This window comes from Paenibacillus sp. JT22N15, assembly GCF_059383755.1.
The window spans coordinates 403700-566179 of sequence record NZ_JBXENV010000003.1 but is presented as its reverse complement, the minus strand read 5'-3'; the positions used below and the strand labels follow the sequence as shown (position 1 = coordinate 566179).

The 162480-nt window shown below is 43.3% G+C and carries 130 protein-coding genes, 11 pseudogenes and 1 riboswitch; of the genes and pseudogenes, 113 read left to right on the top strand and 28 right to left on the bottom strand.

Annotated features, from left to right (window positions below):
- Positions 1-83: 83 nt before the first annotated feature.
- From AC50X8_RS08590 to AC50X8_RS08565, 6 genes and pseudogenes are all read left to right on the top strand, one after another.
- On the top strand, positions 84-740 hold the full coding sequence (locus tag AC50X8_RS08590; RefSeq protein WP_494879311.1) for a LysR substrate-binding domain-containing protein: 657 nt from the start codon (positions 84-86) through the stop codon (positions 738-740).
- Between the two features lie 241 nt (positions 741-981).
- Complete coding sequence (locus AC50X8_RS08585; protein WP_081419002.1) at positions 982-1314, top strand: DeoR family transcriptional regulator; 333 nt, start codon at positions 982-984, stop codon at positions 1312-1314.
- Positions 1211-1981 (top strand): annotated as a pseudogene (locus tag AC50X8_RS08580) (MFS transporter). The gene AC50X8_RS08585 and the pseudogene AC50X8_RS08580 overlap by 104 nt, the downstream one beginning before the upstream one ends.
- Before the next feature lie 148 nt (positions 1982-2129).
- Entirely contained in the window at positions 2130-2483 is a 354-nt protein-coding gene (locus tag AC50X8_RS08575; RefSeq protein WP_494860500.1) for a c-type cytochrome, read from the top strand.
- 241 nt (positions 2484-2724) lie between these two features.
- Positions 2725-3612: a TetR/AcrR family transcriptional regulator gene (locus tag AC50X8_RS08570; RefSeq protein ID WP_056040218.1), complete on the top strand. Its 888-nt coding sequence runs from the start codon at positions 2725-2727 to the stop codon at positions 3610-3612.
- Between the two features lie 218 nt (positions 3613-3830).
- Entirely contained in the window at positions 3831-5060 is a 1230-nt protein-coding gene (locus tag AC50X8_RS08565) for a cytochrome P450 (protein ID WP_494860498.1), read from the top strand.
- Between the two features lie 79 nt (positions 5061-5139).
- Here the strand turns inward: AC50X8_RS08565 and AC50X8_RS08560 are convergent, their stop codons facing one another.
- From AC50X8_RS08560 to AC50X8_RS08550, 3 genes are all read right to left on the bottom strand, one after another.
- Positions 5140-5796 carry a DJ-1/PfpI family protein gene (locus AC50X8_RS08560; RefSeq protein ID WP_056040222.1) on the bottom strand — a complete coding sequence of 219 codons (657 nt, stop codon included), beginning with the start codon at positions 5794-5796 and terminating at the stop codon, positions 5140-5142.
- A 212-nt stretch (positions 5797-6008) separates the two neighbouring features.
- Entirely contained in the window at positions 6009-7367 is a 1359-nt protein-coding gene (locus AC50X8_RS08555) for an amidohydrolase family protein (RefSeq protein ID WP_155973411.1), read from the bottom strand.
- A gap of 258 nt (positions 7368-7625) precedes the next feature.
- Positions 7626-8525: a helix-turn-helix transcriptional regulator gene (locus AC50X8_RS08550; RefSeq protein WP_494879310.1), complete on the bottom strand. Its 900-nt coding sequence runs from the start codon at positions 8523-8525 to the stop codon at positions 7626-7628.
- Between the two features lie 126 nt (positions 8526-8651).
- Here AC50X8_RS08550 and AC50X8_RS08545 point away from each other — a divergent pair, with 126 nt between their 5' ends.
- From AC50X8_RS08545 to AC50X8_RS08505, 9 genes are all read left to right on the top strand, one after another.
- Positions 8652-9542 (top strand): sugar phosphate isomerase/epimerase family protein, encoded by an 891-nt coding sequence (locus AC50X8_RS08545; RefSeq protein WP_494879309.1) that lies wholly within the window; start codon positions 8652-8654, stop codon positions 9540-9542.
- A 34-nt stretch (positions 9543-9576) separates the two neighbouring features.
- Positions 9577-10614 carry a Gfo/Idh/MocA family protein gene (locus AC50X8_RS08540; RefSeq protein ID WP_056040231.1) on the top strand — a complete coding sequence of 346 codons (1038 nt, stop codon included), beginning with the start codon at positions 9577-9579 and terminating at the stop codon, positions 10612-10614.
- Between the two features lie 228 nt (positions 10615-10842).
- Positions 10843-13953 carry a GNAT family N-acetyltransferase gene (locus tag AC50X8_RS08535; RefSeq protein ID WP_494879308.1) on the top strand — a complete coding sequence of 1037 codons (3111 nt, stop codon included), beginning with the start codon at positions 10843-10845 and terminating at the stop codon, positions 13951-13953.
- A 14-nt stretch (positions 13954-13967) separates the two neighbouring features.
- On the top strand, positions 13968-14834 hold the full coding sequence (locus AC50X8_RS08530; RefSeq protein WP_494879307.1) for an amidohydrolase family protein: 867 nt from the start codon (positions 13968-13970) through the stop codon (positions 14832-14834).
- Positions 14835-15097: 263 nt separating this feature from the next.
- Positions 15098-15892: a Sir2 family NAD-dependent protein deacetylase gene (locus tag AC50X8_RS08525; RefSeq protein WP_494879306.1), complete on the top strand. Its 795-nt coding sequence runs from the start codon at positions 15098-15100 to the stop codon at positions 15890-15892.
- Between the two features lie 195 nt (positions 15893-16087).
- Positions 16088-16621 carry a hypothetical protein gene (locus AC50X8_RS08520; RefSeq protein ID WP_494879305.1) on the top strand — a complete coding sequence of 178 codons (534 nt, stop codon included), beginning with the start codon at positions 16088-16090 and terminating at the stop codon, positions 16619-16621.
- A gap of 38 nt (positions 16622-16659) precedes the next feature.
- Positions 16660-17322, top strand: a complete 663-nt coding sequence (locus tag AC50X8_RS08515; RefSeq protein ID WP_494879304.1) for a hypothetical protein — start codon at positions 16660-16662, stop codon at positions 17320-17322.
- Positions 17323-17398: 76 nt separating this feature from the next.
- Entirely contained in the window at positions 17399-18853 is a 1455-nt protein-coding gene (locus AC50X8_RS08510) for a methyl-accepting chemotaxis protein (RefSeq protein WP_494879303.1), read from the top strand.
- A 45-nt stretch (positions 18854-18898) separates the two neighbouring features.
- The gene (locus tag AC50X8_RS08505; RefSeq protein ID WP_494879331.1) at positions 18899-19795 is read left to right on the top strand and encodes an alpha/beta hydrolase; all 897 of its coding nucleotides are present in this window, start codon (positions 18899-18901) and stop codon (positions 19793-19795) included.
- A gap of 118 nt (positions 19796-19913) precedes the next feature.
- On the opposite strand, the gene AC50X8_RS08500 is transcribed toward AC50X8_RS08505, so the two are convergent.
- On the bottom strand, positions 19914-20183 hold the full coding sequence (locus AC50X8_RS08500) for a TetR-like C-terminal domain-containing protein (RefSeq protein ID WP_494879302.1): 270 nt from the start codon (positions 20181-20183) through the stop codon (positions 19914-19916).
- Between the two features lie 100 nt (positions 20184-20283).
- Between AC50X8_RS08500 and AC50X8_RS08495 the strand changes: the two genes are divergently transcribed.
- Complete coding sequence (locus AC50X8_RS08495; RefSeq protein WP_494879301.1) at positions 20284-20790, top strand: MFS transporter; 507 nt, start codon at positions 20284-20286, stop codon at positions 20788-20790.
- 369 nt (positions 20791-21159) lie between these two features.
- Here AC50X8_RS08495 and AC50X8_RS08490 read toward each other — a convergent pair whose 3' ends face one another.
- Positions 21160-21705, bottom strand: a complete 546-nt coding sequence (locus AC50X8_RS08490; RefSeq protein WP_494879300.1) for a TetR/AcrR family transcriptional regulator — start codon at positions 21703-21705, stop codon at positions 21160-21162.
- Positions 21706-21921: 216 nt separating this feature from the next.
- Between AC50X8_RS08490 and AC50X8_RS08485 the strand changes: the two genes are divergently transcribed.
- Positions 21922-23061: an MFS transporter gene (locus tag AC50X8_RS08485; protein WP_494879299.1), complete on the top strand. Its 1140-nt coding sequence runs from the start codon at positions 21922-21924 to the stop codon at positions 23059-23061.
- A 16-nt stretch (positions 23062-23077) separates the two neighbouring features.
- A pseudogene (locus tag AC50X8_RS08480) lies at positions 23078-23421 on the top strand (aldo/keto reductase); the annotation flags it as partial.
- A 50-nt stretch (positions 23422-23471) separates the two neighbouring features.
- Here AC50X8_RS08480 and AC50X8_RS08475 read toward each other — a convergent pair.
- Positions 23472-23609 (bottom strand): annotated as a pseudogene (locus AC50X8_RS08475) (transposase); the annotation flags it as partial.
- Between the two features lie 352 nt (positions 23610-23961).
- A riboswitch (cyclic di-GMP riboswitch) is annotated at positions 23962-24049 on the top strand.
- A 198-nt stretch (positions 24050-24247) separates the two neighbouring features.
- On the opposite strand from AC50X8_RS08475, the gene AC50X8_RS08470 reads away from it, so the two are divergent.
- The 4 genes from AC50X8_RS08470 to AC50X8_RS08455 all read left to right on the top strand — a co-directional run bounded on the left by AC50X8_RS08470 (position 24248) and on the right by AC50X8_RS08455 (position 30135).
- Positions 24248-24910, top strand: coding sequence for a condensation domain-containing protein (locus AC50X8_RS08470; RefSeq protein ID WP_056040250.1), 663 nt, complete (start codon positions 24248-24250; stop codon positions 24908-24910).
- Positions 24911-24971: 61 nt separating this feature from the next.
- Entirely contained in the window at positions 24972-28889 is a 3918-nt protein-coding gene (locus tag AC50X8_RS08465; RefSeq protein ID WP_494879298.1) for a non-ribosomal peptide synthetase, read from the top strand.
- Positions 28886-29626, top strand: coding sequence for a thioesterase II family protein (locus AC50X8_RS08460; RefSeq protein WP_494879297.1), 741 nt, complete (start codon positions 28886-28888; stop codon positions 29624-29626). Before AC50X8_RS08465 ends, AC50X8_RS08460 begins: the two co-directional genes overlap by 4 nt.
- A 20-nt stretch (positions 29627-29646) precedes the next feature.
- Positions 29647-30135 (top strand): hypothetical protein, encoded by a 489-nt coding sequence (locus AC50X8_RS08455; RefSeq protein ID WP_494879296.1) that lies wholly within the window; start codon positions 29647-29649, stop codon positions 30133-30135.
- A 39-nt stretch (positions 30136-30174) separates the two neighbouring features.
- On the opposite strand, the gene AC50X8_RS08450 is transcribed toward AC50X8_RS08455, so the two are convergent.
- Complete coding sequence (locus AC50X8_RS08450) at positions 30175-30993, bottom strand: DUF4367 domain-containing protein (protein ID WP_056040257.1); 819 nt, start codon at positions 30991-30993, stop codon at positions 30175-30177.
- Positions 30974-31564, bottom strand: a complete 591-nt coding sequence (locus AC50X8_RS08445; protein ID WP_056040259.1) for an RNA polymerase sigma factor — start codon at positions 31562-31564, stop codon at positions 30974-30976. The genes AC50X8_RS08450 and AC50X8_RS08445 overlap by 20 nt, the downstream gene beginning before the upstream one ends.
- A gap of 444 nt (positions 31565-32008) precedes the next feature.
- Between AC50X8_RS08445 and AC50X8_RS08440 the strand changes: the two genes are divergently transcribed.
- Entirely contained in the window at positions 32009-32488 is a 480-nt protein-coding gene (locus tag AC50X8_RS08440; protein WP_494860462.1) for a GNAT family N-acetyltransferase, read from the top strand.
- Positions 32489-32711: 223 nt separating this feature from the next.
- Here the strand turns inward: AC50X8_RS08440 and AC50X8_RS08435 are convergent, their stop codons facing one another.
- Entirely contained in the window at positions 32712-33986 is a 1275-nt protein-coding gene (locus AC50X8_RS08435) for a stalk domain-containing protein (RefSeq protein WP_494860460.1), read from the bottom strand.
- A gap of 329 nt (positions 33987-34315) precedes the next feature.
- On the opposite strand from AC50X8_RS08435, the gene AC50X8_RS08430 reads away from it, so the two are divergent.
- Entirely contained in the window at positions 34316-35527 is a 1212-nt protein-coding gene (locus tag AC50X8_RS08430) for a glycoside hydrolase family 5 protein (protein WP_494879295.1), read from the top strand.
- 176 nt (positions 35528-35703) lie between these two features.
- Entirely contained in the window at positions 35704-35805 is a 102-nt protein-coding gene (locus AC50X8_RS08425) for a lipase family protein (RefSeq protein WP_327204939.1), read from the top strand.
- On the opposite strand, the pseudogene AC50X8_RS08420 reads toward AC50X8_RS08425, so the two are convergent.
- Positions 35800-36168 (bottom strand): annotated as a pseudogene (locus tag AC50X8_RS08420) (TIM barrel protein); the annotation flags it as partial. The gene AC50X8_RS08425 and the pseudogene AC50X8_RS08420 overlap by 6 nt on opposite strands.
- A 285-nt stretch (positions 36169-36453) precedes the next feature.
- Here AC50X8_RS08420 and AC50X8_RS08415 point away from each other — a divergent pair.
- The 27 genes from AC50X8_RS08415 (at position 36454) to ppsA (ending at position 64995) form a co-directional block, all read left to right on the top strand.
- On the top strand, positions 36454-36783 hold the full coding sequence (locus AC50X8_RS08415; protein WP_056040267.1) for an ArsR/SmtB family transcription factor: 330 nt from the start codon (positions 36454-36456) through the stop codon (positions 36781-36783).
- Positions 36784-36838: 55 nt separating this feature from the next.
- The gene (locus AC50X8_RS08410; protein WP_056040269.1) at positions 36839-39094 is read left to right on the top strand and encodes an ATP-binding cassette domain-containing protein; all 2256 of its coding nucleotides are present in this window, start codon (positions 36839-36841) and stop codon (positions 39092-39094) included.
- Between the two features lie 491 nt (positions 39095-39585).
- On the top strand, positions 39586-40257 hold the full coding sequence (locus tag AC50X8_RS08405) for an SDR family NAD(P)-dependent oxidoreductase (RefSeq protein ID WP_494860456.1): 672 nt from the start codon (positions 39586-39588) through the stop codon (positions 40255-40257).
- 32 nt (positions 40258-40289) lie between these two features.
- Entirely contained in the window at positions 40290-41336 is a 1047-nt protein-coding gene (locus AC50X8_RS08400) for an aldo/keto reductase (RefSeq protein WP_494879294.1), read from the top strand.
- 164 nt (positions 41337-41500) lie between these two features.
- The gene (locus tag AC50X8_RS08395; protein WP_494879293.1) at positions 41501-42079 is read left to right on the top strand and encodes a TetR/AcrR family transcriptional regulator; all 579 of its coding nucleotides are present in this window, start codon (positions 41501-41503) and stop codon (positions 42077-42079) included.
- A gap of 154 nt (positions 42080-42233) precedes the next feature.
- The gene (locus AC50X8_RS08390; protein WP_056040275.1) at positions 42234-43019 is read left to right on the top strand and encodes an SDR family NAD(P)-dependent oxidoreductase; all 786 of its coding nucleotides are present in this window, start codon (positions 42234-42236) and stop codon (positions 43017-43019) included.
- A 217-nt stretch (positions 43020-43236) separates the two neighbouring features.
- Positions 43237-43989, top strand: coding sequence for an SDR family NAD(P)-dependent oxidoreductase (locus AC50X8_RS08385; RefSeq protein ID WP_056040277.1), 753 nt, complete (start codon positions 43237-43239; stop codon positions 43987-43989).
- A gap of 46 nt (positions 43990-44035) precedes the next feature.
- The gene (locus tag AC50X8_RS08380) at positions 44036-45115 is read left to right on the top strand and encodes an alkene reductase (RefSeq protein ID WP_494879292.1); all 1080 of its coding nucleotides are present in this window, start codon (positions 44036-44038) and stop codon (positions 45113-45115) included.
- Between the two features lie 593 nt (positions 45116-45708).
- Positions 45709-46722, top strand: coding sequence for an NADP-dependent oxidoreductase (locus AC50X8_RS08375; RefSeq protein ID WP_494879291.1), 1014 nt, complete (start codon positions 45709-45711; stop codon positions 46720-46722).
- Between the two features lie 7 nt (positions 46723-46729).
- Positions 46730-47752, top strand: a complete 1023-nt coding sequence (locus AC50X8_RS08370; RefSeq protein WP_494860449.1) for an NADP-dependent oxidoreductase — start codon at positions 46730-46732, stop codon at positions 47750-47752.
- A 93-nt stretch (positions 47753-47845) separates the two neighbouring features.
- Positions 47846-48418: a TetR/AcrR family transcriptional regulator gene (locus AC50X8_RS08365; RefSeq protein ID WP_494879290.1), complete on the top strand. Its 573-nt coding sequence runs from the start codon at positions 47846-47848 to the stop codon at positions 48416-48418.
- Between the two features lie 464 nt (positions 48419-48882).
- Positions 48883-50292 (top strand): dihydrolipoyl dehydrogenase, encoded by a 1410-nt coding sequence (gene lpdA, locus AC50X8_RS08360; protein ID WP_494879289.1) that lies wholly within the window; start codon positions 48883-48885, stop codon positions 50290-50292.
- A gap of 108 nt (positions 50293-50400) precedes the next feature.
- Entirely contained in the window at positions 50401-50853 is a 453-nt protein-coding gene (locus AC50X8_RS08355; RefSeq protein ID WP_235533262.1) for a MarR family winged helix-turn-helix transcriptional regulator, read from the top strand.
- A 149-nt stretch (positions 50854-51002) separates the two neighbouring features.
- Complete coding sequence (locus AC50X8_RS08350; RefSeq protein WP_494860445.1) at positions 51003-51659, top strand: ABC transporter permease; 657 nt, start codon at positions 51003-51005, stop codon at positions 51657-51659.
- Positions 51660-51680: 21 nt separating this feature from the next.
- Positions 51681-52574, top strand: coding sequence for a glycine betaine ABC transporter substrate-binding protein (locus AC50X8_RS08345; protein ID WP_494879288.1), 894 nt, complete (start codon positions 51681-51683; stop codon positions 52572-52574).
- 20 nt (positions 52575-52594) lie between these two features.
- The gene (locus AC50X8_RS08340; protein ID WP_494860441.1) at positions 52595-53365 is read left to right on the top strand and encodes an ABC transporter ATP-binding protein; all 771 of its coding nucleotides are present in this window, start codon (positions 52595-52597) and stop codon (positions 53363-53365) included.
- Complete coding sequence (locus AC50X8_RS08335; protein ID WP_494879287.1) at positions 53362-53979, top strand: ABC transporter permease; 618 nt, start codon at positions 53362-53364, stop codon at positions 53977-53979. Before AC50X8_RS08340 ends, AC50X8_RS08335 begins: the two co-directional genes overlap by 4 nt.
- 27 nt (positions 53980-54006) lie before the next feature.
- A complete protein-coding gene (locus AC50X8_RS08330; protein ID WP_056040290.1) occupies positions 54007-54972 on the top strand; it encodes a zinc-binding alcohol dehydrogenase family protein in 966 nt (321 codons plus the stop codon).
- Between the two features lie 48 nt (positions 54973-55020).
- The gene (locus tag AC50X8_RS08325; protein ID WP_494860436.1) at positions 55021-55866 is read left to right on the top strand and encodes a Sir2 family NAD-dependent protein deacetylase; all 846 of its coding nucleotides are present in this window, start codon (positions 55021-55023) and stop codon (positions 55864-55866) included.
- 27 nt (positions 55867-55893) lie between these two features.
- A complete protein-coding gene (locus tag AC50X8_RS08320) occupies positions 55894-56790 on the top strand; it encodes a protein-ADP-ribose hydrolase (protein ID WP_494879286.1) in 897 nt (298 codons plus the stop codon).
- 26 nt (positions 56791-56816) lie between these two features.
- Positions 56817-57653: an SPL family radical SAM protein gene (locus AC50X8_RS08315; RefSeq protein WP_494879285.1), complete on the top strand. Its 837-nt coding sequence runs from the start codon at positions 56817-56819 to the stop codon at positions 57651-57653.
- A gap of 58 nt (positions 57654-57711) precedes the next feature.
- Positions 57712-58104, top strand: coding sequence for an ester cyclase (locus AC50X8_RS08310; protein WP_494879284.1), 393 nt, complete (start codon positions 57712-57714; stop codon positions 58102-58104).
- Positions 58105-58205: 101 nt separating this feature from the next.
- On the top strand, positions 58206-58778 hold the full coding sequence (locus AC50X8_RS08305) for a TetR/AcrR family transcriptional regulator (protein ID WP_056040297.1): 573 nt from the start codon (positions 58206-58208) through the stop codon (positions 58776-58778).
- A gap of 239 nt (positions 58779-59017) precedes the next feature.
- Entirely contained in the window at positions 59018-60151 is a 1134-nt protein-coding gene (locus tag AC50X8_RS08300; RefSeq protein WP_056040298.1) for an NADH-dependent flavin oxidoreductase, read from the top strand.
- 192 nt (positions 60152-60343) lie between these two features.
- A complete protein-coding gene (locus AC50X8_RS08295) occupies positions 60344-61054 on the top strand; it encodes a helix-turn-helix transcriptional regulator (protein ID WP_056040300.1) in 711 nt (236 codons plus the stop codon).
- A gap of 246 nt (positions 61055-61300) precedes the next feature.
- Entirely contained in the window at positions 61301-62059 is a 759-nt protein-coding gene (locus tag AC50X8_RS08290) for an SDR family NAD(P)-dependent oxidoreductase (protein ID WP_494879283.1), read from the top strand.
- Positions 62060-62376: 317 nt separating this feature from the next.
- Positions 62377-64995 carry a phosphoenolpyruvate synthase gene (gene ppsA, locus AC50X8_RS08285; protein WP_494879282.1) on the top strand — a complete coding sequence of 873 codons (2619 nt, stop codon included), beginning with the start codon at positions 62377-62379 and terminating at the stop codon, positions 64993-64995.
- A gap of 40 nt (positions 64996-65035) precedes the next feature.
- Here ppsA and AC50X8_RS08280 read toward each other — a convergent pair whose 3' ends face one another.
- A complete protein-coding gene (locus AC50X8_RS08280) occupies positions 65036-65917 on the bottom strand; it encodes a LysR family transcriptional regulator (protein WP_494879281.1) in 882 nt (293 codons plus the stop codon).
- A gap of 108 nt (positions 65918-66025) precedes the next feature.
- Here AC50X8_RS08280 and AC50X8_RS08275 point away from each other — a divergent pair, with 108 nt between their 5' ends.
- Entirely contained in the window at positions 66026-67303 is a 1278-nt protein-coding gene (locus AC50X8_RS08275; RefSeq protein WP_494879280.1) for an adenylosuccinate synthase, read from the top strand.
- A 121-nt stretch (positions 67304-67424) separates the two neighbouring features.
- Here the strand turns inward: AC50X8_RS08275 and AC50X8_RS08270 are convergent, their stop codons facing one another.
- The gene (locus AC50X8_RS08270; RefSeq protein WP_494860417.1) at positions 67425-69125 is read right to left on the bottom strand and encodes an RICIN domain-containing protein; all 1701 of its coding nucleotides are present in this window, start codon (positions 69123-69125) and stop codon (positions 67425-67427) included.
- Positions 69126-69430: 305 nt separating this feature from the next.
- On the opposite strand from AC50X8_RS08270, the gene AC50X8_RS08265 reads away from it, so the two are divergent.
- The 7 genes from AC50X8_RS08265 (at position 69431) to AC50X8_RS08235 (ending at position 75084) form a co-directional block, all read left to right on the top strand.
- Positions 69431-70228 (top strand): alpha/beta hydrolase, encoded by a 798-nt coding sequence (locus AC50X8_RS08265; protein ID WP_200931665.1) that lies wholly within the window; start codon positions 69431-69433, stop codon positions 70226-70228.
- A gap of 643 nt (positions 70229-70871) precedes the next feature.
- Positions 70872-71588, top strand: coding sequence for a DUF5713 family protein (locus AC50X8_RS08260; RefSeq protein WP_494879279.1), 717 nt, complete (start codon positions 70872-70874; stop codon positions 71586-71588).
- 111 nt (positions 71589-71699) lie between these two features.
- Complete coding sequence (locus tag AC50X8_RS08255) at positions 71700-72221, top strand: hypothetical protein (protein ID WP_494879278.1); 522 nt, start codon at positions 71700-71702, stop codon at positions 72219-72221.
- A gap of 17 nt (positions 72222-72238) precedes the next feature.
- Positions 72239-72712, top strand: coding sequence for a hypothetical protein (locus AC50X8_RS08250; protein WP_494860412.1), 474 nt, complete (start codon positions 72239-72241; stop codon positions 72710-72712).
- Between the two features lie 26 nt (positions 72713-72738).
- A complete protein-coding gene (locus tag AC50X8_RS08245) occupies positions 72739-73488 on the top strand; it encodes an Imm51 family immunity protein (RefSeq protein WP_494879277.1) in 750 nt (249 codons plus the stop codon).
- 82 nt (positions 73489-73570) lie between these two features.
- Complete coding sequence (locus AC50X8_RS08240; protein WP_494879276.1) at positions 73571-74494, top strand: hypothetical protein; 924 nt, start codon at positions 73571-73573, stop codon at positions 74492-74494.
- A gap of 104 nt (positions 74495-74598) precedes the next feature.
- Complete coding sequence (locus tag AC50X8_RS08235; protein ID WP_056040316.1) at positions 74599-75084, top strand: imm68 putative immunity domain-containing protein; 486 nt, start codon at positions 74599-74601, stop codon at positions 75082-75084.
- A gap of 160 nt (positions 75085-75244) precedes the next feature.
- Here AC50X8_RS08235 and AC50X8_RS08230 read toward each other — a convergent pair whose 3' ends face one another.
- Entirely contained in the window at positions 75245-76069 is an 825-nt protein-coding gene (locus AC50X8_RS08230; RefSeq protein WP_056040317.1) for an AraC family transcriptional regulator, read from the bottom strand.
- 139 nt (positions 76070-76208) lie between these two features.
- On the opposite strand from AC50X8_RS08230, the gene AC50X8_RS08225 reads away from it, so the two are divergent.
- Positions 76209-78512, top strand: a complete 2304-nt coding sequence (locus AC50X8_RS08225; RefSeq protein WP_494879275.1) for a glycoside hydrolase family 2 TIM barrel-domain containing protein — start codon at positions 76209-76211, stop codon at positions 78510-78512.
- A gap of 116 nt (positions 78513-78628) precedes the next feature.
- Here the strand turns inward: AC50X8_RS08225 and AC50X8_RS08220 are convergent, their stop codons facing one another.
- Positions 78629-80170 carry an FAD-dependent oxidoreductase gene (locus AC50X8_RS08220; RefSeq protein WP_494879274.1) on the bottom strand — a complete coding sequence of 514 codons (1542 nt, stop codon included), beginning with the start codon at positions 80168-80170 and terminating at the stop codon, positions 78629-78631.
- Between the two features lie 240 nt (positions 80171-80410).
- Here AC50X8_RS08220 and AC50X8_RS08215 point away from each other — a divergent pair, with 240 nt between their 5' ends.
- The 4 genes from AC50X8_RS08215 (at position 80411) to AC50X8_RS08200 (ending at position 85731) form a co-directional block, all read left to right on the top strand.
- The gene (locus AC50X8_RS08215; protein WP_155973416.1) at positions 80411-80599 is read left to right on the top strand and encodes a hypothetical protein; all 189 of its coding nucleotides are present in this window, start codon (positions 80411-80413) and stop codon (positions 80597-80599) included.
- Between the two features lie 233 nt (positions 80600-80832).
- Positions 80833-81408: a riboflavin biosynthesis intermediates N-glycosidase gene (ybiA, locus tag AC50X8_RS08210; protein WP_494879273.1), complete on the top strand. Its 576-nt coding sequence runs from the start codon at positions 80833-80835 to the stop codon at positions 81406-81408.
- Positions 81409-81688: 280 nt separating this feature from the next.
- Positions 81689-82417: an HD-GYP domain-containing protein gene (locus AC50X8_RS08205; RefSeq protein WP_494879272.1), complete on the top strand. Its 729-nt coding sequence runs from the start codon at positions 81689-81691 to the stop codon at positions 82415-82417.
- Between the two features lie 524 nt (positions 82418-82941).
- Positions 82942-85731 (top strand): family 78 glycoside hydrolase catalytic domain, encoded by a 2790-nt coding sequence (locus AC50X8_RS08200; protein WP_494879271.1) that lies wholly within the window; start codon positions 82942-82944, stop codon positions 85729-85731.
- A gap of 53 nt (positions 85732-85784) precedes the next feature.
- Here AC50X8_RS08200 and AC50X8_RS08195 read toward each other — a convergent pair whose 3' ends face one another.
- Entirely contained in the window at positions 85785-87032 is a 1248-nt protein-coding gene (locus tag AC50X8_RS08195; RefSeq protein ID WP_494879270.1) for a helix-turn-helix domain-containing protein, read from the bottom strand.
- Positions 87033-87206: 174 nt separating this feature from the next.
- Between AC50X8_RS08195 and AC50X8_RS08190 the strand changes: the two genes are divergently transcribed.
- The 12 genes from AC50X8_RS08190 (at position 87207) to AC50X8_RS08135 (ending at position 104928) form a co-directional block, all read left to right on the top strand.
- On the top strand, positions 87207-88496 hold the full coding sequence (locus AC50X8_RS08190; RefSeq protein WP_494879269.1) for a glycoside hydrolase family 1 protein: 1290 nt from the start codon (positions 87207-87209) through the stop codon (positions 88494-88496).
- Positions 88497-88522: 26 nt separating this feature from the next.
- Entirely contained in the window at positions 88523-89926 is a 1404-nt protein-coding gene (locus tag AC50X8_RS08185; RefSeq protein WP_494879268.1) for an MFS transporter, read from the top strand.
- Positions 89927-90232: 306 nt separating this feature from the next.
- Positions 90233-91525 (top strand): family 43 glycosylhydrolase, encoded by a 1293-nt coding sequence (locus tag AC50X8_RS08180; protein WP_494879267.1) that lies wholly within the window; start codon positions 90233-90235, stop codon positions 91523-91525.
- A 541-nt stretch (positions 91526-92066) separates the two neighbouring features.
- Entirely contained in the window at positions 92067-92615 is a 549-nt protein-coding gene (locus AC50X8_RS08175) for a hypothetical protein (protein ID WP_494879266.1), read from the top strand.
- A gap of 430 nt (positions 92616-93045) precedes the next feature.
- A complete protein-coding gene (locus tag AC50X8_RS08170) occupies positions 93046-93303 on the top strand; it encodes a hypothetical protein (RefSeq protein WP_494879265.1) in 258 nt (85 codons plus the stop codon).
- On the top strand, positions 93300-94601 hold the full coding sequence (locus AC50X8_RS08165; RefSeq protein WP_494879264.1) for a D-alanyl-D-alanine carboxypeptidase family protein: 1302 nt from the start codon (positions 93300-93302) through the stop codon (positions 94599-94601). The genes AC50X8_RS08170 and AC50X8_RS08165 overlap by 4 nt, the downstream gene beginning before the upstream one ends.
- A gap of 609 nt (positions 94602-95210) precedes the next feature.
- On the top strand, positions 95211-95885 hold the full coding sequence (locus AC50X8_RS08160) for a TnsA endonuclease N-terminal domain-containing protein (RefSeq protein ID WP_494879263.1): 675 nt from the start codon (positions 95211-95213) through the stop codon (positions 95883-95885).
- Positions 95863-97833, top strand: a complete 1971-nt coding sequence (locus tag AC50X8_RS08155) for a TnsB C-terminal domain-containing protein (RefSeq protein WP_494879262.1) — start codon at positions 95863-95865, stop codon at positions 97831-97833. Before AC50X8_RS08160 ends, AC50X8_RS08155 begins: the two co-directional genes overlap by 23 nt.
- Before the next feature lie 14 nt (positions 97834-97847).
- Positions 97848-98849 (top strand): ATP-binding protein, encoded by a 1002-nt coding sequence (locus AC50X8_RS08150; RefSeq protein WP_494879261.1) that lies wholly within the window; start codon positions 97848-97850, stop codon positions 98847-98849.
- A 59-nt stretch (positions 98850-98908) separates the two neighbouring features.
- Positions 98909-100498: a hypothetical protein gene (locus tag AC50X8_RS08145; RefSeq protein ID WP_494879260.1), complete on the top strand. Its 1590-nt coding sequence runs from the start codon at positions 98909-98911 to the stop codon at positions 100496-100498.
- A gap of 765 nt (positions 100499-101263) precedes the next feature.
- Positions 101264-102868, top strand: coding sequence for a VPA1262 family N-terminal domain-containing protein (locus tag AC50X8_RS08140; RefSeq protein ID WP_494879259.1), 1605 nt, complete (start codon positions 101264-101266; stop codon positions 102866-102868).
- Positions 102869-102999: 131 nt separating this feature from the next.
- Positions 103000-104928: a hypothetical protein gene (locus tag AC50X8_RS08135; RefSeq protein WP_494879258.1), complete on the top strand. Its 1929-nt coding sequence runs from the start codon at positions 103000-103002 to the stop codon at positions 104926-104928.
- A gap of 996 nt (positions 104929-105924) precedes the next feature.
- On the opposite strand, the gene AC50X8_RS08130 is transcribed toward AC50X8_RS08135, so the two are convergent.
- Positions 105925-106284, bottom strand: a complete 360-nt coding sequence (locus AC50X8_RS08130) for a helix-turn-helix domain-containing protein (RefSeq protein WP_494879257.1) — start codon at positions 106282-106284, stop codon at positions 105925-105927.
- 136 nt (positions 106285-106420) lie between these two features.
- Here AC50X8_RS08130 and AC50X8_RS08125 point away from each other — a divergent pair, with 136 nt between their 5' ends.
- From AC50X8_RS08125 to AC50X8_RS08020, 22 genes and pseudogenes are all read left to right on the top strand, one after another.
- A complete protein-coding gene (locus AC50X8_RS08125; protein ID WP_494879256.1) occupies positions 106421-107428 on the top strand; it encodes a DGQHR domain-containing protein in 1008 nt (335 codons plus the stop codon).
- A 402-nt stretch (positions 107429-107830) separates the two neighbouring features.
- Positions 107831-108310, top strand: a complete 480-nt coding sequence (locus AC50X8_RS08120; RefSeq protein ID WP_494879255.1) for a hypothetical protein — start codon at positions 107831-107833, stop codon at positions 108308-108310.
- 337 nt (positions 108311-108647) lie between these two features.
- Positions 108648-108950 (top strand): hypothetical protein, encoded by a 303-nt coding sequence (locus AC50X8_RS08115; RefSeq protein WP_494879254.1) that lies wholly within the window; start codon positions 108648-108650, stop codon positions 108948-108950.
- A 99-nt stretch (positions 108951-109049) separates the two neighbouring features.
- Positions 109050-109250: a hypothetical protein gene (locus AC50X8_RS08110; RefSeq protein ID WP_494879253.1), complete on the top strand. Its 201-nt coding sequence runs from the start codon at positions 109050-109052 to the stop codon at positions 109248-109250.
- A gap of 973 nt (positions 109251-110223) precedes the next feature.
- A complete protein-coding gene (locus tag AC50X8_RS08105; RefSeq protein WP_494879252.1) occupies positions 110224-111111 on the top strand; it encodes a hypothetical protein in 888 nt (295 codons plus the stop codon).
- A 752-nt stretch (positions 111112-111863) separates the two neighbouring features.
- Positions 111864-113900: a PKD domain-containing protein gene (locus tag AC50X8_RS08100; protein ID WP_494879251.1), complete on the top strand. Its 2037-nt coding sequence runs from the start codon at positions 111864-111866 to the stop codon at positions 113898-113900.
- A gap of 181 nt (positions 113901-114081) precedes the next feature.
- Entirely contained in the window at positions 114082-115815 is a 1734-nt protein-coding gene (locus AC50X8_RS08095) for a sensor histidine kinase (protein WP_494879250.1), read from the top strand.
- On the top strand, positions 115808-117421 hold the full coding sequence (locus AC50X8_RS08090; protein ID WP_494879249.1) for a response regulator transcription factor: 1614 nt from the start codon (positions 115808-115810) through the stop codon (positions 117419-117421). Before AC50X8_RS08095 ends, AC50X8_RS08090 begins: the two co-directional genes overlap by 8 nt.
- Before the next feature lie 260 nt (positions 117422-117681).
- On the top strand, positions 117682-119424 hold the full coding sequence (locus AC50X8_RS08085; RefSeq protein WP_494879248.1) for an extracellular solute-binding protein: 1743 nt from the start codon (positions 117682-117684) through the stop codon (positions 119422-119424).
- Between the two features lie 72 nt (positions 119425-119496).
- Complete coding sequence (locus AC50X8_RS08080; RefSeq protein WP_494879247.1) at positions 119497-120453, top strand: ABC transporter permease; 957 nt, start codon at positions 119497-119499, stop codon at positions 120451-120453.
- 22 nt (positions 120454-120475) lie between these two features.
- Positions 120476-121360 (top strand): carbohydrate ABC transporter permease, encoded by an 885-nt coding sequence (locus tag AC50X8_RS08075; RefSeq protein WP_494879246.1) that lies wholly within the window; start codon positions 120476-120478, stop codon positions 121358-121360.
- 60 nt (positions 121361-121420) lie between these two features.
- Positions 121421-122497, top strand: a complete 1077-nt coding sequence (locus tag AC50X8_RS08070) for a family 43 glycosylhydrolase (RefSeq protein ID WP_494879245.1) — start codon at positions 121421-121423, stop codon at positions 122495-122497.
- Between the two features lie 32 nt (positions 122498-122529).
- Positions 122530-124974, top strand: coding sequence for a glycoside hydrolase family 3 N-terminal domain-containing protein (locus AC50X8_RS08065; RefSeq protein ID WP_494879244.1), 2445 nt, complete (start codon positions 122530-122532; stop codon positions 124972-124974).
- Between the two features lie 65 nt (positions 124975-125039).
- Positions 125040-125945 carry a nucleoside hydrolase gene (locus AC50X8_RS08060; RefSeq protein WP_494879243.1) on the top strand — a complete coding sequence of 302 codons (906 nt, stop codon included), beginning with the start codon at positions 125040-125042 and terminating at the stop codon, positions 125943-125945.
- 111 nt (positions 125946-126056) lie between these two features.
- The gene (locus tag AC50X8_RS08055; RefSeq protein WP_494879242.1) at positions 126057-128453 is read left to right on the top strand and encodes an alpha-L-rhamnosidase-related protein; all 2397 of its coding nucleotides are present in this window, start codon (positions 126057-126059) and stop codon (positions 128451-128453) included.
- Positions 128454-128573: 120 nt separating this feature from the next.
- Positions 128574-130298, top strand: a complete 1725-nt coding sequence (locus AC50X8_RS08050) for a DUF5605 domain-containing protein (RefSeq protein WP_494879241.1) — start codon at positions 128574-128576, stop codon at positions 130296-130298.
- Between the two features lie 81 nt (positions 130299-130379).
- Positions 130380-131951, top strand: a complete 1572-nt coding sequence (locus AC50X8_RS08045) for a glycoside hydrolase family 43 protein (protein ID WP_494879240.1) — start codon at positions 130380-130382, stop codon at positions 131949-131951.
- Positions 131948-134620: a glycoside hydrolase family 78 protein gene (locus AC50X8_RS08040; RefSeq protein ID WP_494879239.1), complete on the top strand. Its 2673-nt coding sequence runs from the start codon at positions 131948-131950 to the stop codon at positions 134618-134620. The genes AC50X8_RS08045 and AC50X8_RS08040 overlap by 4 nt, the downstream gene beginning before the upstream one ends.
- 118 nt (positions 134621-134738) lie before the next feature.
- A complete protein-coding gene (locus AC50X8_RS08035; protein WP_494879238.1) occupies positions 134739-136241 on the top strand; it encodes a DUF5060 domain-containing protein in 1503 nt (500 codons plus the stop codon).
- A gap of 65 nt (positions 136242-136306) precedes the next feature.
- On the top strand, positions 136307-138637 hold the full coding sequence (locus tag AC50X8_RS08030) for an alpha-L-rhamnosidase-related protein (RefSeq protein WP_494879237.1): 2331 nt from the start codon (positions 136307-136309) through the stop codon (positions 138635-138637).
- Positions 138638-139011: 374 nt separating this feature from the next.
- A pseudogene (locus AC50X8_RS08025) lies at positions 139012-139275 on the top strand (glycoside hydrolase family 2 TIM barrel-domain containing protein); the annotation flags it as partial.
- 189 nt (positions 139276-139464) lie between these two features.
- Positions 139465-140175: pseudogene (locus AC50X8_RS08020) on the top strand (beta-galactosidase small subunit-related protein); the annotation flags it as partial.
- Between the two features lie 216 nt (positions 140176-140391).
- Here AC50X8_RS08020 and AC50X8_RS08015 read toward each other — a convergent pair.
- From AC50X8_RS08015 to AC50X8_RS08000, 4 genes are all read right to left on the bottom strand, one after another.
- Positions 140392-140574, bottom strand: a complete 183-nt coding sequence (locus AC50X8_RS08015) for a hypothetical protein (RefSeq protein WP_494879236.1) — start codon at positions 140572-140574, stop codon at positions 140392-140394.
- 82 nt (positions 140575-140656) lie between these two features.
- The gene (locus tag AC50X8_RS08010) at positions 140657-141712 is read right to left on the bottom strand and encodes an NAD(P)/FAD-dependent oxidoreductase (protein ID WP_494879235.1); all 1056 of its coding nucleotides are present in this window, start codon (positions 141710-141712) and stop codon (positions 140657-140659) included.
- A gap of 149 nt (positions 141713-141861) precedes the next feature.
- A complete protein-coding gene (locus AC50X8_RS08005; RefSeq protein ID WP_494879234.1) occupies positions 141862-142848 on the bottom strand; it encodes an SDR family NAD(P)-dependent oxidoreductase in 987 nt (328 codons plus the stop codon).
- Between the two features lie 113 nt (positions 142849-142961).
- Complete coding sequence (locus AC50X8_RS08000) at positions 142962-143675, bottom strand: helix-turn-helix domain-containing protein (RefSeq protein WP_494879233.1); 714 nt, start codon at positions 143673-143675, stop codon at positions 142962-142964.
- Positions 143676-144190: 515 nt separating this feature from the next.
- Here AC50X8_RS08000 and AC50X8_RS07995 point away from each other — a divergent pair.
- From AC50X8_RS07995 to AC50X8_RS07965, 7 genes and pseudogenes are all read left to right on the top strand, one after another.
- Positions 144191-144643, top strand: a pseudogene (locus tag AC50X8_RS07995) (cytochrome P450); the annotation flags it as partial.
- A gap of 435 nt (positions 144644-145078) precedes the next feature.
- Entirely contained in the window at positions 145079-145543 is a 465-nt protein-coding gene (locus AC50X8_RS07990; protein ID WP_494879232.1) for an HNH endonuclease, read from the top strand.
- Positions 145544-146539: 996 nt separating this feature from the next.
- Complete coding sequence (locus AC50X8_RS07985) at positions 146540-148174, top strand: ATP-dependent nuclease (protein WP_494879231.1); 1635 nt, start codon at positions 146540-146542, stop codon at positions 148172-148174.
- Between the two features lie 5 nt (positions 148175-148179).
- Complete coding sequence (locus AC50X8_RS07980; protein ID WP_494879230.1) at positions 148180-149304, top strand: UvrD-helicase domain-containing protein; 1125 nt, start codon at positions 148180-148182, stop codon at positions 149302-149304.
- Between the two features lie 764 nt (positions 149305-150068).
- Positions 150069-150224, top strand: a complete 156-nt coding sequence (locus AC50X8_RS07975) for a helix-turn-helix domain-containing protein (RefSeq protein WP_494879229.1) — start codon at positions 150069-150071, stop codon at positions 150222-150224.
- A 127-nt stretch (positions 150225-150351) separates the two neighbouring features.
- A complete protein-coding gene (locus AC50X8_RS07970) occupies positions 150352-150597 on the top strand; it encodes a 3'-5' exonuclease (protein WP_494879329.1) in 246 nt (81 codons plus the stop codon).
- A gap of 446 nt (positions 150598-151043) precedes the next feature.
- A complete protein-coding gene (locus AC50X8_RS07965) occupies positions 151044-152018 on the top strand; it encodes a tyrosine-type recombinase/integrase (RefSeq protein WP_494879228.1) in 975 nt (324 codons plus the stop codon).
- Between the two features lie 312 nt (positions 152019-152330).
- Here the strand turns inward: AC50X8_RS07965 and AC50X8_RS07960 are convergent, their stop codons facing one another.
- Both AC50X8_RS07960 and AC50X8_RS07955 read right to left on the bottom strand, forming a co-directional pair.
- Positions 152331-153074, bottom strand: coding sequence for a group II intron maturase-specific domain-containing protein (locus tag AC50X8_RS07960; protein WP_494879227.1), 744 nt, complete (start codon positions 153072-153074; stop codon positions 152331-152333).
- A gap of 60 nt (positions 153075-153134) precedes the next feature.
- Positions 153135-154007 (bottom strand): helix-turn-helix transcriptional regulator, encoded by an 873-nt coding sequence (locus AC50X8_RS07955; RefSeq protein ID WP_056040343.1) that lies wholly within the window; start codon positions 154005-154007, stop codon positions 153135-153137.
- Between the two features lie 208 nt (positions 154008-154215).
- Here AC50X8_RS07955 and AC50X8_RS07950 point away from each other — a divergent pair, with 208 nt between their 5' ends.
- Positions 154216-154878, top strand: a complete 663-nt coding sequence (locus AC50X8_RS07950) for a nitroreductase family protein (protein WP_056040346.1) — start codon at positions 154216-154218, stop codon at positions 154876-154878.
- A gap of 525 nt (positions 154879-155403) precedes the next feature.
- On the opposite strand, the pseudogene AC50X8_RS07945 reads toward AC50X8_RS07950, so the two are convergent.
- Positions 155404-155634: pseudogene (locus tag AC50X8_RS07945) on the bottom strand (transposase domain-containing protein); the annotation flags it as partial.
- Positions 155635-155656: 22 nt separating this feature from the next.
- On the opposite strand from AC50X8_RS07945, the pseudogene AC50X8_RS07940 reads away from it, so the two are divergent.
- From AC50X8_RS07940 to AC50X8_RS07930, 3 pseudogenes are all read left to right on the top strand, one after another.
- Positions 155657-155889: pseudogene (locus tag AC50X8_RS07940) on the top strand (transposase domain-containing protein); the annotation flags it as partial.
- A gap of 453 nt (positions 155890-156342) precedes the next feature.
- Positions 156343-156512: pseudogene (locus AC50X8_RS07935) on the top strand (IS110 family transposase); the annotation flags it as partial.
- A gap of 19 nt (positions 156513-156531) precedes the next feature.
- Positions 156532-156674: pseudogene (locus tag AC50X8_RS07930) on the top strand (IS5/IS1182 family transposase); the annotation flags it as partial.
- Positions 156675-156717: 43 nt separating this feature from the next.
- On the opposite strand, the gene AC50X8_RS07925 reads toward AC50X8_RS07930, so the two are convergent.
- Positions 156718-157020 (bottom strand): hypothetical protein, encoded by a 303-nt coding sequence (locus AC50X8_RS07925; protein ID WP_494879226.1) that lies wholly within the window; start codon positions 157018-157020, stop codon positions 156718-156720.
- A gap of 108 nt (positions 157021-157128) precedes the next feature.
- On the opposite strand from AC50X8_RS07925, the gene AC50X8_RS07920 reads away from it, so the two are divergent.
- The 3 genes from AC50X8_RS07920 to AC50X8_RS07910 all read left to right on the top strand — a co-directional run bounded on the left by AC50X8_RS07920 (position 157129) and on the right by AC50X8_RS07910 (position 158673).
- On the top strand, positions 157129-157545 hold the full coding sequence (locus AC50X8_RS07920) for a LysM peptidoglycan-binding domain-containing protein (RefSeq protein WP_494860382.1): 417 nt from the start codon (positions 157129-157131) through the stop codon (positions 157543-157545).
- Between the two features lie 444 nt (positions 157546-157989).
- Entirely contained in the window at positions 157990-158403 is a 414-nt protein-coding gene (locus tag AC50X8_RS07915; protein WP_056040351.1) for a GMC family oxidoreductase N-terminal domain-containing protein, read from the top strand.
- Between the two features lie 102 nt (positions 158404-158505).
- Positions 158506-158673: a hypothetical protein gene (locus AC50X8_RS07910; protein ID WP_494879225.1), complete on the top strand. Its 168-nt coding sequence runs from the start codon at positions 158506-158508 to the stop codon at positions 158671-158673.
- A 367-nt stretch (positions 158674-159040) separates the two neighbouring features.
- On the opposite strand, the gene AC50X8_RS07905 is transcribed toward AC50X8_RS07910, so the two are convergent.
- From AC50X8_RS07905 to AC50X8_RS07890, 4 genes are all read right to left on the bottom strand, one after another.
- Positions 159041-160123 (bottom strand): alkene reductase, encoded by a 1083-nt coding sequence (locus AC50X8_RS07905; protein ID WP_046230975.1) that lies wholly within the window; start codon positions 160121-160123, stop codon positions 159041-159043.
- A gap of 34 nt (positions 160124-160157) precedes the next feature.
- Entirely contained in the window at positions 160158-160859 is a 702-nt protein-coding gene (locus tag AC50X8_RS07900; RefSeq protein ID WP_494879224.1) for an SDR family oxidoreductase, read from the bottom strand.
- A gap of 60 nt (positions 160860-160919) precedes the next feature.
- A complete protein-coding gene (locus AC50X8_RS07895; protein ID WP_056040355.1) occupies positions 160920-161618 on the bottom strand; it encodes an SDR family oxidoreductase in 699 nt (232 codons plus the stop codon).
- Positions 161619-161882: 264 nt separating this feature from the next.
- Positions 161883-162461 (bottom strand): TetR/AcrR family transcriptional regulator, encoded by a 579-nt coding sequence (locus tag AC50X8_RS07890; RefSeq protein ID WP_056040356.1) that lies wholly within the window; start codon positions 162459-162461, stop codon positions 161883-161885.
- Between the last annotated feature and the right edge of the window lie 19 nt (positions 162462-162480).

Genomic DNA, 162480 nt, shown 5'->3' with positions numbered 1-162480 from the left:
TTGGCGAATTTGACGGTACACCCCCTCTTCTATCCGAATAGCGATTTATCTATTGGAGAGATCCTGCGAATAAGCGAGCATTCGTGAGAAAACTACATTTTACCGAGGGAGCTCATCGGGAGCAAAATAGAATTGCCCTTGCTGTTACTACGCTAAATCGGTTATCTAACGTGCTTTCTCCTTATTTAGCTCAATATCCAGACGCTAATTTTAGAATTACCCAGGCATCAACAGAGCAGGATAAAATGCTGCTGCTGGAACGCAATGAGATTGATTTTTTTCTCACAACCGAATTAATTAGCCGTGATGATATTAAACATGTTCCGCTAATTACGGAGAAGATCATGATTGCGGTGCCGCAAACGCATCGATTGGCAGGTGCTGTACGGATTTCACTCCATGAAGTAGCCCAGGAAGATTTTATTTCCCTCAAACAGGGATATTCCTTTAGAGAATTAATGGATGCCTGTTGCAAGGAAGCGGGTTTCATTCCTCGCACGATATGTGAAGGCGATGAACCAGCAGCCATTGCCAGTCTCATTCGTTCAGGATTAGGGATTGCCTTCCAGCCGGCAGGCTCTCGTGAAGAGTATTCCGACCTAACCTACATTGAAATTGAAAAACCATCATGCCAATTAACCTTTTATTTGGCATGGATGAAGGATCGGTACTTATCGCTTGCAGCGATAAACTTTCGTGAATATATCATTCAACATTTTAAAACCATGGCTTCTCAATGAGAGATACGAAGCAAGCTGAAAATCATGAAGCATTGTAGGTGGCGGCATACCGCCATATAACGAGATACCAGTGATATCAATGGCTGTACAGGCAATCAAACCTGTGCAGCCATTTTTTTAATCGAAAAAATGATGCATAAAAGAAGATAAGTGATTGAAAATACTTAATATATGATGTAAAACGCCTTATATAGTTGTTTGCGAGTGAACGCTCATCAGCAGGAATTTAGGGGGGATTGGCATGTTTCAAGAGGAGCGGTTAAACGCTATTATTGAGCATTTAAATCAGCATCAGCGAATCGATATTAAAGATATTTGTCAGCAATTCAATGTGTCACGCGATACCGCTCGCAGAGATTTATTAAAGATGGAGGAGTCTGGTCTCATCATCCGTACACATGGTGGAGCTATGCTGCCAGCAAAAGAAAAAGCGATTTATGAATATAAAGAGCGTCTGGTCAGAGAATCGGATGAGAAACGTGAGATCGGACATTTTGCTGCTTGCTGCATTAAACGGTTTTGCTTTTGGAATGACTCAAACGGTTATAGGGACGTTTCTGTTGGAATCATCTAATAATGGGGCTGTGATGATGAGTCGGCTAGAGGTTGCGTTTGGATTCGGAGCTTTGCTTATGCCCGTCATGTCGGGCTTATTAATAGCCAACGTTTCCTGGATATGGTCATTTGCTATCGTTATTGTGTTCGCCATAATAAACCTCATTCTTTGGAGCAAGAAGCCTGACAGCCCTAAATCACAGCAAACCCCAGCCCTACATGCTGAAGCACTCGATCAAACGGGCAAATAGCGATTTGCTATTTTAAAATATGCCTTTTTAATTTGCTTCGTATTTTTGTATGTCGGCATTGAAACCAGCTTAGTTAATTTTCTGCCGTCCATATTCGTTCAGCAATATCATTTGGATACTTCAGCAGCCACGCTTTCGGTTACCTTTTTTTGGATCGCCATGGTTGTTGGGCGAATTTTTTCCGGAGCAATTGCCGAGAAGTTCAACTATAACAGGTTTCTGGTCACTAGCACTTTAGGTGTCATTTTATTTCTTGTTGGTATGGCTCTAGTCAAAAATACGATCCTTGCGTTTATTATTGTTTTAATGCTTGGGCTATGTTTGTCTGGTATTTTTGCAGTCGTACTCGTCTTTGCCTTGCTGATGCTTGTTTTTTTACATCAAAATCGAAAAAGACATTCTTATTTGGAAATAAAAGAGTCCGATCTTGTCTGATGATAAGATTCGACTCTTTTTATTTTTCACCGATCAAATGTTGTGAAACCTCCATATTTCAGAGGCTGAAATAGCTATAAGTAGTCATTTTAAAAATTCGATGATTCGTTATGATAGCAGTTGAAACGGAATGAGGAGGAGGAGTGAAATGATTAGAAGGCTCAGATACGGTGCAGTGATAGGCGTCATTATAGGAGCTTTGATTGTGTCGGCATGTGGCCAATCAACCACTGGATTCAACACGAAGAACAACAATATTGAAGGAGAAAGGGTTCAAAATAGCGATGCAGAGACCCTCTACATGAAAAAATGCGTGACTTGTCATGGCACGGACTTGCAGGGCAGGGCGGGTCCGAACCTGCAAAGCGTTGGCAGCACATTAACGCAGGAAGAGATTGCTCGGATTGTCACGGACGGCCGAAAAGGTATGCCGAAGTTCGGAACAAAAATAACCGAAGCGGAAATTCAAAGCATTTCTAAATGGTTGTCGGAGCACAAATAATCAGCTCGGGTGAGTCCGGAAAAATTTCATTTAAAAGGCGGTCATTTTATTGAAGATCAATAAAAGAGCCAGATTTCACATAATGCAGCAGCAACGGTAGAAGAACAACCGTATGATGGGAGTAATTGGGGCTCCGTTTTCCAATGACTCGAATGAGCCTTTTGTAACTCTGTTTTCTTTCCCCACTTGGGTGATACAATCACTTTATACATCTGAATGCAAAAGAATCCAGGGGGAGCTTATGAATAAACGTAAAAAACGATTGTTGGATACAGCACTTGTGCTATTTGAGGAATATGGTGTAGCAAATACTTCGATTCAAATGATTTTGGACCAATCAGGCGTATCCAAAGGCACCTTTTACAAATTTTTCGGTTCCAAGGACGATTGTATCCTGGCGATTTTGGAACAACGTACACAGGAAGATATGATACTTCGAAAAGATCTGGAATCCTTGAGCTATGCCTCGGATTTCGACTTGCTCGTGGATCAACTTGTGGTTCCGATTACGATCCCGGAAAAGCAGCGTGTTCTTGAATTATTTTGGACAGGCTTATATTCAGGGGAGTTGGATTTGCAGCATCTGACTCGAATCCAGTTGGACTGGCTATCGGGACGGCTGACCCAAATATATGGAGAAGAATTAAAAGCCTATACCTTTGAAGGAGCCATTTTTTGTTTAGGCATGATCCATCAAATTTCCAATACATGGCGGAACTTCCGCCTCGAACAGCCGGATTGGAAAAATCTCGTACCCAAGTTGTTGAATTATGTCGAAATTTTGTTGAGAGCCATGCTAGAGAGGCATGAACATATGATTGATTCTGACAACCTTGCATTGATCAACCCCTTGTCCAAACCAATCGTGCTGGATAAAGCCAGCCTAGTGGCTGAACTTCAAACGTTCAGTCATTCCATTCATCAAGTGGAAGCAACCACCAAAGCTCAAGAACTTACAAAAGGACTTCTGTCGTTGGTTATAGATGCTGAGCTCAATATATCGATGTTGGAAGTAGTATTAAAAGCCTTTCAAATCGAATTTGAGTCCAGCGTCTATCAGAATGAAGCTAGAAAGATTGCCAATGAATGCTGGTGGTATATAGAGCAAAACAGACCACATTCGAAATGAGCTAAACGGATTAAACACAAAATTGAACTAGTTGTATAAAATAGATGCCTAAATACAGAGAATTCCCAAATAGTTCTTACGAATTATTCCAATAAAATGAACGAGTGGTATAATTATTATGTGATGTATTGAAGTGCTAAACAAGGCGTCTGAAAAATGGAATAATGAGTATGCTCTAGTTTGTGAATTTATGTAATTAATCTGGAGGTGGCATCTTTATGTACAAAGAAGTGATTGCGGTTCATGAAATTTCGCGGTTTCAGTCAAGATCGGAAGAATTTTTTCCACTCGAATGGTATCGGAAAATGCTGTCCGAACACCCTGTATATTATCATGAAGGCACTGACACTTGGAATGTCTTCAGGTATGACGATGTCAAGATGGTACTGAGCAAGCATGAGTATTTCTCAAGCGAAGGGTCTAGAACTACGGTTTTAGTTGGAGCGAAGAACAAGGAGGGGACGCCTCCGGATAAACTGAATGTTTCAAGCATAGACCCTCCGCGCCATCTCAAGAGCCGCTCCTTGTTATCCGCAGCTTTTACACCCCGCAGCTTAAAAAACTGGGAGCCTCGCATTAACAACATCGCAAAGCGGCTGGTAGAGGACATTGAACCAAATACGACGATTGATATCGTTCAGGCACTGGCAACTCCGCTGCCCGCAATGGTTATGGCTGATTTGCTGGGCATTCCTCTTACGGACAGCACCCTTTTTAAAGGATGGGTAGACATTTTGTTCCAGCCGGCCGGCGAGGAGAACGCAGAAGAGATTGAATTGAAAAAACAGGCAGCCGCACAGGAATATTATCAATTTTTATACCCTATGGTCGTTCATAAGCGGACACATCCTGGCGATGATATTATTTCGGATCTATTGAATGTAGAGGTAGACGGGGAAAGATTCACCGAAGACGAAGTGGTACGGACATCGATGCTTTTGCTCGGAGCAGGGATAGAAACTACGAGCCATACGATTTCCAGCATGTTCTATTCTTTTTTGCATGAAGGAAAACCGTTGTATGAGCAATTAAGAAAAGATCCGAATCTGGCTCCTCAAGCTGTTGAGGAAATGCTGCGTTATCGATTCCACTGCTCCAAACGACATCGTACGGTTAAGCAGGATAACAATCTATTAGGGGTCGATTTGAAAAAAGGCGACGTTGTCATCTCGTGGATGAGCGCGGCGAATATGGACGAGCGCATGTTTGAAAATCCGTTTGAGCTCAATATTCATCGTGCCAATAACAAAAAGCATTTAACCTTTGGCAATGGCCCTCACTTTTGTCTAGGTGCGCCTTTGGCAAGGATGGAGCTGAACATTGCCTTGAAGGCATTTGTGGAGAAGGTTTCTGGTATTGAAGCTGTTGAATCCTTTGACCTGGAGCATCACCTTACAACTTCCGCTGTAGGACAGTCGTTAACCCATTTGCCGATGAAGATCCTCTAAAGATAAAAGAGACCCAGCCAGGAACATGGCTGAGTCTCTTTTGTCTTTTTTAAAAAAAGGCTGTCGAATGGTTTGTGATTTACACATTAGGCTCCCGTTCTGCAAACTCTTGTAACATCCCTTTTATTTGTGCGACCAATACAGCGGGCGCTTTCTTTGGTGAACCTGTGTCAAATGGAGGTTGAGGATCGTATTCTAAGATCAACTGTACGGCTTTGCCTGTATCCTCTCCCAATTCCCATGCTATTAATTGGAGCGCCATATCGATACCAGAGGAAACACCAGCTGCAGTAACCATTTTACCCTGACGAACGACTCTCTCATCTGTAGGTATGGCTCCAAGGGATTGGAGCAGATCGAAGGAGCCCCAATGAGTGGTGGCTACGATTCCATTTAGCAAGCCTGCTGCACTCAATATCAATGAGCCGTTGCAAACCGACGTAGTCCATTTCGTAGTTTCATGTATTTGGCGAATCCAATTTAACGTTTCTTCATCATTCATTGGCGTTTTATAATTTGGCGGACTACAGCCTGGAACAACAAGAATATCAGCTGAGGTAACTTCAGAAAAGCTGTAATCGGCATGCAAATACCCCATATTCGAGTCCAGTTTGATTAAACCTTTTCTCTTAGCGACAAACTTCACTTCACATTTCAGTGTAGCGGCGAACACATCGTAAGGACCAATTGCATCTAATGCTGTGATCCCATCAAAAAGCATAATTGCGATTTTCATGATGATCGATGATCTCTCCTTTAATCTGGTATTTTATTTTCACAAAATGATTTTAACATACCTATACGGGGTATAGGTATGTAGAAGTGTGTATATTGTGAGAACCTTTCTAAGGCTGTCATCGAATTGAAAGCAGCCATCCCCTAAGGAACGGCTGCCTTTTCCAAGCTTATGGGAAGGATCGCGCAAAGTTCTCAAGCCATCTAGCTGCTTTAAACGGCCCCACTTGCGGTATCTGCAAGAGCAGAAAACAAATATTGTTTACTTTCACCCGCGATTTTACGCACATGGTTTAAATCGACGTGAAGCAGCTGTCCGTGGCGTTTTACTGGACGTCCGGACACAAATACGGAATCAACGTTTGAGGGATTCGCAAATTGTACGACAGCTCCAACGGGATCGGAAGCGGGAAACATATTCAAATCTGTCATTCGAACCATAATGAGATCGGCTTCTTTTCCAGGCGTTAAGCTGCCGATTTTATGGTCTAATTTCAAAGCTTTAGCTCCAGCAATCGTTGCAAAATTTAATACTTGCTGTGCCTTTAAACTCAACTCGCCCGGCATGTTTTTGGATGCTAAAATATTCTGATTGGTTCTTGCCCGCTCCGCCTGCAGCATAAATTTCATTTGCGCAAACATGTCCCCGCTGGTTGAAGTCACGACATCTACACCGAGGGTAGGTGTTCCGCCATTCTCCATAAACACCCCAGTGGCTGGATACCCATGCCCCATCATCATTTCCACCTCAGGCGTAATCGATATCGACGCTCCTGAATCTGCAAGCATTTTGTACTCGTCATAACCCATTGTATTCGCATGCACCATATTCAAATCGGGACCAAGGAGGCCAGCCTTATATAGCTTTTCAATGGAGCGGTCATCTGGACCCCAGCTGCCAAAACCGACATGCATGGAACAGATCGCATCCAGTTCTCTTGCAAGCCTTATTTCCTGAACCGTTGCATCCCAGTGGCTGAATTCTGGTCCTCTAATCGCTAATCCCATCGTTAATAATTGATTGTCGGAAGAAAAATGCTGTTTTTTGATACGGTACACGTCATCTGAAACGATTTTTTGGCTAGCACGGTCCCAATATTCGGTTTCGCCGGATGCTCCATATGCGAATACGGCGCGGATTCCGGCATTTTGCAAACCTTGAACGAACCCGTCTGCATGCTCAGGGGAATAAATCATCGACCAATCCAAAAGGGTAGTTACACCGGCATTCAGCGCATCCAACGCTCCCAGCAAATTAGCCGCATAACTATCGACTGGCCGCAATTTGCTGCCAAGCCCTCCGTAATAAATATTTTGCAAATAGGTAGGCAGCGACCAATCCGTACCTATGGTTCGGACTAAAGATTCCCAAACATGACGATGGGTATCGACGAAGCCGGGCATGACGATCATATCCGTTGCATCGACAATTTCGCAATCTATTGCATCGAGCTCTTCTTTTATTGCTACAATGAGCGAATCTTCTATTAGAATATCCGCTTTCTTGAAATCTCCTAAAGACTTGTCCATCGTTAACACGAAGCCGTTTTTAATTAAGTAACGTTCACTCAACTTTGCCATCTCCTTTGATAAATGAATGGGCATTACAAAAGTGATGATAAAAACGAATGCTCAAGGGCGACTAATCAACAAAATAATGCAAGGTTCACAATATATACATTACATAATTTAGCACAATTTGTAAATATGACTTAATAGAGTGTGAGTGAAACTCGGAAAGAGGAATTATCGGAGAAGATGAAGCTTCGGTAAATAGGAACCTGACAAAATCCTTATGAAACCAAGACATTTGTCAGGTTTTTTGCTGCGCTACAATGGCCGTTTGCGTGCTTCCGACGGGGTTATGCCCTTGTATTGCTTGTACAGCTTTGTAAAATAATTCGGATTGTCGCAGCCTACCGCTGCTGCAATTTCAGCAATGGTGGATGTCGTTTGCAGCAGCAGCCTTTGCGCCTCGTTGACGCGACAAACGTTGACATACTCGACGAAGGTTCGCCCAGTCAGCTTTTTGAACTGCTTGCAGAAATGGAATGGATTCAGATTAACCTGCCGTGCCGCTGCGTCTACCGTTATTTTAGTTTGAAAATCGGATTCCAACCGTTTGATCAGCTGCTTGAAGCGGTCACGGTTAGCGAGGTGGGAGGCGGCTGGGCCTCTGCCATTGCTTGGCGGCTGGCTGTCGTAACGGCGGGCAAGCAGCGTTAGCGCGCTATACAGCTTTGCTTTGACGAGCAGTTGATAGCCTGACTGCTTACCGTCAAACTCTCCCACTAGCTCATCCAGAAGCTTTATGATAGTTTCGGCATGCTGCTCATGCTCCAGCGGTTTGACGGGAAATCTTAGCGTCCCCTCCAGGTAAGGGGCAACAAGCTGCGCATGCACGGGATCATGAACCCATTCATTGAACAATGAGGCATTAAAGACGATACAATCGTAACGAATATCGCCTTCACTCAGCGCATAGCCAACATGCAGGCCGCCTCCAGGAATAACGATTAGCTCTCCCGGCGATATCTCATAAGGTCTGCTGTCGATATGCAGCAGCGCATGGCCTTCTCTCATCAGAATAATCTCGAAATGCTCATGCCAGTGCAAATACAGCATGCTGTCACCAGGTTTAATTCCAAGCACCTGGTTATGAAATAATTGAATGGGATACGCCTTATGCTCTAGTCGCGTATTTTCCCAAAGCTCTTTTGGATATGTCATAGTAAAATTCACCACCACAAGATTAGACTACTTTTGCTCAAGATTGTGTAGAGTCATCTCGTAATTCTCTCGTTATAATGAAGGTGCTAAGCATACTATAAGCCAATATTGGAGTGATATTCAAGGATGAGTGAACAAATGCGAATAGGTACGTTGGTAGGCGGCGGGAATGCCGATAGGATTATACCGCAAATCGTGGGACATGGTTTTGAATCTTTTAATTTAACGTTCTGGCAAACGACGGGCCAAACCGATTTGCCGGAGTTGGCCAAACGTGTAAGCGCTCTATCCGATGAGCATGGGTTTGTGGTGTCGGCGCTTAGCGTATTTGGCAATCCGCTTACGGGAGCGGGCGACAATGCGGATACTTTAGCCAGTTGGGAGCGCTTAATCGACCATGCATCACTTTTTGGCGCTAATATTGTATCCGGGTTTACTGGCCGATTGACGGATCAGCCGATTGATGAATCCATCCCGCGTTTTAAGGAAGTGTTCGGGGAGCTAACGAGGCGTGCAGCGGACAAAGGCGTGCGGATCGCGTTCGAAAACTGCGATATGGGTGGCACGTGGAAGCAGGGAGACTGGAATATCGCGCATAACCCGGCAGCGTGGGAGCTTATGTTCAACGCGTTGCCAGAGGATAATATTGGCCTGGAGTGGGAGCCTTGCCACCAGATGGTTAGCCTGATTGATCCGATCCCGCAGCTCCGCAAATGGGCAAGCAAAGTATTCCATGTTCATGGCAAAGATGCAACAATCGCTTGGGATATTGTGAAGGAGCACGGTGTGCATGGTCCTCAGCCATTTGTGTGGCACCGGACGCCGGGCTTTGGCGACAGCAACTGGAGCGATATTATAACGATTTTGCGTCAAAATGGCTATAAAGGCACGATCGATATCGAGGGCTGGCATGATCCTGTTTACAAGGACGAGCTGGAAATGACGGGTCAGGTCCACGCATTAAATTATTTGAAGCGCTGCCGCGGTGGCGATTTTATTCCAAATCCAAGCGTATAAATACTAGCTGAAGAGAAGCGGGAGGAATAGCATAATGACAGCAAAATATCAGGTAGTCGTCGCGGGCTGTGGCGGAATGGCTAACAAATGGGTGGACTATGCACAAGGTAGGAAGGATACGGAAATCGTCGGACTGGTCGATATAAAACAGGAATTTGCCCAAGCGATGGCTGAGCGTAAAGGATTGAGCTGTCCGACCTTTACCAGCTTGCAGACTGCGCTTGCGGAGACGGGGGCGAACCTTGTTTTTGATATTACCATCCCGTCCAGCCACTATTCGATCGGCACTACAGCGCTGGAGCAGGGCTGTCACGTATTTGGCGAGAAGCCTTTGGCAGAAACGATGGAAGAATGCTTGTCTATTGTGAAGCTGGCACAGCGTACGGGCCGTACGCATGCCGTTATGCAAAATCGCCGTTACGATGGGCGCATTCGGGCTTTGCGCAAGCTGATGTCGGAGGGCCATATCGGGCGAACCGGCTTTATCGGTGCGGATTTTTTTATTGGCGCACACTTTGGCGGATTCCGTGATGCGATGAGCAGTCCGCTGCTGCTCGATATGGCGATTCATACGTTCGACCAGGCACGGTATTTATCGGGAGCGAATCCGGTATCGGTCTACTGCCACGAATTTAATCCTCCGGGCTCCTGGTATGAAGGGAATGCGGCAGCACTCTGTATTTTTGAAATGTCCGACGGCTCGGTTTTTAATTATCGCGGCTCATGGTGTGCGGAAGGGTCTATTACCTCATGGGAAGCCCAGTGGCGTATTACAGGAGAATATGGGACAGCCATTTGGGATGGAATCGGTGAACCTTATGCCGAGGTTGTTGCTCCAGGCGATCAATCGGACAAATTCATTCGCGATTATGTGCGTGTAGATGGCGGACTTGTGCAGATGAATAATGAGTTCCACGAAGGCTGTCTGGACGAAATGTTCGCAGCGCTTGATGAAGGGCGCAAGCCGGAAACCGACAGCAGCGACAATATTTACAGCATGGCCATGGTGCTTGCATCGCTGGAGAGTGCACGACTTGGGCAAAAGGTACTTATTGCTGATATGATGAAATAGTGCTTGCTAATATGTGAGCGAATGTTGACAGGATTAGTGTCTTCATTTTCAGGTCGATAACCGGTTTCCATCCTTTGGAGACCGGTTTTGTTCGTTGCAGGGATGAAGAGATTTAGCAAAATTGACCAGAAAAAACGCACATGGTACAATATATACTGAACGTTCAGTCAGTATAATGTCGAAATTTGTTTCAGCCATGTGTAACGAATTTAGGAGGTGAGTGCTCTTATGAATAGAAATCAAGAAATGACTATCATCGAATATGAACCCCGATATGCAGCCTCCATCGCCGCAATGTGGAATACAAGCAATGAGAGTTGGGGTGGAGACAACTCGCTCCAGACGGAGGAAAGCATTCTTAAAGAACATCATAACAGTACCTTTCTTCATGTATTTTTGGCGATAGCTGGTGGGGAGGTTGTGGGATATTGCAGCTTCTCCCATTACAAGGAAGATGCTGGTGCCCTGTACATCCCTTTACTAAATGTCCGGCCCGATTATCATGGACACAAAGTCGGCAAGCGACTTATTTTGCGCGCAATAGAGGAGACCTTGAAGCTTGGCTGGCCTAGACTTGACCTCTATACATGGCCAGGCAATACGAAAGCAGTCCCTGCCTATAAGAAGAGCGGGTTTTTCTGGGAGAAACGGGATGACACCACACATCTAATGAACTTGATTCCATCCGTATTGCAGACCGGTGCTGTACAGGCTTATTTTGAAGAAATCAACTGGTACACGGATAGCATACGCGAAATTGCGGTCAGTCCCGATGGACGTCAGGAACAAGGTTTTGATTATTTTACTTATGAGTGGAGAAAAGGCAATTTACATCTGAGGATGGAATATGAGCGGACAGGACGCGGATTAAGACTAATTGAAACGAATGACTACCTCATTAAGGCAACGATTCCTGATCACCATAAACTGCCTTTTGGTGCTAGCTATCCGATCGTATATGAAGCCGTCAATAAAAGCGGGAAGGCTCTAGCTTTGGAAATCAAGAGCGTCGGCAATGCTGCCATTAGCTTTGAGCTGCATGAATCCAGAGTGGTTGAGTCACAGGAACGGATAGAAGGCAGCTTTTTTGTCCATGCCACTCAAGAGGATCAGAACTTATTTCAGACCCATCCGGTTGTTGAAGCCGAGCTTCTTATTAATGGTTTGCCAGCTGCCTTCAAAATTGGCATTGAGCCAAAATTTCCAGCGAAGCTAAAGCTTCAAGCACCAGTTGGGCCCATTTATGCGGGTAAACCTATTGCGCTTGATTTGACGATGGAAAATGAGTACGAGACAGAGGCTGAGTTTGCTTTCGAGCTGGCCGATGATGCGGTTCTTTCCTTCAGCCAGCCCTCCGTCCGTATCAAGGTACCAGCTAAAGGCCGGAGGACCATTACCATTGACGCTCGATTGCTGACCTATGGCATTTGGCATCATCATCTGGCTATTCACAAGGTGGTCGGCACTGGCGAATTACTCGTATCGCAGCAGGAGGTCAGTCTTGTGTTTCCGGGAATACATGCTGCTTTCGGAGGCGAAACCGATCAGGATTGGGTAATCTTTAACGGACAATACTCCGCTCGCCTAAGCAAATCAAGCAACACACTTTCCATTTACGAGGGAACTCATAGCACCATAAATCTTTATTATCCTAAGTTTGGGTTGCCTTATAGCAGCGCATTTGAGAAAAATCGTGTATCTCAAGTAACTTGCCGTCATGACGAAGCTATGGTGCTTGAAGCCCATTATGATTTGACTTCCGCAAACCTGCTGCTAACGCTAGTCGTCAAATTGTACAGCAATGGTATAATTACCCGTCATCATGTTGTACAGAACAAGGCGGCAGCAGTTCGAGAGGAACCCCTATTTTTGAAAGAAGGCTTTACCTTCAACCTTGAAGACAGCGTTATTCCATATGAAGGCCGGTATGTGGATTTAAGCAAAGGGCCAGACGCCTCCAATTCCGATTATTGGGAGAAAAATCGGTTTACGGAAAACTGGATTTTTGCTCATAACGGGGCATCGTCACGGGGAATTACCTGGCCTGAACAATTGGAGATCGTATCAGAGGGCTGGTATTATGGCATTGAGCATGCTTTGGGCGTTATTCCCGCGGGAGGTATGGCACAGACTGAGCCTATCCGCATTGCTTTAGGAACGTGGAGAAATTGGCGTGATTTCCGTTCTTTTGCCCTGAACAGGGGAACTTCACAGGAGCTGGAGACTACCGAGCAGCTGGAGACGATTGTGAATCAGGGAAATCCTTTTTTGCAAGGATCGCTGGAGATCCGGATTGCGGAGCGGAAAAATGCCTTTTTGGAAGGTGAAATTGAGATCTCATCTGCACTAGACAGCATAGATACGGCAAAACACCTCATATCCAGCGAACAGAAGCTCACCGAACTCGTAACGCCGCTTGCTTGGAAATCCAGCCTTGAGGCGGATATTCTAACCATGCGTCTCGACATGGAATCCTATAGGACAGGAAGAAGTCGCCTTGTTTTTCCAGTATCGGATCACCTAATAACACAACAAACGGAACAGACGGAATATGGCGAGGTACTTACTGCGGGCAATGGGGTTATGCAAATTCAGGCAAGCAGCAGCTTTGCCCCGGCCCTATTTTCATTAAAGCATCACGGCGTGGAATGGCTCGATTCTTCCTTTCCTCATCCAGGGCCTAAGTCTTGGTGGAATCCTTGGATCGGCGGCATTGCAGCAGAAGTATCCGGCATGTCCGCAGCGAGCTTCATGGAAGAGCCGCGTGAGACAGCCTTTGCAGCGATTACAGATAATTTGGGAAACAGCTGGTCGGGTATCCGAATGAGTGTGACGATCAGCAACCATGCAAAATTCAGAGGACTTGTGCTCCATCACTATTTCTTAATGCTGCCAGGGGTACCTGTACTTGCAACTGTTATTCGGGTGGAGCAAAATACAGGTGCGCCTTTGCATCCGCTAACCCTTTCCAGTTCGACCTTCTACCGGGCCAGCAGCGATATTAAGGATAGCAGGGGGCATGTTAAAAATAGCAATGGTGAAAATATTACCTATAAGGCTGGCAGGGTTCAGTATAGCGCCAGCAGCCCAAACGGGATTTTCCAGTATAGTTCCCGTGAGCGGAAGCAGCGCCTGACCTTCATGGCCCACCCAGAGCTTGATTCAAGCGAGCTGCATATGAATACCCATGTAGCGGCATCCGTAGCAACAGAAAAACTATTTTTGCAAGACGGGAAGCAGCAGTTCGCCAAGCCCCAGTTCTATATCGTTTCTGATCTGTTTGCCCCAGAGGAAGCTTATCAGGATTTGCTCAACATTCGTTTTGACCAGCTGACTTAAGAAAGGATACTTTGATGAAAATTATAGATGCACATGTCCATTTTTCCAATATTGCAGCTTTTAAAGAGACCGCACAAACGTTGGCCGCTATTGATTACACAGCAAGCGGTTTGCTGGAGGAGTTCAGAAACGCTGGTGTTATCGCTGGTGTAGGGATGGGCGTTACGGAAACGGTTGAAGGGGCCTTCCCGGATTCGGCAGCCCTTAATCCCATGCTGCTTGATTTAAGCGGCCAGCTTCCTGACAATCTATTCACTTGTGTCGGTATTAATCCATTAACCCTGCATCTGGATGGTCAGCTCGAAGCGCTGGAACAATCGTTGCGCTCGAAACATGTCGTTGGTATTAAGCTGTATGCGGGATATTACCATTACAATGTCGGTGATGAAATTTATGACCCGGTGTACAGGCTCGCTTCCGCGTACCAGCTGCCCATCGTCATTCATGGAGGACTGACTTATTCGGATAAAGGCTTACTGAAATATTCGCATCCGCTGTCGATGGAAGAAACCTTTTTGAAGCACCGTGAGCTTACCTTTATGCTTTGTCATCTCGGTGATCCTTGGGTCATGGAAACAGCCGCATTGCTGGAAAAAAATCCGAATCTCTACGCAGATCTGTCGGGCTGGATAGTAGGCGATGCCGCAAAGGTGGAACGGTTGTTAATGGAGCAAACCTATACGGATCATTTCCGACGTGCCATTGTGTTTGCCGAAAAATACGATCGGCTTGTGTTCGGTACCGATTGGCCGCTTGTTCAGCTGGATGCTTATATCCGATTTGTGAAGCATCTGATTCCTGAGGCTCACTGGGAGGATGTTTTTTATAACAATGCGCTACGGGTATTTCCGAAGCTGAAGCAGCTGATTGGAGAAAATTAGGATAGAGTAGAGTCGTCTGTGCAGAGTAAGTCGCCAATAGGGCGACTTTTTTTATTTTAATGAAAGACAAACAACTTTTCATCTTCTGCCAACCCTTTCACTGCTTGTTTTTCCATGAAATATGGTCAAGGCATTCCGAAAAGCTCTTGACATGGAGTTAACTCCAAATGCGATAATATCGAATAGCAGAGGGGGAAGCAAGCAATCGAGTTTTAACCTAGCAGCTTTAGTATTGTAACCGCTTTCGAACTTAGAAGGATTGGATGGGGAAAATGGACGATTATCAATTGCGTATCGAAAAGGCAAAAGAGGAAATAGAAGGGGCTGAATATATTTTGTTAGGCGGTGGTGCGGGCGTCTCGGCTGCTGCTGGTATAACCTATAGCGGTAAAAGATTTACAGATAATTTCGCCCCATTTATTCGCAAGTTTGATTTAACAGATATGTATTCTTCCGGTTTTTACCCGTTTCCTACACAGGAGGACAGATGGGGGTATTGGGCAAAACGTATCCGCCTTAATCGTTTTGAGACGGGGCCAACTAAGCTTTACCAGGAGATATACCGCTTGGTTAAGGACAAAAAATATTTCGTTCTCACCACTACGCTCGACAGCCAGTTTGAGCTCGCAGGTTTTTCACCCGACAAAGTATTTGAAACGCATGGCAATTACAGATACCTGCAATGTGCAGTCGGCTGCCATGACCGGCTTTACAATAATGAAATACTAATCAGAGATATGGTCGAGAACACAGTGGATTGTAAAATTCCTCATGAGCTTGTGCCTAAATGCCCTGTCTGCGGCGACGAAATGGCTCCAAACATTAGAATCAACAAATGTTTTGTGCAGGATGAGAAGTTTTATGAATTAGAAGCGTTATACAAAAACTTCGTGCTCGAATCCATCGGCAAGGAGCGGCTGTTTATAGGTTTGGGTGTAAAGGATGAACCTTTAGTTTTATTGAAAAAAGGCGATCCAGATCATTTTTCAAAAAAAGTAGGCACTATTATTTCATTTAACGAGGACATTCAAGAAATTGTACCAGCCTTATCAAATTAACAAAAGTTGAAAAATGAGAAACTATCTTTATCGCTAACAAGCAGCCTGAATTCGAAAACCTCGAATCCAGGCTTTTTTTATGCCAATCCTAACGTATTAACATTTCTCAAACATTTCATAAGCAACTTATAAACAAATGTTCGATACGATAGGTACACCAAATGAAGGGCGATTATGCAAGGAGTGATAGAGATTTTGAGCGAGATTATTAAAAATGAAAATAACTTCGTAGGCTATGAATACAAGGATATTACGGTAAAGCGCGGCAAAGAATCCCTTTATGCAGATGGATATACCCATTTTGGCTGGATGCTGGAAGGAAAAGCGACTCCAATCCAAAGCGTCGGTGCTGTAACGATGAAGTATAAGCGGGACCGCAACATTCGCAATAAAGCTGAACTGACCCGTTTGCAGCGACAATTTGAAGCCTGTGTAAAGGATATCGAGAGACTGGAACGTTCTATAACGAGGGCTGCTTCTACAACTGCTTATGTTGTCGGTGTAGCCGGAACGGGGTTCATGGCTGGCTCGGCGTTTGCCTATGTTGCAGGCATGCTGCCGCTCACGGTTATTTTGGCCCTCATCGGTATCACAGGGTGGATCATTCCGTATTATGGCTACAGCAGCATTCGCAAGAAAAAAACGGACAAAGTTGCTCCGTTCATTGATCAAAAATATGACGAAATTTATGAGGTGTGCCAGAAAGGGAATAGCTTGCTAGCAAAGTAAAGGAATGACGATCCGAAGGGAGGCTATAAATTTAGGAGATGCTAGCTCATTACCTCAGAAATGCTCAGGATCGGACTGCCATCGTAAATACCGCATCGCTTGTCCTTAATATTTTTATTGGCATCGGCAAGTTAGTCCTTGGCCTCTATCTCCTTTCCGGCTGGTTCATTACGAATGCGTTGTATTATTTGATCCTTTGCGCTGCCAAAGGACAGGCCCTTCACATGTATGCCGTGGCCAAAAAGATTGAATCTCCTGAGCAAAAGTATGACTTGGAATTCAGCGTGTATAAACGCAGCGGCTTTTTTCTCTGCCTGCTAGTTGTCTCCTATATGCTGGTCTGTTTGCGCATGTATCTGGCTAGAGACGTCTTTATCTTCGACGGTTTTATTGTTTATCTGGTAGCGGCCGTCGCCTTTACGAAGCTGGCAGTAGCCATCTATGGGAATATCGTTTACCGGCATCTGAAAAATCCAATTATTTCCACGCTGAAAATGTTTAATTTTATTGATGCAATGGTGTCCATTGTTGTCACTCAAACGACTTTGCTTACGATGCAAGCTTCACCTTATGCCATAAGCGTCAGCGCTTTGTTTGGGATGGCATGCAGTGCTTTGTTTTTTCTCATAGGCATTTATATGCTGTACAAAAAGAAGAAGGAGTCTTTGACAGAGGAAGAGGGTGTGGACCCATCTATGTAATTGGCTTGATTGTGCTTAACATTTGTTTAATCATTATAAAAATTATCAGACACTATCATCCGGGGGAAGAAGACAAATGAAAAACAGCTTTTTGAGAAGCAACACTGAAAAAGTCAACCCAATTATCGCCTGCATTTTATGGCTTGCTTTGTTATCCTTCTGTCTCTTTCTTGCTAGCGGCCAAGTTAAAGTTGAAGTGGTTTTCTCGCTGTTTTTGGAGCTGGTCGTTGCGACGGTACTAATGTCTAGAAAAAAATACCCGATTCAAACGATGGTTACTTTGATGATTGCCATATTAACCTGCACAACCGCCTATATCGAATCGGCTGGTGCGGGCATGCTCATTATGGTTGTGCTTTGTGTCGTTTCACTTTATTTGAATAGAGTGCTGCTATTCGGATTCGGAGGCTTGTACAATATATCCTATATTGTCATTTATTACTCCAAACACGAGCAATTCGATACAACCTTTTATATGACGATCGGTTTCATCGAACTGACGATTGTAGCGTTATATTTTGTCTGTAAACGCGGAAACGATCTCATTCATGTAAGCCGGCATAAAGAAGCCGAAGCCCGGGAGCTGTTGGACGAGCGGGATAATATGGTCGGTGTCGTTCACGAGAACACTTCCTCGTTAAATGCCGATATTGCCAACTGTAATCACGATATTGGCGTTTTAAAGAAGATGAGCAATACGATAACGGCCAGCATACAGGAAGTGACGGTGGGAATTCGAGATCAGTCTGAAAGCATGGCTCATATAAGCGAAATGATGAACCATGCGGATGGGAAGATGTCGGAAATCAATCAGCTGTCCCACAATCTCGCCGACCTCTCAGGCAGCAACGGAAGGGCCGTTCGCCAAAGCTCGGAGCGAATCGTTCAAATGGGCAAACAAATGAATATTATCAACTCGACTGTATCGGATTCATTAACTACCGTTCAGGAATTAAACAAAAGCGTGGATGATGTGAACACTTTCCTGTTAGCCATTAAGCAAATTTCCGATCAGACCAGCATTCTCGCTTTAAATGCTAATATTGAAGCCGCCAGGGCGGGGGACGCGGGAGCGGGATTTGCGGTCGTGGCGAATGAAGTTCAGAAGCTTGCTCAGGAATGCTTAAACTCGGTTAAACAAATCAACACGATTATTCATAATATTAAAAGCAAAACGCAGCTTGTGGTTGAAAAGGCTAGCAACGGCAGCGTGGCAGCTAAAGAAGGGGAGGCGCTCACCGAGCAAGTGCTTGAAAGCTTTGACAGCATCAGGTCTACTTTTCAACAGATGGATCAATACATAGCCCAGGAATTGGACATGACGGATCAAATGAGTGTAATCTTTTCTCAAGTGCGGACGCAGGTTGATCATATCTCGGGTATTTCTCAAAAGCATGCAGCAGCAACCGAAGGGGTACTGACCACGACACAAGAGCAGGAGAAGAATATCGATGTCATCTACGATTTTATCGGCAATATTAACAACTCCAGCATTCGGCTGCAGGAACTGATTGAGAAAAGCTCTAAATAAAACCTTAAAAATAGAATGGAGTGTTTGACAATGGATAGACAGCAAATGGATCATAAGCAACAACTGGAAATGGTGCGAAGATTTCGTGAAAATGTGGTGGGTACGGGAGCTGCGCTCCAGCCAAGCGCAAGCTTTGCTGTACAAAGGCAAGAGGCCATCATTCCTACCAGTGCTGGGGATACCCGTGTCCTAGTGTATACACCGGAATCTGCTTTGTCTGATTCTCTACCTGTATACATCAATATGCACGGGGGCGGCTTTATTTTGGGAAAGGCAGAAATGGATGATCCTTGGTGTCGATTGATTGCCCATCGGGCTGGCTGTGTCGTCATTAATGTCGATTATCGGCTCGCTCCTGAACATAGATTCCCGACTGCGGTTCATGAATGTTATGACGTTGCGAAGTGGGTTCACGAGCATCCAGAGTCTTTTTCAATCAACTCAGCGATCATGGCGATCGGGGGACATAGTGCAGGCGGCAATCTGGCTGCCGCTGTATGCTTGTTAAATCAACAGAGTGGGAGCGAGCTTCCGATTTTATTGCAAATTATTGATTATGCGCCATTGGATTTGGCAAAGGATCCCGCTTTAAAACCAAGCTTTGAGGAAGCGATCCCGGCGGAAATGGCAAAAATGTTTAACTCCATGTATTTGGCTTCCGCAGACGATGCCCATAGTCCGCTAGCTTCGCCTGTTTATGCGGAAGCCCTTCAAGGACTGCCCGAAGCATTGGTTATTACCGCTGGGAAAGATTCGTTGGCTGAAGAAGGCATAGCCTATGCAGAAAAGCTGAAACAACACGGTGTGAAGGTGCTGCATAAACAATATGAGGGAGCAGCGCACGGATTTACCCATTATGGTGATCTAGCCGTCGCAGAAGATGCCTGGAACCTGATGAGTGACAAACTGAAAGAAGCTTTCTCAAAAGGAGAACAAGGATAGGAAAGTATGAATAGTTCATCGTTTAATTTTCATTCATAGCAATAATCCCCCAGCCTTTGTCTGGGGGATTATTGCGTTTAAGATAGGCATTACGGGTGTCTGCCTGCGGCAAATCGAACTATGAAAGATTCATATCCAGCAGCTTTTCTACTTGCTCTTCCATGACACGTGGGGGATAGGGCATTCCATTTAGAAACCACCATTCCACAATTCCTACGTAAGCTGGTGCAAAAAATTGAACCATTACATCTTCATTGATTCCACGATTTTTCCCCTCCGTCATTTCCCAGCTGCGCTTAATATCCTCTATGACAAATTCTAGGAAGCGGCTGCGAAAGAAGGGAGCTCCTTTGCTTGCCAACATGGCTGAAAAAACAAATAATGACATTCAAAATATTCGAACCAGCTCATGCCCCATCTTTGGAAGCTGATTCAACCTCCGCTTCGCACAGTATTCTTCCCTAGCCGTTTCAATCGCAGGTCCCACAATGCCATTATTATTTTCCGGTATAAATCGCAAGAAAGTCATGCTGCTGGTCCTCGGGATTTTTGTTGTTTGTAATATAGTATCCCTATTTGCGCCAACCTTCACCGTTGCACTAATCGCCCGTATTATTCCAGGCTTTTTCCATCCCATTTATTGTTCCTTGTCTTTGACAGCAGCTGCTAGCTCCGTAAGCAAGGAAGAGGCTCCAAAAGCTATTTCTAAAGTGATGCTTGGCGTGACCGCAGGAATGGTACTTGGTGTGCCCATCACAAATTTTATAGCTAATGAAACTTCCATAGAAATGGCGATGGTCTTTTTTGCTGTCGTAAATGCTGTGGCCTTCATCGCAACATGGCTATTTATACCATCTATGCATGTTACGGAAAAACTTTCATACGGAGCCCAGTTAAGCGTATTAAAAAAACCGATTATTTGGCTAGCTATTGCTGCTGTTGTACTTATAGGCTCAGCAGGGGCTAGTGTTAGCAGTTACATTGCAGTACCTTGAAACCATTACTCATATTTCGGGGAAAATGTTAAGCTTGACGTTATTTTTATATGGCTTGGCCAGTTTGCTGGGCAACTTAATCGGAGGGAGGCTGCTCTCTAAAAATCCAATGAGAACAGTCGTGACTTACCCCATCGTATTAGGATTGTTTTTATCAGGGATGGGTACACGATACATCGTGTTAGGAGGAATTATATTTTTGGTATTTAGTTTGTTAGCTATTTTACTGAGAATGTACATGTATCGTCCGACCAAACAGCACTCTAGATAAGAAGTGCAGGCATGCAGCTAACGCGAGGACTTTTGTTGAAGCTGCGCCTGCCTGTAAAAAGGGATGCCTCCGGCCCTCAGCATAATGGGGGCCTTTTCTTACACATTTCGCTCAAGCAACGTCCCCAGTTGCTCTGCCAAGACATGATGGGGGACAGGCTTGTCATTCGTAAACCACCATTCCACAACCCCTACGTAAGCAGAGGCAATAAACCTGACTAGAAGATCTTCATTTAACTTCTCATTCTTCCCTTTGATTACCTCAACCTCATTCGTTAATTCTTCGATAAGCAAGTCGAGAAACCGGCCGCGAAAGTAGGGGGCGCCTTTACTCGCCAGCATCATGGAAAAAAAGGAATAATGAAGCTCAAAGTATTCCGTCCACATCAAAGTGGCTTCGGTAAATTCCAATTCGGCTGCGGATTTGCACATTTCCCTTAACACGTTGATGTGTTCTTCGATAAGCTTGTCCAGCAAATCAAATTTATCCAAATAATGAAGATAGATCGTTCCGCGGCTCACATTCGCCCTATCGGAAAGATCCTGGATCGTAATATCATCAAAATTTTTCTCTGACATCAAATCAATAACCGCTTTTTTTAACGCTTCCTGGGTTTTGAGTATTCTCCGATCCACTTTAGCCAACTGGGAATCACCAATCTTTCTTTAATAATAGACAATGATGATGCAACTGTTCATTACTTAACAAATCCAGCTCATTTAGCAATTGCAGATGTCCGGTGTCTGTTTATAATTATAGACGTGAGTACATTAATGAATCAAGGAATAGTAGAAATTCAATGTTTTTGATGTCCGAAAAACGCATCGGGGATTATACGTAAAAAACGGGGGGAAAGAACAATGGAACGTCTATGGACGAAATCGTTTACGCTCATGACGATAGGAAACCTATTTTTGTTTAATGCCTTTTATATGCTGTATCCGACGATGCCGCTATTCATCACACAGATGGGAGGCAGCGAATCGCAGGTCGGGCTGGCGATGGGCGCGTTTATGCTGTCCGCCGTTATTTTTCGCCCCATCGTCGGCGGGATGCTGGACCAATTCGGCAGGCGCCCGTTTCTCATTTGGGGGCTTATTCTGTTCATCCTGGCAATGTATATGTATAACTGGGTTGGAGGAATTGTTGTGCTGATGGGGCTCAGAATTTTGCATGGTATGAGCTGGGCCGTTTCTACAACCGCCTCAATGACAGCGATTACAGACATGATTCCAGCGGGCCGCCGCGGCGAAGGAATGGGATGGTTCAGCACATCCATGACCTTGGCTATGGCAGTCGGTCCGATGTTCGGGCTCTGGGTGACAGAGAACCAGTCGTACAGCGCTTTGTTTTTAATCGCCGTCGTCCTCTCTGCGATAGCGCTGCTCCTGACGTTAGGAGCAAAAATGCCCTTCCAGCCCAAAACGGGCGTAAGAAAAATAGAATTGTTCGAAAAATCCGTTTTGCCGATTGCGGCATCCGTCTTTTTTCTGTTTATCGCGTATGGGGGCATTACAACATTTGTTCCGCTGTTCGCTAAGTCGATTCAGGTCAATTCCGGCGCATTCTTTCTGGCCCTTACTGCATCACTGGCACTCAGCCGTCCCATTTCGGGAAAACTTTCGGATCGATACGGAGAGATTTCTGTTATCGTACCAGCCCTTGTCATTACGATTGGCGCCTTGATTGTGCTCAGCATGTCGACCGGCTTAGGCGGTGTGCTTGTTGCGGCGATTTTATATGGCATCGGGTTTGGCTCCGCGCAGCCGGCCCTTCAAGCGGCAACGATCCGTCTGGCCCATCCAGAGCGAATCGGAGTTGCCAACGCCTCGATATCGACTGCTAATGATCTTGGCATCGGGCTCGGTGCGATCGTGCTAGGCTGGGTTTCCCAGTATATGAGCTATCAGGCGTTATTCACGGTCAGCGCTTTGTCTGTTGCGATTTCCTTGCTGCTGTTCACTTTATTTGTGAAACGTTTGTTGAAAAATAATGAATAAATGGAGGAACAATCAAATGGAATATGTGAAACTCGGAAATACGGGCTTGGATGTATCCCGAATTTGTCTGGGCTGTATGGGCTTCGGAGTAGCCGTGCAAGGAGGGCTTCAATGGATTATTAATGAAGCAGACAGTCGTCCCGTTATTAAAAAAGCACTAGAGCTTGGTATCAATTTTTTTGATACAGCTAATGTATATTCAGCCGGATCAAGTGAGGCGGTTATTGGACCTGCTTTAAAGGAATATGCAAATCGGGATGAAATCGTGCTGGCTACTAAGGTGAATGGGCGCATGCAGGTCCAAACGGTGCCGGACTTTCTCGAAAGGCCATTATGAGCGAGATTGATAAAAGCCTGAAACTCTTCAGAAAGAACCTGTAACCTCACCTATTGTTGGTGCTACAAAAATATCGCATATTGAGGATGCTGCAGCTGCTCTTTCCATAAAGCTGACACCTGAAGAAATAGCCCAGAAAGATGATCTTGAAAAGAATAAGCGGATCAATGGCTGGACGCCCATTATCTTGTGAATACATATGCCGAACCTTTTAGACAATAAAGGAAAAATCGATACCACAGAAACGCGGTGATGCGTTAAACTGAATGCTTATAAAGATGGCTGTCGAGACCTTCTCGACAGCCTGATGCCGCCTAAATGGCGGCTTTTTTGTTTTAAAATTTTCATAGCGTTACGTATCAAGGAAGATAAATCTGCGCAGGATTATTTCGTTCTAGTCTATCCAAGTTTCGTCTCCTCCCATAGACTTTCATTCTCTTCATATTAATAGGACCCCTCTCCCAAAAACTTTTTGTCGAATGAAAATATAAAAAAATGTAAAAAACGTAACTATTTGATGAACGGATTGTTTATAGATTAGGAATGGAATAAAACAAACATAAAATGGATAAAGGCATACCTATGGAAACATAGGGACGCAAAGCCATGGCCTAAGGCATCAGACGATGCTACGGTTGACAGGTTGCTGGAAAATGGGAGCAGACTGTCCAAAATCCGGGCAGTTTTTTATTTATCAAAACAAGTTATTGGGGGTAATTTGATGAAACGTTTTTATTATCCATTAACACATGCGCAAAAACGAATTTGGTATACCGAGCAGTTTTACCCCGGAACGAGTATTGCCAATTTGAGCGGTTTTCTCAAGCTTAGATCGCATGAGGGAATGGATTGCAGCAGGAAGGGAACAAAACCGTTGTCCAGCAAAATGGCAAACCAGCCGATTCAGTAGTCAAGCTGGAGGTGATTATGCCGGTAGCTGTAGCTATTAACGTATCACGAACGGTAGGCTGGTTTACCTCCCAATATCCGGTTGTGCTCGACATGAGCTATACGGACGATTTAGCCTATCAAATAAAACGGGTGAAAGAAGATTTGCGCCATATTCCCAATAAGGGAATCGGTTATGGCCTGCTGCGATATTTGGCAGCTGATGAGCATAAAGCAGGGCTCACCTTCTCATTCAAACCGGAAATCAGCTTCAACTATTTGGGGCAATTCGACAGCGAGGTGCAAACAGACTTGCTTTCACCATCCGTATACGATATGGGCGCGCAAACAAGCCCGGAATCTGAAGCGCTGTATGCGCTCAGCTTAAGCGGTATGGTAAGAGGCGAACGCCTCGTTGTGTCTTGCGCCTACAATAAAAAGCAATATTTGCGAGCTACGATAGATCAGCTGATGGATCGCTTCCACCATCATTTGCTTGTATTAATTCAGCATTGTACAGCCAAGACAGACAGAGATTTCACACCTAGCGACTTTACGGCGAGCGAATTGCAGCTCGAAGAGGTCGGAGATATTTTTGACATGCTGGCAGAGAAGTTTGGCTAAGAGAATGAATTAGCGCGCAGTTTAACTTGCTGCGGAATGGATAGAAGGAGGCCAAGCACAGGTGAACGGGATTACTTTTCAGAAGGATCAAGTACAAGATATTTATTTTTTATCGCCTATGCAAGAGGGCATGCTGTTTCACACGCTTCTGCACCCCGGACAGAGCTATTATATGGAGCAACTGGCCATTTCGGTGAAAGGCTCATTTCGCAAAGATTTGCTGGAACAAAGCATGAACGTGTTGATGGATCGGTACGATATTTTTCGTACCGTATTCCTCCACGAGAAAATCAACCGGCCGGTTCAGGTTGTATTCAAGCAGCGAGCGTTCCATGTTCAGGAAATAGATTTATGTGATCAGCCCCAAGAAGAGCAGCAGCGACAGCTTGCTGCCTTCAAGCAGCAGGATAAAATGCTGGGATTTGATCTGTCCAAAGATATTTTAATGCGGACGACCGTTTTTAAGACAGGTGAGGACACGTATGAATGGATATGGAGCTATCACCACATTATGCTGGACGGCTGGTGCTTTGGCATTATTGTAAAGGAGCTGTTTCAGATATACAGCGCCTTGCTGAATCATAAGCCATACGAGCTGCCCGTCTCGAAACCATATAAGGAATATATCAACTGGCTTGGCAAGCAGGATAAGGAGGCTTCGCTTGTCTTTTGGTCGAGCTATTTAGCTGAATTTGAGGGGCAGGAGTCTTTCGCCGAGCAGCGCAGCAGACGCAGGGAGGAAGGTTATTCGTCAGGCGAGCTTCATTTTAAGCTTGGAGAGGAAGACAGTGAGGCTTTCTCTAGACTGGCAAGAGAGCATCAGGTTACGTTAAGCACAGCGATTCAAGCCGTTTGGGCTATTCTGCTTAGCCGTTATCAGCGCAGCAGCGATGTGTTGTTTGGAGCAGTTGTATCGGGTCGTCCCGCTGAGATTAGCGGTGTGGAGAGTATGGTGGGCCTGTTTATCAACGTAATCCCAACCCGTGTCCAGATCGTACCGGATATGACCTTCAAGCAATTAGTATCGGAAATGCAGAGACTTTCAGTGCAAACCGAAGCGCATCAGTACGTGCCGCTTTATAATATCCAGAGCCGAATAGGCCAGCAGACGTTAATTGATCATATTGTTGTGTTCGAGAATTATCCGCTTCAAGAGGCCGGCAAACAAAGTGACGAGCAGAGTCTGGGATTTACGATGGGTGACATTCATATTTTCGAAAAAAGCAATTATGATCTTAATCTTCTCGCTGGGCCTGGCAAAGAGATGGTGATGAAGCTAGCATACAATGCCAATGTGTATGAAAGCTCCTTCATTAAACGCTTGAAGGCGCAGCTCATCTACATGATCCGCCAGCTCGTGAGGGAGTTCAATAAGCCGCTTGGTGAGCTTGAAATTGTGCCGGAGGAAGAAGCGCATCGCTTATTCGCTTTTAACCGTCTGGATGGCCGGGACGGGGAAATGGCAGCAGCAAGCAATATGACGCTTGCTCAGCGATTCGAATGGCAGGTGGAGAATACGCCGGAACATCTTGCCCTTTCTGCTCCAGATGGATTATTTACTTATGCTGAGCTGAACGCTCGTGCAAATAAGCTCGCTTACGTGCTTCGCGGCAGAGGAGTTAACGACGGGACTATCGTTGGTCTGCTCGTTCACCGCTCATCAGATATGATTGCAGCTATTTTAGCCGTTCTTAAGGCTGGGGCGGCGTACGTCCCAATCGATCCTGCGTACCCAGAGCAGCGAATCAGCTACATGCTGGAGGATAGCGGAGCGAAGCTGCTGCTCACGCAGTATTCGTTGACAAGCGTTATCGAGAAAGTAGAGTATCAAGGAACCCTTCTGTACCTCGATGATCCAGAGCTGTATAAGGAAGCTGCCGCCAGCAATTTAGACACTGGGGAAGCGCCAATAGACACATTAGCGACGACTCCCGGAGGCTTGGACAGGCTTGCTTATGTGATGTACACTTCTGGTACGACTGGCCAGCCTAAGGGGGCGCTGATCACACATGCCAATATTTCGCGGATTGCGATTAATACGAACTATATTGAAATAACTAAGAATGACAACGTGCTGTCGTTGTCCAATTATGCTTTTGACGGCTTCACCTTTGACTTATTCGGCGCATTGTTAATTGGGGCTGCACTGGTGCTTGCTCCAAGCGATACGATTATGCATGCTGGCAAGCTTGTACAGTTCATTAAAGAAGAGAAAATTACGGTCATGTTCGTCACGACGGCGCTGTTCAATCTGCTCGTAGATGAGGAGGATTCGTGGATGAAGAGCATCCGCAAGGTGCTGTTCGGCGGAGAACGCTCATCGGTGAATCATGTACGCAAAGCGCTGCATAGCATGGGACCGGATAAAATCATTCATGTATATGGCCCAACGGAAAGTACGGTGTTTGCGACCTTCTATCCGGTTCATGCGCTTTCGGAGGATATGGCTTCCATCCCCATTGGCAAGCCGCTTAATCAGACTTCAGCTTATATTGTAAATGAGACGGATCAGCTTCAGCCGATTGAAGCGGTCGGGGAGCTTATCCTGGGCGGTGAGGGGCTGGCGCTAGGGTATTTGAATCGGACAGCTTTAACCGCAGAGAAATTTGCTCCAAATCCGTTTGTACAAGGAGAGCGTATTTACCGCAGTGGTGATTTGGCAAGGTGGCTGCCCGATGGGAATATCGAGTTTATAGGACGCGTCGACGATCAAGTGAAAATTCGCGGCCATCGTATTGAGCTAGGTGAGATCGAGAAACAGATTGTAAAACTTGAGCAGGTTAAAGAAGCGCTCCTGTCTGTTGCATGTCGTGCTTCGGGCGAGGCATCGCTTTGCGCTTATGTTGTATTGAAGCCTCAAATGGAGTTAAGCAAGAATCAGCTTCGCAATTATTTGCTAAGCATGTTGCCAAACTATATGGTTCCGCCAGCCTTTGTTTTTCTTGATCGACTGCCGTTGACCGCCAATGGAAAAGTGGATCGGCGAAGCTTGCCTGCAATGACGGAGTTCATGAATGAATCCGAACACTACGCACCTCCTCGCAATGATACCGAGGCCAGGCTCGCTGTAGTATGGTGTCAGGTACTCGGGGTAGCACGAGTCGGTATTCATGATGATTTTTTTGCTCTAGGGGGTCATTCGCTGAAAGCGATGACGCTTTGTTCTATCATGCTAAAGGAATTTCAGATCGACATCCCCATAAAATTATTGTTTGAGACGCCGACAATTGCTGAAATTGCAGCTTATTTGCAGGAATGGGTCGAAAGTGGGCAAACGGTGTCTAGGGCTTCAGCGCATCTGACGCTGCTTAACCCTAAGGGTGGCCCCCATTTATTTGCTTTCCCTCCGGTGCTTGGGTATGGCATAGTGTTCAAGGAGCTTGCGGACCAGCTGCCTAATTATCGCGTTCACGCTTTTGATTTTATTGAAGAGGAGGATCGCATCACTCATTATGCCAGCCAAATGCAGAGCATTCAGCCGCATGGCTCCTTCATCTTAATCGGTTATTCTGCTGGATGCGCTCTAGCATTCGAAGTTGCCAAACAATTGGAACGGGGCGGCAGGCAGGTAGAAGTTCTAATCATGATTGATTCTTATTGGAAAAATAACGTGAGTGATTTGAAGGGCCGTACAGTGGAAGGTGACGTTGCAGAGCTTATGGAAGCCAATAAGCAAAATATTGCGCTGCAAATAGACGCAGTTCGTGAAGGAATCGTTCGCAAAACAGCGGCCTATTATAAATATTACGTAGAGTGGATTGCGGAGGGGCAAGTTCATACTTCTATTCATCTGATTCAATCCGAAACCGCATTTACACTTTCGTCCGAGCTCTCTTCCTGGAAAAGGGCTGCGGGAACGGGAGAATATGTGGAGCATCAAGGCTTTGGAAAGCATGGGGAAATGCTGCAAGGGGGCTTCGCCAGACTGAATGCTCAAACCATCCGCTTTCTATTAAAAAGGAGGCCTGTGAAAAAATGAATCCATTGCTCAAAACGTTTTGCACGGGAACTGGAAAAATTCCACTTATCTGTTTTCCATTCGCGGGAGGATATTCTGCTGCATTCTGGCCGTTGCACCATTTTGTTCAAAATGATTGCCAGCTGCTCGCGGTTGAACCTCCTGGACATGGAACGAACAGCATGACCTTGATTCCAAATTTGGAGGGATTGGTGGAGCTGTATGCGAGGGAGCTTGCTGCGTATTTTCAACAGCCATTCGTCCTGTTTGGACACAGCATGGGTGGAATGGTTGTATACCGTTTGGCACAGAAGCTGGAGCAGCAAGGAATAGTCGCTAAAGCGGTCATTATTTCAGCTATTCAGCCGCCACAAAGCAAGCGTGAGCGAACAGCGCATCTTGATGATGACGCCTTTCTCGATCACGTCATTCCCATAGGCGGCATACCCGAGGAGCTAATAAAGCAGCGGGAAATGCTCGACTTTTTCCTGCCCTCTTTCCGGGCGGACTTTCAGGCACTCGAAACCTTTGAACATAGCGATCACACGCTGCTTCAGGCGCCTATGCACGTGTTTTACGGTGCTGAAGACTATAAATGCGCGGAGGAAGCTGACGGATGGAGGAAATGGGCCCATAATGTCCGGCTGCATCGCTTTGAAGGAGGACATATGTTTCTGCTGTCAGAGCCGGAGAAGGTGGCCGCGAGCATCCGAAGCATTATTGAAGCAGCCAATAAAGAAGAAACTCACTATATCTAGAAAAAGAAAGGTGATTTAAATTGCTATTATTCAAAAATAGATTGTCGAAAGCTGCTATGGGAATAATGATTATTGCCAGTTTATTATTTTCGACTACCACCTATGCGGCACCGACCATAAGCAAAGGCATTGCGCTTACGGCACCACCACCTTCAACATTATCATTGAAGGGTTTTATGAATCCAAGTCATATTTACTTGCTTGATGGAACAAACCGCATTACTAAGGTGAATAATCAAGCTGTGACGCTCTCAGGTTATACATATGGCTATTATCAGCTTGATAGCCTCGGAATTACATTCTATTTGGAGAGATGGACGGGGAATGAATGGGTGACCCACGGAACAGGCGTGAACAGAAGCGATTTGAATAAAGATACTTTTAGCAGTTCTGTGACGATGAGCGCAGATAGCGGTTACTACTATCGTGTACGTACCATCCATTGGGTCATTGAAAACGGCAACTATGAGCAGGGCCAAGTTATAAGCGAACATATTCTTGTGTCATAAAAAAAATAAAACAGGGGCCGGCTGTGCGGAGCCCCTGTTTTATTTTTGGTTCATCGATTCAGCAAATGCGATTAAATCAGCTTTGGAGAGATTGCCAACGATATGAATATAGAGATTAGCTAACATGAATTCCAGCTTTTTTGTTTCATTCGGCATGCTGGTTAAATAACCTTTACCGCGCAGAAGTGGAATGATCTCTACGGTGGAGCTAGCTGCACTTGCAAGCGAGCCGACTACGGAGCCCGACTCCAATTGCTGCAAATTTACTCTAAGCAGCTTTGCTTCTTCATTTTTAAATACATAAAGCACTTCATTGGACTTAGCATCGTTTGGCTGTACGGAAATATCTATCCGGCTTAATTGATAGCCCTCTGGCAGTTGAGGAAAGGAGGGCGGTGTAAAGGTAAGCTTATTATTGACCTCATCCTCCATGACCGATATCGTATGAGACTCTTGCCCTGAAAGGGGATGAATAGATGATTCATTGTTGCTTTTGTCATGCGAGGTATCCCGTTCTTCAGGAGGGATAGTCTTCGCTCCTTTATCGCTTTTATCCTGATTTCCGAAGAAGAACGAAATCATTTGGCCAGGCAGCTCGACGATCGATTGATATATAGGGCTAAAGGCCTTGGTCTTTGCTGAAGTCCCGAACAGGAAGGATCCAATCATAATGGATGCCGTTATTAGGGCGACATAGGATAGAGCTCGATTTCGACGCTTTCTGCGGTTAAGTGCTTTTAATTTTTTTTGCGTTATTTGCCATGAGTTGTGATGGGTAGAATGAAAGGCTGGCGGCATTTGCTGGATAGCCTTCTCGAAGGCCTTCTCAAATAACGGATCATTTTCTTCGTCCTCCATTAGCAGCACCTCGTTTCTTATCCCATTTGTCTTTCAGTGCTTTACGAGCCCGGTACAGCTTCTGGCGGATAATATCCTCTGTCGAGTTTAAATGTTCAGCTATTTCCCGGTAAGAGAACTGTCGCTTCCACTTAAGCTCAATTAAGAGACGGTATTCCGGTTTCATTTCCAGCATGCACGTTATTAATTCCTCTTCCAGCAGCTTCGCCTCGACCTCGCACTCCACCGTCGCAGAATAAGGGGACTGCATAGCACCCGTCTCAATAAAAACACTTTCCAGCTCTACTTCGTTACGAATTTTTTTGTGTTTTCGCAAATAATTTAGCGTTTTATTTTTCACTAAAACTCTGATCCATGCTATTAACTGCCTTTCATCCTGAACTTGTGGCGTATGGGAGATGGATTTATAAAAGACCTCCTGAATAATATCCTCCGCCGCGCTGTGATCCTTGACCATATACATGATTGGCCCGTAAGTTAAATGATAAAAATCTTTGAAAACCTCTTCTTGGATCGTTGACCCTAGTTTACTAAAATCGGGAGAAAGCAGCAATAATAGCTTGCTTGTCAAGTAAACACCTCATTTTTATGCGTAGGAAAAGCCTTAGATTGACGAAAACCAATAGACGATATTCCTGCAATATGTATGACATACATACAAATCATTTTCAATTATGAATCGGAAATTTCGTTCCGTTATATTCCAATTTTGTTTTTTCGTATTCGATATAGAACCGCTATCAAGGACGAACTTTTTTTATTTAGTATAATTCTTTTATTTGGATATAGCACCGCAAACAGTTCCCGTATTTTCCGCAAATCTGTTGCGTGATATAACTTAAAAAAATGTTGCATTCAAATGAATGGGCTTGATTGGGTAGGTGAATATAGCTTTTTAAGAAATACTTATTGAAAAATTCAATCGATGGAGTAATTGACGCTTAGGATCGTTCATGATAATTTATATAAAACACTTTAAAACCAATAAATCCAATGAGATAAAGGGGTTTTTAATATGCCATCGATTGTGGTTGCTGCTGCTGAAGATGTACGAAGCAAGGATTCCGAGCAATTAATTAAGGAGCTAAGCGAAGAACTAGGATTGTTATATGGCGGTGATGGGACAGCAGGATTCCAGCTATCCGACGTGGAGGCACCGCGATCAGCCTTTATTGTTGCCCGTCTGGATGGGTATCCTGTAGGCTGCGGGGCAATCAGGCCCCTTGATGAAACATCAGTGGAGGTCAAGCGCGTATACACACGTTCAGATTTCCGCCGGAAGGGTGTTGCTCAGGCAATTATGGCTGAAGCGGAGCGTCTTGCGCTCGAATTTGCCTACAGCAATCTGAAGCTGCAGACAGGTCCCAAGCAGCCTGAAGCGGCGGCGCTTTATGAAAGAGTAGGGTACTACCGGATACCGGTTTTTCATGGGGATTGGGATGAGGTACTCGCGTTTCAAAAAGATCTCGTGCTCAAGCCGGTTAATCTCATATAGCCCCTATATTCGGTTAAATTATGTTGATGCATGGAACGCAGCCGCTTGCTGCTGTGCTAGCCTGTCTCCACCTAAAGGAATTGAACCGATATTTCCTTTGTTCACTCAAGCATTTTGGGGAATCATTTGATTCCAATGTTGCAAATGAGCGTGTCAGGAGATTCGGTTCAATGAATGGCAGATGATTAAATAGAAATTTAGGAACTAGGGCATTTTGATAAGTTTACTCTTTTAAAACCGAAGTATTCACAGCGCTTTCCATCTGGTCGTTATAGGCACGGAATAAACCTAGACGCCAGAAGGCCGCTCCTTTCAAATCATAACGCTTGGCAAGACCTAGCTTATCTTTGATGGAAGAGGGCGTTTCACTGCTTAGGCTGATGCCAAGCAGGAGCTTTTCCTTAGGCGCACCAGCATCCAGTGCAAGTTGAATCGCCTCATCTACAAGACTATTAGGTTCGGGTACCTGTGATTTGGTCCCAATCGGATTAAACTGATAAGCCATAATGATAAGATCATCTGCAATGGAAGCGAGAGTCTTATAATCGTAGCCTTTATAGGCGCTATTCAATGGTGGCACTGCTAAAGATAAGGAGATATCCTTAGGCAAGGAATTTTTCAACTGCTTAACGTAATCGTTTAGCAGCTTCTGCTGTTGCAAAGCATCCAGCTTATATCCCAACCCCTCAAAATCAAGAACAATCCCGCCAAAACCGTTCTCCGCAACGGAATCCGTTATGCCCTGTATAGACTTCTGGCGCAAGCTGCTGTCACTCAAAACCTTGGTTAGTTCACCGTTCCCGTCTAAAGCATAAACCATAAGGTACGGTTTGATGTCCTGATTCGCTGCATCCGCCACAATGGATTGAGGCGTAACGTCACCTGCCGCAGCAGGCAGTCGGTACTCGTCACCTTGCAGGGTAAACTGGCCTTCGCGATCGATGCGGCTCCACCCAAAAGCTACAGAATTCATGGATGAAACCAGATCTCTTTCCTGAAAAGATTGCAGGGCATAGAAGGCTCTCAAATGCATTTCGCGTTGTGGTGATAGAAGGGAAACCGTGCGTGTTGTTTGATTCCAGGCCACAGCGACACCGAATTGGCTGCTGAACGAACTGAGCGGGATAAGCACACGGCCTTCTAGTTGAATCGGCGCTGCAGCCAGCTTCACTTTTTTCTCGTTGACGGTAGCCGTAGTGCTCCCCACTTGAAGAAGTACCTCCGTTATTTCCCCTTTAAGACTGCCTGCCGCTTTGACCGTTTGTGTCTTGCTGTTCCAAGTGATTTGGATTCCAAGAGCCTCTCCAACCGTCCGGAAGGGGACATAAGTAACCCCTTTGTCTATCCGCGGTGCTGCATCAAATGGCAGTAGAACATTATCCAGCGTGACCGATATTGCAGGTGCTGCGTAGACATCACCGATATTTGGAGCAGTACCGATCAAGGATAAGGCAAGAAGGGTGGCGGCAACTGTTTTTCCTGCTTTTTTTATTAACATAACTTGTTTTCCTCCTTCTCATTGGATACTAGTAAAAGTAGAAAAAGTAGAATTTCAATTCATAGAGCATAAATCTAGCATCTGTTAGTATAGCAAAATTTTTATATAGTTCCAATTAAAAGAAGTCATATACATAAAGTAGAGAAGAGTGATATTGAGGGGGATTTCCGAGAACCGCTAAGAAAAAGAGGGTTTAATGCAATTAAGCTGCAGCAACTACACTATTTATCCGATATATTCCAAGAGTGGGTCATGTCAGGTGCGATAGGCCTGCGAGGCTGCACGCTGCGCGTTAAGGTTAATTCTGGATAATAGAAAGGGAGGATTGGATGAAATGGATAGGAACGTGCCTGTTGCTGGTGGCTGTGCTTATCTCGAGCACCGGGGCTACTGCTGCTGGCAAGCCCGCAACGTCCTTGAGTTATTACCACACGTCAGGCAATCAAATCGTCGATGCCAAGGGCAAACCGGCTAGTTTCAACGGGGTGAACTGGTTTGGATTCGAGACGGGCAATTTTTCACCCCATGGCTTGTGGACGCGATCATTGGACAGCATGCTGGACCAGCTTGCAAAAGAAGGCTACAATTTGCTGCGTATTCCTTATACGAACGAAATGCTGCTTCCTGGTAAAAAACCAAGCGGGATCGACTATGTGAAAAATCCCGACCTAAAGGGTCTGACGCCGCTCCAGCTGCTGGATAAGCTTGTTCAGAAGGCGGAAAAGCGCGGTATGAAAATCATTCTTGACCGTCACCGCCCACAGGCCTCGGAGCAAGCGGAGCGATGGTATACACAAGCGGTACCGGAAAAAACATGGATAAAAGATTGGACGATGCTGGCAAAGCGTTACCTGGCCAACGACACGGTAATCGGCGCCGATTTGCATAATGAGCCGCACGGTTCCGTATGCTGGGGCTGCGGCGATTCAGACAGCGATTGGCGGTTGGCTGCGGAGCGGGCGGGCAATGCGATTCTCGCTGTCAATCCGGACTGGCTGATCATTGTGGAAGGGGTAGACGCGAATGTAAAAGGTCAGAGCGGCTCCTATTGGTGGGGCGGAAATCTGTTGGGGGTTCGCAAATATCCAGTCCGGCTGAAAGTGCCTAACCAGCTCGTTTACTCACCGCACGATTATGGCCCAGGCGTTTCGTCGCAGCCGTGGTTCGCAGATCGGACATTTCCCGCGAATCTGTCTGGCGTATGGGATGCTAATTGGGGCTATATTCATAAGGAAAAAATCGCACCTATACTGCTCGGGGAGTTCGGCGGCCGCAATGTCGATTCAACATCGAAGGAGGGGAAGTGGCAAAATGCTCTTGTCGACTACATCGGGCAGAATGATCTGTATTGGACCTACTGGAGCCTCAATCCGAACAGTGGAGATACCGGCGGACTGCTGTTAGACGATTGGCAGACATGGAACAAGCCTAAGCAGAAAATGCTTGCCAGAATCATGAAGCCTGTGAACGGCGGCACCAAGTCGGCCACTCCGAAACATACAGCAGGCCCGGCGTCCGAATGGCTGCAAGTGGAAGCCTAGCAGATGAAGAGATAAGAATAGCGGTTAATAGGATGGACAGAGGAAGTCACCTGAAGGGTGGCTTTTTTTATTTCAATGATATAAATATTTCCCTAATCTGAGAATAAATTTTGCATCTATTTCATTCCTTTCACGTCATATTAACTATATTCACAGCACGCACGCCTGTCGTATTCGTGCACGGATTGGGAGGTTCGGATAGCAATTTCACTTACATTGAGAGTTATTTGCGCAGTCAGGGCTGGTCCAGTAATGAGTTATTTGCGATTGATCTGTAGTCCCAAATCCACTCCTGCCCCGACATGGCTCACCGGATGCATAACAATCTGATCTGAGCCTAGAGCTTCTGTCCGTTCTAATTCGTCACACATAAATGATACGCTGTGTTCAAATACTTTACTGTTAATCGTATTAGCCAAATTGACCAGGAAAGGGGCATCAACAACGATATGGCTAATGCCTTGTTCCTTCATATGTGCATGGCCCGCTGAAATGTTGTAGGCTGCTATGGGCTTTCTTTTACTATTTTGAGGAGCTCCTGTATATATCAAAAATGTATTAGCACCATAGGATGCAGCCTCTTCACTTGCTCTTAGCAGCATCGTTTTGCCACCCATAGATACATGACTGCCGATTAGCATGCAGAAGGCCTCCGTTTAATAATCTTGCAGAGCAAGTTAAAAGAAGTCTGCCCTTGACTATTTAGCATTATTCGAGGGACTGGATTATCCTGACATTCAACATAAATGGAGTTAAAAAATGTTGTTGACACGACACCAAATGGTGACCTATTATCCAAGTGACACTAAATGGTGTCGAATTAACAATTCTCGCCTCGTGGGCGCTACATCCGAAGAGCCGTATCATTTAAGAAGGTTGTGAAATTATCGGTTGTCCCTTGGTAATAATTTTTAGGAGAGGGTGTTGTGAGCGAGAACAACCCGATGCGGGATGTGTTTGACGCGATTGCAGATCCAACTAGACGCCGACTGATTCAGCTGTTAGCAGAAACAGACGAGGTACCGCTTCATGAGTTAACGGCAAAGTTTCAAATGGGGCGAACAGCCGTATCCAAGCATTTGACAATCCTTAAAGAGGCTGGGCTAGTGCTTGATCGAAAAGTCGGCAGAGAAACACGATTTAGGCTAAACGCCTCTCCACTCAGAGAAATTCAAGATTGGGTAGGTTTCTACAGCAAGTTTTGGAGTACGAATATGTTGCGCTTGAACGAACTATTTGATGAGGAAGAAGAATGAGTTTTACATTAAATTATGGACCCACCCCATTAACACGATCGGAAGGATGTAAAGCATGAGCGAATCTAATCAGGAGTATATCGTAATCTCGGGAGCGAGAGAAAACAATCTCAAGAACGTTTCCTTGCGCATTCCCAAGCGGAAGATCACGATTTTCACCGGGGTATCCGGATCTGGCAAATCATCGATCGTCTTCGATACAATCGCCGCAGAATCCACCCGGTTGCTGAATGAGAACTTCAGCATGTTCGTGCGCAATTTTCTGCCCCGTGTTCCACAGCCGGATACGGACGGAATCGAGAATCTGAGCATGGCTGTAATTGTGGATCAGAAGCGGCTTGGCGGCGGTTCCCATTCCACAATGGGCACGATTACCGATATATCTCCCATTCTTCGTCTACTTTTCTCCCGAGTGGGTCAGCCTTATATTGGACAAGCCAATATGTTCTCATTTAACGATCCGCAAGGCATGTGTCCGGAGTGCAATGGGCTCGGTCGCAGGCTGGGCGTCGACATGAGCAAGGCGGTGGATATGTCAAAGTCGTTGAATGAAGGGGCAATTTTGCTGCCGGGCTATTCGGTGAACGGCTGGGATTGGAACTTGATCATGCAGACGGGGTTCTTCGATGCCGACAAGAAGCTGAGCGATTATTCGGATGAGGAACTGGAGCAGCTGCTGTACGCCAAGGCGGGAAAAGTAGAAATGCAGTTCGCCGGCAAGGCAATGAACATTACACTGGAAGGCATCATTGAGAAGTTCACCAACAAGTACATTAAGCAGGATGTGAAGACGAAGTCCGAGCGTACACAACAGACTGTTGCGCCGTACATCTCCGAGGGCCCCTGCTCCAGCTGCCGCGGTGCGAGGCTTAGTCAGGCTGCACTCAATTGCAGGATCAATGGACTCAATATTGCAGAACTGTCCTCGATGGAGGTCGGACAGCTCATCCGCGTCATACGGGAGATTGACGAACCTGTTGCCGCGCCGGTCATTAAGTCGCTGACAGAGCGGCTGCAGCATCTGGTGGATATCGGACTTGACTACTTGACATTGGACCGTGAGACGGATACTTTGTCCGGTGGCGAGTCGCAGCGCGTAAAGATGGTTAAGCATCTGAGCGGCAGTCTGGTGGACGTCACTTACATTTTTGATGAGCCGAGTGTTGGCTTGCACCCCCGCGATGTGCACCAGTTAAATGAGCTATTGCAAAAGCTCCGCGACAAGGGCAATAGCGTCATCGTCGTCGAGCATGATCCCGATGTAATTAAGCTCGCAGATCATATTGTCGACGTTGGGCCACACGCCGGCAGCCGCGGCGGTAACATCGTATATGAAGGAAGCTTCCAAGGTCTGCTGGAGGCAGGTACATTGACAGGCACCCATATGAAGCGGCCGCTCCAGCTGAAGCATGATTGCAGGCAGCCATCTGGCAAGCTGTCTATCAAGAATGCCATACTGCACAACTTGCGAAACGTGAGTGTAGATATTCCAACCGGCGTACTGACGGTAGTTACAGGTGTCGCCGGTTCGGGCAAAAGCACGCTGATTAATGAAGTGTTCCTCAGCCAGCATCTGGATGCGATCGTCATCGATCAATCGGCGGTAGGCGTGTCAACGCGCTCGAATCCCGCGACCTACACGGGTATTATGGATGATGTGCGCAAGGCGTTTGCTTCCGCGAACAAGGTAAGCCCAGGTTTGTTCAGCTTCAACTCCAAGGGGGCCTGCGAGAACTGCCAAGGGCTCGGTGTTGTATATACAGACCTTGCATTTCTCGACAGCGTAAAGCTGCCGTGCGAAGTATGTGGAGGCAGACGGTTCAAGGAAGAGGTGCTCGCGTACAAGCTGAACGGCAAGTCCATTGCAGAAGTGCTGGAAATGACTGTGGAGCAGGCATTGGATTTTTTCGAGCTAAAAGTCGTTGTACGCAAGCTGCAGGCGATGAGCGATGTGGGGCTGAACTATATAACACTTGGCCAACCGCTCAGCACGCTCTCGGGCGGGGAATGCCAGCGCATCAAGCTGGCAAGCGAGCTGCATAAGCAGGGCAGCATCTACGTACTGGACGAGCCGACGACAGGTCTGCATATGTCAGATATCGGTCTTCTTCTGGAGATTATGAACCGCCTCGTGGATGCCGGCAATACGGTAATCGTCATTGAACACAACCTCGATGTGATCAGCCAAGCGGATTGGATCATCGATATGGGACCGGACGGAGGCAGCAAGGGCGGCCAGGTGGTGTTCGAGGGCACACCTCCGCAGATCATCAATGCGGAGCAGTCGATTACGGGAAAATACTTGATGTAAGGCATGAAATCCACTTTCGTAATGTGTGGAATTCATAATTTCTTAGCGTGACAAGGAAAATATACTAAAGGTTAAATTTTCATATGCTCAACCAGGGCTGCCAGCAAAATCGGCAGCCTTTAGCTTTAGTAACTGATGGTTGATTAGCTTCACTTTTAACGGCATCTACTGCCAGTCTCTAAATTTGAACGGTTGATAATTTGGTCATAAAGTATCTCAATCGGTTATTTGACAAGATTTGTTCAAGTACTCCTTAGAGACAAACGTTAATTGTTAGCATTTCTGATGAAAAAACATTGTAAAAATCAATTCTTTACCGATCGTTCTAGATATGTTATACTGATGATGCAAGCAAGGGAAATACAACGGCAAGAAGTGAATAGTAGAAAGAGCACGCAGTTGCATCCCTGTTTGGAATAGCTATTTGAACCTTTTTTAGAATTATCGTTCTTGAATTTTTAAAGGAATATAAACAAGGAGGAGGTTAGTAGTTGAAAACAATTGCGATAATTGGTGCTGGACCTGGTCTTGGTTTCTCATTGGCTAAGACTTTTGGAAGACGCGGATTCCGTATAGCTATGGTTTCCAGAACGCAGGAGAAGTTGGATCATTATGCTGCGGAGCTAAATAGAATGGGGATTGAAGCGCAAGGTTTTGCTGCTGATGTTACAAACAAAATGCAGCTTACCAGGGCTTTTCAACAAATCAAGAATACATTCGGTACCATTGATGTTGTGGAGTTTAGTCCGCATAGCGGAAATGTTCCTGTGACACCTGTTCTTGATACCACTGATGAGAGCGTTCTTCACATTTTTAACAACGTGGTCATCGGAGCCATTAATACGGCAAGACAAATCATTCCAGATATGATTGAACGAGGAGAGGGGACACTTTTATTTACAAGCGATCTCTCCGCTATGAGTCCAAGCCCCATGTTCGGCAGTTCAGGTATCGCCATGTCAGGCTTGCGAAACTATATCCTTAATTTACACGAACGCTTGCTTCCTCTCGGAGTATTTGTTGGTCATTTATCCATTAGTCCTTTGATTAAGAAAGGTACAGGCTTTGATCCAGATCAAGTAGCGGAAGCCTGGTACAACTTGTATGAACAAAGAGGCGCGGTGGAAGAAACTTTTCCTAAGGGTATCATGCACGTTTTATAAATTATTGCACGTATAGAAGGGAATGAGTGAATATGGAATATCGCGTATTAGGCAGTACAGGTCTTAAAGTAAGCAGTTTTGTATTAGGTACAGGCACATTTGGTTTTTGGGGAAACAACACAAAGAAAGAATGTGAACCTATTCTGGATGAAGCTCTGGCTGCAGGAGTCAATCTGATCGATACAGCAGATGTCTACTCAAGTGGTCAAGCAGAAGAAATATTAGGTGAACTCCTAAAAGGCCGCAGGGAGGATATCCTTCTGGCCACTAAAGGTGGTTTTCCCATGGGCAGTGGGCCCAATCAATCAGGAAGTTCAAAATATTGGATCAAACGAGCTGTAGAAGATAGTTTGCGAAGACTTCAAACCGATTATATCGATTTATATCAACTACACGTGCCTGATGTTAACACTGATATTGATGAAACTCTTGATGCGCTTACGGATCTGGTCAGAGAAGGGAAGATACGCTACGTTGGCACGTCCAACTTTCAAGCATGGCAAGTAACAGAAGCTCAGTGGACTAGCGATCGTAAAAATGTAGCACGATTTGTTTCTGAGCAATCGCCGTACTCTATTTTAAACCGAAGTATTGAATTCGATTTGCTTGCTGCCACAGCAAAATATGGAATAGGTGTTTTGGTTTGGAGCCCGCTTTCAGGTGGTCTATTAACTGGAAAATATAAATTTGGGGAAGCGTCCTCCTCCGATTCAAGAGCGGCCACCTTTGCGGGAAGCCTAAAATCTGTTGTCGACCCTAATCGGGAAGAAAATCGGACGAAATTTGAAGCCATAGCAAAGCTTCAAATACTTGCAGAAGAAGCAGGGTTAACTTTACCGCATCTTGCCATGGCCTTTACACAATCTCATCCTTCCATAACTGCTTCCATCATAGGGGCTAGAACGATCGAACAGCTCCGGGAAACTTTAAAGGGCAGTGACGTTCGATTGAGCAATGATGTACTTGATGCGATAGATGCGATTGTTCCACCAGGAGTGACTCTGGATGCGATGGAAAAAGGCTGGGTTCCTGATTGGTTAGGAGCAGACAAGCGTAGAATCAATGGGGAAAAAAAATAAGATAGCAATTTTTAAAACATAAAATCAAGCTGCTAAATGGGTTCACTTGATCTACAGCTTCATATCTGATGATGTACTACTGATGAGGATTAAACTGTATGTAATGTGTTCATTCTTTACTGATCGTTCTCGATATGTTAAATTATTAACAGGAGGGAATTGACATGTCAAGAAACAAGGAGTTTGATGAGATCGAGGTATTGGATAAGGCGATGCAGCTTTTTTGGAAACAGGGCTACGAGAAAACATCCATGTCCGATTTGGTTGAGCATATGGGAATCCACCGCAGAAGCTTGTATGACACATTTGGCGACAAGCATACGCTCTTTCTAAAGGCGATGGAGCGTTATGAAAGTAAAATAAACTCCTCTCTTGCAAGAGGAGTTAAAAGCTCCAAGACCGCAACGGAAGCACTCCAATTTGCTGTTGACATCTTGATCTATGGGGAAGAGAAAGGGCCTTCCGGCTGCTTAATGGTGAATTCGGCGGTTGAGTTGGCAGCGCGTGATGCCGATGTTAATAAAAAGTCTACTGAGGCGTTTACAACAGCAGAGCAAATGCTCAAGGAAATCATTTTTTGGGGGCAGCGAGACGGTGAATTCAGCTCTGAATATGATGCAGGGGCATTGTCAGAATATCTGCATAATGTTGGAGTTGGATTAAGAAGTATGGCAAGAACCTCGATTCCCAGAGAGAAACTTCAACGTATAGCCAGCATATCAATGCAGCTTTTAGAGGAATGATGAAATGAATGTTTGTTGCCACTACTAGAACGATCGTTCCCGTACGTGCAATCTCTCCATAAAAGGTCTTTTATATGGAGAAGCAACATTCAAATTAATAATCTTATTAAATGCTGAAGAATGGTTAATACTAAAAAAGAGGTGAACTTATAAGATGGGGAAAACTGTACTTATCACGGGAGTATCAGGTGGAATTGGTAAAGAGTTGGCGGATCGTTTCGCCAAGGGTGGATATGATTTGGTGCTGGTGGCGCGTAGTGAAAGTAAGCTTGTGGAACTTAGTAAAGAATACAAAAAAAAATATGACACCTATGCGACGGTCATCGCTAAAGATGTCACGTTACCCGGCGTACCGGAGGGAATTTTCGCGGAACTCAAGGAGAAGGGGATCGTCGTTGACTATCTTGTCAATAATGCCGGCTTCGGTTTGTACGGGACGTTTTTGGAGACGAACTTGGAACAAGAAATGAATATGATTGATATCAATATAAAGGCTCTGACGATTATGACAAAGCTGTTCTTGCCAGATATGGTCAATCGGGGCCAAGGGGGCGTGATGAACGTGGCTTCATTGGTGTCGTTTTTCCCCGGACCTATGATGTCGATTTATTACGCCACGAAGGCATATGTGCTATCGTTCACCGAGGCTCTTGAAAACGAACTAAGTGGCACGGGCGTGACTGTAACGGCGCTATGTCCGGGACTTACATCTACCGGCTTCGTAGCTCGTTCGGGTATGGGGGAGTCGAAAATGTTCCAGAGCGGCGCTATTATGGAGGCTGGTCAAGTAGCCGAGGAAGGTTATCGAGGCTTCATACGCGGCGATACCATCATCATACCAGGGGCGCGAAACCGATTAATGGCATTCATTCCGCGGTTGCTGCCACGCAAATGGGTGACTCGTATGGTTAGATCCACACAAAACAGAACGGGACACTGATCTGATTTTTTATAAACATGCAAAGCAATGCTAAATCGTCTGCTGACAGCAGGTTTAACAAGCAGGAGATGCGTGCCGCTTAATAAAAAATACTTTACTGATCGTTCTAAAAATGATATGCTTAGTCCAAGTTAGATCTAACCGTTCTTTTATTACCAAATTAGAATGATCATTCTTCAATATTAAAAATAATGATTCATAAAAGGGAGAGAATCGTATGAAGTACACAGTTATTACAGGAGCAAGTTCAGGAATAGGTTATGAGACAGCATTGGCGTTTGCGGCTAAGGGAAAAAACTTGATTATTGTAGCTAGAAGACTTGACAAATTAGAAGAACTTAAATCAAAAGTTAAGGAAATAAGTTCTGATTTAGACGTTGTTATTGTTACAAGCGACCTGTCGGTCACTGATCAGGCCTATACTCTGTATAACGATTTAAAGGAATATCAAATCGAGACATGGATTAATAATGCAGGGCTTGGTGAAGGCTCCTTTGTTGCTGAACAGAATCTTGAAAAAGTGGAGTCTATGCTGCGTGTTAACATCGAATCCTTGACCATCCTTACAACGCTATATGTGAGAGATTACGCTGATGTAGAAGGTACTCAATTAATTAATGTATCCTCAGCACTTGGCTATGTTATTGCTGTAGGCAGTGTTGCTTATTCTGCATCGAAATATTATGTTAGTTCCTTCACTGAAGGGCTTGCCAAAGAACTGGAACTGAAAGGTGCAAAGTTAAAGGCGAAGGTTTTAGCACCAGCCATCACGGAAACAGAATTTGTGAAAAAATCAATAGATGCTGAAGATTTTGACTACAAAGCCAACATGCCTAAGTATCATACTGCCAAGCAAATGGCGGGCTTCATGGTGGATCTTTATGAGAGCAACGAAGTGGTAGGAATTGTAGATCAGAACTATGATTTCAATTTGAGAGGGCAAATCTATCCGGTCATTTCAGAATTTTAAATCCAGTTGTACATCCGTGCAACTCATTTGAATAGGAGGAATAAAAGTGGAGAAATTATGGAGCAAAACGAAAATCGGTAACATGGAATTGCCCCATCGACTAGCGATGGCACCAATGACACGTAGTCGAGCGCAAGAAGATGGTACACCTGGAGAGTTGGCTGCACTTTATTATGCTCAACGTGCATCCCTGGGACTTCTTATTACGGAAGGTGCACAACCTTCAGATGATGGTCAAGGTTACTTAATGACACCTGGGATCTATACGGAAAAGCATATTGCAGGCTGGAAAAAGGTTACCGATGCCGTGCATGAAGCAGGAGGGTATATTTATATCCAATTAATGCATGCTGGTCGTGTGTCGCATCCTGACAATACACCACATCATCGGCAGCCCGTTGCACCATCTGCAATTGCACCAGGAGTAGAAACGTTTACGGCTACAGGCATGCAGGATATCCCTGTACCACGCGAGTTGAGTAAGGAAGAGATTCAAACGACCATTGCAGATTATCGTAAAGCTGCGGCTGCAGCTATTGCAGCAGGTGCTGACGGTGTTGAAATTCATGGAGCAAATGGTTATCTGATTAACCAATTTATCGGAGAAAATTCGAATATGCGGACGGATGAATATGGCGGCTCTATCGAAAATCGTGCTCGTTTCGCCATTGAAGTAGCAAAAGCGATCGTTGACGAGATTGGGGCCGAGAAAACAGGCTTCCGTATTTCGCCAGGGACCCCTCTTGGCGGGATTCAAGATGGTGAACAGGGACCAGATCTTTATCGTTACCTGACGAAAGAATTAGCAAAATTGAATTTAGCCTACCTTCATATTATGCACCTCGGAAATGATGAATTGCTTCAAAACATTCGTTCCTTATGGACAAATCCGTTGTTAGTGAATCGTGCTGGACGGACACTAGAAAATATCAGCGTTGATATCGATAGTGATCTTGCTGATCTGGCACCTGTTGGGGTATGGTCATTAGCTAATCCGGATTTTGTGGAACGGCTTAAAGCAGGTACTCCATTAAATGAAGCAGATCCTGCAACATTTTATGGTGGTGGAAGCAAGGGGTATACGGATTATCCTACGACGAAAGAATTAGAATCTCAGAAGGGGTAAATATAGTATAGCTTATATGCTAAATATCAAGGTTTCACAAACAGTTTGAAGCTGGAAGTGACTCTCTATTTTTATAACGAAAAAGAGGCAATAACAAAATAGATTTAAACGTAAACGACAATATGGACAGTAGTTTAAACATGGCGTACAACTAAAAAATTGTACGCCATAAATGTATCCGAGAGTCATCCATGTTGTGAGAAAAATGCTTTAGGTCAATGAATATTATATTTGTATAGTTTCTTGGATCAACCTAAAAATCAGTGCTTGATGCATGGATTGCGTTGTACTGCTAGGCTTTTACTGCATTCGGACGTTATAGGCCGATGTAAAACTTGTGGGAACACCAGCTACAGCGGTCAAGTCCAGATGATTCTGGAGTCGTGGGTAGGTCTTACAACAATGGAAATAGGTGGATTTTCGTATAAATTCATATCTTTTGTCAAGCACTGGTTTTTGTGTTTTGATCCATCTGCACCTGAAGCTAGCGATAGCGTTCATGAAACGATATTTCGATTAAGGTATTTAGAAAGTGAAAATAATAAGGTGAAGAAACCCAATGAAGGTAACTAAACGGAAGGATGCTGATTAATATGAACACACTCATGAAGGCAGCGCAGATCACCAAGTATTCAAAAAAAATCCATGCCCAAGTCAATGACATTCCAATTCCAAAAATTTCTGACAACGAGGTTTTGGTAAAGGTCAAAGCTGCAGCGGTCAATCCGCTTGAAATGTTGGTTATCACAGGTAGCGTGAAACTGATTCAAGATTATGATTTCCCGTTAACGCTTGGTAATGAATTGGCAGGTGTTATAGAAAGAGTGGGTAAAAATGTAACTAACTTTTACGTAGGGGACGATATCTATACACGTCTCCCACTCAAAAAAATTGGTGCTTTTGCGGAATATGCCGCAATTGATGCTGCCGCAATTTCCCCTATGCCAAAGAACTTATCTTACGTGGAAGCAGCTGCTGCTGCACTGACTGGACTTACAGCGTATCAAGGTCTACATGAAGAACTTGAGGCACAATCTGGTCAATCTGTTTTCATTCCTGGTGGATCGGGCAGCTTTGGTCAAATGGCTGTCCCAATCGCAAAGGCAATGGGTTTAAATGTCATTGTCAGCGGTAACGCGCACACGCGCGAACGCACTTTGGAAATTGGTGCAGACCAATATTTGGATTACACAAAAGAAAACTATGTAGACTTGTTGTCGAATGTCGATTACGTGATTGATACCTTGGGACCCGAACAATTTGACAATGAATTAAAAATCATTAAACCGGGCGGAAGATTGCTCTCTCTCCGTACAGGACCCAATAAACGTTTCGCACAAGACAATAACTTGCCATGGTGGAAACAAAAGCTATTTTCTCTTGCTGGTGCAAAGTATGACAATAAAGCCAAAAAACACGATGTGGAATACCGTTTTATCTTCGTTCGTTCTGACGGCGCACAGCTAAAAGAGATTACCGAAATCATTGAAAAAAACAATATTGTTCCACCGATTCATCCAACACTATTTACAATAGGCAACGTTAATGAAGCGCTGGAACTAGTCGCAAATGGGCGTCCAAAAGGGAAGGTGATTATTCATTTTTAAGGAAAAGATGATGAAAGCAGTCCAAATATACGGCTACACAAAAAAGCTAGAAGCACACATCAACGATGTGCCCATTCCAAAAATAAACAAACATCAAGTGTTAATCAAAACAAAGGTGGCAGGCGTTGACCCGCATCTTATATTAGCGATCACTGGAAAGGTGCGCGTTTTTGATAAATATGATTTTCCTTTGACACTCGGAAATGAACTTTCAGGTGAAATTGAATCGGTTGGCGAAGCGGTGACAGCATTTAAAAAGGGCGATAGAGTATATGCGCTGATGCCATTAGGTACAATGGGTGCGTTTGCACAATATGTTGTGGCTGATGCAAGTATTGTCGCGAAAATGCCCAAACATCTTACTTTTGAAGAGGGTGCTGCCGTTCCACTAGCGGCTCTGACCGTTGTTCAGGCACTTAATGTACTGAACGTAAAACCGGGGGCAAAACTGTTCATTTCTGGTGGAACAGGCGGATTCGGACAGATCGCCATTCCATTTGCGAGATCAAAAAAGCTTTTTGTAGCTGTCAGTGGTAGTGAATCATCTCGGCATTTAGCGCTATCCATTGGTGCTGACCAATTCATCGACTATCAGAAGCAAAATTATGTTGAGGTGCTGGAAGATTTCGACTACGTGATTGATACCCGTGGTGTAAGTGAGTTCAGGAAAGAATTACGTATTTTAAAACCTGGCGGAAAATTATTATCATTGAATGCTGTGCCAAATACACGTTTTGCAATTCAACATGGCGGATTTTCAACGATGCAGAGAGTCCTTTTTGGTGCAATCGGAATGCCGTTTGATATGGCGGCACATATTCAACGAAAAACTTATGATTTCTTATATGTTCAGCCAAATGGCAATCAACTAAAAAACATCGCCCAGTGGATTGATGAAGCGGGCATAAAACCAACCATTGATTCGATATTTGCGTTTTCGCAAGTGAACGAAGCTATTGCCAAAATCGCAAAAGGGACAGCTCAAGGAAAGATTCTTATGACTATACAAGAGGGAGAAACAACAACATAAAATTGATAAATCTAACTTGATTTTATTCAAGTTTTACCCTTGATTTTGCTGATCATTCACTTAAATGTATAATGAATGCATGAGGTGATGAAAATGGCAAGACATAAAGAATTTGAAGTCAATGTAGTATTAGATAAAGCTATACAACTCTTTTGGATGCAAGGGTACGAGAAAACTTCGATGCAAGAATTAGTCGATTTTATGGGAATTCACAGAAGAAGCATTTATGAAACTTTTGGAGATAAGCATGCTTTATTTATAAAGGCACTCCAACGATACGAAGCTATTCAAAACAAAAAATTGAGATTATTGGTTGAAAAGCAAGAACCGGTTAAGGAATTAATTCGACAATTTTTGGAGTCCTCTATAGAGAAAGAAGGAGAACCCCAAGGGTGTTTCATCGTTAATTCGGGTGTGGAACTGGGCTTGTTAGATCCAGAAGTTTCTTCCCTTGTTGAAGATAGCTATTCAAAAACAGAGAAGTTGTTATATAATCTCATTTTTATTAGTCAACAAACAGGTGAAATTGAAGCTCATCTTGACCCGGAAGCCCTTTCTCATTTCTTCATGAATGTTTGGTTAGGATTACGTACGATGGTAAAAACAGCAACTGATAAAGGGAAATTATCGGGTATTATTCATACTTCGCTGAGCATTTTAGGTTGAAAGGGTAAAAATATGATTTTAAAAGTCACTGATCTGACTTAAGTTAAAAAAATTGAAAAATTCTTTACCAATCGTTCTATATATGATGTATTTATAATACAGGGAGATGGAATTTCGAGCAATTATTGGATAAATCGATGAGACTCTTTTTATTCTATGGGGTAGCAGAACGGTGAATTCACCTCTGATTACGAGGGTAATGTATTTTTTTCATTTTATTAGAACGTTTGTTTCTGAATTCTTGAGTCTCCCCCTGGTCCACAGCTATTCAACTAACGGATACGAATAATTGATGAATGAGCGTTCAACATCCAATTATACGCTTAATATGAGGTGATGAGTATAGCAAATTCAACTTCATGTAAGAGGGATTTTTGCGGAAAATATAGAATGAACGTTCTAGTTTTTATTTATAGTAGCTAACTTGATTATTAAATGGAATTATTCATTATGGAGTATGAGAAATGGTCGTAGATGATGTTTACCAAGATATTGACACTCTAGTCATTGGCGCAGGCCCCGGCGGTTATGTAGCAGCTATTCGTGCTGCCCAGCTTGGACAAAATGTACTTGTTGTAGATAAAGAATACGTAGGTGGCGTTTGCTTGAACGTAGGCTGTATCCCGTCGAAGGCGCTTATTTCCGCGTCACATCAATATGAATCGCACAGCTACGCTTCTGCTTTTGGAATCGAAGTAGGCGAATCCAAGGTTGATTTTAGCAAGGTACAAGAATTTAAGAACAGTGTCGTTAAGAAATTGACAGGCGGCGTTGCTTCTCTATTTAAAGCAAACAAAGTCCAATATTTACAAGGCGAAGTAACGTTCATTAGCGAAAATGAAGCGCGCGTATTTAATGATCAGGAATCGCTGCGTTACCGTTTCAGTAACTGCATCATTGCTACAGGTTCCCGCCCAATCGAGCTGAAGGCTTTCCCTTTCGGCGGCCGTATCGTGTCGTCGAAAGGCGCTTTGTCCTTGCCTGAAATACCGAAGAGCCTCGTCGTTATAGGCGGCGGTTATATAGGTATCGAGCTTGGACAGATGTATTCGAAATTCGGTACAAAAATAACGGTAATCGAAGGCTCCGACGCTATTTTACCGGGTTTTGACAAGGATATGTCATCCATCGTCGCTAAGAAACTGAAAAGCACGAACGTTGATATCATTACAGGCGCACAAGCAAAAGGTGCTGAACAAACTGATAAAGACGTAACTGTAACCTATACAGTTGACGACAAAGAAGAGAAAGTAACGGCTGACTACTTGCTCGTAACGGTTGGACGTCGTCCAAATACCGATAACAAGCTTGGTCTTGACCTTATAAACGTTAAAATGACCGATCGTGGCCTTGTTGAAGTTGATGAGCAATGCCGTACAAACATTCCTCATATTTATGCGATTGGCGATATCATTGCTGGACCTGCGCTTGCGCACAAAGCCATGTACGAAGGACGTGTCGTAGCTGAAGCAATTTCCGGTCAACCAAGCGTTATTGACTACAAATGTGTGCCAGCAGTCTGCTTCTCCGATCCTGAATGCGCGAGCGTAGGCTTGAGTGAGAAGGAAGCCATGGACAAAGGTCTTAACGTTAAGGTCGGCAAATTTCCATTCGCTATTAACGCACGGGCAATGTCGCTTAATGCTAATGAAGGCTTCGTCAAAATCGTATCAGATGCGGATTCCGGTCTTGTATTGGGTGCGCACATCGTCGGTCTTGAAGCTTCTAATATGATTGCTGAGCTTGCTCTTGCTATCGAAATGGGTGCAACTCTTGAAGATATCGCGCTAACGATCCATGCGCATCCTACACTTGGCGAGATCGTGCTTGAAGCAGCGGAAGTAGCACTCGGTTACCCGATCCACACAGCATAAGCCGGAACGGATAGTTGTTTTGAATACAGAAGCTCTGGCGTTATTCTAACAACTCGGTAGGACAGCTGTTTGACTGCAGCTTGACTGATTTAAGCAACAGCACGGTGCTTGACAAAAGTTTTATATAAAACTAAAATGAAGCTCATGAATGAAACATACATTTTATCTTTAGTTGGCCGCATCCATCGTCAGGGTAATCGGTTTATAGAAAGTGAGCTAAGAGAAAGAAATATTAAGGATATTGCGCCATCACATGGTGATATCTTGTTTAGACTGTATCAGCAAGAAAGCCTTACTATGCATGAGCTATCCAAGCTAATTGACCGAGACAAGTCAACGGTAACCGTTTTGGTTGATAAGATGGTGAAGAAAGGATACATCCGCAAAGAGAAGGATCTCAAGGATACTCGTATATATCGGCTTACTCTTACAGAGAAAGGATACGATCTTAGAAAAGTTTTTGAAGAAATATCTGAATCCCTAATAGACAAAATATATAGCAAGTTCGCTATTGAGGAAAAAAATCAAATCATAGAACTTCTTCGAAAGATCGAGTTCTAATTTTTTTTGATGATTTAGTTTTATATAAAACTAAATGCTTGAGTGAATAGGTTTATGAGCACTTTTATGTTAAATATGGGCGCTTAGCATCCCCGTAAAACGTCGCAGCTATTATACGATGACTTTTCGAGGATAGAGGGGGAGTCACATTGGGCGTCAATTTATGGATGCAACTATCTGATTATTTTTTCAATCACTCTAAGGACTATTGGTTCTCTGTAAAATCGCATTTGGAGCTTAGTTTTTGGGCACTACTGCTGTCTGCATTAATTGGGATAACTTGCGGACACCTTTGTGTGAAGCATAAGCAATACGAAAGATGGATGGTAGCCCTGTTTCAAGCTTTGCGAATTATTCCGAGTTTGGCCGTTCTCCTGCTATTAATCCCGATTATGGGGACAGGGACGGGGCCCGCAATGGTCGCATTAGTTTTATTAGCGACTCCTCCCATTCTTATGAACACTGCTGCAGGACTAGAGAAAGTTCCTCCATTTTTATTGGAAGCAGCTTATGGAGCAGGTATGTCAGATCGGCAAGTATTATGGAAAGTCAAATTCCCTCTAGCCGCACCCATCATTCTTGCCGGAATGAAGACGGCAACGATCGAAATCATTGCAAGTGCGACATTGGCTGCCAAAATCGGTGCGGGCGGACTTGGAGGAATTATTTTCACAGGCTTAGGCCTTAATCGAATGGATTTGCTGTTGGTTGGCGGCATCTCGGTTGCCATGCTGGCGGTTGCAGCTGGATTGTCCCTTGATCTCACGGACAGGTTTTTGTTCAAATATAAATTTGTTAGAAAGTAGGGAATGAGAATGAGGAAGAAAATGAAGCCATTCACTGTTATCCTAACCTTTTTGGTATTGGCACTCATGATAGCGGCGTGCGGAGGCAATAGCGCAAACCCAAGCAACAGCGCAACGATTCGCATTGGAACAAAGGATTTCACGGAAAATTTAATTGTTGGAGAACTGTACGCCTTAGCTTTGGAAGATGCCGGGTTTCAAGTGGAAAGAGTCCCTAGCATTGCAGGTTCCGTGATTCATACCTCGCTCGTGAATCATGAAATTGATATGTATCCTGAATATACGGGCACCGGTTTATTGGCTGTACTAAAGATGGATCTCATTACCGATCCTGATGAAGTTTATAAGACGGTGAAGGAAGAATATAACAAACAATTTCAAATCACCTGGCTCAATTACTCCCAAGCGAGCGACGGGGCGGGACTTGTTATTCGTACCGATGTATCCAAAAAGCTTGGTATAACCACCATTTCAGATTTGCAAAAGCATGCAGCCGAGCTTCGATTTGCCTCACAAGGAGAAGTGGACCAACGAGAGGATGGCATCCCGGCATTAGAAAGAGTATATGGAAAAATGAATTGGAAATCATCGAAAGTGTATGACAATAGCTTGAAATATACAGTGCTCCGGAATAATGAAGCGGATGTTGCGCCAGCTTATACAACGGAAGGCCAATTAGTGAATAAGGATGAATTTACCTTATTAGAAGACGATAAGCGTGTATGGCCGCCTTATAATTTAGCTCCCGTTATTCAGAACACGGTATTGACCGCTAATCCTAACCTTGCAGAAATAATCAATAAGGTAAGTGCGGCATTAGATACAAATACCATTACAGCGCTCAACGCCAAAGTCGATGTGGATAAAGAGGAATATGAAGACGTTGCCAAAGCCTTTTACGAATCGATTAAATAAGCGGTTTCATGGAGGAGAACATGTCTCTTACAGCAATTGAGTTCAATAAGGTGAGTAAAAAATATTCGCATTCCGGAGATTACGTGGTCGATCATGTGAGTTTGTCGATCCAAGAGGGGGAGTTTGTCACGATTTTAGGCTCTTCAGGATCTGGCAAAACAACCTTATTAAAAATGATAAATCGTCTTTATGAACCGAATGAGGGGACGATAAAGCTATTTGGCGAAGATATTGCAATGGTTGACCCTGTAGTGGCTAGACGTCGTATTGGTTATGTCATTCAACAGGTTGGGTTATTTCCACACATGACCATAGCTCAGAATATCGCGGTAGTGCCAAAGCTTTTGAAATGGAATAAAGCTCAAATTCATACTAGAGTAGATGAGTTGTTATCGCTTGTAGGGTTAGAGCCGCAGGAATTTAGAAATCGCTATCCGTCCGAGTTGTCAGGTGGCCAGCAGCAAAGAATCGGATTGGCTCGAGCTTTGGCGACGGATCCCAAGATTATGCTGCTGGATGAGCCCTTTGGCGCAATCGATGCGATCAACCGGTTGAATTTGCAGGATGAGCTTTTGAGAATACATGGCGGGTTAAATAAAACCTTTCTCTTGGTCACGCATGATATCAACGAAGCATTTAAACTCGGAACCAGAGTCATGATCATGAACAAAGGTCGAATATGTCAATTTGATACCCCAAGCAATATTGTAAAAAATCCTGCAGATGATTTCGTATCGTCACTCCTTTATTCTTCGAGAGAGCAAGAACGTTTCTGGGAGGGATTGGCTTGATTGAATATGCCATACGCCATCCTGATAAATGGGTTAAGGCACTGCTGGAACATTTGGAAATGGTAGTAGCTGCTACGATTATTTCAGTTCTACTAGCTGCGATTTTAACGATAGCAGCCATGTCTTCGAAAATCATTTCAAAAATGCTGCTTCATGGATTTTCCGTCATTTACTCCATCCCTAGTCTGGCGCTTTTCGCGATTATGATTCCGGTAACTGGATTGGGAACAGGGACAGCCATTATCGTTCTAATCATATACAACCAATATTTATTATTGCGCAATTTTATTGCGGGTTTAACTGACATCGATCCGTCTATTATTGAAGCAGCTGCTGGCATCGGAATGAACCATATACAAGTTCTGTTTCAGGTCAGGCTGCCGTTATCCATAAAAACACTTTTTGCCGGAATCAGACTTGCAGTCGTGTCTACGATCGGCATGGCAACAATCGCGGCATTCATCAACGCAGGCGGATTAGGCAGCATTTTGTTCGATGGACTTCGTACAATGAATGTTAACAAAATGTTGTGGGGCAGCTTATTATCCGCTGGGTTGGCGATCGGTGCTAATGCTTTATTGATTCAAATCGAGAAGAAAATATATAAATTTTAGAGTGAGTATGGAAGGAGCGTTTTATCGATGAAAGCGATCGTTCTAGAAAAAGCGTGTGCACCTCAGGATTTGGTTGTGTGTGAAATTCCCATGCCCGAAGTGCTGCCAGGCTGGGTACGTGTCAAAATAAAAGCATTTGGCATTAACCGTTCGGAGATGTATACAAGGCAAGGCCATTCTCCATCCGTTAAACTGCCACGAGTGATTGGAATTGAATGTGCGGGGGAAATAGATGATCCTTCGGATAGTTCTTATAAAAAAGGGCAGCGTGTTGTGTCTTTGATGGGAGGACTGGGACGTGAATTTGACGGCAGCTATGCTGAATATGCGCTTATCCCGTGTGCTCAAGTTTACCCTATTCAAAATGAGCTGGACTGGGTAGAGCTTGCCGCAAGCCCGGAAATGTATTATACAGCTTATGCTTCGCTATTTGAATGTCTAAGGCTGAGAGAGGGGGAAACATTGCTGATCCGTGGAGGAACCAGTTCTGTAGGCTTGGCCGCCTTGCAGCTCGCCAAGTCCACCGGCGCAACTGTTATATCGACCACCCGAGATAAAAATAAAGCAGATTTTTTAAAGCAGTTTGGCGCAGATTATGTACTGCTCGATGATGAATCATTAACCGAAACGCTGTTTGCCATTGCGCCAAAAGGTGCAAATAAAATTTTGGAGCTAGTAGGAACGGCAACATTGAAACATTCGCTGTCGCTCGTGTCAGAGTATGGCATCTTATGCATGTCAGGGATATTAGGGAATGAGTGGGAGATGGAACGTTTTGAACCGTTGGTTCATATACCGACAAGCGTTTATTTTACAGCTTTTACAAGCGAGCTCATTAAAGAGAATTTGCTTGCAGATTTGTTTGCCTTTATCGAGAAGCATAAGATCAAAGCGCCGATTGCCAAAATATTTACGCTCGACCAAATCCATGAGGCACATCTGTTGATGGAAAGTAATCAGGCAAGCGGAAAGATTGTTGTGATCAATCCGTGATTTTCTAAAGAGCAATCCATATCTGGAAGGAACCGAGGAGAGATCGAAATGATGGACAGTTATCGTGCGCGTTTGGACAAAGCAAAAGCGGCGTTGGAGGAAGCGGATACCATTTTATTAGGCGGAGGGGCAGGTTTATCGGCAGCTGCGGGCATCGCATATAGCGGGAAACCATTTACCGACCATTTTGGCCCCTTTATTGAAAAGTATGGCTTCACTGACCTTTACACGTCCAGCTTTTATCCGTTTGCAACAGAGGAAGAGAAATGGGCTTACTGGGCCAAGCACATTAGTTTAAGCCGCTATGAAGCGGGTGCGACCAAGCTTTACCAGGATTTATTTCGATTGGTTCAAAACAAGCCGTATTTTGTCATCACGACCAACGTCGAAAGCCAGTTTGAAAAGGGAGGCTTTCCGCCAGATCGCGTATTTGAGATACAAGGCAATTACAGCTATCTACAGTGTGCTAAAGGCTGCCATAACAAACTTTATTATAATGAACAAATCGTTAAGGATATGATTCAGCAGACCGTTAATTGTCAAATTCCAGCAGAACTCGTACCTAAATGTCCGATCTGCGGCGGAAAGATGGATCCTAATTTAAGAATGAACCGGTATTTTGTGCAGGATGAAAAGTGGCACGATCGGGATACGTCATACAAAAATTTTTTGTTGAATGCTGAAGAAAAGAAGATCGTCTTTTTGGAATTGGGAGTTGGGTTTAATACACCTGGCATCATTCGTTATCCATTTGAAACAATGACTTATCATAATGAGAAGGCTATTTTAATTCGACTGAACAAAGACCACCCAGAGGGTATGCAGGAAATAAATGCTAAAACAGTCTCATTTACCGAAGATATGCAAGAGGTTGTATTAGCGGTTACGAAATAAAGCACATGTTGAGGGAGATGTAAAAGGGTGCAACTAACATTAATGGAGTATGCTTCTCTCATCCAATTGAACGACCGTTATATACCAGTGCAAAATGATTTCTGTCGTAAAGAGCAAATGGTAAACGATTTATTAGAAACGCTGCTGGAAGAACAACAGCAGGTGCGGAAAACGATGATTCCCTCTAATTATATGGAAAAACGCAATTTACTAAAGGGGCTTCTCACGGTCAGGGAACCGGCACCATTAGCAGTGGACTTTTTAAGCAAGCTAGACGCTCTTTTGCAAACCGAATTAAAAGAAAAAGGGACTGTTGATGTGGATCATTTAGATTGCGTTTCAACTTTGGTACCCCGGTGCAGCTATAGCCAAGCTGATAGATTCAGCTTATGGCAGGGCGACATTACACGGCTAGGTGCAGATGCAATCGTCAATGCAGCGAATCAATATATGTTGGGCTGTTTTCAACCATACCATGCTTGTATCGATAATGCTATTCACACCGCGGCAGGTCCGCAGTTAAGGGAAGACTGCAAAATAATTATGGCTTATCAAGGCGAGTCAGAAGCTACAGGTGGAGCAAAAATCACAAAAGGTTATAATTTGCCTGCAAGGTTTGTTTTGCACACAGTAGGTCCAATTGTATCCAAAGGAACGGAATTGATAGAGCAGCAAAAGGCAGATTTAGCTGCTTGTTACCGAGCTTGTTTGGAGCTGGCCAGTGAAATAGAAGATATAAAAACGGTCGCTTTTTGCTCAATCTCGACAGGGGTATTTGGGTTTCCTAAGCCAGAAGCGTCCAGAATAGCTGTCCAGACCGTCAATGAGTGGTTGAATACGCATGCCCACCATTTTGAGAAAATCATCTTTAATGTGTTCAGCGACGACGATTATACGGAATACCTCCATGTGTTTCAATCCTGATCTTATAGAGAGGGATGTAAATTTAAATGCCAATTGAAATGAAAGATATAATTTCCAAGAAAATTTTAAATGAAGCCAAAGGTTATTTAGATATTGGATATACCCATTCCTTGAACCCGTATAGCGGCTGCGCATTTTCATGCAGGTATTGTTACGTAAGAGAAATGCCGATTCAAAAGTTTAAAGAGACGCCTTGGGGAGAATGGGTGGAGATCAAAACAAATGCGGCTGAAAATTACCGGAATGAAGTCATCAAGCTGCGTCAAAAAAATAAACCGATCAAGATCTTTATGTCCTCGGCTACTGATCCTTATCAACCAATTGAACGTAAGGCAGCCCTTACAAGGCGGATTTTGGAAGCGATGCTCGAAACGCCGCCTGATCTGCTTCAAATCCAGACACGAAGCCCACTTATTACTAGGGATATTGATTTGATACTTAAATTAAAGGAGACTTGTGATGTCCTGGTATCCATGACGATTGAAACAGATCGAGAGGATATTAAGCAAATTTTTTCGCCGTATGCGCCTGGGATCAAATTGCGCCTAAGAGCTTTAAGAGAAATATATGAATCCGGAATAGCTGCGCAGGCATCCATTTCACCGGTATTGCCGTTTACTCCTGAGTTTCCTAAATTGCTGAACGGCATAGTCGATCGTATTTGGATTGATACGCTGAATATAGGGGACGGTTCGATGGGTAAGCGTTCAATGCGGCTAGGAATGCCTGAATTATTTGCAGCACATGGGCTGTCGGATTGGTACCGTGGGGATATCCACGGCAGAGTTGAAAAGTACTTCAAGAAAAGTTTCCCCCATGCGATGATAAATGTTTCGAAAAACGAAGCTTTCCCTAAGCCTTAAAAACAATGGAAGTCTAGAAAGGAGTTTCACCATGTTATTTGAAACTAACAAACATCAGATGCACAGATTTACGGAGTTTATTAATACAGCTAGCGAGAAGCTAGCTGATGAGCTTATTGCACCGGGTGCTATCTTCTTTGTCCCCGGACAGGCCGAGCCGATGCGGGGGCCAGCTGGCTATCTCGCGATCATCGGAATGATGCGAAGTGGCTTCCCTGATATAAAGTGGACGTTGGAGGAGATGGTTGCCGAAGGGGATAAGGTGGCTGTACGCTTCATCATGCGAGGTACACATCTGGGCACTTTCTACGGTTTCCCACCAACCACGAAGACGATCCAAGTGCAGGCAATGAATTTCTACCGATTTTCCGGTGGGCAAATCGTCGAAGAATTTGGCCAACCCGATATGCTGGGGTTGCTTCAACAGATTGGAGCTGTACCGACAGCTTGAAGAAGATGCTGCCGATAAGATGGTAGTGTGAGAGATCGGGCCCTTTCAATAGATGAGGTTTTTGAATTGACTTTAATCGAACGAACGTTTATTATAGGCGCATGAGACATAAAGATGAAAATAAAAGTGAGAGCATTTTTAATGCAGCGATCCACCTGATAAATGAACATGGTTTGTCTGAAACTTCGATGTCCAAGATCGCGAAAAAAGCTGGCGTATCTGCTTCAACGATTTACGTTTATTTTGAAAATAAGGAGGACATGCTGAATAAATTGTATTTGAGTATTAAGAAGAAGATGAGTCTAGAAGTGTTTTATAATTATGATGACTCAATATCTTTACAAGCAGCTTTCGAACATGCGTTGAAAAAGTTTATAAACTTTATTTTAACCAATAAAGAAGAATTTTTATTTATTGAACAATTTTCAAACTCACCTCTTCTTCATAAGTTATCTTTAAAAGAAGGAATAGAGATGTTCGAGCCGATTTTTAGCTTGCTTGAAAAAGGAAAGAGTCAACATGTTTTCAAACAAGTGGATACAGGCCTGCTTCATATGTTTATGTTTAGCCCGTCCATGCAATATGTTAAAGAACATTTTGGTGGTCGAATAGAGTTGAAGCAAGATAGCTTGAATGAATTAATTCAAATGACTTGGGATGCTTTAAAAGCATAATTTAAAACCTTCAGAGGGAGAAACATTCCAGTAGAATGGCTGCCCTCTGATAAAAAGCATTGATTTTAATCGAATGATCGTTTATTATATAGGCAGTCGACTGATAAGAAATGGGAGTATTATTAATCAGCTAAAAATAAACGAATGTTCGATTTATTAATGACACATGGACTTAAAGAAAGGTCGGAATAATTAAATATAATTAGTTCTCAATAAATCAAATGAGAAGAGGAAATGAAATGAATTCAAAATACAATCAATTGTTCGAACCTTTTACATTCAAAAATGGCATTACGATCAAAAACCGCGTCGTTATGGCACCTATGACCACTTGGGCCAGTAATGACGATTACACGATTTCAGATGATGAAGTGAAATATTACAAGAAAAGAGTGAATGGCGTAGGTTTAGTTATCACAGGATGTACACATGTCCAATCGAACGGTATTGGTTTTACGAATGAATTCGCCGCTTATGATGATACTTTTATTCCAAGTTTACGTAAATTGGCGGATGCAGCGAAAAGTGGGGGAGCTCCTGCTATACTTCAAATTTTTCACGCAGGTAATAAAGCACTACCGGTTTTGACTCCAAATGGTGAGGTGGTTAGTTCCAGCGATGTAGAGACTGAAGCCACAGCATTTGCGCCTTCCGTTAAGCCTAGAGCACTTACACACGATGAAATATTGGAAGTGATTCACGCGTTTGGAGAAACAACAAGACGAGCCATTGAAGCAGGGTTTGATGGCGTTGAAATTCATGGTGCGCATGGATTTTTACTTCAGAACTTCTTTTCTCCTTTCTTCAATAGGCGTGAGGATCAATGGGGAGGCTCACTGGAAAATCGCTTGCGTTTCCCCTTAGCAGTCGTTCAAGAAATGAACAAGATGATTAAAAAACATGCAACAAAACCGTTTATTCTCGGCTACAGAATTTCTCCTGACGAATCAGAAGAAGGCGGTCTAAGAATGAAGGATACCTATGCTTTGATTGAGCACCTCATTGAAGAGGGCGTTGATTATGTGCATGCGTCATTGGTTAATGCCATTTCATCAAAGCCAGTTGATAGTCAAGATGAAAAAAACTATCTTGAATTAATGGTTGAACATGTAAACGGCAGAATACCTGTAATGGCTGCTGGCACTATGGTAACTCCGGATAATGTTATAGCAGCATTAGATAAGGGATTATCCTTGGCTGCGATTGGCCACGCGTTAATCATGAATCCAGACTGGGTTGAAAAGCTTCAACAGGGACAAGAGTCTGAGATCCAAACAGCGATAAGAGCGTCGCAGGTGAGTGAGCTTGAGCTTCCGGAAAAACTTTGGAACGTGATTCAAGCTTCAGGCCCATGGTTTAAAATCGCAAAATAAAACTTGCAATATTTATGGACTAATAACCTTACATGGATTGAATCTCGACCGATTGGTAAGAAATAGGTGCCTATCGATTTTCATCGATGCTGATCATTTATTTACTCTTTAAATGGTCACACTCTCTAAGATGAAAACCTCCTCAACTCTCTGGTAGAATAGATACAGTGATTTAATGAGGAGGCGCTTGCAATGGACTTTCAAACCGTTATTTCTGATGAGTATGCGAGACTGAAAGGAAATTCCATCCTATCGTTTTTATTAGATTGCCTTCGCGGCGGTCGTCGCAAACAAATTGAGAGAGAGCTGAGTACCCCCGAATTTCAAACCTATACAAAGCTGATTTTTAGCAATCAATTATCTTTTACTTATATGGTTGTTCAATTTTTATGGCCTCAAATTGTGCGTTCTGCCGTAGACGGAGGAATGTCGGATATGGAGGCTTCAGGTATTTACCGTAATTATATCCTGAAGGCGCAACAGGCCAAATCTGTACAAGCTTTATTAGATTTGCATCAACAAGTTTTCCTTGAGTATGCCGGCAATGTCGCGCTTGCCCAAGAGGATAAAAGCTATTCACCGTTAGTTCGGAAGTGTCATCATTATATTAAAGAACATCTGTACGATTCTCTGACTGTCAGCGAAATCGCGGAGGCGTTGCACTTTAGCCGAAGCCATCTTTCCCATGCATATAAACGAGAGACGGGAGAAACGCTTTCTGATCGCATCCGTAAGGAGAGGATTTCCGCGGCTATGCAGCTTCTCGAACATACTTCGTTGACATTGAATGATATTGGACAAAAGCTCGGCTTCAGCTCACAAAGCCATTTTACCGATATATTCCGGAGAGAAATGAGAATCACACCTCATCAGTACCGTCTCAAGCCTAAATCTCAAACATGATCAAGGCTGAAGCACGTAATAACCAAAAATAAACGTGTAAGTTCAGAAAAGAAATAGACCATCTCCTTGGCGAAGTATGGTCTATTTCTTATTTACACCAATTTGGACCATCTAAAAGTTCACGTACAAATCTGATATAAAAAAGCATCAAGCTTGTAATGTTGCCGCTTCGAAGTTTGTTACAGTAAAGGTGTCATTTTATATGGACACAGGATCTGTTTTTCATAACATTCGGAGGTGTAGCAAGTGAAATTTAAAGATAAAGTTGTTGTGATTACTGGAGCAGCTGCAGGACTTGGAAAACAAAATGCGATCCGCTTTGCCAAAGAAGGGGCAAAACTAGCCATTTGTGATATTCAAGAAGAGAAATTAAAGGAAACGGCAAAGCTGTGTGAGGCAGAAGGCACAGATTTATTAGCAATAGTAACAAACTTAAAAGAACAAGAGCAAATGAAGGAATTTGTGCAGAACATTCAAGAGAAATTTGGCCATGTAGATGTATTAATTAATGGGGCCACTTCTTCGAACTATATGGTGCCTTTTTTAGAGCAAACGATTGAGGATTTAGATCATTCATTAAAAACACAACTATATGCAACATGGACGATGATGCAGCTTTGTTTCCCTTTGATGAAAGAAAATGGTGGATCGATTATCAATTTTATAAGCAGAGCCGTTCAAGGTTTAGATCGATATGCATCTTATACTGCAGCTAAAGGCGCTGTTGGGGCTTTAACTCGTACTATCGCTATTGAATGGGGAAAATATAATATTCGAGTGAACAATGTAAGTCCTATAGCGATAACGGATACGGTAATAAATGACTCTCCGAAAGAACTTTATGATGTCATTATGACGGAAGTGGCGAAATCTAGTCCTTTCAACAGAATTGGAATGCCAGAAGACGATGTGGTCCCCGTTATTTTATTTTTAGCCTCAGAAGATAGCAGATGGATTACAGGGCAAGATATCCGTGTTGAAGGCGGCGTAGATATTCACTGGTAAATCAATGATCATACATTAATAGTCATAGAAGAATAAAATGAAAGAATTCGCACAAAAAAAGTGGACATCCGTTTTAGAGAAAGGAAATGTCCACTTTTTTTTGATACAACTAATCATATTAGGAAATCAAAAAAGGACCTGATTAGTTAGATCAGGTTCTTTAATATTGCATATAAACAGACACGATGATACAATCTGAATACGACTCTCAAAAGTTGAATTGACATAGATAACACATCTTATAATTTAATTGTACTATGTCGATGAACTCGTGTCAAATGATTTTTTCTCAATTTAATGGTTAGGAGAGATGTTGAATGAGTTCTTTGGTTCTCGGTTTTCAGGAAATGGATAAAACGCAGCTATTGCTCGTTGGCGGAAAAGGGTTGAATTTAGGGCAATTATCCAAAATAGAAGGAATACAAGTACCGGAAGGATTTTGTGTTACAACAGTGGGATATCAAAAAGTCATCGAACAAAACGAAACGTACCATGCTTTGCTCAATCGACTAACGTTGCTAAAAGTAGAGGATCGAAATCAAATTGGTGAAATCAGCCGAATGATTCGACAGATCATTATGGAAGCAGAAATTCCTGCCAATGTTGTAAAAGCAGTTACTCACTATCTCTCCCAGTTTGGGGATGAACATGCTTATGCAGTGCGTTCTAGTGCGACGGCTGAAGATTTACCACATGCCTCTTTTGCTGGCCAACAAGATACCTATTTAAATATTATCGGCAAAGAAGCAGTCTTGCAGCATATTAGCAAATGTTGGGCTTCCCTCTTTACGGATCGCGCGGTGATCTACCGTATGCAAAATGGATTTGACCACAGCCAAGTTTATTTATCCGTTATTGTTCAAAGGATGGTTTTCCCACAGGCTTCAGGGATTTTATTTACTGCTGATCCGATTACTTCTAACCGAAAGCTGTTATCCATCGATGCCAGTTTTGGACTTGGAGAAGCATTGGTATCTGGCTTGGTATCTCCCGATAGTTATAAAGTACAGGAAGAGGAAATCGTCGATAAGAAGATTGCAATCAAAAAATGGGCTATCTATGGACTAAAAGAAGGCGGAACAGAGACACAGCAGATCGATCCTGATCAGCAAAAGGCGCAAACCCTTACTGAACAACAAATTTTACAACTAGCACGCATAGGAAGAAAGATTGAAGAACATTTCGGCTGCCCACAAGATATCGAATGGTGCTTGGCTCATGATACCTTTTATATTGTTCAGAGCCGGCCAATCACTACTTTATACCCGATCCCTGAAGCGGATGATCAAGAAAATCACGTCTATGTATCTGTCGGCCACCAACAAATGATGACCGACCCTATAAAACCATTGGGACTGTCTTTTTACCTGTTAACGACACGTGCACCTATGCGTAAAGCTGGTGGAAGACTATTTGTTGATATCACACAAACTTTGGCTTCGCCTGACAGAAGAAAGATGATCATAGATGCTCTCGGAAAATCCGAGCCACTCATCAAAGACGCACTTTTGACCATCGTTGCGCGAGAAGGTTTTATAAAAACGTCACCAGATGATGTTGAAAAAATACCTAGTCCCATTAAAAGTAATGAAGGTATAGCGTCTTCGGATTTTCAAGCACAAATCGAAAACGATCCGGCAATCGTATCTGAATTGATTAAGCGTAATCAAACATCGATAGAAGAGTTAAAACAAAACATCCAAACGAAAACAGGATCAGCTTTATTTGATTTTATTCTAGAAGATATCCAGCAATTAAAGAAATTTTTATTTGATCCACAAAGTTCGGCTGTGTTTATGACTGCTATGGATGCTTCTGCATGGATTAATGAAAAAATGAAAGAGTGGTTAGGTGAAAAAAACGTGGCAGATACGCTTTCGCAATCTGTTCCAAACAATATTACTTCGGAAATGGGTCTGGCGCTATTGGATGTCGCAGATGTGATTCGCCCCTTTCCAGAAGTCATTGATTATTTACAGCATGTAAAAGACGATAACTTTTTGTATGAGCTCGTTACGTTTAAAGGTGGACAGGAAACCCTAGACGCTATCTCTGCTTATCTCCATAAATACGGAATGCGCTGTGCCGGAGAAATCGATATGACGAAACCTCGTTGGAGTGAAAAACCAATGACACTTGTCCCGATGATTCTAGGTCACATCAAAAACTTTGAGCCTAATGCGGGCAAACGGAAATTTGAGCAAGGACGACAGGAAGCTTTAGAAAAAGAACGAGAGTTATTAGATCGATTGAAAACATTACCGGATGGCAAGCGAAAAGCCGAAGAGACAAAACGAGTGATTAGTCTAATCCAGAATTTCATCGGGTATCGTGAATATCCAAAATACGGCATGATTAGTCGCTACTTCGTATATAAGCAAGCTTTACTGAAAGAAGCCGAGCAGCTCGTACTAGCAGGCGTTATTCATGAGAAAGAAGATGTATATTATCTCACTTTTGACGAATTTAGCGATGTCGTACGCACAAGTAAACTGGATCACCAGATCATCAGCAAACGAAAGGACGAGTACAACATATATGAAAAACTAACTCCACCACGAGTTATTACGTCTGATGGTGAAATGATTTCGGGTAAATACGAACGAGAAAATCTCCCAGCCGAAGCTTTGGCAGGCTTGCCTGTTTCTTCCGGAGTGATTGAGGGGCGAGCACGTGTCATCTTAAGGATGGAAGATGCGGTTCTAGAAGATGGAGATATATTAGTCACGTCCTTTACTGACCCTGGCTGGACACCTTTGTTTGTATCTATTAAAGGACTAGTCACCGAAGTTGGCGGACTAATGACCCATGGATCCGTTATCGCGCGTGAATATGGCTTGCCAGCAGTTGTTGGGGTAGAAAAGGCTACCAAACTAATAAAAGATGGGCAACGCATTCGCGTGCATGGAACAGAAGGGTATATCGAAATATTGTAATGTTCTGAATCAATGGCACGATGCGACGTTGGCACGGCTTTCAAGGCAATAACGCCAGAAAAGACCGGGTCGCCGAAGACAGAGGGACTCCTCTAAGCGTTGCAATACCGATTTGCCGTTCGGGCAACGGCGGATCCAATGATATTTCAAAGAGCTTGCCGGACTGCAGCTCCTCTTGGACATAATTCCGAACGACAAAAGCAAGGCCGAATCCGCTGCGAGCGAATTGAACGAGAAGATCCACGCTTCCCAGTTCGAATTCAGGCTCCAGCTTTACTCCATGTAAAGCGGCATAGTCATCCAGGTACCGTCTTGTGCTGCCCCCCGACTCAAGAATCAGGAGAGGATATTGCTTGAGGGCTTCAATGGAAAGCGGGACGTCAGCCGCCAAATCCCGAAATTTGATCCCCCCGACAAGACTGTCCTGGATCGGCGTGCTCTTACGGAACTCAACTTGTTTGTCAGAAGCGGGCAGGCTGACGATGCCAAAGTCGATTTTGCCTTCCTTTAGCAGCGCTAGCGTCTCCGGAGTCGTCCGATTCGTGACTCGAATCCGTACTCCGGGGTGCTGGGCATGGAACTGCTCCAGATGAGGCAATAAGTAGTGTTTGCACAACGTGTCGCTTGCCCCAATCGCGATTTCTCCGCTGTTTAAGTTGTTCATCTCTGCAATGGCCTTCTCTCCGATGTCAACGAAATTGAAAGCCTGCTCCAGGTAGTGAAAAAGCACCTCTCCTTCCTTGGTCAAGGTAGCACCCTTCGGAGTGCGGAAAAACAGCTGCCCACCAAGGGTGCTCTCCAACTGTTTAATGGTATGACTGACGGCCGGTTGAGTGATATGAAGCTGATCTGCGGCCCGCGATAAGCTCCCTGTTCTAGCAATCCAATAAAAGACACGGTACCACTCCAGATTCACTTGCATATCCATTACCTCTCTTTATATCTAATATAACTAATATCTATTATTCTAATACACTTTACTTCCATTATCATTAGCTCTGTAAGCAAATTAGGATCGGAGGGCAAGGATATGACGATAACAGCAATTGTAGGTGCAAATTGGGGAGACGAGGGCAAGGGAAAAATGACAGATGTGATGGCGGCCGATTCTTCCTATGTGGTGAGATACCAAGGCGGGAGCAATGCGGGGCATACGATTATCAACCCTTTCGGCAAATTCGCGCTGCGGATGCTACCTTCAGGGGTTTTCTATCCGGATGTCGTAAACGTTATCGGCCCGGGAGTAGCGGTAGATATCGATGTGCTGCTGCAAGAATTGGATTCCTTAACGGTAAGAGGGGTTCCGCGTCCTCAATTACGTATTTCGGAGCGGGCTCAAATTGTATTGCCAGTGCACCGGATGCTCGATGAGCTTGAAGAAAAGCGATTGGGAGCACGCAGCTTCGGTTCGACCAAACGCGGTATTGCTCCTTTCTATGCCGATAAATACGCGAAGCTCGGAATTCAGGTTTCCGAGTTGTTCGTCCAGGCTCATCTTCGTGAACGGTTGGAGCATTTATTAGAGAGCAAGAACATTCTGCTTGAGCATCTTTACGGACAGTCTTCCATTAAGGTGGAGGACTGGTTATCCAAGCTAAGCGAGCAGGCGGAAGCTATAGCACCTTACCTGTGCGACACCACATCGTTGTTGCATAAGGCATATCGAAATGGAGAAGGGATTTTGCTTGAGGGTCAGCTTGGGGCGCTGCGGGATCCGGATCACGGCATTTATCCATTCACCACTTCCTCATCTACGCTTGCCGGATATGCTTCGGTCGGTGCAGGGCTTCCGCCGTATTCGATAGAGAAGATAGTTGCGGTTACTAAGGCTTACTCCAGCTGTGTCGGTGCCGGTCCTTTCGTAGCAGAGCTGGAGGGCGAGGAGGCCGAGGAGCTTCGAAGCCGCGGGGGAGATGCCGGCGAATATGGAGTGGTGACAGGCCGGCCGCGAAGGGTCGGATGGTTCGATGCGGTCGCGACGCGTTATGGCTGCAGGATCCAAGGCGCAACCTCCGTCGCCCTTACGAACTTGGATGTTCTAGGTTACTTGGATGAAATTCCGATATGCGTAGGATATGAGACGGAGGGGGAGGTCGCGAACGAGTTCCTCTTCCCACAGAAGTTATCCTCGGCCAAACCTATTTATAAGCGGCTTCCGGGCTGGAAGTGCGATATCTCGCAGGTGACTAAAATGGAAGATTTACCGGAAGCGGCAAGGGGTTATGTCGAATTCATCGAGTCGGAGATCGGAGTCGCAATCACGACGGTATCTGTTGGTCCTAGTCGGGAGCAGATTATTCTTCGGTGAGCGACGGCAACTAGGGGCTTAAGATTAGGCAAGTGTACTTAATGATAATATTTTAACCTGCTATTAGCTCACACTAAGCAAAAGAAAGGGCATAGTCCGTAATGGACTTGCCCTTCCAACTTCACTGAACCAACTGCCATTGCTGGTTCAGATCGCCGCGGTATAAATTTTGTTGGATTTTCGCTCCATCTGCGGTGGAGGATCCCAGCACTTCGACTGCTTTGTTGCTGTTCACGTTAAGAATGCTCCAGTATCCGTTACTTAGCTTGATCAAGCGAAACTGTTGTGCTGTATTGGAGAGAGCCTGCATAAGCTGAATCGCTTCCCCGTTGTTTTTTGTTCCGTTACGAACATCCATGACTTTATTATCAGATGAGCTCACGCTCCGCAACTCATAATAGTTGTTGTAGGTACCCTGATCCGTAACGACCCAGCGCTGCGCCGTCGTGTTATTGTCCGTCGACTGTTGAAGCTGCAGGGCGTTCGTATTTTGCCCGCCCGGAACCTCGAGCATTTTGCCCGATGCACGGTTTACAAGCTTGTACGTCGCACCATTCGTCACTCCATTCCAGACACCATTCCAAGGATTTAACTGAGCGCGTTCATAATACCATTCAAAAATAAAGCGGGCCATGCCATCGCGGGCTGTATTACCATCATACAGCAAGCCGGCTGTCGGGTCTGCGAACGAGCTTCTCGTGCCGGAATTCAGCAAAAATCCGTTCATATGGACAGCAATGCTCACATTACCTGCCGCTGTGAAGATCGCTTTAGTGTTTTTGCCGAATCCCTCGTTTGACCCGTTAAACAGCTCCCAATAGGAGGAGTCTCCGGGTTGTGTTTTAAACCAGGTTGTTTCTGTAATATTGATTGGATAATTATCAGCGCAAGGCTTAATATTGGTATCCCACTGCTGCTGTAAAAGCGTGTAATTGTCATTAGCACCATAGCCTGGATACCAATGGACCGAATAACCAACATTGTTCAGTGGATCCGTAAGTGGATATGCTGCGCACAATTGATAGTATTGATCCCAGCCGAGCCCCGCTGCCCAGACAACGTTATCTGCTCCTTTACTGCGGATCGTGGAGATCATTGCGTTTTGGAAATTTTTGAGCGAGTTCCAGTGCGCAACGAAATTGGACTGGGAAGGATGTCCGCCCCAAACACCATTAACATCGGATAGTACAGGCTCGTTGATTAGCTCGAACATGACGTTATCCGCGCTCTTAATGCCCGGCTGGTCAGCTAGGTAGCCCCAGATCTGATTGAATTTAGCAAGATTGTCGGGCGTTGTCGCTTGGTTGTTATTCAACGTGTAATCGAGGCCGAGTGTAACATATAAACCTTTGGTCTTGGCATAGTTGATGTAAGGAATGATTACGTTCTGGGTGACGGCCTGCAAACCAGCAAAGTTATAGGTGCCCGCTGCAACGTCTCCCATGTCTTCCCGGTCAATGAATAGACGGACCTGATTCATATACCATCCATGGTTGTTGCCGTATTTGGCGGAAGTGCTCGTAAAGGTATCGGTAATATCCTTCAAATATGCCAGAATAGCTGCATGCCGATTCCCGCCGTTCTGATTCAGATAGTAGTTGCTGTTCTGGTATGTCCAGTAAGCACCGGAAGGCTGATGCCACCCGCTGAGCAATACGGGCTGACCGTTGGTGTTCACCAGCTGATTACCACTAACATGGAGCTTGGACATTGGCATGCCAACCCACGCTTCTACCGGCTTTCCGCTTAGCAACATCGGCGACATCACTAATGCGAGAAGCAGCATAATCTTGACTCCTAAACTAAATTTCTTCTTACTCATTCATTACATCTTCTTTATTTTGTTTGATTTATGCAAATCATGATAGTAATTAGGCAGGGTGGAGAGGGCAATACTTCTTTCTTCGGGGACGTGGTTTAAAATGGAACTAAATGTATGCGTTTACAAAATGAGCTTACTACTAGACAATGGTCGACGGCAACCTGTCGGATTATGGGAGTATGCCCCGCCAATTTCTACTTTGGGGTATGAGAAAGAAGTATGAATTAACAGGTTGTTAGCGCTGAATGGAAGTAATACACTGTTGGCAGTGAAGCACTTTCATTCAGGAAAGGAAGATTATGAACATGGCTAAATATAATTTAATATTGAATACCGCACCGTCAGGATATGACCAATATGGGGATAACATAGCCCGTGGGATAATAGACACGGTTGAATATTTCTCTATGACGGTAGGCACCTCACGCAAAATGATGATTTACACCCCACCGGGATATTCAGATAATCAACGGTATAACGTACTCTATCTATTGCACGGTATTGGCGGGGATGAAACGGAATGGTACCATCACGGCAATCCGCAAGTTATTCTTGATAATTTGTACGCAGCACGCAAGCTTGCGCCTATGATCGTGGTCATGCCAAACGGTCGGGCAATGCCGAATGATCGAGCGGAGGGAAACCTATTCGATCCCGACAAGCTGCAAGCTTTCGAGGACTTTGAATCCGATTTGTTGCATGAGATCATTCCATTTATAGAATCAAACTATTGGGTTCAGATTGAAAGAGAAAATCGTGCTCTTGCCGGTTTATCTATGGGAGGAGGGCAATCACTCAATATTGGGTTAGGGAATCTCGACCATTTTGCATGGATTGGCGGTTTCTCTTCCGCTCCTAATACGAAGGCACCTGAGCGGCTAGTACCGAATCCTGAGGAAACAACCGCAAAACTCAAGCTGCTTTGGCTTTCATGCGGAGTTTTGGATAATCTAAAACATGTCAGCGACCAGACACATGCGTATTTGACCCAGCAGAATGTACCTCACATTTGGTACGAGGAGAGCGGAGGCCATGATTGGCCGGTATGGAAAAATGATTTATATCATTTTTCTCAGCTCATTTTTCAACCATTTCAATGTTGAACTGACAGTCGTCATAAACGAACGATGAGCTGTTTCATAAAATAAAATGTAAGCGCAATTGCATAATCAGGATTACAGTCCGAGCCTTTTGGCGATTCAGCGTATAAAAGAATTTAAAATATAAACAGACATGATGACACCATCATGTCTGTTTATATTCATATGGGCATCATTATAAAACTTAAAATTTATTTTGATAGAGAAAACTTATTTCTTCCTCAACAATAGGGGCAGAATGCGAAGCAACGCTTAGTAACTGTGGACGTAACAATTTCAGCTTCTTTCTCGAGCCAATGTAATGACCATTTCGATTCATGTATCGAGATGGTCTTTTTTCATTTTCATATCACCAGAAAACTTCATTGTCCCCATCCCATCGTTAAGTAAAAGTGAAAAATGAAAGAAGAGACTCATCCTCCTCCTACGAGGATTGCATAAAAGTGGAGATTAAGTTAATCGGCAGATTAATTCAATAGTGGACCTATGACCTGCGCTTATCATAGGTTATAATTGGAAGATTAAGACTCCGGTTTACTTGATAGAGGAGGCAGATATCGGACATACAGGCCATTGTATTGGATTTAGGCGGAACCTTAATAAATGAGGAAGTGTTACTATCTTACAAACGAAAAGAGGCAGAGTGATGGAAAAAGACCCTTTCGCACAACTTAATATTTGGCATCAAGAAGATGAACATGAAAAAATAGTAGATAAAATTATGGAAATTCCCCAATCAGACAGAGATTATAATACGATCAGTTTATTGGCAAGAGCTATGAATAATCTGAAACGTTACGATGAAGCACTTCAACAGCTTTTGACTATTGCAAAACTAGGTGAGGATGACCCTCTTTGGCATTTTCGTGTGGGCTACTCCTACTATTATCTTGAACAATATGAGGAAGCATTAAGAGAATTTGAAATTACAGATAAGCTAGATCCAGGAGATAGATCGACTTTAACATTATTAGATTGGAGCCGAGGTAAAGTCGAACGAAAGTCAGACAAAATGAAACCATCGGAGCTAAGAGTGCAAGACAAAAGTAGTGCATCAATTGAATATTTAAAAGATATGTATATTGATGCATATTTCCCTGATTTTCTTGTGGATAAAGTCAAAGCTGAACTAGTTAAAGTTGTTGAATTTTTGGAACAAGGAAATCAAGATATCGAAGAAATTCAAGCAAAGCTTGATTTCGCCATCCAAGCAATCAATGTTATTGCAGAAGAGTTTGACGAAAATGACAGCGAAATTGAAACCGTTGCGAGAGAATCAATTGCACAAACTGTTGAAGATATTTTAGCCTTTTTTGGTATCGAAATAGATACAGAAGTAGCCATTCAAGAACGTGATTGGTAGGTTAGACGAGGGATTCGAGGGTGGCGGTTAATTTCCAACTTGAATAACACCCTATTCATTTATATTTAGGATAAGGAGGAAAATAGTATATCCATCTATTTTAATATTTCAATGCCTGTTATGGATTTTCTTACTGAGAGCCATCAAGTAATGCTGAGTCATGGAGTTAAACTGTATGCTGAAATATTTGTTAACGCACAGGGTGAACGTCAATATTCATCTTTTGAAAGTGAAAAAAACGAATTGTTCTCCAGTTATTTTAATGATTCTGCATATAACTCTTTCTTCTTTTCCTGCTACCCTATACAAGATATAACCCAAATAAACGAATTTGGATATTTTTACGATGAACCAAGCTCCTATTCTATTGAAGTTAAAGGCGGCAGAGAAACCTATAAAAGTCGAGAACTTATACAAATGCGCATGATATCAAAGAATCCTAACAAACAGATACAATCTTTTTATCGAGCATTTCAAAGAGACTTAAAGAAAATTTCAGGATTGCAAAAGCATACCCAAAAGAATTATTTTTACTTGCCAACGGAAAAAATTATCATTCCTGCTAATCCACAATCACAGAACACAAGAGATAATTGGGAAGACTTTTATCTTTCAAAAATTGAGAGTTTTTAAATAATTGGGGATATATTATGAATACTTTTATTGCGGAACATTGGAATCTTGAAAAACATGAACTGCCCGGCATTAATTGCATCATCTTTCCAAATGGCACTGTAACCATTTTAAATTGTTATAGCACATATAACCCCAACACAAAAGAAAGTGAATTTTTTTGCTCTCCCTTATGTGACACAACCATTGAAAGCATAGCAAAGTATAATGATGATTATTGGACGATCGTTGATGAATGGGTCAGTATTGATTATCAAGATGGGAAAATATATGGCGGTGATGGTCAAATGGGAAATGAAGGATTTATTGCTTGTACGGATGCTGAAGACCATTTGGTATGGGGAATATTTTTTGAAAATTCAAATCCTATAAAGAACTTAGAAATTAAAGATAAAACCCTAATCGCTATTAATGAGCATACTGAATTACAAATTGAAATCAACTTAGAAAACCTCACCCAAATTAAAATGACTTGCTTAAAATCCAATTAATTAAAGTTAGAGGAGAGAATACAAAGATGGATAAGGATCTATTAAAGCAGCTCACTCTTTGGCATAACAAGGACCAGTATGAGAAAATTATTAATAAAATTATGGAAATACCCGAAGCAGACAGGGACTATGACTTAGTTTGCCATTTGGCAAGAGCATTGAATAATCAAGATAATTATCATGAAGCGATCAAATATTTTTTATCTGTGCAAAAGCAAGGCGAGAACGACCCTCTTTGGCATTACCGAATAGGCTATGCTTATTATTACCTTGAACAGTATAAGGAAGCGATAGTTGCTTTTGAACAAACTGTAGCACTAGACCCTGAAGATGCACATGGCAGGAGGTTTTTAGAAATGAGCCGCAACGCCGCTAGTAGAGCAGGAAATGAAACGATCCATATCGTTAAAGTTGAACAGGATGAGGGTTTGTTAGAAGTTAATGAAAAAATAAACCCATTTGGGCTAGTTGCTCATAATAATGGAAGCATATCCATGATTTTAAGTGTTGGCAAATATAAGCATGAAATTTTTCAAACACGAGCCGAAGAAGGATTTGAGGGCAATGGCTATGATTGGGGTTCATTAGCAGTCGTGTTTCTTGAAGAAAGAATGCCTCATTTAGTTGATATCGTACGATTTGACCCTGAAGCCGATATGTTCGCTGCTTATTCAGACAATAGAGAAGCCATACTTAGTTTTGCAATCGCCTTTAAGGAAGCATGTGAAGATGACTCATTAATAAAAGACCTATTTTCACGAGCTGAATTAGACTGATTGGAAATATCAAGGTACAACAGTATCCTCTGTTGCATTGAAATGACATTAGCCGATCTAACTTTCTAGAGGTGATGAGCATATGGGAACATGGAGTGCTGAGGTTTTTGGTAATGACACCTCGTGTGAGATCAAGGAATATTTCTATGAGCAGTATAATCGGGGTTGTGAAGTTACTCAGATTGTCAGCGAGCTACAAGAGAAATTTACTGATAGCTTAAATAATGCAGATGATAGAAACAATGTATTATTTGCGTTGTCCTACTGCCTTTGGGAAACGAAATCCTTAGAGGATTCGCTGTTAGAGCAAGTCGCTCAGATCATTGGGAGTGGGAGTGACTTAACTGTCTGTGAACAGCTTGGAGCAAATGTACCATTTATTAACCAGCGAAAAAAGTACTTACATACATTCATCGCCAAAATTAGTGTACCCAAAAGTATAGCAAAAAAGAGGGTCAAGCCGCCTACGAAATTTGAAAGTGATTATCACAATGGCAGCTGCCTTACTTTTCAATATCCTAATGGCTTATACGGCGGCATTATCATTATCGACTGCGCCTTTTATCGTAACCGAGGTTCAATGCGCATAGCATTCACCGATATGGAGCAGCACTCTGAACCCGATTATAACGATTTTCTAGCCTCTCGCCTGACCAACTTTAGCTGGGAGGGAGTATGGGGAGAGGCCAACAAGTATGCCGCCTTTGAGGGTAAAACTGCCCGAATTTCTACCTATCCGTTGAGCTATGATCATGCTAAAGAGCGTGTTTCTTATTTTGAGTATAACGATATGTTCTTCACAATTGTGGGCGAGCTCCCTAAATACACACAATGCCTAATATCTACAGTTGGAATTGGGGTCCATTACAACCTTGCTTATCCTGAGTTCGCCATCTCTATGAAAAAGACATTGCTATATTGGAAGCAAAATGAAGACCTATACGGTAAAAAAGTTTCTAAAGAAACGATTACTAAATTAAATAACTTATTAGTCCTCAACAAGTAGCTGTTTACGTATTTTCATATATAAATAAATCACTGAGTCCGGTTTTTGATATCCCTTTTTATTTGGAAAATTAGAATGCCTAAAAAGAAAGCGGAGATGAACATATGTACATAAGCAAATGGTGGGGAGATTTAATTGGCGGTTCCGATGATTCGCTGGCATTAATAGACTATTTGGAACAATTGGACTTAACGGATGTGACGCTCAATCAGATCTTAAAGGACTTGGGTTTCGATATTCTGCTTTCTGAGGGAGACTTGAAAAACGGCGGAAATGTTGGATATGATATGAAACGTGCTAACAGCATCTTTCGGGTAGAGCTTGATATTGCCTGCGGTGCTCTAATCGACCTTTCAGCCATTGTGTTAGAGAGTCTTAAATCAGGCTATGTCGATTTGCATGATTTGGATGAGGCTAGGCAGCCGCGCAAACTTTATATTGATGCCTCCGAAGAAAAAAGAAACCTGCTTCGGGATGAATTGAACAAGTTTTCCCGTAATCCGCTGTCCTACGATTTAGCAGAGCTTGTTCCGCCTGATGATATGAGGGAGCTTGCGGAAAAGGCAAAAATGATTGCAGATGAGCTGTAATAAGTTGGTCTTAGCTTTTGAATATGGGAAGGTTTAGTATTTTCAGACGTTAAGATTACTCAAGGCGTGACCAGCGGTAAAAATAGTATCATCGGAGCACCACGTCTTAAGGGGTACAATGTACCTGCTAAGACGTGGTTTTTTGTTTCCATTCAATGAATCAAAAATGAATGTTCCTGTACTGGCTCGGTGTAATTTGTTCCAGCTTTTTGAAGACAGAGCAGAAGTAGTTGGCATCTTCAAAGCCGCTTAGATAAGCAATTTCCTTCACATGCATTTGAGAATGCTGCAGGAGAAGCTCCTTGCTTTTTTTAATCCTTACGGAATGAATATATTGAAAAATACGTATACCGGTTGTTTTTTTGAAAACGGTGCATAAATGCTGCGGCGTAACGTCGATAACCTCGGCCAAGATTTCCAGCGTGAGCGGCTGGCTGAAGTTCTGCTCAATGTAATCGAATAACGGCTTAAGCTTGAAATTGAGGCTGGTGGCGCTATGGTTGGGGAGGACCGATGCATATTGCACAATATCTGTAAGCAGGGAGTACATCACTCCAGAGCATTGGATACCCTTCAATCCGGCGTTCGACTGCCCAATATCAAGGACATTCCTTATTCTGGCCAATAGCGCTTCAGGTCTGGATACATAATATACGCCGGATGCTGAGATGCCAGCAATGCGGTTCAGGAACGATTGCACTTGATGGCCGTCGAAGACGATCCAGTCGACGATCCAGGAGGAGCTTACTGCATAATACTCATGGGGAACTCCCTGAAATAGAAGCATAGCCATTCCTTCCTTCACCCGATAGACCTTGCCTTCGACCATTAATTCCCCTTCTCCTTCAACGCATTGAATCCACTGATATAAATAGCCTTGGGGGCGTATGACATTCTCCTGCAGCCAATGCTGTCCGGCCTGCACAACATAATAAGGCAATTCTCTGTCTAATTCAGTCAGGACTGGAATATATCTTTTCGTCATCAGATCACCTTAATATTTTAATGTTATTCGTAAAATCATTAGATTGTTTCCTTATTATCGGGCTATTACACTAAATAATATAACAGAGTATCACTTGTTACAACGCTGCCAAACGAAATAGCGAAAGGATGACAATAGAATGTACAGAGCCGAAACACTATTGATGAATGGTTGGGAATTTACAAAAAACGAGCCAGCAGACGATAACTTTGAGCCCGTTCATTTGCCCCACGACTGGGCGATAACCGCTCCGATCGATAGACATATGAAGCAGGGCGAACCACAGGGGTTCAGGGATAGATGGGGGATCGGCTGGTACAGAAAAACTTTAGTTTTAGAGGAGAAGAAGGAAGGTCACGTCTATCAGCTGCAATTTGACGGCGTATACGAGAACAGTACGGTATGGGTGAATGGCATTTCTGTAGGAGGCAGGAAATATGGTTATTCCAGATTCACCCTTGATATTACGGATGCCGTCCATGCGGGCGATAATCTGATTCAGGTCAAAGTGGATAATACATCTATGCCAGCGGACAGATGGTATTCGGGAGCAGGTATATACCGGACGGTCAAGCTGTTGACCTTGCCAGAAAAACATTTGAATCCGGAGCATATACAGGTAGTCTCGAAGGTTGAAGGCGACAACGCAGTGGTAAAGATTCATACCGGGGTCGCTGGCTTTGTGAGTGCAAATATGACAAACGGAAGACTATCTTATACGGGAGAGTCTGACAACGGCAGCATTACGATTGATATTCCGTCTCCGAAGCTGTGGAGTCCCGAGCAGCCGCATCTCTACAATGTGGAATTGACTCTGCACGAAGATAAACAGATTTCAGACATTTACAAGCTGCGAATCGGCATTCGGACAATTGAAATGGTTGCAGGCAAAGGGATGTATTTGAACGGTCAAGTGACAAAAATCAAAGGCTTCTGCGTACATCAAGATGCCGGATCTCTCGGTATAGCTGTCACGCCAGAAATTTGGAGAGAGCGATTCCTTAAGTTCAAGGAAATGGGATGCAACGCTGTACGCGTCTCTCATCACATCCCGGCATCGGAGCTGCTGGATCTTTGCGATGAGCTGGGGCTGCTGGTCTATGAGGAGCCATTCGACAAGTGGACGGGCGGGTCTTATCGGAGATACTTTGAGACGGAGTGGCAGCGCGATTTGGAATGTATGGTGCGAAGAGACAGGAATCATCCCTGTATTTTCATGTGGGGCGTCGGCAACGAAGTGGAGAACCAAGGACAGGCTTCCATGCTGAGCATCTTGAGAATGCTTAAGGATCATCTTCTAACGCTTGACGACACAAGGCCTGTCTCCTACGCGATGAATCCGCACTTCAAATACGAGGACAACGTCGATCTCTCCAAAGTGGAGGATATTCAGCAGTTCGTGGACACGGAGAGCGATACGGAAATTTACGATCAGGACGAGAGGATTGAACGAATCCGGCGGATCGCCGAAATTGTCGATGTCATCAGCTGCAACTATCAGGAGCAATGGTATCCCGGCATCCATAAAGTTGCTCCTGACAAGCTGATTCTGGGCACGGAGACGTATCAATTTTTCAGGGGACATCCCGAGCAAATGCAAAATTTCAGTGACGAGGTGCCATGGATGGACGTGGAGAAGCACGATTACGTCATCGGCGGGATGCTCTGGACGGGCATCGACTATTTGGGTGAATCCATGGGATATCCTGCGAAAGGCTGGGCCGGTTCATTATTTTGGACGAACAATGAACGCAAGCCGTTGTCCTATCTATACGAAAGCTACTGGTCGGAAAAGCCAATGGTATATTTTGCTGTACAGGATTACTCCTTGCAGGACGAGGGCGTCAAGCAGCATTGGGATGCTCCGCGATACGCAAGCCATTGGAATTTCCAGCAATTCAACAAAACGGTCATTCCGTATATGATCGCGTCTAACTGCGAGAAAGTGGTGCTAGAGCTTAATGGCAAGCAGTACCATGTAAAGCAACCTTCCTCTTACCCTAGCCGCATGATTACGGGTTACCTTCCTTATTTGCCAGGCACCGTGAAAGTTAGAGGGTTCAATGGCGGACAAGAGGCCTGTAGCTATACGCTGCAAACAGCCGGCCCTACGGTGAGACTGAGCTTCGATGAAGAAACAGTCAAATTGCCAGCCAAGGATGGTTACCATCGTTTGTTAACTGTCCGGGCAATCGACCAAGAGGGGACGCCCGTATTCCGTGAAAGTGCCAAGGTCACCTTCCAAGTTATCGGACCTGCTGAGATTGTGCGAGTGGATAACGGAGACCTGTGCTCCAGCGAGCCCTATGACCGAAATTGGATGCATATGTACCGAGGCTGCGTCAGCACAATTATTCGATTATCGGGAGAAAAGGGCCGTATTGTATTAACGGCTTACGCAGACGGGTTGTATTCTGCCGAGGTTGTCGTTCTAGTCATTTAAGTTCCAACATTCCTTAATGAATAATGCCGCATGATTTTCGTCCGAAATAGATAAGAGAAACAACCCGCTGGGCAGTAAAATCTGCTCCAGCGGGTTTATCGGTGTCTATGGTGGATTTAACCGCTAACTTCAATCTTCTTAAGCGGCCTTTCTGCCGGACCTTCAAGTACTGTGCCTGTTATCGAGAAGCGGGATCCATGGCAAGGACAGTCCCATGTTCGCTCCCCGTCATTCCACTCCACTTCGCAGCCCATATGCGTGCAAGTCGTATCTACGACATGCAGTTTTCCTTCCGTATCGCGGTAAGCGCCTGCTCGGCGGCCATGCACGCTGACTACGGCACCTTCGTCCGAATTCAGCTCATGAGGCTTTCGATGCACCATTTCTACTTTACCGCTGACAAGATGTTTGGCCACGTCCAAATTGTCCACGACGAGATTCTTCAGCGTGCTGAGAGACAGGGAACGGGATGGCGCGAAAAGCTGGGTATACGGATTGTCGTGCTCCTGAACAAGGTCTCGTATGAGAAGAGCAGCTGCGGTGCCTGTTGTCATTCCCCATTTTTTGAAGCCGGAAGCGATGAAGATATTCGGATTGTTCTCCGTAATACGGCCTATATAAGGCAATTTGTCTCCAGTCACTAAATCTTGCGCTGACCAGCGATAAGAAATGCTTTCCGTTCCGAAATTCTCTGCTGCAAACCGCTGCAGCGTTTCATAATGGTTGATCGTACAAATACCTTGTCCCGTTTTATGGTTCTGACCGCCAATAATCAAGAGCGGGGAGCCGTCCAGGTCCGTAGCACTGCGGATGGAACGTTTTGGCTCCTCCGCGCTAAGATACATGCCGCCTGGATAGTTAACCTTACTTTTTACGGCAAGGGCATAGGAACGCTCCGCATGCATTCTGGCGAAAAAAAAGCCATATCCGTCAAAGAAGGGAAAGTGGGAGCAGATGACGACGCGATCGCAAGTGATTTGGTAGCCATTAGCTGTTGAGACAACGGGGTGTTGATCCTGTTGAATATCTGTTGCCGTCGAATGTTCGTAGATCCGGCCACCAGCCTCGACGAACTTGCCGGCAAGCGCGCTCAAATATTGCAAAGGATGGAATTGTGCCTGCTTCTTCATGACGACGGCTGCTATTGCCGGAATGTTCGTCAAAGGAATATGGTCAACATAGTATCCGGTTATACCGAGCCTTTCATAAGCAGCCATTTCGTCTTGAAGCTTCGACAGGTAAGAATCTGTATTTGTATACACGTAGGCATCCTGCTCGGTGAAGCCGCATTCAATCCCATGTTCATTGACCGTATCTCGAATAAATTGAAGCGCGTCTGCATTGGCTTTGTAATAGAGTTCTGCTTTCTCATAACCCTGTTGTTTAATCAGCGCATCGTAGATAATGTCATGCTGAGCGGTTATTTTAGCAGTTGTATGACCGGTTGTCCCACTGAAGAGAGTGCTGGCCTCCAATAGAACGACTCGCAACCCTGCTTTCGCGAGCAAGTATCCTGTCGTTATTCCTGAAATGCCCCCTCCAACCACGACAACATCGGTTTCGATATTCTCCTCCAGCTTAGGGTAGGAAGGAAGACTCTCCGCCGATTTCATCCAAAACGGCTCTGGGTATGTAGGTAGTGCTGGGATATTTGCCATCGTATGTTCCCTCCAAAAATAAAATCCTTTCTTCTTCTTATTCCCTATAGAAGGAAAACTATTCTATTCACATCGCTAGCGTATAATTGGAAAATGTACCGCAATTTTTTATTATTTGGTTATTTGTTGATTCTCGAGGGGATGGTTAACAAGGGAAGGAGCGGAATTCAGGTATATTCGTACGTATATCGAATGGAGAGCAAATTATAATGGATAAGAAAAAATTGGATTTAGCAGCCCTTGCCAGCATCCAGAATATTCGGAGGGGTTTTTGCTTGCCATTCCGTTATTCGCGATATGCTCGACATCGTTCGCGGAAGAACATCGGCAAGAAAAAACAGTCATGAAATGGTTCACGGTCATCGGAATGGCGCTTCCGAGTATGAAACAGGAACGGTGGCTCTACTTCTTATTCGCTATCAAGCCTAAGAAGAACGAATATTATTAAAAGGCTGGTATACGGAAATCGTTTCACAGTCTTTTTTAAGTCTATCGTATTTTGCCTATCAACCTATCATGTGGTACGCTATTCCTAAAATGGATAAAGGTGATTCAGTGACATTTAACTTTTAGAGAATCCGCAGCTCTATTACCAATAGGCTTGAATCAGGGCTTATGAAGTTAATCGATCTCGAATTACTTGTTTAAAGTGAGGAGATTTTATGTACTATTCACTAAAAGAATTGCAAGTTGCTTATGAGTCTGGAGCGAAGTTAAAGTTTCTATTTTTCTGGGGCCATACATCAATGAAAGATGGCACCATAAGTGCCAGCTGTTTAAGCCAGTGGTGGGAAAGCTCATTTAGAGTGGAAGGGGAGCTATACAGCTGCGCCGAGCAGTATATGATGGCTGAAAAGGCACGGCTTTTTTATGACAACGAAATGCTTGAGGCAATAATGATGGCAAAGCACCCGAAAGAAATGAAGAGTTACGGTCGTGCAGTTAAAGGTTTTGATGCAGACATTTGGGAAATTCGTTGTTATGATATCGTACTTCAAGGAAACCTAGCCAAGTTCGGACAAAACCCCGAACTTTTGAATTTTATAAAGGCAAGTAAAAACCGGATTTTTGTAGAAGCTAGTCCAGTGGATCGGATTTGGGGAATTGGACTTTCAAAAGACCATCCTCACGTAAATAATCCTTTGTTTTGGAAAGGTAAGAATTTGCTGGGCTTCGCATTAACCGAGGTTCGTGATCGTTTGAATAACGAAGATTTACAAGGTAGAGTTACGTCTTAGAATCTTGCCTCCGGCGGCTATTTATTTTATGTGAAAAATTGAATTTTAAAAAACGTTAATCTTATTATTAAGGTTAACGTTTTTTTTATGAAAGAAAGGCTCGAGGAGAGGCTGCCACGTCAGGTTGTTCTTGAAACAATTTTAAATTAAAGCTAAAATATAGCCTAATAAATACCGAATTCGGGAGAAGGCTGTTACACCACATTTTTGATGCAGGAGGAACGCTGCTCATAACAAAAGGAGCTGTTCTTGACGAGTTCCACCTGATAAAATGCTGCCCTTGATCAAGGAAGTTACGAAGCGCCATAATCTATTCCAGCTTCTCAATGATTTGAAAGAGCATGGCGATTATCGTTACAAACAAACGATCGGAACCTCGGTCATCGCCACAGCGCTGGGCAAACGCCTCCAGCTTGACGATGCGGAGCTGGACATGCTGATTGTCGCTGCAAGCTTATACGATATCGGGTCGTTGCAGCTTCCGTCTTATTTAGTGAACAAGACGTCGCAGCTTGACATCCATGAGAGAGAGATCATGATGCAGCATACTTATCTCGACTATGAGCTGCTCAAGCAATCCGGCGTCGACGAAAGAATTGCATTGGTCGCCCTTCAGCATCATGAACGAGAGGTTGGAAGCGGTTACCCGCACGGACTTCGAGGAGATCAGATAGACCAGTTAAGCAAAATCGTCGCATTGGCAGACGTTTATGTGGCGATGATATCTGACCGTCCCTATCGGCCAGCTGCTGCTTTCTTTGAAGTGATGGTGGTAATACATCGTCAAATTATTGAGAAGCGGTTCGATTCGGTCATTGGAATGACGTTTCTGGATTCCCTGCTGGCCATTCAAGTCGGTTGCGAGGTTAGGTTGTCGGATGATAGCATAGGAAGAATCGTCCTTACCAACGTCAACTATCCAGCAAGGCCGTTTGTTGCACTCCCAGACAATACCTTCATTGATTTAAATCAAAATCCAGACCTTTCAATCAAGGAGGTTCTCGGTTGAGGGGATATGGGACATATAAATAGAATGTGAATTTTGAATTATACCGTTCAAGAGGGTGTCTCAAAAGCCATAGGCTTTAGAGGCACCTTCTTTTGGTTTGAGTGATCAAGAGAGACAGTGTGAAAAGTAACAAACCAAAGCACAGCAAAATCGACATTGGTTGAAAAATGAATTTGAGAAGTTTCAATAACTATTCTCTGGCTTCTTAAATTATTGGCAATATTCTCGAACACATTACCGGTCAGACTTCCAGCTGCTCAGCATTTGTAATATACGACAAACGGAAGATCGGGGGAGGGGATCATTCCAGAAAGCTGGAGCATCACATGTTTTACATTTAACGTCAGAGTCATTCATTTTAAAGTGCTCGCCTTCTGACTTTTTTGCGATCCGATACCTGATTACAAAAATGAATCCCAATGTACAATAACAATCGAACTGTTTTTATTATCCTAAGAGAGTCACCACGATCCTTTACGATTAGTAGAAGCATACAGCGGGGTGAACTTGAGGGGGGATTATACGTGCTTGAAGTCGGATCATTGCGAACGGAATATTTGGAAAATCCTTTGGGTCTGGATGCTACCCTGCCACGATTAGGTTGGAAGCTGTACAGTTCCGGGACGAACGTTATGCAAACGGCATACCATATACAGGCATCCGGAACGAAAGATTTTAAAGATTTGCTTTGGGATACAGGCAAGATAGAGTCTGACCAGTCTCAAGCCATCTTGTATGCGGGTCCGTCGTTGAAAACGCTGCAACGCGTTTATTGGAGGGTTAAGGTTTGGGGCAATCACGATGAAGTGTCATTATTTAGTGAATACGCTTTCTTCGAAATGGGGCTGCTGCATACCAGTGACTGGCATGCCTTCTGGATAGAACCGGAAAAGGAAGTGCAAATTGATGTATATAAACCTGCCCCTTATATTCGCAAGGAATTCACTGTAAGGAAGGGCCTTGCCCAGGCCAGAGCTTGTTTTACGGCCAAAGGAATATATCACTTTTATTTGAACGGAATGGAAGGAACGGACCATCTGTTTACTCCTGGATTTACGTCATATCATGACCGTTTGCAATATCAAGTCTATGACGTGACTCATTTTTTGCAAGAAGGATTTAATGCGCTTGGCATTGTTCTCGGTGACGGCTGGTGGAGAGGGTCTACTGGTGGTGCAAATCTGAAGAACAATTTCGGGTATAAGCTGGCCTTTTTGGGGCAATTGATGCTGCAATATGAGGATGGGACCATAGAGTGGGTTTGCAGTGACGGCTCATTCAAGACTTCATACGGACCATTGCTGAAATCGGACATGAAGGCAGGAGATCTCTATGATGCCAGAATAGACATTGAAGGCTGGAATCAACCCGGATATGATGATTCTGCCTGGGAGCAAGTACAGGTCGTCCAAGAAGGACTGTCTGGCTTGATTGCTACCCGTAGCGTGCCAGTAAGGCAAAAAGAAACCTTTTCTCCAAAGGTAATGCACACACCGAATGGAGAGACTGTACTCGACTTTGGACAAAACATCGCAGGCTGGGTGAACATGACCGTTCGGGGGGAGGCTGGTACTGAAGTAGTATTCATTCATGGAGAAACGCTGGATAAAGAGGGGAATTTCACGTTGCAGAACTTGGCGCATCACGGGCCATTGGAGGATTTCCAGGAAATTCGTTACATTTTGAAGGGAGAGGACAGTGAACATTACCGGCCACGCTTCTCGATTTTTGGTTTTCGTTACGTACTAGTCAAAAAGCATCCAGGTGAGGTAAAAGCAGAAGATTTTACGGCCGTGGCCATCTATTCGGATATGGAGGAAACAGGGGATTTCACGTGCTCCAATCCCTTAATCAACCAACTAGTATCTAACTCACGCTGGAGCCAAAAGAGCAATTTCATGGAAGTGCCGACAGATTGCCCGACTCGGGAGAGAGCAGGGTGGACGGGGGATGCGCAAGTATTTTGCAAAACGGCAACGAATTTCATGAACGTACAATCGTTCTATGAAAAATGGATGGCTGATCTTGCGGCCGAACAATTCTCGAACGGATCCGTGGGTAGTACGGTTCCTACGGTGATTGGTTACCACAACAAAGAGGAATGGGAGAGGTTCTCCAAACAGAATAAAGATCCCATGATGGCCATACGCAGACCAGAACCGGGAACGGCAAGCATGCTCGATGGTTCTTCCGGTTGGGGAGATGCCGCCGTTATTATTCCATGGACCTTGTATTTGTGTTACGGAGATAAAAACATTCTTGAGAGGCAGTTTGATTCGGCTAAAGCATGGGTAGATTACATGACCATCAGCGCCAAGAAAGCCAATGAACGGTTTCAAGATTCTCCCTCCTACCAGAATTATACCGATGGTGAGCTGGATGCGGATTATATTTGGGATACTGCATTCCACTGGGGGGAGTGGCTTGAGACCGATTCCGATTTCAATGATCTGGTAGCGGCGATGAGTAAATCCCAAGGCTGCCATCCGGATGTTGCGACAGCTTATTTGGCATATTCCACACGCCTCTTGGCAGAAATGGCTTCTGTACTTGGAAAGACGGAGCTAGTGGAGGAATACAACCTTCGATATGAAAAGATTAGAAAGGTCTACAACACTTACTTTATTAAAGACAACGGGACCATTTTGGACAATCGACAAGCTCCCAATGTCCGGACTCTGGCATTTGGGTTGGCAGACAAACAGAAAGAACAAGCGGTTGCGGATCGCCTTGCCGAGATGGTCGTCGAGCAGAACTATCATTTGAACACCGGATTTTTATCTACACCGTTTATCCTTCATGTTCTTGCGGATCATGGATATTCCGAAATCGCCTTCCGGCTGTTGGAGCAAACCTCCGATCCATCTTGGTTATATGCCGTAAGCCATGGTGCAACAACGATATGGGAAAGCTGGAGAGGAATCAAGCCGGATGGCGAGCGTACGGGTTCATTGAATCATTATTCTTATGGTGCGGTAAGTGACTTCTTATTTACTGGTATTGCAGGTATTCGTCCACTGTGGGAAACCCCAGGGTTCAAACATGTATTGATCAAGCCAATGGTTGGGGGAACGCTAACGCATGCATCGGCAACGTTTGAATCTCCTTATGGAATGATCAAATCCGGATGGCTGAAGTCGGAAAGTGATGTAACCTACGATTTCGGAATTCCTACCAATTCCAAGGCAACCGTTATACTTCCAGGCAAGCCAAAGAATATTGCGAGCTTGTCTAATGAATTTCCTGATGTCCGCTATGAAGACGGGCATATCATATTTACTGCAGGTAGTGGAGAATATACGATCGTGATATGATGCCCCTTTAAGGTTAAAACGAGCCCTGTCGATTGGGCTCGTTTTGCATTTGATCACCTTTTTTCGATCAAATGGTATTTTTCACGATATTGCTTAGGGGTAGCCCCCACGATCTTTTTAAATACTTTGGTTAGGTAGCTCTGATCATTAAAATGAAATAGCGAACCTAATTCGGATATCGAGATGGTGCTGTATGCCAATAATCGTTTGATTTCTTCGATCTTAGTCTGTTGAATGTATTCGCTTACGGAAATGCCAACCTCTTTTTTGAATAGAGCCGACAGATATTTGGGACTAATTCCAATTTCCATAGCTATGTCGTTGTGATGTATTTCTTCATAAATATGTTTATTAATGTACTCTTTGCAGCTCATGATTTTTTTGGAGTACTTATCATGTCTGGCTTGTTTCACCTTCTCAGCGAATGTATGCAGGACCTCGCGTGTCAAACTTCTGATTTCATCCAGTCGATCTAATTCCTCAAGTCGTTGTATAAACCTATCATGTAATGCGAAGGCGGTATCCTCGTTCAATCCCCCGTCCATTGAAGCCCTCGTTACCAAAGCAATCAGCGTGATCAGATGGTTTTTGTTAGATCGAAGATAGCTGGATTTGGACAAGACGGATGCGGATTCTTCTTCCTTAATAAAAGAAAGTTCATCGATATCCTCGACCCTGCCTTCTTTGATCATGAACAAAAGTTTCTTCTCGAACAATCGAGCCTGATTGTGATCCGAGGATTGCAAATACTGGGTAAACTCTAGATTCACAAATCCCTTTGCCTTCTCATAATCATCGAACTGAAAATCTTCGTATAAGACGGATTTGGGAGAAAGCAGCACCTTGTTGAACAAATGATAAATAAAAACGCTGATATGATTCAGCTTTTCATTGCTCAAAATCGGCAAGCATTCATAATAATGGGCGACTTGATCACGATAAAAAAAGGCATCCCTGTCATTGATAATTCCACTCAACACTTCCTTGGGAATGGGGTGGGAAAGAGTAGGGCCGGTAATTAGCGTGCCTTCAAATAGGTCCCCAATAAAATAGCTAATTAATATGAATTTTTCGGAGAAGACCGATTTCGTAATAACAGGATATAGGTATGTTCGGCTGGGGTTGAAATACAACGGGTTCAAATAACTTCCCGTGCGTTGTTCTATCAAAGGATTAATCGGTCGACCGCCCAAGTTGTCATAGATGACTTTCCCTTTCGGACTAATAAAGAAAACAGGCAATTCAAACGTATTAGAAACGAGATTGCACATTGCTTCAATGGTATTGCATGTAGTAGTCATTTAAAATCAACTCCCTGCTGAAGATTTCGTGCTGTATTCAGGACAATAATACTAAAAAACATACGAAATCACCATATCAAATCCATGGTGAATGCTACTATGGTCATAGCGTTAAGTCAGGGATTTGGAAACGCTTCCTTGAATAAATAATTCAATATGGAGAGGTAGAGAACGATGACAAAACCATTTAGGAGCGATTTTATGTTGGGTGCGGCTACAGCTGCGCATCAGGTGGAAGGAAACAATATCCATAGTGACTTCTGGGCGATGGAGCATATGCCGCATTCATTGTACAAGGAACCTTCTTTGCAGGCGGTAGACCACTATCATCGTTACCAAAAAGACATTCAATTGTTGGTGGAAGCGGGGTTGAATACGTACCGCTTTTCCATTGAATGGGCAAGAATTGAACCGGTTAAAGGACAGTTTGATGCAGATGAGATTGAACATTACAGGAAAGTCCTTGAATGCTGCCATCAAAATAAGGTTAATCCTGTCGTAACGTTGCATCATTTTTCGTCTCCCAAATGGCTGATTACCGAAGGGGGATGGGAGATTGAAACAACGATTGCACATTTCGAGAACTATTGCAGTCATGTCGTTTCAGAATTGGGGCATCTGATCCCTTACATTTGCACCATTAATGAAGCGAATATGGGGAAACAGATCACCAAAATCATGAAACGAATGACAGCCGAAGCAACATCTCAATCCGCTTCAACCGATTCTGCAGATGTGCAAGTTGGCTTAAATGTCGATATTCAAAGCAACATGGAGAAATACTTTGCCGGTTTAGGACAGGTGTTTGGCATTGATCCAAGAAAAGTTCAACCTTTTCTCTCCCCCCGAACAGAACAAGGCGAACAGATCATTATGAAATGTCATCAGGCAGCCAGAAATATAATCAAGGAGTTGAATCCGTCTATCAAGGTTGGTATAACGCTATCCTTGTACGATCATCAGGCATTACCTGGTGGAGAACATCTAGCAGAACAAGAACAGCATGAAGACTTTTTAAACTATTTGCCGTACTTACAAGGCGATGATTTCATCGGTGTTCAAAATTACTCCAGAAAGATTCATGGGCCGAATGGAGCGGTAAAGCCGCTACAAGTCGTGAAGTTAACCAAAATGGGATATGAAAACTATCCGGAAGCATTGGCTAACGTAGTGCAATTTGTAGCCAAACATTGGGATGGACCGATCATGATAACAGAGAATGGTCTATCAACGGATCAAGACAAAGAGCGCGTGGAATTCATCCAACAAGCCACAGCCGGCATACAGAAGTGTATCGAAGACGGCATTGATGTAATCGGGTACATGTATTGGTCTTTGTTGGACAATTTTGAGTGGCAACTCGGTTATGCGCAAACCTTTGGATTGATCGCTGTCGATCGGTCCACTCAAATCAGATATCCGAAAGAAAGTCTGTCGTTTCTTGGTTCGTTGAGAATTAAGTAAGCGTATACATTCAAGGGGGCATTATTATGGGAGCAGCCAACGTCACTCAGAATCAGCCAGTCACAAACATTCCGGAAGCAGATCGTAAACTTACATTCCGGGAGAAAGTGGCCGCCACGCTCGGAAATATGACGGGAACCATGCATAATCAAATCATTGCCACATTTTTGCTTTTCTTTTATACAGACATTCTCGAAATAAGTCCCGCATACGTGGCAGGTTTATTTCTGGTCGCCCGGATTATTGATGCCATTTTGGTTCCCGTTTTTGGTGTGTTTGTTGATAAAGGGAGTACGCCATGGGGAAAATACGTGCCGTATTTCGCGATTTTGGGAGTACCGATCGCCATTTTTGGATGGCTGACCTTTACTGACTTTGGGTTGGGGGCAAACGGAAACGTCATCTACGTTACGGCAACTTATCTGGTATATAGCATTTTGATTTCGATAAAGTATGCGCCCAGCAACGCCGTAGGTCCTGCAATTACCAAAAGAATCGATGACAGGATCTCCATGGGGCAGATCGGCTATATCGCCATTATGCTTGGTGCATTGTTCGCATCGCTGGCCTTTCAACCACTCTATAAAGCATTGGGAAACGGCAATGATGTCTTGGGCTTCTCTTTGATCATGGGCTTGGTTGGGATCGTGGGCATATTGGTATCCATTTTCCAAGTTGTGTCCTTGAAAGAAAGATACATCAATCCAAATAACAGCCAAAAGATATCGCTGAAAGAAATGATATCAGCTGTGTTTACCAACAAGTCGGCCGTTGTTCTGTACATCTACGTGCTGGCTTTGAACTTGTCCAATGGGATCCGAACGGCGATCATGATTCATTACTTCAAATATTTCTTTAATAACGAAGGGCTTTTGGTCATATACGGTGCGGTAAGCATACTGCCGACTTTTCTCGGTGTCATGGTTAGTGGCCCTATTACAAGACGATTTGGAATTAAAATCAATGTGCTTACCGCTTCCGTCGTAAACGTGATCTGCATGCTTGCGGTTATGGTCATTCCTGATACCAATACAGGTATCATCATCTTTATGGCCTTGAATGCAATAACGGCCTTTTTCCTGGGCGCGTCGACCCCGGCACAAGGTTCAATGATGCCTGCTGCCATGGATTATACGGAATGGAAGACTGGAAAAAATGTAAATGGGTTGATGGGTTCCATCCAAGGTTTTGTGCAAACGTTGGCTATGGCCTTGGCAGGGTCTATTGCCGCTTGGGCATTACATGTTGTGGGATATGTACCCGGAGTTGAACAAAGCAGTGAGACCATTTTTGGATTAAAATTGCTGATGGGAGTGCTGCCAGCATTTGCTCTTTTATTTACCGCGTCTATTATATGGTTTGATATTTCAGAAGAGAAACAGAAGCAAATTACGAAAGAGCTCGCAGAACGCAGACAACAAAACAGCTAACCCTTTCATATCAAAATCATTTTGTCCAGAAGGGCATAGTATTGTTAGAAGAATCGGACAGTATCAGGTTCTCTCAAAAATAGTCTCGAGGCATGTTGCGGGTAATGCAGGCGAAACCAAAATAGAAATGACGGTATTATTATTTCTGTTTTGCTTTCGCCCTTTTTTAAGCCATAAAATTAAAAGGTGAGTCAAAAAATGAAAAAATATAGTATCCCCTCGTATGAATTCGGCACTTAGAAACCAATGCATCGCAGTGTAAAACCCTCTTAGGGATCAAAGATGGACAATAGGAGGTATCAGCTTATGAAAACACAGGCTTTCAATCCTTATTTGCCAAGTTATGAGTATATTCCGGATGCAGAACCATATGTATTTGGAGACCGAATTTATATTTATGGCAGCCATGACCGATTCAATGGAGAGAATTACTGCTTGAACGATTATGTATGCTGGTCGGCTCACTTGGATGACCTTGGAAATTGGAATCACGAAGGCACGATTTACAAGCCGACCCAAGATCCTTTGAATACCGATGGCACACAACAAGGATTTGCCCCTGATATGCAACAGGGCAATGATGGAAGATATTATCTATACTACGCTTTGAACCGATCTCCAGTTATATCGGTGGCTGTTTGTAATACGCCTGCGGGAAAATACGAATTTTATGGACATGTTCGTTACTCTGATGGCACTGTTTTTGGACGAAAGTTCGGCGACGTTTTTAATTTTGACCCTGGTGTGTTGATGGACGATGATGGAAGGGTGTATCTTTATACGGGATTCTCTCCAAAACCAGGATACCTGAGAGAAATGCTGGAACAGAGTGGACTTATGATCGATGGTGCTTATTGTGTAGAACTGGAACCGGACATGCTCACGCTAAAAAGCTCACCCATTGTGGCCGTTCCTGGTGCATGCACGGCCAAAGCGACCAGTTTCGAAGAGCACGCATTTTACGAAGCTAGTAGCCCACGTAAAATAGGAAATAAATATTATATAATATATTCCTCTGAAAAAAGTCATGAGCTATGTTATGCCGTCAGCGATAGGCCTGATAGCGGATATGCATTTGGAGGTACCATTGTGAGCAATGGCGATGTGTGTAAACATTCTGCGGGGAAAGCGTTAAACTATACCGGAAATACACATGGTGGTATTGTACAAATCAATGGAAAATGGTACGTATTTTATCATAGACAAACGAATGGACACCATTTTTCACGGCAGGGTTGTGCCGAAAGGATTGAGATACTGACGGACGGTAGCATACCACAGGTGGAAATGACCAGTTGCGGCCTTAATGAAGGGCCGTTGACTGGGACAGGGGAATATGAGGCGCGCATAGCAAGCAATCTATCTGGACCTGAAGGAACCTATGAATACGGTAAAGAAAAAGACACTACCGGCAACCATCCTTACTTTACTCAAAGCGGAACGGATAGAGAAGAGGAGAGCAATCAGTATATTGCCAACATACGAGATGGTGCATGGGCAGGATACAAATATTTTGTATTCCGGAGTGAAAAAGCAATTACTGTGCGGGTACGTGGAACAGCAAGTGGGATTTTTAAAGTATCTACGATGGTACTTTAGGATAGAATAAAAACAAAAAGAACTTACTAGAGGCGCTTGTTTAAGAGTGCCTCTTCTTCATATAGAAAATTACTTTCTTTTCAATATCCTAGTTCCTTGGTTTTTGAATGTGGAAATACTAATGCCGTAAATTTTCTTAAAGTGGCTGTAAAATCTGAATGTTGAAAAATAGGGAGATACGGGCCAATTTTAACAAGTGGAGAACGGATCGAACAATCTTTAAGGAACAATGTTCTTGTCCTCAGACAAAGTTATACAAACAGTTGTGGGACAAGGGATTCGGTCGATTTATATCCATATGTATAAAATACTATATATAGACACCAGTAAACATTAGTACGCCGTACGTGTCTGATGAAATAAAGTTCTATACTGGTACGGTGGCGTTAAGCTCTAACGGAAAACGATAGCTCCATATACACCTACGAAGAAGCTGCTGGCATTATCGGCAGCTTTATCACGTTAATGGGAACGCAACAATTTCCAAATATTTACGTCTAAATGGTGAAAGAAATTATGCTGATAAGGAAGGCGATCGTGTATGAACTACTCTAATCAAATGCTAGGTGCTATGGTAATACTCATGACAATTACTATGTTGATGTTGTTAGCTGGCTGCAATAACAATAATGTACCTACTGAAACTATGCCCTCCAATACTGATTCGAGTTCAACACCGACTTCAACGTCACTTGAAACACCTTCTAATTCACCAGGTCCTACACCAAGTCCGACACAAAACGGAGAAACTAAAACTTTTAATCATGGCGGACTTAAACTTGAGGTAACAAATGTCTACGAAGTTCGAACCGAAAGCATGAACGATGACGGAGGTAATCCAAGGGAATACAGTGTTTTTGTCTGTTATCCCGGTGCAAGTGTTACGGTATTAACCGCCGATATGAGTGATAGTCATTTCTCTGCGGATGGAAAGTCTCATGCAAATTGGGGTGTTCTCTTGGCGTCTGGTGGACGGAATGATATCGTGGATGACATGAATTCATTTGAAGTTACGCCTGATATACTCGGCATTTATAACCTCGAATCGAGCATGTATGTATTGAAATTAGAGATGTACGAAAATGACTGAAAGACCTAACGAATGGCATTGTTTTTAGGTCCATGGAGAAAGGGCCTACAACCGAGAGAAAGTGGGAGCAATTTGTTTATGGTGATCATCCGCTTCCGCGACAATACGCAAGATCATATGAGAAGCCTAATGTTAGGAAGAAGGCAAGGAATAAACTGATGCCAACATGGATTGAAATTTTTACATGAAGATTGCTTTTTCCAAAAAATCTCGAATGGTATTCGTTCATAATGGGTTATCCCTCCAACGTTTTCCAACGGTCATTCAAACACAGTAAAGCAAGTTTCATTGCTTCACTTAAATCCATCATAAAAAACAAATCCTGAAGAACGAGGTAAGTAATTTCTAAAGAATTTCTTAAGACTAGAAAAAAATTAAGGTTGACATTAAATCATTCAGTTCTATAATTTTCATATATCGCAAAATACCGATGTGGAAAGATGAGATAATCTTAAACAAGCTTGAAGTGTCGCATGGAAACATTATACTTGATCTTCATGTTCCCCCGACAGCCCTGCTTGGCTCAGGTAGAGAGCAGTTCGCCATTGAAGCGCTAAAACATACATTTTTTCAATTTGGTGAGGTGAGTTCTATTGAACTTTTGGTTGATGGAGAACATAAAGAAAGCTTAATGGGACACATCGATTTGGAACGTCCAATGATCAGAAATGAGGATAGAGAACATTGATTTTTAGAATATTCAAACCATTAATCACAGTAATCGTCGTTTGTTTACTGGCAATATATGTGTTACCGCTCTCAGTTTCAGCCACGAACCAAGGAACACTTAACTCATCGGGGATGTCTGACATACCGACTGTGGAATCATTGCATCTTAATGTTAAATCCGCCATTCTCATTGAACAAACTACAGGAGATGTTCTATTGTCCATCAATGCCGATCAGGGCTTTGCGCCAGCAAGTATGGTCAAAATGATGACAGAGTACATTGTTGCCAAAAAAGTTAGAACAGGAGAACTATCCTGGGATGACATCGTTACAGTCAGCGATCATGCATCTAAAAGCATAGGTACCCGTGCATTTCTTGCAGAAGGAGATCAGCATACGGTAAAAGAACTGTACACCGCAATGGCAGTGGGATCCGCGAATGATGCTGCGATTGCTCTTTCTGAGCATGTATCGGGCACAGAACAGAACTTTGTAACACTTATGAATGAGGAAGCCAAACGCATGGAACTGACTAAAACCCATTTTATTAATGCTACCGGACTGAGCCGCGCCGACATGCCAGAAGGCTTTCGCCCTGATGAAATGGGAGAAACGCTGATGTCAGCAAAAGACGTGGCCACATTGGCGAAAAACCTTATTCAAGATGAACCAGATTATGCTGATGTCACATCCATTCCATTTTACAAGATGCGTAAGTCCGATAAAGATCCAATTGTCAATTCAAACCGGATGCTAGAGACTAACAAAGCTATTCCGAGTTATGCTTATGAGGGCTTGGATGGGCTCAAGACAGGATATACCAAAAGCGCAGGCTATTGCTTTACCGGAACTGCAGAGCGCAATGGTATGCGTTTAATCAGTGTTGTCATGGGGACTCCATCGATGGGGAGCCGCTTCGAAGAGACGGCAAAGGTATTAGACTATGGATTCAATCACTTTACAATGAATCAAGTAATTCCTGCTGGGAGTTTAGTCACTGGGATGGAAACATCTCCTGTCAAGGGCGGGAAAGAAAAAAATGTTCAGATAGTAACAAAAGATGATGTTTATTTTATTCTCCCGAAATCAGATGTATCTACACAACCTATTGCTACAGTCAATTTAGTTCCAGGTGGGCTCGCTGCCCCTGTGGTAGCTGGTACAAAAGCTGGAACGGCTACATTTACTTACGTAGTCAAAGGGCAAAGCGTCGTACAATTAAGAACTGTTGATTTAATCACTGAGCGAACAGTGGAGAAAGAAAACTGGTTTATGTTACTTCTTCGGTCAATTGGTGGTTTCTTTAGTGCGGATTAGCAGTGTCAAGATGCTTTGAAAGATTATGAATTGGAGAACGAATAAGATCTTTTAATTTGAACGGAATGATAAACAAAAAAGAAATATACAGCAGAACGATTTCGAGTGGAGACTGATCCCGATACTTGATCAGTTGAATATAAGAAGTCTTCCTAAGTCACTCCATGATTGAAACCATTTTCGAGCAGGAAATAAGCTGCCAAGTTTGAAGAGGGGTTTAAACTCGTCTTCTTTCATAAGTTGTCTCTTACAACCGATGGAATACAGGTAACCACTCCTGATTTTCCATCGGTTGTTCTATTTTTTGTGATGAAATTTTTTGCAGTAAAAAGTTTTTTTTAGAATGAAGATTTTTTCTTCGAGTAAAAGGGATGTAAGGTTGACCGCTTTTTCTTGTCCTCCGACAGAACGTTACGGATGGACGGTGAAGCAAATATGGTTGCATTAAAGTCCTTGAATACCAAGGGCTTTTTTTGTTTGCAACCTATTTTGCTTCACGGAAAAATGAAACAAAACAGGTTGCAAAAGCTACAATTGAACCGAAATAGATTGCATAATTAACAGCAAGGATGTAAACTGTTTCCATAAAATACTTTTTGAGGAGTGCCTATGCATTATGAACCGCTTGATATTACTAAAGCCGATAGGCTTAGACGTGGAGATTGGGATGGGGTAAGTGTAAAGCTTAAAAGAGATATTTGTCTATTAGGTGATTTAGAATATGATCATTGGATATATATTGAGACTGATCCAACCGTTATTGATTTTTGTGAAAGACCAATAAAAATAGAAGGACACATCAATGGGAAGAAAGTTGAAACCGTTTTTAGTATGTGGGTGAAAAAAATAAACGGTGAAGAAACTTTTATGAGAGTACGATATTCGAATTCTTATCACTCAATAAAAAAAACAGATAAAGAATCAAAAAAAGAACAATTAGAAAAGAAATGGTGCGAAACAAATGGGTACAATTATAAGATAGTTACTGAAATGGAAATCAGAAAAAATCATCAAGAATTGTCAAACAAAAAGCTATTGTTATCTTTTTTAAAGAACAGGCCTTTAGCTATTGAAACAGATAAACATTTAATTCTTAAATTAATTAGAGTAAGAATGAATATTAATGATATTCAAAGTCACTTTGCATCTAGCATTCCAGCTTCAAGAGTAACAGAAGCTATTTCTTGGTTGATTTATTCTGGAGAGCTTAAGAGCAATATTGATGAAGTTTCCTTTGGTTCTAAAATGGAGGTGTGGAGAAATGGTGCATCGAAGAATAATTGAAAACGAAGAGTATATCGACTATATTGATACCACTTTATGGCCAATCGTTCTAACAGATAATCTTACTGAAAAAAACAAATTAATTTATGAAAAACGAAAACTTGCAATAGATATGTATATGAGAAATGAAACCAATAATGAAATAGAGAATAAAACAGGGATACATAGAAATCATCTTAGAAAATTTATAAAAAGATGTCTTGAATTTGATGATGATGGTTTTATTTGGGGTTTCAGGGCGCTGATTCCTCATAAACACACAAAAACATATAGAAGTACTTCGTTACCTAATAATAATTCCCACGATGATTCTCTCCCTAATATGAATGGTGCATTTCAAGCCCTATTAGAGAAGTATCCTGAACTCAAAACATTAATTGAAAGTCTTTACTTTAAGCAAAGCTCAAGATCGGCATCTGACCCTATAATGAGGGGAAAAGATATCCATAAGAAATTTATTAAAAAATGTGCATCTTTAGGTATAAAATCACCTAATGAGTACCCTTTTAATACAATTGAATTAGCAAGGAGAAGTCTATATGGATATCTAAAGAAATTAGACACTCTGCATTTTGAAAAATCAGCTCAAAGAAATGGTGAGGATGCCTATTTACTTGCTACCACTACAGGATTAGAAAATAAGGTGCATAAGATAGTTCGTCCTTTTGAGCAAGTCCAATTTGACGCTCATCGGTTAGACGTAATTATAACATTAGTTTTATATACGCCTGAAGGTGATGAAATAGTAACAATAATTGATAGAATCTGGGTGCTGGCAATCATGGATGTCGGTTCGCACGCAGTTTTAGGTCATTATGTAAGTTACAACAAAGAGTACACAGCTAGCGATGTCCTCAAATGCATAAGAAACTGCATTACACCATGGAAACCTCGTAAATTTACTATTCCTGGGTTGAAATACCCGGATAATGGAGGATTCCCTTCGGGTATTATTCCGAAAGCGCAATGGGCGTTATGGAATGAACTATTATATGATCAAGCAAAAGCAAATTTAGCCCATATAGTTAAGCAACGATTAAAACAGACAGTTAAATGCACTGTAAACTCCGGTAGGATAAAATCGCCTGTAAAAAGGGGGCTGCTTGAGAGGTTTTTTGGACTTTTAGAGCAGAACGGTATTCAGCGATTACCAATGACTACAGGAAGTAATCCAAGAGACCCAAAAAGAAGAGACCCTGAGAAACAAGCTATTAAATATAAAGTTTCTGCTGAGCATATTGAAGAACTACTAGAAGTGTTATTGGCAGAGTATAACGGAACACGTAACGAGGGAGTTAATTTTGCTACACCTATCGAAGCAATGCGAAGTAGACTAGAACGTTTTGAGGTGAATCATATGCCCGAAGAACAAAGAAGTGAAATTAATTTTTTATCTCTTAAGGCGACTAGAGAGGTCCAGGGAGACATAAAAAATGGAAGGCGCCCTTATATTCAATATGAAAACGCAAGATATACAAATGATATTTTAGCCCGCTCCCCAGGTTTAATAGGTAAGAACCTCGATTTAATAGTTAATATTGATGATCTTAGAATAGTTGAGGCGTTTTTGCCTGATGGTTCAGGACTTGGGAAATTACGAGCGAAGGGAAGATGGGGACTTACTCCACATAATTTACAGGTAAGAAAAGAAATATTTCGATTGAAAAATCTAAAACTATTAGAATTTACTTCATCTGAAGATCCAATTGAAATTTACCAAAGATTTTTAAAATCATCTATAAAATCTAATAAAACCAACAGAAATAAGTATTTAGAGTTAACTAGGAATAAGGATGATATTAGCACTATCGAAGAAGAAAAGCACTTAAGCACAAATTCAAATATTGAAGATGTTATAGAACTTTCAAATGTACAAAAAGCTAGACAAATAAGTTCAAATACTCCCGGGCCAGCCACTACTAAAATTCGCAAAACAATTATATTTTAAAGGAAGTGTATTGATTGTATAAGCTAATTTTAGACTCTAATGAAGAAACTAATAACTTGAATATGCGTCCCAATATTGTGCGTGGTTCCCATCCCATAGATACAGGAAGATATCTTCTTTCAACAAATGAGATATCAGGTTTATACGCGAAACTAAAAATATGTATTGAAAATCGATTTCCTGGTGCCATAATACATGGCAGACCAAGATTAGGAAAATCGAGAGCAATTAAATACTTAATGAATATTCTTCCTTCAGAGTTTGGTAATTTGCCAATGTATGTACTTCTCTGCCGGGAGCATACAAAACCGAATGAAGATGTTTTTTTTACAGAGATACTTAGAGATATTGGACATAGTTTGGCTACATCAGGTAAAGCTATTGTGAAAAGAGAGAGACTTCTTAAATATCTAGTACAACAGGCTTATAGTGTTGGTTTAAATCGTATTATTTTCTTTATCGATGATGCACAAAGATTGCATGGTATGCATTACCAATGGTTAATGGATATATGTAATGAGCTTGACAGTTCAGGTATTAGTTTAACTGTTTTTCTTGTTGGCCAGGATGAGCTGATTGACCAACGTTCTGCTTTTTTTGAAGAAGGAAGACAGCAAATTATAGGAAGATTTATGGTCCACTGCCATCAATTTTTTGGTGTTAGGTCAATAAATGATTTAAAGGAATGTTTAATAAGTTATGATGAAGAAGCTTTTTTTCCTAGTGATAGCGGCTTTTCTTTCACAAAATATTTCTTCCCTAACAATAACGATTTTTCACTATCTCAATCTGCTGAAGAGTTATATAAAATATTTTCTGAACTACGAATTAAAGCTGGAATACGAACAGAATTTGATATTCCAATGCAATATATAACTTTGACAATTGAATACGCATTAAGAAAGTTTGGTATTGATGGAGAAAATCTTAGTCTAATAACAAAAGAAAAATGGCAAGAAGCAATTTTAAGTTCAGGTTACATTGAAGCAGAATCTTCTTTGTATTATAAAAATTAAATCTATGATTTTCAAATATACGAGTATTGCGAGATAAAAGTAAGAGAGAAGGATAAATAATGATTTATAAAGAATCATATCAAAATGCTGACCTAAATCGCACAATAACATGGGACGTAGATTGGATTTCAGATTATGAATCACCATGGTCTATTTTTGAAAAAATTAAATATTCAAATCTTGCAATTAAAAATGATTTATTTTACTTATTCGGGAACTCAAAAGTGCTTGCTCTAAAAAATATTAATGGAAAGAAACATCATAATCTATATACCTTAGCGGCATTTGAGAATAGCGCGTTTAAATCTATTATTGGGTTCGAATTAAAAAGGTATAACCATGATTTATTATCTGATATTTCTGAATTTTTAATCGATAATGACATTCAATTTGAATACAAGTACAGAAAAGATACTAACCTGACATATCGATATTTTCATACGGATCTTCATTTTTGCTTAACATGTATAAAATCGGGCTATCATAGTATTCTTCATCAATTTAAATTAATTCATCAATGCCCTTTTCATTTAACTGAATTATTTAGCGCTTGTCCAAATTGTGAAAAGCCGATACCCTATGAATTGTCTGATAGGTTTACAAATGGTCCTTTTATCTGTAATTGTGGATATTACTTTGTAGATTTTGATACAGGATTCAAAATAAATAAAGGAAAGATTAATATAGAGGAACTTCAAGATGTAGTCGTTCGTGAATGGCTTAGACTTGATACAACTGACAAAGAGAACTTAAGCAGGATACACCTCTATAATCAAACAGATATATCTAGTTCACCACAAATATTAAAATTACTGCTTTGTTCTTTAGAGAAATATAATATTATAGAAAATGATAATATACATATAATCAATAGTGGGTTGGTATATCATAGTACAGATTTAGTGAGCAACGATAAAAATGCTGTCTCGGTAAAAAGCGTTTTTGGATTGTCGTTTAAAAGAGAACCTAATCCCTTTAATAAAATTATCTTTGAGCTTTCAAATTCGTCTAATCTGGTATTGAATTCAGTATCAAAATATATTAAAAAGGATATGCTACATAAACATGAGACTTGCATAAAACGTTTTGGACAAGTCTTAAAAGAAAGTAAAGAAGATGATAAACCAATTTGTCCATTTGCCTATGCTTATATAATGTGGAAACAATATTTATGGGGAGTAGAACATTATTACGAAATTGATAGAAAGTTTTTTTACCGTGAAGGTACTGATTTTAATAAAATCTCATCATCTTATGATCATGCTTACATTTCAGATTTAATAAATAAATGGCTCAATCTCTTTCCCTTAAATGCAGGGTCTAATATTGTTCATTTAAAATGGATTATTGATAAAGCAACAGGGTATTTGGCCATGTATCACTTTAAATCTTGGTTAAAAGCAGCTTCAACAGAAGAATTCGATCAGAAACCACATGAGGTAATGAGGAATGTACCAGTTTTTGCTTTTATGCTTCCGAAAAATGCTGAAATGCCAATCAAATTCTTATGGATTTCTAATAATCAAAGTTTAGAATGGCCTCACATTTTAAAGAAAATTAAATGTCCTTATCCCACAGTCAGAATGCGGCGTATAAAACCAACCGAAATTTCTTATCATCCGATGAGATTAGCGATCAATAGTCCATGAGTCTAGTCGTATGATTCAATTAAAACTTGAGTATATCGGTGCAAGGCTTAATTCAAACCGTTGAATTTGAAACTGAATAAGGAACACATGTGTCCCCTTTGAAAAAGCTTTTTAAAGTTCACTTTATAGAAATTTCTCTTAAGCATAGACTTGACCTGGAGTCTATGGCGGGTCCGGTGCTCCCGCGATGGGCGAAGTGGCAAGGGTCTGTTTCGCGCTCAGGCAATCAACTTACCAGACCTGTCCCTCCACTTTAAGTCGCTTTAACGTACCTGTACACGATCTAATTAACATACGGTCAATTGCAGCAGAGTTTGCTTCCCCAATTTCGCACCCGAACCGTACATTTCCTTACATATCCATCGTAGCCAGATACAACATTTTCATCAACTGGATTAGACAAGCCATGGACCGTGTATGTACAGTAAATGGCTTGATCGTCCATTCTGATTCGTGTTGTTCAATATGCCAGCAAGAAATACCAACATCTCCTGAAGAAATACGATTTCGTCTGCTGCATGAGAAGCTTAAATGGAATGGCTTAATGATCGTAAATTTAAGACTAGAGCTGAGGATGAAATGAAAAAAATGATTTTTTTTACAACAGATGGAAAACTCATTCCTCTAACCATGACGTCACGCCACTGCAGCTTTTTTTGGCGGTTTAATGATTTGACTATCGGTTGTAATGAGGCTTTCTTGATGTTAAATTTATTAAGGTAAGGTTAGATGTGAGTATTTATATGATGTTTGGAGGAATAGAATTTGAACTCAAATTATTCACTTGATGAAAAAGCTAAAGAATATCTTGATACAGAAATCACCCTCTTATTTCTTCTAGATGAGACTACAAACAAGCAAGAAATTAATTTATTTACAGTGATTGAATTTAGACCTGAAGGTCAAGAAAAATCAAATTTAATTACATCTACAGGTTCTGGATCAAAGATTTACAATGTTAAAAGATTGAAATTAAGTAATAAAAGGAGTGTATTTGTAAGTAGAATATTTGTTTCGGTAAAGGAAGGTATTGATGTATACCGTTCAATGAGAGAAAATAACTGTAATCTTACAATCGATGGTATTAAATTCTTTGACTTAAAAAACGTAGGTATTCTAACTGAGGAACCACCTAACGAGTCTTTGGCGTTAATTCCGCCTAATTTGTATGAGGGATCCTCAGTAGGTGCGGTATTACCTAAGAGAAATATGTCCAGTAAAATCATTACGTTAATGGACTTAGAAAAAAAAACGTTTGCCATGCTAACAACTGAAGAAAAAAATAAAATTGCTGATTTTGCTAATAAGGAACTAGGAATTGATTTGCTTAACTACAAGGAGTATATTGGATCCTGTATCTTACGGCTGCCGAATCCTATTCTAAGGAAAATGAATGAAAGTTTATCTAAAAATAGTGATATTATCCTCGAACTGTTTGAGAGAAAAAATAAGTCTATTTTAAATGGAGTTGTAGAGCTCGCCGATAAAAGACGGTTAGGGCATGGCTTTGTCATTAGAAAAGAAATAGACAAGACTCGTTTAATAATTCCTCTTCCTTATAGTCCAAAATGTTTACAGACAAGAATTTTTGATGCAAATAATGAATTAATCGAACAATCCGAAGACCATTTTATTGAGTCTTTCAATATAACTTTTGGGATTATTGGGGAAAAACGTTTAATTAATTTCATTGATCCAGAAGGTGGGGAATCGGATTCAGTTAATTTGGATGTTATATCTGAAACGATAAATTTAAATGATAATCAAACTAACACTGTAGAGAAAATTTTAATGGAAAGTGATGCAGAGAGAGAGTTAAAAGGATTAGACGAAAAACGAGTTTTTATGTATTTCCCCGGTAGAACCGAAGAATCATCGAATCGTGCAAAGAAAATTGTAAGGGAATTACTAAGTACAGTGAGAGAAAGATGTATTATTTGTGATCCTTACCTCTCAAGTAGCGATGTTAATCATTATGCATTAATGGTACGGTATTCACAAGTGAAAGTTCGATTAATCAGCTCCATAGCATTCCTGAAAGACAAGGTAGAACGTAATATAGTTGAATCTCAAACACATGCAGAAAAAATGGTAGAGACTCTGAATAAATTAAAAGAACAATATCCAAAATTAAATATTGAATGTCGAGCTCTTGTAGGTCGAAATAAAAGTCCTCTTCATGATCGGTTTTTGGTCATTGATAATGAAGTTTATCTATTAGGGAGCTCCCTGAATGAATTTGGTTCACGAGCTACTACATTATTTCGGGCACCAGACTCAAGACTGCTAATTCATGCTGCGGAAACTTGGTGGAATAGTGATAAAGATACTACTGACTTGAACAACTGGCTGCAGAAAAAAGAGCGATAGGTGAAAGAAAACACTTTTCGAAACTAAGTAAGTTATTTAAATTGTTATTGGCACGATTTCATCGAAATAATTCATAAAGCCTACTAATGGATAGGAAGGTATAACGCATATGAATAAAATTATGAAGGGATATGGATATGTTACGGGACCCAAGATTACGTATAAAGACACCTCAAGAAAGCAAATATGATTTAGAAAATGAACAAAAAGCGCTATTGCTAGAAAGTCAATGTAGCCCAGTGGCTTTAGAAACGCTATCGGCCTGGTTAGCTTCTGGGTTCCTTTCGATGATTGAACCATCGGTTTTTACTTGTATGAATAGGCCAGATTTTAAGGGTTTACCTACAAGTTTGCTGATGGCAGCGGATCGTTTATTTCAGAATATTGTCGAGCAACAACGTAGGGATGGTAGTGAATTCGAAATTGAAGACCTTATACTTGATAAAGGAATTGGTAAGGAGATTGCATCAAAAACAAATGAAAAGTTAAATTGGGATGATCTAGCTAAGTTTTTGGGTAAATACCATGTTATCTATGCTGCATGGCTGGAACATACGCGAATTTCGCCAAACTTTACCGAAAATCAGATTTTTCAATTTCCTTCATACGAACATCCCTTTGAACTCGTTGAGACTTGGGGACAGTTCAGGAATAAAAGCGAATGGGGAAAATTTGATGCATGGCTGAATGAAGAACAATTAGACATTCTAGAAAATAAGTGGAAGATAATTGATGATTTTTATACATACGATCAGTCTACGCTAAAAGTGGAGCTTAATTGGCGAAATGAATTCTTACTAAAACATTCGATTAGCAGTTGGATTCTATGGGTTATGAGTTTACCTCTTCTGCCAATACAAATTACAGCTGTTAAAGACATAAGAAATTTGGATACTCTAGAACAATTAGTAGAGGGAATTTTAAATAATGGTAGTGATCTAATGGATAACCGAGTAAATCTTGTACTTCTGTTAGTGAGACGTGCTATAGAGTTGTGGAATGAAATAGGGCGAAATTTAAATCAATACTCCCAAGAAGCCGGATTTATAGGGGATAGGGATGAGGATGAAATATTTAGAGTGAAAATGGAAAAAGAAAAAGAGCAGTGGTTCATTACAGAACTTCCACAACGGTCAACAAAATTAGCAAAGTTACTAGTATCTGGGCAGAATTTGGTCGGAATGAAAGTGATAGACGCCATAGTTCCCCATCTTGTTGTTAAAAAAGAAGGAGAGTCTGTCAAACAACTGCGTGAAGCAATTAGTGAGCAGATAGCTTTACAAAAGAATGCTCCAGCAATCATTGGGAAATTGTTAAGTTTAAAAAATGGGAAAACTCCTATTCTTATTTCAACATTAGTCATTTTCAAATCTAAAGAAGTCCAGCCGGAAACACTCGATGAAATCTGGAGATCATATAACGATTGGTTAACAGCAGATAAATGGAGAGGGCGATTGTATAGTCAACCAGACGATTATATTTTTGCTTGGAATATGGCGGGAGTAGTACATTATACTTCTGATCCTCTTCAGAAAATTCAACAAGTACTAGAAACAATTAAAAAACCTCACGAGGGTTGGCTCTATAATAGTGAAGATCATCATAAATCTTGTGATCAAACGGCTCACCTCCTTATCGTTGGTGCAATGGCCAGTGAGTGGATGCATTTTAATAAACTAAACGCTGATGATATTTACCGTTATATATGGGAGACCTCCCATGATTTTCTTTTAGCATCAGCAAATGAGCATGATGGTGTGTACAAAATACTGATTAAACAGCTGTGGCAAAGGTTAAGGTTGATTCATCCAAGTGATTACAAGGACAAGGCAATATCTGCAATAATTAACATGGACTACCTCGATCATATTATGATTGCGGTTAGTTCACTTCAGAAGGGTTTTTTACAAAATGTAGATAGAGAGCAAGAGTTGGACCAGGAGCTACAACAAGCAATTATTAGTCAATACAACGAATTGATTCCGTTGTATCGTTCTCAAAAGCATGTGACAAAGGAAATGTGCCAACATTACGAAAGTCTTATTAAAAATTTACATTAGGAATTAGCCGATTGAGAAATTATGGGACAATACCTATGTTTGTCCCATAGGTGAAAAAGGTTAATATATATGATCCACCATCTTAAACAGGTCAATGAACGATTAAGCTCTCTCGAAATGATACAGTTTCCTCACCCAGATCCATGAAGTCGCGCGATTGTATCCTTTTTTAAATTGAATAATACAGTGATTGGGGGAGCCGGCGGCTCGGAGATGGAGAATTAGGCATGCGGAAAAAAGGTTAACAAAGATCACCTATAGCACTTATCCACTTCGCCTTAGAGACCCTCACTCCCATAACTCAATGGGTCATAGCCCTTTTGTTTAACGTCTCCCGATACTCCGTGCTTCTTGTCATCCTGCGAATTCTTGAGTTGGTGGGAGTCGATTATGTTTATGCTGCTCGTGTGAATACCTTGATCGGTTCGAAGGTTGTATTGCTCTTAGCAAGAGCTACAAGCATTCTAGCTACTTTTCTTCAAAATTTCATGATGGGCTTTATCATCTTCAGCTTTCCCCCCACATTGTAATACTGTGACTCTCGAAATTCCATTGACAAGAAAGATTAGAAGACTCTATCACTTTTTAATTACAAGGCAATTATCGAGCTTACATTGATTGCTTTGGAAGACGAACTACATTTAAAAAACACAATGAATCTTGTAGTGAAAATAGCATGCGGGAACCTGATGGAAAAGCATTTCATGAACAAGTATATTCTTAAATGTAAGCAAAAAAACGTGGCCCTTTTCGAGGTCCAGTTAATATACAAATTGATTTTTGATTACTATGACAAATCAACCCAGTTACATAATTATGTTTTTTCAAATCCCCTTCTGAACTAAATGAAAAGTGAATTGTCATTGTGTTAATTGGATAGGATAGTTATCAATATTCTGAAAAATTAAAAGCCCATCGTTCTAAATGTGTAACGATGAGCTTTTAAAATTTAATTAGAATAAATTATTAAATGCTTATGTGCATAAAGGATATTGATTATTTTTTATATAAATCAATTGTCTTAAGTATCTCTTTCGCAAATTTTTCGACCATGTTTATTTCTTCAGTATCTCGTTGAATTAATAACGCATATAGGCCATCTAGATGCTTTTCTTTTTCTAGCCGTTTAGCATTGTTAGATATTTTGTAAGTTGAAAATATATCGCTTGGGTTTATGTCCAAGGCAATGAGTAATCTTTCTAAAGTATCAAGCTGTATGTAGGTTTGGCCTTTTTCAATTGAGCCAATATACGATTGAGGAATTCCTACTTTTTCACCTAGTTGTTCTTGAGTGATTCCACGTGCTTTTCTATGTGAACGTATTCTTTGACCAATAAATTTTGCTAATTCTATCATAGTCATTCCTCCTCTTAAATAGAGTAGGAAACATTACATCTAATTTGAATGTAGTAATTCTATATATTTCAATTTGAAAATAACTAAAGTTACATATATCATTGGACGTAATATTAAAACTAAAGGAGCCGCTCCAATGACATCTACGACAATACTTAATCCAATAGTCATAGAAAACGTAATACAGAGTAAAATGCGCGGTAAAGTTACTTACCAGAGTTATATGTCAGCCTCAATTGCGCTTAATTTAACCTATGTAAAACCATACGATCACCCATCAGGAAAAGGGTATCAACGCCCTGTAGATGCATCAAGATGTAGTGATTTTGCAATGTACCTATCAAAAGGATCGGATTCTTTATTTACACCGATTTTAATAAACGCGGGTGGAAATTGGGAATTCAGCAGTTACGATAAACAAAGACCATCTTTAGGTAGATTAGTTTGTAAAGCGAAAGCATCACTTATGGACGGACAACATCGTATAGGTGGAATCCAGCAGTATATTCAAGAAACTCAGTCGGAGATTAATATTCCATTTTTGTCTTTTCATTATTTAGATGAAGATGAGGAAATACAATTATTTGATACGATTAATACAAAAGCCAAAGGGATTGGATCGTCATTAAGTAAGTATTTACGAAGAGATACGGATGACGTAAGTTGGATTGCAACGGAGCTCCTAATTAGAAGAGAAAGTCCATTTTATGAAAAGGGAAGCATTATCGGAAAAAGAAGTAAAGGTCGCCACATTACTTTACAAAACTTATATCGAACAGTTAATTTGCTTACGTCGAGAATATCTACTTTGCAAAAACAAGAAAAACTAATTGCAGCAATTGAATATTACAGTGCTTTAAAAACGAATTTTCCTAATGAGTGGGCAGACTATAAAGGAAGTAAGCTAACTCATATTGTTTGTATCGACGCATTTTCTATTGCTGGTAGCCATTTAGTTGCAAAATCTCTAACTGAAAATAAAAGACATATAGATATTAAAGTGATCAAGCAATATGTATCGAAAATAAAAAATAAAATTGACTGGTCAGCAGATGGGCGCTTGAAATATGTAAAAGGAATGAGTGGTTCTAAACAGCTTGCTGTTGAACTAAGAGAATTTATGGAGCCTGAAAATGAGGATTAATGAAAGAGAATTAATTATTTATCGTCGAATTAACCATAACGATGAATGAATCAAATTCTACTGTTTCATTTTATATTTCACTGACATACAGGTTGAAAACAATATAAGATAATGACTTATAATACTTCTGTGGTTATGAGGGAATTCATAAAACTTGGGCGTCCCACTCGGGATGCTTTTTTTCTTGAGAGCGGCCAATTCGGTCCAGAACTGCTTGCTTACTCCTGTTCAAATAAACTACTGATGAGCTTGCAATTTCGGGCATATAAAAAGTTATCGAAATAACTACGGAATGCGCAATATCAAAGTACTAAATATTCCAGTTAATTTTCGACTCAGATATTAACGTTCATGGAGAATAAGTAATCTAAATGGAAGGGAGTAAATTCAATTATGCCCCGAATGAACAATCGAAGAATAATGGCTAAACATTATGCACAAGGTGTTATTGCACATCTCAATCTTCTAGGTTACCATGATGAACAAGCAAAGTTAGCTTTTTTTCGACATTATAGAGAGATGAAACGTATATTTGGACTTGAGCCAAATGTAGACGAGTTTGCAAAACTAATTGATGAGTTTGAACGAGCTATAAAACGAGAAGAAGACAACCTAAAGAATCCAAATTCTATTAATGTAGGAGATCATCACGAACGGTTGATAAAGTTAAAGTCAAAACAAGAAAAATTGAAGAGTACTATGACATTTGAGCTTACAGAATCTATGCTGCAAAAAATAAAAGATTGGGATTCTTGTCATCCAACTGATGCAACAAAAGCGAAATTCGCATATATCTTCATACCCACTGGATTAGGTATTATTATTAAGGTGACGTGTGACATATGCAGTCGAGTTCTAGATCTGACAGATGATTCGCAATAACATGTAATTACAATGCATCTACTACATTTTCTACACGGAAAAACTTAATGTTATTGAATATGACTAAAATTGACTACAAAGTGCTTTAAGATAGGAGTACGGATATTAGTCATATAGATGAGCTCATTAGATCCTTCGACCAGCCACATATTGAATAAAGAACTTCTCATTTCATATGGAGCCAAAGCACGAGTCAAGCTGTGCTCAAGTTATAGCTTTAAAGCAATTAGATAATCTGAAGGTTTTGAGGGAGTATGAAAATAGGAGAGTAATAACGTAAGCTAAAAGCTATAAAGAGTTCCAATAAGAAGAGTAGTTTAGGAAGGAGATTTAAAAAATGGATGAAAAAACAAAGGAAGATAGGATTCAGTATTTAAGAAGTAAACGTGACGATCCTACTGCTAAGTATCGATTATATCTAATTAGAACTTATATAGAAGATTCTATAAAAGATAATAAAGGATGGAGCAAAGCCTCATCACGATTAATGCTTAAATATGTATATAAGGATGAACCAGATCATATGGGCTTGGAAATGATCGATCAATTTAAAAAAGATCTGCGTGAACTAGGGTACATCAAACTTATTAAAATAGATAATACATGGCGTACATTAATCGTAAAGGAACTTGATTTTTAAATTTCAAGAATGGTTCGGTACCCTGAGTGATATTGAGAATAATCAGAGTGTACCTTAACATGGTGCTTCACTATGAAAAAGTATGGGAGATAGTAGGAAATGGATAAAAATAAAAATGATCGAGATGATAATAAAAGTGGTGATACCACACAATTCAAATTAATTGCGCCAGGTATGGATGGTGAGATGGATCGTGAAGTTGTAGTGATTTATCAGAGACCAGCTATTTACGGGAGACCATCATTTCTTAAGTCTTTGGATTCTAAGTATGAAAATTTCTTTGGAATTACCGGGGGTTAAGCTGAGTTTATTTAGGTCCGGCGCATTGAGGTTAATTTCTCGCTTTATCAGAGTAAGGAGCTGCTTTCGACACATCCAAGCCCACGGTTACCGGAAGCCCACCGTTCTTTTTCGGCGGAAACATGGCCTTCTCATCAACAAATAGAAGGTGTACCGGCTCTGTAAATCACTGAATTTGCTGTCGCCACAGCGGGAGAAAACGAGCGTAGTTCCGCGAAAAAACGCGTGATCACCGGACTTAACTAGCTCTGGCAGATGGACATTAAATATAGATACGTAACGGGCCAGCGCAGGCACTTTTTCTGGCTAGTATTATTAATGAGTTTGACCGGACGATTGTCGCGTACCACCTGAGCTCTAGCTGTCGAACAGCCGAAATCCTACGGACCGTGCAGCAGGCACTAGAAGCCCGCAAGGTGGAGAGCTGTTTGACAGCCCTCAATTCATCAGTAAAGCCTTCTATGCGTACTGTGAGTAGGTAGGGGTAGAACACGAACGCATTCCGCCACGGACCACGAAAAAATGCTTTTATTGAGTCGTTCCATGGTACCTGGGAATGGGATTACTACCAGCGTAACTGTTTTGAAAGCAAGGAGGAAGCCTTTGCCGCAGTAGATTTATTTTTTCACTTGAAGTTTTTGATAATATAGCCTATGCACATGAAATTGTTTCAAAAGTTCTTATTCAATTAGGTCCAGTACTACCAGAAAGTATGGTAATGCAAAGATAAGAACAAGGAGCAGACGAAGCGCCGTTTACCAAACAACTGAATTAGGCGAGCAATGGAATATCCTCCATTGAACGATACAGCTCCTCTTAAACTCATCCAAAATTGTAGAGACCCAATATTTTTGTTCCAAAACGAGATCGCTTTGACCATCGTATAAAGAACGAACGGTTGAATAGTTTATTAATGATGGTTATTTTTATTGGGTGAAAAATACAACCTTGCCACATAATAAGGATGGTTATGATGATTAAAAAGAGTCATTTTTTAATAGTAGTTTTTATACTGTCATTATTGATTTTACTCTTCCTGAACCATCATTGGAGACTTGCAAAAGAAGAGGTTCTATTACATAAATCTGGATTAATAAAGCTTGAAATCTCTCTACATAACCCTGTTTTTTCACGAAATAGCGTAGGAAATGAATGGAATTTTACGTCAACTGTTAATGGAGTAGATATTCGACCTAATTCCTCAAGGACAATTGAAGTTAATGGTACAGGGACTTTAAGTTTTGATGCTTGTGCAGTAGAGGAAGACAAGGTGCCGGATAAAGGATGTACTTCAAATCAGATTTCAGTACAAAGTATGGATTTAATAAATGGCTCATCCGAGACCTTTGAAGTGGTGGTTCGTGAGAATCGAGGAAGATATTCGGGTAATGAAGCGGTGATTCCATTTACTTATGATATAAAACGAGTCATATCTAAATCTGATGTATGGGTGCTATTTAGTAGCCGCTTAATGGGTAGGTCTTTAGATCACTCTATCAATGCAACTACAGAAGGTGATTCCAATGAAAATACCAGCAAAGCTGATAATAAATTTGTTGAGTTAAATCGAAGCACTCCAAAATCCTTTTATTACTCACCGGAAGGAGGAGGAAATGGTTATTTTGAAATCTTCCCAGACCAGCAAGTTGATGTATTAGTAAACGAGAAAATTGTTTTTGACCTTATGGTTGAATATAACGAAGAATTTAAAATTTATTTGAATAGTGATCTGATAACAATTAATCCTGCTGCAACTAATGAGAACATGCTATGGGTTTCATTTATCTCCAAACAAGGTGATAATATTTTAACCTACGATTATCATGGGAAAACATATTCTTATTATTTTTATGCAAGTTAAAGATGAAAATATAGTGTTCATATATTTAGCTTTTAGAAGCTAGACGGGCAAGTGGCTATGAGCCCTTATTAAGCAAAAGCAGGAGCATACTTCGTGATGGATTTGCCCCTGCTTTTTTTAATTATCGACCTTACTTCAACCCCAACTTCTCAGCATTTTTCTAAAAAGTCCAACTAATGTTTGATCTTCTTCTGGATAATTTCAGATCTCCATACGCTTGTTACCTGCTAGTTTGGATATTTCCACACCTTTGAGGGAAATGAAGATTGTATATAACAAGAAGCAGGTATTAAGGCAGTCAGCTTTGCAGCTTGTGTGGGTGTCACTTCTGCTGGTCCAAATTCGCCTACGACCTAATTGCCTATTGATTTGGCTGCAGCCATCATGTAAGTCTGAGCAATTACACAATTTGTTCTAGCGCCCAACTCGGTAGTTTCAGTAAGAACTGCTTTGAATGTGCCCCCATTCTAAAGACGTAGACTGAACTGGCGACGAATCTGCCGATCAAGCGCCTGGTCGGCACACCGGACGATGGGTACCTGGAGTATCGATTTTCCAAAGTCGAGATCTTAATTATCGTGAAAAATCGGAGATTGCCTTCCCGTAAGGTTTAAATTACAAACAAAAGCTCAGAATCCAAACAAAGTCTTATATTCTTCTCACTCCTCCATCTTATATACTTATGTATGTGAGACCCCTAATTAGTCAAACTTGTTTTAGAAAACGCATTCATAAGAGGTGGGGATAATTACATGATTTCTTTAAAAATTGTTCGTAAGACAACAGCAAGTGTCATAGCTATGGTCATGTTGAGCACATTGCCATTGCCAATGCAAAGCACGAGTATTTCTGCTGCAGAAGGAAGCACTACTTCATTAAATGTAAGCGCTTCACAATTGATTACGCCTAACAGCGTAGATCCGTTGTACAACAATCCTGTGATTGACAGCAAGACGGATCTGACCACACCGGTGCCACATCGTAAGGTAACGGGACACTTTCAGGGAACGGATAAAAAGTTCACCTTCTACTTCCCTATGAAGAGAAATTTTACCGGACGATTTTTCCAAAATGTATATCCGCTCCAAGATGAGAAGGCGACCGATGTGAATGTAAGCTTCGGCGTGGACAGCGGAGCTTATACAGTTCAAACGAACGGCGGGGGCGATTACCGGGTCGATGCCGCTGCAGCCCAATTTTCCAGAACGGTGGCAGAGAAATATTACGACTGGTCTGGACGCATCTACGGCTATATCTATGGCGGCAGCGGAGGCTCTTATCAGACAATCGGCGCGTTGGAGGGCAGCGAGGGCATATGGGACGGTGCTGTACCTTATATAACGGGCGTTCCAACCTCGATTCCTAATAATTTTTTTATTCGAGCATTCGCCCGTTTTGTCTTAGAGAAGAAGGCGAATCAGATAGCTGACGCAGTCAGTCCTGGTGGCAGCGGAAATCCTTACGCCGGGCTTAACGATACGGAGAAGTCGTTCCTTCGGGAGGTTACGAAACTGGGCGTTCCATTGCGGGCCTGGGAAGATTATGAATACCTGCTCGGGTTGCATGATACCGAGGGATTGTTAGGTTTTCTGCCTGTCCTTCGCGGTATAGACCCTTCTTATGTGGGGGACTTCTGGAATAATCCGGGCTATCTTGGCACGGAGCAATCGGCACTTGGCGAGCTGTTCCGATCTTCGAAGGTCGACACGACCTCCACGGTCACGCAAGTTATGCGTGATGGTCAGAACGTCGTGACGAGCCTGATCCTCGATCAGGTACCGATCGTGACGACGCCGAAATATTGGCTCGATTACACTTTGTTTGCAGCCGACGGCACAACGACGGTCGGGAAGCTGACAGGCTCTTTCGATGCGGCCACGAAGGTGTTCACCCTCGGGAAAGGCAACCCAGAGAACGTATTATCCGCCATCGCCGCCGGTGCCAAGCTAAAGATCGATAATCGCTGGTACTTGGCCGCGCTCTCTTATCACCGGCATCAGGTGCCGAAGGCGACTAGCTTCACCGCCTGGAATCCATTCAGAGCAGCTGACGGTACACCAATCTATCCGCAACGCACCATGGAAATTGGACCTCTAGTCACCCGAAGCGTGAGCGGCGGCGCTGCATATAGCGGCAATATCCATGCCAAAGTAATTATGGTCGTGAATCTGCTTGATATGGATGCTTACCCATGGCATGCCGATTGGTACAGCGCAAGAGTAAGAGAGTCGCTCGGTGAGCGTTATGATGATTACTTCCGGGTATGGTACAACGACAATGCGGATCACATTAGCCCTGCCCGAACGCCTAAACTCGTGCAATACGATGGTCTTCTACAGCAGGCGCTACGGGATGTAAGCGCCTGGGTAGAGAAGGGGGTGGCTCCAGCACGGTCGACCAAGTATGAATTAGTCGATGGTCAGATTGAAGTGCCGGAGAAGGCTGCCGAGCGCCAAGGGATTCAGCCTGTTGTGGATCTGACCGTGAACGGCGCCTCGAAGATGGAGGTTAAGTCGGGTCAGAGTATCACCTTCATCGCGCGGATTCAGGTTCCGCACGGAAGCGGGAAAATCGTAGCCACAGAATGGGACTTCGCAGGCACGGGTGATTTTAAGGCATGGGAGTTCGGCGTTCCACGTCATACGACAAATATCTCAATGAAATTCAAGTATACAAAGCCAGGAACTTACTACCCATCTATTCGAGTAACATCCCAGCGTGAAGGAGAGACGAGGACGGCTTTCGCCAAAATTCAAAATCTGGGCCGGGTTCGGGTCGTCGTACATTAAAACGCAATACGGGCAAGTTCTCTAAATAAATGGCAGTCTGACAAAAGGCATAAATCAAACTTGTATAGAAAAGAACAAGGGGGAAGCTGTATTACGGCTTTCCCTTTTCACCATATTATCGTTATGATAATGGAAGATGCTCTCAATACGAGCCCAACTTTTAATCAGGGGAAGATAAAGGATGCAGATGTTTAAGAAGCTAGGCTCATTGCCGATACTGCCGAAAATTGCGCTTACCTTTCTCATGGTGCTGACGCCGCTATTCTATTTAGGTCTGCAGATGAACGAAGCCGGCGCTGATATTGTTCGCCAAGAAATCGCAGACTCGTTGGCTTCGCGCGTAGAGTTGTATTCGGATATTCTGGACGGGGACTTTGACCGAACGATACGAATGCTGCGGGAATATATCAATGACGAGGATTTATTGAAGCTGAGCACAACCTCGGAAATTATGCCGGTCATCGAAAGAACCCGGTCAGTGCTCCGACTGAAGCAGCAGATGGACCTATTAAGTAGATCGAGTGCGTTCACAAAGAATGCGATGGTCTTCATTCCCATGATGAACAGAATTGTTGCCTCCAACTCTAATTCGATTGTCGATTTCAATGACGAAATGTTCCGTGTGTTATCGGAACCAACTAGCCCGTTGGAATCCCCTTTCACCATCTGGGGTAACCGTATCTTTATTACGATGCCTTATGGGTACGTCGACAATTCTCCACTGTTTTTGATTGCGGTAGAGATATCCGGGTCGGAAATATCTGCCAAGCTCAAGCAATTTGCTTTGGATGAGAGCATAGCTGTTCTAGCGAGCGATCAAATGGTATGGTCTTCATCAGGTACAAGTGCCTCAAAATTGGACGACAAGACGAACACCTTGTTACACACGGCGGAGGAGGGTAACCGAAGAGTTTCGATCGACAACCGGGATTTCCTGTTGTCTGTCAAGAAGTCGGAAATTCTACATACGAAGCTCCTCATGATGGTGCCGTCCGAAAAGGTTGAGGGACCGCTTACGCGTTATCGAAATTGGGTATTTGTTCTTTATGGCGTCGCCGTTTTGGTTATCATCGCCTTCTCGTTTAGCATGTACCGCATTATCCACCAGCCGCTTATGCTGCTAGTCCGTTCATTCCGTAAAATCGAGCAAGGACGATTCGACGTGTCCGTCGATTACCCATTCCAAGATGAATTTGGCTATCTGTACCGGCAGCTGAATGCGATGATTCGGGAGCTTAAACGGCTGATTCAAGAAGTGTACGAGCAACAGTATCGGATTCGTCTCGCCGAGCTAAAGCATCTACAATCTCAAATCAACCCACATTTTTTATATAATACTTTTTTTATTTTGTACCGTATGGCCAAGCAGGACGGCAATGAGAGGATTATGGGTCTGACGAAGCATCTCGGCGAGTATTTCCAGTTCATCACCAGAGACGACGTAGAGGAAGTCACGCTCGCCAGCGAATCGGCTCACTCGAAATCGTATACGGAAATCCAGTCGATTCGATTCTCAAACCGCATCATCGTTCGTTTCGCCGACGTGCCGAAGGAGGCGGAGCAGCTTCTCGTACCGAGGCTCATCCTTCAACCGATTATCGAGAATGCATTCGTTCATTCGTTGGAGAAGCGGGCAAAGGGCGGTATATTGGAAATCGATTTCCTCATGACAGATACCGAGATGCTCATCCGCGTGGAGGACAGCGGAGGAATCGAGGAGGAGAAAATCACCCGTCTGCAAGCGCTGTTGAACGGTCAGCAGGACGTAACGGTCACAACGGGAATGATTAACGTGCACAGACGGCTTCAGATCAAATATGGCGGCTCGGCTGGCCTGAATTTGAGCAGAGGCACGTTAGGCGGACTTCAAATCACCATTGTAATTCCTTTGCAAGGAGGTAAGCATCATGTATAGATTAATGATCGTTGATGATGAACCGTTTACGGTAGACGGGCTTTATGAGATGCTCTTGGATGAACCAGATATTGACCTCGATATTTACCGGGCGTATTCCGCTGAGGATGCGATGGGGTGGCTGTCCCGAACGAAGATGGATATCGTCTTAAGCGATATCCGTATGCCAGAGATGGATGGCCTGCAGTTGCAGCAATGGATACAGTCCCGTTGGCCACGCTGCAAGGTGATCTTTCTTACGGGGATCAACGATATCAATTATGCGCAGCAGGCGCAGCGCGGAGGTGGCGCAGATTATATTTTGAAAACCGAAGGCGACGAGGCGATCGTGAGTAGCATTCGGCGGGCTTCAATAGCCATTCAGGAAGACCTCCGTAACGAAGACCTCATGGTTCGTGCCAAAGGTCAATTGAAGGAGCTGCTGCCCATGCTGCGCCGCGAATGGTTTATGGCGCAGGTGGAGCAGGGCGGAATCGAAACTGATAATTTGCCTATACGTTTGAGGGAACTTGACACACTGCTCCGGCCTAAAGAGACCGTTATGCTCGTCTGCGGCCGAGTCGACCATTGGGACGAGCGTTACAGTCTGTCTGATCAGTCACTGCTTTTATATGCCGTTCAAAATATTGCCGAGGAGTTCATGGATCGCGGTGTTATGCTTCCCGTTATGCTCGGCGGCGCCTACTTCGTATGGATTATTCAGCCGAAGGATACGGGTGAAATGGAATGGAATGAATTGCCTGCGTACATTCAGGGAACGCTGGAAAGCATACAGCAAACGTGCAAGGAGCTGCTGCAAATTCCCGTGTCGTTTATCAGCTACGGAAACCGAGCCGATTGGGAGGATATTACGAAGATCTTTCATCTCTTGAAGCAAAGTCTGATCTTGGGGCTGGGCAACGGGGAAGAGATGATTCTCTTATACCACGGGGAAGAAAGCATGATGCTGCACTCCGCGGGGATGCCCGCGCTGTCCATAACCAGAATTGAGAATGCTGTCGATATGGGGCAGAAGCCATTGTTCTTGGAGCTGCTGAATGAGCTGTTCAAGGGAGTACCGAACAAATTTACCATCTATGCGCAGACGTATTACGCCGTTGCCGTCATTTTGCTTAATCAATGGAACAAATTGAAACAAAACGATACTGGGGATGACGCGGATGATGAGAAGACGATCCGCATGTTGCTTGATGTAAACACACATAAGACGAAAGAGCAGGCGGTACAGTTTCTGAGTGAGATAGGTTGCAATCTTATACGACAGGGGAGGCAAGAACAGGACGAGCGGACTGAGCGTATCATCCACAAGCTGAATCGTTACATTATCGAACATCTAGACAAGGATCTTTCGCTGGCCTTCCTTGCAGACGTCGTCTATCTGAATCCTTCGTATCTGTCCAATCTGTATAAGACGCATACTGGACGCAACATTTCCGACTACATTACGGAGCTGAGAGTGGAGCGAGCGAAAACATTACTTACGGAATCCCAAGCGAAGGTGCAAGAGATCGCGATGGCGGTTGGCTTCGATACGGCGGGATATTTCTCGCGTTTCTTTAAGAAGCACATGGGCGTAACCCCGCAAGAATTCCGGAGCAGACTGTAGCTAATTAGAAACTAGACAAGATAACCTTACTCCACAAGACAGCTTACTCCAGCTACTGCATGCTGGAGGCAAAAAAGGAGAGCCTAAATCAAGGCTCTCCTTTTCCTTTCCGCCTGTTCTTGAAACGGGGCCACGAAAAGTTGCAAACGAAAGTACAGAATACAAACAGAGTACAATATACGGTGTGTAGGCTATTTACTATACTTAATTCAGGAGATCTCTTACAAAATCTCTGAGAATATGACAAGGGGGAAAAAGATATGAAGAAACGTGTAGGATTACTGGCTGTATCAAGTTTATTAGTTCTTAGCTTAGCAGTAAGCGCATGCAGTTCTAACAATGAGCCTGTTAATAATTCAAACAAAGAGGGGAATGGCAATACGGAGACAACTCCTGCAAAGGAATCTGGGAATCCAGAGGATCTGTATCTCGGAAAATATGCAGAGCCGATTGAAATATCGACCGTACGTATACTCAGTCCTTCGGTGAAATTCACAAATGGAGAAACGATAGACGACAACGTATGGTATCAGGAATACGCAAATAAACTTGGTATTCTATTGAAGAACGAATGGTCTGTCGTAGGTGATGAGCCAGGAGGTCAAGGTGATCAGAAGCTGAATGTCTCTGTCGCATCGGGAAACCTTCCTGATATCGTTCCGGTCAATTCCTCGCAGTTAAGGCAATTGGCGGATGCAGGGAAACTGGCTGATCTTACTGAGATTTACGAGAAATATGCCAGTCCAATTACAAAAGGAGTCTTGACATCTTCAGGACCTGAAGCACTTGAATCTGCCACCTTTGATGGCAAGCTGCTTGCCATCCCAGCCCCTACTTCAAAAATTGATCAAGCGACGATGATTTGGATCCGTGCAGATTGGATGGAAAAGCTCGGTCTTCAAGCACCGAAAACCATGGACGATGTTTTTAATATTATGGATGCATTTGTGAATCAGGACCCGGACGGCAATGGAAAGAAGGATACGTACGGTATGGCGATGGATAAGGATCTGTATGGGTTCTTTGATGGGCTTGAGGGTTTCTTCAACAGTTACAACGCCTACCCGCGCCAACAAGGAAAAGGGAACTGGGTTAAAGCTGATGACGGCACTCTTGCATTCGGCAGCATTCAGCCAGAAGTGAAAGCTGCGCTTGGTAAGCTGCAGGAGTTGTATAAAAAAGGGTATATTGATCCTGAATTTGGCGTGAAGGATTGGAACAAGGAGAAGGAATTGGTTGTGGGCGGTAAGATCGGATTGTGGTTTGGCAATATGCCGGCCCCGCTCGTCTTACAAGATCTTAAGAACGCCGATCCGAATGCGGATTTAATGCCGTATCCGCTTGTAACTGTCGATGGCCAGCCTGCAAAAGCGCAAGTGCCAGGCATTAATCTAAAAACACCGCAGTATATTGCGGTTACTAAGGACGCAAAGAATCCAGAAGCGCTGCTTAAAATGATTAATTTGTATTTTGAAGTCGTCTACGGTAATACTTACACGCAAGAACAAGCCGACAAACTGTCAACAAGCCCTGTTGATGGCATAGAGCGTTGGATGTATTCCATCTATACGGCTGAACCGGAAAAAAATCTGAATACGCATCGCTTGATGAAACAAATCTTCACTAGTGGAGAGAAGACGGAAGCGGACGTTTCAACCGAGCAGATGGGAGCTTATCGCAGTGTCAAAAAAGCCGTGGACGGTGAACCGCTGGAGACCATTGATTGGGCGCTAAACCGCGTATTCGGTCCGGAAAATTCTTCATTCAGCATAATTGACAATTATGAAAAGAATGGCCAGCTGCTTCCAAGCGCCTTTACTCAGGTCATGACTGCAACTATGGTAAAACGGGATTCCACTCTTCTTAAGCAGGAACTCCAGACATTCACCAAGATTATTCTAGGTGAATCGCTAGATAGCTTCGACACCTTCGTAGCAGACTGGAAGAAGCTCGGCGGCGATGAAATGACCAAGGAAGTCAACGAATTAATGAATGCCAAGTAATGGCAGCCAAGTCCGAATTCTGCCCTCAGGAGAGCAGAATTCGGACATATAGGCAAGAAAGGAAGATCCGCCTTGTTGAATAAAGTGACAGAAGATCGCATAGCTATCGTGAATTCGGCGGCCAAGCAAGGGAAGAAACGCGCTTGGATATTTCAACTGCCCTTGCATCTAATGATCTTACCGGGCTTACTTTTAATTCTTATCTACAGCTACGGTCCGATGCTCGGTTCGATCATCGCCTTCCAGGATTTTAATCCCGCCCGCGGCATATTTGATTCTGAGTGGAATGGTTTTGATAACATTCGCTACGTTATGGCACTGCCAGGTTCTATTCAGATTATTTGGAATACCCTTATCATTGCCATAATGAAAATCATTGTCGGTCTGATCGTTCCGATAATAGCGGCGCTGCTGCTTAACGAAATCCGTAAGGAATTGTTTAAACGAACGGTCCAAACCTTGATTTATCTACCACATTTCTTGTCTTGGATTATTCTTGGAGGCGTTCTAATCGATATCTTATCTCCTTCGCAAGGTATCGTTAATCAGATGTTGAATTGGTTGGGCTTTGATTCGATCTATTTCTTGGGCAGTAACGAATGGTTCAGATCTGTTCTTGTAACATCGGACGTTTGGAAGGAATTCGGTTTTAATACGATCGTTTATTTGGCCGCGCTGACCGGTATTAATCCCACGTTGTACGAAGCGGCCGTTATTGACGGAGCAAATCGGTGGAAGCAGACGCTGTACGTGACTTTACCTGGCATGGCGCCGATTATTATTTTGACAGCAACGCTGGCTTTGGGCCAAGTCCTCAATGCCGGATTCGATCAGGTATACAATTTGTATAGTCCTCAAGTATATGAAACAGGCGATATTATTGATACATTCGTTTACCGGATTGGCATCGTAGATGCGCAGTATGGAGTAGCGACAGCCGTTGGTCTTTTCAAGTCGGTCGTTTCTCTGATTCTGCTTTCAACGTCTTACTTCCTTGCCTACCGTTTTGCTAACTACAGAATATTCTAAGAGGGAGAGGGGATGAACAATAATGGTGGAACGCTTTACGCTTAGCCGTAAAATGTTTGTTGGATTTAACTATATTTTTCTGGCGTTTTTGTCGATTATGTGCATATTACCGCTTGTTCATGTGCTGGCAGTATCGTTCAGTTCCAGCTCCGCGGCGTCTGCAGGATACGTCAAGCTATGGCCGGTTGAATTCACACTGGATTCTTATAAGTATGTTCTTGGCAAAGAAGCATTTTTCGATTCGATTTTAATGACGATCAAACGCGTATCTGTCGGGTTAATCGTCAATATGGTTTTAACAATCCTCGTCGCTTACCCCCTGTCAAAGGAGGTAAATAAATTCCGGGGGCGAACGATATACGCCTGGGTGTTTGTATTTACAATGCTGTTTAACGGCGGACTAATTCCGCTCTATATGATGGTGAGATACACCGAAATTCTCGACTCTGTATGGGCGCTGGTGCTGCCGTCAGCGGTTCCGATCTTTAATATGATTTTATTGCTCAATTTCTTCCGGGGCTTGCCGAAGGAGTTGGAAGAGGCAGCCTTTATCGACGGCGCAGGCCACTGGACGACGCTGTGGAAAGTATATGTGCCGTTATCCGCGCCAGCTCTGGCGACCATCACGCTGTTCACCATGGTTTTCCACTGGAATTCCTGGTTCGACGGGCTGATTTTCATGAATTCGCCGGAAAATTACCCGCTGCAAAGTTATCTTCAAACCGTCGTTATTCAGCAGAACTTTAATTCTGCTAGTCTCGAGACAATAGCGGAGTTGTCCAAAATCAGCGACCGCACCTTTAAATCGGCGCAAATCTTCCTAGGCTCTCTGCCAATTCTTCTTGTGTATCCCTTCCTGCAACGGTTCTTCATGAAAGGAATCGTGCTTGGAAGCGTCAAAGAATAGCCGCATTCTGGAGAAACCCGACAATCATCTACATGTATCAACTCAAAGGAGTCAAAGAGTATGACGTACAATTCGATTAGACCAGGCCAGATATGGCTGGACACAGAGGGCAAACGAATTCAAGCTCACGGCGGATCTATTATTACCGTAGGTGATACATTCTATTGGTATGGGGAAAACAAAGAAAAGACGAAAGCTGGTAGCGGAATTTGGCACTGGGGCGTAAGATGTTATGCCTCAAAAGACTTGTACAACTGGGAAGATAAAGGCGTCATCATTCCTCCGGACGTTGACGATGTGGATTCCCCGCTGCATCCTGCCCAATACATGGATAGACCTCATATTATCTTTAATCAGTCGACGAAAAAATATGTATGCTGGGTTAAAGTAATGAGGCAAGTTGGGCAGAAATCTACTATCCTTACCGCTGACCATATCCTTGGCCCGTATACGGTCGTGAACAAAGATATCCGTCCTTTAAACATGGGTGCTGGCGATTTCGATTTGGTCGTCGCTCCAGACGGCAAGGCCTATTACTATTTTGAAAGAGTCCATTCCGAACTCATTTGCGCCGACTTGACAGACGACTATACGGACGTCACCGGTTATTATTCTACTCATTTTCCGAATGTACAGCCGCCTTATGTGCGCGAAGCGCCTGCTTATTTTAACCGAAAAGGGCTGAACTATTTGTTCACCTCGGGAACGACCGGCTATCATCCGAACCCTTCGGAAGTCGCTTGCGCGAAAACTTATCATGGTCCATGGGAGCTTCTGGGTGATCCGCATCCGGACGACCAGTCCCGCACGTCTTATAATTCACAGATTACGTCCGTGTTTAAGCACCCGTCCAAGAATGATCTGTATATTGCGCTTGCGGATCGATGGATACCGAATCTTCCAGAGCTTGTAGGGGATCGTTTTGCGGATGGGACGCAATCCCGCATCGCAGCCGACCTGTATAAGTCGATCTTCGACCCGGAAATCGACTATGAGTTGAAAGAGGAAGACAAACTGCCCGTATCGCTCGATTTCGATATTTGCCATTCCGATTATGTATGGCTTCCTGTCCGGTTTGAAGGGAATATGGCTTATCTCGATTGGAAGGAAGATTGGAAAATCGAGGATTACGACTAACTTGGACCGCTTAAGGCCAGAGTGGAGGAAACATGGACACAAGGACGCGTAACTATTTGGATGCTTCCCTAACTGCTCAAGAGCGTACGGATGATTTATTGAGGCGCATGAGTATCGAAGAAAAGATGGGTCAAATCGTCGGCTATATGCCGGACAAAGGGTCGATTGAAAAGTTGGAGCAGGACTATCCGCAGGGCGCCGGGGAAGTTGCCATGTTATTCGCGGGCGAATTGGAGAACAAGGAGTCCGTAGTTGACAAGGTAATCCAGATCCAGAATAAAATCATGGAATTAAGTGAGCACCGTATTCCCGCTATCTTTCATCTGGAAACGTTAGCAGGCGCGCTGCTACCAGAAGCGACAAGCTTCCCGCCGGGAATCGGCCAAGCCTCCACCTGGAATCCTTCGCTCCAGAAAGAACTGGCTAAGATCATAAGCAATCAGGCACGAGCTGTAGGTGTTTCACATGCGTTTGCTCCGGTGCTCGATATTGCCCGCGATCCTCGCTTCGGGCGTCAAGGCGAAACGTACGGGGAAGATCCTACACTTGCGGCAGCAATGGGAACGGCTTACGTGTCGGGCTTGCAGAATGATGGGAATTTGAAAGAAGGGGTGCTGGCCTGCGCTAAACATTTTGTCGGCTACCATATGACTCAGGGAGGCATTCATGCCGCGGCAACGCCAATTCCGCCAAGAATGCTCCGAGAGATTTACGCAAAGCCCTTCCAGGCTGCTATAACGCTTGCTAACATGAAATCGATTATGAATACCTACAGTTCCATCGATGGCGAACCCGTTGTAGGTTCCAAAAGATACCTCACCGAATTTTTGCGTGAGGAAATGGGCTTTAACGGCATGGTTGTATCCGATTATACTTCTATCTCGGAGTTGCATACGAGGCATATGGTTTCTGAAACTAGAACAGATGCAGGTGAATTGTCCTTAAAAGCCGGTATGGACGTAGAATTGCCTTCTAAAGACTGCTATAACGATGAATTAATGCAGCGTATTCATGGCGGTAAGGTTTCAATAGAGATTCTCGATCAAGCCGTCCGTCGTGTATTGATTGCGAAGTTTGAATTGGGGTTGTTCGAGAATCCTTATCCGAGGTCGAGCGATGCCGTAGAGCGTATATATTCCGATCCCCATAATAAAGAAATCAGCCTGGAGGCAGCGCGTCAATCGATCGTTCTGCTGAAAAATAATGGCGTGCTTCCGTTACAACGGAGTGCACAGAAGAAAATCGCCGTTATTGGCCATCATGCAGCATCGATGAGATCCTTGTTCGGCGGCTATTCTTATACGAGTTTATTCGATGCCATGCTCAATGTCGGGAACACGATGGCAGGAGTGGATTTTGAAAAAATCTCAAACCTGAGTGAAAACCAGTTTGGTGTGGATAAGAGTCACTACACCTATCCCGGAAGCATCGTTCAAGTAGAGAGCGAGAAAACGGATGAGCTTGTAAGCAAGCACTATCCGACGTGTCATCATTTGCTCAAGCAGTTGATTATGGAATGCTCGAATGCTGAAGTAACCTATGCTTATGGTTATGCCTATGCGGGGAACGACACCTCGATGCACGATGAGGCACTAGCGGCTGCCGCAGCTGCGGATGTTGTCATACTTACTTTAGGAGGAAAGCATGGCTGGGGCATGTTCTGCACAACAGGCGAAGGCATAGATACGACGAGTATTGGGCTTCCAGAATGCCAGGAAAGCTTTATCCGTAAATTGGCTGCATTAAAAAAGCCTACCGTCGCGGTTCATTTTGACGGAAGACCGATCTCAAGCGATATGGCTGATCAACACCTCGACGCGATTATCGAGGCTTGGAATCCGGGCCAATACGGTGCTCAAGCCGTGACAGATATTCTATTCGGCGATTACAATCCGGCAGGAAGATTGCCTGTTTCGGTCGCATACAACGCTGGACAGATTCCTCTTTTCTATAATCACGATCATGGATCGAGCTATCATGTTGACACGGTAAACGAGTATACGAGTTATCTGGATTGTCCACGCGAGCCACGGTATTACTTCGGGCATGGTCTATCGTACACCTCCTTCCGTTATTCGAACATGAAGATGAGTAAGAAAGCCTATGAGCTTAGGGAGCAAGTTCTCGTCACAATCGACGTTACGAATTCAGGAGAGACATTTGGAGAGGAAGTCGTTCAGCTTTACGTTCATGACAAGTATGCCAGCATCGTGCGTCCCGTACAAGAACTGGCTGGATTCGTTAGAGTTCCGCTGCAACCTAGCGAGACGAGAACGATTCAATTTAGGATGGATCAGAGTCAACTGGCCTTCCTGGATACGAACATGCAATGGAAAATCGAGGCGGGAGAATTCGAGGTTATGATCGGGGCTTCCTCCCATGATATCCGGGCGAAAGGATCTTTCCGAATTTGCTCTGATTCGTTCATTGATGGAAGAACAAGAGGGTTTTATGCAAGTGCAAGCTTCGAGCCGTAAAGCAGGCAAGAATAAGCGTGTGGAATACGATTGCTGTAACTATGCATGAGGGGAGAACCAGTAGTATGAATTTTCAAGTGCCTGATCAGAAGAGGGTTAGAGTGCTCATGAATACGGATGCCAAGAATGAGGCAGACGACCAATACGCGATCGTTCATGCTTTGCTCACGCCGATGTTCATTAACAAGGGAATCATCGCGGCCCATTTCGGTACTCATCGGACTTCGAATTCCATGGAAGAAAGCTACGCCGAAGTGAAGCATGTTCTAAGTCTGATGGGAGATGCGGGAGAGGTTCCGGTTTACAAAGGAGCTCCCCAGGCGATGGAGGATGAGCAAACGCCTGTCATCTCGGAAGGCGCTGATGCGATTATCCGCGAGGCGCTTTCGGATGATCCGCACCGACTCTTCGCCGTGTTCCTGGGACCCTTGACCGACTTAGCCTCAGCATACCTGATGGAGCCACGCATTGTAGAGCGAATGACGGCAATATGGATCGGGGGAGGACCATACCCGAACGGAAGAAATGAATTTAATCTGAGCAACGATATTCATGCGGCTAACGTAGTGATGGACTCCCGCATTCCTCTCTGGCAAGTCCCGCAGAACGTATATAACATGATGCGGGTCAGTCTGGCCGAATTGGAAGCCAGGGTGCGTCCGCATGGCGAAATCGGGAAGTATCTGTTCGAGCAGCTTATTCAATTTAATGACGACAATGCTGACGGTTGGCCACGAGGAGAAGTTTGGGGGTTGGGCGATTCTCCAGTCGTAAGTCTCATTCTTGACGATCTGGAGTATTCTGACGGTTTCGTCACGGTGTCCGCGCCGCGAGTTACTCCCGAGATGCATTATGTTCATCATCAAACGGAACGGCTGATTAGAGTGTACCGTCAAGTCGATGTCCGATTTACGTTGGAAGACATGTACGCCAAACTAAGCTTGTTCGCGAAGAAACAAGCAGATAAATAAATGAGAACAGTAAGTAATTCGCCGTCAACGTGGATTACTTATTGTTTTTTATCGAACTGCGTTCGATTCGCGGGAATGATTCATTTTGCAGACAATAGAGGAGGAAGTTAAATGGAAGAAAATCGTATATGGGATGCCAGATGGATCTGGCATCAAAGTTATCCCTGGACATCGGATCCGGGAGCTCACGAAATGGTGTGGTTCCGGCGTGAATTTGACGTCGATGATCCGCATTTTGCACGACTCGTCGTCGACATTTCCGCAGACAGCCGATATCGCTTGTTTCTCAACGGCGAATCGGTCTCGGTTGGACCATGCAAGGGCGACCGATCGACGCATTATTATGAGACGGTTGATCTGAGTGATCGTTTACTTGCAGGGACGAACGTGTTGGCGGTTCAGGTACTTCACTTCGCCCCTTCTGGTCCTCATTTGTTAGGCGTCAGCGGACCGCTTTCGATTCATCGCGCAGTCAGCGGTGCTATGCTTCTTGAGGGAGTACTGGTTGAACAAAATGGACGTTCTCAAGTGTTGCATACCGACGAGAATTGGCTGTGCAAAAAAATGCCGGGCTTCAAGCTTGTGCCGAGTCCGATCATATTCTTTCTCGGCGGGTTCGAACATACCGACGGAAGAGAGTTAGACCATGGCTGGGAGCTACCGGGATTCATCGGTCAAGGCTGGTCGAAGGCAGTAATTGTCTGTGAGACAGGCGATACATTCGGACAACTGACACCTTGGCAACTGTCGCCGCGCCCTATCCCTCCGATGCGGGAGGAACCTGCTTCGTTCCGTGGCATTACGAAAGCGGATGATCGTACTGCCATCCCTGGCTACGAGGCTATGTTGAGAGACGGAGGGACAAAAACTGTAAGAGTGGAAGCGGGTAAATCTATTTGGTTGGAGCTGGATGCCGGCGAATTGGTGACCGGATACGTGACGCTGAAACTGAGAGGGGGCTGCGAGAGCCGAATTAAGCTCCTTTATGCGGAATGTTATGAGGAAGCATCATCTACGCTCCACCACCGAGTCAAAGGCATTCGTGATGATGCGGAACATGGGATTCTCATTGGGGAAGCGGATTATTATACGGTAGCGGGCGTAGGGATTGAGGAAAATACAGAGAGCTACGAGCCATTCGACTTCCGCACCTTCAGGTATATCCGGCTTGAAGCTGAGGCGATAGACGAGCCGCTTGAGATCGTGCTGCTATCCTACCGGGACACGGGTTACCCCCTACATGTTCAAACTGCCTTCACTTGCTCCGATCCGGATTATAATGCGTTATGGGAATTGTCTTTGAATACGCTTCGGCGCTGCATGCATGAAACCTACGAGGATTGCCCGTATTACGAGCAACTGCAATACACGATGGATACGCGTCTGCAAATGATGTTTACTTATGCGGTCAGTGCGGACGACCGGCTGGCTCGACGCACGTTGTTTGATTACCATAGCTCAGCACTGCCTTCGGGTATGCTGCAGAGCCGCTATCCATCCGAGTACAGGCAGGTCATCCCGTCCTTCTCTTTATATTGGATTCATATGCTCTATGAGCACTTTTTGCATTTTGGAGACCGCGAGTTGATCCGCAGATATGTACCGTCAGTGACAGGTGTACTGGATTGGTTCCGGAGAATGTTGACGCCAGAAGGGCTTGTCGCTCCTACGCCGAGCGCGTACTGGGCTTATTTTGACTGGTGCAAAGATTGGGAGAATGGAACGCCTCCAGCGCATGCTAAAGGCCCGCTCGCCCTTCTGAGTCAAATGTTCGCCGCAGCACTTCAAACCGCTTCTCAAATCTATGAAGCTGTTGGTTGGAAGGATGCTGCAAGTGAAGCGAATGCCGATGCAAATGCTGTGAACGAAGTGCTGCTTCGGCTTTGCTGGAGACCGGAACACGGGTTGTTCGCGGATGGACCAGAATCGGAGGATTTTAGTCAACATGCTCAGGTCTGGGGAGTCCTGTGCGGCGCAGTGCAAGGAGAAGATGCTGTTCGTTTGCTGGAACGAACGATCGATTCACAGGCTGGGCATATGGAGCAGCTATCGGTGCCAGCTTCTTATGAATTGTTCCGCATGTTGTCACGCCACGGGCTATACGCCAAAGCATCCCATGTGATTGACCGCTGGAAAGCCTTTCTGCATGTGCATTTAACGACGCTGCCGGAGGTAACGGATGACAATCATCCTCGCAGCGATTGCCACGCTTGGAGCGCGCTGCCGCTATCGGAGTTTACGGGCGAGATTCTAGGGGTTCGACCTGGTGCTCCAGGATATTCGGAGATCATCGTGGCCCCTAAGCTATTGCAGCTGAGTTGGGCGAAAGGCAGGGTTGCTACCCGACATGGGGTTGTTGAAGTTGAGTGGACGCTGGATGAGAAGTCGGTATTCCAATTGTCAGGCAGGGGGCCGGAAGGAATCCCGCTCACAGTCATGCTGCCAGGCGGCAAGCAGATTGACTTCCGGAATGGTGGGCAATTCAAAGCGTCAGCCAAGATGGTGTAATCATGCAATCTCAACCTGATTATAAGTGGTTTTTATGCAGATATAGCCATAGATTTTAAGTAATGTCTAAGCTATTCGGGTGGAAGAACACTAGAAAAAACATAGGAGGCATATGGACTGATGAAAATTTCAAAAAACACAAAAATCGGAAACATTTGGGCGAACGAATATGGACGTTCGGTTATTCGCAAATATACGCCGGATATTGAACAGGAATCTCTATTTATTATCGTCCAAGCGAGTACATTGGAGGAATACGCATTTAATAAACTGAAACATCCAAATCCAAGTGAATGGCTTAACTATATTATCCAGGAATTAGAGGGTGTTGATCTTTCGAGGAAGTGGGAGCAAGAAAGCATTCTTCCTCTCGATTACGAAGATGCTTCGGCAGTAATTGGCAGTGCCTCCTGTTCTGCATCAGATGTTGCTGAAAAGTGGTCGGTTTTTGAAATTGAACTTCATGGTCCGAAGCAGGGGAATCCCTATATGGATGTTGAACTTGGAGCTCAATTCATAAACGGCGAACAATCCGTGAACATACATGGGTTCTATGATGGTGATGGTATCTATCGGATCCGATTTATGCCACGTGCAGAGGGTGAATGGGTCTACCGAACAACTAGCAACTGCCCAACACTGAAAGATATTAAGGGGCGGTTTACGTGCACAGTTCCCCAAGAGGGGAATCATGGGCCTGTTCGAGTTACGGATACTTTTCACTTTGCCTACGAAGACGGAACCCGCTATTTGCCTTTCGGTACCACTTGTTATGTATGGACTCATCAAACGGAGGAACTGGAAGAACAGACGTTATCGACGCTCGCCCAATCAGCTTTTAATAAAATCAGAATGTGCGTCTTTCCGAAGTCTTTCATATATAACGAGAATGAACCTCTCCGTTACCCATTTCCGGGTTCAACTGAAGAGGGCTGGGACTTTACTCAGTTTAATCCTGAATATTTTCGACATCTGGAACGCCGGATCGCCGATTTGGGTCGGCTCGGGATTGAGGCGGATTTAATTTTGTTCCATCCTTATGATCGATGGGGCTTTGCTACAATGCCTCCATCTGTCGATAAGCGTTATCTCAAATACATTACGGCAAGATTGTCAGCTTTCCGGAATATCTGGTGGTCGCTTGCCAATGAACATGAATTGCTGTGGGATAAGCCGGATGAGGATTGGGAGCGTTTCGGTCAAATCGTAACTGAGAACGATCCATATGGACATTTACTATCCATCCACAACTTTGTTAATGTTTTTGATCAATCAAGGCCATGGATTACCCATTGCAGTCTCCAAAAGTCAGAAACCGAGCGTTCGGCGGAATGGAGAAAACAATGGAACAAGCCCATCGTCATCGACGAGTGTGCGTATGAAGGCAACATAAGTCCTTTTTGGGGCAACATTACCGGCGAGGATATGGTCAGAAGATTTTGGGAAGCGGCGCTACGAGGAGGATACGCTGGCCATGGGGAAACTTACTTCGATCCTTCGGATATTCTCTGGTGGTCGAAAGGCGGTCAATTGCACGGTTCCAGTCCAGAGAGAATCAAATTTTTGAAGCAGGTAATGGAACAAGCACCTTCCGGCGTTCTTAATCCACTTTGGACAGAGTTTGAATTTGTAGCCGGCGTTACGGATGAGTTTTATCTATATTATTTCAGCGCCAGACAACCCTGTTATTTTGACTTTATGATGAAACCTGACCTTTCGTACAAAGCAGAAATTATTGATACATGGCATAGCACGATTGAGGAAATCGAAGGGAGTTTTGAAGGGGATTTTCAAATCAAGCTCCCGGGCAAACCCTATATCGCAGTTCGGCTTACACGGATATAAATCGTCGTTCAGCTAATCGGTTGGGAATTTCTCTTCAATCTGGATCATTCATCAGTTAATAGGAAAGGAGATAAGACTGAAATGTTATTGAATGAGGAGGCTTACACCAACCCAATCATTCCAGGTTTTTATCCAGATCCGAGCCTATGTAGGGTAGGGGCCGATTTTTATTTAGTCACCAGTTCTTTTCAATATTTTCCCGGAGTCCCGATTTTCCAGAGCCGGGATCTCGTCCATTGGGAACAGATTGGGCACTGCCTGACTCGGGAGAAGCAGTTGGATCTTGAGGAATGTAGAAGCTCGATGGGGATTTACGCACCGACCCTTCGCTATCATCAAGGGCGGTTCTACATGATTACGACGAATATGAAGCGGTACGAGAATTATTATGTCTGGTCCGAGAAGCCGGAGGGACCTTGGTCCGATCCGGTCTGGCTTGATTGGCCAGGTATTGACCCATCCCTGTTTTTCGATGAGGATGGCCGCGTGTACATTTCAGGTACCAATAGTTTTCAGAAGCCAGAGGTTCTAGGAATTTACCAAGCGGAGATCGACATTGAAACCGGAAAGCTCTTAACTGAACGGCGGTTAATCTGGGAGGGAACTGGTGCTACAGCACCTGAGGGACCTCACATGTACCGGATCCAGGAGAAGTATTACCTCATGATTGCCGAGGGTGGGACCGAGTACGGGCATATGGTGACCATTGCGCGCGCCGACTCGCCGTACGGACCATTCGAAAGCAATCCCAATAACCCAATTCTAAGCCATCGGAGTTCACCAGAAACGATTCAAGCGACTGGCCACGCTGACCTCGTCGAGCTTGAGGATGGCAGCTGGTGGGCGGTATTCTTGGGCATTCGTCCGGTATCGGTTCCTTTTGTGGGTAGGCATCACCACTTGGGCAGAGAGACTTTTCTGGCTCCGGTTACATGGTCTGCCGAAGGGTGGCCCGTAATTGGAGAGAACGGTAAGGTAGCGGAAGAGATGCCTGTTGGAACGCTCCGTTTAGAAGGTGGGGCACCGCTGAACGTTTATGATGGGTTTGACGACAAACAGCTTCAGCATTGTTGGAACTTCCTGCGGAATCCGCAGGCTGGAGATTGGTCTCTTGAAGAACGGCCGGGCTGGCTCACGCTGCATGGTTCATCGGTCACCTTAAACGATGTCGCCTCGCCGGCTTTTGTCGGCAGGAGGCAGCAACATTTTAATTGCACCGTTTCAACGTTGCTCAGCTTTGACCCGGTACGTGAAGGCGACGAAGCCGGTCTTACCGTCTACATGAACGAGAGTTTCCATTATGAGATTGCCATAACTTATGATTCTGAAAGGGGTCGTAAAATCATTTTTCGGCGCCGAATTAATTCGTTATGGAAGGTCGAGCTTGAGACCGCAGTAGAAAGCTCGGAAGTCATATTGGGGTTGGAAGCCGATCCGACAAGTTATTCCTTCTTCTACGATGAACCGAACAAGGAGCGAGTACCGTTCGGTACTGGCGAATGCGCTTTATTATCCACTGAAGTAGCGGGCGGTTTCACAGGCGTGTATATCGGAATGTATGCAACGGGCAATGGCCAGCCTTGTTCGGTTCCCGCCGCTTTCGATTGGTTCGAATATAGATGTAATGACCAAAAGGAGCGATTTTCAAGATGAGCTATTTCACAGTTACGAACCTTCGGGTGAATTATAGAAAAAATCCATTGGGAATTGACGATATTCATCCCCGGATTAGTTGGGAGTTTATCTCGCAGAAGAGAGGTTTTGTCCAGTCCGCCTATCAAATCGAGGTAGCGAATCAGGGCGACTTTACATCGGCATTAGTATGGGATTCGGGAAAGGTAGATTCGGATCGTAACGTTCATATCGAATATGCCGGTCCTACCTTGAATTCTCGTACGCGCTACTATTTCAGAGTTCGCGTATGGAGCAATCAAGGAAGCGTATCGGAGTGGAGCGAGCCTTCGTACTGGGAGACGGCTATGTTGACTTCTGGAGAATGGCAGGCCAGCTGGATTACGGCATCTGCACCGTCTCAAGATACGGATCAAGAACCGTGTAACTACTTGCGCTCGGACTTCACACTATCGCACGAGATCGTTTCCGCACGGCTATACGCTACTTCGCTGGGGTTTTACCGGCTGTTCGTTAACGGTGTGCCTGCCGATGATACGTTGTTTAACCCCGGTTTTACAAGCTATACGAAACGCCTTCAATATCAAACCTATGATGTAACCGCGTTGATCTCTCAGGGCGTAAACACCATTGGCTGCATGCTAGGGAACGGATGGTACAAAGGATATTTGGCGTGGGAAGGCCAGAAGGAGTTTTTTGGGACAAGCCGTGCGGCTCTGATTCAGCTGCATGTGACGTTGTCCGACGGATCGGAGCGCGTCATCGTGTCGGATGGAAGCTGGCGCGTATCGACGGGACCGCTGCTCTACTCGGAGGTCTATCATGGAGAGACCTATGATGCCAGACTTGCAATCGATGGCTGGTCTTCGCATGGCTTCGACGATCAGGCATGGCCGAATGCGGCTATTCATCAGACACCTAGTGCTGCGCTTGTCGCCCAAGAGAATGAGCCCTCTAAAGTGACAGAGTTGCTGAAGCCCCTAGCGGTAATCACGACACCTCAAGGAGAGACGGTGCTCGACATGGGTCAAAACATGGTTGGGTGGGTCAGATTTACCGTGAATGCCGAAGTCGGGAGCGTGATTACGCTGCAGCACGCAGAGGTGCTTGACCGGGACGGGAACTTTTATACCGGCAATCTTCGTTCCGCGAAGCAGACGGTTACCTATATTTGCAGGGGAGGCGGAGAGGAAACGTATGAACCGTATTTCTCCTTTCAGGGTTTCCGCTATATCAAAGTAACGGGAGTACCCAAAGAGCAGCTTATGGAGCATTTCGTTAGCTGTGTCATTCATACGGATCTAGAGCCAACGGGAAGCTTTGCGTGCTCAGATGAGCTTGTCAACAAACTCCAGCAGAATATCGTTTGGGGCCAACGGGGAAATTTCCTCGATATTCCAACAGATTGTCCACAGCGCGACGAAAGGTTGGGATGGACGGGAGACGCACAAGTCTTCATCCGTACGGCCGCCTATAACATGAACGTCGTCCCGTTCTTCGAGAAGTGGCTGAAGGATTTGGCGGCGGATCAAGAACCGGACGGCAAAGTGCCGCATGTCATTCCTGATATCCCGGCGGCAGGCTACGGTTCTTCCGCTTGGGGAGATGCAGCCGTTATTTGTCCGTGGACGCTGTATGAGTGCTATGGAGATACGCGCGTGCTGGAAACCCAATATCCGAGCATGAAGGCTTGGGTGGAGTATATGCGGGGGGAAGGTGACAATGAGTATTTGTGGAACACGGGCTTCCACTTCGGTGACTGGCTTGGTTTGGACGCCAAAGAGAACAGCTACACCGGCGCGACGCCGAAGGATTTGATCGCCACTGCCTTCTTCGCGTATTCGACCGGTCTGCTAGCTAAAGCCGCCGCCGTAATCGGTAAAGTTGAAGAAGCCGAAGAATATAGCGTCTTGCACGAGCGGATCGTATCGGCATTCAGGAAGGAATTTGTGACGCCAAGCGGTCGGGTCGCATCTCCGACGCAAACTGCGTACGTGCTCGCTCTGATGTTCGATCTGCTGGAGGAGAAAGACCGGCCTCGTACCGCAAGCATGCTTGCAGAGCACATTGAAGAGAGCGGAACACATCTTACGACCGGGTTTGTAGGCACACCTTATCTAAACCTGGTGCTCTCACGGTTTGGTTATACTGATCTGGCTTACCGTCTCCTGATGCAGCAGGAATATCCGTCGTGGCTATTCTCTGTTGTTCAGGGAGCAACAACGATTTGGGAGCATTGGGACGGCATTAAGCAGGACGGGACGTTCTGGAGCGACGATATGAACTCCTATAACCATTACGCTTATGGCGCCATCGGGGATTGGCTGTATCGAATCGTTGGCGGAATCGACCTGGTCGAGCCGGGCTACAAGAAAATACGAATTCAGCCGAGATTTGGCGAACCGATGACTTGGGCAGACGCCTCATATGAATCAATTCAAGGTACTATCGCCGTAACATGGAGGCGGGAGCAGAGCGGTTCATTCGAGATGAAGGTGACGATTCCGCCGAATACGACAGCCGAGGTGCTCCTTCCGGTAAGCGACTACAGCTGGATTGCAGAGAGCGGGCAGAGGCTGGAGCAGATTGCGGGCTTGCTCGGCGTTGAAGAAGCCGAAGAAGGCATTATGCTTGCGATTGGCTCCGGGAGCTACCGATTTACGATTGATAGGGCTGACGGTCTGGGTTAGAGCTTTGCTACGTCCGTGTAGCCATTCATGAGCATGAGATTCAGGCAGAAATGATGACGAATGATGGCATGTTAACACGTTACGATACGTGAAAAAATATGTTAAAGAGGTGATTGCGATGCATTATTCACAAAAAATCGAACGCTGGTCGATTTTCGAGATCGAGCTGCAAGCTTCGGTGAGTTTTATCCATCCTTTTCAAGACGTAAGGCTACAGGCTTCTTTAAAGAAGAATGGCAAGCGTTCCAAAGTTTCAGGGTTCTATGACGGTGGATCAACGTGGAAAATTCGTTTCATGCCAGAGGAAGAGGGGGAATACACCTTCCAACTTGTGTCCAATTACGAGGAGTTCAGCGGGTTAACGGGCACCTTCGAATGCACCCCGGCGCTACAAGGCAATCACGGACCTGTCAGGGTGAAGGGAAAGCATTTTACCTATGCCGATGGAACACCATTTTTTGTAATGGGCACAACTGCTTACGCTTGGACTTACAGGCCAGAGGAGATTCGGAAACAAACGTTGGCGTCTTTCTCGAAATATGGGTTCAATAAAATTCGAATGCTTGTATTTCCGAAGTATTACGGTGGCGGTGCTGATGATGACTTCCAAGTTTCGGAAGTTCCTCCTGTTTTCCCGTTTGCAGGCTCACCGAATGCATTTGATTTTCAGACGTTGCTCCCGGCTTATTTTCAAAACTTTGAGGACCGCGTAATGGAGCTGCTGAAACTCGGAATCGAGGCGGATGTCATCTTGTTCCATCCCTACGATTGTTGGGGCATTGATAAGGGAATGTTGCAAGAAGACGACCTTTTGTATGTGAAATATATGATTGCGAGACTTTCTGCTTACCGGAACGTATGGTGGTCCCTCGCGAATGAATACGACATCATGGAAACCGAGGATGGGAAGTTCTGCGTTGGTATGGACCGGAAGGATTGGGACCTGTTGGGGTCGTTCGTTAAGGTCAACGATCCGCATGGTCACCCCATTTCCAATCATAATATTCCGTTAGGCATCGTGTACCCGAATCGGGATTGGATGACCCATGTTTCGTATCAGCACCCGGATACTTATGCCTTAATGCTTGAATTGAAGAATACGTACAATAAGCCCGTCATTAACGACGAGTATCAATATGAAGGCAACATCAGGCACGAGTGGGGCAATAGTGATGCGAAGACAACCGTTCTCCGGCATTGGCTCTCGGCTATGGCAGGCGGGTATGCCTCACATGGCGAGGTATTTAAGCTCAAGGAGAATGATACGGACCTGTTTTGGTCATATGGAGGGACGTTAATAGGAGAAAGCGCTACCCGGTTAACGTTCATGAAGCAAATTCTTGAGACTTGCTCTTACCAGGAAATGGAGAGAGATCTACGAAATACGGAAGGACACCATTATTTCGGCCTGCATCAAGGAATCGACGAATATTTACTCTTCTGCCGCTACGATATGCCAGGAAAGAACTTTTGGTATGGGCCGTATGACGGAACAGAACCGGAGTATGAAGCCACTGTGTACGATGTATGGAATTGTGAAGTAGTAGAGAAGAAAACGATCAAGAAGGGATATCTCTTTCCGCTCCGGGAATGGACGGCAATACACTTGAAGAGAATGTAATCGTTTATTCCGGTATTTTCTGGGCTTTGAAGGCTGGTAGGAAGATGAAGTTGAGGGGGAAGAGGATGAACCGGTTTGAGAAAGCAGTGCCGATATGGCCTGTTGGACGAGAAAAAGAAATGAATTTGACCGTTGGGTTCCGTACGATCCTTAGCGGGACCTGCGAAACCGAGGTAGAACTGCGAATCGCGGCTTCCACGATCTATCGCGTTTTCGTAAATGGGCGCTTTGTTGGGCATGGCCCTGCACGTGGACCTCACGGGTTTTATCGTGTTGACGAATGGAAGCTATCCCGGTTTTTGATCGAGGAACACAATGTAGTCGCGGTCGAGGTGAATGGCGCGAATGTGAATAGTTATTACGTTCTGGATCAACCCTCTTTTCTGCAAGCCGAAATGCAAGCAGGAGGCGACATCCTCGCATCAACGCATGACCTAGAGGGGGAATTTGAAGCCATCGTGCTGCAGCATCGCGTTCAAAAGGTGCAGCGGTACAGCTATCAGCGGACCTTTATAGAATATTACCAAATGGACGCCAAGACCGACGAATGGAAGCTCGACCCCAATGCTAGTGTTGAGATTGTAGCCTGCCAAGCTGCTGAACAGAAAGCGCTAATTGGCAGAGGGGTGTCTTACCCCGTTTTTCGAGTGCAGTGTCCGAGCAGTGTATTGTTCAATGGTGAATTAATCCCGTTTAAGCCTGAAACCTTCCTGAGACCTGGACATTTGAAGGAAATTGGTTCAGATTTACGTGGCTACAAGCAGGAAGAACTAGAATTAGTGCTGAGCGACCGCATTCAAGAGTTCAGGTCGGTAAACAGACAGCCTGTCAACGAAGCATACGGCTTGACGACGAACAAATATGAACCTTGCACATACCGTATGTACGATTGGGGCGTAAATCGAACCGGGTTTGTTCGGCTGAAGGTGCGCTGCGAAACCGAAACGATTGTGTATGCTTTATTCGACGAGATCCTACGCGATGATCAAGAGATCGACCCGCTGTTCGCTCAGTGCGTCAATGCCATAGGATTCGAGTTGCAGCCCGGAGAGTATGAGCTGGAAACGATGGAGTCTTATACGTTTCGGTATTTGAAGCTCATGGTGACGAAAGGCAACTGCGAATTGGAAGAGATCAGCTTGCGCGAGCTAACGAATCCGGATACGAAGCAAGCCTCTTTTCGTTCGGGCAACGATGCGTTAAACACCATTTTTGAAGCTGCGCGAGAGACATTCATTCAGAATGCAACGGATATATATATGGATTGCCCATCGAGAGAACGAGCCGGTTGGTTATGCGATAGCTATTTTACGGCACGAGTCGAGCATTGGTTGACAGGCGCCTCGCGCGTAGAAACGAATTTTGTCGAAAACTTCCTGTTACCTGACTCCTTCATCGGAATTCCTTCCGGTATGCTTCCGATGTGTTATCCGGCTGATCTGGACTGGCAGCCTTTTGGCAACATACCGAATTGGGGCTTTTGGTTTGTACTGGAATTGGAGGAGTATCTGCAACGGACGCATCATATTGAATGGAAGAATAGGATAAGAACCAGAATTTACGACTATCTGGCCTATTTCAAATCATTCGAGAACGAATTCGGCTTACTGGAACGATTGGAAGGCTGGGTTTTCGTGGAGTGGTCCAAAGCCAACGATTTTGTACAGGACGTGAATTACCCGATCAACATGTTGTACGCAGGCGCTCTGGCTGCGGCGGGGCGAATGTTCGGCGATGATAGACTCTTGAGCAAGGCGGAGCAGATCCGAACGGCGATTCGCGGGCAGTCGTTTAACGGCACGTTTTTTGCCGACCATGCGATACGCGTCGATGGAGCGCTGCAAGTATGCGAAGAGATGACAGAGTCTTGCCAATATTACGCCTTGTACTTCGGGATCGCGACACCAGAGTCGCACGCAGAGCTGTGGTCTGTTTTGTTGAACAAATTCGGTCCTGCGCGCGACGTATCGGTAACGTACCCGGATGTACATCCAGCCAACGCGTTCATTGGCAATTACTTGCGTCTCGATCTCCTTTCACGCCACGGGGAAGCCCCACGGTTGATGCAAGAGATCGAAGGCTATTTTCTGTATATGGCTGAACAAACAGGCACGCTTTGGGAGCATAAAGATACGAGTGCCAGCATGAATCATGGTTTTGCGTCACATGTTGTACATTGGCTATATAAAGACGCGCTTGGCATCGAAAGCGTGGATCCTGTAAGGCGTCTGATTACGGTTCAGCCTCGGCGAAGCGGGATAGATGTGTGCGAAGGTGAGATTCCCTTGCCTGAAGGCGGGACAGCCCGGATAGCATGGAGGATTGAAGAGAACATCATAATGATGCAGGCTGATACGGATTCGGGTTATACCATCGAGGTACTCGAAACAGAGTAACATTTACAATAGAGGACAATCAAGAATCCAAAGCACCATTTATTCCCTTTTGTTTAGTGGATTAAATGGTGTGTTTGGTTTATATGAATTTTAATGTACAGTTTGCGTTTACCCAGGATGAGAGCCAGGCATATGAACCTTCGTAAGCTATTCACCTATATGTTCTGCTAAGATATTCCGAAGGGACGCATTCATAACTCAAACGAACGTTTTTTTGGTGGCCGGGTGGGAGAATACAAATATGATGATAGGGATAAAATTGTAGAAGTTACTGTACAGAAGGCAAGAGGAGTTTAGCGGTCTGTTTTGATGAAGTAAGCGAATAATTCAGCACTCTCTGGAAAAGGAGAATAAACTAAACACGTTTCCAGGGAGGGTTTATTTGGGGTTTTCAGGATAAAGCGCTTGTTAAGTATGATGAAGCTGGAAATAAAAAATATGTCTATGGTGGTGGATTTCAAGAAGATGTCATTGATTCCGCTCCAGAAATGTGCCTGAATGGTATTGTATTTCCAGATTTAACGATGAAACCGTCTACCAATGAAATCAAATATGTACAGTCTCCTGTTAAGATAGAATATATTGCGCTTCCTAATAATTTCACTGGGGCCAAAGGGTATCGAATGTCTAACGCTTGAAGAATCCGTCCCTCAACTGCATGCTGGAGATATTGAAAAAGATAGTTTGACTTATGAAGAAACGGAACAACAAATTATTATCCGAAATGAAACTACCGAAGTTGTCTTTTCGAAGGAAACGGCAGAGTTCATCTCGGTAAGATACAAGAATGTTGATTATTTCTCGGGGGGGGAGCGAACAATTTTTATCGTCCGCCAACAGGAATTGACTCTGGCATTCATCTGAGTTCTGCTAATTATGCAGACGAGTGGAGTGCTCTTGGGCTGGGCTCCAATCAAAAGGAAATCAAGGATATTAGGGTATCTGCAGCTACTACTTCCGTAATCATCCAAGTTCATTGTGTATATCATGGATGCATTGAAGCAAAAGCAAACTATGCTGTCGGTGGTAAGGGCATCGACATCACGAATACGGTTGTGAACAAGGCTAAAATTGAAACCATTCCGAGAGTTGGCCTAAGCTTTAAATTCACAAATGCGTGGAGAAATATTAAGTGGTATGGACGCGGCCCTTGGGATAATTATGCAGACCGTAAAACGTCAGCTCTCGTCGGAATATACGAAAGCTCCGTCGAACAGCAACATGTGCCTTATATTGTTCCAGTTGAATGCGGCGGTAAGGAAGATGTCCGTTATTTATATGTATCCACGGAAGACAATCGCCAAATAAAAGTTTCGGCAGAAGGTCATTTCCATTTTGATATTCATTATTACAGCATAGAACAGTACGACAAGGCATCCTATGAAGACGAACTTGGGACGTCAGATGCTATATATCTGAATATTGACTATAAGCATGCAGGACTAGGCGGGGACACTGGCTGGCACAAAAACATTCACGACGAGTATAAAATTGGAAAGGGGATCTATTTTTACAAGATAACTTTAGAGTTCACGTAGTTTTTCAATATATGAGCTAAGACTGGCTTTGAAAAATACAAAGCGGTATGAGACATAGCGAGTTCTCTTTGTTGTAATGGGGTTATGGTGACTACTTTTTACCACAAGGAGCGCGCTTTGTCTCTATTCTTTTTGACTATACAGTTTATTGGAAGCGAATCTGCTCATTTATAGATTTATATTGACACTATGGGTGCCTTTTGCGAAGCTTAGCGATTAGCTTGTAGGCTTTTTCAACCCGCTACTTGCCGTCGTGGCAGAAAGTTGGATAGCTATAACGATGGTCATCGCAACACTACTACATCTATGGATAAAAGAGCCAATCTCCGCAAGTATTCCTGCAATAGCTATAGGTTGTCTGGCATTAACCGTTACTTTCTTAAATTTATGATTAATCATATTCTTTAAACGAAAATAAGCAGTTGCTACAGCAACTACTTATCATGTCGCTTAATGGATAAACGGTTCGTTCGAATGCCTATTATCCGAAGTGGCGGCGGCTCTTCCACAGAACTCCGCTCTTCAGCATGCGCGGAATACGACCCATGAACGAGGTGCTGCCCATGACGGCAAAGCCGGACTTCTTGCCGAGGGAGCCAACTGTTCCTTTAAGTTGAATGCGAGGCAGCTTAATGGCGTGGTTCCCCCAGCGGGCATGAAGCACCTGAGCGACCTGGTGCGCTTGCGCCTGAGCCAACTGCCCGCTCGGGGAGAAGGGCTGGCTTGAGCAGTCGCCGATGACGTATACGTCAGGAGCGTCAGGTAGCTCGTGGAATTCGTTAACGATAAGGCTGCCCTGCTTGTCCTTCGGAAGGTCGATATCCTGAATGAGCTTCACGGGCTGAATGCCGGCCGTCCAGACGGAGACGTCGCTCAGAATCTCCTTGTTGCCGTTATAGATAACCCCGTCTTCAATTCTTGATATATGAATTCCGGATCGCAGCTCGACTTGGTGTTCCGCAAACCAGGCGGAGACGTACTTCTGGAGCTTCGTCGGGAACGCGGACATAAAGTTACTGCGGTCCAGAATACGAATGTTCAAGTCCGGTCGGCTCTCGCGAAGCTCGGAAGCGACTTCGACGCCGCTTAGACCACCACCCACGATGGATACTTGTCCATAGGGACGAATGTCGTTTAGCAACTGATAGGTTCTGCGGGTCAAGGAGAGAGACTGCACGCTGGTCGTGAATTCGGCAGCGCCGGCAATTCCATGAAAGTTGTCCGTACAGCCGAGAGAGATGATAAGGGAGTCGTAGAAGAGAGGATCGTGGTTAAACAGATGGACCGCTTTATTCTCGAATGAAATGGCGGTTACTTCTCCGTATACGATCTGAAGCTGATAGTGGGATGGGAAGGATACTCGAATATCCAACTCGGACACGGTGCCGGCTGCAAGCGCGTAATACTCCGTCTTGAGCGCGCCGAACGGCATCCTATCCACCAAGGTGACTTTGACGTTTGGGGGGATATTGCACAGAAGCTCCTGAACGGCCGTCAAGCCGCCATATCCTCCGCCAAGAACGATGATGTTCTTCACTTTTTCACTTCTCCTTTAATTAGTTATTGCAACATGTCTCTTTACAAGGGTTAAGGAGAGGCAGCTTTACTTATTACGAATCCAGTTTCTAGTCTATAAAAAATAGACAGCATGATCGCTGTCTATTCATTTCTAGAAGGAAACGATCATCACCAGGAAGTCGTTTTAACGATAGAAACATAGTCGTTCAATAGAGTTTTTGGAACTGTATCGATTAACTCATCTACCGTCCACGGCCCCTCTTGTTTCTTGATCGTGTTTGCCTGTTGAGGTTCAGTATATAAGGTTACGCGGGCATCGCCAGTTACTGAAAATACAGCGCCATTTATATAGGCGGCTTCTTCGGTAGCTAAGTAGGCTAAAAATGGAGCCATGTTTTCAGCCGGTCCGTGAGCAGCCTCCACCGCTTTCATCTTTTCTGGATCTATCTGAATGGTTTCACCCAATTGCTCTTCGATTTTTTTCTTCGCGATTGCGAAGTGAAGAACATGACCTGGAGAATCCGCTTGCGGACAAATGGTATTTACTGTGATACCAAATGCCGTCAACTCCTTGGCAGCCGCCTTACTTACGCCGACAAGACCCGCATTGCCAGCACTGTACGCAGCAAGTCCGGGAATTCCTGTCCATGCATCGGAAGCAACGTTAATAATTCTTCCAAACTTCTGCTCTATCATGAACGGTATTGCGTGTTTCATTGTGTTATAAGAGCCCTTAAGTTTGGGAACCGTCTGATAATCCCAATCCTCTTCAGAGGTATCCAATAGGTTACCGGATCCTAAACCAGCGGCGTTATTAATTAAAATATCAACTCTTCCCCAGGCATCGATTGCCGTCTGTATGAGCTTACCTGCCGTTTCATAATCCGCGACATTTCCATAGAAGGGAATGGCTTCACCGCCCATAGCGATAATCTCGTTAGCCGTCTTCTCCGCGTCACCACTCAAAGCTGCATGTTTTGCCTTTGCTTCTTCATCCAAAATACTCATATCGACAACTTCTCTTTGAGTGCTTGGTTTGCGGTTATTTGTGATGACTTTCGCTCCTTCTCGCGCAAGTACAAGAGCGATGCCTCTGCCGATTCCTTGTCCTGAACCTGTAACAATTGCAACTTTACCGACTAAACTCTTTCCCATTTGTCATCCCATCTTCCCTAAGGTGATATTTGATACACAATAAGGATACAAAATGGGGGATGAAAACGTTAGTACATTAATGTATTCCTGTCACATTCGTGCTATTTTTTATTTCACGAAATCGTTTCTCTGATACGATACTGACTAGGTGTTTCACCTGTTTCTTTACGGAAACTCTTGGTAAAATGACTTTGCGAGCAATACCCCAATCGTTCCCCGATTTCCATTATGGCCAAGTCCGATTCGCAAAGCAGTTTTTTGGCTTCCTTTATTTTCAGCTTGCGAATGTAGTCCGAGACGGTTTCGCCAGTTTCTCTCTTAAAGGCATGGGCTAGATGGCTTTTACTTATCCGAAGTGAATGAGCTAATTCGCTAACAGATAACGGTTCATAGAGGCGTTCGGCTATGAATTTACGGCATTTACATACAATTGGAGAGAAAGAATTTATTTCTCGAGAGCGAGCAACGTTGCTCGCAAAGTCGAGGAATAAATGACGATAAATCTCGTACATGTTATAGACCGAAACCGTGCTAATGGCGCTCTTGGTATGTTTCTTGTATATCGCCGTTGCGGATATCCATGATAATCCCCCCTCTAATGCGGCACGTACGACCTGTGGTGCGATGTATTGAAATACCATTCGAGCAAAGTTCAAATCATCCCCGACAAGTAGACGATTCAACTCAGGAAACGTAGAACTCTGCACTACATTTAATATTTCATTAGCATCCCCTCGATTAACCCTTTTCAGCAATTCGGTTAGCATTGCATTTCCCTTGTTCTTGACAAGAGCCTCTTGAAACTCCAAGTCTAGTTGTTCATTCATAGTATTTTTCCTTTCTTTCAAATATCTATTATAGAAGACCTTGCCTCAGCGTGGCTATTCGAATCAAATAACTCCCCTTATTCTGCAGTATGGATGATGTCAACCTCAGGCCATTCTTTTATGTTAATTTTATCTGACCCTGCGAAATTATCAACATCCCATGTATGTTTTCCTATGGACCATCATGTATTATCCTGTCCATCTGGACTTTAACTTCCTCTTCGGAGGGGGAGGTACCGGAGAACTTCTGTTTAAACTTACATTATACGCCGTTGTTTGCTTGATCGTCGTCTTGGGTCTGCAGTACAACAGGAAGGAAGAGGCCCCGGCGATGGGCGCGGCTCCAGTGGCTCAGTCTGCTCAATAAGCAAGGTGTCAGAATCTTATGAAACAACCGACTTTCCTCGGAATCTGCGCAGCACAGGCTCCGAGGATTTTGTTGCACGAATGTGGGTTTTCATGACTAATATAAACGGTTAGTTCAGTAAGGTTCTAGGGAAATATACCATCCAAGATCTCTCAGATATTGCGACCACTATTCGCAGCTAAGAGATGACTTGTCACTTGTACCGAATGCAGTTGAAGAGATGCTTCGATATCGCTTCCAAATCTCCAAACGCCATCGGACTGTCAAACAGGACAATGATATTTTAGGAGTTGAACTGAAGAAAGGAGATGTGGTCATTGCATGGATGAGCGCGGCTAATGTGGATGAAGCGATTTTCGAGAATCCGTTCGAACTGAATATTCTCCGCAAAAACAACAAGAAGAATCTGACCTTTGGTATCGGTCCTCACTTTTGTCTGGGGGCACCATTAGCCCGCTTGGAAATTAATCTGGCTTTAACGGCATTCCTACAGCGCTTTTCAAGCATTAAACCTGTCGATGGTTTTGATCTGGAGAAGAATTTAGCAACTTCAGCTCCCGGCCAATCCCTAACGCATCTTCCTGTACAGGTTATTCAATAAAAAGGAGAACAAAATGATTGAGAGCTTGCCGCAAATGGGCGGGCAGCTCTCTGCGTTGTATCGTCCATCGTCGTGATAAGTTCCGGGCGCATGAGCATAGTGTTGAGACATTCCTCAATTCGACCATTGAGATCCGAACCCCTTGGGAGATATCTGCGTTTATTGGCAGGGGTTACATTCAAAATGTACAGTTAAAGCGGTCCGTCCTTGGTAACATTGAAGAATTAGAAGTAGAAAGCTTCTTATCATTCTGGTCATACATCAAACTCACTGGCAATCGTAATTTCTTATCTATCTGTATTAATTAGCGAAAGAGATGAGCTAAACAAGGAAACTGAAGATGATGAATTTGTATTAACAGATGAAACCTAAGATCGGTTCATATCGGAATTGACTTCTTTTAGAGTTGAAGCTATAGTACTCCCTCATGTGAAAGTGAGTGAGAAAGATATGAGAGCTGGGGGAAAGCTAAAATTTGTTAACCTTTGGGATACTCCCTTCACAGAATCTTTAAAGAACCTAGTGCAAGATCGTGATGGAAATAAATGTGTAGTATATGAGGCTGAAACGGATTTACATTTACATCACAAAATTCCGCGCAACCTCGGGGGAGTCCATCACAAAGATAATTTAGTCACGCTATGTGCTTCCTGCCATGGTGTTATAGAGACTGCAGACATCCGAAAAGCTTTTATTAAATGCCTTTCTAATTTCAGGAAAAATCGTGCTATTCGATCAATAAACCCTGATCTTTCTGTAAATAAAGCCATTTTGAGAAGAGAGATTAAACAAAGACTGGACATTTTGTTGGAACAGCTTACTCCAAGAAATCATGATCTGTCCAATGAAGTTATTGAGATCATTACTAGATTTGAGGAGCTATTCCAAAACTCTAAATAGTCACTAATGTTGCGAAATTCAGAAAAACAGGTGCTCAATCACTTCAATGAAGTCAGCCGTATCTACATCAAGGAATGGGACATGATTTCGCCCTTGCTGTTTTCATAACTTTTAACAAATGACGGTAGCTCCGAACAATAACACAGAGCACTACCTAAAAAGGTGCGAGAGCATAATGGAATGAAAGGTTTGATACAGCATTGAAGGCTGAGATGCCCATGCCAAGAATTATCTACACAGGACAACTTCCCAAAGAGACGGTTCACTTGCCAGGAACTGGTGGCATTTATTCCACGGCGGAAGGTTTGGCTCGCTTCCCCATCACATGACTCTAACAGAATATATAGATGAAGAGATGAGGAAAGCTGTAGATAACTGTCGTGTGAAAAGACATTATCTCATTAATTGCCGCGTAAACAGCGGCTTATTTTGTTTTATGGGATAAAGTTCTTGTCATTTCCATTTGACATGAAATTTTACTCAATCCCTAAGTCATATTGGTGGTACAGAAAAACAAAGGAAACCTTGAAGTGAGTTACAGTGAATAGGTCTATTTCACTACTATGTAGCAGGAAAATGTCATACCTTGACGAATGTTTACTGTAGGAAGACACTAGGGTTGGAGGAAGTTTATGGATAAGAAAGATCGATGTTTCTGCGGAAGCGGGAAAGCTTCGAAAATTGTCATCGTGTCACTATAGATAGTCGAGTGGCGCTTCTGTTTATGTTATATGAGCAAGTTGAGCACAGTTGAATCGTACTTCACTTAAAAAGGCAGCAACTATAAAGTAAGTTACAAGGGAGTTTCGGTAAGGCGCATGGATAGCTAATCTTCTTTAGATGAAGTCGGATCAATATTACTTAAATAAAGTTGGACAACATCGCAACTTAAAATTAAAAGATAATGGAAATTTACCTGCAGACCAGTACGAAGCCGAGCTAATGTTAGGTGTATCTCATCTAGTATCTAGAAAGACTGAGTGGGGGAATTAACAAATGAAAATTAAAAAGGTGAAAATCCAGAACTTTAAGAGCTTTTATGGAGAGTTCGTCTTAGAACTTAGTGGTGGAATGAATATCCTAGTAGGGAATAATGAGGCTGGGAAAAGTACTATTCTAGAAGCAATCCACTTAGCACTAACTGGGCTTCTTAATGGCAGACAAATTAAAAATGAGCTAACACAGTATTATTTCAACAATACAGTTGTGAGTGAATACTTAACAAAATTGGAGCAAAGACAAAGTCATGAGTTACCATACATATTGATTGAAGTATATTTGAGTGGTGATGATATATCATTGTTTGAAGGTAATGGTAATAGCGATCGGGCAAAGGAAAGCGGAATTTCACTTAAAGTTTGTTTCGATGAAAAGTATCAAGCAGAATATGAACAGTTAGTTAGTAAAGGTGATGTGAAGACATTACCCATTGAATATTACGATTTGGTTTGGTCTACATTTGCCAGGGATATAATAACGCCTAAAAGCATTCCACTAAAGTCTGCCATGATTGATTCATCAAGTAATCGATACCAGAATGGATCTGATGTTTATATTTCCAGAATTGTTCGGAATAACTTGGAGCCCGATGATATAGTGGATATTTCCCAAGCGCATAGAAAAATGCGAGATAATTTCATGGATTCAGAGTCAATACAAGCTATTAATGCAAAAATTCAAGAAACCGCCGTTCTAACTGGAAAGAAAGTTAAACTTTCTGTTGAGCTACTTTCTAAGAATGCTTGGGAAAACAGCTTAGTGACGTATCTTGATGACGTACCTTTCCACTTCGTTGGAAAAGGCGAGCAATGCATTGTTAAAACTGAGTTGGCATTAAGTCATAGGAGAACAAGAGAAGCTGCAGTCATCTTAGTTGAAGAACCAGAAAACCACCTATCATATACTAAATTAAATCAATTCATAAATAAAATAGCGGAGAATCAGCAAGATAAACAAATAATTATTTCTACTCATAGTAGTTTCGTAGCTAATAAATTGGGGTTAGACAATTTGATCCTATTAAACGACAAGAAGGCAATAAAACTGAATGATCTAAAATCCAATACAAAAAGTTATTTTCAGAAGGTCGCTGGTTATGATACCCTTCGATTGATTCTTTGTAAGAAGGCTATTTTAGTTGAGGGAGATTCCGATGAGCTGGTAGTCCAGAAAGCTTATATGAACACTAATGAGGGCAAACTGCCACTTCATGACGAAATCGATGTCATCTCGGTAGGAACCTCTTTCTTACGATTCCTTGAGATTGCTGTATTGCTTAATAAACCTGTAACAGTTGTTACAGATAATGATGGTGATGTTGAAGCAGTCTCTAGGAAATATAGTGACTATCTAGGCGATAACAATGTACGCATTAAGATTTGTTATGACCAAACAGTTGATGAAGGTGACTTGCTTATTGGGAAAAACCCATTTAATTATAATACATTGGAACCAAAAATGCTGAAGGCTAATGAGTTGAGCACATTCAATACGATTTTTGGCACAGAATACGCACATATTGATGAGATGCATAAATATATGAAGTCTCATAAAACTGAGTGTGCATTGAAAATTTTTGAAACTACTGAAACTGTGGTATTCCCTGGATACATCGCAGAGGCAATTAGGTGATCAATATGAAAACCAATAAACTGGTTATAGCTGCAGCAGGTTCTGGAAAGACAACATTTCTTGTAAATGAAGCATTAAGACAACTTGAGGGAAATGTACTTATTACAACTTATACTCAAGCGAACGAAGCCGAGATCCGTAAGAAGTTTATTGAATTGAATGGGTGCGTTCCGTCACATGTCACCATTCAGACTTGGTTTTCTACTCTGTTACAACATGGAATTAGACCTTATCAAGGTGGGTTATATGATGAAGCTATTAGAGGAATGTTTCTAGTAAATGAATCTTCAGCATTTAGATTTACTGATCAGAGGACAGGTAGAAAGGTTTACTTTGGTGAAGGCGCTCACTTTAAACATCACTACTTTACAAGTGACTCTAAAGTATATTCGGATAAAATTTCGAAATTAGTTATCAGATGTAACGAATCAAGCGAAGGTGCTGTTATTAAGAGATTATGCAGTATCTATCCGCATATCTTTATCGATGAAATTCAAGATTTGGCAGGATATGATTTAGACATTGTAAAGTTACTTTTGATGAGCGATTCTAGCATACTATTCGTAGGTGATCCTCGTCAGGTAACATATCTTACTCATATTGAAAGAAAATATGACCGTTATAAAGAAGGACGTATTAAAGAGTTTATTCAATCAGAGTGCAGTAAAATAGTATGTGATATTGATGAAGAATCGTTAAATGTATCTTATAGAAACAATGCTTTGATTTGTACATATTCTTCAAAGCTATTTCCTCAGTATACGCCTAGCCAATCAAACCAACATGAAGAAACGGGACATGATGGCATTTTTCTTGTAAAAAAACAAGACGTAGAGCAGTATCTACAAAGATATAACCCAGTTCAATTAAGAGATAGCATTAGACAGACAGTAAATAAAAATTACAAGTGCATTAATTTTGGTGAGTCTAAGGGTCTTACTTTGGAAAGGATATTAATATATCCAACTCAACCCTTTATTAGATGGATTAAGAATAACACTTTTGACTTAGCTTCTACGAGTCGTTCAAAACTGTATGTTGCTTTAACTAGAGCGAAGTTCAGTGTAGGGATCGTTTATGACTATGACCAAGCTACTGTTCTTGAAGGACTTAATCACTATGTAATCTAAAGATGTCAAAGAGAAGATTTAGAATACTATTAACCTGGCAAATATCAAGTTTCTCTCTTAGGCTACATTTCTCCATTAGAAATTGTTTCTGTCTGTCAATAATTTTGAGTAAACACTCCGTTAATGAATATCGTTCAATTCATCAATCTCCTGCTCTTCATCTGGGACATAATTAAGCTCCAAGCGTTTTGAGACCTTTTGAAGCCGAATATCAAAGAGTTCATTCACTTGTTGACTAAGCAGATCCGCACACTAAAGAAGAACCAAGAGAGCCCCGTTGTTGTCAAGTTGCTTCCGCCGACGGAGGTGTGCTGAAAGGTGAATGCTAAAGAGGGAGTTCTGAAAGAGCAACCTGAAAGCATAGCTGCAAATGGCCGCTACCATGGTTGGTTTGCCGACTGCACCGATCCGGAAGAACAAATAGCCTCACGGCCACAGTTTCGCTGTCGTATCAGTCTACTACTATATTTTCTTACAGTGGAACGATAGCTTCACCTGGTACAACTAATTTGGAGTATTCATTATGCCTTGACAGGTGTTTCTTGCTAGAGCAGGAGTTGTTAGAAAGTCAGGGGAGTATCCATGGATTCACGATCAATAGCTGCTATGGATGATTATATTAAGGATCATGACGATAGCTGCGAGTTTACGCTCCAGCATATGGCTGAACACTTTGGCATGGCGCTGCCAAATTTAAGTCAACTTTTTAAAGATAGACCTTACTGGAGTATACGACCTTCCTGAGAATGGAGAAAGCCAAGTAGATGCTGGCGACAACCCTATTGCAATTAAAAGCAGTTTCCGAAAAAGTCAGCTATTACAATACATCAAGCTTTATACGACGCTTCAAGCAAATAACGGGAGCTACGCCTGGTGAATTTCGCTCAAGCCAGCCTAAGTCTAAACTGGATTCAGGTTAGAAAAAAGGCAGCAATAATCAGAGCCCTCACTTGAAAAATGAGAGTGTTTTCTGATGCGCATATAATGCTCGTATAAAAGAACGAGTACCTTAACCAATATCAAGAAAAAGTAGGCTGCCATCGAACAATTCACCAAGCTAAAGGTAGTGAGTTTAAGAATGTTTTAGCCGTTGTTACACCCAAACCAAAAACCAATTCTGATGAAAAGAGAGATTTAAGTTTTTTGCTAAGTCCTGATATAGAGAATGAAGATTATAGAGTTTATTATGTAGCGGCAAGTCGAGCTCAAGAAAATCTTTATTTTTGTGTACCTAGTTTATCAGCAACTGTTGCCAGCAGGTTGGATGAGGATTGTGAAATAAAGTATTTATAACAACAACCATTAAAGGGTAAGTATTGTTTGACATGCGGTTCACTATGGGCATTGGGCGTATCAACATGCAATGAATGCCTTGTCTGTTGGTGCTCATGTGATGTAACAACTGTAATAATCAGATTCCCTCGGGGTATCGTTTTATTACAGTTGTTGTTACGATCTATTGTTTCGTTTAAGCGCTTATGCTGCCGGATAAAAATATTTAATCTCTCAAAAACTTTTGAAAATGACCGATATGAAATAAAACTTATTTATTTGTTGAAAACCATGCAAGAGCCTGTCGTTTAAATTTTGCAGATTTCTTTTTTATAAATTAGTCACTATGAACTTATTTGGGGGCATAAAAGAAGAACTGACTACAGTGCATAAGAAAAATATTTTACTTCACAAAATAACCGTTTCGTGAAGTATTTTCATCTGATAAAATAGAAAAGGGTGATATGATGGAAAACTATCCTTTGGATGACTTAATCGACGTATTTACGATCTATCTTGAAGTAAATAAAAACTACGCTTTAGGAACTGTTCAGGCCTACAATACTACTATGGTTAAACTGTCTTGTTGGCTTCAAGAAACACGTAGTATTTTATACATAAAGGATATAACTGCGAACGACCTTCAATTGTTCTTAGGAACTCTACGACATCCTCAAAAAATTGACAAGAGTACCAAGAATCATCCTAAAGCCGGCAAAGTATTTGAGGCTACAACTCGAGCCAGAATCATATCTGCAATTAAACATTTTTTTAAATGGGCAATAAAACAACAGTATATCCAATATGATGTTTCACAATATATTGAGAATCCTAAGATGCCTGAACGCTTACCCAAAAGTGTAACGTTACAAGATGCAATGAAATTAGAAGATATGTCTGGGAAACGCAAGTTTAAAGAAAGAGATCATCTAATAACTGTATTATTTCTTTTATTGGGGCTCAGGGTTTCTGAACTAGTCAATATTAATCTCCACCAAATTAATCAAGATGAAGGAACAATCATTATCATTGGTAAAGGTAATAAAGAAAGGAAGTTGGCAATAACTCCAAAGATTTTAAAATGTCTTGATTTATATATGTTAAAAAGGAAGGAAGTTCTTCAGCATCGAAACAATTTGGCTGAAGACGCGTTATTTATTTCCTTAAAACGAGGGCAACGACTTACTAGAAGAGCAATTGAGCTTATTATTGAAGAAATTGCACGTGATGCTGGAGTAAAAGCAAATAATTTAAAGGTCACACCTCATAAGCTAAGGCATACTTGTGCTACCGTATTATATAATGATGGTGAAGGAGCAGATCTTTTAGTAATAGCGGATTTATTAGGCCATGCAGACCCTAAAACTACAACTATTTACACCAAGGTAAGCACCGAGAAATTGAGAAATATCATTATTTCAAATCCATTAGAAACTACATAATGAACGGGACAGTACTAACATATATCAATTCTCAATTTTGGTGTCCGTGACACAAACTTATTCTAATTAATATTAATGACAAGTATGCAACCACTTTTGCTTCAATGAACTGTTAATTTCGAAGAATATAATGAAGCAAAAGTGGTTGCATTAAATTTATACTGTTAAGATTGAATGGAGCAATGCAACCACTTTTGCTTCACAGGGATGGAATGCAACCACATTCGCTTCACCGTACAGCTACAGACCAAACTCATACGGGCAGGCAGCTGCCATACACATATGTATAAAATACGGGTTTTGTGAACATGTCTATGAGTGGTAAAAGAGATTCGGGTTGCACTTTGCAATACGTTTCAAAAATCTCATTGCCTTTAGCGTGCTCCCCTTCATCGACTTGTACTTGGACTTCGTCCATCTGGCTATAGTGAGGTTTACATAAGTCAGGATTCTTTTGGCTGAGCCAGCAGCAAACTTCGAGAAATAGTTGAACCAACCACGTATTACAGGATTCACTAACTTAGCTAATTCCTCTATGGAAACCGATTTATTGCAAGTACGTATGTTACGTATGCGCTCTCGCAATACTTGTCCTGCACTTTTGCTGGCTACCGGTGAAAAACCATTGAAAAATTCCCCTTGCTTGTTTCTCATATACCGTTTGCGAAACGTGTATCCTAGGAAGGTAAAATCTTCATACTCATGTCCTCCTTGATATCGATCACTTCTACAATATACGATTCTGGTTTTATCCGGGTGTATTTCCAATTTGCAGGTTTTCATTCGACTTTTCAACTCCTCAAGGAGTTGTTCAGCTTCTGCTTTCTTCCAACAGTGTATGACTCCATCGTCAGCATATCGAGCCCATGGATTTCTTGGTTTCTGCCTTTCCATCCACTGATCAAAGGCATAGTGCATATAAAGTTCCTCATCGTTACAGCCTTCAATAAATTCAACGGTCTGATTCGTGTCCTTTCTAAGCTGGTTCCATATTTCGGCTGAATCCTCAATGGCATGAGGGGATGAAAATGTAAATCGTTCTTTTCGATGAAGCATCCACTTAATTTTCTCTGCGTCTAAAAGAAATGGCTGGTCAAACAGTGTATCATCAAATAATCAGGGGTTCAATGAATTTATTGGCCTGAATGCTCCTAAATTTATCAAATTTTTCTCATCCATATCGTCTTCAGGTGTATACAAAATGAGGGTAACATCGTCGTATTCGCCTGCATAAAACGTGTTGGAACGAACATTAATTTCACCTGCAGAGGGATGCTGTATTTTAAAATGGTTATCATCCCGAAAACACTGGACGTCATGGAGTTCCCAAATCGTTTTGAAGTCTTCGTTCACTTCCAAAAGCTTCTTAATAATTTCAATGATGTAGGGATCTTCCGTCCGCCGAGCAAAAGTGTAACGAAAAGCTGCGAGTAGCTTTCGGGCCGAGTCTTCCCAGTCCGCATAACGGCCTCGTACAACGGGGTCGTTGAACATTAACCAGATCAGATTTCCCGAACAGTTTTTCATCTTGTTAGACTGCAATCCAAATACTTCAATGGCTGTCTGATTCCAAACTAACAGATTCCACTGACCGTCAATGGCGTAGGCTGGCAGATGTATATATTGATCAACGATGCGTTGAAGCACAGGGGTGGATATTTGCAGATATGACGCATCTGAAACCGATTCCAGAGGGATCTTGCGATCCGCTATGACATAGAGATGAGCTCTTTCATCACGACTTAACTTTAAAGTACGGGCCAAGCTTTCGATGACACTATCTGATATACGCACGTCTCTCCCTTGTTCAAGGGATGTGTACCAAGACACTGAGATTCCGGACAAAACCGCCACTTCCTCCCGGCGAAGGCCCTTAGTTCTTCTATGAGAATTAGAGTTGTTACTCAGTCCAACTTGTTCTGGTCTTGTCCTGTTGCGACGGTTTTTCAAAAATTCAGCAAGCTCCTTACGCCGCAGTTCGTCATTCAAGAGTCGCATCCCCTTTCCAATGATCTATGCTTAATAAATTGTACCAGAATCTTATAACGAATGCATTTGTTTTATCGGATTTCGTGTGAGTTAAGTTAAGGTAATAGTTTTTATAGTAGCATAAACACCGTACTAGTTGACCCTTAGTTCTCGCGGTATGATGTTCCTGCAATCGAATATAAATCCAACAAAAAAGGAGAATAGAAGCATGAATTTACATGAGCATGGAAATCGGATAAACGATTTCAACAAAATTGTTTTTGAACGTAGGGCGATTAAGAAATACGATACTTCTGTTAAGATTAGCCGCGATGAAATGAAGGATATATTAACCAAGGCGACCAAGGCTCCCTCGTCCTATAATTTGCAGTCATGGCGTTTCCTGGTCATTGAAAGCGAAGAGGCTAAATCCAAATTGCTGCCTTTGGCCATATTCAATGGGCAACAATACAATGAACAACAGATAGTAACTTCATCTGCTGTAATTGCAATTTTTGGTGACCTAGAGCATGTTGCGAGTGCGCCAGAAATTTTCAATGCAGAAGTAAAACAGGGGTCAATGACTGAATCTGTGAAAGAATATATCCTTGAGGCTATCAATATTCATTATAGCAATAGCCCGGATCATTTTCGTAAAGACGTGGCCTTAACCGATGGCGGACTGGTGGCTATGCAGTTAATGCTGGTTGCGCGTTCTTACGGTTATGACACTTGTGCCATGGGTGGGTATGATAAGGAGAACATTGCTGAAATATTTGGATTGGACAAGGAACGTTACGTTTCGGTTATGCTGGTATCCATCGGTAAGGCAGATTCTGATGGCCGCCCTTCAACACGAAAGCCGATTGCCGATGTTGCAGAGTGGAAATAAACGTTGAATGATGTTTTTTAAGCCTTCGTCCCGGGGCCTCTCATAACATGAGTATCCTAGTTTAGCGTGACCAAACGTGTGACCACGCCCTCAAATCATCATTATCCAGATATAGAAAAAGGCCTTCAAACACTCGGAAATCCTTGTGTTTAAACAACTTCATTAACTTAACCTTTTAACATCAATTATTCCGATGAGAGATAATCGTTTTCTAACGATTGTCTCTTTTTTCTCTTAGTATGCTTATAGTTCCTCATGAGATCGTAGCAGTCACTCGCCCAAGTTGGAAATAATGGTTCATATTACCGTGTACATCTTATCCACTGATGGAGGACGTAGCCCAAGCGAAGGCGCGGGAGCAATTGTTTTTCTCTGTTATTCAGTATGCATCAAATCCGACACACATGGAACTAAGATGAAGCATATGAGATGATGGAACTACCGATTTTTCGAGAATATGAAGACATCGCAACTCAAGGAATGCCGAATAGCCCCTGCTTATCTAGAAGAGGCTTTGGCTCGAGATTATTTCTTGAAATTGCGGCAGATGAGCGGCAGTGATGGCGACCATGGCGCCAGTTTCTGCAAGGCTTCATGATCCTTCACATCTTCAAGCTGCTGCGGCAACTGCTCGAATAGATACTGCAGATAAGCCTGCGGCTTCAGGTCATTCGCCTTTGCGGTTTCCGCGATGCTGTAAATGATCGCACTTGCTTTTGCTCCGCGCGGCGTGTTGCTGAAGAGGAAGTTTTTGCGTTTATTTGCTTAAGCACATAATCGTAAAAACTGGCTTTTCGCGGGCACAGCTCGCGGAGCCAAAGCCAGCGCGAAGATCTACAGTGTGATGGAAACAGCAAAAGAAAATGGCCTAAATCCATTTAAGTATGTGCGCAGTACCTCTTCGAGCAACTGCCTCAGCTGACAGATCCAAACGATCCCGAAGTCTTAGACAAGTTGCTTCCGTGGTCGCCGATGCTACCGCTCGCCTGCCGAGTATTTAAACAACAATAGCTATAGTATACGACAGCCCTCAACATGACTGCATGATGGGGGCTGTTTGACGCATACCCTTTAGGGAAAAGTTTTATTCCTATACTAGATAGTATGGGCAAGTGGGGAAAAAAATATAAAGAATTAAGAAAAAGCTAAAGCCTATACTGGTCTTTAGCTTTTTCATTTTTATTATGTTTGCATGGTTTATCTTAAACTAACCTGCCCAATCGTATTATGAGGTCACCAGATCTTTCTGGTAGACCTTATTTTTGTGTGATCGTAAGATAGCGGTAGCCGGGGATCGAACGTTTCTGCCCGTGGGAGTTGGATCCCGAGAGCTATACAGTTCATCCCCCCTACTTGTTAAACCATGATTAGGCTGGTTGGGACCATGATCCCGAATCACATGCGATAATGTGGACGACAAGAAGGTTAGGGGTTGCCGGCGAAAAATATTATGGGAGTGATTATGTGAACCCTGTCATTAGTTTGGATGTGTCCAAAGGGGAAAGTCACGCGCAAGCTTTTGCAGACAGAGGAACGCCCTATCTTTTACTGGGAAACGTGCGGCAGTCGTATTAGAGGCAACGGGTCATTATCATAGTCCAGTTGTTCAATTCTTGGATGAGCATCAGTTTGTGCATATGGAAAGTGGATTGGTATTTGTACAAAGAACGCCACTTAGTGGAGTGCTTTTTCAAAAAATCAAACATTTTCGCCGCGTGGCTACCCGTTATGACAAGCTAGCAAAGTCATTCTTGTCGTTTGTATACGTGGCTGCCATTTTCAAATGGACTCAGTAATGAGTTTTCAGACACGTCCTAGTGTTGTCAAAGCCATAAAGCGTCATTTCCTTGCCTGCAGGACGATCGGGGTGCCGGTGGGTGAAATCTTGCTGTCGCTATCTATGTACTTGGTTGCCCGTTTGTTCAGATCAATAAATGGTTTGACGCCTTGATGCTGAAGCAGTTCATAGATAGCCGCTACATCATGAGCGGCATCGAGCATCATCTTGTCCAGCATGATCAAGGTGAAACGTTGCGAAAATTCAACCGAACTGACAACAAAGCTTACGGCGTCGTGGCGCGATGCGGGCTGAAGTCTTGGATAAAACGGCAAATCATGCTTACTGTTTGCAGCAGTAAGCATGTACAGGTCTCCGTTCCATGATCTGCTTCTGCATTTAGCATAGAATGACATTTTTTCATCACAATCTGCATATATCTAAAAAGATTTGGTCAAAAGGTGGAGATCACGATGAGAATCTGGATTGCTCATGAGGGAGAAACCTTAAGAACAATCGCGTACAAAAACGATGTGCAAACAGAAAATCTTATCTCCCTGAATTCGCACATTGCAAATCCCGATCTGAACATAACCGGTAAACCGGTCTACCTTCCTTACTCACCTGCAACGAAAACACCAAAGTACCACTCTCCCTCTTGCCCACCGCCATTGACTCCGCCAATATATTTAAATCATTGGCTTCCCCTTACCTCATTGGAACAAATGGCCGACATCGAATATGATGTCCTCATCGTCGGTACTGGCGCAGGAGGAGGGACTGTCATTTGGCGATTATGCGAACAGAGGCAAAAAAGCAATAAACGGATTGGCGTCATTGAAGCGGAGACCTTTTGCTGCCGACGAATGCGGCCAATATTCCCTCTATGAATAGCGAACGGGTGCAAAGATATTTCCAATATGTATCAAAACCTTTAATGGGTTCACTTCCGGAATTTTCAGGAGCAAGGCGAATTTTGACCCTTGGGGGAAAAACGTTATTCTGGAATGGAATTAGCCCCCGTATGGACCTACATCAATTAGAATATTGGCCTATTCCAATTCAGGAAATGGAAGCTTATTATTCCATCGCCGAACAGGTCATGAGCGTCACGAACAGATATACCGATGGTTCTTCGTTCACTGACATTTTGCGGAATCGACTGCATCAAAACGGGTTTCCCACAGCCACGACTACTCCGATCGCCGCCAACCTGCAGTCAACCGCATATGGGCAGGTTCCTTCCGATGTATTTTTCAGTTCTACCTCCTTTCTGGCTGAAGCGATGAACAACAGACCTTACGATTTGGCTGTCAAGGCCCGGGCGGGTCCAAGTGTTCGAAGAGAATGGGTATGTTACCGGTGTAAAAGCTATATCTCCGGACAAAAAAGCTTATGTTCTTAAAGCAAAGACGGTCGTATTATCGAAAAGCACATTCGAAACCCCACGTCTGTTGCTTCATTCGGGAATCCGGGGGCGAGCCATCGGTCATTATTTAACGAATCACTCTTTTGTTTCAGCTGTTGGATCAATGAACCGCAAGGAGTTTCCTGATGTATTAGGCACGCTGGGTATTTTGATCCCATCATCGCCAGAGAGACCTTATCAAGTACAACTGCACGGTCCGGATGCATATTTTTGGTATCAGCCTTATCAAGAAAAACCGTTGTCGGAGGAATTGGAAATAAATTTTCTATGCAACGGATCAGTTGAACCCCGTTTTGAAAATAAGATCACACTGGACTAAAAAAGACCGCATTGTTCCATTTCCTCATAATTTCAAAGAGTTGCTGGCCATGCACGCTGATACTATGAAAAATAAGCAAGCGGCCTATTTGTTTGAGTCCTCATGGAAGAAAAAGTACACAAACAGGGGAATCCGCAAGATTTTGGAAAAATATTCAAAGGAAGCCAATTTATCTCAAAACCTTTCTCCTCATTACGTCACATTCTATTAACCTCGCGAAAAAAGCAGGGCATAGATGACGCACTTATTCAACCTTATTCCGGGACATGAAAGTAGAAAATCTTTAGAGTATACTCAAAACTGGCAATTACCGATGCTCAAAATGAGTATATTGATTGCGGTTCCAGTTTTTCAAATCGCCATAGTTACGCTATCCTGACCGTCAGCTAAATGAATTAGCTGGCGAAAATCGATTAGACATATGCCTAATCGGTAATCGGACTATAATCTTTTCCATTACGGCAATCGGTACAAGTTCTTGTCCTTGGCTCGGGACACGAACTTGCGATAAAACAAAAAAAGCCGCTAAATTAGTGACTTTCAATGGGAATATGTTCTTGTCCCCCGACATCTACAATACCACATGGCGTGCCATTACAGTGGCACGCCATGTGGTATTTATGTTCTTACTGCTGTGTTACTGCCTTTGAGCTTTCACTTCATCCATCGTAGGATAATCTGTATAACCCTTACTTCCGGTACCAGCATATAAAGTATTACGATCAACTTCATTTAAAGGGAACCCTACTTTGAGACGTTCCACAAAATCTGGATTAGCCAAAGACCATACACCAACGGGTACCAGATCAGCTGTGCCACTATCAATATCTACACTAATATCATCAATAGCACGCCCTGCTCTGTTGACCAATAATGCGTTTGTCCAGTTTGTGCGAATGTCTTGGAGAAGCTTCTCATTTCCAAGATGCATGACATGAAGGTAAGCTAAATCCAATTGAGCTAATTCCTTTACGAGGTGGAGATAAAGTTCAGGACCTTGTTCCCCATCTTGTATTCCTCCAAGAGGTGTTCCTGGCGAAATACGGAAGCCGGTTCTTTCTGCTCCAATTTCTTCGATAATAGCTTTCGCTACTTCGATCGCGAAGCGACTACGATTTTCTATAGAGCCTCCATATTCGTCTGTCCGTGTATTTGAATTCTCTCCAAGAAACTGATTAATCAGATAACCATTCGCTCCATGAATTTCGACGCCATCTGCTCCTGCTTTTATAGCCGCTGCTGCTGCTTTTCGGAAATCAGCAATGGTTGTTTGAATATCCTCTTTACTTAACTCCCGCGGAACCGGGATATCCTGCATTCCTTTAGCGGTGAACATCTCCACACCTGGCGCGATTGCAGATGGAGCAACAGGTTGACGATGATGGGGTGTATTATCTGGATGCGACATGCGGCCCACATGCATTAATTGGATAAATATATAACCATCAGCTTTATGCACTGCATTCGTAATCTTATTCCAACCTTCTATATGCTTTTCAGTATAGATACCAGGTGAATTCAAGTAACCTTGCCCATCATCAGAAGGTTGTGTGCCTTCACTAATGATTAACCCCATAGATGCTCTTTGAGCATAGTAAAGGGAGCTTAGTTCACCTGGTGTACCGTCCTCTTCTGCTCTGCTACGTGTCATTGGTGCCATAGCTAAACGATGAGGCAATTCCATTTTTCCGATTTTTGTTTTAGTCCACAATTTACTCATTTCAAACAACTCCTCTGTAGTTTAAATTAGTTTTTTATTTAGAAAGTTGTGGGTATAACGCTGATACCCCACCTGCAAGTGCACCTTGTAGCTTACGACTAATTTCATCTGCGATAATTTCAAAGCTGCCAGATTCTATACCGTCAATAGCTATTTTCGCGATATCTGCAGGATTGGATTTAGGCATGTCTACGTTGGCAGTCATGTCTGTCTCCATAAAGCCAACATGTAGACCAGCTACTCTTACATTGCGTGGATATAAATTTAATCGTAAATCATTCGTTAATGCCCACTCTGCAGCCTTTGCAGCCGTATACGCGCCTAAAGTTCCCGAACTAAACCATGATAATCCGGAAAGAATATTCAAAATTGATCCTCCCCCGTTTTTCTCTATGATCGGTGCAAATTCCCGAACCATGGACAGTGTACCGAAAAAGTGTGTATTAAATTCCAAACCTATTTTTTCAGAATCACCGTCTAGTAAAGACGCCCCTGTTGATGAGCCTGCATTGTTAATTAGCACGGTAACATCCTGAGCGATCATAGCAGCAGCTGCAACTTCTTGAGGGTTGGTAATATCCAACTTAACTGGTGTAACACCTGGAATATCAATAGTCTCCGGGTTTCTTGCACCTGCATACACTTTCGCCCCTCTTGCTAGAAGTTCAAGGGCAAGATGGCGGCCAAATCCCCGGTTTGCTCCAGTAACAAATGCGACTTGTTCAGAAATTATCATTTTTATTGTCTCCTTTGTTCTGTTTTTAAGTGAAATTCCTTATTATTACTGCCCCTTATTTTAGGAAAGTTGGGGGTATAGTGCAGCTACACCACCGGCAAGTCCACCTTGTACTTGACGACTAGCATCATCCGCAATAATTTCAAAATTGTCAGATTCTATACCATCAATCGCTGCTTTTGCAACGTCCAAGGGGTTAACTTTGGGAACTTCTAAGCCCGATGTCATGTCTGTCTCCATATAGCCCACATGTAACCCCGCTACTCGAATATTTTGAGAGTGGAGATTTAAACGTAGGTCGTTCGTCAATGCCCATTCTGCAGCTTTTGCAGCCGTATAAGCGCCCACAGTACCCGAACTGTACCAAGACAATAAGGAAAGAATATTCAGAATCGAACCACCGCCATTTTTAGTTATAAGTGGTGCAAAAGAACGAACCATAGAAAGAGTACCAAAGAAATGCGTGTTAAATTCTAAGTGTATTTGATCTAGATCTCCTTCAAGTAAAGAAGCACCTGTTGACGACCCCGCATTGTTTATTAGAAGTGTTACATCCTGAGCGATCTTAGCAGCTTCAATCACCTCTTGAGGATTAGTAATATCCAGTTTCACGGGGATTACACCTGGGATATCAATAGATTCTGGATTTCTTGCTGCTGCATAAACTTTTGCTCCTCTGGACAGAAGTTCTAGCGTTAGATATCGACCAAGACCTCGGTTGGCACCAGTGACAAATGCGACTTGTTCAGAAATTTTCATTTTTATTACTCCTTTTTATTTTGTAGTATAGTATTCCAATTCCAAAACAACATTTTCTGGATTCTTCTCATTACGAAGATACAATTTCTTATTAGATGGAGGGATATGTTTTATAATACAAGAATGATCATTCTATATTTGGTAAAAAGAAGGGTCTCTTCAAGAAGAAAACTTTGTTGGTTCAATATATTAAAACGATCATTCTAAAAATTATAAACTCTAAAAATTATAAACATTGATACATAAAGGACAATTAACCTATAACTATTTAGTTAAAAGTTTTATAGAGATGTTGGCTGTACGTTGCAGGTTCTCTTTAGGAATGGAAGTTCTCGCCATTGCCCTCAACCCAATACCCACCACATTCAGATGTTCTGCCAGTACTGAGGCATCATAATCTAGGTTTAATTCTCCATTCTCCTGTCCCCACAAAATAATATCCTTGAACAGTTGCTCTGCTAGTGTAAATGATTCAGTGGCCTTTGAATCCACATCTACATCGCGCATAGCTAATTCCACGGCAGAATTCACCATTAAACAACCAGAAGGTGAATCTTCATTCCCATATATCATGTAACTAATAATCAATTGAAGAGCCTCAACAGCCGTCTCAGAGCCTTTAACTACTCCTGCAAGCTCGCTATTTACTTTAGTTCGAAATCGATCCATTGCTTTCAGAAACAACGTATGTTTGTCGCCAAAGGTGTCATACAAACTTCTCCGATGGATACCCATATGCTCAACTAGATCCGTCATTGATGTCTTTTCATAGCCTTGTTCCCAAAAGAGCTTCATTGCCTTATCTAGTACTACATTTTCTTCAAATTCTTTGTAACGTGCCATTCTGGTTCCCTCCTCCCGT

Excerpts from the sequence above, each read along its gene's own strand:
- AC50X8_RS08585 (WP_081419002.1), top strand. The coding sequence starts at position 982 with ATGTTTCAAGAGGAGCGGTTAAACGCTATTATTGAGCATTTAAATCAG.
- AC50X8_RS08575 (WP_494860500.1), top strand. The coding sequence starts at position 2,130 with ATGATTAGAAGGCTCAGATACGGTGCAGTGATAGGCGTCATTATAGGA.
- AC50X8_RS08570 (WP_056040218.1), top strand. The coding sequence starts at position 2,725 with ATGAATAAACGTAAAAAACGATTGTTGGATACAGCACTTGTGCTATTT.
- AC50X8_RS08565 (WP_494860498.1), top strand. The coding sequence starts at position 3,831 with ATGTACAAAGAAGTGATTGCGGTTCATGAAATTTCGCGGTTTCAGTCA.
- AC50X8_RS08560 (WP_056040222.1), bottom strand. The coding sequence starts at position 5,796 with ATGAAAATCGCAATTATGCTTTTTGATGGGATCACAGCATTAGATGCA.
- AC50X8_RS08550 (WP_494879310.1), bottom strand. The coding sequence starts at position 8,525 with ATGACATATCCAAAAGAGCTTTGGGAAAATACGCGACTAGAGCATAAG.
- AC50X8_RS08545 (WP_494879309.1), top strand. The coding sequence starts at position 8,652 with ATGAGTGAACAAATGCGAATAGGTACGTTGGTAGGCGGCGGGAATGCC.
- AC50X8_RS08540 (WP_056040231.1), top strand. The coding sequence starts at position 9,577 with ATGACAGCAAAATATCAGGTAGTCGTCGCGGGCTGTGGCGGAATGGCT.
- AC50X8_RS08535 (WP_494879308.1), top strand. The coding sequence starts at position 10,843 with ATGAATAGAAATCAAGAAATGACTATCATCGAATATGAACCCCGATAT.
- AC50X8_RS08530 (WP_494879307.1), top strand. The coding sequence starts at position 13,968 with ATGAAAATTATAGATGCACATGTCCATTTTTCCAATATTGCAGCTTTT.
- AC50X8_RS08525 (WP_494879306.1), top strand. The coding sequence starts at position 15,098 with ATGGGGAAAATGGACGATTATCAATTGCGTATCGAAAAGGCAAAAGAG.
- AC50X8_RS08515 (WP_494879304.1), top strand. The coding sequence starts at position 16,660 with ATGCTAGCTCATTACCTCAGAAATGCTCAGGATCGGACTGCCATCGTA.
- AC50X8_RS08510 (WP_494879303.1), top strand. The coding sequence starts at position 17,399 with ATGAAAAACAGCTTTTTGAGAAGCAACACTGAAAAAGTCAACCCAATT.
- AC50X8_RS08505 (WP_494879331.1), top strand. The coding sequence starts at position 18,899 with ATGGATCATAAGCAACAACTGGAAATGGTGCGAAGATTTCGTGAAAAT.
- AC50X8_RS08500 (WP_494879302.1), bottom strand. The coding sequence starts at position 20,183 with ATGTCATTATTTGTTTTTTCAGCCATGTTGGCAAGCAAAGGAGCTCCC.
- AC50X8_RS08495 (WP_494879301.1), top strand. The coding sequence starts at position 20,284 with ATGCCATTATTATTTTCCGGTATAAATCGCAAGAAAGTCATGCTGCTG.
- AC50X8_RS08485 (WP_494879299.1), top strand. The coding sequence starts at position 21,922 with ATGGAACGTCTATGGACGAAATCGTTTACGCTCATGACGATAGGAAAC.
- AC50X8_RS08460 (WP_494879297.1), top strand. The coding sequence starts at position 28,886 with ATGAATCCATTGCTCAAAACGTTTTGCACGGGAACTGGAAAAATTCCA.
- AC50X8_RS08450 (WP_056040257.1), bottom strand. The coding sequence starts at position 30,993 with ATGGAGGACGAAGAAAATGATCCGTTATTTGAGAAGGCCTTCGAGAAG.
- AC50X8_RS08440 (WP_494860462.1), top strand. The coding sequence starts at position 32,009 with ATGCCATCGATTGTGGTTGCTGCTGCTGAAGATGTACGAAGCAAGGAT.
- AC50X8_RS08435 (WP_494860460.1), bottom strand. The coding sequence starts at position 33,986 with ATGTTAATAAAAAAAGCAGGAAAAACAGTTGCCGCCACCCTTCTTGCC.
- AC50X8_RS08430 (WP_494879295.1), top strand. The coding sequence starts at position 34,316 with ATGAAATGGATAGGAACGTGCCTGTTGCTGGTGGCTGTGCTTATCTCG.
- AC50X8_RS08410 (WP_056040269.1), top strand. The coding sequence starts at position 36,839 with ATGAGCGAATCTAATCAGGAGTATATCGTAATCTCGGGAGCGAGAGAA.
- AC50X8_RS08400 (WP_494879294.1), top strand. The coding sequence starts at position 40,290 with ATGGAATATCGCGTATTAGGCAGTACAGGTCTTAAAGTAAGCAGTTTT.
- AC50X8_RS08395 (WP_494879293.1), top strand. The coding sequence starts at position 41,501 with ATGTCAAGAAACAAGGAGTTTGATGAGATCGAGGTATTGGATAAGGCG.
- AC50X8_RS08390 (WP_056040275.1), top strand. The coding sequence starts at position 42,234 with ATGGGGAAAACTGTACTTATCACGGGAGTATCAGGTGGAATTGGTAAA.
- AC50X8_RS08385 (WP_056040277.1), top strand. The coding sequence starts at position 43,237 with ATGAAGTACACAGTTATTACAGGAGCAAGTTCAGGAATAGGTTATGAG.
- AC50X8_RS08375 (WP_494879291.1), top strand. The coding sequence starts at position 45,709 with ATGAACACACTCATGAAGGCAGCGCAGATCACCAAGTATTCAAAAAAA.
- AC50X8_RS08370 (WP_494860449.1), top strand. The coding sequence starts at position 46,730 with ATGATGAAAGCAGTCCAAATATACGGCTACACAAAAAAGCTAGAAGCA.
- AC50X8_RS08365 (WP_494879290.1), top strand. The coding sequence starts at position 47,846 with ATGGCAAGACATAAAGAATTTGAAGTCAATGTAGTATTAGATAAAGCT.
- lpdA (WP_494879289.1), top strand. The coding sequence starts at position 48,883 with ATGGTCGTAGATGATGTTTACCAAGATATTGACACTCTAGTCATTGGC.
- AC50X8_RS08345 (WP_494879288.1), top strand. The coding sequence starts at position 51,681 with ATGAAGCCATTCACTGTTATCCTAACCTTTTTGGTATTGGCACTCATG.
- AC50X8_RS08340 (WP_494860441.1), top strand. The coding sequence starts at position 52,595 with ATGTCTCTTACAGCAATTGAGTTCAATAAGGTGAGTAAAAAATATTCG.
- AC50X8_RS08330 (WP_056040290.1), top strand. The coding sequence starts at position 54,007 with ATGAAAGCGATCGTTCTAGAAAAAGCGTGTGCACCTCAGGATTTGGTT.
- AC50X8_RS08325 (WP_494860436.1), top strand. The coding sequence starts at position 55,021 with ATGATGGACAGTTATCGTGCGCGTTTGGACAAAGCAAAAGCGGCGTTG.
- AC50X8_RS08315 (WP_494879285.1), top strand. The coding sequence starts at position 56,817 with ATGCCAATTGAAATGAAAGATATAATTTCCAAGAAAATTTTAAATGAA.
- AC50X8_RS08310 (WP_494879284.1), top strand. The coding sequence starts at position 57,712 with ATGCACAGATTTACGGAGTTTATTAATACAGCTAGCGAGAAGCTAGCT.
- AC50X8_RS08305 (WP_056040297.1), top strand. The coding sequence starts at position 58,206 with ATGAGACATAAAGATGAAAATAAAAGTGAGAGCATTTTTAATGCAGCG.
- AC50X8_RS08300 (WP_056040298.1), top strand. The coding sequence starts at position 59,018 with ATGAATTCAAAATACAATCAATTGTTCGAACCTTTTACATTCAAAAAT.
- AC50X8_RS08295 (WP_056040300.1), top strand. The coding sequence starts at position 60,344 with ATGGACTTTCAAACCGTTATTTCTGATGAGTATGCGAGACTGAAAGGA.
- ppsA (WP_494879282.1), top strand. The coding sequence starts at position 62,377 with ATGAGTTCTTTGGTTCTCGGTTTTCAGGAAATGGATAAAACGCAGCTA.
- AC50X8_RS08280 (WP_494879281.1), bottom strand. The coding sequence starts at position 65,917 with ATGCAAGTGAATCTGGAGTGGTACCGTGTCTTTTATTGGATTGCTAGA.
- AC50X8_RS08275 (WP_494879280.1), top strand. The coding sequence starts at position 66,026 with ATGACGATAACAGCAATTGTAGGTGCAAATTGGGGAGACGAGGGCAAG.
- AC50X8_RS08270 (WP_494860417.1), bottom strand. The coding sequence starts at position 69,125 with ATGAGTAAGAAGAAATTTAGTTTAGGAGTCAAGATTATGCTGCTTCTC.
- AC50X8_RS08265 (WP_200931665.1), top strand. The coding sequence starts at position 69,431 with ATGGCTAAATATAATTTAATATTGAATACCGCACCGTCAGGATATGAC.
- AC50X8_RS08260 (WP_494879279.1), top strand. The coding sequence starts at position 70,872 with ATGGAAAAAGACCCTTTCGCACAACTTAATATTTGGCATCAAGAAGAT.
- AC50X8_RS08255 (WP_494879278.1), top strand. The coding sequence starts at position 71,700 with ATGCCTGTTATGGATTTTCTTACTGAGAGCCATCAAGTAATGCTGAGT.
- AC50X8_RS08250 (WP_494860412.1), top strand. The coding sequence starts at position 72,239 with ATGAATACTTTTATTGCGGAACATTGGAATCTTGAAAAACATGAACTG.
- AC50X8_RS08245 (WP_494879277.1), top strand. The coding sequence starts at position 72,739 with ATGGATAAGGATCTATTAAAGCAGCTCACTCTTTGGCATAACAAGGAC.
- AC50X8_RS08240 (WP_494879276.1), top strand. The coding sequence starts at position 73,571 with ATGGGAACATGGAGTGCTGAGGTTTTTGGTAATGACACCTCGTGTGAG.
- AC50X8_RS08235 (WP_056040316.1), top strand. The coding sequence starts at position 74,599 with ATGTACATAAGCAAATGGTGGGGAGATTTAATTGGCGGTTCCGATGAT.
- AC50X8_RS08230 (WP_056040317.1), bottom strand. The coding sequence starts at position 76,069 with ATGACGAAAAGATATATTCCAGTCCTGACTGAATTAGACAGAGAATTG.
- AC50X8_RS08225 (WP_494879275.1), top strand. The coding sequence starts at position 76,209 with ATGTACAGAGCCGAAACACTATTGATGAATGGTTGGGAATTTACAAAA.
- AC50X8_RS08220 (WP_494879274.1), bottom strand. The coding sequence starts at position 80,170 with ATGGCAAATATCCCAGCACTACCTACATACCCAGAGCCGTTTTGGATG.
- ybiA (WP_494879273.1), top strand. The coding sequence starts at position 80,833 with ATGTACTATTCACTAAAAGAATTGCAAGTTGCTTATGAGTCTGGAGCG.
- AC50X8_RS08195 (WP_494879270.1), bottom strand. The coding sequence starts at position 87,032 with ATGACTACTACATGCAATACCATTGAAGCAATGTGCAATCTCGTTTCT.
- AC50X8_RS08190 (WP_494879269.1), top strand. The coding sequence starts at position 87,207 with ATGACAAAACCATTTAGGAGCGATTTTATGTTGGGTGCGGCTACAGCT.
- AC50X8_RS08185 (WP_494879268.1), top strand. The coding sequence starts at position 88,523 with ATGGGAGCAGCCAACGTCACTCAGAATCAGCCAGTCACAAACATTCCG.
- AC50X8_RS08180 (WP_494879267.1), top strand. The coding sequence starts at position 90,233 with ATGAAAACACAGGCTTTCAATCCTTATTTGCCAAGTTATGAGTATATT.
- AC50X8_RS08175 (WP_494879266.1), top strand. The coding sequence starts at position 92,067 with ATGAACTACTCTAATCAAATGCTAGGTGCTATGGTAATACTCATGACA.
- AC50X8_RS08170 (WP_494879265.1), top strand. The coding sequence starts at position 93,046 with ATGTGGAAAGATGAGATAATCTTAAACAAGCTTGAAGTGTCGCATGGA.
- AC50X8_RS08160 (WP_494879263.1), top strand. The coding sequence starts at position 95,211 with ATGCATTATGAACCGCTTGATATTACTAAAGCCGATAGGCTTAGACGT.
- AC50X8_RS08155 (WP_494879262.1), top strand. The coding sequence starts at position 95,863 with ATGGTGCATCGAAGAATAATTGAAAACGAAGAGTATATCGACTATATT.
- AC50X8_RS08145 (WP_494879260.1), top strand. The coding sequence starts at position 98,909 with ATGATTTATAAAGAATCATATCAAAATGCTGACCTAAATCGCACAATA.
- AC50X8_RS08135 (WP_494879258.1), top strand. The coding sequence starts at position 103,000 with ATGGATATGTTACGGGACCCAAGATTACGTATAAAGACACCTCAAGAA.
- AC50X8_RS08130 (WP_494879257.1), bottom strand. The coding sequence starts at position 106,284 with ATGATAGAATTAGCAAAATTTATTGGTCAAAGAATACGTTCACATAGA.
- AC50X8_RS08125 (WP_494879256.1), top strand. The coding sequence starts at position 106,421 with ATGACATCTACGACAATACTTAATCCAATAGTCATAGAAAACGTAATA.
- AC50X8_RS08120 (WP_494879255.1), top strand. The coding sequence starts at position 107,831 with ATGAACAATCGAAGAATAATGGCTAAACATTATGCACAAGGTGTTATT.
- AC50X8_RS08115 (WP_494879254.1), top strand. The coding sequence starts at position 108,648 with ATGGATGAAAAAACAAAGGAAGATAGGATTCAGTATTTAAGAAGTAAA.
- AC50X8_RS08110 (WP_494879253.1), top strand. The coding sequence starts at position 109,050 with ATGGATAAAAATAAAAATGATCGAGATGATAATAAAAGTGGTGATACC.
- AC50X8_RS08105 (WP_494879252.1), top strand. The coding sequence starts at position 110,224 with ATGATTAAAAAGAGTCATTTTTTAATAGTAGTTTTTATACTGTCATTA.
- AC50X8_RS08100 (WP_494879251.1), top strand. The coding sequence starts at position 111,864 with ATGATTTCTTTAAAAATTGTTCGTAAGACAACAGCAAGTGTCATAGCT.
- AC50X8_RS08095 (WP_494879250.1), top strand. The coding sequence starts at position 114,082 with ATGCAGATGTTTAAGAAGCTAGGCTCATTGCCGATACTGCCGAAAATT.
- AC50X8_RS08090 (WP_494879249.1), top strand. The coding sequence starts at position 115,808 with ATGTATAGATTAATGATCGTTGATGATGAACCGTTTACGGTAGACGGG.
- AC50X8_RS08085 (WP_494879248.1), top strand. The coding sequence starts at position 117,682 with ATGAAGAAACGTGTAGGATTACTGGCTGTATCAAGTTTATTAGTTCTT.
- AC50X8_RS08075 (WP_494879246.1), top strand. The coding sequence starts at position 120,476 with ATGGTGGAACGCTTTACGCTTAGCCGTAAAATGTTTGTTGGATTTAAC.
- AC50X8_RS08070 (WP_494879245.1), top strand. The coding sequence starts at position 121,421 with ATGACGTACAATTCGATTAGACCAGGCCAGATATGGCTGGACACAGAG.
- AC50X8_RS08065 (WP_494879244.1), top strand. The coding sequence starts at position 122,530 with ATGGACACAAGGACGCGTAACTATTTGGATGCTTCCCTAACTGCTCAA.
- AC50X8_RS08060 (WP_494879243.1), top strand. The coding sequence starts at position 125,040 with ATGAATTTTCAAGTGCCTGATCAGAAGAGGGTTAGAGTGCTCATGAAT.
- AC50X8_RS08055 (WP_494879242.1), top strand. The coding sequence starts at position 126,057 with ATGGAAGAAAATCGTATATGGGATGCCAGATGGATCTGGCATCAAAGT.
- AC50X8_RS08050 (WP_494879241.1), top strand. The coding sequence starts at position 128,574 with ATGAAAATTTCAAAAAACACAAAAATCGGAAACATTTGGGCGAACGAA.
- AC50X8_RS08045 (WP_494879240.1), top strand. The coding sequence starts at position 130,380 with ATGTTATTGAATGAGGAGGCTTACACCAACCCAATCATTCCAGGTTTT.
- AC50X8_RS08040 (WP_494879239.1), top strand. The coding sequence starts at position 131,948 with ATGAGCTATTTCACAGTTACGAACCTTCGGGTGAATTATAGAAAAAAT.
- AC50X8_RS08035 (WP_494879238.1), top strand. The coding sequence starts at position 134,739 with ATGCATTATTCACAAAAAATCGAACGCTGGTCGATTTTCGAGATCGAG.
- AC50X8_RS08030 (WP_494879237.1), top strand. The coding sequence starts at position 136,307 with ATGAACCGGTTTGAGAAAGCAGTGCCGATATGGCCTGTTGGACGAGAA.
- AC50X8_RS08015 (WP_494879236.1), bottom strand. The coding sequence starts at position 140,574 with ATGATTAATCATAAATTTAAGAAAGTAACGGTTAATGCCAGACAACCT.
- AC50X8_RS08005 (WP_494879234.1), bottom strand. The coding sequence starts at position 142,848 with ATGGGAAAGAGTTTAGTCGGTAAAGTTGCAATTGTTACAGGTTCAGGA.
- AC50X8_RS08000 (WP_494879233.1), bottom strand. The coding sequence starts at position 143,675 with ATGAATGAACAACTAGACTTGGAGTTTCAAGAGGCTCTTGTCAAGAAC.
- AC50X8_RS07985 (WP_494879231.1), top strand. The coding sequence starts at position 146,540 with ATGAAAATTAAAAAGGTGAAAATCCAGAACTTTAAGAGCTTTTATGGA.
- AC50X8_RS07980 (WP_494879230.1), top strand. The coding sequence starts at position 148,180 with ATGAAAACCAATAAACTGGTTATAGCTGCAGCAGGTTCTGGAAAGACA.
- AC50X8_RS07975 (WP_494879229.1), top strand. The coding sequence starts at position 150,069 with ATGCTGGCGACAACCCTATTGCAATTAAAAGCAGTTTCCGAAAAAGTC.
- AC50X8_RS07965 (WP_494879228.1), top strand. The coding sequence starts at position 151,044 with ATGGAAAACTATCCTTTGGATGACTTAATCGACGTATTTACGATCTAT.
- AC50X8_RS07960 (WP_494879227.1), bottom strand. The coding sequence starts at position 153,074 with ATGCTTCATCGAAAAGAACGATTTACATTTTCATCCCCTCATGCCATT.
- AC50X8_RS07950 (WP_056040346.1), top strand. The coding sequence starts at position 154,216 with ATGAATTTACATGAGCATGGAAATCGGATAAACGATTTCAACAAAATT.
- AC50X8_RS07925 (WP_494879226.1), bottom strand. The coding sequence starts at position 157,020 with ATGCTTACTGCTGCAAACAGTAAGCATGATTTGCCGTTTTATCCAAGA.
- AC50X8_RS07920 (WP_494860382.1), top strand. The coding sequence starts at position 157,129 with ATGAGAATCTGGATTGCTCATGAGGGAGAAACCTTAAGAACAATCGCG.
- AC50X8_RS07910 (WP_494879225.1), top strand. The coding sequence starts at position 158,506 with ATGGAAGAAAAAGTACACAAACAGGGGAATCCGCAAGATTTTGGAAAA.
- AC50X8_RS07905 (WP_046230975.1), bottom strand. The coding sequence starts at position 160,123 with ATGAGTAAATTGTGGACTAAAACAAAAATCGGAAAAATGGAATTGCCT.
- AC50X8_RS07900 (WP_494879224.1), bottom strand. The coding sequence starts at position 160,859 with ATGATAATTTCTGAACAAGTCGCATTTGTTACTGGAGCAAACCGGGGA.
- AC50X8_RS07895 (WP_056040355.1), bottom strand. The coding sequence starts at position 161,618 with ATGAAAATTTCTGAACAAGTCGCATTTGTCACTGGTGCCAACCGAGGT.
- AC50X8_RS07890 (WP_056040356.1), bottom strand. The coding sequence starts at position 162,461 with ATGGCACGTTACAAAGAATTTGAAGAAAATGTAGTACTAGATAAGGCA.